At 54.3% G+C, this 230686-nt stretch carries 211 protein-coding genes and 1 riboswitch (1 of these 212 running past the window's edge); of the genes, 89 read left to right on the top strand and 122 right to left on the bottom strand.

The features are described from left to right. Positions 1 to 429: the 3' portion of an acetyl-CoA carboxylase biotin carboxylase subunit gene (gene accC / locus ACN0XZ_RS06710; protein WP_417456963.1), read on the top strand. Its footprint begins 921 nt before the window's first position; 429 of the gene's 1350 nt are visible here — the last part of the coding sequence; its start codon lies off the left edge, out of view; the stop codon is at positions 427 to 429. 15 nt (positions 430 to 444) lie between these two features. Beyond that, positions 445 to 1104 (top strand): leucyl/phenylalanyl-tRNA--protein transferase, encoded by a 660-nt coding sequence (aat, locus tag ACN0XZ_RS06705; RefSeq protein WP_417456962.1) that lies wholly within the window; start codon positions 445 to 447, stop codon positions 1102 to 1104. Here aat and ACN0XZ_RS06700 read toward each other — a convergent pair. The 3 genes from ACN0XZ_RS06700 to ACN0XZ_RS06690 are packed head-to-tail and all read right to left on the bottom strand — an operon-like array spanning position 1041 to position 2383. Continuing rightward, a complete protein-coding gene (locus ACN0XZ_RS06700) occupies positions 1041 to 1493 on the bottom strand; it encodes a DUF2155 domain-containing protein (protein ID WP_417456961.1) in 453 nt (150 codons plus the stop codon). The genes aat and ACN0XZ_RS06700 overlap by 64 nt on opposite strands. After that, positions 1474 to 1932: an outer membrane lipid asymmetry maintenance protein MlaD gene (gene mlaD, locus ACN0XZ_RS06695; protein WP_417456960.1), complete on the bottom strand. Its 459-nt coding sequence runs from the start codon at positions 1930 to 1932 to the stop codon at positions 1474 to 1476. The genes ACN0XZ_RS06700 and mlaD overlap by 20 nt, the downstream gene beginning before the upstream one ends. Before the next feature lie 52 nt (positions 1933 to 1984). Next, positions 1985 to 2383 (bottom strand): NADH:ubiquinone oxidoreductase subunit NDUFA12, encoded by a 399-nt coding sequence (locus ACN0XZ_RS06690; RefSeq protein ID WP_417456959.1) that lies wholly within the window; start codon positions 2381 to 2383, stop codon positions 1985 to 1987. Positions 2384 to 2883: 500 nt separating this feature from the next. Between ACN0XZ_RS06690 and ACN0XZ_RS06685 the strand changes: the two genes are divergently transcribed. From ACN0XZ_RS06685 to ACN0XZ_RS06675, 3 genes are all read left to right on the top strand, one after another. Continuing rightward, entirely contained in the window at positions 2884 to 6552 is a 3669-nt protein-coding gene (locus ACN0XZ_RS06685; protein WP_417456958.1) for a vitamin B12-dependent ribonucleotide reductase, read from the top strand. 261 nt (positions 6553 to 6813) lie between these two features. Continuing rightward, the gene (locus ACN0XZ_RS06680) at positions 6814 to 8580 is read left to right on the top strand and encodes a putative bifunctional diguanylate cyclase/phosphodiesterase (RefSeq protein WP_417456957.1); all 1767 of its coding nucleotides are present in this window, start codon (positions 6814 to 6816) and stop codon (positions 8578 to 8580) included. 92 nt (positions 8581 to 8672) lie between these two features. Further along, positions 8673 to 9350 (top strand): DUF4389 domain-containing protein, encoded by a 678-nt coding sequence (locus ACN0XZ_RS06675; protein ID WP_417456956.1) that lies wholly within the window; start codon positions 8673 to 8675, stop codon positions 9348 to 9350. A gap of 150 nt (positions 9351 to 9500) precedes the next feature. On the opposite strand, the gene ACN0XZ_RS06670 is transcribed toward ACN0XZ_RS06675, so the two are convergent. Beyond that, positions 9501 to 10505: a glycerophosphodiester phosphodiesterase family protein gene (locus tag ACN0XZ_RS06670; protein WP_417456955.1), complete on the bottom strand. Its 1005-nt coding sequence runs from the start codon at positions 10503 to 10505 to the stop codon at positions 9501 to 9503. Between the two features lie 144 nt (positions 10506 to 10649). Between ACN0XZ_RS06670 and ACN0XZ_RS06665 the strand changes: the two genes are divergently transcribed. Both ACN0XZ_RS06665 and ACN0XZ_RS06660 read left to right on the top strand, forming a co-directional pair. After that, a complete protein-coding gene (locus ACN0XZ_RS06665) occupies positions 10650 to 11081 on the top strand; it encodes a hypothetical protein (protein ID WP_417456954.1) in 432 nt (143 codons plus the stop codon). After that, entirely contained in the window at positions 11071 to 12012 is a 942-nt protein-coding gene (locus ACN0XZ_RS06660) for a sterol desaturase family protein (protein ID WP_417456953.1), read from the top strand. Before ACN0XZ_RS06665 ends, ACN0XZ_RS06660 begins: the two co-directional genes overlap by 11 nt. Positions 12013 to 12015: 3 nt before the next feature. Here the strand turns inward: ACN0XZ_RS06660 and ACN0XZ_RS06655 are convergent, their stop codons facing one another. Beyond that, entirely contained in the window at positions 12016 to 12183 is a 168-nt protein-coding gene (locus tag ACN0XZ_RS06655) for a hypothetical protein (RefSeq protein ID WP_417456952.1), read from the bottom strand. 199 nt (positions 12184 to 12382) lie between these two features. On the opposite strand from ACN0XZ_RS06655, the gene ACN0XZ_RS06650 reads away from it, so the two are divergent. Together ACN0XZ_RS06650 and ACN0XZ_RS06645 are read left to right on the top strand one after the other, a co-directional pair. After that, entirely contained in the window at positions 12383 to 13564 is a 1182-nt protein-coding gene (locus ACN0XZ_RS06650; RefSeq protein ID WP_417456951.1) for an acetyl-CoA C-acyltransferase, read from the top strand. A gap of 14 nt (positions 13565 to 13578) precedes the next feature. Then, complete coding sequence (locus tag ACN0XZ_RS06645; RefSeq protein WP_417456950.1) at positions 13579 to 14712, top strand: acyl-CoA dehydrogenase family protein; 1134 nt, start codon at positions 13579 to 13581, stop codon at positions 14710 to 14712. Positions 14713 to 14759: 47 nt separating this feature from the next. On the opposite strand, the gene ACN0XZ_RS06640 is transcribed toward ACN0XZ_RS06645, so the two are convergent. Continuing rightward, positions 14760 to 15593: a patatin-like phospholipase family protein gene (locus ACN0XZ_RS06640; RefSeq protein WP_417456949.1), complete on the bottom strand. Its 834-nt coding sequence runs from the start codon at positions 15591 to 15593 to the stop codon at positions 14760 to 14762. A 68-nt stretch (positions 15594 to 15661) separates the two neighbouring features. Further along, the gene (locus tag ACN0XZ_RS06635) at positions 15662 to 16153 is read right to left on the bottom strand and encodes a YybH family protein (RefSeq protein WP_417456948.1); all 492 of its coding nucleotides are present in this window, start codon (positions 16151 to 16153) and stop codon (positions 15662 to 15664) included. A 196-nt stretch (positions 16154 to 16349) separates the two neighbouring features. On the opposite strand from ACN0XZ_RS06635, the gene ACN0XZ_RS06630 reads away from it, so the two are divergent. After that, positions 16350 to 16904 (top strand): DUF1579 family protein, encoded by a 555-nt coding sequence (locus ACN0XZ_RS06630; protein WP_417456947.1) that lies wholly within the window; start codon positions 16350 to 16352, stop codon positions 16902 to 16904. A 65-nt stretch (positions 16905 to 16969) separates the two neighbouring features. Here the strand turns inward: ACN0XZ_RS06630 and ssb are convergent, their stop codons facing one another. Continuing rightward, complete coding sequence (gene ssb / locus ACN0XZ_RS06625) at positions 16970 to 17482, bottom strand: single-stranded DNA-binding protein (RefSeq protein ID WP_417456946.1); 513 nt, start codon at positions 17480 to 17482, stop codon at positions 16970 to 16972. Between the two features lie 304 nt (positions 17483 to 17786). Between ssb and ACN0XZ_RS06620 the strand changes: the two genes are divergently transcribed. The 3 genes from ACN0XZ_RS06620 to ACN0XZ_RS06610 are packed head-to-tail and all read left to right on the top strand — an operon-like array spanning position 17787 to position 20643. Beyond that, a complete protein-coding gene (locus ACN0XZ_RS06620) occupies positions 17787 to 18323 on the top strand; it encodes a hypothetical protein (RefSeq protein WP_417456945.1) in 537 nt (178 codons plus the stop codon). A 42-nt stretch (positions 18324 to 18365) separates the two neighbouring features. Beyond that, positions 18366 to 19529, top strand: coding sequence for a DUF1624 domain-containing protein (locus ACN0XZ_RS06615; protein WP_417456944.1), 1164 nt, complete (start codon positions 18366 to 18368; stop codon positions 19527 to 19529). A 52-nt stretch (positions 19530 to 19581) separates the two neighbouring features. Further along, positions 19582 to 20643: a CNNM domain-containing protein gene (locus tag ACN0XZ_RS06610; protein WP_417456943.1), complete on the top strand. Its 1062-nt coding sequence runs from the start codon at positions 19582 to 19584 to the stop codon at positions 20641 to 20643. 13 nt (positions 20644 to 20656) lie between these two features. Here the strand turns inward: ACN0XZ_RS06610 and ACN0XZ_RS06605 are convergent, their stop codons facing one another. Further along, on the bottom strand, positions 20657 to 21076 hold the full coding sequence (locus ACN0XZ_RS06605; protein WP_417456942.1) for a GFA family protein: 420 nt from the start codon (positions 21074 to 21076) through the stop codon (positions 20657 to 20659). 147 nt (positions 21077 to 21223) lie between these two features. Here ACN0XZ_RS06605 and uvrA point away from each other — a divergent pair, with 147 nt between their 5' ends. Beyond that, complete coding sequence (gene uvrA / locus ACN0XZ_RS06600) at positions 21224 to 24085, top strand: excinuclease ABC subunit UvrA (protein WP_417456941.1); 2862 nt, start codon at positions 21224 to 21226, stop codon at positions 24083 to 24085. A 105-nt stretch (positions 24086 to 24190) separates the two neighbouring features. Here uvrA and ACN0XZ_RS06595 read toward each other — a convergent pair whose 3' ends face one another. Continuing rightward, positions 24191 to 25630 (bottom strand): alpha/beta hydrolase, encoded by a 1440-nt coding sequence (locus ACN0XZ_RS06595; RefSeq protein WP_417456940.1) that lies wholly within the window; start codon positions 25628 to 25630, stop codon positions 24191 to 24193. Positions 25631 to 25767: 137 nt separating this feature from the next. Between ACN0XZ_RS06595 and ACN0XZ_RS06590 the strand changes: the two genes are divergently transcribed. From ACN0XZ_RS06590 to ACN0XZ_RS06580, 3 genes are all read left to right on the top strand, one after another. Next, a complete protein-coding gene (locus ACN0XZ_RS06590) occupies positions 25768 to 27276 on the top strand; it encodes a LytTR family transcriptional regulator DNA-binding domain-containing protein (protein WP_417456939.1) in 1509 nt (502 codons plus the stop codon). 136 nt (positions 27277 to 27412) lie between these two features. Beyond that, positions 27413 to 29014 (top strand): DUF4139 domain-containing protein, encoded by a 1602-nt coding sequence (locus ACN0XZ_RS06585; RefSeq protein WP_417456938.1) that lies wholly within the window; start codon positions 27413 to 27415, stop codon positions 29012 to 29014. 287 nt (positions 29015 to 29301) lie between these two features. Then, a complete protein-coding gene (locus tag ACN0XZ_RS06580; RefSeq protein ID WP_417456937.1) occupies positions 29302 to 30045 on the top strand; it encodes a substrate-binding periplasmic protein in 744 nt (247 codons plus the stop codon). On the opposite strand, the gene ACN0XZ_RS06575 is transcribed toward ACN0XZ_RS06580, so the two are convergent. From ACN0XZ_RS06575 to ACN0XZ_RS06565, 3 genes are all read right to left on the bottom strand, one after another. After that, on the bottom strand, positions 30042 to 30371 hold the full coding sequence (locus tag ACN0XZ_RS06575; RefSeq protein ID WP_417456936.1) for a DMT family transporter: 330 nt from the start codon (positions 30369 to 30371) through the stop codon (positions 30042 to 30044). The two genes, ACN0XZ_RS06580 and ACN0XZ_RS06575, sit on opposite strands and share 4 nt — an antisense overlap. Before the next feature lie 125 nt (positions 30372 to 30496). Then, on the bottom strand, positions 30497 to 31036 hold the full coding sequence (locus tag ACN0XZ_RS06570) for a DUF924 family protein (RefSeq protein ID WP_417456935.1): 540 nt from the start codon (positions 31034 to 31036) through the stop codon (positions 30497 to 30499). Between the two features lie 26 nt (positions 31037 to 31062). Next, positions 31063 to 32208, bottom strand: coding sequence for a M28 family metallopeptidase (locus ACN0XZ_RS06565; protein ID WP_417456934.1), 1146 nt, complete (start codon positions 32206 to 32208; stop codon positions 31063 to 31065). A 116-nt stretch (positions 32209 to 32324) separates the two neighbouring features. On the opposite strand from ACN0XZ_RS06565, the gene trmFO reads away from it, so the two are divergent. Beyond that, a complete protein-coding gene (trmFO, locus tag ACN0XZ_RS06560; RefSeq protein WP_417456933.1) occupies positions 32325 to 33662 on the top strand; it encodes a methylenetetrahydrofolate--tRNA-(uracil(54)-C(5))-methyltransferase (FADH(2)-oxidizing) TrmFO in 1338 nt (445 codons plus the stop codon). Positions 33663 to 33665: 3 nt separating this feature from the next. Here trmFO and ACN0XZ_RS06555 read toward each other — a convergent pair whose 3' ends face one another. After that, positions 33666 to 34034, bottom strand: a complete 369-nt coding sequence (locus ACN0XZ_RS06555) for a VOC family protein (RefSeq protein ID WP_417456932.1) — start codon at positions 34032 to 34034, stop codon at positions 33666 to 33668. Positions 34035 to 34373: 339 nt separating this feature from the next. On the opposite strand from ACN0XZ_RS06555, the gene ACN0XZ_RS06550 reads away from it, so the two are divergent. The 4 genes from ACN0XZ_RS06550 (at position 34374) to ACN0XZ_RS06535 (ending at position 37660) form a co-directional block, all read left to right on the top strand. Next, entirely contained in the window at positions 34374 to 35786 is a 1413-nt protein-coding gene (locus ACN0XZ_RS06550; RefSeq protein WP_417456931.1) for a M20/M25/M40 family metallo-hydrolase, read from the top strand. Positions 35787 to 35904: 118 nt separating this feature from the next. Further along, a complete protein-coding gene (locus tag ACN0XZ_RS06545; RefSeq protein WP_417456930.1) occupies positions 35905 to 36501 on the top strand; it encodes a PAS domain-containing protein in 597 nt (198 codons plus the stop codon). Positions 36502 to 36596: 95 nt separating this feature from the next. Beyond that, positions 36597 to 37190 carry a PAS domain-containing protein gene (locus ACN0XZ_RS06540; protein ID WP_417456929.1) on the top strand — a complete coding sequence of 198 codons (594 nt, stop codon included), beginning with the start codon at positions 36597 to 36599 and terminating at the stop codon, positions 37188 to 37190. Positions 37191 to 37222: 32 nt separating this feature from the next. Further along, positions 37223 to 37660, top strand: coding sequence for an avidin/streptavidin family protein (locus ACN0XZ_RS06535; protein ID WP_417456928.1), 438 nt, complete (start codon positions 37223 to 37225; stop codon positions 37658 to 37660). Between the two features lie 184 nt (positions 37661 to 37844). Here the strand turns inward: ACN0XZ_RS06535 and ACN0XZ_RS06530 are convergent, their stop codons facing one another. The 5 genes from ACN0XZ_RS06530 to ACN0XZ_RS06510 form a co-directional block, all read right to left on the bottom strand. Then, positions 37845 to 38327: a tetratricopeptide repeat protein gene (locus ACN0XZ_RS06530; RefSeq protein ID WP_417456927.1), complete on the bottom strand. Its 483-nt coding sequence runs from the start codon at positions 38325 to 38327 to the stop codon at positions 37845 to 37847. 148 nt (positions 38328 to 38475) lie between these two features. Further along, a complete protein-coding gene (locus ACN0XZ_RS06525) occupies positions 38476 to 39804 on the bottom strand; it encodes an RsmB/NOP family class I SAM-dependent RNA methyltransferase (RefSeq protein ID WP_417456926.1) in 1329 nt (442 codons plus the stop codon). Between the two features lie 9 nt (positions 39805 to 39813). After that, a complete protein-coding gene (gene guaB / locus ACN0XZ_RS06520) occupies positions 39814 to 41283 on the bottom strand; it encodes an IMP dehydrogenase (protein ID WP_417456925.1) in 1470 nt (489 codons plus the stop codon). A gap of 167 nt (positions 41284 to 41450) precedes the next feature. Continuing rightward, positions 41451 to 42182, bottom strand: coding sequence for an RlmE family RNA methyltransferase (locus ACN0XZ_RS06515; RefSeq protein WP_417456924.1), 732 nt, complete (start codon positions 42180 to 42182; stop codon positions 41451 to 41453). Beyond that, positions 42175 to 43542, bottom strand: a complete 1368-nt coding sequence (locus ACN0XZ_RS06510; protein WP_417456923.1) for a Ppx/GppA phosphatase family protein — start codon at positions 43540 to 43542, stop codon at positions 42175 to 42177. The genes ACN0XZ_RS06515 and ACN0XZ_RS06510 overlap by 8 nt, the downstream gene beginning before the upstream one ends. A 199-nt stretch (positions 43543 to 43741) precedes the next feature. On the opposite strand from ACN0XZ_RS06510, the gene ACN0XZ_RS06505 reads away from it, so the two are divergent. Then, complete coding sequence (locus ACN0XZ_RS06505) at positions 43742 to 43915, top strand: hypothetical protein (protein WP_417456922.1); 174 nt, start codon at positions 43742 to 43744, stop codon at positions 43913 to 43915. 373 nt (positions 43916 to 44288) lie between these two features. Here the strand turns inward: ACN0XZ_RS06505 and ACN0XZ_RS06500 are convergent, their stop codons facing one another. Then, positions 44289 to 45140 (bottom strand): SPOR domain-containing protein, encoded by an 852-nt coding sequence (locus ACN0XZ_RS06500; protein WP_417456921.1) that lies wholly within the window; start codon positions 45138 to 45140, stop codon positions 44289 to 44291. Between the two features lie 189 nt (positions 45141 to 45329). On the opposite strand from ACN0XZ_RS06500, the gene ACN0XZ_RS06495 reads away from it, so the two are divergent. Beyond that, positions 45330 to 45851, top strand: coding sequence for a PadR family transcriptional regulator (locus ACN0XZ_RS06495; RefSeq protein ID WP_417456920.1), 522 nt, complete (start codon positions 45330 to 45332; stop codon positions 45849 to 45851). A 21-nt stretch (positions 45852 to 45872) separates the two neighbouring features. Here the strand turns inward: ACN0XZ_RS06495 and pssA are convergent, their stop codons facing one another. Both pssA and ACN0XZ_RS06485 read right to left on the bottom strand, forming a co-directional pair. Further along, positions 45873 to 46637 carry a CDP-diacylglycerol--serine O-phosphatidyltransferase gene (pssA, locus tag ACN0XZ_RS06490; RefSeq protein ID WP_417456919.1) on the bottom strand — a complete coding sequence of 255 codons (765 nt, stop codon included), beginning with the start codon at positions 46635 to 46637 and terminating at the stop codon, positions 45873 to 45875. Between the two features lie 32 nt (positions 46638 to 46669). Further along, the gene (locus ACN0XZ_RS06485) at positions 46670 to 47332 is read right to left on the bottom strand and encodes a phosphatidylserine decarboxylase (protein ID WP_417456918.1); all 663 of its coding nucleotides are present in this window, start codon (positions 47330 to 47332) and stop codon (positions 46670 to 46672) included. 223 nt (positions 47333 to 47555) lie between these two features. On the opposite strand from ACN0XZ_RS06485, the gene ACN0XZ_RS06480 reads away from it, so the two are divergent. Continuing rightward, positions 47556 to 47969, top strand: coding sequence for a hypothetical protein (locus ACN0XZ_RS06480; protein WP_417456917.1), 414 nt, complete (start codon positions 47556 to 47558; stop codon positions 47967 to 47969). 2 nt (positions 47970 to 47971) lie between these two features. On the opposite strand, the gene ACN0XZ_RS06475 is transcribed toward ACN0XZ_RS06480, so the two are convergent. Continuing rightward, a complete protein-coding gene (locus ACN0XZ_RS06475) occupies positions 47972 to 48976 on the bottom strand; it encodes a LysM peptidoglycan-binding domain-containing protein (RefSeq protein ID WP_417456916.1) in 1005 nt (334 codons plus the stop codon). A 202-nt stretch (positions 48977 to 49178) separates the two neighbouring features. Between ACN0XZ_RS06475 and ACN0XZ_RS06470 the strand changes: the two genes are divergently transcribed. Further along, the gene (locus tag ACN0XZ_RS06470; RefSeq protein ID WP_417456915.1) at positions 49179 to 49757 is read left to right on the top strand and encodes a TIGR00730 family Rossman fold protein; all 579 of its coding nucleotides are present in this window, start codon (positions 49179 to 49181) and stop codon (positions 49755 to 49757) included. Positions 49758 to 49912: 155 nt separating this feature from the next. Beyond that, a complete protein-coding gene (locus tag ACN0XZ_RS06465; RefSeq protein WP_417456914.1) occupies positions 49913 to 51127 on the top strand; it encodes an NADP-dependent isocitrate dehydrogenase in 1215 nt (404 codons plus the stop codon). A 71-nt stretch (positions 51128 to 51198) separates the two neighbouring features. Here the strand turns inward: ACN0XZ_RS06465 and alaS are convergent, their stop codons facing one another. From alaS to flgB, 9 genes are all read right to left on the bottom strand, one after another. Continuing rightward, a complete protein-coding gene (gene alaS / locus ACN0XZ_RS06460) occupies positions 51199 to 53853 on the bottom strand; it encodes an alanine--tRNA ligase (RefSeq protein WP_417457571.1) in 2655 nt (884 codons plus the stop codon). A gap of 342 nt (positions 53854 to 54195) precedes the next feature. After that, the gene (gene recA, locus ACN0XZ_RS06455; RefSeq protein ID WP_417456913.1) at positions 54196 to 55272 is read right to left on the bottom strand and encodes a recombinase RecA; all 1077 of its coding nucleotides are present in this window, start codon (positions 55270 to 55272) and stop codon (positions 54196 to 54198) included. Between the two features lie 142 nt (positions 55273 to 55414). Beyond that, the gene (locus ACN0XZ_RS06450) at positions 55415 to 57802 is read right to left on the bottom strand and encodes a response regulator (protein WP_417456912.1); all 2388 of its coding nucleotides are present in this window, start codon (positions 57800 to 57802) and stop codon (positions 55415 to 55417) included. A gap of 65 nt (positions 57803 to 57867) precedes the next feature. Then, the gene (gene flhB / locus ACN0XZ_RS06445; RefSeq protein ID WP_417456911.1) at positions 57868 to 58950 is read right to left on the bottom strand and encodes a flagellar biosynthesis protein FlhB; all 1083 of its coding nucleotides are present in this window, start codon (positions 58948 to 58950) and stop codon (positions 57868 to 57870) included. A 3-nt stretch (positions 58951 to 58953) separates the two neighbouring features. Beyond that, positions 58954 to 59712: a flagellar biosynthetic protein FliR gene (gene fliR, locus ACN0XZ_RS06440; RefSeq protein ID WP_417456910.1), complete on the bottom strand. Its 759-nt coding sequence runs from the start codon at positions 59710 to 59712 to the stop codon at positions 58954 to 58956. A 5-nt stretch (positions 59713 to 59717) separates the two neighbouring features. Next, positions 59718 to 59984: a flagellar biosynthesis protein FliQ gene (gene fliQ / locus ACN0XZ_RS06435; protein ID WP_417456909.1), complete on the bottom strand. Its 267-nt coding sequence runs from the start codon at positions 59982 to 59984 to the stop codon at positions 59718 to 59720. Between the two features lie 31 nt (positions 59985 to 60015). Further along, a complete protein-coding gene (locus ACN0XZ_RS06430) occupies positions 60016 to 60339 on the bottom strand; it encodes a flagellar hook-basal body complex protein FliE (RefSeq protein WP_417456908.1) in 324 nt (107 codons plus the stop codon). 11 nt (positions 60340 to 60350) lie between these two features. After that, the gene (gene flgC, locus ACN0XZ_RS06425) at positions 60351 to 60758 is read right to left on the bottom strand and encodes a flagellar basal body rod protein FlgC (RefSeq protein ID WP_417456907.1); all 408 of its coding nucleotides are present in this window, start codon (positions 60756 to 60758) and stop codon (positions 60351 to 60353) included. A 41-nt stretch (positions 60759 to 60799) separates the two neighbouring features. Further along, positions 60800 to 61222 carry a flagellar basal body rod protein FlgB gene (flgB, locus tag ACN0XZ_RS06420; RefSeq protein ID WP_417456906.1) on the bottom strand — a complete coding sequence of 141 codons (423 nt, stop codon included), beginning with the start codon at positions 61220 to 61222 and terminating at the stop codon, positions 60800 to 60802. Positions 61223 to 61385: 163 nt separating this feature from the next. On the opposite strand from flgB, the gene ACN0XZ_RS06415 reads away from it, so the two are divergent. Genes ACN0XZ_RS06415 through fliP form a run of 3 tightly spaced genes read left to right on the top strand, consistent with a single transcriptional unit; the run spans position 61386 to position 62864 of the window. After that, positions 61386 to 61763 carry an EscU/YscU/HrcU family type III secretion system export apparatus switch protein gene (locus ACN0XZ_RS06415; RefSeq protein ID WP_417456905.1) on the top strand — a complete coding sequence of 126 codons (378 nt, stop codon included), beginning with the start codon at positions 61386 to 61388 and terminating at the stop codon, positions 61761 to 61763. After that, positions 61760 to 62077, top strand: a complete 318-nt coding sequence (locus ACN0XZ_RS06410) for a FliO/MopB family protein (protein ID WP_417456904.1) — start codon at positions 61760 to 61762, stop codon at positions 62075 to 62077. The genes ACN0XZ_RS06415 and ACN0XZ_RS06410 overlap by 4 nt, the downstream gene beginning before the upstream one ends. 37 nt (positions 62078 to 62114) lie before the next feature. After that, on the top strand, positions 62115 to 62864 hold the full coding sequence (gene fliP / locus ACN0XZ_RS06405) for a flagellar type III secretion system pore protein FliP (RefSeq protein WP_417457570.1): 750 nt from the start codon (positions 62115 to 62117) through the stop codon (positions 62862 to 62864). Between the two features lie 53 nt (positions 62865 to 62917). Here fliP and ACN0XZ_RS06400 read toward each other — a convergent pair whose 3' ends face one another. Together ACN0XZ_RS06400 and ACN0XZ_RS06395 are read right to left on the bottom strand one after the other, a co-directional pair. Then, positions 62918 to 63349, bottom strand: coding sequence for a VOC family protein (locus ACN0XZ_RS06400; RefSeq protein WP_417456903.1), 432 nt, complete (start codon positions 63347 to 63349; stop codon positions 62918 to 62920). 156 nt (positions 63350 to 63505) lie between these two features. Then, entirely contained in the window at positions 63506 to 65089 is a 1584-nt protein-coding gene (locus tag ACN0XZ_RS06395) for a peptide chain release factor 3 (RefSeq protein WP_417456902.1), read from the bottom strand. A 337-nt stretch (positions 65090 to 65426) separates the two neighbouring features. On the opposite strand from ACN0XZ_RS06395, the gene ACN0XZ_RS06390 reads away from it, so the two are divergent. Together ACN0XZ_RS06390 and ACN0XZ_RS06385 are read left to right on the top strand one after the other, a co-directional pair. Beyond that, positions 65427 to 66314, top strand: a complete 888-nt coding sequence (locus ACN0XZ_RS06390; protein WP_417456901.1) for an alpha/beta fold hydrolase — start codon at positions 65427 to 65429, stop codon at positions 66312 to 66314. Positions 66315 to 66700: 386 nt separating this feature from the next. Beyond that, a complete protein-coding gene (locus tag ACN0XZ_RS06385) occupies positions 66701 to 66955 on the top strand; it encodes a SemiSWEET transporter (RefSeq protein ID WP_417456900.1) in 255 nt (84 codons plus the stop codon). A gap of 49 nt (positions 66956 to 67004) precedes the next feature. On the opposite strand, the gene ACN0XZ_RS06380 is transcribed toward ACN0XZ_RS06385, so the two are convergent. Beyond that, positions 67005 to 69218, bottom strand: a complete 2214-nt coding sequence (locus ACN0XZ_RS06380) for a DPP IV N-terminal domain-containing protein (RefSeq protein ID WP_417456899.1) — start codon at positions 69216 to 69218, stop codon at positions 67005 to 67007. A gap of 66 nt (positions 69219 to 69284) precedes the next feature. Continuing rightward, entirely contained in the window at positions 69285 to 69950 is a 666-nt protein-coding gene (locus ACN0XZ_RS06375; protein WP_417456898.1) for a TetR/AcrR family transcriptional regulator, read from the bottom strand. Between the two features lie 168 nt (positions 69951 to 70118). Between ACN0XZ_RS06375 and ACN0XZ_RS06370 the strand changes: the two genes are divergently transcribed. The 3 genes from ACN0XZ_RS06370 to ACN0XZ_RS06360 all read left to right on the top strand — a co-directional run bounded on the left by ACN0XZ_RS06370 (position 70119) and on the right by ACN0XZ_RS06360 (position 74875). Further along, the gene (locus tag ACN0XZ_RS06370; protein ID WP_417456897.1) at positions 70119 to 72374 is read left to right on the top strand and encodes a TonB-dependent receptor; all 2256 of its coding nucleotides are present in this window, start codon (positions 70119 to 70121) and stop codon (positions 72372 to 72374) included. A 115-nt stretch (positions 72375 to 72489) separates the two neighbouring features. Next, positions 72490 to 74013 (top strand): class I adenylate-forming enzyme family protein, encoded by a 1524-nt coding sequence (locus ACN0XZ_RS06365; protein ID WP_417456896.1) that lies wholly within the window; start codon positions 72490 to 72492, stop codon positions 74011 to 74013. A gap of 4 nt (positions 74014 to 74017) precedes the next feature. Continuing rightward, positions 74018 to 74875, top strand: a complete 858-nt coding sequence (locus tag ACN0XZ_RS06360; protein WP_417456895.1) for an alpha/beta fold hydrolase — start codon at positions 74018 to 74020, stop codon at positions 74873 to 74875. A gap of 73 nt (positions 74876 to 74948) precedes the next feature. On the opposite strand, the gene ACN0XZ_RS06355 is transcribed toward ACN0XZ_RS06360, so the two are convergent. Further along, complete coding sequence (locus ACN0XZ_RS06355) at positions 74949 to 75449, bottom strand: SRPBCC family protein (RefSeq protein ID WP_417456894.1); 501 nt, start codon at positions 75447 to 75449, stop codon at positions 74949 to 74951. A 4-nt stretch (positions 75450 to 75453) separates the two neighbouring features. Then, positions 75454 to 75789 carry an ArsR/SmtB family transcription factor gene (locus ACN0XZ_RS06350; protein WP_417456893.1) on the bottom strand — a complete coding sequence of 112 codons (336 nt, stop codon included), beginning with the start codon at positions 75787 to 75789 and terminating at the stop codon, positions 75454 to 75456. A gap of 202 nt (positions 75790 to 75991) precedes the next feature. Here ACN0XZ_RS06350 and ACN0XZ_RS06345 point away from each other — a divergent pair, with 202 nt between their 5' ends. Beyond that, entirely contained in the window at positions 75992 to 77212 is a 1221-nt protein-coding gene (locus ACN0XZ_RS06345) for a threonine ammonia-lyase (RefSeq protein ID WP_417456892.1), read from the top strand. Between the two features lie 60 nt (positions 77213 to 77272). On the opposite strand, the gene ACN0XZ_RS06340 is transcribed toward ACN0XZ_RS06345, so the two are convergent. The 4 genes from ACN0XZ_RS06340 to ACN0XZ_RS06325 form a co-directional block, all read right to left on the bottom strand. Continuing rightward, positions 77273 to 78847 (bottom strand): M10 family metallopeptidase C-terminal domain-containing protein, encoded by a 1575-nt coding sequence (locus ACN0XZ_RS06340; protein WP_417456891.1) that lies wholly within the window; start codon positions 78845 to 78847, stop codon positions 77273 to 77275. 357 nt (positions 78848 to 79204) lie between these two features. Then, on the bottom strand, positions 79205 to 82309 hold the full coding sequence (locus ACN0XZ_RS06335) for an efflux RND transporter permease subunit (protein ID WP_417456890.1): 3105 nt from the start codon (positions 82307 to 82309) through the stop codon (positions 79205 to 79207). Continuing rightward, on the bottom strand, positions 82306 to 83397 hold the full coding sequence (locus tag ACN0XZ_RS06330) for an efflux RND transporter periplasmic adaptor subunit (protein ID WP_417456889.1): 1092 nt from the start codon (positions 83395 to 83397) through the stop codon (positions 82306 to 82308). The genes ACN0XZ_RS06335 and ACN0XZ_RS06330 overlap by 4 nt, the downstream gene beginning before the upstream one ends. A 194-nt stretch (positions 83398 to 83591) precedes the next feature. After that, a complete protein-coding gene (locus tag ACN0XZ_RS06325) occupies positions 83592 to 84479 on the bottom strand; it encodes a LysR family transcriptional regulator (protein WP_417456888.1) in 888 nt (295 codons plus the stop codon). Positions 84480 to 84608: 129 nt separating this feature from the next. Between ACN0XZ_RS06325 and ACN0XZ_RS06320 the strand changes: the two genes are divergently transcribed. From ACN0XZ_RS06320 to ACN0XZ_RS06290, 7 genes are all read left to right on the top strand, one after another. Beyond that, entirely contained in the window at positions 84609 to 86216 is a 1608-nt protein-coding gene (locus tag ACN0XZ_RS06320) for a carboxyl transferase domain-containing protein (protein WP_417456887.1), read from the top strand. Positions 86217 to 86227: 11 nt separating this feature from the next. Continuing rightward, positions 86228 to 87022 carry an enoyl-CoA hydratase/isomerase family protein gene (locus ACN0XZ_RS06315; protein WP_417456886.1) on the top strand — a complete coding sequence of 265 codons (795 nt, stop codon included), beginning with the start codon at positions 86228 to 86230 and terminating at the stop codon, positions 87020 to 87022. Beyond that, positions 87019 to 89025: an acetyl/propionyl/methylcrotonyl-CoA carboxylase subunit alpha gene (locus tag ACN0XZ_RS06310; protein ID WP_417456885.1), complete on the top strand. Its 2007-nt coding sequence runs from the start codon at positions 87019 to 87021 to the stop codon at positions 89023 to 89025. The genes ACN0XZ_RS06315 and ACN0XZ_RS06310 overlap by 4 nt, the downstream gene beginning before the upstream one ends. Positions 89026 to 89060: 35 nt before the next feature. Next, on the top strand, positions 89061 to 90227 hold the full coding sequence (locus ACN0XZ_RS06305) for an isovaleryl-CoA dehydrogenase (protein ID WP_417456884.1): 1167 nt from the start codon (positions 89061 to 89063) through the stop codon (positions 90225 to 90227). A gap of 286 nt (positions 90228 to 90513) precedes the next feature. Then, on the top strand, positions 90514 to 91833 hold the full coding sequence (locus tag ACN0XZ_RS06300) for a porin (protein WP_417456883.1): 1320 nt from the start codon (positions 90514 to 90516) through the stop codon (positions 91831 to 91833). A gap of 56 nt (positions 91834 to 91889) precedes the next feature. Continuing rightward, positions 91890 to 92483, top strand: coding sequence for an FMN-binding protein (locus ACN0XZ_RS06295; protein WP_417456882.1), 594 nt, complete (start codon positions 91890 to 91892; stop codon positions 92481 to 92483). Further along, the gene (locus ACN0XZ_RS06290; protein ID WP_417456881.1) at positions 92483 to 93292 is read left to right on the top strand and encodes a PepSY domain-containing protein; all 810 of its coding nucleotides are present in this window, start codon (positions 92483 to 92485) and stop codon (positions 93290 to 93292) included. The genes ACN0XZ_RS06295 and ACN0XZ_RS06290 overlap by 1 nt, the downstream gene beginning before the upstream one ends. A 3-nt stretch (positions 93293 to 93295) precedes the next feature. Here ACN0XZ_RS06290 and ACN0XZ_RS06285 read toward each other — a convergent pair whose 3' ends face one another. Next, positions 93296 to 94309, bottom strand: coding sequence for an FAD:protein FMN transferase (locus ACN0XZ_RS06285; protein WP_417456880.1), 1014 nt, complete (start codon positions 94307 to 94309; stop codon positions 93296 to 93298). 220 nt (positions 94310 to 94529) lie between these two features. Here ACN0XZ_RS06285 and ACN0XZ_RS06280 point away from each other — a divergent pair, with 220 nt between their 5' ends. The 6 genes from ACN0XZ_RS06280 (at position 94530) to ACN0XZ_RS06255 (ending at position 101405) form a co-directional block, all read left to right on the top strand. After that, the gene (locus ACN0XZ_RS06280) at positions 94530 to 95756 is read left to right on the top strand and encodes a thiamine pyrophosphate-dependent enzyme (protein ID WP_417456879.1); all 1227 of its coding nucleotides are present in this window, start codon (positions 94530 to 94532) and stop codon (positions 95754 to 95756) included. A 2-nt stretch (positions 95757 to 95758) separates the two neighbouring features. After that, a complete protein-coding gene (locus ACN0XZ_RS06275) occupies positions 95759 to 96772 on the top strand; it encodes an alpha-ketoacid dehydrogenase subunit beta (RefSeq protein WP_417456878.1) in 1014 nt (337 codons plus the stop codon). A 2-nt stretch (positions 96773 to 96774) separates the two neighbouring features. Further along, on the top strand, positions 96775 to 98070 hold the full coding sequence (locus tag ACN0XZ_RS06270) for a dihydrolipoamide acetyltransferase family protein (RefSeq protein ID WP_417456877.1): 1296 nt from the start codon (positions 96775 to 96777) through the stop codon (positions 98068 to 98070). Beyond that, a complete protein-coding gene (gene lpdA / locus ACN0XZ_RS06265; protein WP_417456876.1) occupies positions 98071 to 99468 on the top strand; it encodes a dihydrolipoyl dehydrogenase in 1398 nt (465 codons plus the stop codon). 392 nt (positions 99469 to 99860) lie between these two features. After that, positions 99861 to 100985 (top strand): Glu/Leu/Phe/Val family dehydrogenase, encoded by a 1125-nt coding sequence (locus ACN0XZ_RS06260; protein WP_417456875.1) that lies wholly within the window; start codon positions 99861 to 99863, stop codon positions 100983 to 100985. Positions 100986 to 101072: 87 nt separating this feature from the next. Then, on the top strand, positions 101073 to 101405 hold the full coding sequence (locus ACN0XZ_RS06255) for a helix-turn-helix domain-containing protein (RefSeq protein ID WP_417456874.1): 333 nt from the start codon (positions 101073 to 101075) through the stop codon (positions 101403 to 101405). Between the two features lie 49 nt (positions 101406 to 101454). Here the strand turns inward: ACN0XZ_RS06255 and ACN0XZ_RS06250 are convergent, their stop codons facing one another. Beyond that, entirely contained in the window at positions 101455 to 103848 is a 2394-nt protein-coding gene (locus ACN0XZ_RS06250; RefSeq protein WP_417456873.1) for a TonB-dependent receptor, read from the bottom strand. A 352-nt stretch (positions 103849 to 104200) separates the two neighbouring features. On the opposite strand from ACN0XZ_RS06250, the gene ACN0XZ_RS06245 reads away from it, so the two are divergent. Continuing rightward, positions 104201 to 104650 (top strand): YybH family protein, encoded by a 450-nt coding sequence (locus ACN0XZ_RS06245; RefSeq protein WP_417456872.1) that lies wholly within the window; start codon positions 104201 to 104203, stop codon positions 104648 to 104650. A gap of 72 nt (positions 104651 to 104722) precedes the next feature. Here the strand turns inward: ACN0XZ_RS06245 and phhA are convergent, their stop codons facing one another. The 5 genes from phhA to hppD all read right to left on the bottom strand — a co-directional run bounded on the left by phhA (position 104723) and on the right by hppD (position 109034). After that, positions 104723 to 105604: a phenylalanine 4-monooxygenase gene (gene phhA / locus ACN0XZ_RS06240; RefSeq protein WP_417456871.1), complete on the bottom strand. Its 882-nt coding sequence runs from the start codon at positions 105602 to 105604 to the stop codon at positions 104723 to 104725. Between the two features lie 19 nt (positions 105605 to 105623). Beyond that, positions 105624 to 106286 carry a maleylacetoacetate isomerase gene (gene maiA, locus ACN0XZ_RS06235; protein ID WP_417456870.1) on the bottom strand — a complete coding sequence of 221 codons (663 nt, stop codon included), beginning with the start codon at positions 106284 to 106286 and terminating at the stop codon, positions 105624 to 105626. Next, on the bottom strand, positions 106286 to 107293 hold the full coding sequence (locus tag ACN0XZ_RS06230) for a fumarylacetoacetate hydrolase family protein (protein ID WP_417456869.1): 1008 nt from the start codon (positions 107291 to 107293) through the stop codon (positions 106286 to 106288). The genes maiA and ACN0XZ_RS06230 overlap by 1 nt, the downstream gene beginning before the upstream one ends. A gap of 42 nt (positions 107294 to 107335) precedes the next feature. Further along, the gene (locus ACN0XZ_RS06225; protein ID WP_417456868.1) at positions 107336 to 107884 is read right to left on the bottom strand and encodes a VOC family protein; all 549 of its coding nucleotides are present in this window, start codon (positions 107882 to 107884) and stop codon (positions 107336 to 107338) included. Between the two features lie 61 nt (positions 107885 to 107945). Next, complete coding sequence (gene hppD, locus ACN0XZ_RS06220) at positions 107946 to 109034, bottom strand: 4-hydroxyphenylpyruvate dioxygenase (protein WP_417456867.1); 1089 nt, start codon at positions 109032 to 109034, stop codon at positions 107946 to 107948. A 154-nt stretch (positions 109035 to 109188) separates the two neighbouring features. Here hppD and ACN0XZ_RS06215 point away from each other — a divergent pair, with 154 nt between their 5' ends. Beyond that, the gene (locus tag ACN0XZ_RS06215; RefSeq protein ID WP_417456866.1) at positions 109189 to 109638 is read left to right on the top strand and encodes a MarR family winged helix-turn-helix transcriptional regulator; all 450 of its coding nucleotides are present in this window, start codon (positions 109189 to 109191) and stop codon (positions 109636 to 109638) included. A 17-nt stretch (positions 109639 to 109655) separates the two neighbouring features. Here ACN0XZ_RS06215 and ACN0XZ_RS06210 read toward each other — a convergent pair whose 3' ends face one another. From ACN0XZ_RS06210 to ald, 3 genes are read right to left on the bottom strand one after another with little or no spacing between them, the layout of a single operon-like run. After that, positions 109656 to 110690, bottom strand: a complete 1035-nt coding sequence (locus ACN0XZ_RS06210) for an EAL domain-containing protein (RefSeq protein ID WP_417456865.1) — start codon at positions 110688 to 110690, stop codon at positions 109656 to 109658. Positions 110691 to 110739: 49 nt separating this feature from the next. Then, positions 110740 to 111705, bottom strand: a complete 966-nt coding sequence (locus tag ACN0XZ_RS06205; protein WP_417456864.1) for an asparaginase — start codon at positions 111703 to 111705, stop codon at positions 110740 to 110742. Positions 111706 to 111729: 24 nt separating this feature from the next. Continuing rightward, complete coding sequence (gene ald, locus ACN0XZ_RS06200; RefSeq protein WP_417457569.1) at positions 111730 to 112848, bottom strand: alanine dehydrogenase; 1119 nt, start codon at positions 112846 to 112848, stop codon at positions 111730 to 111732. Between the two features lie 179 nt (positions 112849 to 113027). Here ald and ACN0XZ_RS06195 point away from each other — a divergent pair, with 179 nt between their 5' ends. After that, a complete protein-coding gene (locus ACN0XZ_RS06195) occupies positions 113028 to 113498 on the top strand; it encodes an Lrp/AsnC family transcriptional regulator (RefSeq protein WP_417456863.1) in 471 nt (156 codons plus the stop codon). Here the strand turns inward: ACN0XZ_RS06195 and ACN0XZ_RS06190 are convergent. Beyond that, positions 113495 to 113911, bottom strand: coding sequence for a disulfide bond formation protein B (locus ACN0XZ_RS06190; protein ID WP_417456862.1), 417 nt, complete (start codon positions 113909 to 113911; stop codon positions 113495 to 113497). The two genes, ACN0XZ_RS06195 and ACN0XZ_RS06190, sit on opposite strands and share 4 nt — an antisense overlap. 114 nt (positions 113912 to 114025) lie before the next feature. Next, the gene (locus tag ACN0XZ_RS06185; protein WP_417456861.1) at positions 114026 to 115024 is read right to left on the bottom strand and encodes a cysteine synthase A; all 999 of its coding nucleotides are present in this window, start codon (positions 115022 to 115024) and stop codon (positions 114026 to 114028) included. 66 nt (positions 115025 to 115090) lie between these two features. Here ACN0XZ_RS06185 and ACN0XZ_RS06180 point away from each other — a divergent pair, with 66 nt between their 5' ends. Continuing rightward, entirely contained in the window at positions 115091 to 115240 is a 150-nt protein-coding gene (locus ACN0XZ_RS06180) for a hypothetical protein (protein WP_417456860.1), read from the top strand. 15 nt (positions 115241 to 115255) lie between these two features. Here ACN0XZ_RS06180 and ACN0XZ_RS06175 read toward each other — a convergent pair whose 3' ends face one another. Continuing rightward, a complete protein-coding gene (locus ACN0XZ_RS06175; RefSeq protein ID WP_417456859.1) occupies positions 115256 to 116854 on the bottom strand; it encodes a DUF885 domain-containing protein in 1599 nt (532 codons plus the stop codon). Positions 116855 to 117159: 305 nt separating this feature from the next. Between ACN0XZ_RS06175 and ACN0XZ_RS06170 the strand changes: the two genes are divergently transcribed. Then, on the top strand, positions 117160 to 118209 hold the full coding sequence (locus ACN0XZ_RS06170; protein ID WP_417456858.1) for an isoaspartyl peptidase/L-asparaginase family protein: 1050 nt from the start codon (positions 117160 to 117162) through the stop codon (positions 118207 to 118209). A gap of 66 nt (positions 118210 to 118275) precedes the next feature. Here the strand turns inward: ACN0XZ_RS06170 and ACN0XZ_RS06165 are convergent, their stop codons facing one another. Continuing rightward, complete coding sequence (locus ACN0XZ_RS06165) at positions 118276 to 120459, bottom strand: TonB-dependent receptor (RefSeq protein ID WP_417456857.1); 2184 nt, start codon at positions 120457 to 120459, stop codon at positions 118276 to 118278. Positions 120460 to 121027: 568 nt separating this feature from the next. Between ACN0XZ_RS06165 and ACN0XZ_RS06160 the strand changes: the two genes are divergently transcribed. Next, on the top strand, positions 121028 to 121261 hold the full coding sequence (locus ACN0XZ_RS06160; RefSeq protein ID WP_417456856.1) for a hypothetical protein: 234 nt from the start codon (positions 121028 to 121030) through the stop codon (positions 121259 to 121261). A 105-nt stretch (positions 121262 to 121366) separates the two neighbouring features. On the opposite strand, the gene ACN0XZ_RS06155 is transcribed toward ACN0XZ_RS06160, so the two are convergent. From ACN0XZ_RS06155 to ACN0XZ_RS06095, 13 genes are all read right to left on the bottom strand, one after another. Beyond that, positions 121367 to 123184: an ATP-binding protein gene (locus ACN0XZ_RS06155; RefSeq protein WP_417456855.1), complete on the bottom strand. Its 1818-nt coding sequence runs from the start codon at positions 123182 to 123184 to the stop codon at positions 121367 to 121369. Between the two features lie 90 nt (positions 123185 to 123274). Then, entirely contained in the window at positions 123275 to 124033 is a 759-nt protein-coding gene (locus ACN0XZ_RS06150) for an SDR family NAD(P)-dependent oxidoreductase (RefSeq protein WP_417456854.1), read from the bottom strand. A 21-nt stretch (positions 124034 to 124054) separates the two neighbouring features. Then, entirely contained in the window at positions 124055 to 125764 is a 1710-nt protein-coding gene (locus ACN0XZ_RS06145; protein WP_417456853.1) for a long-chain-fatty-acid--CoA ligase, read from the bottom strand. 33 nt (positions 125765 to 125797) lie between these two features. Continuing rightward, entirely contained in the window at positions 125798 to 126865 is a 1068-nt protein-coding gene (locus ACN0XZ_RS06140; RefSeq protein ID WP_417456852.1) for a patatin-like phospholipase family protein, read from the bottom strand. Positions 126866 to 127006: 141 nt separating this feature from the next. Then, on the bottom strand, positions 127007 to 127981 hold the full coding sequence (locus ACN0XZ_RS06135; protein ID WP_417456851.1) for an NADPH:quinone oxidoreductase family protein: 975 nt from the start codon (positions 127979 to 127981) through the stop codon (positions 127007 to 127009). A 76-nt stretch (positions 127982 to 128057) separates the two neighbouring features. Then, a complete protein-coding gene (locus tag ACN0XZ_RS06130; protein WP_417456850.1) occupies positions 128058 to 129239 on the bottom strand; it encodes an acetyl-CoA C-acyltransferase in 1182 nt (393 codons plus the stop codon). 11 nt (positions 129240 to 129250) lie between these two features. Beyond that, entirely contained in the window at positions 129251 to 130171 is a 921-nt protein-coding gene (locus ACN0XZ_RS06125; RefSeq protein ID WP_417456849.1) for an SDR family NAD(P)-dependent oxidoreductase, read from the bottom strand. Between the two features lie 21 nt (positions 130172 to 130192). Further along, positions 130193 to 130657, bottom strand: coding sequence for a MaoC family dehydratase (locus ACN0XZ_RS06120; RefSeq protein ID WP_417456848.1), 465 nt, complete (start codon positions 130655 to 130657; stop codon positions 130193 to 130195). A 29-nt stretch (positions 130658 to 130686) separates the two neighbouring features. Further along, positions 130687 to 131478, bottom strand: a complete 792-nt coding sequence (locus tag ACN0XZ_RS06115) for an SDR family oxidoreductase (RefSeq protein ID WP_417456847.1) — start codon at positions 131476 to 131478, stop codon at positions 130687 to 130689. A 6-nt stretch (positions 131479 to 131484) separates the two neighbouring features. Next, complete coding sequence (locus ACN0XZ_RS06110; RefSeq protein WP_417456846.1) at positions 131485 to 132720, bottom strand: acyl-CoA dehydrogenase family protein; 1236 nt, start codon at positions 132718 to 132720, stop codon at positions 131485 to 131487. Positions 132721 to 132731: 11 nt separating this feature from the next. Next, positions 132732 to 134459, bottom strand: coding sequence for a class I adenylate-forming enzyme family protein (locus ACN0XZ_RS06105; RefSeq protein ID WP_417456845.1), 1728 nt, complete (start codon positions 134457 to 134459; stop codon positions 132732 to 132734). A 16-nt stretch (positions 134460 to 134475) separates the two neighbouring features. Then, the gene (locus ACN0XZ_RS06100; protein ID WP_417456844.1) at positions 134476 to 135612 is read right to left on the bottom strand and encodes an acyl-CoA dehydrogenase family protein; all 1137 of its coding nucleotides are present in this window, start codon (positions 135610 to 135612) and stop codon (positions 134476 to 134478) included. Between the two features lie 14 nt (positions 135613 to 135626). Further along, complete coding sequence (locus ACN0XZ_RS06095; RefSeq protein WP_417456843.1) at positions 135627 to 136793, bottom strand: acyl-CoA dehydrogenase family protein; 1167 nt, start codon at positions 136791 to 136793, stop codon at positions 135627 to 135629. Between the two features lie 255 nt (positions 136794 to 137048). Between ACN0XZ_RS06095 and ACN0XZ_RS06090 the strand changes: the two genes are divergently transcribed. The 3 genes from ACN0XZ_RS06090 to ACN0XZ_RS06080 all read left to right on the top strand — a co-directional run bounded on the left by ACN0XZ_RS06090 (position 137049) and on the right by ACN0XZ_RS06080 (position 140247). Beyond that, positions 137049 to 138467: an MATE family efflux transporter gene (locus ACN0XZ_RS06090; RefSeq protein WP_417456842.1), complete on the top strand. Its 1419-nt coding sequence runs from the start codon at positions 137049 to 137051 to the stop codon at positions 138465 to 138467. Positions 138468 to 138573: 106 nt separating this feature from the next. After that, complete coding sequence (locus ACN0XZ_RS06085; RefSeq protein ID WP_417456841.1) at positions 138574 to 139353, top strand: class II aldolase/adducin family protein; 780 nt, start codon at positions 138574 to 138576, stop codon at positions 139351 to 139353. Between the two features lie 30 nt (positions 139354 to 139383). Then, positions 139384 to 140247, top strand: coding sequence for an acyl-CoA thioesterase (locus ACN0XZ_RS06080; RefSeq protein ID WP_417456840.1), 864 nt, complete (start codon positions 139384 to 139386; stop codon positions 140245 to 140247). A 13-nt stretch (positions 140248 to 140260) separates the two neighbouring features. Here ACN0XZ_RS06080 and ACN0XZ_RS06075 read toward each other — a convergent pair whose 3' ends face one another. From ACN0XZ_RS06075 to pdxH, 9 genes are all read right to left on the bottom strand, one after another. Further along, positions 140261 to 141010 (bottom strand): class I SAM-dependent methyltransferase, encoded by a 750-nt coding sequence (locus ACN0XZ_RS06075; RefSeq protein ID WP_417456839.1) that lies wholly within the window; start codon positions 141008 to 141010, stop codon positions 140261 to 140263. A gap of 184 nt (positions 141011 to 141194) precedes the next feature. Next, positions 141195 to 142268: a phosphotransferase family protein gene (locus ACN0XZ_RS06070; protein ID WP_417456838.1), complete on the bottom strand. Its 1074-nt coding sequence runs from the start codon at positions 142266 to 142268 to the stop codon at positions 141195 to 141197. Between the two features lie 11 nt (positions 142269 to 142279). Next, positions 142280 to 143047 (bottom strand): glucose 1-dehydrogenase, encoded by a 768-nt coding sequence (locus ACN0XZ_RS06065; RefSeq protein WP_417456837.1) that lies wholly within the window; start codon positions 143045 to 143047, stop codon positions 142280 to 142282. A 15-nt stretch (positions 143048 to 143062) separates the two neighbouring features. Then, positions 143063 to 143866, bottom strand: coding sequence for an SDR family NAD(P)-dependent oxidoreductase (locus ACN0XZ_RS06060; protein WP_417456836.1), 804 nt, complete (start codon positions 143864 to 143866; stop codon positions 143063 to 143065). A 24-nt stretch (positions 143867 to 143890) separates the two neighbouring features. Further along, positions 143891 to 144337, bottom strand: a complete 447-nt coding sequence (locus ACN0XZ_RS06055) for an acyl-CoA thioesterase (protein ID WP_417456835.1) — start codon at positions 144335 to 144337, stop codon at positions 143891 to 143893. Continuing rightward, positions 144331 to 145467, bottom strand: a complete 1137-nt coding sequence (locus ACN0XZ_RS06050; protein WP_417456834.1) for an iron-containing alcohol dehydrogenase — start codon at positions 145465 to 145467, stop codon at positions 144331 to 144333. Before ACN0XZ_RS06050 ends, ACN0XZ_RS06055 begins: the two co-directional genes overlap by 7 nt. A 39-nt stretch (positions 145468 to 145506) precedes the next feature. After that, on the bottom strand, positions 145507 to 146955 hold the full coding sequence (locus tag ACN0XZ_RS06045; protein WP_417456833.1) for a coniferyl aldehyde dehydrogenase: 1449 nt from the start codon (positions 146953 to 146955) through the stop codon (positions 145507 to 145509). 136 nt (positions 146956 to 147091) lie between these two features. Further along, positions 147092 to 149239 (bottom strand): methyl-accepting chemotaxis protein, encoded by a 2148-nt coding sequence (locus ACN0XZ_RS06040; RefSeq protein ID WP_417456832.1) that lies wholly within the window; start codon positions 149237 to 149239, stop codon positions 147092 to 147094. Between the two features lie 152 nt (positions 149240 to 149391). Then, a complete protein-coding gene (gene pdxH / locus ACN0XZ_RS06035; protein ID WP_417456831.1) occupies positions 149392 to 149994 on the bottom strand; it encodes a pyridoxamine 5'-phosphate oxidase in 603 nt (200 codons plus the stop codon). 161 nt (positions 149995 to 150155) lie between these two features. Between pdxH and ACN0XZ_RS06030 the strand changes: the two genes are divergently transcribed. From ACN0XZ_RS06030 to aroC, 4 genes are all read left to right on the top strand, one after another. Beyond that, the gene (locus tag ACN0XZ_RS06030) at positions 150156 to 151121 is read left to right on the top strand and encodes a DnaJ C-terminal domain-containing protein (RefSeq protein WP_417456830.1); all 966 of its coding nucleotides are present in this window, start codon (positions 150156 to 150158) and stop codon (positions 151119 to 151121) included. After that, positions 151121 to 152143, top strand: a complete 1023-nt coding sequence (locus ACN0XZ_RS06025) for a YihY/virulence factor BrkB family protein (protein ID WP_417456829.1) — start codon at positions 151121 to 151123, stop codon at positions 152141 to 152143. Before ACN0XZ_RS06030 ends, ACN0XZ_RS06025 begins: the two co-directional genes overlap by 1 nt. An 86-nt stretch (positions 152144 to 152229) precedes the next feature. After that, positions 152230 to 153045 carry an enoyl-ACP reductase FabI gene (locus ACN0XZ_RS06020; protein ID WP_417456828.1) on the top strand — a complete coding sequence of 272 codons (816 nt, stop codon included), beginning with the start codon at positions 152230 to 152232 and terminating at the stop codon, positions 153043 to 153045. A gap of 22 nt (positions 153046 to 153067) precedes the next feature. Further along, positions 153068 to 154144: a chorismate synthase gene (gene aroC / locus ACN0XZ_RS06015; protein ID WP_417456827.1), complete on the top strand. Its 1077-nt coding sequence runs from the start codon at positions 153068 to 153070 to the stop codon at positions 154142 to 154144. Here the strand turns inward: aroC and ACN0XZ_RS06010 are convergent. Next, a complete protein-coding gene (locus tag ACN0XZ_RS06010) occupies positions 154120 to 154794 on the bottom strand; it encodes a DUF6064 family protein (RefSeq protein ID WP_417456826.1) in 675 nt (224 codons plus the stop codon). The genes aroC and ACN0XZ_RS06010 overlap by 25 nt on opposite strands. Next, entirely contained in the window at positions 154794 to 155702 is a 909-nt protein-coding gene (locus ACN0XZ_RS06005; protein ID WP_417456825.1) for an aldo/keto reductase, read from the bottom strand. Before ACN0XZ_RS06005 ends, ACN0XZ_RS06010 begins: the two co-directional genes overlap by 1 nt. Positions 155703 to 155870: 168 nt before the next feature. Here ACN0XZ_RS06005 and ACN0XZ_RS06000 point away from each other — a divergent pair, with 168 nt between their 5' ends. Next, complete coding sequence (locus tag ACN0XZ_RS06000) at positions 155871 to 156899, top strand: alpha/beta fold hydrolase (protein ID WP_417456824.1); 1029 nt, start codon at positions 155871 to 155873, stop codon at positions 156897 to 156899. On the opposite strand, the gene ACN0XZ_RS05995 is transcribed toward ACN0XZ_RS06000, so the two are convergent. From ACN0XZ_RS05995 to ACN0XZ_RS05960, 8 genes are all read right to left on the bottom strand, one after another. Then, entirely contained in the window at positions 156896 to 157480 is a 585-nt protein-coding gene (locus ACN0XZ_RS05995; RefSeq protein ID WP_417456823.1) for a hypothetical protein, read from the bottom strand. The two genes, ACN0XZ_RS06000 and ACN0XZ_RS05995, sit on opposite strands and share 4 nt — an antisense overlap. 25 nt (positions 157481 to 157505) lie before the next feature. Next, positions 157506 to 158771 carry a 23S rRNA (uracil(1939)-C(5))-methyltransferase RlmD gene (rlmD, locus tag ACN0XZ_RS05990; RefSeq protein WP_417456822.1) on the bottom strand — a complete coding sequence of 422 codons (1266 nt, stop codon included), beginning with the start codon at positions 158769 to 158771 and terminating at the stop codon, positions 157506 to 157508. Next, entirely contained in the window at positions 158764 to 159510 is a 747-nt protein-coding gene (locus ACN0XZ_RS05985) for a TlyA family RNA methyltransferase (protein WP_417456821.1), read from the bottom strand. Before ACN0XZ_RS05985 ends, rlmD begins: the two co-directional genes overlap by 8 nt. A 19-nt stretch (positions 159511 to 159529) precedes the next feature. Further along, on the bottom strand, positions 159530 to 161470 hold the full coding sequence (dxs, locus tag ACN0XZ_RS05980) for a 1-deoxy-D-xylulose-5-phosphate synthase (RefSeq protein ID WP_417456820.1): 1941 nt from the start codon (positions 161468 to 161470) through the stop codon (positions 159530 to 159532). Positions 161471 to 161532: 62 nt separating this feature from the next. Continuing rightward, complete coding sequence (locus tag ACN0XZ_RS05975) at positions 161533 to 162429, bottom strand: polyprenyl synthetase family protein (RefSeq protein WP_417456819.1); 897 nt, start codon at positions 162427 to 162429, stop codon at positions 161533 to 161535. A gap of 11 nt (positions 162430 to 162440) precedes the next feature. Continuing rightward, positions 162441 to 162698, bottom strand: a complete 258-nt coding sequence (locus ACN0XZ_RS05970) for an exodeoxyribonuclease VII small subunit (RefSeq protein ID WP_417456818.1) — start codon at positions 162696 to 162698, stop codon at positions 162441 to 162443. A gap of 116 nt (positions 162699 to 162814) precedes the next feature. Further along, positions 162815 to 164044 carry an MBL fold metallo-hydrolase gene (locus tag ACN0XZ_RS05965; RefSeq protein WP_417456817.1) on the bottom strand — a complete coding sequence of 410 codons (1230 nt, stop codon included), beginning with the start codon at positions 164042 to 164044 and terminating at the stop codon, positions 162815 to 162817. A gap of 68 nt (positions 164045 to 164112) precedes the next feature. After that, a complete protein-coding gene (locus ACN0XZ_RS05960) occupies positions 164113 to 165906 on the bottom strand; it encodes an acyl-CoA dehydrogenase (RefSeq protein WP_417456816.1) in 1794 nt (597 codons plus the stop codon). A 147-nt stretch (positions 165907 to 166053) separates the two neighbouring features. Here ACN0XZ_RS05960 and ACN0XZ_RS05955 point away from each other — a divergent pair, with 147 nt between their 5' ends. Both ACN0XZ_RS05955 and ACN0XZ_RS05950 read left to right on the top strand, forming a co-directional pair. Continuing rightward, the gene (locus ACN0XZ_RS05955; RefSeq protein ID WP_417456815.1) at positions 166054 to 167010 is read left to right on the top strand and encodes an L-threonylcarbamoyladenylate synthase; all 957 of its coding nucleotides are present in this window, start codon (positions 166054 to 166056) and stop codon (positions 167008 to 167010) included. Beyond that, complete coding sequence (locus ACN0XZ_RS05950) at positions 167010 to 168428, top strand: FAD-binding oxidoreductase (RefSeq protein WP_417456814.1); 1419 nt, start codon at positions 167010 to 167012, stop codon at positions 168426 to 168428. The genes ACN0XZ_RS05955 and ACN0XZ_RS05950 overlap by 1 nt, the downstream gene beginning before the upstream one ends. A 3-nt stretch (positions 168429 to 168431) precedes the next feature. Here the strand turns inward: ACN0XZ_RS05950 and ACN0XZ_RS05945 are convergent, their stop codons facing one another. From ACN0XZ_RS05945 to ACN0XZ_RS05930, 4 genes are all read right to left on the bottom strand, one after another. Continuing rightward, positions 168432 to 168953 (bottom strand): lysophospholipid acyltransferase family protein, encoded by a 522-nt coding sequence (locus ACN0XZ_RS05945; RefSeq protein WP_417456813.1) that lies wholly within the window; start codon positions 168951 to 168953, stop codon positions 168432 to 168434. Between the two features lie 378 nt (positions 168954 to 169331). Next, positions 169332 to 170468: an aminotransferase class V-fold PLP-dependent enzyme gene (locus tag ACN0XZ_RS05940; protein ID WP_417456812.1), complete on the bottom strand. Its 1137-nt coding sequence runs from the start codon at positions 170466 to 170468 to the stop codon at positions 169332 to 169334. Positions 170469 to 170500: 32 nt separating this feature from the next. Next, positions 170501 to 171460, bottom strand: coding sequence for a DUF2336 domain-containing protein (locus ACN0XZ_RS05935; protein WP_417456811.1), 960 nt, complete (start codon positions 171458 to 171460; stop codon positions 170501 to 170503). Positions 171461 to 171539: 79 nt separating this feature from the next. Beyond that, positions 171540 to 172070: a gamma carbonic anhydrase family protein gene (locus tag ACN0XZ_RS05930; protein ID WP_417456810.1), complete on the bottom strand. Its 531-nt coding sequence runs from the start codon at positions 172068 to 172070 to the stop codon at positions 171540 to 171542. A gap of 131 nt (positions 172071 to 172201) precedes the next feature. Between ACN0XZ_RS05930 and mnmD the strand changes: the two genes are divergently transcribed. Further along, the gene (mnmD, locus tag ACN0XZ_RS05925) at positions 172202 to 174103 is read left to right on the top strand and encodes a tRNA (5-methylaminomethyl-2-thiouridine)(34)-methyltransferase MnmD (RefSeq protein WP_417456809.1); all 1902 of its coding nucleotides are present in this window, start codon (positions 172202 to 172204) and stop codon (positions 174101 to 174103) included. On the opposite strand, the gene ACN0XZ_RS05920 is transcribed toward mnmD, so the two are convergent. The 6 genes from ACN0XZ_RS05920 to ACN0XZ_RS05895 form a co-directional block, all read right to left on the bottom strand. Then, positions 174100 to 174714: a hypothetical protein gene (locus ACN0XZ_RS05920; protein WP_417456808.1), complete on the bottom strand. Its 615-nt coding sequence runs from the start codon at positions 174712 to 174714 to the stop codon at positions 174100 to 174102. The genes mnmD and ACN0XZ_RS05920 overlap by 4 nt on opposite strands. Beyond that, complete coding sequence (locus ACN0XZ_RS05915) at positions 174707 to 175243, bottom strand: RNA polymerase sigma factor (RefSeq protein ID WP_417456807.1); 537 nt, start codon at positions 175241 to 175243, stop codon at positions 174707 to 174709. Before ACN0XZ_RS05915 ends, ACN0XZ_RS05920 begins: the two co-directional genes overlap by 8 nt. Positions 175244 to 175268: 25 nt before the next feature. After that, entirely contained in the window at positions 175269 to 176444 is a 1176-nt protein-coding gene (locus ACN0XZ_RS05910; RefSeq protein ID WP_417456806.1) for an ABC transporter permease, read from the bottom strand. Continuing rightward, entirely contained in the window at positions 176441 to 177196 is a 756-nt protein-coding gene (locus ACN0XZ_RS05905) for an ATP-binding cassette domain-containing protein (protein ID WP_417456805.1), read from the bottom strand. Before ACN0XZ_RS05905 ends, ACN0XZ_RS05910 begins: the two co-directional genes overlap by 4 nt. 9 nt (positions 177197 to 177205) lie before the next feature. Beyond that, the gene (locus tag ACN0XZ_RS05900; RefSeq protein ID WP_417456804.1) at positions 177206 to 178657 is read right to left on the bottom strand and encodes an alpha/beta fold hydrolase; all 1452 of its coding nucleotides are present in this window, start codon (positions 178655 to 178657) and stop codon (positions 177206 to 177208) included. Between the two features lie 110 nt (positions 178658 to 178767). Beyond that, a complete protein-coding gene (locus tag ACN0XZ_RS05895) occupies positions 178768 to 180780 on the bottom strand; it encodes an elongation factor G (RefSeq protein WP_417456803.1) in 2013 nt (670 codons plus the stop codon). Positions 180781 to 181097: 317 nt separating this feature from the next. Between ACN0XZ_RS05895 and ACN0XZ_RS05890 the strand changes: the two genes are divergently transcribed. Beyond that, positions 181098 to 182033 (top strand): hydroxymethylglutaryl-CoA lyase, encoded by a 936-nt coding sequence (locus ACN0XZ_RS05890; RefSeq protein ID WP_417456802.1) that lies wholly within the window; start codon positions 181098 to 181100, stop codon positions 182031 to 182033. 62 nt (positions 182034 to 182095) lie between these two features. On the opposite strand, the gene ACN0XZ_RS05885 is transcribed toward ACN0XZ_RS05890, so the two are convergent. Beyond that, positions 182096 to 182572 carry a hypothetical protein gene (locus ACN0XZ_RS05885; protein WP_417456801.1) on the bottom strand — a complete coding sequence of 159 codons (477 nt, stop codon included), beginning with the start codon at positions 182570 to 182572 and terminating at the stop codon, positions 182096 to 182098. A 155-nt stretch (positions 182573 to 182727) separates the two neighbouring features. Here ACN0XZ_RS05885 and ACN0XZ_RS05880 point away from each other — a divergent pair, with 155 nt between their 5' ends. Further along, positions 182728 to 183639, top strand: coding sequence for a LysR family transcriptional regulator (locus ACN0XZ_RS05880; protein WP_417456800.1), 912 nt, complete (start codon positions 182728 to 182730; stop codon positions 183637 to 183639). A 6-nt stretch (positions 183640 to 183645) separates the two neighbouring features. Here the strand turns inward: ACN0XZ_RS05880 and ACN0XZ_RS05875 are convergent, their stop codons facing one another. Together ACN0XZ_RS05875 and ACN0XZ_RS05870 are read right to left on the bottom strand one after the other, a co-directional pair. Continuing rightward, entirely contained in the window at positions 183646 to 184695 is a 1050-nt protein-coding gene (locus ACN0XZ_RS05875; RefSeq protein WP_417456799.1) for a hypothetical protein, read from the bottom strand. Further along, a complete protein-coding gene (locus ACN0XZ_RS05870) occupies positions 184692 to 185855 on the bottom strand; it encodes a sensor histidine kinase (protein ID WP_417456798.1) in 1164 nt (387 codons plus the stop codon). The genes ACN0XZ_RS05875 and ACN0XZ_RS05870 overlap by 4 nt, the downstream gene beginning before the upstream one ends. Positions 185856 to 186035: 180 nt before the next feature. On the opposite strand from ACN0XZ_RS05870, the gene cqsA reads away from it, so the two are divergent. Further along, positions 186036 to 187262 carry an alpha-hydroxyketone-type quorum-sensing autoinducer synthase gene (cqsA, locus tag ACN0XZ_RS05865; protein WP_417456797.1) on the top strand — a complete coding sequence of 409 codons (1227 nt, stop codon included), beginning with the start codon at positions 186036 to 186038 and terminating at the stop codon, positions 187260 to 187262. A gap of 3 nt (positions 187263 to 187265) precedes the next feature. Here the strand turns inward: cqsA and ACN0XZ_RS05860 are convergent, their stop codons facing one another. The 3 genes from ACN0XZ_RS05860 to ACN0XZ_RS05850 form a co-directional block, all read right to left on the bottom strand. After that, positions 187266 to 188960, bottom strand: coding sequence for an ATP-binding SpoIIE family protein phosphatase (locus tag ACN0XZ_RS05860; RefSeq protein ID WP_417456796.1), 1695 nt, complete (start codon positions 188958 to 188960; stop codon positions 187266 to 187268). A 20-nt stretch (positions 188961 to 188980) separates the two neighbouring features. After that, the gene (locus tag ACN0XZ_RS05855) at positions 188981 to 189283 is read right to left on the bottom strand and encodes an STAS domain-containing protein (RefSeq protein ID WP_417456795.1); all 303 of its coding nucleotides are present in this window, start codon (positions 189281 to 189283) and stop codon (positions 188981 to 188983) included. 143 nt (positions 189284 to 189426) lie between these two features. Continuing rightward, positions 189427 to 191019, bottom strand: a complete 1593-nt coding sequence (locus tag ACN0XZ_RS05850) for a phytoene desaturase family protein (RefSeq protein WP_417456794.1) — start codon at positions 191017 to 191019, stop codon at positions 189427 to 189429. Between the two features lie 147 nt (positions 191020 to 191166). Between ACN0XZ_RS05850 and ACN0XZ_RS05845 the strand changes: the two genes are divergently transcribed. Then, on the top strand, positions 191167 to 191442 hold the full coding sequence (locus ACN0XZ_RS05845; protein ID WP_417456793.1) for an Lrp/AsnC family transcriptional regulator: 276 nt from the start codon (positions 191167 to 191169) through the stop codon (positions 191440 to 191442). 63 nt (positions 191443 to 191505) lie between these two features. Here ACN0XZ_RS05845 and ACN0XZ_RS05840 read toward each other — a convergent pair whose 3' ends face one another. The 3 genes from ACN0XZ_RS05840 to ACN0XZ_RS05830 form a co-directional block, all read right to left on the bottom strand. Beyond that, entirely contained in the window at positions 191506 to 193242 is a 1737-nt protein-coding gene (locus ACN0XZ_RS05840; protein WP_417456792.1) for an amidohydrolase, read from the bottom strand. Positions 193243 to 193368: 126 nt separating this feature from the next. Beyond that, positions 193369 to 194589, bottom strand: coding sequence for an MFS transporter (locus ACN0XZ_RS05835; RefSeq protein WP_417456791.1), 1221 nt, complete (start codon positions 194587 to 194589; stop codon positions 193369 to 193371). An 86-nt stretch (positions 194590 to 194675) separates the two neighbouring features. Continuing rightward, entirely contained in the window at positions 194676 to 196781 is a 2106-nt protein-coding gene (locus ACN0XZ_RS05830; RefSeq protein ID WP_417456790.1) for a tetratricopeptide repeat protein, read from the bottom strand. Between the two features lie 387 nt (positions 196782 to 197168). On the opposite strand from ACN0XZ_RS05830, the gene ACN0XZ_RS05825 reads away from it, so the two are divergent. Both ACN0XZ_RS05825 and ACN0XZ_RS05820 read left to right on the top strand, forming a co-directional pair. Continuing rightward, positions 197169 to 197807, top strand: a complete 639-nt coding sequence (locus ACN0XZ_RS05825; protein WP_417456789.1) for a hypothetical protein — start codon at positions 197169 to 197171, stop codon at positions 197805 to 197807. A 34-nt stretch (positions 197808 to 197841) separates the two neighbouring features. After that, positions 197842 to 198450 (top strand): hypothetical protein, encoded by a 609-nt coding sequence (locus tag ACN0XZ_RS05820; RefSeq protein WP_417456788.1) that lies wholly within the window; start codon positions 197842 to 197844, stop codon positions 198448 to 198450. 56 nt (positions 198451 to 198506) lie between these two features. Here the strand turns inward: ACN0XZ_RS05820 and ACN0XZ_RS05815 are convergent, their stop codons facing one another. Continuing rightward, positions 198507 to 198830: a DUF1476 domain-containing protein gene (locus tag ACN0XZ_RS05815; protein WP_417456787.1), complete on the bottom strand. Its 324-nt coding sequence runs from the start codon at positions 198828 to 198830 to the stop codon at positions 198507 to 198509. Positions 198831 to 199040: 210 nt separating this feature from the next. On the opposite strand from ACN0XZ_RS05815, the gene purC reads away from it, so the two are divergent. From purC to purL, 4 genes are all read left to right on the top strand, one after another. Beyond that, a complete protein-coding gene (gene purC / locus ACN0XZ_RS05810; protein ID WP_417456786.1) occupies positions 199041 to 199814 on the top strand; it encodes a phosphoribosylaminoimidazolesuccinocarboxamide synthase in 774 nt (257 codons plus the stop codon). 68 nt (positions 199815 to 199882) lie between these two features. Continuing rightward, the gene (gene purS / locus ACN0XZ_RS05805; RefSeq protein ID WP_417457568.1) at positions 199883 to 200122 is read left to right on the top strand and encodes a phosphoribosylformylglycinamidine synthase subunit PurS; all 240 of its coding nucleotides are present in this window, start codon (positions 199883 to 199885) and stop codon (positions 200120 to 200122) included. A 5-nt stretch (positions 200123 to 200127) separates the two neighbouring features. After that, on the top strand, positions 200128 to 200790 hold the full coding sequence (gene purQ / locus ACN0XZ_RS05800) for a phosphoribosylformylglycinamidine synthase subunit PurQ (protein WP_417456785.1): 663 nt from the start codon (positions 200128 to 200130) through the stop codon (positions 200788 to 200790). Between the two features lie 13 nt (positions 200791 to 200803). Continuing rightward, positions 200804 to 203008, top strand: coding sequence for a phosphoribosylformylglycinamidine synthase subunit PurL (gene purL, locus ACN0XZ_RS05795; protein WP_417456784.1), 2205 nt, complete (start codon positions 200804 to 200806; stop codon positions 203006 to 203008). A 55-nt stretch (positions 203009 to 203063) separates the two neighbouring features. On the opposite strand, the gene ACN0XZ_RS05790 is transcribed toward purL, so the two are convergent. Next, positions 203064 to 203525: a hypothetical protein gene (locus tag ACN0XZ_RS05790; RefSeq protein WP_417456783.1), complete on the bottom strand. Its 462-nt coding sequence runs from the start codon at positions 203523 to 203525 to the stop codon at positions 203064 to 203066. Positions 203526 to 203562: 37 nt separating this feature from the next. Continuing rightward, positions 203563 to 204021 (bottom strand): hypothetical protein, encoded by a 459-nt coding sequence (locus tag ACN0XZ_RS05785; protein WP_417456782.1) that lies wholly within the window; start codon positions 204019 to 204021, stop codon positions 203563 to 203565. Positions 204022 to 204192: 171 nt separating this feature from the next. Here ACN0XZ_RS05785 and ACN0XZ_RS05780 point away from each other — a divergent pair, with 171 nt between their 5' ends. From ACN0XZ_RS05780 to ACN0XZ_RS05770, 3 genes are all read left to right on the top strand, one after another. After that, positions 204193 to 204639, top strand: coding sequence for a hypothetical protein (locus ACN0XZ_RS05780; RefSeq protein WP_417456781.1), 447 nt, complete (start codon positions 204193 to 204195; stop codon positions 204637 to 204639). A gap of 128 nt (positions 204640 to 204767) precedes the next feature. Beyond that, positions 204768 to 205166: a hypothetical protein gene (locus ACN0XZ_RS05775; RefSeq protein ID WP_417456780.1), complete on the top strand. Its 399-nt coding sequence runs from the start codon at positions 204768 to 204770 to the stop codon at positions 205164 to 205166. Positions 205167 to 205306: 140 nt separating this feature from the next. After that, positions 205307 to 205699, top strand: coding sequence for a hypothetical protein (locus ACN0XZ_RS05770; protein WP_417456779.1), 393 nt, complete (start codon positions 205307 to 205309; stop codon positions 205697 to 205699). A 68-nt stretch (positions 205700 to 205767) separates the two neighbouring features. On the opposite strand, the gene ACN0XZ_RS05765 is transcribed toward ACN0XZ_RS05770, so the two are convergent. From ACN0XZ_RS05765 to ACN0XZ_RS05750, 4 genes are all read right to left on the bottom strand, one after another. Continuing rightward, positions 205768 to 206184 (bottom strand): DUF1330 domain-containing protein, encoded by a 417-nt coding sequence (locus ACN0XZ_RS05765; RefSeq protein WP_417456778.1) that lies wholly within the window; start codon positions 206182 to 206184, stop codon positions 205768 to 205770. 63 nt (positions 206185 to 206247) lie between these two features. Then, positions 206248 to 208182: a sulfatase-like hydrolase/transferase gene (locus tag ACN0XZ_RS05760; protein ID WP_417456777.1), complete on the bottom strand. Its 1935-nt coding sequence runs from the start codon at positions 208180 to 208182 to the stop codon at positions 206248 to 206250. 48 nt (positions 208183 to 208230) lie between these two features. Then, complete coding sequence (locus ACN0XZ_RS05755) at positions 208231 to 209076, bottom strand: alpha/beta fold hydrolase (protein ID WP_417456776.1); 846 nt, start codon at positions 209074 to 209076, stop codon at positions 208231 to 208233. After that, on the bottom strand, positions 209069 to 210316 hold the full coding sequence (locus tag ACN0XZ_RS05750) for a glycosyltransferase family 4 protein (protein WP_417456775.1): 1248 nt from the start codon (positions 210314 to 210316) through the stop codon (positions 209069 to 209071). The genes ACN0XZ_RS05755 and ACN0XZ_RS05750 overlap by 8 nt, the downstream gene beginning before the upstream one ends. 449 nt (positions 210317 to 210765) lie before the next feature. On the opposite strand from ACN0XZ_RS05750, the gene ACN0XZ_RS05745 reads away from it, so the two are divergent. The 4 genes from ACN0XZ_RS05745 to ACN0XZ_RS05730 all read left to right on the top strand — a co-directional run bounded on the left by ACN0XZ_RS05745 (position 210766) and on the right by ACN0XZ_RS05730 (position 213049). Further along, complete coding sequence (locus tag ACN0XZ_RS05745; RefSeq protein ID WP_417456774.1) at positions 210766 to 210999, top strand: BolA/IbaG family iron-sulfur metabolism protein; 234 nt, start codon at positions 210766 to 210768, stop codon at positions 210997 to 210999. 98 nt (positions 211000 to 211097) lie between these two features. After that, complete coding sequence (grxD, locus tag ACN0XZ_RS05740) at positions 211098 to 211430, top strand: Grx4 family monothiol glutaredoxin (protein WP_417456773.1); 333 nt, start codon at positions 211098 to 211100, stop codon at positions 211428 to 211430. A 33-nt stretch (positions 211431 to 211463) separates the two neighbouring features. Continuing rightward, positions 211464 to 212519, top strand: coding sequence for an aldo/keto reductase (locus ACN0XZ_RS05735; protein ID WP_417456772.1), 1056 nt, complete (start codon positions 211464 to 211466; stop codon positions 212517 to 212519). Between the two features lie 41 nt (positions 212520 to 212560). After that, on the top strand, positions 212561 to 213049 hold the full coding sequence (locus ACN0XZ_RS05730) for a GNAT family N-acetyltransferase (RefSeq protein WP_417456771.1): 489 nt from the start codon (positions 212561 to 212563) through the stop codon (positions 213047 to 213049). A 76-nt stretch (positions 213050 to 213125) separates the two neighbouring features. On the opposite strand, the gene ACN0XZ_RS05725 is transcribed toward ACN0XZ_RS05730, so the two are convergent. Together ACN0XZ_RS05725 and ACN0XZ_RS05720 are read right to left on the bottom strand one after the other, a co-directional pair. Beyond that, positions 213126 to 213905, bottom strand: coding sequence for a class I SAM-dependent methyltransferase (locus ACN0XZ_RS05725; RefSeq protein ID WP_417456770.1), 780 nt, complete (start codon positions 213903 to 213905; stop codon positions 213126 to 213128). A gap of 329 nt (positions 213906 to 214234) precedes the next feature. After that, positions 214235 to 214747 carry a DUF3291 domain-containing protein gene (locus ACN0XZ_RS05720; RefSeq protein ID WP_417456769.1) on the bottom strand — a complete coding sequence of 171 codons (513 nt, stop codon included), beginning with the start codon at positions 214745 to 214747 and terminating at the stop codon, positions 214235 to 214237. Positions 214748 to 214964: 217 nt separating this feature from the next. Here ACN0XZ_RS05720 and ACN0XZ_RS05715 point away from each other — a divergent pair, with 217 nt between their 5' ends. The 4 genes from ACN0XZ_RS05715 to ACN0XZ_RS05700 all read left to right on the top strand — a co-directional run bounded on the left by ACN0XZ_RS05715 (position 214965) and on the right by ACN0XZ_RS05700 (position 218934). Next, a complete protein-coding gene (locus ACN0XZ_RS05715; protein WP_417456768.1) occupies positions 214965 to 216317 on the top strand; it encodes an MFS transporter in 1353 nt (450 codons plus the stop codon). A gap of 45 nt (positions 216318 to 216362) precedes the next feature. Continuing rightward, entirely contained in the window at positions 216363 to 217013 is a 651-nt protein-coding gene (locus tag ACN0XZ_RS05710) for a hypothetical protein (protein ID WP_417456767.1), read from the top strand. A gap of 71 nt (positions 217014 to 217084) precedes the next feature. Continuing rightward, positions 217085 to 218050, top strand: a complete 966-nt coding sequence (locus ACN0XZ_RS05705) for a sulfite exporter TauE/SafE family protein (RefSeq protein WP_417456766.1) — start codon at positions 217085 to 217087, stop codon at positions 218048 to 218050. A 230-nt stretch (positions 218051 to 218280) separates the two neighbouring features. After that, positions 218281 to 218934: a DUF4386 family protein gene (locus ACN0XZ_RS05700; protein WP_417456765.1), complete on the top strand. Its 654-nt coding sequence runs from the start codon at positions 218281 to 218283 to the stop codon at positions 218932 to 218934. Positions 218935 to 218981: 47 nt separating this feature from the next. Here ACN0XZ_RS05700 and ACN0XZ_RS05695 read toward each other — a convergent pair whose 3' ends face one another. Next, a complete protein-coding gene (locus tag ACN0XZ_RS05695) occupies positions 218982 to 219185 on the bottom strand; it encodes a hypothetical protein (protein WP_417456764.1) in 204 nt (67 codons plus the stop codon). A gap of 192 nt (positions 219186 to 219377) precedes the next feature. On the opposite strand from ACN0XZ_RS05695, the gene ACN0XZ_RS05690 reads away from it, so the two are divergent. Both ACN0XZ_RS05690 and ACN0XZ_RS05685 read left to right on the top strand, forming a co-directional pair. Next, entirely contained in the window at positions 219378 to 221357 is a 1980-nt protein-coding gene (locus ACN0XZ_RS05690; RefSeq protein WP_417456763.1) for a hypothetical protein, read from the top strand. 19 nt (positions 221358 to 221376) lie between these two features. Continuing rightward, the gene (locus tag ACN0XZ_RS05685; RefSeq protein ID WP_417456762.1) at positions 221377 to 222762 is read left to right on the top strand and encodes a S1 family peptidase; all 1386 of its coding nucleotides are present in this window, start codon (positions 221377 to 221379) and stop codon (positions 222760 to 222762) included. Between the two features lie 39 nt (positions 222763 to 222801). Here ACN0XZ_RS05685 and ACN0XZ_RS05680 read toward each other — a convergent pair whose 3' ends face one another. The 5 genes from ACN0XZ_RS05680 to ACN0XZ_RS05660 form a co-directional block, all read right to left on the bottom strand. Continuing rightward, the gene (locus tag ACN0XZ_RS05680; protein ID WP_417456761.1) at positions 222802 to 224115 is read right to left on the bottom strand and encodes an alkaline phosphatase PhoX; all 1314 of its coding nucleotides are present in this window, start codon (positions 224113 to 224115) and stop codon (positions 222802 to 222804) included. Between the two features lie 121 nt (positions 224116 to 224236). After that, positions 224237 to 224974, bottom strand: coding sequence for a hypothetical protein (locus ACN0XZ_RS05675; RefSeq protein WP_417456760.1), 738 nt, complete (start codon positions 224972 to 224974; stop codon positions 224237 to 224239). A 229-nt stretch (positions 224975 to 225203) separates the two neighbouring features. After that, positions 225204 to 227042 (bottom strand): phosphomethylpyrimidine synthase ThiC, encoded by a 1839-nt coding sequence (thiC, locus tag ACN0XZ_RS05670; protein ID WP_417456759.1) that lies wholly within the window; start codon positions 227040 to 227042, stop codon positions 225204 to 225206. Beyond that, positions 227038 to 227161, bottom strand: a riboswitch (TPP riboswitch). It overlaps the preceding gene by 5 nt. A 158-nt stretch (positions 227162 to 227319) precedes the next feature. Further along, positions 227320 to 228087, bottom strand: a complete 768-nt coding sequence (locus ACN0XZ_RS05665) for a TorF family putative porin (protein ID WP_417456758.1) — start codon at positions 228085 to 228087, stop codon at positions 227320 to 227322. Positions 228088 to 228123: 36 nt separating this feature from the next. After that, positions 228124 to 230370: a methyl-accepting chemotaxis protein gene (locus tag ACN0XZ_RS05660; RefSeq protein ID WP_417456757.1), complete on the bottom strand. Its 2247-nt coding sequence runs from the start codon at positions 230368 to 230370 to the stop codon at positions 228124 to 228126. Positions 230371 to 230686 lie beyond the last annotated feature (316 nt).

The following is a 230686-nucleotide window of genomic DNA, read 5'->3' as shown; positions in this document are numbered from 1 at the left end:
GTGCGTGAGCAGATCCGCGTTGCCTCTGGCGAGAAGCTTTCCTACACGCAGGATATGGTGCGTTTCTTTGGTCACGCAATCGAATGCCGCATCAATGCTGAGCATCCATTCACCTTCATGCCAAGCCCTGGCACGGTGACCCAGTATCATCCACCAGGCGGGCTGAACGTGCGCTGTGATAGTGCGGTCTACGCTGGCTACCGCATCCCGCCCTATTATGACAGCATGGTCGCCAAACTGATCGTGTCCGGGTACACCCGGGAAGGCTGTTTGCTGCGGCTGCGTCGCTCTCTCGAGGAATATGTGATCGACGGTGTTGTCACCACGATCCCGCTTCATCAGGCGTTGATGGACAATGAGGACTTCAAGAAAGGGGATTATGATATCCACTGGCTTGAAAAATTCCTTGAAACCAACAAACCAGAATAATGTAAATTAGGGGTTATGCCACACGACAGCATAACCCCTAATCTCCTTCTCCAGGCATACGCCTCTGGCGTTTTTCCGATGGCTGAAGGCCGTGATGATGATGAGCTCTTCTGGGTAGACCCAGATGCGCGTGGCATCATCCCGCTCGACCGTTTCCACGTGCCTAAATCTCTTGCCAAGCTGGTTCGTCAGGAAAAGTTTGACGTTAAAATCGATACCGCGTTCCGCGATGTCGTGAACGCCTGCTCTATGCCCGCACGCGGGCGGGAAACCACATGGATCAGCGAACGCATTGAAGAACTTTATACCGACCTCTTTAGCCGTGGTTTCGCCCATTCTGTTGAATGTTGGCTGGAGGGTGAGCTTGTCGGCGGGTTATATGGTGTTTCCCTCGCGGGTGCCTTTTTTGGCGAAAGCATGTTCCACACCAAAACAAACGCCAGCAAGGTCGCGCTTGTACATCTCGTAGGGCGTCTGAAAGCAGGAGGCTATACGCTTCTCGACACGCAGTTTATCACCACGCATCTGCAGCAGTTTGGTACGCAAGAGATATCGAGGCTGGACTATCACCAAAGGCTAGAAAAAGCCCTTACCCACACAACCGCCGATTTTCAGCGGCTATCGCCCTGGGCTTCAGGGGAATCGGTTTTGCAGCTCATCACCCAGATGTCGTAAACCGGGTGTTCAAGCGCGTTCAGCGCCGGGCTTGAGGCCACCATCCAGCCCTCAAACACACGCTCCCGTGTACCGCCACGCTTGATATCATCAATCTCGATATAAGCGAAAGTCTCAGGTGGCTCGATTGGTGGGCGTGTACGGCAGTATCTCACATTAAGCGCAAGGGTACCAAAATGCCCCTCCTCACCGACTGGCAGTTCAATTTCGGTGATCCGCGCCGTTATTTTATCAAGCGCACGCAAAACCACTGTGCTGTGATGAATATTGCCCTGGGCTTCTGCGCCTTGCTCCAGTGTGCTCTGCACTGCGAAAGCTGGTATGGATGCACACGCGGTAAGCGAAAGCGCGACGAGGCGCGCGGCAAAGCTATTCCTTTTTGCCGCCATCAGAATCGCCGTACATGAATTTACCAAGAAGACCGATAAGATCGACCGCCCCTTGCGTTTCCGAGATTTCGTCTCCGGCCGCAAGGTTATCCAGCGAACCACCCGGCAAAAGGCTAAGGTATGAGCCCCCAAGAAGCCCTTCAGAGGTAATCGCAGCTGCAGTGTCCTGCGGCAGTTTCACTTGGTCTGCTACCGAAAACTTGACGATCGCCTGATAGGTTTGTGGGTCAAGATCACTTGATATGATGGTGCCAATCTTGATGCCCGAAAGGCGAACATCCGCCCCAACACCAAGGCCGTCAATACGGTCAAATCTTGCTGAGAGCGTGTAGCCCTCTGCCACGGCACCATCGGTGCGCTCATAGGCGAAAACAAGGAACCAGCCCGCAACAATAAGAACAAGCGCGCCGATCAGACTTTCAACCAAATTACTCGACATAAATTTCTTCCGTCATCGTGCCTGGCTTCAACCCGTCAGCGTCAAATTCGCTTTAAGGTTTCCAGGCTTCGTAATCAGAGGTAGTTGCGGCCCGTTCACCTACAACACCCAAAGCACCTGCAGGAAGATATGCTTCCGCTGAGCCCGTTTTGTTAGGCTGATGCTCTTTTTCCCACGCTTTTTTAACCAAAGGCTTTTCACTTGGCGCATCTTTCATGGTGTAGTGCAACCAGCCATGCCAATCAGCAGAAACACGCGATGCCTCAACCGGGCCGTTCTTGTAGATCACCCAGCGCTTGCGGCCGTTTTTCTCCTGATAGTAAACGTTGCCCTGATCGTCCTCACCTACTTTCACGCCCTTACGGCTTGTGAAAAGAAGGGTGCCAATCGTTGCGCTGTTCCACCAGGTGAAGATGGGCGAAGAAAACAGTTTCGAGATCAAACCAGCCATAGCGACATTTCCATACTTACTCGGTCAATTTCGGGTCGTTTAGCACGTTTGTTGCTTGAGGAAAAGCAGCAAGGACCCAAGCGCGACAATTCTTCGCCGTGCCAACGCTAACGGGCCGCTTTCGGCTCTGATTCGCGAGAGGCTGTCGCACATTGTTCCGCATGCTTCTATCTAGGTCTAATTTGTGTGCAGATTAAGGCAATTTCATCGACTCATTGACCTCCCGTGAGTCGAACTGCGTCAGCTAGTAGCTTTCCATCTGTCAACCACAATATATAGAAAATATGCCTTGTCGTTCGCGAATATTCAGACCTAAACTTGTGGCCAACAAGGGCGCACCCACAAGATATTGTGGGTTAGTGAAGGTAGCGGCACGACCATATATATTCAGTACGTCAGCCAGCTTGGGCGGCTAATGACACTTTCTGACGGACACCCCGCACCCACATGTCCAGTAATTTACCAGCAAAGACTGGGTGGAAATCTCACGGGGGAACCGCATGCGTATCGAACGCCATTTTTCGAAAGATGTATCCTGTCCATATGCTGGCCTTGAATGGCGTACAGCGGTCAGTGAAATTCGCAATCCTGACGGATCTGTTGTTTTTCATATGCCTGATGTTGAAGTGCCAACCGGCTGGAGCCAGGTGGCAACAGACATCATCGCACAAAAATACTTCCGTAAAGCCGGTGTCCCTCAGGCCCTGAAGCCTGTTAAAGAAGAAAGTGTACCGAGCTGGCTGTGGCGCAAAACGGCTGACGAAGCCGCCCTTAAAGCCATGCCGGAAGATAAGCGATACGGCTCGGAAACCAGTGCCAAGCAGGTTTTTGACCGGCTGGCAGGCACCTGGACCTATTGGGGCTGGAAAGGTGGCTATTTCGACAGTGAAGAAGATGCCCGCACCTTCTTTGACGAAATGCGTTTCATGCTTGCGGCACAAATGGCGGCACCAAACTCGCCGCAGTGGTTCAATACCGGCCTTCACTGGGCTTACGGCATCGACGGCCCGGCGCAAGGCCACCACTATGTAGACTTTGAAACCGGCAAACTTGTGAAGTCAAAAAGTGCTTATGAGCACCCGCAACCACATGCCTGCTTCATCCAAGGCGTATCGGATGACCTTGTGAACGATGGCGGGATTATGGACCTCTGGACCCGCGAAGCACGGCTGTTCAAATACGGCTCCGGCACCGGCTCCAACTTCTCCAACATTCGCGGAAACGGGGAAGCACTCTCAGGTGGCGGAAAGTCGTCAGGCCTTATGAGCTTCCTGAAAATCGGTGATCGCGCTGCCGGGGCAATCAAGTCTGGCGGCACAACGCGCCGCGCAGCCAAGATGGTTGTTGTCGACATTGATCACCCAGACATCGAAGAATTCATTAACTGGAAAGTTATTGAAGAACAAAAAGTTGCAGCCCTTGTTTCAGGTTCGAAGTTAAATGAAATTCATCTGAACCGTATCATCAAAGCCTGTCATGAAGGCAAAGCATCGCTCGGCGATAAGGCCTTTGAACCGCGCGAAAACGATGAACTTAAAAAAGAGATCATCGCTGCACGCAAGGTGATGATCCCTGAAAATTACGTGCAACGGGTTATCCAGTTCGCGCGTCAGGGTTACACCTCAATCGAGTTCAAAACTTACAATACGGACTGGGATTCAGACGCTTACTTGACTGTATCCGGTCAGAATTCAAACAACTCCATCCGCGTGAGCGACGACTTCATGAATGCGGTCAAAGCAGGCAGTGACTGGCATTTGACCAACCGCACGGACGGCACTGTCACTAAGTCCATGAGTGCGGCGGAGCTGTGGCGCGATGTGGGGCATGCCGCATGGGCATGTGCTGACCCAGGCATTCAGTTCCACACCACTATCAACGACTGGCACACCTGCCCTGCATCTGGCGATATTCGTGCATCCAACCCCTGCTCGGAATACATGTTCCTTGATGACACGGCGTGTAACCTCGCATCCCTCAACCTGATGACATTCCGTGCGAAAGATGGTGCTTTCAAAGTCGCCTCCTTCCAGCACGCGGTACGTCTCTGGACCATGGTGCTCGAGATTTCCGTGATGATGGCGCAGTTCCCGTCCAAGGAAATTGCCAAGCTTTCTTATGAGTACCGTACGCTTGGGCTTGGCTTTGCCAACATTGGCGGGCTTCTCATGAGCCTCGGTCTCGGCTACGATAGCGACGAAGGACGTGCGCTATGCGGCGCTATCACCGCCCTGATGACGGGTGAAAGCTATGCCACGTCGGCCGAGATGGCATCCGAGCTTGGCGCTTTCCCTGGTTACAAGAAAAACGCTGATCATATGCTTCGGGTTATTCGCAACCATCGCCGCGCCGCCTACGGGCAGGATGATGGCTATGAAAAGCTGAATACCAACCCGGTACCGCTTGATATTGAAGGCTGCCCGGACAAGGCAATTGCTGTGGCTGCGGCTGAGGCATGGGACCGTGCACTAGAAATTGGTGAAGAGCATGGTTTCCGTAACGCGCAAGCGTCTGTCATCGCGCCAACCGGCACTATCGGCCTTGTCATGGACTGTGACACCACGGGCATTGAGCCAGATTTCGCGCTGGTGAAGTTCAAGAAGCTTGCGGGTGGTGGTTACTTCAAAATCATCAACCGTATTGTGCCACAAGCCCTTGAAGTTATGGGCTATACGCCTGAACAGATGGAAGAAATTTCCCTCTATGCTGTTGGACACGGCACGCTCAAGGATGCACCTGCCATCAACCATCAAAGCCTGCGTGCACGCGGGTTTGGTGATCGCGAGATCGACCTTCTTGAAGAGCAGCTCAAAAATGCCTTCGACATCAAGTTTGTCTTCAACCAGTGGACGCTTGGAACAGATTTCTGCAAAGATAAGCTTGGCCTGAACGACGAACAGCTGAATGATTTCAACTTCGACCTTCTGGCGGCCATTGGCTTTAGCAAGGAAGAAATCGCGCAAGCTAATCTCTACTGCTCTGGTTCCATGACCCTTGAAGGTGCACCGCACTTGAAAGAAGAGCACTATCATGTGTTCGATTGCGCAAACCCATGCGGCAAAATTGGCAAACGTTTCCTCTCGTGGGAAAGCCATATCCGGATGATGGCCGCAGCACAGCCGTTTATCTCGGGCGCAATCTCGAAAACCATCAATATGCCCAATGCCGCAGATGTGGATGACTGCATGGCAGCGTACGAGCTTAGCTGGTCCTTGGCGCTCAAGGCCAATGCCCTTTATCGGGACGGCTCAAAACTTAGCCAGCCGCTGAACGCATCGCTCCTTGATGATGTAGACCTTGAAGAAGAATTCGAGGAAAAATCACTGCCCGAGCGCGCGGAAGTGGTTGCTGAACGCATCGTTGAACGAATCGTTGAGGTGGAGCGTGAAGGGGCCGCAAGACGCAAACGCCTGCCTGAACGGCGTAAGGGTTACACCCAAAAGGCTATTGTGGGCGGCCATAAGGTCTATCTCCGCACTGGTGAGTATGATGATGGTTCTGTCGGTGAAATCTTTATCGACATGCACAAGGAAGGCGCGGCCTTCCGCTCGCTCATGAACAATTTCGCCATCGCCATTTCCATTGGCCTTCAGTATGGCGTGCCTCTGGAAGAATTTGTTGACGCCTTCACATTCACCCGGTTTGAGCCCTTCGGTCGAGTTGAAGGAAACGAGACCATCAAGATGGCCACCTCACTTCTGGATTATATCTTCCGGGAGCTTGCGATCTCTTATCTTGGTCGTGACGATCTCGCCCACGCAACGCCGGCGGACTTCGCGCCTGACACCACAGGCCGCGGGGATGCCCGTGATGGTCTTCCTGCCCTTGATGATGAAGTGACCGAAGCCCTTGAACGCGTACAGAAGTTCGCGTCCTCTGGTTACGTTCGGGGCAGCAACCTTGTGGTGCTTAAAAGCAAAACCACCAAGGATGACAAAGAGCTTGAGACGGTCGCCATGGCGACCGGCACACACGGCTCCACCAGCACCGTATCCATCGGGTCCGCCATGACCAACGGTGCAACGGACGCGACAGCTGACGCGCGCGCCGCTGCCCGCATGAAAGGATATGAAGGGGATGCCTGTGGTGAATGCGGCAACTTCACGCTGGTGCGCAATGGCACATGCCTGAAATGCGATACCTGCGGTGGCACCTCCGGCTGCAGCTAGGCGGCTTTTTAAAGTTTACACCACCCACTAACCCGTCCCAGTGGGTGGTTATCTCGGGGAAGGTCCTGCCTTCCCCCTTTTTTTTCGCAATATTGGCATAAATGATACCGGCAAAGTTGCGGGTTTATGTTGGTTTTTCCGTAAACAAGCGTCTATCCTTTACTAAATTTTTACTGTCCGGTGTTGAAGTGGTCGGCAGTGGGAGCCCGGGGGTCGAGCTTCTCCGCATTATTTATTTGTTGATTTTAGCTGGAGCCAACAGTGGCCGATACAAAATCCAAGAAGATTTCGGCGATCGCTGATGCGTCGGGACAGGTCGCTCGGTCGTCCCGCATCGTAAACACTTCTGCCGTTGTTGAACGCCTGCAAGTGGGCGTGCTTGTCTGCAACGTGACAGACGCCAATGTGGTTGAATCTCTGTTCGTCAACCAGTTTGCCCGCGATGTGTTTGGACTGAAAGACTCGACCCAGCTACCCTGCCCTCTCGATTCTATCTGGAATGCCTCAGACAACCATGTGCTTGCGGGGCAGATTCTTGAGGTTTTCCGCACGGGCCGCGATACCACGTTTGAATGGAGCATCAGAAGCGGCGTGATCGAACGCTTCCTCTCGTCTCACCTGATGGCCCTAACGGACCACGAAGGTGCTGTTTATCAGGTTATCTGTACGATTGAGGACCAAACCGCCGAAAAACTGGCGGAACGGAACCTGCTTCATCATGCGTTCCACGACGCCCTTACCGGCCAGCCAAACCGCGTGCTGTTCCGGAACAAACTTGAAGAAGCTGTCTCTGATTGCCAGCGGGAGGGGCACCAGAACGGCTGCGCTGTGCTGATCATCAATATCGACCGTTTCCAGCAAATCAACGAAAGCTTCGGCCATAGCGCGGGCGACCGTTTCCTTATTTCCATGGCCTCAACGCTCAGGCGCTGTATTCGCAGTTCAGACACACTGGCGCGCCTATCCGGCGATGAATTTGCCATTCTCGTCTCTCGCTTCAAGGATGTTGAGGAGGTTGAGATGATCTCCCGACGCGTTCATGAAGCCATGCAACAACCCTACGACCTAGACGGCAACGAGGTGTTCACCTCCGTTTCCGTCGGCGTTGCCACAACACTCTCCAGTTCGACCCACCCGGAAGATTTGATCCGCGACGCTGATTTTGCCATGCACCGGGCCAAAGGGGCCGGGAAAGCGCGGACGGAGATCTATCACCGCGATTCGCACCAGCGCGCACGTTCCCAGTTTCATCTGGAAACCGAGTTACGCCGGGCTGTTGAGCGGAATGAACTCGATCTTTACTATCAGCCAATCATCGACCTCAGCACGTCAGAGCTTCACGGTTTTGAAGGCCTGACCCGCTGGACTCACAAGGATCGCGGTTTTGTCTCCCCCGTTGAGTTTATCCCACTCGCGGAAGAAACAGGGGTTATCGTGCCCCTTGGCCGCTGGGCGGTTAAGGCTGCATGCGCCCAAGTGCGCAAATGGATTGATGAGGTTGGCGCGGAGAAAACCGTGCCGATCAACGTCAATGTCTCTGGCATTCAGTTCGCGCGCGATGACATCGCACGCATGGTGGAAGATGGACTCAGGGAATTTGATATCGATGGCCGCTTTATTCGGATCGAATTGACCGAAAGTGCCATCATGGCCAACCCGACGCGGATTTCAGAATCACTGCAACGCATTCGTAAACTTGGCGTCAAAGTCGCCCTTGATGATTTCGGGACGGGGTATTCTTCACTGAACTATCTGCACCAGTTCCCTATTGATGTGATCAAGATCGATCGCAGTTTTATCAACCAGCTTGAACCCGGCAACGCGCCCTATAAAATCCTCCGCATGATCGGCATGCTCGCTAAAAACCTAGGCCATGAGGTGGTTGCGGAAGGTCTTGAGGATATTGATCACATCAAGATGCTGTGCGATCTGGAATTTGGATATGGTCAGGGCTTCTATTTCTCAAAACCTGTGAAAGGCGCTGAGGCCAGCGAATATGTCTATGGTAACTTGCCCTGGGACAAATAATCCGCCTGCTGCCTGATTTTTCTTGGTCCCTTGAACAGCAAGGGTTTTCTTACCACATGTTGTGAAACACTTAACAACAAGACGGGTGCCAAATGAGCGAGGAAACCAAACAACCTTCAACCGGTGATGATGCTAAAAAAACGCCAGCTGCTAAGAAGCCCGCAGCCAGGAAAACTTCGGCAAAAACACCAGCTGCTAAAAAAACAGCAGCCAAAAAAGCTGCGCCAAAGAAAACCGCCGCAACAGCGGCCAAAAAGCCAACAACCGCGAAATCTGCTGCGGCTAAGCGTACAACGACAGCCAAAAAGGCATCCGCCGCTAAAGTAGCGGCAAGCAAACCCGCGTCAAAACCTGCAAGTGCTGCTGAAGACGCGGCGACCGATAAGGTTGAGGCTGAGAGCAAAACAGCCGAAGAAGCTCCAACTCAAACTCATAGTGAAAACCATGAGAGCTTCAATGAGCAGGCGTCTGACCCCTATAGCGCTGAAAAGCTTGCGGCTGACTTCAAGGAGAAGGACTGGAAAGAGGTTTTCATCCGCGCGGCCTTCACCGTGTTTTATATGTTCGCGGGCTGGATTGCCATTGCCCTTGGCGGGACTTTCACGCTGATCCAGTTCATCATTCATCTGGTTACGGGTCACCCGAATGATACGGTCAAAAAGGCCATTCTGTCGGTGGGGCAATATATCGGCGATATCGCGGCCTATGTGAGCTTCGCGCGTGACGAACGCCCCTTCCCCTTTGGGAAAGACCTCCCTAACGGAGAGTGATCTGGCAACGTGTTGAATGTGGTAAAAGGGCGTTTGAAACGCCCTTTTTTTGCTGCCTAAGGTTACAGCCCAACCGCCTGGAACAGCACTTCGCCACCAAGGCGAATGATCACCACGGCAACAATGGCTGTCAGTATTCCCTTCATCAGGTCAATCATCAGCAGGCCCTGCCTTTAAAAGCATGAAACTATCCCGCGATTGTAACGCAGTATCGGGGAAATCTGCAAACACACCGTCGACGCCCAGTGAAAACAATAGCTTAAGCTCTTCCTCTACAGACTTGATGCCCTTGGGCACCTGGTCGTTTCGGATCGTCCATACATGCACATCAAGGCCAAGCGCATGCGCATCATCCACAATTGATGTTGGCTTGCCTTCCGGTCCAACCAGTAAGGCTTTGTTGAGCCCAACACCATCCACATTGGTGCCATAGAGCGCGAGGGGAGCTTCCAGCACGTAGCTTTTGCTTTTGCGGTCTTTTTTGCCTTCAATCAGCCAGATCAGCTCCGCGTCTGTTTTGCCAACAAATTCATTCAGATAGGCGCCGTCAAAGCATTGAAAATAAACGGGTATACCAGCGTCGGTAACTTCCTTGAGCATGGCAAGTAGCGCCACTGTTGGGTCTAGCCCAACTTTTTGGAACAGCGTGGGCCGTTTCATCTCAATATAAAGCCCGGCTTTAGAGCCATCTGCTTTTGCAGTCTTCATCAGCGACAAGATTTCATCCATTGTCGGAATACTCTCTTGCCCATCAAACACATCCCCCCGTTTGGGTCGCGGCTGGATAGCCTTCAGGGTTTTCAACTCGTTGAGCGTAAAATCGAACACAAACCAGTCGTCGTGTCCTTCAAGTTTACGTTTCCTGTCAGCAAACTCGGGATGATCAGCAATATCTGTGGTACCGGAGAGATAGATATCGTGGCGCGCAACCAAATGACCGTCCTTGGTCATCACAAGGTCCGGTTCGATATAATCAGCCTTCATTTGCAGGCCAAGCTTGTAGGACATCAGCGTGTGTTCGGGCCGGTAACCGCTGGCCCCTCGGTGCGCGATAACAATAGGCCCTGAGCTAACCCCGCTGACATCTGCACTTGCTGTCATCTCACCACCTCCAAAGCCCAGCATCATCAGGCCCAGCTTGATCCATCGCTTCACTGTTTTATCCTCCGCTTTGCTGAGAACGTTAGTCCTAGGCCTCAAGCATGACAAGAAAAAGACATTGAGCGTGCCACAACACAATTCCAGACTTGACGGTCCAGTAAATACAGGCATCCTAGAGGAGATTTTGGGAAGGAAATCATGGACCCTGTACAAGTTTTTGGCTCTCTGGCCGCTATTATCGTCACCGCGCTCATTGCGTGGCGTATGTTCCCTGCCCGCACGCCGCTTGATGACGGCATCGTGCGGCGCAATCTCGCGCGCTATGCACCGGATGCGCGCATCGCGTCTGTTTATCTCAGCAAAAATGCAAAAGCGGCCGTTGCCAGCCTGACCTCACCTGCCTCAAGTATCGGGCTTGCGGTGCGCATGGGAGACCGTGTGGTGTGCCGCATCTTACAAGCCGCAGATATCAAAAGCGTTCAGGTTACAGGTGAGACACTCTTCCTAGTGTTTGACGATTTCACACAACCAAATATCAAGCTTGAGTTCGAACCCGCCGTACTTGCGGAAGCGGCTCCCTTGTTTGATGCTTTGACGACCGTAAACGGGGAGCTCACCCATGCTGCTTGACCTGCCCAAACCGACTGAGCTCGCTGTTCCCGCCTTTGTATTCTTCATATTGGTGGAGATGATATACGGCTGGAAGACAGGACGTGCCAGATTTGAAGGCCGTGACGCCTTCACGTCCCTCCTCATGGGGCTTGGCAGCACAATTTCCGGCGCGCTTACCGCAGGCATATTCTTCGTCTTCAGCTATTGGGTTTGGGAGAATTTTGCGATCTTCGATATGGGCGCAGGTCTTTGGGTCTTTGCCCTCGCGTTTGTTCTTGATGATTTTGCGTATTACTGGATACACCGGTTTGGGCACCGCATGCGCTGGATGTGGGCTGCGCATGTCATCCACCATTCCAGCCAGCATTATAACCTGACTACAGCACTCCGGCAGACGTGGACAGGCCAGTTCACGCCCGGGTTCCTCTTCAAGCTACCGATATTTGTCCTCGGTATAGAGCCCGCGATCGTATTCTTCTGCGCCGGGCTCAACCTTGTGTATCAGTTCTGGATTCACACCGAAGCGATCCAGAAAATGCCACGCTGGTTTGAGGCTGTGATGAATACACCGAGCCACCACCGTGTGCACCATGCCAACAACCCCCGGTATCTGGATGCTAATTATGCCGGTGTTTTCATCATCTGGGACAAGATGTTTGGCTCTTTCATCCCCGAGCGGGAAGATGACCCCTGCCGCTACGGCCTTGTGCGTGACCTTGGCACTTTTAACCCGCTGCGCGTAGCTACCCATGAATGGGTTGGTATCATGAGAGACATGTGGTCCGCTAAATCTTGGAAACACAAAATGTTATATCTCTTGGCCCCACCCGGCTGGACACCGGACGGAAGCCGCAAAACCAGCGATATGATCCGCGCGGAGTGGCTTGCCCGGAATGGCAGGACGGAAGCTGAGCCTGATACACCAGCCACCACACAGGCGGCTGAATGATTCTCAGTCGCCTTGCTTGTTGGCGCTTAGTTTATCAACAAGCAAACCCAACAGCCCGCCAAGCACGCCACCAGCGAGTGCCTCTAAGCTAGCGATATAGGGTAGCCATTTGCCTACAACAGCACCGACCACAAGCCCTGCAAAAATATAAAACCCGATCCGTGTTGCCATCATAGTCTCCTGTTCTCATCCCATCACCATGGGTTGCGCCATATAAAACGCTGTGCACTGCACAGTCAATTCCATCAGTTTATTTTGCACTTGCGAAATAATCTTTTTTTGGCACAGTGTCGGCAAACAAAATTCCCCCGGGCGCGAGAGGTTGTCGCGATAGTCTCATCAGCGCCTGACATATAGAAGGAGAGCCCCAATGTCTCAGGACCCAATCGTAATTGTTGGTATGGCCCGCACGCCCATGGGCGGTTTGCTTGGCGACCTGTCCAGCATCCCCGCATCAGAGCTGGGCGCAACCGCTATTCGCGGTGCACTCAAGGGTGCTGGTGTAAGCGCTGACGACGTAAACGAGACCGTAATGGGCTGTGTCCTCCCAGCTGGTCAGGGCCAGGCCCCTGCCCGGCAGGCGAGCCGCAAGGCTGGTATCCCTGACGGTACAGGCGCTGTAACAGTGAACAAAATGTGCGGCTCCGGCATGCAAGCCATGATGCAAGCGCACGACAGCCTGAAAGCTGGCTCGCGCGATATTGTGGTCGCGGGCGGGATGGAAAGCATGTCCCTTGCGCCGCACTTGCTGCCAAGCGGGCGGACCGGCGTGAAATATGGCAATGCACAGATACTGGACCATATGGCGCTTGATGGCCTTACGGACGCCTATGCCGGTGAACCCATGGGTGTGTTTGCGGAGCTATGCGCAGAGCAGTATCAGTTCACCCGCGACGCGCAGGACGCGTATGCCATTGAATCGCTCAAGCGAGCGCAGCGCGCGATCGAGGACGGATCTTTTGACGGCGAAGTCGTGCCGGTCACCGTTAAAACGCGCGGCGGTGATGTTGAGGTCAAAACCGACGAGCAACCACCAAAAGCCCGGCTCGACAAAATCCCGAACCTTCGCCCTGCTTTCAAGAAAGACGGCACAGTCACAGCTGCCAATGCGAGCTCTATTTCGGATGGCGCGGCGGCTGTTGTGATGATGAAACAGTCGGAAGCGGAAAAGCGCGGCCTGACACCACTTGCCATCATGCGCGCGCACGCAGATCACGCGCAAGCACCGGAGTGGTTCACCACAGCGCCTGTGAAAGCCATTCAGAAAGTTATGAATAAAGCGGGCTGGACAACAGCGGACGTTGACCTTTTTGAGGTGAACGAGGCCTTTGCGGTTGTGGCCATGGCAGCCATCCATGAGCTTAACCTTGATCATGATAAGGTGAACGTGAACGGCGGCGCCTGTGCGCTTGGCCATCCCATCGGGGCATCTGGCGCGCGCATCTGCGTAACCCTTATCAATGCGCTCAAGAAACGTGGCCTGAAGCGCGGTGTTGCCAGCCTCTGCATCGGTGGTGGTGAAGCCACTGCCGTTGCCATTGAGCTTGTGTAAGACAGGCGGCTCGCATGATTTTAACCGAAGAGCAGCGCATGGTGCGGGATATGGCCCGTGCCTTCGCGACCGACCGGATCGCCCCCAACGCGCGAGAGTGGGAAAAAGCAGGTGAAATCCCAGCCGATTTCCTGCGAGAGATGGGTGAACTCGGCCTTATGGGCATGACGGTGCCGGAGGAATGGGATGGCGCAGAAACAGATTATGTTTCTTATGCCCTTGCTCTCATGGAAATCGCCGCCGGTGACGGTGGCCTGTCAACGCTCATGAGCGTGAACAACGCGCCCGTCTGCGCAGCCGTGCTTGCAAACGGCACAGATGAGCAGAAGGAAAAGTTTCTGAAACCGCTGGCGCGCGGCGAGATGATCGGTGCCTTCTGCCTGACTGAGCCACAAGCGGGCTCAGACGCCTCAATGCTGAGAACCAAGGCGGAGCGCACCAATTCCGGGTGGAAGCTAAACGGCACCAAGCAGTTTATCACCTCCGGTAAAATTGGCGGGGCAGCTATTGTTTTTGCTGTCACCGACCCAAGCGCCGGCAAACGTGGCATTTCCGCATTCCTCGTACCGACGGATACCCCCGGTTATACGGTTGCGGGCCTCGAGCACAAATTGGGACAGAAGTCGTCTGACACCTGTCAGATCGCCTTCGTGGACATGGAAGTACCAACAGATTGCCTGCTTGGGGCTGAGGGTGCAGGCTATAAGGTTGCGCTTTCCAACCTTGAAACCGGGCGTATCGGCATTGCGGCGCAAAGCGTGGGCATGGCCCGTGCGGCTTATGACTATGCCCTCACCTACGCGCAGGAACGTGAGGCTTTTGGCAAAGCAATTATTGAACATCAGGCTGTTGGTTTCCGCCTCGCCGATATGGCAACTGAGCTCAAGGCCGCGGAGCTGATGGTGCTGAATGCCGCCGCAATGAAAGATGCAGGCGAGCCATGCCTCAAAGAAGCCTGCATGGCGAAACTATTCGCCAGCGAGACTGCAGAGAAAATCTGCTCCGCCGCGATCCAGACACTGGGGGGTTATGGTTATCTGGCTGAATATCCGGTTGAGAAAATCTACCGCGATGTGCGGGTATGCCAGATTTACGAAGGCACATCCGATATCCAGCGCATCGTGATCAGCCGCGAAATCAACCGCTAACACAAAGCCCGGGCCAACGCCTGGGCTTTTGCTTTAATGAAAACGCCTCAGGATGCAGCGAAAGAAGCACCCTTTCGTTCCAGATCATCAATGATTTCCGGGAGCGCCAGTTTGGTCGCATGCCGCCCGAGCGCGATAAGCTCATCTGCCCGCCGGAAATCCATTACATCAATGTGGCCAATGGCGGGACTGATGATATGGTCTGGCTGGTCAAGCTCAAGCCGCGCACGGCTTAGTGAACGCAGCAACATAGCAACACCAATCCGCGCCGTTTTCATGGGCGCTTTGCCAGCTTTGTCGTTGTGGGCTTCAAAACCCTGCCGCGCCGCACGCGCGCCATAATCGCCCTGCAGGTCAACGGCAATAATGATATCTGCACCTAGATCACGTGCTGCTTCAACAGGGATAGGGTCAACCAAGCCACCATCTGCCAATAACATGCGCCCGGTGGCAACCGGCGGCAAAACACCGGGCACAGCCGATGATGCCCGAAGGGCTGTCACAACGTCGCCCGCATCAAACACGACCCGTTCGCCCGTATAGAGGTCAGCGGCTACAGCCGCGAACGGCTTGGGCATCTCTTCAATCGTCAAGAGGCCAAAATGGTCCCGCAGGCGCTTCTCAATCTTTCGCACCCCAATCAGACTACCCTGATTGAAGCCAAACTCGCTCATGAGCAGCATTTCCTTGAGCGTGACATCGCGGGCGATCTCTTCAAGCTCATTCAGAAGGTCAGCCGCAACACAGGCCCCGACGATTGAGCCGATGCTGGTACCTGTCACGATATCTGCCTTTATGCCCTCTTCCTCAAGCGCGCGCACAACACCAATATGCGCCCACCCGAGCGCTGCGCCGCCGCCAAGTGCCAAACCAATCCTCACATGCCACTCCTTTATGGTTCTTTTCTAAAAGGTGGGCACAGATTGTGGCAGATACAAGAACGCGGGCCTTATCTCGAAATTTTTATAGGTGCTGCATCCCACGCGACCTCGTCCGCAGGTACATCAGCATCAAACATGATCTTCCAGCGGCCTTCATGTTTTTTGAGCACCACGCGGAAGTTGCCGTAGTTAACAAAGTCCGTACCATCGGGGCGCTGACCAGTGAGACGATAGATACCAACCTCATAAGCACTATCGTCGTTATGAAGCCGCTCATTGAAGCGGAAATGGATGTCTGCCCCCGCAGCACCGCGCGCCTTCCTGTTCGCAAACATCTTACGCAGATGGTCTGTATAGGCGGTGCCAGACAGCACCGTGCCATTTTGCGAGATCGGGCGCACCACCTCCGGATGATAGATGCTGACATGGAGTTCACCATCGTTCTCCTGATAAGACCGGGTGAACACCTCCCATACCTCAGTGTTGATATCGTCAACTGTATCAGCCCACAGCGGCGCCTGCCCCATGAGGTACATAACAACAATGATCGCGAATCTCATATGCATCTCCCTGCTTGCTTCAATCTAAACATGCCGATCAATCAAATGCCAATGTTGCGGCAAAAAGAGCCCTTGGTGAGACCAGCTGAATGGCGCAGAAAATAGGCTTAAATCATTCGGCATAAACTAATTTTTTGTGGTTGCGGCAGCCAAAAAACCTGATCTTATGACCCTGTTTTGGGGTAAGGAGCACCGAATGAAAAAACTATCTTTGCTGTTGTCAGCACTCGTTATTCTCACCGCACCGCTTGCCGCGCAGGAGCGCCCGAAGGTATCTGAAAAACCATACGGCATGATGCAAAAACTGGCACCGCTGGCCGGTGAGTGGTCCATGGTCAACGAATATTCGCCTGATGGCGGCAAGACGTGGTCAAAAGCACCGCCTGCGACAGTCACCGTCGAATATCGCCTCAAGGGCATGCTGCTGTCTGAAATGCCGGAAGACCTCGACACGCCCGGCTTCAAGCTTGAAACCGACCTCACCTTCGACCAGTACCGGGATGTGTACCGCAAGGCTGTTGTGGATGATACCTGGGGCATCATGGATGTGTATGAAGGCACGTTTGAGGGTGACAAGCTTGTGATGACCAACCTGAAAAGCGGCACCACCTTCCCAATGGGGAACGGTGTGCAGCGTGCTTTCAGGCTCACGATTGAAGTCACTACACCGAAGCGCATGATGACCATCGATGCGTCAGACGATGGCGGCGAGACATGGATACCAGCCTATAAGCTGACTTACACAAAATAGGCAAGACAAACAAAAACCCGGCAGAAACCTGCCGGGTTTTGACATTCAAAAAGTGATGGGCCGGATCAGAACGGGATCTCGTCGTCCAGATCACCGCCGCCGCCAAAGCCGCCCTGGTTTCCGCCTTGGTTACCACCACCCTGGCCGCCGCCTTGTGAACCACCACCAAAGTCACCGCCGTAGCTGGACTGGCTGCTTTCACCAAAACCGCCACCTTGGCTATCGCCGCGACCACCAAGCATTGTAAGTTCACCCCGGAAGCGCTGAAGAACAACTTCTGTGGAGTATTTCTCAACGCCCTGCTGGTCGGTCCATTTACGGGTTTGAAGCTGGCCTTCGATATAAACGGTCGAACCTTTCTTGAGGTATTGCTGCGCAACTTTCGCCAGGTTTTCGTTAAAGATAACCACGCGGTGCCATTCGGTCCGCTCGCGGCGCTCGCCCGATGCGCGATCACGCCATGTTTCAGACGTCGCAATCGACAAATTCACCACGGGTGAGCCATCGTTCATCGTCCGTACCTCAGGGTCACGCCCAAGGTTGCCCACCAAAATTACCTTATTCACACTACCGGCCATTAAAGCCCCCTTCTTTATCTCGTATCGGTGCCGCAACTCATACATGACACCTTTGTGTCGGCGACCATAGACCATGGTTGCGGGCGCTTCAAACCTATTTAACCCCAAGGCTGAAACATTTCATTTGTTCACTTTATGTTCTTACCTTATCATCACCGCAACTCATAGGCAAGCGCACGCACGTCCGGCGGTTTAACGCATGCTCGCGCCGTCCTGCCGCAAGCATTTTCCCTCAACACAGGTCCATATATATAGTTTATATATCAGGAGCGCGTTTTGGGGGCGCGAGGTGAAGGGGAAAACAATGAAGCTTCTCAACATAGTAGCTCTCGGCCTACTTGTGGCATCAGGTGGCACAACGCTCCAAGCGCAACAAAGCCAGACGCCCCCGCCCTCCCCTTGCAAAACGGACCCCGCCTTCAAGGCTTTTGACTTCTGGGTTGGTACCTGGAAGGTCAGCGGACGCCAGAACGGTCAATATGCCGGTGAAAACACCATCTCAAAAATTGAAGGTGAATGCGCGCTTCTCGAAGAATGGAGCGGCACAGGTGGCAGCACCGGCAAAAGCGTGAACTATTATAATCCCGTCACCGAAAAATGGCGGCAGCTTTGGGTATCTGGCGGCGCTTACGCCATTGATATTGAAGGTGGCCTAAAGGATGGCTCCATGGTCCTTGAAGGCACCATCTGGTATTATGCCAGCAATCAGGCGGTACCCTTCCGGGGTACATGGACCCCCAATGAAGATGACAGCGTACGCCAGTTTTTTGAGCAGGAAAGCGCGGAAACCGGCGAATGGCAGCCCTGGTTTGACGGCCTTTATGTGCGCAAAGAAGACTGACACAACCACCTGACCGCATCACCACCTTTTGGGGGCAAGGCCATGACAACCGACACACGTGCGCATCGTCACACATCCATTGATTTCCTGCGTGGCCTTGTAATGGTCATCATGGCGCTTGATCATGTGCGAGACTTTTTCACTGAAGTTCGGTTTGACCCCGCAGATCTGAGCCAGACAGACAGCGCGCTGTTCCTCACGCGCTGGATCACCCACTTCTGCGCACCTGTGTTTGTCCTGCTCGCCGGTGTCAGCGCGGGCATGATGGCCAGCCGGAAATCAAAGCCGGAACTGAGCGGTTTCCTGCTCTCCCGCGGGCTTTGGCTCATCTTCATTGAAATTACCGTGGTTGCCTTTGCGTGGCAGTTTACTGTGCCGTGGGCCTTCCCGTTGCAGGTGATCTGGGTCATTGGCATCAGCATGATTGCGCTCGCCGGTATTATCTGGCTGCCCACATGGGCGATCCTCACGTTTGGTGCGATTGTGGTCCTTGGGCATAACCTGCTGGATTATGGCCTGTTCCCCATGACCGACTTTACACGCCCCGTGCCCTTCTGGCGTATCATCCATGCCTCCGGCTTTACGCTCGACCTTGGCATCCCAACACTGATGCTGTATCCCATCATCCCGTGGGTAGGGCTGATGCCACTTGGTTATCTTCTTGCGAAGCTTTACCTGCACATGGAGGCAGAGGCGCGGCAAAAATGGCTTATTCGTGGGGGCCTCGCGGTCATCGCGCTTTTTATCGCCCTGCGCGCCATAGGTCTTTACGGTGACCCACAACCGTGGTCAGAGCAAAAAGACGGGCTGTTCACCGTCTGGTCCTTCCTCAATACACTGAAGTACCCACCGTCCCTTCTGTTCCTGATGATGACACTCGGGCCTGGCCTGCTGCTATTAGGCCTGGCGGAACGCTGGCGCGGGCGGCTCTATGATGTCTTTGTCACCTTTGGGCGAGTCCCGTTCTTCTATTATATTCTGCACCTCTACCTTATTCACCTGATTGCCCTTGCTGCCGCAGAGATGCAAGGCATCGGCTGGCAAGCGCTGCTCACCCCTTTCTGGCAATTGCCGCAAGGTTATGGCTTCCCACTATGGGTTGCTTGGCTGGTGTGGGTTGGTGTTGTCGTCGCCCTCTATCCGCTCTGCCGCTGGTTCGCGGGCCTCAAAGCCCGGCGCAAGGATTGGTGGCTCAGCTACCTTTAAGGCGTAGTCCGAGTCTTGTAGACATGGCCCTCACTTTCGGTATGATCGGGCCATGCTTCTCCTTATATTTTATTTATCGCTTGCGATCTGCGTTTCTTTCCTCTGCTCTGTCGCGGAGGCTGTGTTTCTATCTGTGCGCCCCGCTTATGCGGCGGCCCTCAACAAGAAGGGCACCAAGGGTGGCAAAGCGCTCATGCAACTTCAGAGCAATATCGACAGGCCGCTAGCAGCAATCCTGATCCTCAACACTGTCGCGCACACCGTTGGTGCTGCAGGTGTGGGGGCACAAGCCGCAGAGATATTCGGCAGCGCCTATATCGCGGTTATCTCGGGCGTGCTGACGCTTCTCATCCTCGTGCTCTCTGAAATCATCCCTAAAACCCTCGGCGCCGCGCATTGGCAAAGCCTCGCCCCCGCCGTTGCGGTTATTCTGTTGTGGGTCACCAAGGCGCTGTTGCCGCTTGTGTGGCTATCAGAGAAGCTTACCAAAGCCATATCTCCCAAGGATGTCAGTGCTTTCACCTTCAGCCGGGATGAAATGGCCGCCATGGCCCAGATTGGTGCGGAAGAAGGCATTCTCAATGAGAAAGAGCGCAAGGTCGTCGCGAACCTGATGCGCCTGCACCGCTTGTCTGTCAAAGATATCATGTCCCCACGCGCGGTTATGTTCATGCAGAATGAAAGCCGCTCAGTGCGGGACTTTTTCCTCGAGCATGGGGATAAGCCCTTCTCTCGCATCCCTGTTTTCAAGAGCGGACCAGACGATATTACCGGTTATGTACTGAAGCAGGACCTACTGATCGCTCAAGCGAAAGACGAATTTGACCGCAAACTTTCCGAGTTCAGACGCGAATTGAAGGTCATGCCTAGCACAGTAAGTGCGGCGCAGGCCTATGACACCCTGATGCGCAACCGTGGCCATATCGTGCTTATTGTGGATGAATATGGCACCTCACAAGGCATTCTCACGCTTGAAGATGTGCTCGAGACCCTTATCGGCCTTGAGATCACCGATGAGCTGGACACAGTGGAAGACCTGCAAAAGCTTGCCCGCGCCCGCTGGAAAGAGCGCATGCAAGCCTTGGGTATCGAGCCTGAAAGCTGGTCGTCATAAACCCTAAACGCCACTAATAACTACTGCTGCTGCCTTCATATTGCCGCGCACCCGGTATCGGCGGAATGCTCGCCCAGCGGGACCGCGTGTAAATCTCGTAAGAAATCTCGAGCCCGTTTGGGTCGTCAATCGTGCCGGTGCTGACCGCCTGATCGTCAGGTTCGCTCACGCTTTCCCATGTCATGGGTGTGCCGCAGTGGGTGCAAAAACGGCGGATAGCAATATCGCTCGCGCGGCCCACTCCTTCCGGCTTGCTGATCCAGCGGATCTGGCCCGCGTCTACGGTCGTGAAAATCATATAAGGCCCGCCTGAGTTCTTCTGGCAGTCCGTACAGTGGCATGCACCCGTGCGGTGCCCCTGCAAATTGATCTCAAAACGGGCGGCGCCACACATGCAACCACCCTGGCGAAGGTCGACCCTCTCGTTCGTCATTTTTTGCTCCACGCTGAATTTGTTCTTTATTTGTTCTTATTCACACATTATTGTCAAGCGGCTTGACAGGGAATGACCCAAAGGTCACTTGATGGCGTACAAACAGCATAATTCGAAATCAATCGATTCCAGTTTTGAGAGACAGCCATGCTCACAGAAATATCCGTCCGCGGCGCCAGGGAACATAACCTGAAGTCTGTTAATGTTGATATCCCACGCGATAAACTCGTGGTGATCACCGGGCTTTCAGGCTCTGGCAAGTCATCGCTCGCGTTCGATACCATCTATGCAGAGGGCCAGCGCCGCTACGTTGAGAGTCTGAGCGCTTACGCCCGCCAGTTTCTGGAGTTGATGCAAAAGCCTGATGTGGATCATATCGAAGGGCTTTCGCCCGCCATCTCGATCGAGCAGAAAACCACCAGCAAAAACCCGCGTTCCACCGTGGGCACGGTGACCGAGATTTATGACTATATGCGGCTTTTATGGGCCCGGGTGGGCGTGCCCTATTCCCCCGCCACAGGCCTGCCCATTGAAAGCCAGACCGTCAGCCAAATGGTTGACCGCATTATGGAAATGGGTGAAGGCACCCGCCTTTACCTCATGGCGCCTATTGTGCGGGGCCGCAAGGGGGAATACCGCAAGGAACTGGCTGAGCTGCAGAAACGCGGTTTCCAGCGGGTGAAGGTGGACGGTGAGTTTTACCTGATTGAGGAAGCCCCCACGCTCGATAAAAAATACAAGCATGACATTGATGTAGTTGTGGACCGCCTTGTGCTCAAGGAGGGGTTGGAACAGCGCCTTGCCGACAGCGTGGAGACCGCGCTTGAGCTGGCAGACGGGCTTGTAGCGGTTGAAATCGCGACCTCCGGCGATGAGGGGGGCGAGCGGCATCTGATGTCCGCAAAGTTCGCCTGCCCGGTTTCCGGCTTCACCATTGAAGAGATCGAGCCCCGGCTGTTTTCCTTCAACAACCCCTTTGGCGCCTGCCCAACTTGTGACGGGCTGGGCAACAAGCTTTATTTTGACCCTGACCTCGCGGTGCCTGACACAAAAAAAACCATCCGCGAAGGGGCGCTGGCACCGTGGGCCAACAAGGCCAACAACCCGTCTCCCTTCTATTTTCAGGCGCTTGAGGCTGTGGCCAAGCATTTTGGTGTGTCGATCGATACACCCTGGGAGAAGGTGCCGGAAGCCGCACAACAAGCCTTCCTCTATGGTACTGGCAGCAAACCGGTCACCATCACCTATGCGGACGGCAAGCGTAAGTTTGAGGTCAACAAACCCTTTGAGGGTGTGCTCAAGAATATTGAGCGGCGTTGGCGCGAGACTGACAGCAACTGGATGCGCGACGAGCTTTCAAAATATCAGGCGTCGACCACCTGTACAGCGTGCGAGGGCGCGCGCCTGAAACCCGAAGCGCTAGCGGTGAAGATCGCGGGTGAGCATATCAGCGAAGTGACCAGCCTTTCCGTCAAAGGCGCTTACGACTGGTTCACCGCCCTGCCGCAACACCTGAGCGACAAGCAGCAACAGATTGCAGAAAAGGTCTTGCGTGAGATACAGGAACGACTTGGCTTTCTTGTTAATGTAGGACTTAACTATCTAACCCTAAGCCGTTCATCTGGAACACTTTCTGGTGGTGAAAGTCAGCGTATTCGCCTGGCATCACAGATCGGCTCAGGGCTCACCGGCGTGCTCTATGTTCTTGATGAGCCTTCCATCGGTTTGCACCAACGGGATAACGACCGCCTGCTTGAAACGCTCAAGAACCTGCGCGATATCGGCAACACGGTTCTGGTGGTGGAGCATGACGAAGACGCCATCCTGAGCGCGGATTATGTGATCGATATGGGACCAGGCGCGGGCGAGCACGGCGGTGCCATTGTCGCTGAAGGCACGCCAGAGGCCATTATGAAATCAAACGCCAGCCTCACAGGCCAGTATTTGACCGGAAAACGCAGCGTGCCCCTGCCCGCCAACCGCCGCAAGGGACATAAGGGCAAATTCCTAACCGTGAAGGGCGCGAGCGCCAACAACCTCAAGGAAGTAACCGGCTCCATCCCCCTCGGTACCCTGACCTGCATCACCGGTGTATCAGGCTCCGGCAAGTCTACCTTCACCATTGAAACGCTATATAAGGCTGTAGCCAAACACCTGAATGGCGGACGCGTGAACCCTGGCGCCCATGAAGCGGTTGAGGGGTTAGAGCATCTGGACAAGATCGTCGATATTGACCAAAGCCCCATCGGGCGCACACCGCGCTCCAACCCCGCCACGTACACAGGTGCCTTTGGCCCGATCAGGGACTGGTTTGCGGGGCTGCCGGAAGCACAAACACGCGGCTACAAACCCGGGCGCTTCTCTTTCAACGTAAAAGGGGGCCGCTGCGAAGCCTGCAAGGGCGACGGCATGATCAAGATCGAGATGCACTTCCTGCCCGATGTGTATGTGCAGTGTGACCAGTGCAAAGGCAAACGCTACAATCGTGAAACGTTGGAAATTCGCTTTAAAGACAAATCGATATCTGACGTTCTTGATATGACAGTTGAGGACGGAGTGGAGTTTTTCAAGGCCGTCCCTGCCATCCGCAACAAGCTTGAGATGCTCGATAAAGTGGGCCTTAGTTATATCAGGGTCGGCCAACAGGCCACGACCCTTTCGGGCGGGGAAGCACAGCGGGTCAAACTCGCGAAAGAGCTTTCCAAACGCTCAACCGGCAAAACGCTTTATATCCTTGATGAGCCGACCACAGGCTTGCATTTTGAAGACGTGCGCAAGCTGATGGAGGTGTTGCAGGCGCTGGTGGACCAAGGCAATACGGTTGTGGTGATTGAACATAACCTTGAGGTTATCAAAACCGCCGACTGGATTTTGGACCTTGGCCCCGAGGGTGGCGATGGTGGCGGTGAGATTGTTGCCACCGGCACGCCCGAGGATGTAGTCAAGGAACCAAGAAGCTACACGGGCCAGTATCTGGCACCGGTACTGAAGCGCCAAGCGGCGGAATAAAGCACCCGCCCGTCACTCCCGCGGAAGCGGGAGTCCATGTGCTCGCGATGGCAACTGGATGCCCGCCTCGCGCGGGCATGACAGAAGTTTCCTTATTGATGTTCCTTATTGTTGAGGTGGCGAAAGGTCTGGAAGTCCAAGCGTGATCACGCTTCTTGGCTGCGGCTTGCCTTCCATAAAATGGTTGATCGCTTCCTGCACTTCAGCAGACGACATAAAGAGGTTATGCCCGGCATTTTCCACAATCACATGGGTCAGGTTTCCAAGCCCTGAGGTCGCCTCGCGCTGCCCCTCGAGATAGGTACGGCCATCCAGCGTGCCGCTGAACAGAAGCACGGGCACATCGCTCACCGGCCCGGCGCGGAAGGCATCACCAAGGTCCAGCTCTGGCGCGATACCGTCATAGTGATAGGTGAAATTGAGCCAATCCCCCAGAAGGGCGTCCTTTGCTTGTGCTTTCACGAGACTGCGACGCTTCTCGCTCATGCCTGACGCAACATCCATCAGGTTGGACATGGCATCAAGCTTGATAGGCTCACCTGGCGTGAACCACTGCCCCAGCATCGCCTCAAAAGGCGCGGTAACGCCGTTATCAAGCGCCAGATAGAGCGCGAGCAGCCGTTTCACGCCCCATGGGTCTGACACCATCGCGGACGCCAGGCGCTGCATATCACGCCGCTGGAAAAGATAATCCCGCACGCTGCCGTCCTTCAGCTTCACATGCAAAAGCACGGGCTCACCCTCCAGCCTCGCATGCACCCGCCGCATCAGCCCTTTGATGTCCCCATACACCGCCTGCAGCGCGGGCTGCTGGTCCACCACCGCCTGCAAACGATCGAAATACCGGTCCGTGAGCGCAGGCAGCTTGATGGTCTGGTCAAGCCCCTCCGCACTCGAAAGCACAACCTTCTCTATCCGGTCGCCCATCTGCTTGAGCGCCGCGAAGGCAAGATGGCTGCCGTATGACGTGCCCCACAGCACGACCTTCTCCGCGCCCAAATGCTCGCGCAGCGCGTCGACATCCCGCACGTTCTCAACCGTATTATAGCCTTCAACATCAACACCTTCCGCGCGCCAGAAGGCCAGGCACTCCTTAAATGCCGCCCTCTCTATAGCAATATAGTCTGCGTCAGAGACACGCTCGGTTGTTGGCGCAGTCTGGCTGGATGTGCATTCCGGCAATATGTTTGAGGCCCCGGTGCCGCGCTGGTCCAGCGCGATCACGTCACCATAAGCCCGCATGGCCATGAACATCTTGAACCGGCGGTATTTTGCCGTCGCCACGCCAGAGCCGCCCGGCCCACCGGCCAGATAGATAATCGGCGGGGCCTTGTGCTCCCCTGTCGCGGGGAACCGCACATAGCTGATCGGGATCATCCGGCTGTCGGGGTTGTTGCGGTTCTCCCGCACCTGAATGCTGCCGCGGTAAGCCTCCACCGCAGCACCACCCCGCTCCTCAAAGGTAAAAGCTTCTTCAGCCGGTGCCGCATATGCTGCACTGCCCAGAAGCCCAAGGCCCAAAACTGTCGTGACTATTTTTTTCATCTTAATCTCCACATCAAACATCAACTGAGCCTAACGTGGGAAATTTTCCTCATATTTTCATGCGCTTATCGGTGAACGGTCGATACCGGTCTGTGAGCGGTATTGATTTCTGAGCGTGAAAAGTGGATTGCTGGAGCATGAAAAACCTTCAGGTCATTATGATCGTCTGGCTCGCCCTGCTGGTCGGGGGCAACAAACCCCTCACTGCGCAGGAATTTGCCCATATCAATATCGGCGCGGTTATGGTTTGCGAGCCAGAGCAGGCCTTAAGCACACCACCAAGCTTTACTGAGGGTGAATGCACGACCATGAACGGTCGGCTTGTCAGCCCACACAAACGTGAGGTCTGGTTCCGTACGACGGTCAACATCACGCCTGCAATGGTTGAGAGCACACACCCGCTCGGGCTCTTTATTTCGGCCAAAGCATCAAGCCGCGCATGGATCAACGGCCAGCTTATCGGCAGCAACGGCACCCCGGCTTTCTCTGAGGCAGATGAAATACCCGGCCGCATGGATGCGGTGTTCCCCATACCCACGGGGTTATTGAAGGCGGGTGAAAACGCGGTCACCATTCACATGTCCGGCCATCATGGCTATCTTGATCTGGTTTCCCCCATTCATTTTATCGGCATAACTGCCTATAGCGACCCGTCAGATGCCATCTTGCGGGATTACATGCCGTCATTGCTGCCGCTCGGCATTCTCGTGCTGGGGGCGCTTTATTTCGGCGTGCTGGCTATCAGGCGGCGCGAGTATGGTGCGCGACTTCTTGTGCCGCTCACTGCCCTCTTCTCGGCCGGGCAATTAATTGCCGAAGTATCGCGGGGGCTAACGCCCTATACATACCCCTTTCATGATATCAGGCTGGTGCTGATCCTCGCGTTTGCTATCGCCACCGGCGCATCTCTCTTCCTGCATGTGCTGGCGCGCTTTGCCCCAAAACCGCGCGCCGCCATCGCCGGTGTTTCACTCTTGGTGTATGCCGCCGTGTTGTTCCTTGTTGACGGCTTTGACCCCAAAAGCTCAATGGCGCTTTTTGTGCCAAGCCTTTTTGCCATGCTAATCGCAGCCTATGCGGCCACACGCGGCGTGAAACACGCGGGTGGCTATGCGGTTGCCCTGTTTCTTTTCTGTAGCCTGATCATTTTTGCACCAACCCGTTTTCTGGATACCTATTTTTATTACTGTGTGGCGGGGCTTCTGATGTTTCTGTTCGCGGGCGAGATCAGAGATCATCAGCGCGAGAGGCGCCTGCGGGCACGGGAGCAAGCCCGCGCAGACAAACTTCAGGTCATTCTGGATGAAAGCCGGGAACGCGAGAGCCCCAGCAATATCAAGATCACCAGCGCGGGCAAGGTCGAATTCATCGCCACAAGCGACATCGCCTTCTGTAAAGGGGCTGGTGATTATGTTGAGTTGGCGGTGAAAGGGCGGGCGCCGGTGCTCCACAGCCAAAGCCTCAGTGAGATGGAAGCCGAGCTGCCCGGCACCTTCCTGCGGGTGCACCGCTCTTATCTTGTGAACACCACCTTCATTCGGGCGCTTGAGCGCGAAGCCTCTGGCGCACAGCTTATCCTCACCACAGGGGAAACTGTGCCCGTAAGCCGCCGTATCCTGCCCAGCGTGCGCAAGGCGCTTGGCTAACCCGCACGCCCCTGCCATGAAGTTAACATGATTATATGCTTCATCTGGCATTCAGATGCCGTCTGGCATTAGGTGAAAACAAGATGATCCCGAAACACATAATTACCGGGATAGAACACCAACTTATGGGGTGACTATGAAACCGCAACTCTCTGTGCTTCCGTTTCTCGCAATTTTTGCCGTACCTGCCGCGCAGGCAGACGATTTTACGCTAACCGCCCCCATTAACGCGGTCACCGTATACCAAAGCGGCGGCGCGGTTGTGCACCGTGAGGGGGACCTGACCCTGCCGCCAGGCGAGCATACAATCACCCTTATGGGGCTGACCTCCCGCCTTGATGAAAACTATGGCATCCATGCCCGCGCTGACGGCGTTGAGGTTGGTGGTGTGAGAAACAAGCTCAGCTATATGCCGCAGGGTTACACGGGCGCGCAGGCCGCGCTCATCGACCGGCTGAAGGCAGCACGGGCCGAGCTTGCAGCAACCGAGAATAAAATCAAAGCCATCGACATGCGCCTTGCCTATCTGCAAGGCATTGGCGGCGGCAACACGGCAGGCGATCCCAAATCCTGGCAGGCGGCGCTTGAGTTTATTGGTGACACCTCGGCAAAGCTGATGAGCGACAAGGAAGCCCTTGTGCTCACCCGCATCGAGCAAAGCGAGCTTGTGCGAGCGCTTGAGCGCGAGTTTGGCTCCCTTGGAGGTGGCAGCGACCAAAGCTATGACGCGGTTATCACCGTGCGCGTCCCCAAAAGCGGCGATTATTCTTTTGATGTCAGCTATCTTGTTGGCAGCGCGCGCTGGGGTATCACCACGGAAGCTGACCTCAAGAGCGATGCAAAGCGCGCCGATATAGCGCTTAAGGCTGAGGTTGCGCAATCAAGCGGTGAAGCATGGGATGATGTGAGGCTCAGCCTTTCAACGGCGCGCCCGTCATGGACCATTGCCGCACCTGAGATGACACCTGAGTTCCTGCGCCCACGAGACCGTGAAGAATATTATGCCGACCAGATGGAACGGGTAATGCCCGCGCCCATGGCGGCACGCAAAGCCGATGGCGACCGGCTCGAGATGGCGTCATTTGGTGCAAGCCAAAGCGCCACCACCTATGACATGGAGTTCACTATCAACACGTTGGCCGATGTGCCCACATCTGGCACACCGCAGCAGTTCAAGATGGATGAAGTTAACTTGGGTGCAGATATCATCACCCGCGTAACACCTCGTTTTGACGCGAAAAACGCTTATGTTTACGCTGATGTCACGCTTGAAGGACTGCCACGGCTCGATAATGTAACCGCACGGCTAAGCCGGGACGGTTATTATGCGGGCAAAGGCCGCTGGCCGCGCCTTGTGCCGGGTGAGAAGACTTCCCTGCCCTTTGGTGCCGACAGCGGCATCAAGGTAGAGACTATCACCATACCGTCCCGCGATGGTGACACCGGCTTTATCTCAAAGAAAAATGTGGTGGAAGAGAAGCTGGTTTACCGCATCACCAACGAGCGCGATAAAGCCGCCACAGTTGAAGTGACAGACCGTCTGCCTGTCTCCGCACATGAAGACGTGAAAGTTGAAATCCTCAAGGACTCAACACCCGCAAGTGTAAACGACAAAGACGGTAAAGCCGGTGTTATTGCCTGGCAAAAAGAGCTAGCCCCCGGTGAGGTTTGGGAAATTCACCATGAATACCGCATCACCTACCCAAGCGGTAAGATACTGAACCGTTCATCGTCCTGATTTCAAAGGATTACAGAAGTCAATAAGCCGACAATGCTGCCCCGCAGTGTTGTCGGTCTCGGTTTATTTATTTTTCAACGCTTGTGGAAATGACCGCATCTGCCTAGATTGGGCGTAGGACTTTATTTACTTAAACCTGCCATGATGCAGAATGTTTTAAGTTGAAGGCCCGCACCAGCGGCCACCATGACACAGGGAAAGACAAAACCTTGACGCCGCTGCTCCTCAGAAAAGTCATCACGCACCATGCAATTATAGCGCTAGTTTTTGCGACTTTTGCGGCATTTGTGAGCACATCGGCATACGCCCAGCCTAAGCCTGAAAAAATTGTGCGTGTTGCCACGCGGCATTTCCTCCCGCCCTATGTCTATGAAAATGCAGAATCAGGGATCGAGATCGACCTCATCAAAGCTGTCTTCAAGGAAAGCCATTATGGCATCGAATTTGTGCAGTTGCCGCGCATCCGCATGATCTCGGCTTTTGAAGACAACCAGCTAGACGGCATTCTGACCCAGAATGTGAAAGCTTCGAACGTCGGCTGCGCCACCAAATGGTATATCGAACACCAGAATGTAGCGCTCACGGTGGGAGAGCGGCGCCTTGTGGTGAATTCGCTGGAAGATCTTTCGAATTTCGCGGTGATCTCATTCTCCGGGGCCACCCGGTATTTGGGTGAAACCTTCTCAGAGGCTGTGAAAGGCTCCCGCCGCTATACGGAAAGCGCTGATCAGGGCACGCATATCTCCCTCCTCTACAAAGGGCGTTTTGATGTGGCCGTGGGGGATAACTGGATATTGCGCCTCGCGCAAAAACGCCACCTTGACCGTACCGGTGAATATATGGCGCTGGATACCCATGAAATCATGCCCGCCAGCCACTATGTGGCGCGCTTCCATGATCAGGAAATGTGCGACGCCTTTGACACCGCGCTTGATAAAATCCGCGACAATGGCGCGTATAACGAGATCTGGGCCAGCTACCGCGCCCGCATCTATGTTGAAGCAGGCATGAAACCTGACCCTCTCCCCTAGGCGGCATCCGCGCTCGTCGATAGTTTCAGCACCACAAGCCCCGCGACAATCAGCGTCACCCCCAGTATTCGCCCCACATTGATGTGCTCATCAAGGATCACGACCCCCACCACAAATGCCCCTATCGCGCCAATGCCGGTCCATACCGCATAGGCGGTACCAAGCGGCAGGCTCCGCATTGCAAGAGCCAGAAGGCCAAAACTCGCCACCATGGCAACGGTCATAATGCCTGTTGGTACCAGTCGAGTGAAACCCTCAGACTGTTTCATGAAATAGGCCCAGACGACCTCAAGAACACCGGCAATCAACAATAGAATCCATGCCATGACAGGCACTCCTTTTACAAAGTGCCGGGCCGTCCCGGGCATAACCCCATTAATCGCGATCATAATGGTCGAGGACGTGGCCTCATTGTCTTTCAATCTGGGAAGTTTCCCGGCCAAATCAAGGCCTAAAAACTGCTTCCCGGCTCCTTGAGGAAGGCAAGCTCTTCTGGCGTGCTCATACGGCCCAAAGCTTCATTCCGGTGCGGGTAGCGGCCAAACCGGTCAATAATCGCCTTGTGACGATGAGCAAAATCAAGGTTTTCTTCCAGTCCCGGCCCTTCAAACAGTTTGATGCAGTCTTCCTGCACACGCGCGCTTTCACTGTGCATATAAGGCATGAAAAGAAACGCGCGCCATGTGGCTGGCCAGCCTTTGTATCCCCCGGCCCGCACCGCTTCCTGGCTTAGCATCAGCGCGAGCGGGTCTGCCTGAAAGGCGCGCGCATCATCGCGGAACATATTGCGCGGGAACTGGTCAAGCACAATGATCTCGGCCAGGCGGCCACGGATGCTATCCCGCCAATGGGCGAGCTCACAGCGCACGCCAGCTTCATAAACCTTGAGGAAACGGCGACGGATCACATCGTCAAAGTCTTTCGACTTAACCCACCAGCTCTTCTCATCAATTTCAGTAAACCAGAAATTCAGGATATCCTCTGCGCGCATGTCGTTGTCTCCTTCTTCTTGACGTTTTATCGTTTGGGCAGGGTGCGAACCACAGCCTCGCCAAAAGCCACGGCCTCGTCCATCACCTCAAGCGTTAGATGCTCGGCCTTGTCTTCCATAGTGTGGATATGCGGCATCATGCCACCCTCGTCATAGGCCGCGATGGTGAGCGATGAGATACCATCACGGCAGAACCACACACTGTCGAAATCACCCACGTGATGCTTGGCTTCCTTCACCCCTTCAAAACGCTTGTTCAGCCGCGTGAGCGCATGCGCGGCCTTTGGTAACGCGCCACCATAATACACGGCGGTAAAACCACCACTTTCCACCACATAGGAAAGCTGACCAAACCCCACGGTATCAAAGTTCAGCACATGGGTGTCGCGCGCCTTAAGTTCCTCATGGTGCTGCTCCCAATAATGCTGTGCGCCCAGCATGCCCGCCTCTTCCGCTGTGGTGATCACAAGCCGCACCTCGGCATCCTCCGGCATTTTGGCCCACAGGCGCGAGGCAACCTCCGTGGCCGCCGCCACGCCGGTGAGGTTATCGTTCGCGCCCGGCGTATAGCCAAAGCGCCAATAATCAAGGCTCGCCACCACCACCTGCCCAAGCGTGAGCAGGATGATGGGCGCTTTCACAAACCATGGCACATGAATGCCCGAGAGCGACGCCAGCGGCACAAGGAACCCGAGCGAGATAATGCCTGTGCTCAAATACACCGATGTTTTGAAATGCGGCACCTGTTCTGGCCTATAGGCGAAGGAAGCCGGTGCGCTATCAATATGCGCCATCAGGATAATCAGCCGTCGCCCTGTGCCTTTTTTCGCGACCAGATTGGCGGTTGTGGTGCGCGCCAGCAACCATATAAGCCGCGTGACGCGCCAGTCAAAGAACCGCAGGTGGCTGATGAGCACCATCAGGCCGCCCGCCGCCATCAGAAGCGCACCATAATCACTGAGCGCGATGAAAAAACACTGGCTGAGCGCAATCGCCCAAAAAAACGGCAGGTATGACCTTGGGGTGAAGAAGCCCTCCTCCGCCACCTCAACGCCAACCTCGCCGGTGAGGTGCGCCATGAGCATCTCACGCGCTTCCATTTCCTCGTCCGAGCCCACGCCCCGGTGCGGCCATTCGCTCAAAAGCTCAAATATCTGTCGTGCCTTAAGCACTATGTTTGCCCTCGCCCCTTATATGCGCACGCATCCCGCATCTTTTCCCTTACATCTTGGCGCCAAGTCCAGTAAATAAGCCCGCAATGAGACAAGCTAATGTAAGGTGTAGCGGCATGGCAAACGAGTTTAAGGAAATCCACATCATCGGCGGCGGGCTCGCGGGGTCCGAGGCTGCGTGGCAGGCAGCAGAGATGGGCGTGCCGGTGATCCTCCATGAAATGCGGCCTGTGCGCAAAACCGATGCCCACCATACGGATGGCCTGGCCGAACTTGTCTGCTCCAACTCTTTCCGCTCAGACGATGCTGTCAATAACGCCGTCGGGCTGCTGCATGAAGAAATGCGGCAGCTGGGTTCCATCATCATGGCAGCAGCTGAAAAACACAAAGTGCCTGCGGGCTCAGCGCTCGCGGTAGACCGGGACGGTTTCTCGGAAGAAGTGACCGGCATCCTGAACAATCACCCACTCATCACCATGGAGCGCGGTGAGATTGAAGGCCTACCGCCCAAAGAGTGGGACAATGTGATCATTGCCACCGGCCCGCTGACCTCACCTGCGCTTTCAAGTGCTGTGCTGGAGTTATGCGGTGAAGACAGCCTCGCCTTTTTTGATGCCATCGCGCCGATTGTGGACAAGGACAGCATCAACTTCGATATCGCCTGGTATCAAAGCCGCTACGACAAGGGGGACGGCGCAGACTATATCAACCTGCCCATGACCAAAGCCCAGTATGAAGAATTCATCCATGACCTCAACACCGGCGAGAAAACAGATTTCAAACAGTGGGAGAAAGACACCCCCTATTTTGAAGGCTGCATGCCGATCGAGGTGATGGCAGAGCGCGGGCCGGAAACGCTGCGCTATGGGCCGATGAAACCGGTGGGCCTCACCTGCCCGCATTGGGACGAGAAACCATACGCAGTGGTACAGCTTCGGCAGGATAACAAGCTCGGCACGCTCTATAATATGGTCGGTTTCCAAACCAAGCTGAAGTATGGCGAGCAGCAGCGTATTTTCAAGAAAATCCCGGGGCTTGAGAATGCCACCTTCTTCCGCCTTGGTGGTTTGCACCGCAACACCTTCCTCAATAGCCCCAAGGTGCTGGACGGCCTGATGCGCATGAAAGCAGACCCGCGCCTTCGCTTCGCAGGGCAAGTAACGGGCGTTGAAGGCTATGTGGAATCAGCCGCCATGGGCCTGATGGCGGGCCGTATGGCCGCAAGCGAGCGCAAGGGCATTACCCCCACCACCCCGCCGGAGACCACAGCTTTTGGCGCGCTGATCAGCCATATCACTGGCGGCGCGGATGCCAAAACCTTCCAGCCGATGAATGTGAACTTCGGCCTCTTCCCGCCGCTTGAAGGCAAAGTGTTCAAGAAAGAGCGCAAACCGGCCATGAGCCGCCGCGCCCTTGAAGCACTGACAAAGTGGAAAGCGGAGATTGAGGGCTAGGATTTAGCTTTGATAGAGCGCGAAGTGACAACCTGCGGGGTCTCGCACGATGGCCATGGTGCCGCCGCCTGCGCCGCGTGGGCCATCAACCACCGTGCCGCCTGCGGCACCGGCTGCGCTGAGCGCGTCATCCATTGAAGCCACGGTAAAATACGGCATCCAGCCGGGCGGCACGGCTTTGTTGCCGCCGCGCGCATGGCAAATGCCGCCCACAGCCTCACCCGCGCTATCCATCATCACATAGTCGTCATAGTCGCCCATGCTGGCGGCCTCAACACCCCAGCCCACCACATCCTGATAAAAATCCTTCAGCCCCAATGCATCATCCACCGTGATATCGAGCCAACCAACTTTCCCGAGTGCGTCCGCCATGATGATCCTCCCTATCGTCTACCAGTCTCCTATAGTTTAGCCCTATCACTGTTTGAATGGTAGAAATTGTGTTTCCCCATCCCTCCCCTCCGTCACTCCCGCGCAGGCGGGAGTCCAGCAACCGTTAGCAGCACGCACACTTTCAGCCATTCTGGATGCCCGCCTTCGCGGGCATGACGAGTTTGGGCGGGTATGACCGCTTGTGTGCGCCATCATACCAACCGGGAGATAACGCGCTCGTGATCAGCGCGCGATCTTGACCCCCCTTCAAATCCGCGCCACTCTCCGCCCGGGGTTCAAAAAGACAATTGATTTTAAACTGAGCGATTGAGGACAGACATGACAGTGACATCAAAGTTTGCCAGTGCCGCCGTTGCGGCGCTTCTGGTATCGGCTGTGGGCGCACAGACCTTTGCGGCTGAGATCACACCGCTTGCTGATGAGACGGTAGAGACCGCCAAAGCCATCCGCGACAAAGCGCTTGAAAGCGATGAGGCCTATGAAATCCTCGCGTCCCTCACCACCGAGGTGGGCGCGCGGCTGGCCGCCAGCCCCAAGGAAGTGGAAGCGCAAGAATGGGCCGTCGCCAAATTTCAGGAACTTGGCTTCGACAAGGTGTGGAAAGAGCCGGTGATGGTACCGAAATGGACCCGGATCAGCGAAAGCGCTTCTGTGGTGGCACCGTTTGCGCAGCCGCTGGTGATCACAGCGCTTGGCAAATCTGTCGCAACACCCGAGGGTGGTGTCACGGCTGAGATCGCGCATTTCGCCACCTATGAAGACCTTGAAGCCGCTGAGCGGAGCGCGGTTGAAGGCAAAATTGTTTTCATTTCCAACCGTATGGAACGCTTCAGGACCGGCGCGGGTTATGGCCCGGCGGTGAAAGCGCGCGGTGCTGGCGCGAGCATGGCGGCAAGCAAGGGTGCGCTTGCCATCATGATCCGCTCCATCGGTACAGATACACACCGCCTGCCGCACACCGGTGGCGTCACCTATGATGAAGCGCAACCCAAAATCGCCGCTGTCGCGCTTTCGAACCCGGATGCAGACCAGCTTGTGCGTATGCTGGGCTATGGGGAAGCGGTAAGCGTTCACCTCGATATCCAGACCACGATGGAAGAGCCTGTTGAGATGTTCAATGTGATCGGTGAGATTACGGGGCGCGAAAAGCCTGAGGAAGCGATTATCCTTGGCTCCCACCTTGATAGCTGGGACCTTGGCACTGGCGCGATTGATGACGGCGCAGGCGTTGCCATCACCATGGCCGCCGCCAACCTTATTCAGGACTTCTCGGAAACCCGCCCCTACCGCAGCATCCGTGTGGTGGCCTTTGCCGCGGAAGAGCTTGGCCTGATTGGCGCACGGCAATATGCCGAAGCGCATAAGGACAAGGATATGGATAAACATATCATTGGTGCGGAATCTGATTTTGGCGCAGGACCTGTGTGGGCGCTGGCGTCCAACGTGAACCCCGCCTCCCTGCATGTGGTGGACAAAATGGCCACTGTTATGGGCCCCTTGGGCGTGGTGCGGTCTGACCGTAAAGCGGGCGGCGGGCCCGATGTGGGGCAACTGGCGCGCGCGGGCATGCCGGTGATGGACCTGATGCAGGACGGCACCGACTATTTTGACCTGCACCACACGGCAGACGACACCCTTGATAAGGTTGACCCGGTGGCGCTTCGGCAGAATGTGGCGGCGTGGGTAAGCTTCGCCTATATCGCGGCGGAATGGCCCGGTTACTTCCGCTAAGGATATGCTGCAAAAGCAATAATCAAGCGACCCGGGCAATGTTCCGGGTCGTTTTTTATGGGGTTATGGCACGCGCCCTGCTATCGTTGCGTGGATAGATCGCATAACCGGGGCAATTATGGATACCCTTCCGCCAGACTGGCCGCCCATCTCCAGCCAGTTGATGCATTTTTATAAAATCTGGCAATCCCTTCGGGATGGCCCTGATGTACCTTATCGCCATCAGCTCAGCCTACGGCACATCAAAAGCCTGGCGTCATGGTTGGTTATACTCGAGGTACCAGAACCTGGAAAATTGAGAGTGAAAGTTAGCGGGTCAAGCGTGGACGCGGTATTCGGGCGGTCCCTCTCGAAGGTCAACCTGAAAGAGGTAACTGCGCCCGAGGCCAGCAAGGCCATTGTGGCCTTTCATGAAGCCTTGATGACCCACCCTTGCGGCGGCTATGCCCATGATGTGATGACGATGGACAATGGCAAGCGGCTTGACGCCCGCTATCTGATGCTGCCGCTTAGAAACAGAGATGGCGATCATACCATGTGTGCATCGCTTTGGGATGCTGTGGCGGAAGGTTTTACCGCGCCCCCTGTTGACCACCGGACCCGCATGACACACAGCGAGCTACAATATGCCTGTCATCTGGATATTGGGTTTGGTCTGCCTGCCTTCCCGGCATTTGAGAGCTACCTGAAATCAAAAAAGTTCCCGAAAGCGTAACGAGCCCCAACCTCAGCCGTTTTTGGATGCAATTTGAAACCAAGCTGCTACTCTGGCTTGCAAATACCCAAAGTTGATTGCGATAAATATTGTCTATGGTTGAAATACCCGCATCATGGCCTGAGCTCCCCAAAAGCCTGAACGATTTTTATCGTGTCTGGCACAAGGCGCGCGAGAAAAACGGTGGCGACATTCCCCACCGGCATGACCTGAGCCTGATGGACTTGCGTGACCTTACCTCCATGCTGACCATCCTCAAGCTCGATGGCCCTGGACGCATGCATGTGCGTATGAGCGGCACCGCCATTGATACCTTGTTTGACCAAAACCTCACCGGCATTGATGTCATGGAAGTATCGGACCCGGAGGCTGGCAAAGCCATGATCGCCTTTCATGAGGCGCTTCTTCAGCATCCCTGTGGCGGCTGGGCGAAAGACCTTCTGGTGTCTGAACGCGGCAGGCGCATCACGGCGGAATATCTCATTCTCCCGCTTCGGGACCGAGAGGGTGACCGGGTGCTTTGTGCCTCCCTGTGCGATGCAGCCACACTAGGGTTTGGCTTGCCATCGGGCGATATGGGCACCCGCATCAACTACAAGGAATTTATGGGCGCCAAGCATCTTGATATCGGCTTCGGTGTGCCTGACTATAGCTTCAGCATTCCGACGGTACCGGACGGCGCGCCCTGACCATCATACCTTTCAACTGGGGGAGACATTTGGTGAAAGTGAACCTTATTTCTGTGGCACTCATGGCGGCGTCCTTCGCCCTGCCCGCAGTGGCAAGCCCGACTAGTTGCGACAATGTTGCCGGGAACTGGAAAAACAATCTGGGTGCGACCATCTCGTTTGATACGGTCGATGAGACAACCGGACAGATTGTGGGCCGATATTTCCCATCTTCCATGCCGGAGCGCGCCTTTCCGCTCACGGGTTTCACCAATGCGAACGGTAAAACGGAGGGTGAGCAGCATTATGCGGTGACTGTGAGTTTTGCGGTCAGCTTTCAGGAGTTTGGTGGCATCACATCATGGACCGGTATTTGCCGGATGGAAGATGAGGCGCCTCTCATTGAAACCGAAGACCTGATCGTGGCGCCAATGGCCGATTATGTGTGGTCTCATGTGATTGCAAACCACGACACACTGCGGCCACAGTAAAACGACACACTGTGGCGGAGTATGACACAAATACGCCCTGAAACCCGCCACACCTGCGCCACAGAAACGCGCACACTTTCGCCACACCCTTATAGGAAAAATGCGAATGAAGCGGGCCAAAGCTCGTAAAAAAGGCGCCAAAATGGCGCCTTTTTTGAAACCGCTTTTGAAAGCGTAGGCTGGCTTACCCTTCGGATTGCAGGCTCGCATCAGCCTTGCGGGCGCTATATTCCTCAATCGCTGAAGCGACGGCTTCAAGCTCTTTACAGCCGTCTGTGCACAGGCTCGCGAGCTTATCGCGGTTGCTTTCCGCCCGCGCCCGAAGGTTACGCTTCAGGAAGGCAAGTGCCTGATATTCAAGCGCATTTTTGTCATTCGGCTCAAGCTCAAGCGCCTTGCGGTAATATTTCAACCCGCTGCCAACCCGGCCTTGCGCTTCATGTGCTTTACCAAGCCCGATAAGCGCATCAATGTTTGCGGGGTTCGCGACAAGCGCGCGCTCATAAAGCCCCTGCGCCTCTTTTGCCTGCTCAGAGGTCATGGCGCCTGATGCTTCTGCGACTAGCTGCTCAGATAATTCCTGATATTTTTCAGCCGTTTGTGCGAATGACGGGCCAGCTACAACACTTGCCAACACAGTGGCGACAAGCAACTTTTGGATACGCATGTATTACCTCACTTCTATCTATTCTCTCGACGATAACGCGCAATAAGCCGCCTGTCTTCCTTTTTAGATAAGGCGTGCAACTGGCGCGACCAGCCCCTTACGTGAACTCTAGGACAAGAAAACAAACAATTGGTAAAGGCCCACGGTTTTATGATGCGCGTTCTAGGACCGCGATGAAAAACCCATCCGTGCCGTGGCTATGCGGCGCAAGCTGCAAACAAAAAGGGTTAAGCGCAAGTGTTTGAGGGCATTCATTTTTCAGCACCTCGGCCCACACCGTTTTATAGTCGATGAGGGCCCAACCCGCCCCCATATCACGGAGGAAATTTTCCACGACATCTTCGTTTTCGGCAGGCAGGACTGAACAGGTCATGTAAATGAGGCGTCCGCCCGCTTTCACTAAGCCCGCGCCTTCGCGCAGCAGGCTACCTTGTAATTTATTTAGGGTTTTCAGACTGTTGTCATCAAAACGCCAGCGCTGATCAGGGCTTCTGCGCCACGTGCCACTGCCCGAGCACGGCACATCAACCATCACCCGGTCTGCCTTGCCCTCAAGCGCACTCAGTGCGGTTGCCCGGCCCTCACCCTCTGCCACCAGCCGTGTAACCTGAATGTTGCGGCAACCCGCGCGTTGCAGCCGGTTTCTGAGCTCCTTGAGCCGCCCGCCGGAGATATCAAACGCGTGGATCTGGCCCTTATTCTCCATATCAGGTGCAACCGCCAGGCTTTTGCCACCCGCGCCTGCGCAAAGGTCAACCACTTGCATGCCTGGCTGGGCACCGACAAGGCTGGCTGCCACCTGCGCGGCTTCGTCCTGCACCTCTATCAGCCCTGATTGGTAGGCCTTCTCATTCGCCAGATTGACCTTGGATGCCGATCTATATCCGTCATTTGAAAATATATGTTTTTCAAATAGTTCTGATGAATTTTTAAGAATATTATTTAAATTATCGCCCGGACGTTTCAGCCGGTTGATCCGCACATCAAGGGGGGCGGTTTGATTGAGCGCAGCTGCGGCCTTGGGGAGCTCTTCCCCAAAGCGTTTCTCGAAACCCGCAAGAGCCCACGCGGGTACATTTTCGCAGGCATGAACGGGTGCGCTATCCCAGTTAAGCGTTGATGCGCGCTCAAGAAGCCCATTCTCTTCCGCGCTCAAGGCATCAGGCGCGTGGCTATTGTCCTCTTCCCCAAAAAGGCTGAGCTGGTTTGGGTCTTCCCGCTGCAGGTAAAGGATAAAAAGCGCGCGGGCCGTCGGCTCACACTTGAGGTCATCAAGCGCCCACAAAAGCTGCTCCCGCATGCGGAGAATGGCATATATCGCCTCGGTGACCGCGCGCCGGTCTTTGGACCCTGCATAACGCCGGGCCCGGAAATACTCAGCAACCAGCCTGTCTGCTGGCGCACCGCCGCTTGTGATGGCTTCTTCAATCTGGGAAAGAAGCTCTATTCCCGCAGCAATGCGCGCCGATGGCTGCATGTTTGGCCCTTATTTTGATGGGTAATTGGGCGATTCACGGGTGATGGTCACGTCGTGAACATGGCTTTCCTTGAGGCCGGAGTTTGTGATGCGCACAAAGCTCGCGTTTTTGCGCATTTCCTCAATCGTGCGGTTGCCCGTATAGCCCATGCTGGCACGCAAGCCACCCACAAGCTGATGCAGCACGTTTGCCGCAAGCCCTTTGTAAGGTACCTGCCCTTCAACACCCTCAGGCACCAGCTTGAGCGTGTCTTTCACATCGTCCTGGAAGTAACGGTCAGCAGAACCGCGCGCCATGGCGCCAACACTGCCCATCCCACGGTAAGCCTTATAAGACCGGCCCTGATAGAGGAAGACCTCACCCGGTGCTTCTTCCGTACCCGCAAGCAGTGAGCCGACCATACAGGCGCTTGCACCCGCTGCGATTGCTTTGGCAACGTCGCCTGATGTGCGCAAACCACCGTCTGCAATCACCGGGATACCGTGTTTGATGGCCACACTCGCCACATCGCTCACGGCGGTAAGCTGCGGTACACCAACACCAGCAACCACGCGGGTCGTACAGATAGAGCCCGGCCCGATGCCAACCTTGATACAATCTGCGCCAGCACCAATCAGCGCTTCTGCGGCCGCTGCGGTCGCAACGTTACCGGCAACCAACTGCACATGGCCCCAGCTCTTTTTGATCTTCTCAACCTGCTCAATCACACGGGATGAATGGCCATGCGCCGTATCAAGCACAATGAGGTCGCACTCAGCGTCCGCCAAAAGCCCGGCGCGCTCATAACCCTTGTCACCCACCGTGGTTGCCGCCGCCACACGCAGCCGTCCCTGCGCATCTTTACACGCGTGCGGGTTGGCAACGGCCTTTTCCATGTCTTTCACCGTGATCAGGCCTACACAGCGGTAGCTGTCGTCCACCACGATCAGTTTTTCAATGCGGTGCTGGTGGAAAAGCCGCTTGGCTTCGTCGGAGGAAACCCCCTCCTTCACCGTTACCACTTCACGGGTCATCAGCTCGGAAACCGGCTGGTCCATCTGCGTTGCGAAGCGTACGTCACGGTTGGTTACGATACCCACAAGCTTTTTGGGGCCCGGGCCTTCACCGCGCTCCACCACCGGAATGCCGGAGATCTTATGGCGGGTCATCATTTCCATGGCGTCGGCAAGGGTTTCGTCCGGGAACATGGTCAGCGGGTTCACCACCATGCCGGATTCGAATTTCTTGACCTGACGGACCATCTCGGCCTGTTCTTCTTCGGTCACATTGCGGTGCAAAACACCAATACCGCCAGCCTGCGCCATGGCTATGGCCATCGGGGCTTCGGTCACCGTATCCATCGCGGCGGACAGAAGCGGCATATTCAGTTCAATTGATTTGGTGATATTCGTGCGCACATCGACTTGTGCGGGCATCACATCACTAGCGGCTGGTACGAGAAGAACGTCGTCAAAGGTAAGACCGAGGCGAATATCCATTAGCTTTCCTGCTTGTCAGTGTGGCGCTTGGCGAGCGCATGCCCCTGCCAACCTCACGTCTGCAGGGACGACCCTGGTTTAAGATATTCGCCGTTCAATAACCCCAAGCCGCCGTAAAAATCAAACGGATTCTTGCTTTCAGGCAAAACTAATACGGAAGCCCTTTGTCAGCCTTCGTTTTCAGCCTCGGCATCATCGCCGTTTTTGTTGCGCCGGAAGCCTTGAGCGACCACAAACCATTCTTTGCTGTCCTGCCTGCTGGCTGGTGGCTTGGCGTGTTTGACTGTGCGGAAGTGCGTGCGCATGCGATCCATCAGCGAGTTATCTGACCCGCCCTGCAACACTTTGGCGGCAAAGGTGCCACCTTCAGCCAATACACGAATGGCAAAATCAAGCGCCGCTTCGCAAAGCGCCATGGTGCGCATATGGTCTGTTTGCCGGTGACCGGTGGCTGAGTTCGCCATGTCCGACAGCACAACATCCGCCGGGCCGTCGAGAGCAGCCATCAGCTCTTCCTCAGCACCCTCTTTAAGAAAATCCATCACCCAGATATTGGCGCCGGGGATCGGCTCTACTTCCTGAAGGTCAATACCAATCACCTGCGCACCATTCGGGCAACGTTCGGTGATCACCTGTGTCCAGCCCCCTGGCGCGCAGCCCAAGTCAACAATGCGCATGGCTCCCTTGATGATCTCATACCGCTCATCCAGCTCCAGCAGCTTGAAAGCCGCGCGGCTTCTGTAACCAAGGCGCTGTGCTTCGGCCACATAAGGGTCATTCAGCTGGCGCTGCAACCAACGGGTGGACGAAGATTTGCGGCCTCGCGCGGTTTTCACCCGCACCTTGGCCCCGCGGGCACGGCTTCTTGTGTTTGATTGAGTATTCCAGCCCTTAGCCATTCGCTTTCACCTTGTTTCGCCTGCCGCCGGCATTTCTGCCGCGCCGACGTGGTCCTTGCCGTACCGGCATCGTCTCAAGTTGCATCATACCACGCAAAATGCCTTCGCGTATGCCCCGGTCTGCGACGCGCAGGCTCGGTACATTCCACATGCCCAAAATGGCCTCAAGGATAGCGCACCCCGCCACCACGAGGTCGGCTCGCTCCGGCCCGATACAGGGCTGGGCAGAGCGTTCTTCATGGGTCATCTCGGCCACTGTGCGAGAGAGGGCGTGAATATCCTTCGATTTCATCCAGGCACCATCCACCTTCTCGCGAATATAACGCGGCAGGTTGAGGTGCAGGCTCGCGAGTGTCGTAACCGTGCCGGACGTACCCAAAAACTGGGTCTGACGCTTTTTCACCACTGCCGCCACGCTATGCGCGTCCTCAAACGCCTGAAGGTGATCAACGACGATGCTGACCATGCGGTTATACTGCTCCGGCGGCACCGTGGTGCCGGAAACACCGTAGTGTTCAGACAGGTTAACAACGCCCCACGGGATGGACATCCAGCCGCTGATTTCCGTGCGCCCGCCCGGCAAAACCTTGACCCAGATAAGCTCTGTGCTGCCACCACCGATATCAAACACCAGGGCGTGCCGGTTCCCCGGCGCAATAAGCGACTGGCAGCCCATGACCGCAAGGCGCGCTTCCTCACCCGCCGAGATGATATCGAGGTTGAGGCCTGTTTCGCGTTTCACCCGCGCGATGAACTCCGCCGAATTGTCGGCCACACGGCACGCTTCCGTCGCCACATGGCGCATACAGGTTACGTTCCGTCGGGCAATTTTTTCAGCACACACCTTCAGGGCTTCGATCGTGCGGTCCATCGCTGCCTCAGAGAGCATATTCCCGTTCGAGACCCCTTCCCCAAGCCGTACGATGCGGGAGAAGGCATCAATCACACGGAAACCACCACGGGTTGGGCGCGCGATCAGCAGGCGGCAATTGTTCGTGCCAAGGTCTATGGCGCTATAGACCGTGCGAACCGGCGGTGCAGGTGTACGGGTAGCAGTGTTTGAAAACTGACGATTATTGTTTGGTTTGGTGGCGTCTGCCGGCTTCTTCTGGCGCGTATCAGGCTGCGCAGGATTGCCAGCGGCCCCTTCTCGTGGTGCCGCACCATTTGGGGCCTGATTTTGTTTGGAAGGGCCTGCTTGAGAAGCGCTGGAAGCACCCGCATTTTCGCGGCGCTCGGACGCCCGCTTGCGGGGCCGTCTTCTCCTTCTGCGTGAGGCCTTTTCCTTTGGGCCGGGCCGATTGGGGCCGTTTCCCTCAGATGCCTCCCCTGCGGGTTGTTCCCGTGGGTCTAGCGACATAACTCATCTCTTTTTCATTTTTGTTTTTATTCGCAGGATCAAGCCCGCTCACTTACCCCTTCTTTAGCACCGATCTCGCGATCAGCGCAATATAATTACACCGTTCAAATTTCCGGCTCTGAGCAAATGTTCCACTTTTGTTCTTGACTAGGATTTTGCATAGCCATATAAGAACAAAAAAGGAACAGGAGTGGCGGACATGGTTTTTTCACATATCTTGATACTGATGTTGTTTGTTCTCATTGGTGCCGTTGGCATGGCTTCGATGCAGGACGGCATGACGCTGGTGTTCAAGAGGTTGCACGCCCTTATAAAGAAGCAACCCTGGGCGGTTGAAGTGAAGCCATCATATGGCCGCAAGCTGACCTTCTGACGTCGCAGCTCTCCGCACTCGGCAGTGCGGTATTTTGTCATATTGCTGACACAGGAATATGCGAGATAGGGTTAAATAGCGAAAGGCGCGGCGAACAACCTAAAATGGGTCGTAGCACCGCGCCTAATCCGAGCGAACCCCCAGGTATGCCCGGCCTTCGTATCTCAGTGGCTGCCATCGCTGGCGCCCAGATGATCTCACCTCCCCAAGTTGATCATCTACGACTGAGTGTGTCGAAGGTTGCAGCATCCGACAAGATTTGTCGCTCTCTGTCAAGAGGGCTTTCCCCTTCTGGCCGCATTTATTTAAATTTTTGTCGATTCGACACAAAAAAGGGCCCGAAGGCCCTATTTTCCTGACTATGTGATCAGGATTATTCAGCTGGTGCTGGTTGCGGCAACGGCTCACCCTGATATTCGGATACCCGGCAATATTGCTCACCGCCTGTTGCACGGATACGGTCACACAGCGCCTGCGCCTCGCCCTCATTTTCCATCGGGCCAACAATGAGCCGCAGGAATGTGCCAATGCCTTCCTGGCTTTGCGTATAGATACGTGGCTCCAGCCCTTGTAACTCACCTGAGAAAGCATTGAAGAGGCTGCGCCACCCTGATGTCACCTGATCCTGTGACCGGTACGACGCGAGGTGCGCACCATAAAATGTCTGGCTACGCATAGCGGGCCTGTTGTCAACAGGTGTTGCGGCGGCTGCGCCTGCGGTTGCCGCCGGTTCAGGGTCAGCGCCAGGCTGTGAAGTGCCCGTGGGGGCAGTATCATTTTTGGGTGTGAACGCAACCGCCTGACGGTCCATCACCTCAACCGAATAAACCCTGTTCTCGAGCGTTTTCATATCCTTGCGCATGGCGCCGAGGTCATTCCTGACCCGTGTGAGGCTCGCGGCCAGCTCCGGGTCTTTCTGGAAGTTCGCGAGCTGCTGTTCAATCGCCTTCAGTTGGTCGCTCTGCGTCCTGAGGCCCCGCACCAGGTCCACATAAAGGCGTTCAAGGGCGTTGAACCGGTCTTTCAGTTCCCGGTGGTTTTCATTCACCGTGCCAACACTGCGTTCAAGCGTGGTCTGGCGCGCTTCGACCAGCACTTCTTCACCCTGCCAAAGGTTGGAGGACTGACATCCCCCGAGCATAAGCGTTGCACAGGCAAGTTTTGCCCCATGTGCCAGAAACGAACCCATTTTTAAACGTGCGGCAATCATGATCAAACCTTTCATATGTCGGCCAACCACCTTGAAACACTGAGAAATTTCACCCCAGCCAGGCTTGGCGCCACATTATCTGCACATAGATAAGCAATTAAAGTGCCAACATTTGCCCTATTTTTTACGCCTAGCATCTTTACTTTCCCGTCAAACTCCCCAACTGATATATCTCGGCACGATATAACGACAGCGAAGGTAAATATGGATATCCGCACCCTGTGCCTCGGCATTCTCAGCCTTGGCGACACCACAGGCTACGACATCAAAAAGATGGTGGCGGAAGGCGCTTTCAGCTTCTTCTCGGAAGCTAGCTATGGCTCCATTTACCCTGCGCTCACCAAACTCACCGAAGAAGGCCTTGTAAACTGTCGCACAGAAGCGCAGGAAAACAGGCCCGACCGCAAGGTGTATAGCCTCACTGCTGCGGGCCGCACGACGCTTGAGACCGCGCTCGCGCACTCCCCAAAGCCAGATAAGAACCGCTCTGAATTTCTGGCAGCCCTTCTTTTTGCCGAAGCCGTTGCGCCAAACCGTATAGATGTGCTGATTGACGACAGGATCAACCATCACCACAAGCAGATTGCCCTGTTGCGCTCCCTGCTTGAGAATGAAGACGGCGAAGCCGCCCGTTTTGTGCTTCAGTATGGTATCACGATGCAGGAAGCCGCGACGCGCTTTCTTGAAGAGAACCGGTTTGCGCTGAACGCAAAAACCCCTGCCTAGACCTATGCCGGGGCTGCTCTTCTAGTCCATCCGCTTCTGTTTGCGGCGTTTTTCATACGCGAGATATGACCACGGCATGCTGATCACATAGATGATGCCGATAGAAATCATCACGAGCCACGTGCGTACAAAAAGCCCGGCGATCACAATGCCAATCACCAGCATGAGCGGTACAAAAAAGTCTCGCCGGATGCGTAGGGCTTTCAAGGACACCGTTGGGAAGGTGGAGATGATAAGGACTGCGACGCCTACTGCATAAGCCGCGACCAGAAGCCCCCACTCTTGCATCACTGAAGCCTCAACCGCAAAATCAACCATCAATGGGATAAGCAACAGGCTCGCGCCCATGGGTGCTGGCACGCCGGTGAGGAAACCGAGCCGTTTTCTTGGCTCTTCTTCGTCATCCATGCGGGCGTTAAACCGCGCGAGGCGAAGCGCCATGGCTGTCGCATATATAAGCGCCACAGCCCAGCCAAGCCGGTCAAGCGACTGCAAGCCCCAAAGATAGAGTACAACTGCAGGCGCAACACCAAAAGACACCACGTCCGAGAGTGAATCGAGCTCAGCCCCAAAGCGGCTCGTGCTCTTGAGAAGCCGGGCAACGGTGCCATCAAGCCCGTCAAACACGCCTGCAAGCAGGATAGCAAAAACCGCCATCTCCCACTTGCCCGCGAGGGCGAAACGAATAGAGGTAAGCCCCGCCATAAAGGCGAAAAGTGTCACCACATTAGGCAAAATCGTGCGAATGGAGAACGCCCGAAAGAGCAATGCTTTTTCTTTAGCCATGAAAGCCCCCTTCCCTGTTCTCCGTGCGAGCGTTACTTCGCAGGCGCTGCGATGACAGTTTCGCCACCAATCATGGTCTGGCCCACACTCACTTTTGGTGTCAGTTTTTTATCAAGGTAGATGTCTGTACGACTGCCAAAACGAATGAGACCAAAACGCGCACCGCGCTCGTGCTTTTCGCCGATCTGAATGTCACAGAGAATACGGCGGGCAACAAGGCCCGCGACTTGTGCAAAAGCAATGTCATAGCCGTCTTCCGTCGTCATGCGGATGAGCTGGCGTTCATTCTCTTCGCTGGCTTCAATGGCTGCCGCGTTCAGGTATTTACCCGGTACATAAGCCATGCCGGTGATCTCACCCGCCGCAGGCAAACGGTTCACATGCACGTTAAAAACAGAGAGAAAGATTGAGATGCGGGTGCAAGGCTCGTCACCCATGCCGAGTTCTGCTGGCGGCGCAGATTCCGTGATAGCACACACAGTGCCATCCGCAGGGCTCACAAGAATACCCGCGTCTTGCGGCACAACCCGCTCAGGATCGCGGAAGAAATAAAGACACCACGCAGTCAGAATCAGGCCAACCCACCCAAGCGGTTCAGCAAGAAAAAACAAGCCTATCGATACGGCGAAAAAAATCACCACAAAGACATGCCCTTCCTTGTGAATTGGCGTCATTACTACGTCCATTGCCTTCATTTACTTGCCCTTCAGGTAACTTAAATTTGGCACACACTGGCGATTTGCTGTGCGCCAGTCAAGTCGTGCCGTCTTGTGCCTGTCTTTTTTTAACATAAAGCTTGCGTGCCGCCCTAACAATCGTCCAAAACGAATGCACGGCATTAACGCTTGTTTAAACAGAACGCGCGATGCTGTGCCTACAAAGCCGTGGCAGCTGTTGTAACGAGGGAAATGGGGCTCCATGAAACTTCATGAAACGCTCGACAAGGTCCAGGGGCACCTGGATAGCCTGGAAGACCAACAATTTGATCAGATAGACTTCGAGTGGGAAGGTATTCGTTTCCATGCGGTTGCGGATTCCGCGAACGGCAGTGGCGGCAAAATCGAGCTATCCGCCAAGCTCGGCAGGCTTTATTTCACCGTCGAAGATGCCGGACAGCGCACAATGGCAATTGAGCGAGTTTACGCCACAAACCGTGGCATTGACGGCGCCTACCGCATTGAAAAAAATGGAGAAGTGAGCTTCCGGAGTGTGACGGAAACGGACGCACAGCTTACTGGCTCCGCCCTCATGAGTGCGCTCACGCTTATTCTTCTGGAATCGGAAACCCACCTTCGGGCTCTGCGCTCACATCTCAAGCCGCTTGAAGCCTGACATCACTCGTTGTTCTGCGCACCCTTGCCGGGCAAGCGGAATATCTGGCCCGGGAAGATCATATCCGGGTCTCTGATCTGTTCGCTGTTCTCACGGAAAATAACCGTATAGCGTACGCCTGAGCCGTAAAGCTGGCGGGCAATCTGCCACAGCGTATTCCCCGGTTTCACAAACACACCGCTTTCAGCCGTTGTGGGGTCTATCGCCTCACCGGTTTCAAACGGCTGCTCAATCCGCAACTGTACCTGACCGTCGCCAATCGTCTGATCTACGCGGATCATATGCAGCCCGGCGCCAAGCGCGCGGTTTTCAAGCGGTATAGTCCAGCGGCCGCTGTCGCTTGCGCGCACATTGCCAACAAACTCGCCGTCGAGGTAGAGCCGCACATCAACCCGCGGCAGCGAACGACCGGTAAACACGGCAGCACCGCCATCACCATAATCAATGGTGTCAACGCTCAGGCTTTCACCGACCTCACCAAAGGCGGCCACGCCTGGCTTTTGCAGCACGGTGCTTGCCCCTTCCCCGCTTTTGGGGCTCAAAACAGCGACCACGCCGTTTTGTTCACGCTCAACAAAACGGCTGTCATCCCGTTCCGGCACAGAGACAACAACAACATTGTCCGCTTCCGCAACCTTGCCATCGGCTTTGCCAACAGCCTTGAGGTTCAATTCAACAGAGCCCGCTTCCAAGGGCTCCTGCAAAATCATCACCCACTCACCGTCGTCGTTCGCAACAACTTCGGAAACCTTTTTGCCGTTGGCGTAAAGCTCAACGCGCGCGCCCGGGGCCATACGGCCAGCAATAACGCCGGTGCCGCCGCGCGAAATGCGCACAAGGTCAAACTCGGGGATAAGCTCTTTTGCGACTTGCTCGCCGGTTGTTTCACCGGGAACTGGCGTGCTGACTTCAGCTGGTGGTGGTGCCGCTTCATCATCCAGCACGACATACAGCACAGCCGCAAGGCCAATCGCTGCGGTTATCGCACCGATCACCAACTTACGCATGTCGTCGCTTCTGCTTTCAAGTGGGCCCATTTCACACCATACTAACTGTTCAACAAAGCCTTAACAATCGGGCCTTTATAATGGAAGATGATTTTACTACAAACATGTCAAAACTTTGACCTAAGTCACATCTTCCATCCCATATGTGTAAAGGAATCCCATAGTGCAACCTCTCTCCAGCTCAAAGCCGGGAAAACTTTCTGTGATCAAGAATGTCTGTGTTTATTGCGGCTCCCGCATGGGAAACCACCCTGATTTTGAGGAACTGGCACATGAGTTGGGGGAACGCATCGCCAAAAATGACATGGGTCTCATCTACGGGGCTGGCAGTATTGGCCTGATGGGTGTCGTCGCGCGCGCCGCCCGCGATGCAGGTGCGCCTGTGGTTGGCATTATCCCAGAACACCTGGACGCGGTTGAGATAACGCAAGACGGCCTCACGGAACTGCACATCACCAAGAATATGCACGAGCGCAAAAAGATGATGTTTGACCGCTCAGACGCTTTCGTCGTTTTGCCGGGTGGTCTCGGCACCCTTGATGAAACGCTGGAGATTATGACATGGGCACAACTCAGCTTGCACAAGAAGCCGATCATCCTACTTAATCATAGAGGGTATTGGTCACCGCTGATGGAGCTGATTGACCATGTGGTGGACGGCGGTTTTGCCGCAGAAGAGAACGCGGCACTCCTGAAGGTGGTGGCGACAGCGGAGGAGGCAATAGACCTCCTGAATGCTTCCTACACCCCGGAAGAGCCAGCAAAAAGCGAGTTGATCTGACAAAAACAACACGAAGAGACGGCTGACGCGAAAAATAGCGGACGTTCGCTCTTCAACTTATTGAATTCTGGTGATAGGGTGCGCGCAATTTCAGCGCCCGGCGTTGCATGGGCGCACTATATTACCCTTCGGGACAAAACTAGTTTGAGGGAACAATGAGCAAAATTACCGTAAAAAACCCGATCGTCGAAATCGACGGCGACGAAATGACCCGGATCATCTGGCAATGGATTCGCGAACGCCTGATCCAGCCTTATCTGGATGTTGAGCTGCTTTACTACGATCTTTCCGTCACGAAGCGCGATGAAACCGACGACCAGATCACCATTGATGCAGCAAATGCCATCAAAGAACACGGCGTTGGTGTGAAATGTGCGACGATTACACCAGACGAACAGCGTGTTGAGGAATTTGACCTAAAAAAAATGTGGCGCAGCCCGAACGGTACCATTCGCAACATTCTCGGCGGCACGGTATTCCGTGAGCCGATCATCATGAAAAACGTCCCGCGTCTTGTTCCTGGCTGGACAAAACCGATCGTGATCGGTCGTCACGCGTTTGGTGACCAATACCGTGCGACAGATTTCCTCGTGCCTGGCGCAGGCAAGCTGACCATGAAGTTCGAGCCTTCAGACGGCGGCGCAGCGATTGAGCGCGAAGTGTACGAGTTTGAAGAGGCCGGCGTTGCCATGGGCATGTATAACGTGGATGCCAGCATCCGCGATTTCGCTCGCGCGTGCATGAATTACGGCCTGAACCGCCAGTGGCCGGTTTACCTCTCCACCAAGAACACGATTTTGAAAGCCTATGACGGCCGCTTCAAAGATCTGTTCATGGAAGTGTATGAAAACGAATTTGCTGACAAGTTCAAAGACGCTGGCATCACCTATGAACACCGCCTGATCGATGACATGGTTGCCTGCGCGATGAAATGGGCTGGTGGCTTTGTCTGGGCTTGTAAAAACTATGATGGTGACGTGCAGTCCGACACCGTGGCGCAAGGTTTTGGCTCGCTCGGTCTGATGACCTCGGTTCTGATGACGCCAGATGGGAAAACCGTTGAATCTGAAGCCGCACACGGCACCGTGACCCGTCACTACCGCCAGCATCAGGAAGGCAAAGAGACCTCAACCAACCCGATCGCTTCTATCTTCGCGTGGACACGCGGCCTGAAGTATCGCGGCAAGATGGATGGCACGCCTGAAGTAACTGAGTTTGCGGAAGCTGTGGAGCGTGTGTGTGTAAACACCGTTGAAACCGGCTCCATGACCAAAGACCTGGCGCTCCTGATCGGTCCGAACCAGTCCTGGATGACCACAGGTCAGTTCTTCGACAAGGTTGATCAAAACCTGAAAGCTGAACTCGGCTAGGACGAGCAAAAAACCAAAAGAAAAGGCCGCTCAATCTGAGCGGCCTTTTTTATATTTATCAAAACTGGCGATTATAGCGCGCCGAGCGCAGCCTCTATTGCTGTCACAGCGTCTGCTGCCTTGCTGCCATCAGGGCCGCCTGCTTGCGCCATATCAGGGCGCCCGCCGCCACCTTTGCCACCAAGCGCTTCCGCGCCGGTACGCACAAGGTCAACCGCGCTGATCTTGGCTGTGAGGTCATCCGTCACCCCAACAAGGATGGCGGCTTTGCCGTCGTTCACCGCAATCAAAGACACAACACCGCTGCCCAAAGACTTCTTGGCGTCGTCCGCCATGCCGCGCAGGTCACGCGCCTGCACACCATCCAGAACCTGACCGATGAACTTAATGCCCGCGATTTCTTTCACGGCCGGACCAGAGGCCGCACCGCCACCAAGAGCTGCCTTCTTGCGAGCTTCCGACAGCTCCTTCTCAAGCGACTTCCGCTCGGCCTGAAGGGCTGCGATACGCTCAGCAAGCTCATTCGGGTTTGTTTTCATCTGCCCTGCAGCGTCTTTCAGAAGCTTTTGCTGGTTCAGCAAGTGCTCATGCGCTGCAGCGCCCGTCAGCGCCTCGATACGCCGCACACCGGACGAGACAGCGCTTTCGCCCACAATGGTGAAAAGCGCAATATCTCCAAGCCGGCTGACGTGTGTGCCGCCACAAAGCTCAACGGAATAATATGGCTTGTCTTTGGCGCCATTGTCGCCCATGGAAACAACGCGCACTTCATCACCGTATTTTTCGCCAAACAGCGCCATGGCACCTGCCTCAATGGCATCGTCATAGCTCAGGAGCCGTGTTTGCACCTCAGCATTGTCGCGGATAATGCGGTTAACCTCACGCTCAACGGTGGTGAGTTCTTCTTCCGCAATCGCCTTGGGGTGTGAAATATCAAACCGTAGGCGATCAGGGGCCACGAGCGAGCCCTTCTGGGTTACATGCTCACCAAGCTCGCGGCGCAACACCTCATGCAGCACGTGTGTGGCTGAGTGGTTGGCACGCAGGCGCGCACGACGGTCTCCGTCAACGACCATATCCAGTGCGTCACCCACTTTTACTTCGCCCTTCACAACCGTGCATTTGTGCACATGCAGGCTGCCGACCATTTTGGCGGTGTCTGTTACCGTAAGCGAGGCGCCATCATCGCTTGAAAGGGTGCCGGTGTCACCCATCTGGCCGCCACTCTCGCCGTAAAACGGGGTCTGGTTGGTCACAACCATCACATCGTCACCCGCATGCGCGGTATCCACACGCGCACCGTCTTTCACGAGCGCGACAACCTGCCCCTCGGCATGCTCTGTGCTATAACCTACAAACTCTGTGGCACCGGTTTCATCCTTGATATCGAACCATACCTGTTCGGTCGCGGCATCCCCCGAGCCTGCCCATGCGGCCCGCGCTTTTGCACGCTGCTCTTCCATCGCGGTGTTGAAGCCGTCAACGTCAACCTTACGGCCCTGCCCGCGCAGGTGGTCTTGCGTTAGATCAAGCGGAAAACCATAGGTGTCATACAGTTTGAACGCTACATCGCCGGGTAGTTCCTTGTCTTCCGCGATCTTCTCAAGTTCATCCTCGAGAAGGCGCAACCCTTTATCCAGCATCTGACGGAAGCGGGCTTCCTCAAGCTTCATGGTTTCTTCGATCAGGCGCTGAGCACGACCGAGTTCAGGGAAGGCCTGCCCCATTTCACTGATGAGTGTTGGCGCGAGCTGGTGCATCACCAGATCTTTGGCGCCCAAGAGGTGCGCGTGGCGCATCGCGCGGCGCATGATGCGGCGCAGCACATACCCCCGTCCTTCATTGGAGGGCAGGACGCCATCAGCGATCAGGAAGCTGCACGCCCGCAAATGGTCCGCAATCACGCGGTGAGATGACCGGGTTTGCTCTGTCTCAGCAGCACCGGTCACATTCACGGAAGCGGCGATGATGGCCTTGAAGGTATCAATTTCATAGTTATCATGCGTGCCTTGCATCACGGCAGCGATACGCTCAAGCCCCATGCCGGTGTCGATAGACGGCTTGGGCAGGTTGATCCGCTCACCGGATGCAAGCTGCTCATATTGCATGAAGACAAGGTTCCAGATTTCCACGAACCGGTCACCATCCTCTTCAGGGCTGCCGGGAGGGCCACCCCATATGTGGTCGCCGTGATCATAGAAAATCTCGGAGCATGGCCCGCATGGCCCGGTATCACCCATGGACCAGAAGTTATCCGACGTCGCGATCCGGATAATGCGCTCTTCAGGCAGCATCGCGATCTTTTTCCAAAGGTCAAAGGCTTCATCGTCCTCGTGATAGACGGTAACGGTAAGCTTGTCTTTATTGAGCCCATATTCCCTGGTGATCAGGTTCCAGGCATGCTCAATGGCGTTTTCCTTGAAATAATCACCAAAAGAAAAGTTGCCGAGCATCTCGAAAAATGTGTGGTGGCGGGCCGTGTAACCAACGTTATCAAGGTCATTGTGCTTACCGCCCGCGCGCACACACTTCTGGGAGCTGACAGCCCGGTTGTAGTCGCGGCTCTCCGCGCCTGTGAACACATTCTTGAACGGCACCATGCCCGCGTTTACGAACATCAGGGTCGGGTCATTGTGTGGTACGAGCGGTGCTGATTGCACAACCTCGTGGCCCTGCCCTTTAAAATAATCCAGAAACGCCTTGCGAATGTCGTTGGCGCCAGTGATCAGTCCGGTCATTAATTTGGCCTCAAGTCCTTGGGAACAAAATTTAGGTGCGGCCACCCCTGCTCCGTTCAGGAGAGAGCCGCCGCACCATTACATATCGCCGTTTTAGCCGCAGACAAGGGCGCTGGCAAGCATTGCAAAAGCCAGAGAACAGCTTTTCTCCGGCTTTATCTGCGATGTGTGGTGTCACGGTCCTCATTCGAACGATAAACTACCGGGTGTAATCGTGGCGCGATTAAGAGCAGAGTTCTACCTTCTCTAGCGAGAACCTTTGGCCCCCAAGAAAAAAGCGGCTCAATTGAGCCGCTCTCTTATCTTTCATAAACGCGTTATCGCGTCAGCTTATTCGGCGCTGACTTCTTCATCCGCATTAGGGTCAACCAGCATAGCTTCATTCACAAGACCCGCATTCTGACGAATGGCCTGCTCGATCTCTTTTGATACATCCGGGTTTTCCAGAAGGAAACGCTTGGCATTCTCACGTCCTTGCCCAATGCGCTGGCTTGAATAGCTGTACCAGGAACCGGATTTCTCAACCACACCTGCTTTCACACCGAGGTCGATAATCTCACCCATCTTGGAGACACCTTCGCCGTACATGATATCAAACTCAACCTGTTTGAACGGGGGTGCCAGCTTGTTCTTGACCACTTTCACACGGGTCGCATTACCAACAATCTCGTCCTTGTCCTTGATCGCCCCAACGCGGCGAATATCAAGGCGAACAGACGCATAAAACTTGAGCGCGTTACCACCTGTTGTGGTTTCAGGGCTGCCGTACATCACGCCAATTTTCATCCTGATCTGGTTGATGAAAATCACGATCGTGTTGGAGCGGGAGATTGACGCTGTTAGTTTACGAAGCGCTTGGCTCATCAGACGGGCCTGCAAACCAACGTGGCTGTCACCCATCTCGCCTTCAAGCTCTGCCCGCGGCGTAAGTGCTGCAACCGAATCCACAACAAGGATGTCAATAGCGCCAGACCGCACGAGCGTATCCGTGATCTCAAGCGCTTGCTCGCCGGTGTCGGGCTGGCTGATGAGAAGCTCATTCACGTCAACACCAAGCTTGCGGGCATAAACCGGATCAAGCGCATGTTCCGCGTCCACAAATGCCGCAACACCGCCAGCTTTTTGTGCTTCAGCAACAGCATGCAGCGCCAATGTTGTTTTACCGGAACTTTCCGGGCCGTATATTTCAATGATGCGGCCCTTTGGCAAACCACCAATCCCGAGAGCAATATCGAGATTAAGCGAGCCTGTGGAAATCGCCTCGATTTCAATTCCGCTCTCGCGCTGGCCCAGCTTCATCACAGAACCTTTACCGAAGGCTCTGTCGATTTGGCTTAGCGCCGCTTCGAGTGCTTTAGTCTTATCCATGGATGTTCCCTTTACCAACTGAAGTTCCGGCATTGACATGATTGGGCCCCTCTTATTCCACAGGCTGATATTCCTTGCAATGCTCGTTTTGTACCCCATTTGTTCTTATTGCGCAAATAGAAATTCACCTTTTGTTCTCACATTGAAAAAAACGGCAGAAAACGGCGCTTTCTTAGGCTACCTAACCCAGAATAGTCTTTACCTGTTCCGCCAGGTCCTTCAGGGAGAAGGGTTTTGGCAGGAAAGAAAATTCTTCGTTGGCCAGGTTTTCACGGAACATGTCTTCCGCATAACCAGATACAAAAATCACCGGAAGGTCAGGCATTTTTTTGCGCGCCTCTTTGACGAGCGTCGGGCCATCCATATTGGGCATGATGACGTCTGAAATCAGGAGGTCGATCTGGTCATCACCTTCAAGCAGTATCTCAAGCCCGGCTTCACCGGACGCTGCTTCCAGCACCCGGTACCCCTTATTTGATAGCGCCCTGCTCGCGAACATGCGCACCGGGTCTTCGTCTTCCACAATCAGAATAGTGCCTTTGCCGGTAAGGTCTTTCGCAGCCGGTTCCTGCTTCTTGCTGGTGGCCGCGTCTTCCGCCGCGCCTGAGTGAGCCTTGAAGAACAGCCTGAAGTTCGTGCCCACCGTCTCTTCCGATTCCACAAAGACAAAACCGCCAGTTTGCTTGACGATACCGTACACGGTTGCAAGGCCAAGGCCCGTGCCCTGCCCTACCTCCTTCGTGGTGAAAAACGGCTCAAATATTTTGGAGAGATTGTCTTTTGGTATACCACAACCACTATCGATCACTTCCACGAGCACATAGTCGTCAGGCACAATCACATCATATTGCTCAACAAGCTTATGGTCGGGCCCTATCATGCTTGTCCGAATTTCAAGCTTGCCGCCGCCCGGCATCGCGTCCCGCGCGTTGACCGCCAAATTGATAATCACCTGCTCAAGCTGGCCCTGGTCAACCTTGATCGGCTGCAGGTCACGGCCATGCACAACCTTGAGCTCAATGTTCTCACCAATAAGGCGCCGGATAAGGTTCGAGAGCTCTGCCAGCACGTCGGTCATCATCAAAACCTTGGGCCGCAAGGTTTGCTGGCGCGAGAAAGCCAGCAACTGGCGGACCAGATTGGCTGCCCGGTTGGCGTTCTGTTTGATCTGGATAATGTCGGAGAAGGACTGGTCGCCTGCGTCATGACGAACAAGCAGAAGATCACAAAAACCGATAATGGCAGTCAGCAGGTTGTTGAAATCGTGCGCGACACCACCCGCAAGCTGGCCGACCGCCTGCATCTTCTGTGCCTGTACAAACTGTCGCTCCAGGCTCTTTTCCTGTGTTGTATCAATAAGATAGAGGATAACGAAAGTTTCTTCATCTTTAGAGACCGGTGAGGAGAAAACCTGCCCAACACGTTCCGGCTGGGTATTATAGACCACGTCCAACGGCATGGAGGACGGTTTACCGCCATGTGCATTTTCAACAAGCTGTTTCAGCTCTTCCCGGTCGTCTACCTTCACAAGGTCAAACACGCTTTTGCCCGCAGCAATGCCTTTGCCCGCGGCGTGCAGCTTAAGTGGGCGGTTGAACTCCCGTATCGCGCCATCATGGTCAACAACCGCGACTGCAATAGGGGCCGCGTCAAAGATCGGGTCAACCAGTATCTCCCGGCCATCGGTGATGCGGCCACGGATATGATCCAGCTTGCGCATGAACCGGTATCGGCCGATCTGGCGGTCTCCTTCCCGGGTTTTGAGCGGCACATCAATCACATCAACATCGATCCGCTGCGTGCCGCCCACAAGCAACTGGCTTTCGCCCGCTTTTATCTGGATTTTGACGGGAAATTGTTCATCCGGCAGTTCCAGCCATTCCCGCAGGATACTGTTGATATACTGGATTTTGCCGTCCGCGCTTTCGAGAAGCACACCGCACCCAAGCCTGTCAAACAGCGGCGCGCCCCATTCGCCGATCTGTGTGCGTTCATGATCAAGACGCTGCTGGTCACCATCACAGGCCACGTGCCACATGATATGGCGCCGAATGCGCTTGCCGGTCACCCGTAGGTGGGATTTGTCCGTTTGCCAAGCATCAAACTCCGCCTCGCCTTCACCTTCCCGCGCGACGGTTGATACAAGCGCGTCCAAGGCCTCATAGCCGTCATGGCCCCTGAAAAGATCCTGAACTGTACGCAGGTTTCCAAACGCAAGCCGCTCGAACGCCGTATTGGTTGCAACAGTTTTTCCGTGGAGGTCCGTGATAATCACGGCGCGGCGCTCAAGCGTGACAAGTGCGTTCACAAGGTCCCTGTCAATCACACTGGCGTCGTGCAGCGGATGGTCAATGGAACCAAGCGCCCGGAGGAGTGTGATAGCCGTCGCGATCAGAAGAGCACCGGCAACCGCGAGCGCAACACCACTGCCCCAACTTACCCATGCCAGCCCGGCAATACCTGCTGTGCCGATAACACCAGCCAAAGCAACCGTGAGCAGCTTGATGCCGGATTTGGCTTCGCTATCAATCAGAGCGTCCTGAACCGGCTGCGGCAAGCGACTTTCCATATGATCCCCGTCTCCGAATGCTTTTTGGAAGCTTAGGCCCTAGCGGCGGCGCGTGACAAGGCCTGTTATCGCTTCTGCCTTGAAAAACCAGCCTTTTTAAGCTTCATGATATAGCTGATAACGCCCGCAACCGCTTTATAGTGCTCTGGTGGTATCTCTTCATCAATTTCCACACTGGCATGCAATGCCCTCGCGAGCGGCGGGTTCTCAATAATGGGTACACCATGCTCTTCGGCCAGTTCCCGGATACGAAGCGCAACGCTGTCCACACCCTTCGCTACAAGCTTGGGCACATCCATGGTGCCATGCTTATATTCGAGCGCCACTGCATAATGGGTCGGGTTGGTGACAACCACATCTGCGGTCGGGATAGCCGCCATCATGCGCTGCATGGCCCGCTCACGTCGGATTGCCCTCAAGCGCCCTTTAACCTGCGGATCACCATCTGACTGCTTATGTTCGTCCTTGACCTCTTGTTTGGTCATCTTCAGACGTTTTATATATTGGTATTTTTGATAGGAATAGTCGATCGCAGCCACGATGGTCAGGAAGATCAGGACTCCAATCAACAAGCGCACCGCCATGGTATAGACCACGTCCAACATGTCTATCACTGACAGGAACATGACGGTGTCGATCAACTCGCGCTCAGGCAATGCCACCATCAGCACAACAGACGAAACAGCGAGCAGCTTCAGCGTGGTTTTGACGAACTCAATGAAGATCCGGGTTGAGAAAATCTTCTTTGCCCCCTTGAGCGGGGACAGTTTACTGAGGTCAGGTTTGAACTTCTCAAACGTGAAGGTCATACCGTGCTGTATATAGCTCGCGCCAAGCGCTGTAACGATGAAGATGGAAAACGGGATGGAGACAATGATGAACACTTCAAAGATCAGTGTTGAGATATTCTCCATCGCATCAACCTGATCCGTGTCCAGCAGGTGCACCGAGGACATAAACGCCTGCAGTTTCCGGGTGATGGTGGCAGCTATATAGGGAGAAAGCCCCGCAACGACTGCCGTGGCCGCAGCGAGCATGAACCAGGTCTTGAGTTCCTGACTTGAAGCAACCTCGCCCTTCTCTTTCGCGTCGCGCAGTTTTTTGGCGGTCGGCTCTTCGGTTTTCTGGCTTTCGTCTTCGTCTGCCATTCTCTACCCCAGAAAGCCGACGAGGAGTTCACTGAACTGGTCGAGGAACAACTGCATCATGCCACCTAGCAGCACCATCAGGATCGCAAATCCCATGAAGATATTCATCGGCATGCCGATGAAAAACACCTGAAAGCCCTGCACCATGCGGGAAACAAGACCGAGCGCGAGGTTAAACAGCATAGCATACACAATGAAAGGCGCCGCCATATGGAAGCCAAGCAGGAAACTGTCTGACACCATGCCGACAATAAGCGTTGCATAATCCACATAGGGCAACGCCTCACCGATCGGGAACTTCTCATAGCTATGCGCCATGCCAAGGATCATCAGGTGATGGAGGTCCATCACCACGATCATTGTAATAGCCACATAGGTCATGAAAGCCGCGACAAGAGCACTTTGGGACCCTTGCGCGGGGTCGAAAGACTGCGCGGCGCCCAGTCCTGTCTGAAAGGCAATCACCGTACCCGCCACATGGGTTGCAGACATCAGTATCCGTGTTGCGAGCCCCATGATAACGCCTACAAGCAGTTCTTTTACCATCATGGCCAAAAGGCCAAACACACTTTGCGGAATAGGCGGGATAAGCTCACGAACATTGCTATAGACAATGAGCGCGAGCACAAAACCAAAGGTCACTCTGAAGCGCCGCGGGATTGAGGTATCGCCAAGCACGGGCATCACCATAACGATGGCTGCAAGCCGCACGGTGACGAGCAAAAACCCAAAAGCCTCCATCGGTAAAACTTCGGAGAGCACGAGCTTTACCCGCCAGAGATAATGCGTTCAGAAATCCGGAGCATGAAGGCGGAAAGATTGCGCCCCATGTAAGGCATAACTGCAAGGAGTGCCGCAAACACCGCGATGATTTTAGGAACGAAGGTGAGCGTCATTTCCTGAAGCTGGGTCAGTGTCTGGAAAAACGCGATGGAGAGGCCAACAACAAGCCCAACCCCCAAAATGGGGCCTGCTGTCAACAAAAGCGTTTGCAGGGCGTCCCGCGCCACCTCAAGTACATCAGGACCAGTCATTCATCCCCCCGGGTCGTGCAAAATGCACAGACTAGATCGGCATTTTCAGGATATCATTATAGGCGGAAATTACTTTGTCGCGTACGCTGACAACCGTATCCACAACCATTTCAGCGTTTGAAACTGCGGTTACAACATCAACCATGTCTGCCTGATCAACCAGCGATTTCGCGCTGATAACTTCGGCGGTTTCAGTCGCTTTTTGTACGTTTCCGATAGCTTGGTCCACCAGCGCACCAAAGGCAGAATCCGCCTTGATGCCATCGGCACCATCGCGGGCACCAAGGCCGCCCGGCTGCATTTGTTTTGTGGCCTGACTATAGGCATTAACGGCGTCGAGCTGTTTGATATTCATTGTCTAAACTCCTAACGCAGCAGATCAAGCGTCATGGTTGCCATGCGGCGGGTCGCTTCAAGCGCATTCAGGTTGGACTGATAGGTCCGCTGCGCCTGGCGCATGTCCATCATCTCAATCAAACCATTTACGTTTGAGGTTTTGATATACCCTGCGGCATCAGCTGCGGGATTACCCGGATCATATTTTTTGCCAAACTCTTTCTGGTCATAGGCTACCTCACCCGGTTTCACGAGGGTAACGCCCGACGCATGATCAAGCTCGGTCTGAAAGGTTACGATTTTACGGCGGTATGGGTCCGCGCCCGGTTCCATCGCGATGGAATCCTGGTTCGCGATATTCTCAGAAATGACCCGCATGCGAACAGATTGCGCTCGCAATCCCGCTGCAGATGCCATCATTGCTTTCTGAATATCCATCAAGTTGCCCTTACATCAAGCTAACTTGGTACAGGCGGTTTCTACTGCCCTGCACCCTTGCCGAGAGCTTTCTTCAAAAGCCCGAGATTCTTTTTATAGAGGTTAACGACCATGCCGTATTTCATCTGGTTATCTGCCAGAGACAGCATTTCTTCCTCGAGGACGACCGTGTTGCCGTTTGGCGATTCTTCCCGGCCTTTGGCTTCCATCACATGTGACTGACCAACCGACCCACCAGACATATCAAGATGCCGTGCATTTTTGGAGCGCATCTGAACACCAGAGTTTCCGCCAGAAGAAAGCTCATCCACAAGGCCAGAAAAGCTCTGTTTTTCCAGTTGCTTAGCACGATAACCGGGCGTATCAGCCTGAGAGATATTTTCACTGATCACGGCCTGATTGTCATTCAACCAGTTGAGGCGCTCCTTGAGCGCAGCCATAATCGGGATATTGGTCAGATCCATCGTCTCTCCATTCCTGCCCCGCGAAGCACTATCGGGACCGAAGCTAAAATCAGTATAACATGACACGAATCCAGTTAACAAGTTGCAAACATGATAAGTTTTCTTCGCCCCCACCCCGTCGGTCGCTCTTGCTTTTTGAGCGCAACTGTCGCTGAATAGTGGCATGAGCAACCAAGACCCAGACAAGGTGCCTGAAACCAAAGCCGTCGCGATCAAGCGTGACGGAGAAGGCAGCGCACCCAATATCGCGGCAAAAGGCCACGGCCATCTGGCTGAAAAGATACTGGATATTGCGTTTGCGGAAGGCGTGAAGGTCCGGCAGGACAAAGACCTTGTTGAACTTCTGGATGCCTTTGATGTTGACTGCCCGGTCCCCCTTGAGGCACTTCATGCGGTATCGCTTATTCTCGAGCGGGTCTATGCGGAAAACCGCAGGATGGAAGGCACGGGAGCGGAAAAAGCGGGTACAGTGCCCCCGCAAGGCACCGTCTCCATTGACGCACCGGTCGCAGAACGCATACCACCACAAGAAGGTGAATGATGGAATATTTGGGGGTTTTCTCGGTTCTTTTCCTGATGCTGGGTGTGCTTGGCCTTATGGCTTGGCTTGTGCGCCGCTTTGGTCTGCTGCCTGGCACGGTGAGACAGACACCCGGAAACAAGGAACTGGAAATCGTCGCGAGCAAAGTGCTGGACGCACGTAACCGGCTTGTTGTGGTGCGTTGGCGCGGGCGGGATATCCTGTTGGCCGCAGGCCAAAACGGTGTGCGCACAATCGGTGAAGACCGCGCAGACTTCGCGAAAATGGTTGAACTTGAAGACAAAGCTGACACGGAAGAGGTGCGCGGTGAATAGCTGGAAGACCCATAAGAAGCTGATCAGCCGGACGTTCATGTTTATCGCACCCATGTGCCTTGCACTTATTGCGCTTGGCGCCGCGCCTGCCCTTGCGCAGTCAGTGAACATCGACCTGGGGCAATCCGGCTCCCTCAGCGGCCGTGTGGTGCAGCTTATCCTCCTGATGACCGTCCTGAGCCTTGCACCCAGCATTCTTGTGATGATGACCAGCTTTACGCGCATGGTGATCGTCTTCTCCCTACTCAGAAGTGCCATGGGTACGCAACAATCCCCGCCAAACGTGGTGATTGTGTCGCTCGCCCTCTTCCTTACAGGTTATGTGATGGCGCCCACATTCACTGCCGTGTGGGATCAAGGCATCCAGCCCCTGATCAATGAAGAAATTGACGAGATTGAAGCTTATAACCGGGCGTCGGTGCCCATGCGGAACTTCATGCTCTCTCAGGTGCGTGAAAAAGACCTTGAGCTTTTCATGACTCTCGCGAACGACCCTATTGAGCAAACACCAGAGACCGTACCGCTCACCACCCTCGTTCCTGCCTTCATGATATCCGAGATCAGGCGCGCGTTTGAGATCGGCTTCCTGCTCTACGTACCGTTTGTGGTGATTGATATGGTGGTAGCGTCCATCCTGATGTCCATGGGTATGATGATGCTGCCGCCGGTGATGATCGCAATGCCGTTCAAGCTGATATTTTTCGTGCTGGTAGACGGCTGGAACCTAGTTGCAGGCTCTCTAGTACAGAGCTTTGGCCAGCAACCCCCGCCCGGGGTTGGAAGTTAGAGAGAATATATAGAATTAGCTAAAAATATTAATATAATTAGCTTAACTAACCATCAATTCTTGGCGTCACTTTCGCCCTCAGCGAGGATCGGTGGCTCACCAATTTGCTCCCAGAGCTCGATCTTGGTGCCCTCTGGGTCCACGATCCAGGCAAACTTGCCGTATTCAAACTCTTCAATCTCGCCAATCTGCTCAACCCCTGCCCGCTTGAGCCGATCAACGAGGGCCTCAATGCCGCGCACACGCAGGTTGATCATATATTCCTTGCCGGAGGGACGAAAATAGTCTGTCTCACGCTTGAAGGGTCCCCAGACAAAATATCCAGCTTTCTCCGGGTCTGCATCCTCCCGGAATACGAAACTCGCGCCGATGCCGTCAAACGGAAAACCGAGCTTCTTGCGGTACCAGTCCACCAAGGCGTCCCTGTCCCGGCATTTGAAAAAGATGCCGCCAACACCGGTGATGACGCCTTCGTTCTCTGACATATATCTGTCTCCCAACCGCTTTCATCTCACTTCAGCACATTACACATATCACACTGCATCGCTGCTGCCCATTGCCGGGGCTACCCATAACGAAAAACCCCGCCAGCATGTGGCTGACGGGGTGTTAACCTTCGAAAATGCCTGTTTTAAGGCAGCTTAAAATACTTCTTCTTTGGTTTTCAGGAAGCGCAGCGACGGAAAGTCCTCCTTCGCTTTATCAAGGTGCCAGTTGTTACGTGCGAGATAAACCGGCGCGCCAGCATGGTCCACAGCCATAGAGGCCCGGTTCTGCTCGCCAAACTTCTTGAGCTCGCGCGCTTCACCTTCAACCCATTCGGCGGTCATCAGGCTTGTAGGCTCAAACTTGCAGGGTATCTGATACTCAGTACGGATACGGTCCGCCAACACGTCAAACTGCAACGGGCCAACCACACCAACAACCCAGTCGCTGCCAAGGTTTGGCTTGAACACCCGTGCAGCCCCCTCCTCCGCGAGCTGCTCAAGCGCGCGGCCAAGGTGTTTGGCTTTCATGGGGTCTTCCGCCCGCACCTTCTGGAGAATCTCTGGCGCAAAGGACGGTACACCAGTGAAACGCACGGTCTCGCCCTCAGTAAGCGTATCACCAATGCGCAGGTTGCCGTGGTTCGGGATACCAATGATATCGCCCGCATAGGCCTCTTCAGCCACTTCACGGTCTTGCGCGAGGAAAAGCTGCGCATTGTGAATCGCAAGCGTTTTCCCGCTTCTCACATGCTTGAGCTTAATGCCTTTTTTGAACTTGCCAGAGACAATACGCACAAACGCGATGCGGTCCCTGTGTTTCGGGTCCATATTCGCCTGAATTTTGAACACAAAGGCGGAAAACTTATTCTCGTCCGGCTCAACAACCCGCTCAAGCGATATGCCTGCCCGCGGGCTTGGGGCAAAATCCCCCACGCCCTTGAGAAGTTCCTGCACACCAAAGTTGTTGATGGCGGAACCAAAAAACACGGGCGTGAGCGTACCCTCAAGATAAGCATTCAGATCGAATGCGGGGCAAAGCTCCCGCACCATCTCAACATCCGCCCGCAGTTTTTCAACGGCATGGTCTGGCAGCAGTTCATCAAGCTTGGGGTCATCTAGACCCTTGCATTTGATGCCTTCAGCCAACTGGTCCCCCTTGCCGCGATCAAACAGGATAAGCTGGTCATGGATCAGGTCATAACAGCCGCGGAACTCACGGCCCATACCGATGGGCCAACTGGCGGGCGCCACATCAAGCGCCAGCGTCTGTTCAACTTCGTCAAGAAGTTCGAACGGGTCTTTGGCTTCCCGGTCCAGCTTGTTGATAAAGGTCGTGATTGGCATATCGCGCAAGCGGCAAACCTCAAAAAGCTTGCGGGTCTGCGCCTCGATACCCTTGGCGCTATCCAGCACCATCACAGCACTATCAACAGCAGAGAGCGTGCGGTAGGTATCTTCGGAGAAGTCTTCGTGGCCTGGCGTATCAAGCAGGTTGAAGGTGCAGCCTTCATAGTCGAAGGTCATAACAGAGGACGCCACGGAAATACCGCGCTCCTGTTCCACCTTCATCCAGTCGGACCGCGCACGGCGACGCTCACCCCGGGCTTTCACTTCACCAGCGGCCTGAATGGCACCACCAAACAGAAGTAGCTTCTCAGTCAATGTGGTTTTACCGGCATCCGGGTGCGAAATAATCGCAAAGGTCCGCCGCCGTTTGATATGGCCGCCTAGTGTCATTCGTATCGTCCGATCCTGCGGCCGAAGGGCCGCCATTGAAACTTGGCCGCACACTAGCGTTTTTTTTCTCGAAATAAAGCTGATTTTGCTGGATTTCTTCGATATTTACCTAAAATTTTAGTAAAATTTTAATAAATTTCGTTACATATATGCAACGCCGCTGAAACAAATGAGACTTATGGACAACTCCCGCTAAGCTCTCCTTGCAACCTAAAATACTTTCATGTACCCAGCGGTCCATTAACCATGTGAGTGGCAGGCACCACGCACAGGCGCAGAATTCTGCGATTCATGATCAGGCAACTTGTATTAACGACGTTAACCATGAGGCTGCCCCATGTCCAATATCCGTGCCCTGTCTTTTGACACTTGCTTTCACTGCTTCTCTTTTGAAGGCTTCCCTATTCACCTCAAGGAATACTCACGCGGGAAAACAGATATTCCGCTCGTGTTCATTGGTGGTGCGTTCCAGAATATCAATCAGGTTGAAAAGCTGAGCACCGCGCTCGCCAAAGAAAGCTGGGTTATCACCATTGATACTCCCGGCAATGGCGATACCGGTGTGCTGCCACACACCTACTCATTCGAATTTATCTGCAAGGCGATCCACCACGGCCTCAAACAGCTTGGCATTGACGTGATCAACCTGCTTGGTTGTTCTTACGGCAGCATTATCGCCATGCGCTACGCCCAAACCTACCTTGGTGTTGAGAACCTGATCCTTGCATCCGCAATGGAAAAACTGCCCGACGCGCTTGTGTACGAGTTCAACCTCCTCTTGTTCCTGCTTGAATGGAACCGCATGGAAGAGTTTGCTGAAGGTTTCACCAACCTGATGACCAACCCTGACCTGCGTGAAAGCAACAAGCTTTGCCGCATTACGGCGGACAAGCTCAAAAACGCCCTGCTCCATTCCTCAACAGGGATCAAGGAGCAATTCAAGCACAACACGCTGCGCATCCTCAGGGACGGTAAAACCGACCTCAGCCTGATGCCTGACGTGAAGGCAACCGTATTCACGGGCGAGCATGACAATTTTGTACCAGTTGAAGCCAACCAGCGCATTGCGGACAGTTTCAAGAACGGCAGGTTTATTGCTGTGCCGGATGCTGATCACATGATCCATGTGGAGAAGTTCCGCACCATGATCGATATCGTGCTTGGCGCGATTGGTATTGGCGCAGGCGTCGATGGTCAGGAAAAAGACATAAAAACAGCAGCCTAAGGGCCTGCCGCTCACCCTGAAAGACAGAAAGCCGGGAAGACAGTGCCAGCCGTCTTCCCGGCTTTCGCCGTTTAATACGTCTGCCCGCATTCAGGTTTGAGGGGAAAGGGGAGGGAAAAACAACCCAAACACCAGCAGTCGTATGTCGCTTTTCAGCGGTATGGTTGCGCTGTTTAAGGCCGCACCTGGGGGCTGTCAAGCTTTAATGGACTATATAGTCCAGAAAAAGAAATCGACAAGAGCTGAGGTAAAAAATTATGGCGCGGCTGCTATGCCCATAACGCGCTTGACAGTTTTTATGCAATCGAGTGCAATCAAGGCTGCAAGCGCGCTTCAAGAGATGCGCCGGGCTATTACCAAACAATCATATCTTCAGGAGTTTCGCGGTGACCTTCATCACCCTTCTGGGCCTTGTGGCCGGCACCCTGACCACGATCGCCTTTGTGCCTCAGGTCATCCGCGCGTGGAAAACCAAATCCACCAAGGACGTATCGCTCAGCATGTTTACAATTCTCTGTGCAGGCATATTCATGTGGATAGTCTACGGCATCGCTATTGGCGATGTGCCGGTGATCATTGCCAATGTTGTTACGCTCTGCCTCGCAAGTTCGGTGATCGTCGCCAAACTGCGCTTTGGCTAACGCTAACCAATAAAAAAGGGCCGGAAACCCGGCCCTTCCCTAACGCCATCTATTTCAGCGTTCGCTCAAAGAATCTGAAGGCTGCCTCATAAAGGTGGGCCTGCACCTGGCCCCGGATGCCATGCTTCTTGCCGGGATAGGTCATCAGCTCAAATGGCTTGTTTTTATTCTGCAGCGTTGCCATCAGCTTTACCGAATTATCAAAAAACACATTGTCATCAGCCATGCCGTGGATCAGCAGCAGCTTGCCGCTGAAGTTATCCACATACGGGAACACGCTGGAGCGGTTATAAACATCGCCAGGTGCTGCCGGATGACCAAGATACCGTTCGGTATAGCCTGTATCATAAAGCCGCCAGTCGGTAACTGGTGCCACCGAAACACCAGCCTTGAAGACATCCGGCTCTTTAAAGAGCGCCATCAGGGTCATGTAACCACCGTAAGACCAGCCCCAGATCCCAACATTGTCTCCATCAACATACCCAAGGGACTTCAGGTGGTTCACGCCAGTAACCTGATCCTCGATCTCAACCGTTCCCATCGCGTTCTTGATATGGCTTTCAAACTTCAGCCCCCGGTTCCACATGCCGCGGTTATCAAGCACCATCACCACATAACCGTTGCGGGCTAGGTATTCGTTGAAGTCTATCTTCCATTCCCGTTTTGCACGCTGGCCGTGCGGGCCGCCATAGGGCGCCATGATGGCAGGGTATTGCTTGCCCTCCTCCAGCACCGCGGGCCGATAGAGCCGATAGTATAGGTCTGATCCATCAGTGGCTTTAATGGTGCCAAATTCCTGCGTTACAGAGCCATCGTTATAAGGGGCGAACGGGTGGCTATCATCCAGCTTGTTTTCAAGCACAGCGGAGATAAGCGCGCCATCCGTCAGTGACCGGATCATGATCTGGGGTGGTTGTGTGGGGCTTGAGAATTTATCCACATAGATGCCGTCACCCACATCTACCTTATGCCAGCCTGCTTCCTGGCTGATTTTGGTGATCTCACCACCATCTAGGGATACCTTGTAGAGATGCTGCTCGATCGGGCTGTCCTTGTGCCCGGTGAAGTAAAGCGTGCGGCTTTCCTCGTCGATAGCCTCAACCTGATACACCACCCAGTCACCCGAGGTCAGCGCCCGCACTTCTTTACCTGTTTCATCGAACAGGTAAAGGTGGCGATAGCCGGTCCGCTCGTGCGCCCACACAAAAGTACCGTCGCTGAGGAAGCTCAGGTTGTCATGCAGGTTTATCCAGACATCCGATGTTTCGCTGAGCACAGTCTTCGCCTCACCGTCCGGCCCCGCAAAAATCATATCTAGTTTGGTTTGTGCGCGGTTGAGGCGTTGGTAAACCACATTTTTGCTATCCGCCGTCCAGTCAACCCGGCCAAGGTAGATATCTTTCTCTTCACCAAGCGGCATCCATGTGCTTTCACCGCTCGCCACATCTACAACACCAAGCTTCACGGTCACGTTGGTGCTGCCCGCTTCGGGGTAACGCTGCTTGAGGGTTACAACCCCGCCGTCTGGCTGTACTTCGTAGCGGTCCTTAACCAGCACATCCGTCTCGTCAAACTGCTCAAACGCGATTTTGGTCTCGTCCGGTGACCACCAGTAGCCGGTATAGCGCCCCAGTTCCTCCTGCGCGATAAACTCTGCCATACCGTTTGCAACGGTTTCGGATGAGCCTGATGTCAGTTTCGTCTCACGCCCGGTGGCGATATCAACGCTATAAAGCTCTCGGTCCCTGATGAAAGAAACATAAGTGCCCTTCGGGCTGAACTTGATGTCTGTCTCATAGGCTGTTGTTTCCGTCAGGCGTTTCACGTCGCCACCAAGCGGCAGAACATAAACGTCGCCACCCAGCGGGAACAGAAGCGTCGTGCTGTCGTTTGACCAGAAGTAACTGACAATGCCAGATTTGCCGGTGAGGCTGCGGTTCCGCTCACGCCGGGCCTTTTCTTCTTCGCTCAGTACCTCTTCCTCGCCACCCAGAAGCACGTTCGAATCGACGAGAAGCTTCGCCTCTCCCGTTGCGGTATCAAACTCCCACAAATCAAGCTGCGCCTGGTTTTCTTCCTTGCCGCGCAGGAAGGTAACCCGCTTGCCGTTCGGTGAAAGCTCAAGCCCCTGCACGGATGGCCCGCTCAGGCTTGGGCTGCCCACAAGCCGTTCAATCGTCAGCTCATCGGCCTGAATGTGTGTTGAAAATGCCAGTAACGTGGTGGCGGCCAACGTGGCAGCTGCCGTAGGTTTATAGTTCATGTCCCTGCCCTATATGTTGCCGCGGCTTATCGCCGCCGCGGTTATGCACTCGAAGTTGATACCCAGTTATTCCTTTGTGCCTGGCATGCAAAGCTGCCGGAAACCAGCCGATACAAACGGCACCATGCGCTCATAAGCCCCTACCATATCTTCAGACTTGGCAATGCCGTCAGACAGCTGATCAATACGGCCCGTGTGCGCAAACGTAAGCGTCAGCGCACCGGAAAGGAAATGATAGCTCCAATAAAGATTAGCCGGGTCTGCGTCCGGTAGCGCTTTTTTAAGCGCATCCATAAATTTGCGCACAAGGGGGTCGAAGTATTTGGTCATCAGCGGGCCGCCCCATTCGGGGGAGCTGTTCACCTGCGCGACCAGCTCAAAATAATGCCGCCAGCCCTCATCCTCCTGATAGCCGTGCGCGAGAAGCGGTTTCAGGAAGGCATCGATAATGGCTTCCACGCTCGGGCCTGCATCACCTGCTTCCGCCTGGCATTTCTCCAGCGCCTCAAGCCGCGTGCCGTTCAAAACCTCAGCCCGGCGCAGCAACACCGCATCAAAAAGCCCGCGTTTATTGCCAAAGTGATAACTCGCGAGCGCGAGGTCCACCGATGCGCCGTCAGCCACCATGCGCATGGAAACACCGTCAAAGCCATGTTTGGCAAATAATGCTTCCGCCGCGTCGAGTATTCTGTCTTTGCGTTTCAGCCGCTTGCCCGTTGTGGTTTTTGCCACGTGTCCTCCCCCTTCATTTCTTCCACTAATAGCCCAAGCTTGTCCGCCGCGTAAATGCTAACTATCCATTTTTCAATGATCGTTGAATTTTTTGTTTGACATTTCAACGGTTGTTGAATTTTAATGCGCACAAGGTCGATAAACTACTCACACCCTGGGGAGGGAAACATGAGATTATCAAACGCACTGCGCGTGGCTTTGTTTAGCTGCGCTTGTTCCACAGCGGTCGCTGTGTCACTTCCATCCATGGCGCAAGAGGACGCCGAGGTTTCCAGCCTTGAGGAAATTCTGGTCACCGCCCGGCGCCGCACGGAAAGCCTGCAGGACGTCCCTATCGCGGTCACTGCCTTTTCAGCGGATACGCTCGCACTTCGCGGTGCGGCGGACATCACCGAGCTCGCGCAGATCGCACCAAGCGTGACGCTTGAGCCTTCACGGGCGACCAACTCCACCCTCACCGCCTTCATCCGCGGTGTCGGCCAACAGGACCCGCTGGCCGGGTTTGAGCAAGGCGTGGCGCTTTACCTCGATGATGTTTATATGGCGCGCCCGCAAGGCACCCTTCTCGACATCTATGACGTTGAACGCGTTGAAATTCTTCGCGGTCCCCAAGGCACGCTTTATGGCCGTAACGCAGTGGGCGGTGCGATCAAGTATGTGACAAAACGCCTGAGCGACGAGCCAGAGTTTGGCCTCAAACTTTCCTACGGCAGCTATAATCAGATAGATGCTGTGGTGAAAGGGTCTGTGCCGATCAGCGACAAGGTTCGTGTTGGCGCCACCGTCGCCTCACTCAATCGGGACGGCTTTGGTGAAAACCTCACCACAGGCGAAGAACACTATAACAAGCAGATCCTTGCAGCCCGCGCGAGCATTGAATTTTTGCCAAGCGACGCGCTATTTGTGCGCATCTCTGCTGACTATACAGATGACGACTCGAACGCAGTTGCAGGCTACCGCCCTTACGCCGGTGCCTTCAGCGGTACGCCGGTGACCGATAGCGTTTATGACACCTACGCTGGCGCCACGGAAAATGGCTCCACAAGCGGCATCAACGGCAACAACGAAGTAACCTCAAAAGGCATTCAGGGTTCTATTGAATGGACCGCAAGTGATAGCGTGACACTCAAGTCCGTCACCGCTTACCGGGAGGACTATACGGAATCAGTAATCGATTTCGACAGCCTCGCCATCGACGATATGGACGCGCCGGTCATCTATGACAACCAGCAGTTCAGCCAGGAGTTCCAGCTCCTTTATTCGAGCGATAAGCTTTCAGGTGTTGTGGGCTTCTATTATCTGGATGCTGAAGCCGCAAACGACTTTGACGTGGTGCTTGGCCAACTGGGCCGCATCGCTTACGGCTCAACCCTTGTAGCTTACACGGGCGGCACGGTTGATACAAAGGCGTGGTCCCTGTTCGCGGACATGACCTATCAGTTCAACGATGAAGTGTCTGTCTCCGTTGGCGGCCGCTACACCAATGATAAACGTTCCGCTGATATCTTCCGAGGCAACTATCTGGGTCAAGGCTCACCATTCTTCGGGTTCACCGATTCCATCTTCCTTGGAGCAACGAGTGATTTTGAATCTGAGCGTACGTTCAAGGATTTCTCCCCGCGTGTCGCGGTTGACTATAAAGTCAGCGAAGACGCACTGGTCTATGCCTCGTTCAGCCGGGGTTTCAAGGCGGGCAGCTTTGACCCACGCGGCGCCAATATCTCCTCCCCTGAGGTGGAAGAAGGTTTTGCGCCAGAAACGCTGGACAGCTACGAACTTGGCCTCAAATCCACGTGGTGGGATGGCCGCGCGCGCACCAACATCGCTGTTTTCTATAGCGATTACAAAGATATGCAGATCCCGGGCTCGCTGCCGATCGATACAGACAATGATGGTGTGAACGACGGTTTTGTCGGCACAGTGACCAACGCCGGTAAAGCAACCATCAAAGGGATCGAGTTTGAAGGCAACTTCCTGCTCTCAGAAGGGCTGACCCTTCAAACATCCTTCAACGTGCTGGATGCGGAGATCAAGGAATGGCTGCTGAACGGTGTCAACGTCGCTGATGACCGTGCCGTACAGAACACGCCTGAGTTCATGTCCTATGTTGGCCTCACCTATATGGTACCAGTCGCGGGCGGTAACCTGAGCCTCAATGGTAACTGGTCGCACAAGGGTTCAATCGTTCAGTTTGAGACCCCGGTGGCAGAGATTGACCAGGATGCCTACAGCATCTTCAACGCCAGCATCGTCTGGACAGCGGAAGACGGCCGCTGGTCCCTTGGCCTGCACGGCAAAAACCTTGGTGATAAAGAGTATAAAACCGCAGGCTATAACTTCCCGACCCTCGGTCTTGAAAACAACATCACCACCTTCTACGGTCCACCCCGCACGGTGACCGCAACGCTCGGCGTTAAGTTTTAACCCCAGGTAGCGGGGCTGGAGTGTAAGGTCATCTCCGGCCCCGTTTTGCCAAAAGTTTTGAGCACCGCTGCGCCGATGCAGCACCTTTTGCAAATGTTAGAAGTGAGAAAGTCAAATGGCTGCATTTGATACAAGCGCTCCCCTTCTGCCTGAAATCCTGTCGCTGCACGGCAAATGGAAAGCGGGCAAAGCCGCCCTTATCTGCGGTGACGAGGTGATCACATGGGCCGACTTTGAAGCCCGCACCAACCAGCTCGCCAACGCCCTGCGCGCTGAAGGGCTCGGGCGCGGCAAAACCATCGGCGTGGTGATGAGCAACGGCACCGCCATGGTCGAAGCGCTGATCGCCATCATCAAATCAGGCGCTTGCTCGGTACCGATCAACCTTTCGGTGACCGACGAAGCGCTTGGCGCCATGCTGCATGATGCGGATGTATCTGCCGTTATCACAACCGCTGATCAAAAACCCCGCATTGATGCCTACCTTAAAAGTAACCCTGCCCTCTTTACGCTCGATGCGTCTGAGATCAGTACTTTCAGCAAAGATGCGAGCTCAGCCCTGCCCGATACCGGCATCACGGGCGATGACCCGCTTAATATCATCTACAGCTCCGGCACCACTGGCATGCCCAAAGGCATCCTCCATACCCATGCAGGGCGACGGGACTGGGCCTATGACCTCACCATCGCGCTTCGGTACCATTCGGCAGCAAAAACCCTGTTTACCATCGGGCTTTATTCCAACATCAGCTGGGTTGGCATGCTGTGCACCCTCTTGTCTGGCGGCACCATGGTGGTGGCACCCAAGTTTGATGCCCGCGAGGCCCTTAGTCTGATTGAAACCCACAGTATCAGCCATTTTGCCATGGTGCCAATCCAGTATCAGCGCCTGATGGAAGTGCCAGATCAGGCCGACTTTGATCTCTCCAGCGTTGAGGCGGTGATGAGCTGCGGCTCCCCCCTGCATGCGGACCTTAAATCCGAGCTGTTCAAGCGCCTTGGCCCCAAAGCGGTGATCGAACTGTTTGGCCTCACCGAAGGTGTGATCACCACGCTGGACCCGGAGGAAGCCGAAGGCCGCATGGCGTCCGTTGGCAAACCGCTTGTGGGTACAGATATCAAGATCATCGGTGACGATGACAAGGAAGTCGCACACGGCCAGTCGGGTGAGATTGTAGGCTGTGGCCGTATTGTGATGCCCGGTTATCTGAACCGGCCCGATGCCACGGCAGAGGCCACATGGGTTGACGAACACGGCAAAGCATGGCTCAGGACAGGTGATATTGGACAACTGGACGATGAGGGCTACCTCTATATCGTGGACCGCAAGAAGGACATGATCCTCTCTGGCGGGCAGAATATCTATCCACAGGATATTGAAGCCGTGCTGATAACCCACGCGCAAGTGAACGACGTTGCTGTCATTGGTGTTGCCAGCGAACGGTGGGGCGAAACCCCGGTTGCCGTGGTGGTGCCTGAAGCTGGCGTCACGCTTGATACAGAAGCGCTGATAGACTGGGCGAACGGGAAACTGGGCAAACAGCAGCGTATCTCCGGGGTTATCCTCTGCGAGGCGCTGCCCCGCAACGCCAACGGCAAGATATTGAAGCGCGAGCTGAGGGAAACATACGGGGGTTAACGGCATGGCCGAGTATCAAGACTGCTTTTTCACCAATACCGACGGCCTGAAGCAGCACTATCGGGATTATAACACCGCGCCGGAGGGTGCACCGGTTGTGCTTTGCATGCCCGGCCTGACCAGAAACCCCAAGGATTTCAGCGATATTGCAGATCACCTAGCCGACCGCTGCCGCATTATTGCGGTCGCAAACCGTGGGCGCGGCAAATCTGAGTATGACACTGACCCAAGCCGCTATATGCCCATGACCTATGTGGCGGATGTTATGGCGCTCCTTAATCACCTTGGTATTGATCAGGTCATCGCCATTGGCACATCGCTTGGCGGGCTGATGACCATTTTGATAGGAGCCCTGCACCCCGGCACCCTCAAGGCTGCGGTGATCAATGATATCGGGCCGGAGGTTGACCCTGTAGGCATCGCCCGCATCAAAAGCTATGTGGGCAAAGGCACCCCGCCTGAGACGTGGGATGACGCCGTTGCGGGCGTGAAACGCGCAAACGCGGGCGTATATCCTGATTTCAGCGAGGATGACTGGCGCTGGTACACCGAAAACCTTTATGAAGACGTGAACGGCAAACCTGTTGTGCAATACGACCCGGCCATCAGCCAGAATTTTGAGAACGCCGATGACCAGTCAGCCCCTGACCTGTGGCCCTTTTTCAAGGCCATGTATACTGTCCCCACTGTTGTGCTTCGGGGCGAGCTTTCAGATATCCTCTCTGCTGCCACGCTCACACGTATGGCTGACGAGCACCCGGACCTCACCCCAGTCACAGTGCCGAACCTTGGCCATGTGCCGCTGATGCGGGAGCCTGAATGCAAGGCAGCGATTGACGAGCTTATCGCCCGCGTTACCTGATCATATTTCGCTCGTTGTCGCTGTCGGTAGAGTGTAGCGACCCTTGGAAGTCGCTACACTCGTCCATGCTTTTTTAGGCCGCAATCTTTGCGACATGACGGGCAAGCTTATCCAGCGTTTGCCCGCCATATTCAACCGCACCAAAGCCGATAGCGCCTGCCCGCTGTTCCTTGGAAGGATGCATCTGGCGAAGCGTGACAACGGTTTTGCCGTTGCTTTGCTCGTCAAAGGTAACCAGCATCCTGAAACGGCCGGGGTCGTCATCCTGATCTGAGCCGTGCTCAACCTCAATAAACGCCGGTTCCTCAATACGGAGGAAAACCATACGGTTGCTGTAGCGGGTGCCATCAGCGGTGACCATGTCAAACCGCCACCGGCCACCCTCCGTGATACTTATCTCTCTGGTCTCGATCTCCATGCCTTCGGGCCCGAACCACTGCTGTATATGCTCAGGGTCACTCCAGGCAGAAAAAACAAGGCTACGAGGGGCATCGACCACCCGGCTCAGGACAATCTCACAATCAAGCGGCCAGGATTGCCAGGGAGAACCGGCGTCGTTATTTGCTTCGCTCATCGTTTTATTTCTCTCTTTTCATGCGTTCAATGTGTCTTTCCATGCGGTCAAGACGCTCTTCCCAGGCCTCGATATGCTGGTTGATCCACGCTTTGGTCGCATGAAGCGCGTTCGCCTCAATCTTGCAGGTTCGGACGCGCCCTATTTTCTCAGTACTAACAAGCCCGCTTTGTTCCAGAATTCGCACATGTTTCAGGAGCGACGGAAGAGCCATGTCAAACGGCTCAGAGAGCTCAGTGACGGATTTTGGGCCCTCACATAAACGACTGACAATCGCCCGCCTTGTCGGGTCTGCCAGTGCTGAAAACGCATCATCCAAATCTGTTGAAAACTTAGCCATATGTGAAAGTATTATCACACACTAAACACCCGTCAACAGTTACTTTCACAGTTAGCTAAGTTTTTCCGCAGCCACGACACGCCTGCCCCCTCACCCACACATACACAAGCCCGCGTTTCCTAATAAATTTCACCTTTTTATGGACACTCAATTCGGTCTGTGGCAAAGCTGCAGGCCGTATTTTTATTTCAAGGAGTGACTTGTGAGTGAACAATTATTGCCGATATCGGCACAAGATGTTTACGATGCTGAAATGGCCATCCGGGGTAGCGTTAAGCGTACACCGATGGAAAAATCGCGCACACTCTCTGAAATTACCGGCGCCGAGTGCTGGTTGAAGTTTGAAATTTTCCAGTTTACTGCGGCTTATAAGGAGCGCGGCGCGCTCAATAAATTGCTCTCCCTGCCCTCAGACACCAAAGGTGTTATCGCGGCCTCTGCCGGCAATCACGCGCAGGGTATCAGCTACCATGCCGGACGGCTTGGTATACCAGCCACCATCGTGATGCCCGAGGGCACGCCCTTCAATAAAGTGAAGCGCACGGAAGAGCTGGGCGCGCGTGTTGTGCTCACCGGCGCCAATTTTGAAGCCGCGACCCAGGCGGCATACGACCTTGCCGACCGGGAGAACCTTACCTTCATTCACCCGTTTGATGATCCGCTCGTGATGGCGGGCCAAGGCACCGTTGGCCTTGAGATGCTGGAAGACGTGCCGGAGCTTGATACCCTTGTGGTGCCCATTGGGGGCGGCGGGCTGGTGTCTGGCATCGCAACCATTGCCAAGCACATCAACCCGAAAATCCGCATCGTGGGTGTGCAAACCGAAGCCTTCCCCGCCATGAAAGAGAAGATGGACGGCACCTCGCTTCGCGGCAACAATATCTCTATCGCGGAAGGCATTGCGGTCAATAAACCCGGCAAGCGCACGCAGGATGTGGTGCGCTCGCTCGTAGACGCCATCGTGACAGTGCCCGAGCGCCATATCGAGGCGGCCATCGTCTCCATTATGGAAATTGAAAAAGTGGTGGTTGAAGGCGCGGGTGGCATTGGCCTTGCGGCTGTGATGCATCACCCGGAGCTGTTCCGGGGCCACAAGGTGGGCATTGTGCTTTCAGGCGGCAATATCGACAGCCGCCTGCTCGCCAGCGCTATCATGCGCGGTATGGCGCGGGATGGCAGGCTGGCGCGGCTTCGTATCACCATGATGGACCAGCCCGGTGCACTGGCGCTCGTGACCGAAGTTGTGGCCCAGATCGGTGCCAATATCATTGAAATGCGCCACCAACGCGAATTTGGCGCCCTCTCGCTCAAGCAAACCGAGATGGAACTGGTGATTGAAGCCAAAGACCGTGACCATGCGCAAGCGCTTGTGGATGCACTTGAGGACGCTGGCTTCAAGGTCGATTACGCCAAAACAGTTTAAGGACCGACACAAAAAAGGGCGCCAGACGGCGCCCTTTCTGCATCTATTCGTGAGGCCTAATCAGGCGAACACAAAATCGCTCGCGCTGATATTTGCGGCATCAATGCCTGCAAGCGTGATGCTGCCCGCACCGTAATCGATCACCGTGTCTGCACCGCTTTGCGTGACGCTCAGGTCACCAAAGGCGGCACCGGTTGCCGCGAGGTCGATCAGGTCAAGCCCGTCTTCAAAGTCGGCCACCGTGTCATCACCGTCACCGCCGGCAAAAACAAAGGCATCACTGCCCGCACCGCCGATCAGCGTATCGTCCCCCTCAAAACCGCGGAGCACGTCATCGCCTGCGCCGCCGTCCAGCATATTGGCAACCTCGTTACCCCAGAGCAGATCCCGCTCCGAGCCGCCAATGGCGTTCTCGATCACCGTGCCGTAGGCAATGCTGAGGTTAAAGAGCGCTGTGGCCTGAATGCCCGCAACGCCCGTATCCGCCGCAATCTGTGCATCAGCTAGGTTCATGCGGGAAGCGGACACGGCGTCAACTGTTGCCTGATCCACATCACCAAACTCAAAGCCCGCAAGTTCTGAAAGCTCGGCCCGGTTGGCGTTGATCTCAGCCAGTTCCGGCACGGCTTGCGCGGCGGAGCTGAAAGAGCCGTCATGCAGGTCGATATGCACGCTGGCACCAAAGCCTGAGAGGTCGATGGTGTCATTCCCGCCTGCATCATAGATCGACACGTTTGGATATTCATTGAGCGAGAAGTCAAACACATCGCGGTCCGCGGTTGAGTTGAAGCCGTAGGTGGTGTCATCCGTCCGCGTGTCCGGGTCCGCCCCATATTTGGACTGGATTGTCAGGATATCATGCAGCATTGGGGTTTGGGCGTTACCAAGCAGGAAGGTGCCCCAGTCCACGATAGAAGCGCCGGTTTCAGCCGGACTCCAGTAAGACATGATGGTATATTGCTCGCTATCCTGCGCGTATTCGGCTTGGTCAGCATAGGTGGTTGCGCCCGCGCCGTTATAGGCGCCCGGGTGGCTCAGCCCTACGGCGTGCCCAATCTCGTGCACCAGAGTGGTGGCGCCGTAGCCGTTAAAGCCCAGCCAGGCGTTTGACCAGTTGATCTCAGGATCTGCGACAAACACGTCACCGAAGAACTTCCAGCCTTGCGCATTGGTGAAATCATACTCCGGATAATAGGCATAAGCCTGCGCCGGGTCCGCGGAGTTCGCGAACTGGATATCAGCGCCCATACCGTTTTTCTCAACGAAGCTGGGGGCGATCAGATCGTCCCACAGGTTGATGCTGTCAACCGCTTCCGCGCGCTGCTCATCGGAAAAAGGCGCAACGCCATCCCCTGCCGTAAACCCATACTGTGGGTTGTTATAAAGGCCCGTGAGGTGGCCTTTGTCGAGGAAGGTGTAGGTGATGGTACCGCCGTTCACCTGCTGTGAGTTGCCCGAATCGATCTGGTTGATAACACCAGCGGCGTCAAAGATCGGTTTATCGCGGAAAACCAGCCCGGCATAGTCATCCAGATTGAATTCCTCTGGGTTGAAAAGTTCCGGACCAGGCCGGACGATATGATCGTCAGATGCAGTGTCTTCAACGGGTTGATTATTGGGTTTGTTTTTTGGCATGAATTGTCTCCCCTCATTAGGTAGGCCAATCTTGGTACTATTTCTCCGTATGTCAATCCAGAATACACCTACTAGTAGATTGATAAAAATTTATAGTAGCTTCATACGAAAGTGCCGCTTTGCTGGATCAGTCTCATCATATGAGCAGCAGAGTGAGGTAGAGCTGAGAAGAGCCTCATACAGGTGTGGCGAAACACGCCACACATACGCCGCAAAAACGCGCACACTTGCGCCACAGATACGCCGCACTTTCGCGCACACTTTTCATCAAAGTGTGGCGTAAATTCCGCCCTAAAATGAAGAAAGGCGGCAGATATTCATCTGCCGCCTTGTTTGATCTCTCGTGATATTCCCGTCTTATTCTGCCGGGATGCCTTTGGCTTCCTTGTCCTCAAACTCCTTGAGTTTTGAGGCTACATGGCCGGGTGATTTTGTATATTTCGCGAACATATCAAAGAACACCGGCACGATGAAAAGCGTGAAGAAAGTGGCGATGATCACGCCCCCAAACACAGTCACACCAATGGTTTGACGGCTTGCCGACCCCGCGCCAGACGCCAGCATCAGCGGTACCGCACCCATGGCTGTTGAGAGCCCTGTCATCATGATGGGGCGCAGGCGAAGGGTTGACGCCTCAATAAGTGCCTCGCGGATCGACTTGCCTTCATCCCTCAGCTGGTTCGCGAACTCCACAATCAGGATACCGTTCTTTGCGGCCAAACCAATGAGCATGATAAGCCCAAGCTGGCTATAGATATTGAGCGTACTTCCCGCCCAGTATAGCCCGAGAAGCCCACCAAGAACCGCGAGCGGCACCGTCAGCATGATCACAAACGGGTGGATGAAACTTTCAAACTGGGCCGCGAGGATCAGGAACACAACCGCAAGCGCAAGCGCAAAGATGAAATAGATATCATCACCCGCTTCCTTATACTCACGGGTCGCGCCCTTATAGTCGATCGTGGTGACATCAGGGATCACCTCACGCACCATTTGTTCCATATATTCAGTGACTTCCCCGATGGTATAACCCGGTGCCATATTGCCCGAGACAGTGAGCGCTCGCACCCGGTTAAACCGGCGCAAGTCACCCGCACCCGATACTTCATCCACATCCACAAGGTTGGTGAGCGGGATAAGCGCACCCGTGCGGCCTGAAGCTACATAGATATTTTCCATATCCAAAGGCTGCTGGCGGTCAGATTTACGCGCCTGCAGGATCACGTCATATTCTTCACCATCGCTCACGAATGTGGTGACCCGGCGGCCGCCCATCATGGTCTCAAGCGTGCGCCCGATCTCGCGGATAGAGACCCCCATATCGGCGGCCCGTGCCCGGTTGATGCGCACCTTGAACTGCGGTTGGGTCTCCTCATAGTCGGTATCGACATTCACGAGGCCCGGATAGTTCGCAAGCTCATCCAACACGATCTGTTTGAACCGGCCAAGGTCATCATAGGTCGAACCACCAATCACGAACTGGAAGCTTTCGGAGCTGCCACCACGACGGGAAAGTCCTGATGTTTCAATAGGGATAGCCTGAACGCCCGGCACATTGTTGATGAGCTTCGGCCTCAGTTCCTCAAGGATCTCGGTTGAGCTACGCTCCCGTTGGTCCCACGGTGTCAGGATGATGAAACCCCAACCGCCGCCGCCATCAACCCGCAGAAGGAAGCGGGTCAGCTCGCCGGTGTCAAGTAGCGGCAGAACCTGCTCCTCGATCTTGAGCGCCTGCTCCACCATAAACTCATGGCTCGCCCCCTCCGGCCCTTTAACCCGCATGAAGAGGCCACCACGGTCCTCAACCGGCGCAAGCTCTGTCGGGATGCGAGACTGAACGCCTGCGATAAAGGCAAAACAGGTGAGGAAACAAAGGGTAACGATCGTCTTGTTGGCCAAGCAAACGTTCAAGAGCTTTGCGTAGCCTGCCTGAATGCGCTTGAAAACCCGGTCCAGCATCTGCGCGAACTTTGGCTTTTTGTTGCGGCGACGCACCAGAATAGAACACATCATGGGGCTAAGTGTCAGTGCCACGAGGCTTGAGAACACCACAGCAGCCGTCATGGTGATCGCAAGCTCACCAAACAGGCGGCCTACGTTGCCGGTCAGGAACATGATGGGCACAAACACGCCAATCAGCACCAGCGTGGTCGCGATCACGGCAAAACCAACCTGGCTCGCGCCCCGATAAGCTGCCAGAAGGCCGGGCTCCCCCTCCTCCACGCGGCGATAGATATTCTCCAGCACCACAATGGCATCATCCACCACAAGGCCGATTGCCATAACGAGCCCCAGAAGCGTGATCAGGTTGATGGAAACACCCGCAAGGTTTAGCACCCAGAAACTTGCAATAATGCAAACCGGCACAGTAACTGCGGGAACGAGTACCGTTTTGATGTTGCCAAGGAATAGATAGAGCACCAGAACCACGAGGCCCATAGCCACGGCCAGCGTAAAGTAGACCTCGTCAATCGCCTTATCGATAAACACGGAGCTATCATAGGCAACCATGAGCTCCATGCTCTCCGGCAGTGTTTCGCGGATACGTTCGGCTTCCGCCTTCGCAGCTTCCGCCACAGCCAGCGTATTGCCGGTAGACTGTTTTACAACACCAAGGCCGATAACCGGGATACCGTTGCCGCGGAACGTACGCTCGTCACGCTCAGAGCCAAGCTCAACATCAGCGATATCGCCAAGCCGCACAAAACCGCCGTCCGCGCCTTCTTTGATCACCATGGTGGCGAAGTCTTCCGGGCGAGAATATTCACGGTTGAGGCGTACGATGGTGTCTCGCTTGATGCTCTGGATCTTACCTGCTGGCAGTTCCACGTTCTCAGACCGCATCACCGCTTCAATGTCAGAAACCGTTACACCCCGCGCGGCCATGGCCTGACGATCAAGATGGATACGGATAGCATACCGCTTTTGCCCACCAATACGCACGCCGGAAACACCGTCAACCACCGAAAGGCGGTCAACGATATTACGCTCCGCATAGTCGGTCAGTTGCAGGATATCCATCACCGGGCTCGTGAGGTTGAACCACAGGATTGGCCGAGTATCGTTATCCGCTTTTGAAATTTCTGGCGGCTCTACCTCTTCCGGCAGGTTGTTGAGCACCCTGCTCACACGGTCCCGCACATCGTTTGCTGCCGCATCAATGTCGCGGTTGAGCATAAATTCAACGTTGATGCTGGAGCGGCCGTCGTTGCTGGTCGATTCAATGGTTTTGATGCCGGGAACGCCAGCGATTGCGCTCTCAATAATCTGGGTAACCCGTGTTTCAACCACAGCCGCGTTAGCCCCCGGATAGTTTGTGCGCACACCCACAACCGGCGGGTCAACATCCGGCAGTTCCCGCACTGAAAGCTGCTGGAACGAGATCAGGCCAAAAGCAATCAGCAGCAAACTGACAACAACCGCAAAAACCGGCCGTTTTACCGAAACATCCGAAAGGATCATGATGCATCTCCTGCTGCGGTATCCGCAGCCATATCCCGCACCTTCATGCCTTGCCGGCCAAGGCGCAACGTCCCCTCAACCACCACTCGGTCACCAACGGAAAGCCCCTCTGTCACCTCAACATAGCCGGGACGACGCAGCCCAAGCTGCACTTCCCGGCGCTCGGTGGTGTCACCGTTCATCACAAACACAAAGTGGCGGCCACCTGTTGGCACGACCGCCTGTTCCGGCACCGCAACTGCTTCCCATTCACGGCTCAGAACCTCAACTCGCATAAGAAGACCAGGCCGCAAGGCATTGTCTTCATTCATAACTTCTGCGCGAACAATCACGGAACGTGTGACAGGATCAACGCGACTATCGATGGTGCGTACAACCCCTTTAAACAGACGATCAGGGTATGCGGAAACACGTGCTTCAACCATCTGACCGGGGTTCAGGGTGGAGATAAACCGCTCCGGCACAGAGAAATCGAGCTTGATAAGGTCAATGGCGTCAATGGTGGTGATCGGCGCGTTGGACGAGAGCAGCGAGCCTTCGCTCACCTGCCGGAGCCCGAGCATGCCATCAAACGGCGCGACAACCCGCTGATCATCAAGCCGTGCGCGGGCTGCCTGCAGCCGGAAGCGTGCTTCGTCAAGCCGACGCTGTTCTGTATCCAGTGCCGCCGTTGAGGCGTTGCCCTGATTAACGAGGTTTTTGATACGCTCAAAGCTGCGTTCAGCTTCCTTGAGGTTGGCCTCTGCCTCACGAAGCTGGGCTATTTCTTCATCATCCTCAAGTTTGATAAGAATGTCGCCCTTCTTGACGATCTGCCCATCTTCAAAAAGAACGCTGCGGACTGTATCTGAGACGCGCGCCGTCAGGGTCACGGACTCTCTCGCCCGGGCTGTGCCAAGCGCTTCAACAACATCAGCGAAACGCCGCGTGTCTACCTCCTGGCTAACAACGGTAACCGCACGATCACCGCGCATTCCGCGATCAGCATCCGCGTTATCATCCAAGATAAGCCAGCCGGAAACACCCGCCAACACTACAAAAATCGCTACCAGCACTATCCGGCCAGAATTCATACCACCCTCGTTCATCTCGACCCCTAAACACTTTACTGAAACACTATACAGACCAAAAGCCGCGAACCCTTCGAAAAAAAGTGTAAGCGCTTCTGATTACGTAAATAATTGCCGTCTGGTTCAACCCCAAGCGTTACCAGAAAGCCGACCGTTGATGCGAAAAGACGACCGCAGGCTACTATTACGATCGTTTACCGAACCGATGACATCTAGCCGACAGGCAGATAGCTTCCCCACCGATTTTCGATATGACGTTCGAAATCGGCGGCGAGTTGAGTGTTACTGTCGGCCAGTTGATACCTTGGCCTGAACAGCGCGAGCTGCCTCCGGTAGTCAAAACCCTTGAGGCGCACTACGTCCACCCGTTCATCCACCAAGCTTTCCGGCACCACGGTGCCGCCAAGCCCCGCCGCAACCATGGCGATTGCCCGGCTATCATTGGGTGTGCGGTACACAAGGCGCGGACGCACGTTATGATCCGTGAAATACCGGCTGGTTTCCGAGAGCACCTCGCATCTGCTGCGCACAATCATATAATCTTCAGCCAGGTCAGAAGCCGCAACGGTTTTGCGGTTCGCGAGTTTATGGCCGCGCGGCAGGATGAAGACATAGTCTTCGTCAAAAAGCTTCACGGCCCGCTCCGTGCTTTCACCGCGATAGACGGAAAGTGCATAATCCAGGCTGCGGTCATCCAGCCGGTTGGTAAGCTCCTGCTCGGTGCCATCATAAACCTCAATGGTCACCTTGGGCTCAGCCGCTTTGAAACCAGCCAACAATTCCCCCACAGCGCGGTTGGACAGAGTTGTGAGTACGCCAAGGCGCAACACCGGCGCGCTCGCGTTTTCTTCCAGCGCCTGCATAGCCAGATTGCATTCATGCAGGATCGCCTTTGCCCGCGGTAAAAAGCGCGTGCCTGCGTCCGTTAGGAATACCCGGCGGTTAGAGCGTTCAAAAAGCGCCTGCCCCACTTGGCTTTCAAGCTTTTTGATACCCGCTGAAAGTGTGGGCTGCGTGACAAAGGTACGGTCTGCCGCACGGGTAAAGCTGCCCGTTTCAACAACCGCGAGAAAGTAGCGAAGGAGATAAAGATCCATCATAGACGTTATCTATGGTTTCCATTTTTGCATTCGATTTTACCAATATCACCCTTTTCCATATATTGCCAGCACATGGCAATAGTTGCTTCGCAATTCCAGCCGGAAAAGCGACCTCAGGAGACCTTACCTATGGCAGTGTTAACCTCGGGCATTCAGCCCGGCAGCCCGGATTTTGAAACCAATGCCGCACACATGCAGGCACAGGTTGATGATCTTAAGGAAAAAGTGGCCGCTGTTTCGCTTGGCGGGCCTGAGCGCGCGCGGGAGAAACACCTCGCACGCGGCAAACTTCTGCCAAGAGACCGCGTAAACACGCTTCTTGACCCCGGCACGCCGTTTCTCGAGCTTTCCCAGCTTGCGGCTTACGGCATGTATGACGCCGATATCGCGGCAGCTGGTGTTATCACCGGTATTGGCGTGGTTGAGGGTGTGGAGTGCATGATCGTATGTAACGATGCCACCGTGAAGGGCGGCACCTACTATCCAGTCACGGTGAAGAAGCACCTGCGCGCGCAGGAGATTGCCCGCGAAAACCGCCTGCCCTGCATCTACCTTGTAGACAGCGGCGGTGCGAACCTGCCCAATCAGGACGAGGTGTTCCCTGACAGGGACCACTTTGGTCGTATCTTCTATAATCAGGCCACAATGTCAGCCATGGGCATCCCGCAGATCGCCGTGGTGATGGGAAGCTGTACCGCTGGCGGCGCTTATGTGCCCGCGATGGCTGACGAGAGCATTATCGTGCAAAACCAAGGCACCATCTTCCTTGGTGGCCCGCCGCTCGTTAAAGCGGCCACGGGCGAAGTTGTGTCAGCGGAAGATTTGGGCGGCGGCGATGTACACGCCCGCACCTCCGGTGTTGTGGATCATCTAGCGAAAGACGACTATCACGCCCTTGGCCTTGCACGGCGTATTGTCTCGAACCTGAACCGTCAAAAACAAGTGCCCGTCAAGCTGCGCGATAGCAAAGCGCCGCTCTATGACCCGCGCGAGATCTACGGTGTTATCCCCAAAGATACGCGCCAACCTTACGACGTGCGCGATATCATCGCCCGTATTGTAGATGGCAGCGAATTTGACGAGTTTAAAAAGCTCTATGGTGAAACACTCGTATGCGGTTTCGCCCATATTCACGGCTTTCCGGTTGGTATCGTCGCCAACAACGGTGTGTTGTTCTCGGAGAGTGCGCTGAAGGGCGCGCATTTCGTTGAGCTATGCGCCCAGCGCGGTATCCCGCTCGTATTTCTGCAGAACATTACCGGCTTTATGGTTGGCCAGAAGTATGAAAACGGCGGCATCGCCCGTGATGGTGCTAAAATGGTCACCGCTGTAGCCTGCGCAAATGTACCCAAGTTCACCATCCTTATCGGCGGTAGCTTCGGCGCAGGCAACTACGGCATGTGCGGCAGGGCTTACCAACCCCGCTTCCTTTGGATGTGGCCAAACGCACGAATTTCCGTGATGGGTGGTGAGCAAGCCGCAGGTGTACTCGCGACCGTTAAGCGGGACGGCATGGAAGCCCGCGGCGAGAGCTGGTCAGACGACGACGAAGCGGCATTCAAAGCGCCTATCCGCGATATGTATGAAGAACAGGGTCACCCTTATTACGCCAGCGCCCGGCTATGGGATGACGGGGTGATAGACCCCGCGGACACCCGCCGCGTGCTTGGCCTCGCCCTTTCCGCCACCATGAACGCCCCGATAGACGCCACGCGCTTCGGCGTCTTCCGGATGTAAGGAGTATGAGCATGGTAGACACCCTTCTCACCAGCATTGATGATCGCGGCGTCGCGACTGTCACGCTCAATCGGGCCGACGTCCATAACGCGTTCAATGACGACCTGATCTGGGAGCTGAACAATGCGTTCAGCAAGCTCGATAAGGACGATAACGTTCGCGCGGTCGTGCTCACCGGCTCCGGCAAAAGCTTCTCCGCTGGCGCTGACCTTAACTGGATGAAAGCAGCAGCCAGCTATACTGAAAAACAGAATATGGAAGACGCCATGCGCCTTTCAGATATGCTCGCCACGCTGAACAGCTGCTCGAAACCCACAATCGCTATCGTGAACGGCGCCACCTTTGGCGGCGGTGTTGGCCTGGTTTCCTGCTGCGATATCGCCATCGCGGTTGAAGGGGCCAAGTTTTCGCTCTCAGAAGTTCGGCTAGGCCTCACACCGGCGACCATCTCCCCCTATGTGGTGGCGGCGATCGGCGAGCGGGCAGCGCGGCGATATTTCCTGAGCGCTGAACGCTTTGATAGTACTGAGGCGCGGCGGATCGGATTGATCCATGAAGTCGCCCCCTCACTTCAGGATGCCTTCAGCCTCGCCCATGTGATGCTCAAAAACATCCTCGCAGGCGCCCCGGGTGCCCAGCGTGATGCCAAAAAACTGATAGCCGATGTTGTGGGCCGTGAGATCACATCTGAGCTGCAGGCAGATACAGCCAACCGTATCGCCGCCCGCCGCACCAGCGATGAAGGCCGTGAGGGCCTTGGCGCATTCCTTGAAAAACGTCAGCCAGCTTGGAGTTTGGACGCATGAGCAAACGCATCAAAAAACTCCTGATCGCCAATCGGGGTGAAATCGCTTGCCGCATTATCAGCACGTGCGAGCGGCTCGGCATCAAAACCGTGGCCGTGTACTCCGACGCAGACGCACAAGCCCTGCATGTGGAGATGGCTGACGAAGCAGTACACATTGGGCCGCCAAGTGCATCAGAAAGCTACCTGCGCGCGGAAAAAATCCTCGCCGCCGCGAAGCTCACAGGCGCGGATGCCGTGCACCCAGGGTATGGCTTCCTATCCGAAAACCCTGATTTCGCAGAGGCTTGCGCGGCAGAAGGCATCATTTTTGTGGGCCCGTCGGCTGACTCCATGCGCGCTATGGCACTTAAGGGGGCTGCCAAAAAGCTGATGACCGACGCCGGGGTGCCGGTGGTGCCGGGCTATCACGGCAAAGATCAGTCCATCGACACACTTCAGTCTGAGGCTGACAAGATCGGTTACCCCGTTTTGATCAAAGCGGTCGCGGGTGGTGGCGGCAAAGGCATGCGCAAGGTGTTTAAGGCATCAGACCTGCCTGCCGCAGTTGAAGCCGCCGCGCGTGAAGGCAAAAACTCCTTCGGCAACCCTGAGCTCCTGATCGAGAAATACATCCAGAAACCACGCCATATTGAACTGCAGGTATTTGGTGACAATGACGGCCACGCCGTTCATTTGATGGAGCGGGACTGCTCCCTCCAGCGCCGCCACCAGAAAGTTGTTGAAGAAGCCCCCGCCCCCGGCATGAGCACAGAGATGCGCCGCGCTATGGGTGAAGCCGCCGTCAAAGCCGCTGAGGCGATTAATTACCAGGGTGCGGGCACCGTTGAGTTTATCGTGGACGTTGAAAACGGGCTTGAGAACGCGCCCTTCTACTTCATGGAAATGAATACCCGGCTGCAGGTCGAACACCCGGTGACGGAGATGATCACCGGCCAAGACCTGGTGGAATGGCAAATTCGCATCGCTGAAGGCCAGCCTCTACCGCTCTCTCAAGATGAGATAGAAGTACTCAGCGACGGGCACGCCATTGAGGTAAGGCTTTACGCAGAAGACCCTTATAACGACTTTATGCCATCCATTGGCACGCTTGGGATGTTTGACCCGTTTGCAGATGCTGGGCCTACCGGGCGTATTGATGCCGGCGTGCGCGCTGGCGATACGGTTTCCATCCACTATGACCCTATGATCGCGAAGCTGATTGCATGGGGCGAAGACCGTGAGCAGGCGATTGACGCTATCACCGCGCTCGTGCGTGAAACACCAGTTACAGGCCTTGTTACAAACCGTGATTTCCTTCTGCGTGCCTTGCAGGAGCCTGATTTCAGAAGCGGTGACGTCCACACAGGGTTTATTGAAAACCATGGTGAAAGCCTGCTGACCGCCAAGAAGGCCGAGGCTGAGGATTACGCGGTTGCTGCTTTTGCTATTGCTGCCAACCGTCGTGGTCAGACCCACGGTAGCGACCCTTGGGCTATCCATGACGGCTTTCGCTTGAATTTGAGCGCCAGCGAACTGCTCTGGTTCGATGGCAGTGATGATGAACTAGTCACCGTCACGCTCTCAGGCAGCGATCAAGCCCTATGCGCCAATATTGGCGGCACCGAAGTTCATGCAGAGGTTATCTCGCTCACCGGAAATGTGCTCACCCTGGTGGTGGATGGCAAACGCGAACGGCTGTTTGCCGAGGTAAGCCCAAGCCATGTGACGCTCGTTCGCGGCGACACCACACTCACCCTCGCCCGTCACGCCCGCGATGGCGGCGGCGATGATGATGCAGACGGCCCGGGCACCATCCTGTCGCCCATGCCCGGCAAGATCCTCGATGTAAAAGTCAAAAATGGTGACACCGTTACCAAAGGGGCTGCCCTCATCGTTATGGAAGCCATGAAAATGGAACAAACGATCGCTGCACCTCGCGACGGTGTTGTTGCCAACCTCAGCCTTCGTGAAGGCGATCAAATAACCGGCGGCGCTGTGATGCTGACCATAGAAGACCAATAGAAAAGCCTGTTACAGGACCCAGAAGGACCCCAATCATGTTCGAGTTCCCACACCTTAAGTTTGGTCATGATGAAGAAATCGAAATGCTGCGCGAGACTGTTGCGCGTTTCGCCCGTGATGAGATTGCACCCCGCGCCGCTGAGATCGATGAGAAGAACCTGTTCCCGAGCGACTTGTGGGCAAAAATGGGTGAGCTTGGCATCCTCGGCATGACAGCACCGGAGGAACACGGTGGCGCTGATATGGGCTATCTCGCGCACGTTATTGCGATGGAAGAAATCAGCCGCGCGTCTGCCAGCGTGGGCCTGAGCTACGGGGCTCACTCAAACCTCTGCGTCAACCAATTGACCAAGAACGCAAGCGACGAGCAGAAAGCAAAATATCTGCCCAAGCTGATCTCTGGCGAACACGTTGGGGCGCTGGCGATGTCTGAACCCGGCGCGGGCTCAGACGTGGTTTCCATGCGGCTGCGGGCTGACAAGCGTAACGACGGCTATATCCTCAACGGCAACAAAATGTGGATCACCAATGGCCCGGACGCCAATGTGCTCATGGTATACGCGAAAACTGACCCGGAAGCAGGACCACGCGGCATAACGGCCTTTATCATCGAGAAAGGCATGGAAGGCTTCTCAACGGCACAAAAGCTCGGCAAACTTGGCATGCGCGGCTCAAATACCTGTGAGTTGGTGTTTGAGGATTGTTTTGTCCCGTTCGAGAACGTTGTGGGTGAAGAAGGCCGTGGTGTGAACGTGCTGATGTCTGGCCTTGACTATGAGCGCGTGGTGCTTTCTGGCGGTTCGCTCGGCATCATGCGAGCCTGCCTTGATACGGTTATCCCTTACGTGCATGAGCGTGAACAGTTCGGCCAACCTATTGGTACATTCCAACTTATGCAGGGCAAACTTGCCGATATGTATGCCACATGGGGGGCGGCGCGGGCTTATGTTTACGCTGTGGCTGCGGCCTGTGACCGAGGCGAAACCACACGTAAAGACGCCGCAGGTTGCATCCTGTTCGCATCCGAGAAAGCAACATGGATGGCGGGCGAAGCGATCCAGACGCTGGGCGGCAACGGCTATATCAACGAGTATCCGACCGGCAGGCTTTGGCGCGACGCCAAACTTTATGAGATCGGTGCAGGCACCTCTGAGATCCGCCGCATGCTCATCGGCCGTGAGCTTTTTAATGAAACTGCTTGATCAGCTTTAACTCCTATCCCAGCCCAACCTTAGCCGGCTGCAAGTGTTAACGCTTGCAGCCTTTTCTATAATCACCGGTGTGTCAAACGCACCGCCTGTTGCGTTTCAGTCACATCCCGAAGCTATACAGCGCCCAAGTCGATAATGAGTATCAAAGTCAATTGACTTGCCTCTCCGCCTTCCATAATCACCCACCTGAAACATAAGAATAATTATCATTTTTATTCGCAACTCAAAGCGCCCTTCTCCATTTCGGCCAGGGCCCAAACTAAAACCGGGAAATGAAATGAAACGCCTTATCTCCAATTCCGTTTCGGTAATTGCTGTCAGCGCAGTACTCGCAACTGGCGCTGTAGCGCAGGACGAAATGCCCAGCAAAGAACAAATGTGGAAGATGTTGCTTGCACAGCAGGAGCAGATCAAAAGCCTGCAAAATCAGGTTGAGCGGCTGAGCATGGAAGGCGTAGAGGTTTCCAAAGCGGACCGCGAGCAGATCGCCGCCCTGAGCGAACAAGTCGCCACAAACACCGCCGCAGTTGAAGCAACAAGCGGCATGGTAGAAACCGCCCTTGCGGAAAATGACGGTGGTGCACTTTGGGCCTCCCGTACTTCTGTGGGAGGTTACGGCGAGCTTCACTACAATGGTGGCGACGCCGACCAGATCGATTTCCACCGTTTTGTGCTCTTTGCCAATCACCGCTTCAATAACTGGATCAACTTTGCTTCTGAGCTTGAGCTTGAACACTCACTCGCAGGTGACGGAAAGCCGGGCGAAGTCGAACTTGAGCAAGCTTTTGTTGATATGGACCTGACAACCGGCCTCGGCCTCAAGTTTGGCGATAATGACCGCCACACTCTGCGCGCTGGCCTGTTCCTGATGCCCGTGGGTATCCTCAATGAAACCCACGAGCCAAATACCTTCTACGGCGTAGAGCGCAACAATGTCGAAAAAGACATCATCCCTACCACTTGGTGGGAGGCTGGTGCCGGTTTCCATGGGCAACTAACCACGGGCCTTTCCTACGACATTTATTACACCTCGGGTCTTGAGGTCCCTACCACGGGCGGCAGTGCTTATAAGATCCGTAGTGGCCGCAAGAAAGTGGCGGAAGCACCGGCTGAAAAAGGTGCGTTCACCGCACGCCTGAAATGGACAGCGGTACCGGGTGTTGAGGTTGCAGCCGCATACCAGCGCCAAGGTGATGTTACCCAAGGTGTTGAAGGAGCTGACGCCACGCTCTTTGAAGCGCACGCAAACATACTCAAAAACGGGTTTGGCCTACGTGCTCTTTATGCACGGTGGGATATTGATAGCGCGGGCGCGGAAGCGCTGGGCCGCGATGAGCAACTGGGCTGGTACGTTGAGCCAAGCTACCGCTTCAGCCTTACCCCTACCCTTGGCGAGCTCGGTTTCTTTGCCCGTCACGAAGAATGGGACAACGAAGCTGGCCTGAACGCAGACACAAACAAAAAGACCACCACATTTGGCTTGAACTACTGGCCACACGAGAGTGTAGTGTTTAAGTTTGACTATCAGTCTCAAAAACTTTCTTTTGGTGCTGACGGCGATGACCGCATCAACCTGGGTCTTGGCTATCAGTTCTAAAGAGTGATCGGCGCCTTCCGTGGAGGGCGCCGCCATAAAGGCGAATGGCGGAAATCTTGACTTCAGTTCTGGAAATTCAGAAGCGTAAAACGCGCCACCTGGCTTGGGTGAGCCAAGGTATCCTTGCTGTCATCATTGCCTTGTCGCCCGCCTTCCAATCAGATGCTCTAGCCTCCCCCGCCAAGGAGGAGGTTTACGAGAAACCGGACGCTTTTGTGGAAAAGGCCTTTGGTGGACAAGCCCCCAAACCCAAGGTTTTGTGGTTAACCAAGGCCATACAAAACGACATCACCGCCATCATGGGGCGACGCCTGCCCCAAATCAGGATGCGCTACTGGTTGAGGGACCAACGCTCCGTCTGGATTCTTGAGGAGATCGGGAAGGAGCAGCCGATCACCGCTGGCTTTATTGTTGACGGCGGACAGATCGTAGAAACCAACGTTCTCGTCTACCGCGAAACCCGCGGATGGGAGATCAAGTATCCCGCATTTCGCGGCCAGTTCACGGGGGCTGCACTCAATGACGCAGGGCAACTGGACCAGAACATTGATGGCATCTCCGGCGCCACACTCTCCGTGAATGCGATGCGCAAGATGGCCACACTCGCCCTGCACTTGCATAAAATCACCGCGTCTGAGAAGCGCTCCTGATGAATGCACCGCTACATAACCCGGAGGAGCGCGTCAAAAAGCGCAAGCTCGCCCACCTGAGAGCCAGCCTAACACGCTGGCATAGGCGGCTGGGTTTAGTAGCTGCAGCCTTTGTGCTCGTTCTGTCGCTTACTGGGATACTGCTCTCACACGCGGATCGTTTTTCACTCTATGAAAAGTCGCTATCCCCATGGCTCGCAACCACATTCTACAGCTTCAAAGCCCCCACACCCATCGGTGTCGAACTGGATGGGCGCTGGTTGCTATCAGTTGATGGTTATTTGTTTCTTTCAGGCACTGCGCTTGACCAACAGATTGCTGAGTTTCGTGGCGCGGCTTTCACAGGCCAGCTTCTTGTTGCTGCAGGTCCATCCGAGATGCTTGTCCTCACTTCAGATGGTGAGCTCATTGAACACTTAAACGGTGCGATGCTGCCCGCCACCATTGACCGTGTTGGGCTGACTGCCGACAACCTCATTGCACTGGAGGGAGACGGAGACCTGTATGTTGCGGACTCTGATCTGCTGACTTGGCGCAACGCGACGCAGAGTGACACCATAAGCAACTGGTCGAACCCTACATCTGCCCTGCCCACAGCAGTTAAAACGCAAGCGCTTCAAGCGCATGGTGTCGGCAATGTTACCACACACCGATTTATTGCGGATGTTCATAGCGGCAGGATTATGGGGCCTTTTGGCCCCTTCATCATGGACATGGCGGCCGTCATCTTCATGGCGCTGGCTGGAACAGGTATTTACATGTGGTGGCGGCAACGGCGCCCGCATCCGCGGTCTCGGCGCCAGAAGTAGCAGCTACAGATTAACTCTGATCTGCTCGTCGGCTTGCGTTCTCAAGAGAACACCAACATCCGCCATCCGTAAAGCGACCCTTTTAATATCGTCAACAGGCATGATCGAAAACGCTGTAGAAAGCGCATCGGCACACGTGGCTGACGGTGCTTTAACCGTGACACTGCGGTAATAAGATGGGCTGGTGCCGAGATGCGGATGCAATAGGTGATGGTGCCGCCCGTCTGCATCAAAAGTCGCACCGCTTGGTGCAGAAGTGGCAATGGCGCCACCGGAAACCTCCAGCGTATCATAAAGCTGCCAAGGCTTTTTCGCATCCGCAATACCAACGCGCCATGGCGTATCATCGCACTTTGGCCCCAAAGCACGATACTCACCCATGTTGATAAGCGCTGCCTTAAACCCGGCAGCTTTCAGCATGTCGTGAACCCGGTCGGTGATATACCCTTGGGCAATACCGTTCAACGTTAGCGCCATGCCCGGCTTATTAAAGCTCACTAACTCGTCATTATATGTGACGTTGTCAAAGCCCACTCTATCCAGAACCTGCACTAGGGGCTGCTTTTTCGCGCTCCCAAGTGATGAGAAGCGGTCCGCATAATGCTCAAAAAGCGGTTGGACTGTAGGGTCAAATACACCCCCGGTCACCTTCCAGAAAGCGCGGGATTGCTCAAGCAACTTAACCATTTCCGTCGGAGGAGATGCCAGAGCGCCTTTAGTATTCAGCTCAATCAGCTGTGAACTCGGGTGATAGAGCGAGAATATCCGTTCCAAACGCTGTGCTTCGGCAACCACGCTTTCTATTGCACGGCGAGCGGTGCTCTCATCCTCATGGTACAGGGTGAGCTCTGCTTCCGCCCCCATAAGGCGCCCAGCCCAGTGTACAGTGGGCGTCGAAGCCTTCGCCTGAGAGGGCAGGAAGGAAATGCCGGTTGCTGCCGCAACCAACTGGATTACGCGACGTCTAGTCGGGTTAATCTTTGATCTATCACCTGCCCGCATTGGGGATTTTCTCACGCATGATTCTCTTGAAACTTCCCATTTAATAGTCAGCAAGTTCAATCGTCGCAACAGTTATCCGGCCCATGACTGGACCAAACACGGGGGAAAGCCTTATACTGCCCGCCACCTACGAAGCGGATTGGAAGCCGCCCCAGAAAGCTCTTGCAATTTGTGTGAAATAAGTCAGTATTGCTGACATATTTTTCATACGTCATTACTAGGGTGTGAACACGTCATGTCTGAATATGGACCACTAAAATTTCGCGTACCTGAACCTCCCGGTCGTCCGGGCGATGCTCCCAACTTTGAGGGCATTGTTATCCCCGAGGCTGGCTCCGTAAGACGCCCGGAGATCGACTGCAAAGCTGCGGACATGAAAGAGCTTGCCTCTACCATGGTTCGGGTCTTGAACACCGAGGGGGAAGCGGTTGGCCCATGGGCCGAAGGGCTGGACGATGATGTGCTGCTCACCGGCCTCAAGAATATGATCCGGGTACGGGCATATGACGAGCGCATGATGACGCTGCAACGTCAGGGCAAGACATCCTTCTACATGAAGTGTACTGGCGAAGAAGCGATTGCCGTTGGTTTCAGGGCGGCGCTTTCCAAAGGCGACATGAATTTCCCAACCTACCGGCAGCAGGGCCTGCTTCTGTCAACTGACTATCCTATGGTTGATATGATCTGCCAGATCCTCTCCAACTCACGCGATCCGTTGAAGGGCCGCCAGCTGCCGATCATGTACTCCTCGAAAGAGCATGGTTTCTTCACCATTTCCGGCAACCTCGGCACACAGTTCATTCAGGCCGTTGGCTGGGCAATGGCGTCAGCGATCAAGGGCGATACCAAGGTTGCAGCAGGCTGGATCGGTGACGGCTCAACGGCCGCCACAGACTTCCACGCCTCGCTTGTCAATGCATCGGTATATAAACCACCAGTTATCCTTAATGTGGTGAATAACCAGTGGGCGATCTCAAGCTTCCGCGGTATCGCAGGCGGTGATCATGCTACGTTCGCTGAGCGAGCCCTTGGCTACGACATCCCGGCCCTCAGGGTCGACGGTAACGACTTCCTTGCCGTATATGCCGCATCCAAGTGGGCAGTAGAGCGTGCACGGCGCGGTTTTGGCCCAACGCTTATTGAGTGGGTAACGTACCGGGTAGCACCACACTCAACGTCAGATGATCCGTCACAATATCGCCCGAAGGAAGAATCCGACGCCTGGCCGCTTGGTGACCCAATCTTGCGCCTCAAAAACCATCTGGTAAGCCGTGGGCTATGGAGTGATGAACGCCAGGTTCAGGCTGAGACGGAATATAATGACGAAATTCGCGCCGCCACCAAGGAAGCCGAGAGCTACGGCGTGATGGGCTCGGGTGCCAGCCCGAAAGATATGTTCGACGATGTTTACAAAGAGATGCCGCAGCACCTTCGTGAACAACGTCAGAAGCTTGGAGTATAACCATGCCGCGTATGTCAATGATTGAAGCCATCCGCGATGCAATGGACGTGAAACTCGGCCAAGATGATGATGTCGTCGTATACGGCGAAGACGTCGGCTATTTTGGTGGTGTTTTCCGCTGTACCGCTGGCTTACAGAAAAAATACGGCACCAACCGCGTGTTTGATAGCCCCATCAACGAAAGCGGTATCGTTGGTACTGCGATTGGCATGGGCGCATATGGCCTGCGCCCGTGTGTGGAAATCCAGTTCGCGGACTACATCTATCCCGCCTATGACCAGATTGTTTCAGAGGCCGCGCGGCTTCGCTATCGCTCAAACAAGGATTTCACCTGCCCGATCACTATCCGCACACCGTGCGGCGGGGGTATCTTTGGCGGGCAGACCCATAGCCAAAGCCCGGAATCACTGTTCACGCATGTCTCTGGCGTGAAAACGGTCATTCCGTCAAACCCATATGATGCAAAAGGCCTTTTGATTTCCTCGATTGAAGACGACGATCCGGTGATCTTTTTCGAGCCGAAACGACTGTATAACGGCCCGTTCGATGGCCATCACGACCGTCCTGCGACCAACTGGTCCAAGCATCCGCTCGGTGAAGTGCCTGAAGGGCATTACACAGTGCCAATCGGGAAAGCATCTGTCTTCCGTGAAGGCGCAGATGTAACGATCCTGACCTATGGTACGATGGTCTATGTGGCGGAAGCTGCAGTGAAGGAAACAGGCATTGACGCCGAGATCATCGATCTGCGCACCCTGCTCCCGCTCGATATCGATACTATCATCGAATCTGTCACGAAAACAGGCCGCTGCATGGTTCTTCATGAGGCAACACTGACTTCAGGGTTCGGCGCGGAACTGGCCTCACAGGTGCAAGAGCGCTGTTTCTATCATCTCGAAGCACCTGTTGTACGAGTGGCGGGCTGGGATACACCATACCCGCACGCGCAGGAATGGGACTATTTCCCAGGGCCGGCACGTGTTGGCAAAGAACTTAAAGCAATGATGGAGGCTTGATCATGGGTGTTTATAAAATACGCATGCCCGATGTTGGCGAAGGCATCACCGAAGCCGAGATCGTTGAATGGAACGTAAAAGTTGGCGACGTTGTCAAAGAGGACGACGTGTTGGCTGGCGTGATGACCGATAAAGCTACGGTAGAGATCCCCTCACCTGTTGATGGCACGGTAAAGGAACTGCTTGGCGAAATTGGTGAGATGACTGCGGTGGGCACTGTGATCATCTCGCTTGAGGTTGAAGGGGAAGGCAATAACATCCCTGACACCCCAAAAGCCGAAGAGAAGGCCGAGGAGGCACCTGCAGCGGAGGCGAAAGTGGAAACACCGGAACCAGCGCCCACGCCAAAGCCCGAACCCAAGAAAACTCCAGTTCCCAAGCCGACGGCGGTAAAACGCCCAAGCGGCGCGCCGCGCGCTGAAGGTGAAAAGCCACTTGCCTCACCTGCTGTACGTAAACGCGCCATGGATGCTGGCATCAAGCTGCAATATGTGCACGGCACAGGTCCTGCGGGCCGCATCAGTCACGAAGACCTGGATGCCTATATCTCGGGCGCCAGCGCACCAGCGGCAGCTGGATTTGGCCGCAGGCCCAACACAGATGTTGAAGAAATCCGTGTTATTGGGCTCCGTCGCAAGATCGCGGAACGCATGCAGGATGCAAAACGCCGTATCCCTCACATCACGTACGTTGAAGAAGTTGATGTGACAGAGCTTGAGAGCCTGCGTGAGCATATGAATGCGAGCAAACGGGATGATCAGCCCAAGCTGACCATCCTGCCCTTCATCATGCTGGCAATGGTGAAAGCGCTGAAGGACTATCCAAAGCTCAGTTCCCACTACGACGATGATGCAGACGTGCTGTATCAGTACGGCGCGGCGCACATCGGCATGGCAGCACAAACACCAGGCGGGCTTATGGTCCCTGTCATCAAACACGCAGAAGCGCTTGATGTGTGGGGGCTGGCGGACGAGGCAAAACGTCTGGCCGGTGCCGCACGCGATGGCTCCATCAAGCGTGAAGAGCTCACAGGCTCCACCATAACGCTTTCAAGCCTTGGGCGCATGGGCGGTATTGTTTCCACGCCGGTCATCAACAGCCCTGAAGTGGCTATCGTTGGTGTCAACAAGGTCGCGGTACGTCCTGTGTTCCAGGACGGAGGGTTTGTGCCACGGAAGATCATGAACCTCTCGTCGTCCTTTGATCACCGCATCGTTGACGGATGGGACGCAGCAGAGTTCATCCAGCGTATCCGTACCCTGATGGAAAACCCTGCCACACTGTTTATGGAGGCGTAGATGACCGAGACGATCAATTGTAAGGTACTGATCCTTGGTGCGGGCCCTGGCGGCTATGTTGCTGCCATTCGTGCCGGTCAACTCGGCCTTGATACCGTGATTGTTGAAGGTGAAAACCCAGGCGGCACCTGCCTTAACGTAGGCTGTATCCCTTCAAAAGCGTTGATCCACGCAGCAGATGAATTCGAGAAGGTTTCACATTTCACGGGTGACAATGCGCTTGGTATTTCCCTTGAAAAGCCAAGACTCGACTTTAAGAAAACCATCGGCTGGAAAGACGATATCGTCAAGAAGCTGACTGGCGGCATTGCAGGGCTTTTCCGTAAAAACAAGGTCAAGCACATCGCCGGATGGGGCACGATGATTGACGGCAAAACCTGTGAAGTCACCACCAAAGACGGCACGGTTACGGTCAAGGCTGAGAATGTGATTTTGGCAACAGGTTCTGTGCCAATCGAAATTCCGAACCTGCCTTATGGTGACAACATTATCTCATCCACCGAGGCGCTGTCGCTCGATAAAGTGCCGGGCAAGCTTGTAGTTATCGGTGGCGGTTATATTGGGCTTGAACTTGGCATCGCTTACGCCAAACTTGGTGCCAAGGTTACCGTGATTGAGGCGATGGACCGCATCCTCGCGCAATATGACAAAGACCTCACTAAGCCAGTTGTTGCCAGCCTTAAAAAGCTGGGCGTCGAGGTGTTGACCAGCACTAAAGCCAAAGGCCTCGCAAAAGATGGCAAAGCACTTCTTGTTGAGACCAAAGACGGCTCAGAAGAGAAGATCGCTACCGACAAGATCCTTGTCACCGTTGGCCGCCGCGCGAAAACGGAAGGTTGGGGCCTTGAAGGGCTGGACCTCACCATGAACGGCCGTGTTGTGGCGATTGACGATAAATGCCAAACCTCCATGACTGGCGTATACGCAATCGGTGATCTCACAGGCGAACCCATGCTTGCCCACCGAGCCATGGCACAAGGCGAAATGGTCGCAGAAATCATCGCGGGTGAAAAACGCACCTTTGATAAAGTGTCCATCCCTGCGGTCTGCTTTACCGACCCCGAGATCGTCACCGCAGGCCTATCTCCTGATCAGGCCAAAGATGTCGGTTATGAAACCAAGGTTGGTATTTTCCCCTTCTCCGCCAATGGCCGCGCCATGACGATGGAAGCGGAAGACGGCTTTGTTCGTATTGTTGCACGTAAGGACAATCACCTTGTCCTTGGCATTCAGGCTGTCGGCAAGGGTGTATCAGAGCTGTCCGCAGCCTTCTCGCTTGCACTGGAAATGGGGGCACGCCTTGAAGATGTGGCGGGTACAATTCACGCTCACCCAACTCAAAGCGAAGGCTTCCAGGAAGCGGCGCTTAAGGCACTTGGTCACGCCCTTCATATCTAAAGTGTAGCCATAAAAACACTGAAAGGGTGTCCTCTTGGGCACCCTTTTTTGTTGCACCTGCAAAACACGTGAAGCCCTTTGATTCCGTAGCGTTACAGCAGGTGGTGAGTGAATAAAAATTGTCGTTTGGAACGATATTTCTTACCGGTGTTCACAAATTATAAAATTGGCCAAAAAACTATCTGAAGATTGCAAAAATCGCTAAACTTCGAAAGCTCATTTCGTGAAAAGAGTGCAATACTCCGCGCAACTCAAATCCCGTGAGGTATAAGATAATACGCGGCAAAGCCAGTGAGTAAAACGGCGGGACCGAAGGAGCAGGCGGGAGTTTGAGGTGCGTTCGTAGGGGGCGACGCCCCCGAACGGGACTTCAACTTGGAAGGGATTATATAATGCCCGTATTCGATTCACGCAGCTTCCGCAACCACGAGCAGGTCGTATTCTGCTCAGACGAAGCTACAGGCCTCAAAGCAATTATTGCTGTACACTCAACCGCGCTCGGCCCAGCAACAGGCGGCACGCGCTTCTGGGATTATGCAGCCATTCACCGCCGCTCTGCCCCAATTGACGTCGCAGAAACCCGTGGCGAGCAAGACGCCGTTTACGACGTTCTTCGCCTCTCCCGTGGTATGTCATTTAAGAATGCGATGGCTGGCCTTCGCCTTGGTGGCGGTAAGTCTGTTATCATCGGTAACCCGAAAGAACTCGGCACGCCTGAGCTGATGCGCGCGTTTGGCCGCATGATTAACCGCCTCGGCGGTAGCTATTATGCCGCAGAAGATGTGGGCACCAGCCCGGATATGCTGGCCGCAGCATCAGAAACCACTGACTTCGTATGTGGCCTTGATGGTGGCGATTTCGGCACAGGTGACCCATCACCGCACACAGCACTTGGTGTTTTCACCGGCATTCAAGCCTCTGTAAAACACCGCCTGGGTAGAGATGACCTGAACGGCGTTCGTGTAGCTGTCCAGGGCCTTGGCCACGTTGGTCAATATTTGATCGACCACCTGCGTGGTGCCGGCGCCAAAGTTATCGTGACCGACATTGTGGATGCCAATATCCAATCAGTGCTCGCACGGGGCGAAGCGGAGGTTGTTTCTCCTGACGCCATTCATGCTGTGGACTGTGACGTTTACGCGCCTTGTGCACTCGGCGGCACGCTGAACCCAAAAACTCTTGGCGATATTAAAGCCACGGTCATCGCGGGTGCAGCTAATAACCAGCTTGAGACCGAAGGCAAGGAAGACGAACAACTTCGTCAGCGCGGCATTCTCTATGCACCAGACTATGTGATCAACGCTGGTGGCATCATCTCCGTTGAATCAGAGGTTTACAAAGAGAAGATGGATGCGGCTGCCCGTGAAGCCAAAGTGCTTCGTATCGGCGAAACACTGACCAAGATTTTCAACGCGAGCGACAAGGAAGGTCGTCCGACCGGTGTTATCGCGAATGAAATGGCAGAAAACATTATCCGCAAGGCTAACGAAGCCAAGCTGGCAACTGCTGCCGAATAATTTGAGGCTTTAGCCTCATCAGAAAGCCCCTGCACCATCGAGGTGTGGGGGCTTTTTATTTACCACGCCAAAAGCTATCTTACAGGCATGAACGGCGATAATACATCGATGGAGACCTTGGGGCGGAATGTGCGGGAAGCGCGGCATGCGCTTGGATGGAGCACCGATGAACTCGCCAGTAAGGCTGCTCTAGAGCCCTCCATCATCGTTAAGCTTGAGCGCTCAAACGAATGTAGCGGCAGTGAGTTACAGCAAATATCCCACGCGCTTGGCATCCCGTCTTCGATCCTCATACCCAACGACGACCGTACGAAGAGTGATAAACGGGCAACCCGGCGTGTACGGTGGGCACCGATAATTATCACCGCAGGCTTTATGCTTGTGTTGGTAAAACTGATGCTTCCAAGCCTGGCACTATAAAAAAAGGCGGCGCAACCGCACCGCCTTCTTCATTTATTTTTCCGGAAACCTAGAAGTGTTTACGGATCAACATGCCAAACGTACGTGGCTGGTTGGTCCGGAAGCCAAGACGAGCCCGACCACCACGCTCGCGGTCGAATGAGAGGTTTGCGTTCTCATCGGTCACGTTGGTCACATAAGCCATAAACTCAAGGTCTTCCCAGTTGATACCGAAGCTGAGGTTCAGCGTTTGGTATGGGTCGAGCTCAAGATCAAGTGTGGTTGCATCCGTACCCGGTGCGCCGCCAAAAGCGAGACCTGAAACAAACACACCCGCACCTGGCTCTTGGTCAGATGGCTGTGTGAACAGGCTGCCACGGTGCTGGAAGGTTGCAGAGAAGTAAGCTTCAGCACCGTCACCAGCTACCTCAAACGGGAAACTGTATGTTGCGGTTGTACCAAAATTGAACTTAGGCACAGAAGCCAACCGGTTGTCCTCACGAACACCACCAAGAACAGCACCGTTGCTGTCAATTACAGTTGAATCGAACTTCGCTTCAAGCAAGCTACCCGCGAAGGAGAAATCCAGACCTTCAACAGGACGTGCTTTAAACTCAAGCTCGATACCTTGGGTGTGTGCCTTAGGTACGTTGAACGAGATACGGGACGAACATGACCCAGCATCAAGTGTTACCTGAAGGTTTTTGATGTCAGTATAGAAAGCTGCTGCGTTCAGGCTGAACTTACGGCCGCTTACTTTAACACCAGCTTCATAGTTCCACAGAGACTCGTCATCATAGCTTTGGAAGCCACCAAACACCTTAAGGTCATCAGCGTTACAAAGCGCGGTGTTGAGCGGGTCGTTCACGCCGCCAAGACGGAAGCCCTTAGATACCTGGGCGTTGATGGTCACGGTATCGCTTGCTTCATAGCTTGCAAGCAAACGTGGCGTGAAGCCGTTTGATGACGTTGTATCGATCTGGTCAACCACACCGTTACCGAACAGGCCAACCTGGGTTACGCTACGCTCTTCTTTATAGTCGTAGTAGCGACCGCCCGCTGTCAGGTGCATACGGTCAGAGATATCATATGTTGCTTCACCAAAGATCGCAACCTGCTCCAGTGTGTACGGCAGCACGGAGTAGAACGGCGAATCTGTTGGTGCAACACCCATCCCTACAGCTGCAGCTGTACCAGCACCAAGTACCGCATCTGTAACGGCATCATAACCAGGTGTTGGCAGGAACTGCTCGTAGTAGCGGTCAGTTTTGGAGTAGAAGCCGCCCACAATCCACTGAAGAGCACTGTCATTGTTTGAGCTCAAGCGCAGTTCTTGTGTGAACTGTTCAACCTTCGTGGTGTCACGCAGGTTGGACGGGAAGTTCACTGCAGCGGTTGGGAAACCGAGGTCAACCGACACACTACCGGTCAGCGCACTTGCATCACGGCTCACGAGGATATCGCGGTCTGTGTAGCTTGTAACCGAGGTCAGGTCGATGCTCTCGAAGTTCACCTCAGCAGTGAGATCGAGGATCAACGTCTCGTCTTTAAAACCTTCACGCAGTTTCAGGAACTGTTCACGCTCCTTAAACACGGTCGCCTCGGTCATGAACGGGTTAGCATAGAGGTTGTAAACCTCCTGCCTATTGAAACCGTTCATGTCGATTTCCTGATAGATCACCCGTGGTGTGAGTGTGATGTTCTCGGTTGGCTTAACAGTGAGCGCAACCCGGCCACCGGTGCGGCTGCCATCATTCACGTTTTTGTTGTATCCACCGTTTGGACGGTGAGCATCAATATAACCCGCATATTCGGTGTGGTAGGCCACTACGCGCAGGGCAGAGCTGCCTTCTGACAGTGGTACGTTCGCCATTGCTTTCACATGGCCACCGTTGCTACCGCCACTCACAGTATTGAGATCGGCTTCTACGTTGCCTTCAAACTCTTCGAGATTAGGCTGGTTGGTGATGTAACGAATGGTACCACCAACAGAACCTGAACCAAAAAGCGTACCTTGTGGGCCGCGAAGTGTTTCAACACGGTTGAGGTCATAGAGGTCGAGATCGGGTGTAAACAGGGAAAGTGAGATCACAGATTCGTCGAGATAGACACCAACCTGCTCTTTCACGCCCGGCTGGTCACGAACGATCTGACCTGCGGAAACACCGCGAATCGCGACCTGGCTCTGGCCTGGCCCCAAGTTCTGGATCATCAGGCCCGCAACGTTACCGGAGAGGTCTTCAAGGCTTTTTGCACCTGAGCGGCGAATATCATCCTGTGTTTGGGCGTTGATCGAAAACGGTACATCCTGAATGGAAGATGCCCGTTTGGTTGCCGTAACAACAATTTCCTCAAACTCGACTGCCGTGTCTTGTTGAGCTGACGCAGCTGCGGTTACACCGCACGCAAGCGACAGCGCCAACAGTGAGACACCTGAATATTTAATCATGTTTTTGTGTCGCATGTAGAACCCTTCTCTTGGTCTTAGTTTCTTGTTTTAAGTTTCATATGTAATTATTTTTCGTAACATTAACCTACGGAACGAGAATAAATTCCAGAGGACATATCACTTCAGAATGGGCTTGGATTTACTTCTTCTAAAAGTTGTGTCTTTTAGGCCACGAAAATGGCCACCAACTATTCAAAACCTAAAGTTTATAGATGCTTATGGTGTTGCCGTGTTGCCCAAACCGGGCGCCACAGACCGCGTTCGTTAGCGGAGCAACAACGACGAACTAGACCTTAAGATATATACTTTAGGTATAACTTCCTCCCCGAACTATTCTCTATAAAATAAGACGAAAAGGAGAGGTCCAATGAGAATACTTTTTTGTGCATTTGCAATATTATTAACTGTCGCGCCTCAGGCATTCGCGGGTGATGAAGAAATCATGGATGTCGACCGTGCGTTCGCGCGGATGTCGATGGAAAGAGGCATCGCAAACGCGTTCGATCACTTTCTGTCCGAAGACGCTGTTAAGCTGGACGGCGGTGCCCATCCACAGATTGGCCATACCACCATCATTACGGGCATGCGCCAAATCCCGGCAGATGCCACGCTTGACTGGAAACCTGCGGCAGGCAAGATCGCAGCATCAGGCGACATGGCTTATACGTGGGGCACATATGTGCTGACCTTCATGAGCGATGGCGAGCGCAAAGAAGCTTTTGGCAAATATATCACCGTTTGGGAGAAACGAGCGGGCGAATGGAAAGCTGTGCTGGATGGCGGCAATGCGAGCCCAAGCGCGTGGGATGGCAACTGAGCCCCTTACTAGCCTATAATAAAAAGGGGCTGCCAAACATGACAGCCCCAAGTCCAGCCCATTTTATCGTTATTAGCTCGCGGCTTTAGCCAGGCGGCCGCCCGCTCTTGCATAGGCCTGCGTGCCGTTGTTGTGAACACGGTCTCCCTCAAGAACCGCGTCCACCGGGTAAACTGTTTTATCGGCCTCCAAACCATCATAGAGTGGCCCGAAATCCTGATAGGTTGCTTCAAGAAGTTCCTCGAAGCTATCGATCACCCAATATGTTTGCTGAAAATCATCGATCCTATAGTCTGTGCGCATCAAACGGGTGAGATCAAAATGGATCCTGTTGGGGCTTTTATCCTCAAGGCAGAAGATACTTTCCGACTTTGAGCTAACGATGCCCGCGCCGTATATGCGCATGCCTTTGGGGGTGTTGATCAGCCCAAACTCAACGGTATACCAATAAAGTCGCGCGAGGTTTTTAAGCACCCCACGCCCCATCGCACGCTGCCCACCTTTGCCGTAAGCCTCCATATAATCGGCGAACACGGGGTTGGCGAGCAGAGGTACGTGCCCAAACACATCATGGAATACATCAGGCTCCTGCAAATAATCCAGCTGAGCTTCGCTGCGGATAAAGTTGCCTGCCGGGAAGCGCCTGTTGGCAAGATGATCAAAAAACACTTCATCCGGCACAAGATCCGGTACCGCAACGACAGTCCACCCCGTTCTTTCCTGCAGCTTTGCAGATAGGTCTTCAAACTTCGGGATGCCACCATCTGACAGCTTCAACAGTTTCAGGCCATGCATAAATTCGTCACACGCCCTACCCTCAAGCATTTCGGACTGACGGGCGTATAACCTGTCCCAACGATCATGTTCTTCCGCAGTGAAGTGATCCCAGTTCTGGTCAACGGTGTAATCGTCGTTGACCTCAACCTCGCGGCCCAATCGTGTCTTAATTTTCATCATTACTCTCCCAAAAGGCCTAGCTGGCAGGCGTATCCGGCTGATTTTCCGGTGCAGCAGCCTTGAAGGCCTCAAGATCGTTACAAGCAGCGTCTATGCGCAGAAGCGTGGGGAACTCATCCAGCGGCACATTGAACCGCCGGGCGTTCCATATCTGTGGCACCAGATATAAATCCGCGAGCCCGGGTGTTTCGCCCACACAAAAAGTGCCCGTCCGGCGGTCATTTTTGAGCATTTTCTCAAGCGCACCAAACCCTTCACGCACCCAATGAGCATACCATTTCTGAACTGAATTTTCATCCGCCCCAAGGTCAGCCTTCAACCACATAAGGACAGACAGGTTATTAAGCGGATGAATATCGCACGCGACAATATTCGCGAGTTGGCGCACGTAAGCTCTGTCGCCTACATTTTTCGGTAACAGGGCAACATCAGGATACGCTTCTTCCAGATACTCTATGATTGCCGGGGATTGCGATATCCGCACATCCCCGTCAACAAAGTAAGGCACGCGCCCCTGTGGGTTCAGCTTGAGATAAGCCTCCGAACGCTGCTCGGTTACACCTGGCTTCAGGTTTATGGCCTCATAGGCATAGTCGAGACCCTTAAGCGCAAGCGCTATGCGCACCCGATATGCCGCAGACGACCGAAAATAGCCAAAAAGCGTGCGCATCGTTGCCATCAACCTTTTTCTACGACCTGATCAATCGCACCAAAGATGGATTGGCCATCTTTACCAAACATTTCAATGCGGATCGTATCGCCAAACTTCATAAAGCTGGTGGACGGTTTACCGGTCTCGATGGTCTCAATCATGCGGATTTCCGCAATACAGCTATAACCGACACCACCTTCAGAAACGGGCTTACCCGGCCCACCATCAAGCTTGTTCGAGACCGTACCCGAGCCTATAACCGCCCCTGCCCCAAGCGGGCGGGTTTTCGCAGCATGAGAAACCAGCTTCGCAAAATTGAAGGTCATGTCCACGCCAGCTTCGGGCTTGCCGAACATGGCGCCGTTATAGTGCGAAACCAGCGGCAGACTAAGCTTGGTATCAGCCCACACACCCTCAAGTTCATCAGGGGTCACACAAACCGGGCTAAAAGCGCTTGACGGTTTGGATTGGAAGAAGCCGAAACCCTTTGCAAGCTCACCCGGGATCAAACCTCTCAGGGATACGTCGTTTACGAGCATGAGAAGTTTGATGTGACCCTCGACATCACCTTCGGACACACCCATCGGCACATCGTCCGTAATCACCGCGATTTCAGCCTCAAAGTCGATGCCCCAGCCCTCGTCCTGCGGCATCACGATAGCGTCACGCGGGCCAAGGAAGGTATCAGAACCACCCTGATACATCAGCGGGTCTGTCCAAAATGTGGCTGGCATCTCCGCATTGCGCGCTTTCCGCACAAGCTCCACATGGTTCACGTAGGCGGAGCCGTCAGCCCACTGATAGGCGCGAGGAAGCGGCGATGCACAAGCGGCTTCATCGAAGGCCTCGCCGCTCACTTCGCCAGTGTTCAGCGCATCATACAGCGCCTTCAATTTTGGTGATGCATCCGCCCAGTCATCAAGGGCTGCCTGCAGTGTTGGAGAAATTTCCTGAGCTGATACGCAGCGACTCAAATCTTTTGAAACAACAACCAGCTTGCCATCGCGGCCATGCTTAAGGGAGGCAAGTTTCATAGTAATCTGTCCTTAAAGCTTTGATTTATCTTATTTCACTGATCACTCAGCACCGACACCCTTGAATTCACCTTTCCCGTGAATCCAGGCTGCGTGCTGAGGCGCTTTTTTCGTTTTTGACCATTCGTCGAGCATCGCTGGTGCGACACGCTTCAACTCTTCAAGCATACCAGGTTTTGCCGTATTGGCGGCAAGCTCAAGCCGATGCCCGTTCGGGTCAAAAAAGTATATGGATTTAAATATCGTGTGGTCGGTTGGGCCAAGCACATCTAATCCCGCAGCCTCAAGACTAGCTTTTGCCTCAAGTAGCAGGTCCATGCTTTCGACCTCAAAAGCGATATGCTGTACCCATTCAGGCGTGTTCCCGTCCCGGCCCATTTCGGGTTGTTCAGGCAACTCAAAAAACGCGAGGACGTTGCCGTTCCCCGCATCCAGGAACAAATGCATATAAGGGTCATAGGCACCGGTTGACGGCACATGGTCTTCCGCAATTGCCAGCTGGAAGTCCATTTTCAGATGCTTCTGGTAAAACTCAACAGTTTCTTTGGCATCCTTGCACCGATATGCAACATGATGAATGCGTTTTAACATCGCTTCCTACCTTTCAACTCAATCCATCTGGGAGTGGAGCCGCGGTGCGGCCCCTCACCCGCTAGGCAGCTGTATCGTCCACTTTCAGTGCACCACGGCGAATTTGATCGCGTTCCATCGACTCAAAGAGAGCCTTGAAGTTACCCTCGCCAAAGCCTTCGTCTTTCTTCCGTTGGATAAATTCAAAGAAGATCGGACCCACCTGTGTCTCCGAGAAAATCTGGAGAAGCAGTCGATTGTCGCCCTCTTCTGTTGAACCATCAAGGAGAATACCGCGCTTCTTCAACTCATCAACAGGTTCGCCATGGCCTGGCAGACGCTCTTCCAGCATCTCATAATATGTTTCAGGCGGTGCAGTCATGAACGGCACACCCTTGGCTTTCAGGCGGTCCCAACATTCGAGAAGATTGTCGCAAGAGAAGGCGATGTGCTGAATACCTTCGCCATTATATGCCATCAGATATTCTTCGATCTGACCGTTTCCGCCCGCTGCTTCTTCGTTAAGAGGAATACGGATCAAGCCATCCGGCGCTGTCATCGCCCGTGAGGTCAAACCGGTATATTCACCCTTGATATCGAAATAGCGAATTTCACGGAAATTAAAGTAGGTTTCGTAGAATTTCGCCCAATAATCCATCCGGCCACGATACACATTGTGTGTCAGGTGATCGATTACGTTAAAACCACACCCTTTAGGGTGACGGTCAACACCTTCGATCCACTCAAAGTCGATGTCATAGATGCTCTCGCCATCCTTGAAACGGTCAATCAGATAGAGTGCAGCACCGCCAATTCCCTTGATTGCAGGAAGATTGAGCTCCATCGGGCCGGTCTTAACATCAATAGGCTGCGCACCAAGCTCAAGCGCGCGCTTGTAGGCTACGTGGCTATCTTTTACGCGAAACGCCATGCCACATGCAGACGGACCATGCTCCTCGCCATAATATCCGGCTGGGCAGTTCTTCTCATAGTTGGCGATGAAGTTGATGTCGCCCTGACGCCAGAGTTCCACATCCTTTGAACGGTGACGAGCCACTTTCGTAAAGCCAAGCGTTTCAAATACGTTTTCAAGCAGGCCTTTTTCAGGTGCCGTGAATTCTACAAACTCAAAACCACAAAGACCCATCGGATTCTCAAAGAGATCACCCATGTTCATTCACTCCATCATTCTCTATATACAGTGTGAGGTCAGGCCAATTGCTGTTTGCAGCGGATCGCTTTTTCGCGATTATAGGCTGACGCAAATTATTTGATGCCATATTAGTTACATTGGAAACTAATTGCAAGGCGTGAACGAGGGACTGATGAAAAAAAACGAAGACACGCTGCACTTGGGAGATTTTCTACCCTACCGCCTTTCGGTACTATCAAACCGTATCAGCCGTGCAATTGCCGACGGCTATGAGGAGCGTTTCCAGCTTGGCTTACCAGAATGGCGGGTGATGGCCGTCTTGGGTGGTGAACCAGACTTGTCCGCAGCTCAGGTTGCTGAACGCACAGCGATGGATAAGGTTGCAGTGTCGCGGGCGGTAAACAAGTTGCTGGAAAATGGCCGACTGGAACGTCACTTCTCCCCTGAAGACAAGCGCCGCTCCGTGCTCGCCCTGTCTGAGGACGGCCTAAAAATCTATAGAGAGATTATTCCCATAGCACTCGGATACGAGAGCCGCATCATGGAGAAGCTCACACCAGTGGAACGTCAGGCGCTTACAAGCCTGCTCGACAAGCTTGAAGACATCCAGCTCCATACCTAGGTAACAATGGGCAGGCTTCAGAGAGGCTTATCGGCTGGACGACCGAAGAAATAACCCTGAAGATAATCAACCCCGGCACTCTCAAGCATGCGGGCGGTTTTTTTATCTTCAACACCCTCTGCTATTACTTTGATGTCAGACTGTTTGGCAGAATCGACAATATTGGCCACCAGAGTCCACTTCCGACCATCCGCTATCAGGTCTTTGGTAAGAGACTTATCCAACTTGATAAAGTCGGGCTGGATTTGGGTGATGGTCGCTAAATTATTGAACCCAGTACCAAAATCATCCAAAGCAATACGAATACCGCGCTCTTTTAGCCGCCGTACAAGCGCCTGCAGAGTTTCGAAATCAGGAAATTGCTGGCTTTCCACGATTTCGATCACCAGTTGCTCCGGCTCGAAACCATGACCCCCCAAAACACTTTCGAACCAGGCATTAAGCCCTGCTTCGCAATCGATGCTGTAGGGCAGAACATTCACAAACACATTCTCGGATATATTAAAACTCCGAGCTGTGCGGACCGCGTTTTCACCCGCCGCCATATCAAGCGCGTAGAGCATGCCCGCCGCTTCAGCAGTATCAAAAAGGGCTGGCGCTGAAATTTCAGTACCATCGGTGTGCAGGCCCCGGACAAGGAACTCGTACCCCAAAACTCGGGCATGATTGTCAGCATGCACGATCGGCTGCATCAGAGATTTATAGCGCCGATCCGCCAGCATCTCTCCTAACCACCGAGCGGAAAGCCGCAAGCTCAGTTCCTCGAGCGATTGCATGGAGCCATACTCACCCAGCGCAGGACGCATACTGGCTGAAAGCAATGCCCGAACGCTGCGTCGCTCGGCTACCGAAAATTTGCTCTCAAGCACCGGCAATAGGCTCTCCATATCGTCTGCCAAAAAACAAACAACACCCGGCTCCCCTAGTGGCACTTCAATGATGTCTGCCATGGACAAAGCGGCACGAACACGGTCGCGCAATATGTCGTCCGGGCACCAGAAAAACGCATGACCAAGACCAGCCACATGCGGATAAAGCGAATCGTCAGGCAACACTCGACCCCTCAAGCTGTCTGCAATTATTATGTGTCATTGAGGCAACTCAAACACTTTTAGCAGCAGCCGTAAAGGTCTCTTTCCAATTCTTGTCATCTTGCCCAAGGAGGAGGGACAACAATATACGGGCTTTGCGGCCCCGAAGGCCACCAGATGGGATGAGCCCTCTTCCAATCAAATCAATCTCCGCCCCCACATAGCCGTAAGTTTTTTCAAACACACGACCCTCACGTGCGCGGGAGGCTAAGATCACCGGCATATGGGCACACAGGGCTTCCGCCTTGTCAGCCCACATTTCCGATAAATGCCCTGCGCCGTAGGCCTCAAATACAACGCCCTCATACCCCAGACTTGCTAGGTTATCGATCAGGCGCCCATCATCATCCAAAACGGCAGACAACAACGCAACAGGCGCAAACTTCTTCGTTTGCAGCCCCATTCCCATACGCGCACCACGCAGCCACCAGATCTTGTCCTCAACAATGGTAGCAATGGGCCCATGTTCAGAGGAAAACGCCTGAAGAGTTGAGGTATGTTCTTTGGCAACCAACCACGGATCGTGCACCTCGCCATTCACTACGAGGGATACACTACCTTCCTGAGCATCAAGAGCAACAAGCGCCGCAGCATGCAGGTTCGCGGGCCCATCTGCGCCAGGTTGATCCGGGGTTCGCATTGCGCCTGTAAACACAAGCGGTTTATCGCCCTTATAGAGGAGACTTGCCAGAAACGATGTTTCTTCCATCGAGTCTGTACCCTGCGTGACGATAACAGCGTCTGCCGTTACCTCTTCCGCCATACGGCACAGCTTCTCGATCAAGGGGAAAGCCAGATTGGCACTGCCTCGCTGGGCAATAGTGTCTGCCTTAAAATCAGCCAGGTTTTGAAGGGAAGGCACAGCCCTGATCAGGTCTGTGGCTGATAAAGTAGGCGTGACCCCCGATTGATCACCGGGGGTCATCGCTATGGTTCCGCCTAGGGCAAAAACCTGAATTACGGGCGCTTTAGTCATGCCCGCCTTTTATACTAATTGCGCTTATGCGCCAATAGCTTCCAGTGCAGGAACATAGTCAAGGTTCTGGTCACGAGCCACAGCTTCATATGTGATTTTGCCTTCACACACGTTCAGCCCTTCCAGAAGGTGCTTGTCATCAGCCAACGCCTGCTTCCAGCCTTTGTTGGCAATTGCCACGGCGTGACGAAGTGTCGCATTATTGAGCGCAAGTGTTGAGGTACGCGCAACGCCACCCGGCATGTTCGCCACGCAGTAATGAACAACTTCATCAACGATATATGTCGGATTCTCGTGAGTCGTTGCTTTTGAGGTCGCGAAACAGCCACCTTGGTCAATCGCAACATCAACAAGCACGGAACCACGCATCATCTTGCCAATCTGCTCGCGGGAAACCAGTTTAGGGGCCGCAGCGCCCGGAATAAGCACCGCGCCCACAACGAGATCAGACGCCAAAACGTTTTCTTCAACCGCATCGTTGGTCGAGAACACAGTCTTCACCTGGCCTTTGAAGATATCGTCCAGTTGCTGCATACGGCGAATGGAACGGTCGAGAATAGTAACGTCAGCGCCCATGCCCACAGCCATACGCGCTGCGTTGGTGCCAACAACACCGCCACCAATTACGGTTACCTTTGCCGGCGCCACACCAGGCACACCACCAAGCAACATGCCACGGCCGCCTTGGCTCATCTCAAGCGCATGAGCACCAGCCTGAATGGACATGCGGCCAGCAACCTCAGACATTGGCGCAAGAAGCGGCAGACCACCGAACTGATCCGTGACAGTTTCATACGCAATTGCAATTGCGCCAGATTTGATAAGACCCTGAGTTTGAGCGGGATCGGGCGCGAGATGCAGGTAGGTATAAAGAATTTGGCCTTCGCGCAGCATCTCACATTCAACCGCCTGAGGCTCTTTAACCTTCACGATCATATCTGCTTTGGCAAAAATCTCCGCTGCTGTGTCGATGATTTTTGCGCCAACGGCTTCATACATGTCGTTGGTGAAGCCAATCTCGAAACCTGCGTTATGCTGAACAATGACCTCATGGCCATTTTCAATAAGCTCACGAGCCGAAGCGGGCGTCAGCCCCACCCGATATTCACGATTTTTGATTTCCTTAGGAACACCTACAAGCATACTGCCCTCCTCAAAATAATACTGATTGCCTGCATGGATGGAAGGCATTGCCCAGCCCTCCCTGCTTGCTGGAGAATTTACTGGAATCAATACAGAATGTCCTTGCAAAGAGAGGCATTCCGTCGCACACTTTTGCAAGAAAACATGAATATTATTAGTACAGACGCAAGATTCTGCGAATGATTGAAATTGATAAGATTGATCGTGCGATCCTGGACGCACTACAAAAAGATGGCCGGTTATCCAATGTTGAACTGGCAAAGCACGTCGGTTTATCCGAAAGCGCTTGCTTACGTCGCGTCAAAAATCTCGATGAAAAAGGCGTCATTACCCATTATGCCGCCCACCTGAACGCCGCCTCTGTTGGGTTGCCAGGTTCGGTTTTTGTGCGCGTCTCCCTTGTCGACCAACAGGAAGAGAAGCTGCGGAAGTTCGAAGAATCCGTGCGTTCTGTACCGGAGGTGATGGAGTGTTACCTCATGAGCGGCGATGTGGACTATATGATCCGGGTCGTGGTGAAGGGTGCGCCCGACTATGAGCGCATCCACAACACCCTCACCCGCCTCCCCGGCGTTGCGCGTATCCATTCAAGTTTCGCGTTAAGGACGGTACTGAAACGCACCCGCCTGCCGCTACGCGCGCAAGGCTAATCGTGCTCCGCCTCACTCTTGGGCTCCCGCGCGAGGAGCAGGAGCCATGCCTGCCCTATAATGAAAAACAGTGCGCACCCAGAGAGAATGAACGGATCTATGTAGATCTGTTCATTAAAGGTGAAGGTCCCGCCTGAGATCTTTTTCCAGCCCATGAAGTTCTGCGAGGCTGCCACAAAGGCACCGAAGAACGCTAAAACACTAGTTAAATACTTGAGTATCCAATGCGTTGGATTGGGTATCAACATGATGATCCCAAGCAAACCAATGACCGTGCGTTGAGTACGACAATAGGGGCACTCATATACCACCCCTGTGAGGTCTACCGCCCAGGCAACCACACTAATAAGAAGGGATAATAAACCAATATATTTGATATTGTTAGCATAAAATCCTAGATCTAAAATCTTCACCGATATCCTCCACCCAATAAATTCAGAGACTGGAGAATAATAAAATAACCAAAGAAAGCAAGTCCGTCGTTAGCACGCGGAACAATCAAACAACCTTATCAACCGTCAGGACGTTTAGAGCCAATCTGGCACTGGCAGCCCCTTGCCTCTCAAAAATTCAGGATTAAAGAGCTTCGATTGGTAACGCAGCCCACTATCACACAAGAGTGTCACGATCGTATGCCCTGGCCCCATCTGTTTCGCCAAGCGAATAGCGCCCGCAACGTTGATACCTGTGGATGACCCAACACACAGCCCCTCTTTGCGCAACAGGTCGAAGGCGACAGGAAGAGCCTCTTCATCTGGTACCTGGAAAGCTTCATCAATGGGCGCGTCCTCGAGGTTGGCTGTAACCCTGCCCTGCCCAATTCCTTCAGTGATTGAGCTACCCTCAGCCCTTAACTCACCGTGCTTTACATAGTTGTAGATTGCGGCCCCCATCGGGTCGGCAAGTGCAACGACGACATCTTTATTATGTTCTTTCAATCCCATGCCTGTCCCGACCAACGAGCCGCCTGAGCCAACGGCCGTAATGAAGGCATCCACCTTTCCTCCGGTTTGTGACCAGATCTCTTGCGCCGTTGTCTTTATATGCGCCTCACGGTTCGCAACATTGTCAAACTGGTTTGCCCAAATAACCCCATGCTGTTCACTACTTGAAAGCTCTTCCGCCAATCGCTTCGCCACATGGTTAAAGTTGCCTGGGTTTGAATATGGTGCAGCGGGCACAAGTTTAAGACCCGCACCCATAATGCGAAGTGTATCAATTTTTTCCTGTGACTGAGTTTCCGGCATGACGATCAAGGTGCGGTACCCCTTCGCGTTCGCGACGACCGTCAGCCCGATACCGGTATTTCCTGCAGTACCCTCAACAATCAGGCCACCCGGTTCCAGCAGCCCTTTTTTTTCCGCATCTTCAACGATGTTAAGCGCTGGGCGGTCTTTGAGAGACCCGCCTGGGTTGGCATATTCCGCCTTCCCAAGAATGGTGCAGCCGGTGAGCTCTGACGCATACTTCAGTTTTATCAGCGGCGTGTTTCCGATGCCCGCCAAAGCCCCTACTCGTTCAACCATACAAATCTCCGCTCACTCCAAGGCACTCAGCCACAAAAAAGAATTATGTTCTTAACTGGAGAGGCGATGCAATATTTCAAGACCACATTCAAGACATTATTGCCTGCGGAGTGGAATATTTTTTCAAACCACAACACCAGCAACTTAAAAAGCGGCGCCCAAGGTTGGACGCCGCTTTTGTATGCTCTGGTCGATCCAGTTTCTCTTCAAGTCTGAGACCGCTCCCTACTCCTAGTTCCCTTGAAGCTCGGCTTTCCCTTCCTCGATCAAGGTGTTGATGTGAGCTTCGAGAATAAAGAGTGGTAGGCCGCCATTCTCCATGACAGCATCATGAAAGGCCTTCACATCAAAGGCATCACCCAACTCATCACTTGCGCGTTTCCGCAACTCCACGAGCTTGAGTTCCCCCATTTTATAGGCAAGCGCCTGACCCGGCCACGAGATATAGCGATCCACCTCAGTACGAATATTATGCGTGGAAAGGGCTGAGTTCTCTTCCAACAGCTTGATCGCCTGTTCCCTTGTCCAGCCTTTGGAATGAATTCCGGTATCAATCACCAAACGGCAAGCGCGCCACATCTCGTACGTGAGGCGGCCAAACTGCTCGTAGGGGGTCTCATAGATATCCATCTCAAGACCGAGCCGTTCACTATAGAGCCCCCATCCTTCACCAAAGGCATGAGGATAGATACCCAAACGAAACTCAGGCACACCCTCAAGTTCTTTCGATAGCGCGATTTGCAGATGGTGGCCAGGCATGGCTTCATGGAGCGTGAGCGCCGGAAGCGTATAAAGCGGGCGTTTATCCAATGCGTAGGTATTCACCCAGTAGTATCCGCCGCGCGGCGCATCCAGTGGCGCGCCGGAGTATCGCCCCGTCGTATAGTTGGGTGCCAAAACAGCAGGCACAGCTTCAACACCATAGGGCTGACGCGGCAACTTTCCAAAAAGCGAAGGCAAACGGCCGTCAATCTTCTTGGCAATATAGCTCGCGTGCATAAGCAGCTCTTTTTCAGTTTTGGCGTAAAACTGCTCGTCCGTGCGCAGGAAGTTCAAGAATGCAGCAAAATCTCCCTCAAACTCGACGTCCTTGATGATCTCTTCCATTTCCGCGCGGATACGCGCTACTTCCGACAGGCCAATCTCGTGCACCTCATTAGCTGTCAGCCCAGAAATCGTGGTGTAGTATTGTACCATCGCTTCATAATATTCAGCCCCGCCTGGCATTTCAGAGGCACCGAGACTTTCCCGCGCAGCTGGGTAATATTCGTTCCGCATAAAATCGCGAAGCGCGGCATAAGCAGGCATAACATCTTCCATGATGACAGCCTTCGCCTTCGCTCGCAGTGCTTCCTGCACCTCCCCAGAAACCATCTGGTTCATTGATACAAATGGCTGAAAGAATGGGCTGTCTTCTGCATTGTCTTCAACAATGGCATCGAAGCTAGGCAGCAGGCCGTCCAACACCACCTTCGGCATGGTGAACCCTTCCGCCATGCCAGTACGGAGGTTGGCAATATTCTCTTCCAGATAACGCGGCAGATCAGCAAGTCGCCGGATATGAGCTTCATAGTCTTCCGTTTTCCGGAAGTTTACCGACTGCCCCATACGGACGGGCCAAGTGTGAAAGCCACTATCTGAATAAAGCGGCATGCGCCACGTACGGAACTTGGCCTCTGTCAAGTCGCTTTCAACCATGAAGCGGAACATATCGTAATTCAGTTGGTCTTCTTCCGAGAGCTTATCCCTCTTGATCTTATTAAGCTCCTTGAGAAACGCTTCACTCGCCGCTTGACGACGCGCCTGATCTTCCGGTGAAACACCGGGCATCCTGTCAGCTATGGGGCGAGGCTTTCCGCGTGGCCCCGTGCCAGGGCTTTCGGCGTAATGATTATCGCGCTCTTTTTGAAATAGCCGATATAGGGCATCTGTCTCAGATTTGCTTGGCGCCGCAAACGCCCCTGCAGCGGCAATAGCTGCTAGGCAAAAACTTGCAATAATATGCTTAATGAACTTTGATCCCACGATCGTCCCTCCCCGTAAGTCCTGAATTATTATACGCCGATGGTGTTTCCGGCCTTGAAACTATTTCTTCCATGCGAAACAATCGCGCGCAAGTCAAAAGGGAGGGATATATGTGGCTCAAAACGATCACAAAAGCTGCTGCGCTCGCAGCGTTCGCAATCACGGGGAGCGCCAACATGGCCTTCGCAGATGAAAAACCAGAGTATGCGCTCGTAATCCATGGCGGTGCAGGCACCATAACACCAGACAAGTTAACGCCCGAGTTAGACAAGGAAATCCGCGGAACATTGCTCAAGGCGCTAAGCACCGGGCAGGATATCCTCGCGGCTGGTGGCACCTCGCTTGACGCCATAACGGCAACTATTCAGGTGATGGAAAATTCGCCGCACTTCAACGCAGGTAAAGGCGCGGTTTTCACCGCCGAGGGCAAAAACGAGCTCGACAGCTCGATTATGGACGGTGCCACCCTCAATGCAGGTGCGGTTTCTGGCGTTAGTAACGTCAAAAACCCCATTACACTTGCGCGCGCAGTTATGGAGAAGTCTGTGCATGTAATGCTGCAAGGGAATGGGGCTGAGCAGTTCGCGGATGAACAAGGCATAGAGCGCGCCGAGGATGCCTATTTTTATACAGAATACCGCTGGGGCCAACTGCAGGACGCAAAAGCGAAACAACAGGGCCCGCTTCTGGACCACGACGGCAAAGAGCATTCAAGTGTTCAGGACAAAACCGGGGGTGACTATAAGTTCGGGACTGTTGGCGCTGTCGCGTTGGACAAACATGGCAACCTTGCAGCTGGCACCTCAACAGGTGGTATGACGAACAAGTCACACGGCAGAGTTGGTGATAGCCCGATCATTGGGGCGGGAACATACGCGAATAACAAGAGCTGCGCCGTTTCCGCTACCGGACATGGTGAGTTTTTCATTCGCGCGACAGTGGCGCACAGCATTTGTGCGTTGATGGAATATGGCGGCCTTAGCCTTGAGGAGGCGTCCAACCGCATTGTTATGGAGCAGCTTGTCGAAATGGGAGGTGATGGTGGCATTATTGCGGTCGATAAAGACGGCAACATGGTCATGCCTTTCAACACGGCCGGCATGTTCCGCGGCAAGGTCAGCAGCAACATTGAAGCCGACGTTTCGATCTATAAAGACTAAAAGTATCCAGATAAAAGAGAGACTGAAGAGCGGGCATTTGCCCGCTCTTTCTGCTTATATCGCCGACTAGAAAGCCGCGCGGAAGGATACCTTCACATTCCGCCCCGGAAGCGGGACCAGGTCTTTCAGGAAACTCGTGTGTTGCCGCGCGTCCACATTACCCAAGTTGCTACCCCTGACTTCAAAAGACAGGTCTTTGTTATCAAACGGGCGCACGGTCAGATAAGCGTTCCACAACATGTAGCTATCCGTCGGCAACTCATTCGCCGTTACACGGGTCTGTTTGGCTGCATATTCAAGCTCTGTCCGAAGGTCAAACAGCTCTGCGCGTGCCTCGATACCAACCAAAGCCGACATGGGCGGAATACGGGGCAGATTATCGTTACCCGCGACATCCTTAAGTTCCGCCCGCACAAGGTCGGCCTGAGCATCAAAATGAAGGTCAATGTCACCAAATGTTTTGGTTGAGTATGTACCCGCATGCAGTTCCGCCTTGGCCTCAAAACCATAGAGCGCCACATCATTCGCGGTGAAAGCAAATACAGGTAGCTCATCGAGCTCATCACCCGTGGCCAACTCATAAATGAAGTCATCATATGAGGTATAGAAACCGTTGAGTACAAAGCTCAGCGGCCCAGTTGCATAGCTATATGTTGCCTCCAACCCCAGAGCTGTTTCCAAACCAAGGTTAGCATCACCGAGCTCATAAGCGCCCGTTGCCAGGTGGGGGCCATTCGAGAATAGTTCCTCGGTCGACGGAGCCCGTTCTGTGCGGAAGACAGAAATGCCTATGAACGCAGCGTCGGAAATATCGTACCCTGCACCAGCAGAAAGGCTGACACCATTGAACGACCTGCCAGATGGTCCAGCCGCAGCAGGATCAACAGCATATTTCGTATATTCATAGCGTGCCCCAGCCTCAAACTGCCACGCACCGGAGGAGAAATCTTTCACGCTATAAAGACCATATTGCGTACTAACCGTGCCCGGCACAAAGGCTTCATCACCAACAGCTGAAAAGTCACGGTGCTTGATTTGGATACCGGATGCGCCGTTCCAGCTTTCCCCGCCCTTCTCGATCATATCGAGGCGGCCTTCCCATCCTTCGTTCGAGAAGACCGTTCCAATCTCGTCACCTTCCAGCTCCGTGTGTTCATAGTCAGCATAGCCAAACCGGATCTTTGCCTTCTTGAACCAACCGAAATCGCCACTAACCTCGCCGTGCAGGTCATAGCGAATTTGATCGAGGTCGATCGTTACCGTTTCTTCTTCGTGCTCGTCATGGTCGTCCTCACCCTCTCCTTCTTCCTCATCGTGGTGGTGCTCATGCCCACCTGGCACACCATACTGGCTATCGGACTTGCGCACGTTAAAACCGAAAAAGCCGTTGTCGAACACGAAGCTCAGACCAGCAGAGCCCCCCGTGCTCTTGGTCGCTGAATTCTCCGCTACGCCAAAAACCTCCTCGTGTTCTTCATGATCGTGATCCTCTTCCTCATGATCGTCGTGGTCGTCTTCGGCCTCCTCCATAGCGCGGAGAGTTTCAGATTCTGCGAAACCGGGGATCTTGTAATCATCCGTTTTGCGGTACATGGCATCACCATGAAGCACTACGCTTGCGCCGCCAATAGTGCCTACATTTGCCGTTATCGCACCCGTCATCTCATCCCCGTCATCAACGGTGCTGTGCCCATAACGTATACCGCCATCCACATCGCCTTCTGGCAGGGTGCTTGGTATTCTGCCATCAAACACATTGACGACACCACCAGCCGCAGAGCTGCCATACATCAACATGGCGGTACCCCGGAGGATCTCAATACGCTCCGCCAGCGCTGGTTCAACAGCAACCGCGTGGTCAGGACTTGTAGACGATGCATCGATGGAGCCAATTCCAGCGTCAAGCACGCGGATACGGTCGCCACCTAGACCCCTAATGATCGGTCGGCTTGCGCCTGGTCCAAAGAAGGTGGACGACATGCCGGGCTGACGCCGCAGCGTCTCCCCGATCGAGCCATCAAGTTGTCGCAGGATTTCTTCCTTACGCATCACTGTGGCGCCCAGGATCGTTTCCCCGAGTTTTCGTCCTTCAAAAGCGCCAGAAACCACAATCTCTTCAAGCTGTTCATCAAGTGGTGGCGCGGCAGCAAGTGTTGCATTTGAGCATACGCCAGCGAGGGCAATAGCCGTGGTGGTAAGCAGTGTTCTTCTATTTATACGAAATACTGATTTAACGCGTTCATTATACATGGTTGTTTCCTGTAACCCTGATTTTACACCGCAGGTCATGAAATCAGTCACGGTCTGACGGCGTTGAATTTTTAGAATCTAGAAAGGGGTTACAGAACGTGGCGGCGCTCGAATTGCGCCAATCCCATCAATGAAAGTACGAATTGCATCCTTGGCGATCGGGCACCAAGAAGCTGGGGTATTCTCAGGCAACGCCAAATGCGCGGCATGAGCCTTAAGTGTTGGAGTTTGATCGGCAAATTTGCATAACGCACACACGCTATCGTATGGCGCATCCGCTTCATGTTTTGCGGCATGCACGCTGCTCGCGGCAGATATTGCCAGATACGCAATAACCGCAAACACCCGAATACAACGATGGAAGAATGAGGCTTGTCTCAATGCCCGTCTCTTATACCTGAGAAGAATACCAGATAGGCGCTCTAGGCCTACAGGAGTTCGGACGCAGATTGACTGCGTTAATCACTCAAGGAGTGATAGATCAGATATAAGGAGGAGGAGCTCTCGCGCTCCGCTTCGTCGCTATCGGCGAATATACGGGAGCCGCAACCTCTGCAATATAAGCGATATGCCAAACAGGTATAGCGATCTCGACAACCGGTTTGGCTGTATCTACATCGGGTGTGTGCTTGCAGGCGGTCGCTATAATACATGGGTGACCATCGTGCGTATGCTCGTTATCACCAAACGCAGCCGCGTGTGCCGTAGCGATCAATTGAGCGGCAACAAAAAGAACCGCCAGCCAGGGAGCAACTCTTGCAAGGCCCAGGCGAGCAATACTGTTCTCAATGATGCGAGGTGACTTCATCGTCAGCAACAAACCCAAAGTACGAACCTAAATACCAGCGAGGAACTTACGCTATAATATTGCGTGTTTCAAGCCAAAGAGAAATTGGGTAGGTTCGAGCTAGCCTAGCTCATCAAGGAGAGCGTCTAGCGGATCGCTTCCCTCCTGAGGAGCGGGGACGGTGTCAGCCTCCTTAACAGCCGGTCTTTCCTGTGTCTTCTGCTCGACCTTTTCTGCTTTTGGCGTTTCTTCGCGCATTTCCTTGACCGGTCTGCTCTTCCTGCTGGGTTTTGCCGGCGCCTCTGTCGCTGTTCCGTGAATTTCTTCGCCAAGCACTTGGTTTATAACCAACAATAGATGTCGACGATTGATTGGCTTGGTGACAACGTCTTCCATGCCAGCCTGCTTAAAGCGCTCAAGCTGTTCCGGGAAGGCATCTGCCGTACATCCCACGATCGGTACATTGGCTTTCTCCCCGTCCATTGCCCTGATCCATTTTGTGGCATCAATACCACCAAGAACGGGCATCTGAATGTCCATCAAGATCAAGTCAAAGTCCGTTTCCTCAACAAGGCCACACGCCTGGGCACCATTTTCAACAGCGGTAAGATCATGCCCCAGCTTGCCAAGCATATTGGCAAGAATACGCTGATTGATCAGATTATCGTCGGCCACCAAAATTTTAAGTTTGCGGTTCGCCTGAGCGTCAAGCACAGCGGCCCTAGGATCGAAAGCGGGATTATCCGATACATCGTCGGCGTTGCCCTCCTCGCATACGAAGGTAAACCAGAAGGTCGCTCCTTCCCCCTCGTCACTGTCAACGCCAATATCGCCCCCCAATAGCGTGCAAAGCTGTTTACAGATAGCAAGCCCCAGCCCCGTGCCGCCAAAACGGCGGGTCGTGGATGCATCAGCCTGTGTGAACTTCTGAAAGAGCTTTCGCTGCGCGTCTTTACTGATCCCGATCCCGGTATCAATAATGGATACCCGGACGCGGATGTCCTTGCCGGATTTGCTCTCCTGCTCCGCTTTGATAATGACCCCACCATCCTCGGTGAACTTGAGAGCATTGCCAACGAGGTTGAACAGAATCTGCCGAAGACGTGTAGGGTCAGAGAAAATAACCTCTGGCAGGCGCTTATCGCACTGCCATGTAACGCTTAGCCCCTTTTCGGTCGCCTTGGGTTCCAGGAAGTGCACCGTATCAGAAATGACCTTCTCAAGTTTGGTGGCTTGATTGTCCAGCTCTACCTTTCCAGCTTCGAGCTTGGAAATGTCCAGAATGTCGTTGATGACCGTTAGCAGCGTCTCAGCGGACTGCTGCAAAGTAACCGCAAAATGCCGCTGGTTTTCGTCCAGTTCCGTATCAAGAAGCAGGTCGATCATACCGATCACACCATTTAGCGGTGTGCGTATCTCATGGCTCATTGTCGCCAGAAATTCAGACTTCGCAACGTTAGCGGACTCGGCTGCATCTCGGGCTTTGGAAAGCTCATTTGCGAGTTTGGCAAATGCCTCACGCTGTTCCTTGAGAACCGCTTCGTTTCTACGTTTATCCTGCACTACCTGCTGGAGGTTATATTCGACCTCAGAAAATTCTGCCAGACGTTGGCGTGTACTCTCTGCGTCGGCCCGGACCTTAAGGAGAGCTTCCAGGAGGTCCTCACGTGTTTCCAGCGTCGCCTCTACTTCCTCGCTCAAAGTATCCAGTTGCTTGGTGCCCTCAGGCAGGTTGCCGACGAATGCTTCCACTGGCCGGACATAGCGGCGCTCGAACGTCATCTGCAGCACGACACCGATTATGCCGCCCAAAAAACCTGCCGACAAAACCGCGACAAGAGAGACCGGCATCTCCGGCAGCAGCATCTGCGGGATGCACGCACCGCCAGCCGCGACAAGCCCGATAATCCATGGTAATGCTTTTAAGATGTTCGACATAAACTCTCAGTAAACATGTTGGCCAGACCGAGTTTCTATCGAAGATTACTTGCATGTGCGCAGATGCGCAACCAACAGATGGTCTGCCCGCTAGAACTGAACCCGGTGCAGGAACCCACCATCCACCACAAGGTTTGCCCTGGTCACCCAGTTCGCCGCTGGGCTCGCGAGAAAAGCAACACAGTTTGCCACCTCTTCCACCGACCCAAGCCGCCCCATCGGGTGACGAGATGCTGTAGCATCATAGGCTTCTTTGTTGGTGCGTTGAACAGCCCCCCAGAAGCCGTCATCAACATGTATTGGGCCAGGTGAGACAGTATTTACCCTCACGCCATGCGGTGCCGCAGCAGCGCCAAGCTGGCTGGCATAGGAAACCAGTCCTGCCTTAATCGTGTTGTAAGCGGAAGGCCCGCCGAAGGCTTCAAGCCCCGCAATGCTGGCAATCACCACGATTGCTCCGGCATCAGACGCGGCTAAGTATGGCAGAGCGGTATCACACCCTCGCACTGTCGCCATCAGATCAACTTCAAAAGCAGATTTCCAGCCTTCTTCGCCTTGTTGTGCGCCGCCGCTTACATTCGGGACAAAAATATCTATGCCACCGAGAGCCTCCGCCGACGCCTGTATCCATCCAGCTAGCGCCGCAGCATCTGAAACATCGCACGAGGAACCAAGGACCTTAAGCCCTCTGCTCTGCAACTCTTTGCTGGTGGCTTCAACCTCCTCCGCATTCCTCGCGCAAAAGGCCACATCCGCGCCCTCATTCAAAAAGCATCGCACAATCGCGGCGCCTATGCCTCGGGTTCCACCAGTTACAAGTACACGTTTACCCTTAAGACCAAGGTCCATAGCTATTGTCCTTTAACTAAGTCAGGACGCAATTGCATCCGCATGGGCCATATCCCTTAGTTCGCGCCGCAACACCTTACCAACTGGCGATTTTGGAAGCTCGTCAATAAAACAAATAACCTTGGGCACTTTGTACCCCGTCAAATGCTCACGACAATGGGAAATTACATCAGCTTCTGAAAGGTTTTGATCCTTCCGAACGATATAAGCGACAACTTTTTCGCCGCTCTCATCGTCCGGTGCGCCAACAACCGCGGCCTCAGCCACGCGATCAAAACGGGTGAGAACGTCCTCGATATCTGTTGGGTACACATTGAAGCCGGACACGATCACCATGTCTTTCTTGCGGTCGACGATCGAAAGATAGCCTTCATTATCAACCACGGCAACATCACCTGTCATCAACCAGCCGTCTTCGGTAATCGTTAGAGATGTGGCCTCAGGGTTATTGAGGTAACCGCGCATGATCTGGGGGCCTCGAACCAGAAGTTCACCGGGTTCACCCTGCGGCATCTCGTTGCCATCTTCGTCAATAATGCGGATTTCAGTACCTGGTATGGGAATACCACATGTCCCGCGTTTGGGTGGACGATCAAACGGCATTGAGGATACCACACAGGTACCTTCTGTTAGCCCATACCCCTCATAGATATATGCACCAGTCAGTTCTTCCCATTTCTGGGCGGTTGCCGGCTGCAGAGGGGCGGCGCCGGAGAAACACAGCCGCAGGTTTTTGGGCGGGTTCTCAACAAACCATTTTTCCTGCAGAAGGCCAAGATAGAGGGTATTGACCCCAGGCATAATCGTAATGTTGAACTTCTCAAACACTGGTTTGAGATTAGACAGAGGCCTCGGAACCGGCACAAGCACGACATGCGTGCCAGTGTACATGCTGTTGAGCATGCCTACCGCCAGCGCATACACATGATAAAGTGGTAGGACGAGCATCAGATGATCACCATCTTCGCGCTCCAGCCCGTCATCACGTTTATTGGCCTGTGAAATATTGCTCACCACATTTCCGTGGGTAAGCTCGGCCCCCTTGCTGCGTCCTGTTGTGCCGCCGGTGTATTGATATATCGCGTTAGTTTCAACGCCAGCGCCCGCACGGTAAGCCGCAACATTCGCGCCGTGCGCAATACGCTTCTGGCCTGCTTTCAAAACAGATGCCAGTGTGCCTGCAGTTTCCGAGTTTTGTTTGGGTACAGCCTTCTTCACATACTTCAGGGCAAACCCCAAGAGCGCGCGAGGTAAGCCAGGAAAAAGATCGACAAGCGAGAGTGTATAAACACGCTCAACCTCAGTACCTTCGACCGATTGCTTAATACGGTCACCAAACACATCAATCACAAACCACACTTTGGCGCAGCTGTCCTTGAGCTGATGATTGGTTTCATCTGGTGTGTAAAGTGGGTTGACGTTGGTGACAATAAGACCGGCTTTCAGAATGCCAAACGCAAGCACAGGGTAGGCAAGAGTGTTCGGGCATTGAATAGCAACCACGTCCCCTGGTTTTAAGCCCAGGTCTTCACGCAAATAGGCAGCCACAGCGTCTGAATCACGGCCGATATCAGCAAACGTAAGCGTATGTGAATGGCCCGTTGGCAAAATGCAGCTAACCGAGGGTTTGGTTCCATGCTCAGCAACACAGATATCAACCAACTCCCCAAGATGCCCCGCGAGCATATCTTCCGAGGTAAAAGACACCCCATTCATAACTGCACCTTCCATTATATCTCCCACTCCCTACTCTATAGTAACCCATTATTCTGGCGCAGCTTCAAGCCTTTCCAGAAGTAAATCCGGTTTTTCCAGCAACAATGAAAACTCATCAGCCAACCGGTAGCTTTCATCCACCACTTTGCGCCAATATGGTTTACGTTCCGTATCTTCCATATCGGAAAAATTCTTCCTGTCTGGAATGCGCCCATACGGCAATGAAGCCACAAATTCATCGCTCGGCGCTAACACAAGCTGTTGGTCAAGCGCCCTGGCGCCTGCTTTCCGTTTTTTGTGCATCTTATCGAACCAGCCCGGCACCAAATGGTCATAAAAATGCGGGTAAAGAACGATACCCTCTTCATAAGACCAAGGCACATCGAAGTGGTAATCGATCACTCCCCCGTCCCGATACACACCTTTTGGAGCACCCTCGATATCAATTACCGGATCAACTACAAAAGGAATAGACCCCGACGCCATCAAGGCGTCATGCAAGGAGTTGGGGGAAAGTTTAGCATCTATACGGTCAAAATCCTGCCAAAGGCCCGAACACGCCACCTCATTCCCGCTATAAAATACGGCGCGCTTAAAGAATGCACCAAGGGTTGAGCGACTGATGGCATTCAGCGATGCGGCAGCCAATAAGCCCGCTCCCTCTACCATCCTAGAGCCGCTTGCAGTTGGGCCGACGCAGCGAACTGCTACAATATTCAGGTTCCTCTTAGGGTTCGAAATGATCTGCTCACAAACCTCTGGCCCCATCACTTGGTTCAATATCTTGTACGACGCGCGCGTTACCGCTTGGGGGCTTGCACCGTCTTCTTTCTGGTATCCAAAATAAGCGTCTTCGAAACGCTTGAACATCAGGCCTGGGTCTGGGTGGCTTGCAATCGTCATGCGCCATGCACCGATGGAAGAGCCAACCATGTCAATGTGGTTGTTTGACTGGGCCAACCAATTACCAAAGACGAATTGATCCAACCCTCTGAGCACAAGCCATTTGGGACCACCTGACGCGCCAACAACCATGCGCACCATCTCTGGTGTCAGGCCATTTTCTTCAATCCTCTTGCGCGCAGTTTTCCCGGCGACCAGTCTGAGGGCCTTCATAACTCCCCAATCTCCTTTGATGAGAGAAAATATGTGGCTCCCCAGCTTTTTCAAGACCAATCAGTCCAGAAATATAACTATCATATAAAAAGGCCACCGGAGCGTTATTGCATCCAGCGGCCTCTTCATCAACAAATTGCCTTACGGCTTGAGGATAACCTTGCCTTTCGCGCGTCGTTCGCTCAGGCATCCGAAAGCATCCACCACCTGCTCAAGCGCAAATACATCGTTCACCAGCGGGTCGATGGTGCCCTCATCAAACATCTTGAACATTTCCATCGTATTCTGCACTTGAAGTTTCGGGTTCGCCCGAGCCCAATTTCCCCAGAACACACCAACAATAGAACACTGTTTGAGAAGACACAGATTGAGAGGCGGGCGCGGTATGTCGCCTGCCGCAAACCCAATAACGAGATGACGACCGCCTGCGGCCATAGTCCTCAGCGCGGTCTCGGTATAGTCGCCCCCTACAGGGTCATATATAACGTCCACACCTTTACCGCCTGTGATTTCTTTCACACGCGCTTTCAGGTCTTCGCTTGAATAATTGATCAGGTGATCAGCGCCGGTTTTCTTGCAGACCTCTAGCTTTTCATCGCTGCTTGCTGCGGCAATTACAACCGCCCCCATAGCTTTCCCAAGCTCAACAGTGGCAAGCCCAACCCCCCCAGCAGCACCCAATACCAACAAAGTTTCGCCGGGCTGTATGGCTGCACGTTGCTTGAGCGCGTGATAGCTGGTGGCATATGTGATTGTAAAACCAGCAGCCACTTCAAATGGCATTTTGTCGGGCATTGGCACAAGGGTAAGAGCCGGAGCCGCAATCTTCTCGGCAAATGCTCCAGTTTGATTGAAGAAAATGACCCGGTCACCCACTTTGGCATTGGTGACACCCTCCCCTAGAGCCTCAACGATGCCAGCACCTTCACCTCCCGGTGTGAACGGCAGGTCCGGCTGGAACTGATACTTGCCAGCGACCATGAGGATGTCTGGAAAGTTTAGCCCTCCCGCCTTCACATCAATTAATACCTCGCCCTTACCCGGTGTTGGTACAGGAATGTCTTCAACAACAAGTTGCTCGTGTGAGCCTAGCGCATGGCACCGAACTGCTCTCATCACTCTTCTCCTTCAAACAGACCGGGCGAGCCTCCGACCCAATCGTCAAGCTCGCCCGTGTTTGTATATTGATACCCTATGCGACTTCGAAGAGGCCAGCAGCGCCCATACCGCCGCCAACACACATGGTGCAAACAACATATTTTGCACCGCGCCGTTTACCTTCGATGAGAGCATGCCCAACCATGCGCGCGCCTGACATACCATACGGATGACCAATGGAAATCGCGCCGCCGTTTACGTTGAGAAGGTCGTTCGGAATACCAAGTTTGTCACGGCAATAAAGCACCTGAACAGCAAAAGCTTCGTTCAGTTCCCATAGGCCAATATCATCCATTTTGAGGCCATTCTTTTCCAGAAGTTTAGGAATGGCATAAACCGGGCCAATACCCATCTCATCCGGCTCAAGGCCAGCTACAGCAATACCGCGATAGTAACCAAGAGGGTTGAGACCGCGCTTTTCAGCCTCCTTGGCTTCCATCACCACGGCTGCCGATGAACCATCAGAAAGCTGGCTCGCGTTCCCTGCCGTGATTGTGCCACCCTCAATAACCGTTCTCAGACCGGAAAGACCCTCGATGGTAGTCTCCGGGCGGTTACCCTCGTCTTTATCGAGCGTCACATCATGGAAGGTCATTTCTTTGGTTTCTTTATTCACCTGCACCATCTTGGTCGCAATCGGCACAATCTCGTCATCAAATTTACCAGCTTGCTGCGCCGCGGCTGTCCGCTGTTGGGACTGCAGGCTGTATTCGTCCATCGCCTCGCGGCTGATGCCATAACGATCCGCAACCACTTCAGCGGTTTGCAGCATTGGCATGTAGGTGTCCGGGTGCATCTCGACGAGGCTTTTGTCAATCACCTGCCAGCGGTTCATATGCTCATTTTGGACCACAGAAATGCTATCAAGGCCACCACCAACGGCAATGTCCATACCATCATACATTACCTGTTTCGCGGCAGTCGCAATAGCCATCATACCGCTTGAGCACTGACGATCGATTGTCATACCCGATACGGTGACCGGCAACCCGGCACGAAGCGCCGCAAGCCGGCCGATATTGGTGCCTGACGAGCCTTGGGTAAGCGCACATCCCATGATGACATCTTCCACTTCCCCGCCATCAAGGCCAGCACGTTTCACGGCATGTGAGATGGCGTGAGCACCAAGTGTTGGGGCGAGTGTAGCGTTAAGAGCGCCACGGTATGCTTTTCCTATTGGCGTACGCGCCGTTGAAACGATGACTGCTTCCCGCATGATACTGCTCCTTAACCCATTTTGATGCCGAGCGCTGCTGCGGCTTTTCCGATAAATTTCATTGATTGCTGACCGCCCTGCACAAGTTCCTGCTGCCCTTCAGCGTTATTGATGTCACCCATCTGCGCGCGCACATTCTCAGGTGTCTGATCCTCTGGCTTCAGATAAATGCCATCGGTTTCATAAACCACGGCACGCGCGTAACCGCCGGCACCAGCAGAAAGCACGGTGCGGTTGGGTGCATCTTCATCACACAGCGTAATCAAACCAGCAGTCACAGATTCAGGTGTCGATAGTTTAAGCGCAGCCTCAGGCAGCAGCCCTTCCGTCATGCGCGTTGCGGCCATCGGCGCAAGGCAGTTTGTACGAATGTTATATTTCGCGCCCTCAAGACACAGGGTATTCATGAAACCCACAAGCGCCATTTTGGCTGCACCATAGTTGGATTGACCAAAGTTGCCATAAAGTCCGGAGGACGATGTTGTCATCACCAGCCGCCCATAGGCTTGCTCACGCATGATTTCCCAGACGGCTTTCGTGCAGGTCACAGAGCCCATGACATGGACCTGAAGCACGAAGTTGAAATCCTCAAGCGTCATCTTGGCGAAGGTCTTGTCGCGCAGAACACCGGCGTTATTCACCAGCACGTCAACCCTGCCCCATTTCGCCATGGTTTTTTCAACCATATCAGCGACTTGATCGGCATCACAAACGTTAGCGCCGTGCGCAATAGCCTGGCCGCCCGCGTCAGTAATTTCCTTCACGACAGCTTCCGCAGCAGCAGACGAACCACCAACACCATGCACGTCGCCACCAAGGTCGTTCACAACTACTTTGGCACCCCGACGGGCAAGCTCCAGTGCATGGGTACGGCCGAGGCCACCACCCGCGCCCGTTACAATTGCTACACGATCATCAAACCGAATGCTCATCTCACTCTCCACACTATTCGATTAACCAGCCAACACCTGCATGGTCAGCCATTCAGCGATAAGCGCCGGGCGCTCCTCACTTTTAATTTCCATTGTCAATTCGGTTTTAAGGAGGAACCGGTTCCCTGGCTTTTCGCTGACGCTCAACAGTTTGGAGCGAGCGCGTATCTCGCTATCAACCTTAACGGGGCTCATGAAACGAACCTTGTCTGAGCCATAGTTGATGCCCATCACCGCACCTTCCAGGCCGATCGCAGCGTCCGCCATAAGGTATGGCGCCATCGATAGCGTAAGAAAGCCGTGTGCTATTGTTGTCCCGAAGGGCGTTTTTGCCGCTTTCTCCGGGTCTACGTGAATGAATTGATGGTCAAGGGTAACATCAGCAAAAGCGTTGATACGCTCCTGATCAATTTTGAACCAGTCGGAAACGCCCGTCTCTTTACCGATGTAATCCTGAATTTTGTCTTTATTTACAATGATCGCCATTGTCTGATCCCGTATGAAAAGTTTCAAACTTAAGGTAGCGCGGAAATGCCGCCGTCAAGGGGAATGACGCCACCTGTGATATAACTGCCCGCTCTGGAGCACAACATGATGAGCACGCCCGCGACATCCTCCGGCTCACCACAGCGGTGCAGCGGCACCCGCTCTTCGGCCGCGCGCCTGCGTTCTTCATTATCCGTCACAAAAGCCATCATGCGGCTCGGGAAAGGCCCAGGCGCGATTGCATTTACGGTGATATGAAAACGCGCGAGCTCATTTGACAGGATTTTGGTCAGATGGTGCACAGCAGCTTTAGAGGCGCCATATGAATAGGCACTGTTTGAAACCGGCCTTGTGCCCACCACCGAGCCCAGGTTGATAACCCGTGCCGGATCATCCTTAGTGCCCGCTTTTTTAAGAAGTGGCAGAACAAGACGCGTGAGGTCCGCCACAGCCGTGACATTCAGGCGAAATACATCATCCCACTTCTGCCGTGGGAAGTCCTCAAACGGAGCCCCCCATGTCATCCCTGAGTTATTGATAAGCAAATCAAGCTTGCCTTCGCGCTTGGCAATATCATCTGCCAGCCCTTCTGTGCCCTCAGCTGTAGACAGATCTGCCTGAAGCGCTATCACTTCCCCGGGGCCGATGGCGTTGAGCTCTTTTGCCACATCTTCGCAGCTCTCAAGTCGCCGGGATGCAATATAGACCCTGCATCCAGCGCGAACGAGTGCTTCCGTAGCCATCGCGCCGATGCCGGACCCGCCGCCCGTCACCAACGCAACCTTGCCTTTGATCTCAAATAGCGTACCGAGTTCCATCATATGGCCTTACGCGCTGTTAGAACGATATTTTTTAAGCTCCGTACGCGCAATAACCATCCGGTGCACCGCATCTGGCCCGTCCGCAAACCTGAGAGTACGCTGACCATGCCACATGTTGGCGAGTGGGAAATCCTGGCTGATGCCCTGCCCGCCATGCATCTGCATGGCTTCGTCAATAACCTTCAGCGCCATTCTTGGGGCAACCACCTTGATCTGGCTGATATAAGGCTGTGCGGCTTGCGTACCCACAGTATCCATCATGTGTGCGGCCTTGAGGCACAAGAGGCGAGCCATCTCAATCTCGATACGGCATTCAGCGATGATGTCATAGTTGGCACCGAGTTTGACGAGTTGCTTGCCAAACGCTTCTTTCGAGAGTGAGCGTTTTATCAGAAGCTCAAGTGCCCGCTCTGCCGCCCCAATTGAGCGCATACAGTGGTGAATGCGGCCTGGTCCCAAGCGCCCCTGTGACACTTCAAAACCGCGCCCTTCCCCAAGCACAAGGTTTTCCTTTGGAACCCTCACGTTGGTGAAGCGAATATGCATATGACCATGTGGCGCGTCATCATGGCCAAACACCATCATCGGCCGCAAAATCTCGATACCCGGTGTCTTAGCATCCACGAAGATCATACTGTGCTGGTTTTTCCGCGGCGCGTCTGGGTCTGTGCGCACCATGGTAACATATACTGCGCAGCGAGGATCGCCCGCGCCAGATGCCCAGTATTTTTCACCGTTCAGCACATAGTCGTCGCCGTCCAGCACAGCGCTCATGGCAATATTGGTTGCGTCAGACGACGCCACCTCAGGCTCTGTCATCAGGTAAGCCGACCGGATTTTCCCTTCAAGAAGCGGTTTGAGCCATTTTTCCTTATGCTCAGGCGTACCATAACGCTCAATAACTTCCATATTGCCTGTATCAGGGGCTGAACAGTTGAAGCTCTCAGCCGCCAGCTGGGACCGGCCCATTTCTTCCGCGAGGTAAGCATATTCAACCGTCGTCAGACCATACCCAGCATCAGATCCCGTCAGCCAAAAGTTCCACAGGCCATCTTTACGTGCCTGCGCCTTCAGGCTTTCAAGAATTTCCGTCATTCGCGGTGTAAATTCGAACCTGTTGCCCGTGCCTCCCACCTCGTGATGATATTCGTCCTCTACCGGTACAACATACGTATCGATAAATGTGCGCACCCGCTCCCGAAGCTCAGCGCCACGTTTTGTCAGTCCTAAATCCATCGACATGATGTTCCCCTTTACTTCGCAGAAGACCGCCAAAGGTCTCGATAAGTTGTTTTGATGCCGTTTCTGTCGATCTTGCCTGATGCAATAACCGGTAGCGGCTCATGTGTGATCCAGATTTTTTCTGGCACCTTAAAGCCCGCGAGATGTTTGGCCACCTCAGCTTTAAGCGCTTGTTCTGTAATATTTTCATCAGCGTATACAATAGCACCGACAAGTTCGCCCATACGTTCATCAGGCAAGCTCAGCACCATCACATCATGAACGCCGGGTATACCGTGAAGGACACCCTCAACTTCCAGTGTGCTGATATTCTCGCCGCCGCGAATGATGATTTCTTTCAACCGGTCAACGATATAGAGATAACCTTCATCATCCAGATAGCCCACATCACCGGAATAGAACCAACCATCACGGAACGCGCGCGCTGTCGCTTCCGGGTTGTTCCAGTATTTGCGAATGTTGGTAACACTCTTGATGCAGACTTCGCCTGGGGCCCCGGCGGGTTGTTCTTTACCCGTATTGGGGCAGATGATTTTCACCTGAATGAGTGGTGGGGTGGGTTTCCCTGTGCTTGTTGGCCGCTCCACATATTCATCCGCGGACAAAACCGCACCAAGGGAGTTTGTCTCCGTCAGCCCATATCCAATACCCGGGTTCGATTCCGGGAATACCTGCTTGATCAGTTTCACATGCTCTGGCGGACGCGCGGCCCCTCCACCACCAAGATCAACAAGAGTAGACAGGTCATATTTATGCCGGAGCGGAGACGAAGCCATCTCAAAAGACATTGTCGGCACACCTGTCATGCCCGTCACGCCCTCGGCTTCAATCAGCCGGAAAGCATCCTCCACGTCCCATTTATGCATCAGCACGAGTTTCCGCCCCAAGGTGGCTGAGACAAGCAATACGGGCAAAAGCCCTGTCACATGAAAGAACGGTACGGTCGCGAGCATCACAGGCTGGAAATCAGGGTCCATATTGAGCCGCCCCAGCATCTTGAGCGAGAGCGCAATACACACCCAGTTCATCAACACAGAAACAACGGCCCTGTGGGTCGAAAGCGCACCTTTCGGGAAGCCTGTAGAGCCTGAAGTGTAAAGCATCATTGCATCATCTTCAGGGCCCAGCTCCACACTTGGCCAAACCATCGGCGGTTTGCCTTCAAGAGCAGCACTGAATGAAGAAAGCCCCTCACCAGCCTCGAAAGAATCTCGCGCAATAATGACTTTCACAGCGCCGCTTTTCACAAGCGGTTGAAGGCGTTCAGCGCGCGGCGCATCAGTAACCGCGAGGGTGGCGCCGCAGTTATCCATTGCCCACGCGAGCTCTTCTTCTGTCCACCAGGCGTTCATGAGGACCGCGATACCGCCCGCAGCAACAATCCCCATATAGGCTATCGGCCATTCAGGATAATTCCGCATGGCTAGCGCTACACGGTCCCCCTTCTTGACGCCATAGTCGTCGGCAAGGGCCTGCGCGAATTGTGACGCCATGGTGATGGTCTCGGTGTATGTATACCTGTCTTCTCCATAGACGAGGAATTCTCTGTCCGCATGGCCCAGGAACATCATGAAGGCGTCCCGCAAACTGGGTGGCTGGTTCACAAATGCGATATGCTTGGCGCCACCAATGTCCATCTCTTGCGTTGCAAATGGCATTTCGGGCCGTGTGAGCATGCCGATTACATGGTCGAGCGGAAGATCCGGGTCCACAGTGGGAAGCTGAAGCGAGTCAAACATGCTGGCCATCTTTCCCTCAATATCCGGAGAGGCGGGCGAAACGATCCGCGTGATAGTTAAAGTCACCATAGAGGTGCTGGAGGACCCGAGCACGTTTGATATAGAAACCCATATCAAACTCGTCCGTCATACCGATGCCGCCATGCATTTGAATGGCTTCGTTGGTTGCAAGTTCCGCCGTTTTGCTTGCTTTCGCCTTCGCGAGGCTTGCGAACCATGCAACATCGCCACCAGTATCTGCCATCTGAAGTGCCTTCAGCACCGCAGAACGCGTGACTTCAATCTCGCCGTATAGCTCAGCGGCCCGATGTTGCAACGCCTGGAACGAGCCAATAGGCACACCAAACTGCTTGCGTTCCTTCAGATACTCAACCGTCTCCGTAAAGCAATGTTGCGAAATGCCCAGTAACTCAGCCGCAACTACAATACGTGCACGATCAAGCGCAGGCTCCAGCCCTTCGAGAGCCTTGCCCTCGCCACCGACCAAGGCGTCTGCGGTCAAGGAAACACCTTCAAAGGTCACCTTTGCCCAGTTTCGGCTGTCCACAGACACGATAGCATCGACAATTAAACCGTTTGTGCCACGATCAACGAGGAACAAGCTCAAGCCATCACGCTCGCCGGCCTCACCAGCGGTGCGCGCAAGCACAAGAAATTTATCCGCGCCGCTTCCTTCGGGAACGAAGGTCTTGAGGCCATTGAGCTTGAATCCTTCACCGGTCTTTTCAGCTTTGAGAGCCGTATCTTCAGGGTTGTGGCGGCTCCCTTCATCAATCGCCAGCGTGACGATCATCTCGCCTGACGCAATCGCAGGCAACAGCTCTTCTTTCTGAGCTTCAGATCCAGCGGACGCAATGATTGATGCCGCTAAAACGCCACTCGCCATGAAAGGAGAGGCTGACAATGTGTGACCCATGGCTTCAGCCACGATACCCGCACCAACATAGCCAAACGCTGTGCCACCGTGATCTTCGTCAACCAGAAGCCCTGCGAAACCCATTTCGCTCATCTCAGCCCAGAAATCTTTTGAATATCCCAGTTCGCTCCCGTCATCACGCAGCCGGCGCAATTGGCTCACGGGCGCCTTTTCCTTGAAGAAGCCTTCCGCTGATTCCTTGAGGAGCTGTTGTTCTTCATTAAGTACAAGTGCCATGATCCATCTCCCCCTTAACTCGGCAAACCAAGAATACGTTTAGCAATGATATTAAGCTGCACCTCGGTGGTGCCGCCCTCAATGGAATTGCCTTTTGTCCGGAGCCAAGACCGCGCAACTTCACCGTTGTTGGAGAACTGGCCTTCCCATTCAAAAGCGTCGGATCCGTTCACCTTCACGATCAGCTCATGACGCTCTTTATTGAGCTCAGTCCCGTATCCTTTGAGGACCGAGGAGAACGCCCCTTGGTCACCGCCTGCCTTGGCTGCATCTTTTGCTCGTTCAAGCGTAAACATGAAGGATGCTGCATCAATTTCATGTTCCGCGATCTGGTGCCGAAGCATGCTATCTGGCAGTTGGCCATCTTTATCTCCCAGCTTCTGCTTAGCCAACATGCTGAGCGGCGTCGGCACACCCATATCGCCGATATTGCTGCGCTCGTGTGTCAGCAGATATTTAGCGATCGTCCAGCCCTTGTTTTCTTCGCCCACGAGGTTCTCTTTAAGAACCTTCACATCATCAAAGAAGGTTTCGCAGAAAGGGGAACTGCCTGAGATCAGCTTGATTGGCTTTGTCGAGACGCCCGGTGTTTGCATATCAAACAGAACAAAACTGATACCCTCGTGTTTTACCGTCGTATCCGTTCTGATCAGGCAGAATATCCAGTCAGCTTTATCGGCGTAGGAGGTCCAGATCTTCTGGCCGTTTACGATATAATGATCGCCTTTGTCTTCTGCTTTGGTGGCAAGGCTCGCAAGGTCCGATCCTGCGTTTGGCTCAGAATAACCCTGACACCAACGAATTTCGCCGCGCGCGATTTTGGGGAGGTGTTCAAGCTTTTGCTCATGAGTACCAAACTTCAGGAGGGCTGGGCCGAGCATCCAGATACCGAAGGACACCAGAGGAACGCGTGCTTTGATACGGCGCATTTCATCTGCCAGCACCTTGCCCTCTTCCTTCGACAAGCCGCCGCCGCCGTATTCCGCCGGCCATGTTGGCACGGTCCATCCTTTTGCGCCCATACGTTCAAGCCAGAGTTTCTGGTCATCGCTCTGGAAAACAAAATTTCGCCCGCCCCAACAGAAATCTGTCTCGCCTTTCATCGGCGTACGCATAGATGCAGGACAGTTTTCCTCTAGCCATTCACGCGCCTCGGCACGAAAAGCTTCTAGATCACTCATGATACTTACCCCTCTCCAATCTCCCACCGGCTCTTCCCGGAGCCGATTTTCCAGCGCAGGACGTTACGCCCGCCTGAAAAGCTAATGGTAAGGAGTAAGGCGGTTTGCCCTCTATTCAAGGCCAGGAAGCGAAGATTGTGGTTATTCTTTTGTACAAGCGGGATATTTATGTTTGCACTCTAGCCAGACAGGAAAATTGCCCTAACTCATTCCGCTAAGCTGCCATTCTGGCACAACTTCGAAGCACGAGATTATATGGCGGCCTTCTCATATAGAACTGTCTGGAACCTCGCGGGGCCAAATATCATTAGTAACGTGCTAATGGTCTCTATCTCGTTTGCACATCTGTGGATTGTTGCGCCCTTCGGGCGTGAGGCCAGCGCAGCAGTTGTGACAGGCGGGCGCATACATTTTCTGCTTATGGCTGCCGCGATGGCACTTTCTGTAGCAACCACGGCGGTCGTCGCGCGCGCATGGGGCGGGGATGACCGGGAAGAAGCATCTGCCGCAACAACAAGTTCGCTCGTGCTCGCGGTATTAATTTCCCTGTTCCTGGGGGCAACAACATTTTTGCTCGCCCCCGATATCGTGCACCTCTTCAATCTGGACGCGCATACAGAAGAACTGGCTGTTGCCTATATACAGCCCGCCAGCCTCCTCAACATTGTTTTCGCGCTGATGATGACAGTTGCGACGGCATTTCGCGCTATTGGTGATGTCATTCGCCCTCTCAGGTTTACTGCGTTTGGTACCCTTTTCAGCGTTGTTGGCTCCCTTATGCTCGTGCACGGCTACATGGGGCTGCCCCAAATGGGTGTGGCTGGCATCCCCTGGGGCACGGCTATCGGCCAAGCCGCCATCGTGCTTTGGTTTCTGGTCCGCTGGTTCCTGAGAAGGTATGTTTTGACACCCCAACCGGGAGAGGCACTCAACCCGCAGCGGATCGGTCTACTGGTCGGTATTGGCACGCCGGCCGCGCTTGAACAGATTCTCATTCAGGTCAGCTTTCTCCTCTTCATGATGCTACTTTCAAGCTATGGTACAGCGGCCTTTGCCGCTTACGGCATCGGCATCACCGTTCTCAGTGTCACTATAGTTGTTGGTCTTGGTTTTGGCACTGCAAGCGCCACATTGGCGGGACAGCGCTTGGGCGCCAAAGATGCGGAAGGCGCTGTTGCCAGTGGTTGGGCAGCAACCCGCCTCGCGGTACTGGGCATGACTGCGCTCGCAATCCTCACGTTTTGTTTCCGCGGGCCTATTGCCGCACTGCTTTCAGTCGATGAGAGCGTGAGAGCCCACACAGAGTTCTTCGTACTCATTCTCGCCATTGTACAGCCGCTAATGGCTGTTGAGTTTGCCATTGGTGGAGCACTGCGTGGCGCGGGAGACACTCGCTTCCCACTCTATGTAACCTTCGCAGGTATGATTGTTGGGCGTCTTTCAATCGGCTTCGTTATCCGTGCGCTTGGAGCGCCGGTTGAAGCCATGTATTCGGTGATCATCGCGGACTATCTGATCAAGGCAACCCTGCTTATACTGCGGTTTAGGAAAATCGACTGGAGCGAGCTTGAAACTCATCCTCACGCGCCGCTGGCTTTGCAGTCTGTGGCTGGTGTCAGTCGCGGTACTGTCCGTACTTTCTTCGGCAAGAAAAACGGCAATCAACCTGAATAAACATCTAAAACCCAATCACCTTTGGACTGTATACTAAATTGCTCTAGTTTTTATTCACGAAGGCCAATTCACGTTGGCCGGTGTCGTTATTGATCAGGAGGGGAAAATGGCAAAACCTGGAATGCTGGATATCGGTTCGGTCAAAGATAAGGTATCCGCAACCGAATGGGAAACACGCGTCAATCTTGCCGCTGCTTACCGTATGGTGGCGCATTTGGGTTGGGACGACTTGATCTACACCCATATCTCTGCCCGCATCCCGGGCACGGACCACCATTTCCTGATCAACCCCCTCGGTTTGATGTTTGAAGAGATCACGGCCTCCAGCCTTGTGAAGGTAGACCTTAACGGCAAACAGCTTATGGACACCCCCTTCATCCCCAATGCCGCAGGGTTTGTGATCCACAGCGCTATTCACGAAGCCCGTGACGACGCCATGTGTGTTCTGCACCTGCATACGGATTACGGCATTGCAGTATCCAACCAGAAAGATGGGCTCTTGCCCATCTGTCAAAGCTCAATTCCACCATGGATGAGCGTGGCCTATCATGACTACGAGGGCTTCGCCGTAAATGACGGTGAGAAGGAACGACTTGTCGCTGATATGGGCACGAAAAACGCGCTTATCTTGCGCAATCATGGCACCCTTACGGTGGGCTCGAGCGTTGCAAAGGCATTTGAGCTGATGTTCTTCCTTGAGAAAGCCTGTAAGATACAAGTCCTGACCCAAGCGGCTGGCGTACCGCTTCATGCCCCTAGCAAGAGCTCGCTGGATAACGCCATTCGGGATGTACAGGTGGTGGCGGGTGCCAATGGTGCAGATAATTTCGTTTGGCCTGCGGTTTTGCGCAAGATGGACCGGCTGGACCCAAGTTTTAGAGATTAACCCCCAATTCCCCCTACCCTATGAGGTTTTATGAACACGGTACAACCGATCATTGATGCACTTGCTGTCGAACGGCTCGACAATCTGCTCTTTCGAGGTGACCCCAACGACTGGCCAAACAAACATGTGTTTGGTGGGCATATCCTCGCACAAGCAATGGAAGCGGCGACACTGACGGTAGAGCCTGCATACAAGCTGCATTCGCTGCATTGTTATTTCCTGCGACCGGGCATTGCCGGGCAGCCGATCATCTATGATGTTGACCCGATCAGAAACGGGCGCAGCTTTGTAACGCGCCGCGTTGTTGCTATCCAGAATGGTGAGGCAATCTTCACTATTTCCGTATCTTTCCATGTCGGCGAGACAGGCGTTGAGCATCAGATCGATATGCCAGATGTGCCGATGCCGGAAGAACTGGAAGATGACGAGGCCTATTATGCCCGTGTGCTTCGTGCGTTCGGAAAACAACCCAAAGATAAACCGTTCATGCCGTTTGAGATGCGTTCAATCGATAGAATGAATCTTGAGAACCCGGCGCCCAAAAGTCCGGAAACGGGCTATTGGTTCAAGCTTAAAGAAAATATCGATGGTGATCAGGCCCTGCATGGCAGATTGATGGCCTATATATCAGACTTCGCCTTCCTATCTGCAAACCTCCGGCCACATGCCATGATCCCCCGTGACCCACGTTTGAAAACAGTCGCCAGCCTTGATCACGCAATGTGGTTTCACCGTGAAAATTTCCGCGTAGATGATTGGGTATTTTATCGCACAGACGGATACTGGACTGGCAAAGGTCGAGGGCTTGCTCGCGGCGCGCTCTATGATCGCTCTGGCCGGCTGTTGGCCTCCACTTCGCAGGAGGCATTGCTCAGGCTCAAGAAAGAGGAATGAGCCGGTGGCCAGCTTAATCAGCTGGCCATATCTTTGATTTCACTGCAGGTTTTGTCGCTTTTGGCTTTTGCCCACCTTTTTTGCGCCAGACAACATACCGTACTTCCACACCGTCACGGATGCTGCGACGAAGCTGGCGACCGGTTTTCACCATATCCAGAGCTTCAAGGGCGGTCCTTTTCTGACTTTCGTCCGGACTCCAATCAGCCAGCCCCATATAGCTGTCCCGCACCAGATGAGATGTTTCTTCAGAAACATTATAGTTACCTGCCAGATCGAAGTATCTTGCCAGCGTGTTTTTCTTGGTTGGTAGATTGTTGGATACCTGTGAATAGACAAAATAGCCGCTCGGCTTGATCATCTGCTGCACATGCTCTGTCCATTCCTGATCCTCGCGAAACGCGCGAAGATCGTCCATGCAGAAAAGCGCATCATAGCGGAATTTTTCGCGCCGGGTTGGGTCTTCCAACTGGCTCGCAGGCAAGACACGAACAGCATTTGACGTCAGGAACACCCGTTCCAGATGTTCAACACATTCGTGACGCCCCTCAAAGGCATCTACCGTGAACCCGCGTTCAGCCAAGGTTCGCACAAGGCGCCCCCCTCCTGCCGCAACAACGCCTACGTTTGCGCGTTTCGGAAGGTCCTGGAACATGGCCATTTCATCAATAATGGAAAGGCTTATAGGTCGCTCGCAATAATCCATATCCTGACCGTTGAACATCAGGTCAAGCGCGAGCGAAAACGCTAGTTTCTCTGCCAATATATTACCCCTCAGTCGGGCCCCACCCGCCTCAGTGCAGCAAACATAAACAAGAAGTGGCGGGTGGATCAATCGAATCCAACCACCTCGGCTTCAAAAACATTTGAACACAGAAAGGTAAACAAAAAATGCACCATGAGTTGCATCACGGTGCACTTCGATGATTCATCCGATGCGATTGGCGTCAGATGTTAGATTTTTCAATGAGATACCGGGCATAGTTGCCAATCTGGTTCGTACGCACACCAAAGCCTGCAAACGCCTTGTTCTTCGTCTGCCCATGATAATAACGGTAGTAAATCTGCTGCAAAATTACCGCCAGACGAAACACCCCATAAACAAGATAGTAGTCAAATTTAGCGAGGTCATACCCCGTCTCTCTTGCATAGATTTCGCAAATCTCTTCCCGCGTTAGCATGCCGGGTGAGAGACAAGGCTGCATGCACATCTTGATCATCTCATCCGGGTCTCCCCTTTGAGACCAATAGGCCAAGGTGTTACCGAGATCCATCAGTGGGTCACCGAGAGCGCTAATCTCCCAATCAAGTATTGCCTTGATTTCAAAAGGGTTTTCCTCGCACAAGATCACGTTATCAAGCCGGTAATCCCCATGCAGGATTGAGTGGCCAACCTCACCGGGCGGCATGTGATCTTCGAGCCATGTACGAACGTCTTCAAAACTCTCAACGTCGTCAGTTATCACCTTCTCATATCGGCGATTCCACCCCATGACCTGGCGTTCCACATATCCTTCGGGTTTGCCGAAGTCAGCCAAGCCTGCGGCTTTGAAATCTACCTTGTGAAGCTCGATCAGTTTCTGGAAGAAAGACAGGCACAGCTTCCGCCCCTCCTCTTCGCCAAACCCCCAGCTTTCAGGGATCGTGCGGTCCAGCTTTCGACCGTCAACCTGCTCCATCACGTAGAATTCAGCGCCGAGTGGACTCTCTTCCTCCGGCATATGAAAATAGGTTTCGGGAACAGCGGGGAAAGTGGGCTTCAACCCGTTCATCACCCTGAATTCACGGATCATACTATGACCCGACTTCGGGCGTGTACCAAAAGGCGGGCGCCGCAGAACAAAGTTCTTGTTTCCATACTGTATTGAGTAGGTGAGGTTTGAATGCCCGCTCGCAAACTGGCGAATGGTCGGTGTGCCCTCAAGTCCACCAATGCGGTCCTTGATAACCTTATCTATCACTTGCGGGTCCAGCTCTTCGCCTTCACGAACCTGAACCGTTTTATTCAGCTCTTCTGCCACCTTGTTCCCCCTTAAGCCGTCCAACCACCATCCATCACCAGCGTGGTACCGGTGGTGAATGCCGCCGCATCAGATGCCAGATAAAGCACACCGCCTACCATATCTTCCGGCTTGCCTGCACGTGGGATCGGGAACTGGCTGGTATATTTGGAAAGCATATCTTCATTGGATGTAAAGACAGCCGTCATCTTGGTATCAACAAGACCCGGGCATATAGCGTTCACACGGATACCGTCATGGCCATATTCCCGCGCATACGCCTTGGTCATATTTATCATGGCAGATTTGGTCATCGAATAGATGCCTTGAAGATGCCCAGGAGAGATTCCGTTGATGGACGCTACGTTTATGATAGCGCCGCCACCTTGGGCCTTCATCATCTTCACCGCTTCGGCTGACAGATAAAATGGCCCTTTGAGGTTAACGTCTATGGTTTTATCGAATGCCGCCTCAGGCGTGTCGCCGATATTGCCGTAGAATGGATTGGTGCCGCCACAGTTCACCAACACATCAAGCCTGCCATATTCGGCCTTGATCCAATCAAAAACCGCGTGCACATCATCCATCTTACCGGCATGCGCGGCTTTGGCCTTGGCATCACCACCGTCCGCCCGAATGCTTTCCGCGACTTTCTCACAGGCGTCTTGGTCGCGGGAAGAGACAATCACCTTCGCACCATTTGCCGCAAACGCACGAACGATCGCTTCCCCGATACCTCGGGAGGAACCGGAAACAAAAACAACCTTGCCACTAAAATCCATGAGCTTTGTATAGTCCACCTTAGTCCCCCTCCCTTAAATTGGCCGGCCGGTTGTCGCGAGTTGATGGCGGCGAAACTTACGCATGCCACCAACCCAGCGGTCGTAATCTTTGGCTTTGTTGAGGAAATATCCCTCCACCTGATCATGTGGGCGGATCATAAAACGCCCCTCACGCATGCCGGAAAGCACGCGAGCAGCAAACTCTTCTGCTGGCATCACGCCGTCCCCTGCGGCTGAGCTATTTTCCGCCCCAGCTGTCATTTTTGATACAACCGCTTGCGGGCAAAGACAGGCCACATATAGGCCATCATCGCCGTGGGAAATTGCAAGGCTTTCGGTAAACCCAACCGCGGCATGTTTGGTGGTCGAGTAGCTTGTATCCCCAATCTGGCTCAAAAGCCCGGCGGCGCTTGCCGTAACGATAAAGCCGCAGCCTTTGCGCTTTAGCATGCCCGGTAGAACCGCCCGGCAGGCCAACACATGGGCAAAAACATTCACTTCCCAGATCTTCTGCCACTGCTCGTTCGACTGGCTGATCACCGTCCAGTCTGGCGCGTCGGAAAAGATAATGCCTGCATTGGAGAAATAGAGGTCAATCGGCCCTGCATCTGCTTCAACCTGGCGCGCGAACGCCTCAACAGCAGCCTCATCAGTAACATCAAGCTTGTAAGCTTTGGCTGACGCGCCGATGTCTTTGGCTACAGCATTTGCTCCAGCTTCGTCCATGTCGGCGAGCGCGACAAACTTTGCACCTTCCTTCGTGAAACATCTGGCCAGTGCCGCACCAATACCGCTTGCGCCACCTGTGACTACAATGACCTTGTCTTTAACGTCCATAAAGGCTCCCTCCAAACCGTTAGGTCAGGCGCCTATCAGGATGGTTTCCAAAAGCGCCTTGAACTCTTCAGGTAATGAAGTGGGGCGCCTTGTCTCCTTGTCCACATAAACATGGACAAAATAGCCTTCTGCAGCGGGAAGGTCGCTCTGTTCAGAAAACAAGCCGATTTCATATCGTACACTTGAACGGCCAATATGGCTGACACCAATGCCTGCGCGCAAAGTTTGCGGAAACTCGAGCGGCGCGTAGTAGCGACAATTGGTTTCAACAACCAACCCAATAACCGCGCCGTTATGGATATCAAGAACACCGCCTTCAATCAGGAAGCGGTTCACGGCAGTGTCAAAAAAACTGTAGTAAACCACGTTATTCACATGGCCATATACGTCATTATCCATCCATCTGGTTTGGATAGGCGCAATATGTTTGTAGGCTTGAATCTGCTTAGGGTTTGGCTTTTCGTTCACCATGCTGCCTCATATATCGCACGCGCATCATCGAGGGTGACCTCTCTCGGGTTGTTGACCAGCAAACGGGTTTGCTTCATGGCGTCTTCAGCCAACATAGGCAAGTCATTGTGGCTGATACCCATATCCCTCAATCTGCGCACAACGCCAGTTTCTTCTGCAACCTGGTCAACCCAGCGGAAGAAGGCAGGTGCGCTCCGCTCCTGTCCCATCAGGGCGGCAAGCTCCGCATATTCATGTGCCGCTGCCGGTTCGTTGAATTTCAGCACGTGCGGCAGCACGAGAGAGTTGGACAAACCATGCGGGATATGAAAATGCCCACCAAGAGGGTACGCCAGCGCATGTACAGCCGCCACAGGCGCATTTGCAAAAGCTTGCCCCGCAAGCATCGCCCCGACAAGCATCGCCCGCCGCGCATCCAGATTCTCGCCGTCGTTACAGGCCAGTACGATATTACTGCCCAGCATAAGTAATGCCTGTTTCGCCAAACCGTCTGATATAGGGTTTTTCTTGATCTTGCTGGTATAAGCCTCAATGGCGTGCACCATGGCGTCAATGCCTGTCGCCGCAGTAATATGAGCGGGCAGACCTGTCGTCAGCGTTGCATCAAGTATGGCCATATCTGCAAGAAGCGTTGGGTCCACCACCCCCATTTTGGTTGTTTCACCTGTTGTTATGATCGAGATCGGCGTGACCTCAGAACCGGTGCCAGCCGTTGTTGGCACCTGCACGAGCGGCAACCGCCCGCCTCTAATCTGATCAACACCGTAAATGTCAGCAAGGCCCTGTTCGTCTCTGGCAAGCACGGCTACCAGTTTGGCCACATCCATTGAACTGCCGCCACCAAACCCAACCACAAGGTCTGCCTGATGCGCAATTGCGGCGTCAGTTGCGGCAAGAACAACAGCTTCAGACGGGTCAGCCTCAACGCCGTCAAAAAGCGCGTGGCTTAGTTCCGCGTCATCAAGCGCCTTGAGGGCCTTGCCAACAATACCCAGCTTCACAAGCCCCGCGTCCGAGATCACAAACGGACGCTCACAGCCGAAGCGGGCACGCAAGGTGCTGCCAAGGTTTTCCGCGGCGCCGTCCTCCACGAGAACGGAAGCTACACTATTGAAATTAAATGCGATCATCTGGCATCCCTACTGCCAGCTTCGCCCAACGTTTGCTGGTTACTTTAGCTGGCGTTCCACATTTTTCCGCAGCTTATCAGTATAGGGCGGTACAATGCCTAGAACACCCCCGATCGACATTTTTGGATGGCGAAGCACGGATTTCTGGTGGCTGAATTCCAGAAAACCATCATAGCCGTGATAGTGGCCCATACCGCTATTCCCAACACCGCCAAAGGGCAAGTTCTCGTGAGCACCATGCCACAACACGTCATTCACGGTTACACCGCCTGAGGTCGTACGGCTCAGCACCTCGCCTTCCTCCGCCTTATCCTGACCGAAATAATAGAGGGCGAGTGGCCGCGGGCGATCATTGATATAATCAATAACGTCTTCAACTTTCTCATAGGTACGAACAGGCAGGATGGGCCCGAAAATCTCTTCCTGCATCACCTTCATGTCATCTGTCGGGTCAAGGATCAGAGCTGATGGCAGCTTGTTTGCTTGGTTCTGGCCCGCAAAGTCTTCTTCCGCCGGGTTAATGATCCGAACGTCAGCGCCTTTTTCGCGCGCGTCCTCAATGTACCCCTCAAGTCGTTCGCGGTGTCGCGCACTGATAATGGATGTATACTGATCGTTCGCCAGCATGCTCGGGTACATCGCGGATACTTTTTGGGTGTAACGATCCACAAACTCATCGCGTTTATCGCGTTTGATATTGAGATAATCGGGCGCAAGGCAGATCTGGCCCGCATTCATATGCTTGAATGTGGCCACGCGCTCTACCATGCGGTCCATATCGGCGCTATCACCAACCACCACGGGGCTCTTCCCGCCAAGTTCAAGCGTTACTGGGGTCAAGTTTTCAGACGCAGCGCGCATGATCAACTTGCCCACAACCGGTGCACCCGTAAACATCAGGTGGTCCCATGGCTGGCTAGAGAAAGCCTGGCTGGTTTCAACGGCACCATTCACCACAGCGATTTCTTCCTCTCCAAAATGTTTGGAGAAAACTTCCTTGAAAAAGGCAGACGTGCGCGGGGTATGTTCACTCGGTTTGATAACCACACGGTTACCTGCAGCCAGCATCTGCGCGAGTGGCACAAACACCATGGTGAGGGGGAAATTCCAGGGTGTGATAAGCCCCACAACGCCTTTTGGCTGTGGCACCACCTCTGCCTTCGCCCCCAATAGTCCTAACGGGAATTGAAGTGAGCGCTTGCTGGGCCGCATCCATTTTTCAACGTGTTTGATTGCGTCTTTAAGCGCGCCCGCCGAAGCCACCACATCGGCAAACAAGGTCGTTTCCGCCGACCTGTTGCCAAAGTCCTCAGAGATCAGGCGAATATAATCGTCCTTATAATCCAGAAGGCAGGTTAGCGCGCGCTTGAGCCTGTCTTTTCGCACCGCAGCAGACACAAAGCCTTCAGCAATATAGCTCGCGCGCTGTGTGGCAAGAATTGCAGCAATCTCTTCTTTTGGTGTTTCGACCTTGTGCGTGCCGTCCATGGTCACTCCCCTTCCCACAATGGATCACGAAATATATGATCTAAATCTAGTCCGCATTTTCTAGACTTCAAAGTCCAAAATAAAATGGCCCCACTGAACGAGGCCATTTATTCTGCATTATTGCGGCGATTTTTTGTTAAGCGGACTTGAGAAGCCTGAATTTGGGGATTGGTGCTTCACCCTCCCCATCCTCCTCCCGAGTATCCCGTATCTCAGCCAGGAAGCGTTCAACTTCATGCTTGAGCGCATCAGCCTCGTTCATCATATGACGCGCGTGATCCTGAAGGTCGGACGTCATTGCTTCAGTCTCAGTCGCGGCAGCTCCCACGATTGTTACACTCTCGCGCACCATCTCCGTGCCGCTTGAGACCTGCTGAACGTTTTTCGCAATCTCTTCGGTTGCAGCGACTTGTTGTTCAACCGCAGCCACGACAGACTGGCTGACTTCATTCATTTCACCGATAATCCGGCCAATCCGTTCAATGGCACCCCCTGCATCACCGGATACACGCTGAATCTCTGTCACATATGTAGCGATCTCCTCAGTCGCCCGGCCAGACTGAGCGGCCAGGTTTTTGACCTCATGCGCCACCACGGCAAAACCCCTGCCTGCTTCGCCTGCCCTTGCGGCCTCAATCGTTGCGTTAAGTGCCAGCAAGTTGGTCTGTTCAGCGATATCCTTGATCATCTTCACCACAAGGCCAATCTGATCCGCCGCTTTTGTCAGCCCAGCAACAGTTTCCGTGGTGCGAGTGGCCTCGGTCACTGCGCTTTGGGCCACGCTCGCGCTATGGCCAAGCTCGCTCCGAACCGAACGGAAGGAAACGGACAGCTCTTCGGTCGCACCTGCCACTGCATGCACGTTATGAGAAGCCTCAGTTGTGGCGTTATGGGTGTTATCAACCTGCAAGTTGGTTTGCTGCGCATTGGAAACCAGTGATGATGACGCCTCAGCCATGCGGCGAGAGGCACCTGCAACAGCATCAACAACACCCATCACACGGCGTTCAAACGCGTCAGCCATTTGAAGGCGTTGCTGCATACGTGCCTGCCTACGCTCGGTGCGGCGCTGTTCTTCTTCATGCTCACGCTCCCGAATAAGAGCTGCCTGTTCACGCTCACGCGCGCGCTCAGCCTCAGCGGCAGCAGCTTCTGAAGCCCGCTTTTCTTCTGCCATGCGCTCAAGCTCAAAAGCCTTGTCTTTGAACACAGCCGCCGCTTCAGCCATACGGCCAAGCTCGTCCCCCCGCTCCGTATCCGGGATCGCCACAGTTTTGTCGCCTGCAGCAAGTTTTGCAACCGCACTGGTGATTCTCGTAAGAGGATTGGCCACCGAACGGCCAATAAACCACGCGAGCGCCGCAGCAATGGCTGCGCCGATCAAAAGACCAACAAAACTCTGGTTGGTGGATGCTTTTACAGCTTGCATCATATTGTTGAGCGCCAAGGTCTGGCCCGCACGCGCGCTTGATTTAACCTGATCCGTCACACGTTCGATCTGACGTGCTGCATCATCCAGTTGATCAAGCGCGTCATGCATCGCGGTTGCCGTGGCCTGTTTCTGGCGCAAACTTTGACGGATGACGTCACCATCACGCCGCACATACCGCACGACCGCCTGTTGACGGCGCGGGAGTGCACGAAGGGCAACAGCAGCTTCTTTCACCAGATCATCAAGGTCTTGCCCGGCTTCAATCGCGGCCTCAAAATCGCTTTCCGCGCCGGAGGAGATATAAGCGATGCTTGACTGGTTGAACTTGGCGACGAGCGGCGGCACCTTTGCAGCGAGTGCTTTTGCCTCACCCTCCTGACCATTCAAAAATTCAACAAGGCTTTGGGAGGTTTGCTCAAGTTTCCCCACCCCAATGACAACCACCTGCAAGGCGTCATTTTCATTGCCGAGGCGGTTTTCCATAGCGGTGAACACTTCGTCAAAGGCAGTTGCCACCTCTGTAAGCTTGCCAACCGTACCCGTTTCACCACTTGCAAGCAGAAGCTTCTCAACTTGCTTGCGGCTAGTGTCAGCCCGGGTACGCAACTCCGCCACACGCTCCTTGTCAGCATCCAGACCTGAGAAGGCGAATGCGCGAAGGGCTAGTGTCTGTTCGCTCACATCAGCGGTATAATCGTTCACCAAACGTACAATGTCTGTTTTCGCAATAATCTGGCTTGATGCCCCATCCAGCCCACGCAAGCCAAAGGCAGAAATCAGGTTAGCGGTCGCCAGCGTGACAATAACCGCAGCGAAACCGAGAAGAATTCTAAGGCGAACAGAAAAACGCATCTTTTGACCCTCGCTTATCGAGAGGTAGACACAGCGAAATACCGCCCTCTCGTGATTGTTGCGGGGACCATACGTGCCTCGTGTGACACTTTTTTTAAACGACGATCACACTTCTGTGCACATGAAGGAAATTACGAGTTGCAAGTGGTTATCTACGGGTAAAGTTCGGCCAAATTCCATTGTTCTTCGGCCTCGTCTCGGCTAAATGTTACACGTTCATGAAGCCTGAATTTACGGTCTCGCCAAAACTCAAAATACTGTGGCACCAAACGAAAGCCTGACCAGTTCTCAGGCCTTGGCACCTCCCCTGCTCCGAACTTCGCCGTATATTGTGCAATCGCGGCCTCGAATTCAAATCGTCCGGCCATCTCACGTGACTGCTTTGACGCCCAGGCGCCAATACGGCTCGCGCGCGGACGAGACGCAAAATAGGCATCGGCCTCCTCATCTGAAACCCGTTCAATCGGGCCTTCAATACGCACTTGTCGCCTGAGGGACTTCCAGTGGAACAACATTGCCGCATTCATGTTGGCGATCAGTTCCTGCCCTTTGCGGCTATCCAGGTTTGTGTAAAATACGAGGCCACGTTCGTCACAGCCCTTCATCAGCACCATACGCACACTTGGAAGACCTGATTTTGTGGCCGTCGCCAGCGCAACAGCGGTCGGATCATTCGGCTCACTTGCCTCGGCTTCCTTGAGCCATTCATTCAACCTGTCAAACGGCTCGATAAATTTTGCAGTTTTTTCGCTCATGCCATTCCCTCAAAATCTCGCTGAATATAACAGGTTTTGTTCACTTTTCCCGCTGTCATGGTGTCACACCATACACTGCATTATTGCGCGGCTTGCCTGACTGCTTATATGATAGCCAAGCAGTTGATTTAGTATATAGTTTTGCACTCAGAAACAATCTTATGAGCGACCTTTATAAAATATTGGGTGTCGAGCGTGATGCAAGCCAGGACGAGGTAAAAAAAGCCTACCGCGAACTGGCAAAAAAGCTTCACCCTGACAGAAACAAGGATAACCCCGATGTTGCTGACCGCTTCAAGCGCGTATCGGCGGCCTACGGCATTCTAGGTGACGCCAAGCAGCGTAGCCGGTATGACCGAGGGGAAATCGACGAAAACGGCTCCGAACGCCCATCCCCATATGGCTTTGGCGCGAACCGAAGTCGCAGCGGGCGCTATAGCTCCGAAGGCCGCTTTGACCCATTTGATTTTGAGGAAGCCAGCGATGTTTTCTCAAGCTTCTTCCGCTCAGCAGGTGCAAGAACAAGCCGCCGAAACGCTGAGAGTGGCACCAAACGCCCTAGGGAAAACCCTTTTGAGACATCCGGCCGCCGCAAGGGCTTAGACATAAACTATAAAATCACCGTCGGGTTTGAGGAATCGATCATCGGCGGCACGCGACGCATATCGCTGAACGACGGCCGTACGCTCGATATCAAAATCCCATCGGGCATCAAAGACGGACAGGTTATTCGCCTCTCAGGCCAAGGCGGCCCCGGCGTTGGTGGCGCCCCCAAGGGTGACGCGCTTGTGGAAGTGACCGTTGCGCCACATCCCTACTATAAGCGGGATGGGCTGGATATCCTTCTTGATCTGCCGATATCGCTTGATGAGGCTGTGCTCGGCGGTGACATTCAGGTCCCTACCCCCAAAGGCCGGCTTACCATTCGCATCCCCAAGAACAGTTCAAGCGGTAAACGTTTGCGGCTCAAGGGCAAAGGCGTGCAACGCGGAGAAGAAGTGGGCAACATGTATGTCACTCTCAAGCTGATGCTGCCATCTGAGCGCGACACGAACCTCGAAAAGCTAGTGAAGGATTGGGGCGGCAAAGGCGGTGACGCGCTGCGGCGTAAGGCAGGCCTGATCTAATGAGCGACCTGTTGCCTGAAGAGATCACCGCCCCCGCCAAAAGCTACGAACGGCACAAAAAAGTATGGCTAAGGGCTCTCGGGCTTTTCTTCGGCAACAATGGCATGGCAGCCGCAGGCAACATGGCCTTCCTCACCATGCTTTCCCTGTTTCCTTTCATCATCTTTCTTGTCGCCGTATCAGGCTTTATGGGTCAGACGGAGCGCGGCCTTGAAGCAATTGCTTTCATGCTATCGGTGTTGCCGCCGGAGGTCGCCACAGTGGTTGACGGGCCCATACGTGGCATTATCAAAAACACTGGTGCTGAAATTCTCACAGGGTCGATACTTTTCGCCATATGGACTGCCGCAAATGGCGTCGAAGCTGCACGCGAAGTACTTATCAAGGCTTTTGGCAAGGAACATGCCCGCGCCATGTGGATCAGGCGGCTTGAAAGCCTCGGGATCGTTATATTTGGCGCAATCACAGTAGTGATCGGCATGTCGGTTCAGGTCTTGGGACCGCCGCTCTTTAAAGCTTTCACCAGCCTGTTTCCGGAAGCTGTCTCGGACGGTTTAACCGCACTCTGGGAATATCTGAGCCTTCTCGTGAGCCCTGCTGTGCTCGCACTTGGCCTCTACACCATGTTTGCAGCACTGACACCACGGCGGGTGTATAAACCCTCTCGGCTACCCGGCACGCTCCTGAGCCTCGTGGTATTGATCGCAACCGCGCGCGGCCTGTCTGTTTACCTGAAATATGCTGGCAACTATGATGTCACCTATGGTTCCCTCGCTGGTGTTGTGATCATGCAGCTCTTCTGTTTCCTCGTCAGCCTTGGTTTTGTGCTGGGAGCAGAGTTGAATGCCGCCTATACTTTCGAAGGCCGTGAGAACAAGGAGCTGGATAGTTTAGCGGAGACAGAGAGCCCAGAGATGCCCGAAGATTATCAGGAGCATATGGCAACCAGCCAGCTAAAAGGGTCGGAAGAAGAAACCGACGCCACAGATACACCGCCTGATGGCGATAAAAACAAGCCGTAACAAAGCGGTTAAAGCGATTGACGACGGACATTCTTGGTGTAGGATGCGCCGAAATTTGAGCCTAACAGATATATAAGGGGGCTATGATGACAAAACTGATGGAAGGTAAACGCGGCCTGGTCATGGGCGTGGCAAACGACCGCTCTATGGCGTGGGGTATTGCCAAGGCTTGTGCAGACCAAGGTGCTGAGATTGCGTTCTCATATCAGGGTGAAGCGCTTGAGAAGCGCGTACGTCCTCTTGCTCAGTCAATCGGCAGTGACTTCCTGGCAGAATGTGATGTGTCTGACGGTGCCTCCATCGATGCACTTTTTGAGACCATCGGCAGTCGTTGGGACAACCTCGATTTTATCGTGCATGCGATCGGCTACTCAGACAAATCGGAGCTCCGTGGCCGCTATGTTGACACCACACTCAACAACTTCCTAATGACCATGAACATCTCAGCCTATAGCTTTGTGGCTGTTGCCCAGCGCGCTGAGAAGTTGATGAACAATGGCGGCTCGATGCTGACGCTCTCCTACTATGGGGCGGAGAAAGTTGTACCGCACTATAACGTCATGGGAGTGGCAAAAGCAGCGCTTGAGTGCAGCACCCGCTATATGGCCCGCGACCTTGGCGAGCAGAACATCCGGGTAAACTGCATCTCCGCAGGCCCAATGAAAACGCTTGCTGCATCAGGTGTCGGTGATTTTCGTATGCTGTTGAAGTATAATGAGAAAAACGCGCCGCTTCGCCGCAACATTACCCTTGATGATGTCGCAGGCGCGGGCCTTTACCTGCTTTCCAACCTCTCCTCCGGTGTAACAGGTGAGACCCACTATGTGGATGGCGGTTTCAACACCACCTGTATGCCCACCGACGATGACGCCATGAAAGCCTTCATCTCGCTGCTCGACTAAGCGGGAGTAACCGGAGGACACAATGTCCTATAATACGTTTGGAAGACTGTTTCGCTTCACCACTTGGGGGGAAAGCCACGGGCCAGCCCTTGGTGCCACGGTTGATGGCGTGCCTCCCCTCCTGGAGATATCCGAAGCGGAAATTCAGACGTATTTGGACAAACGCAAGCCGGGCCAGAACAAATACACCACCCAGCGCCGCGAACCAGACGCTGTGAAAATCCTGTCCGGTGTGTTTGAGGGCAAAACAACCGGCACTCCTGTACAGCTGATGATCGAAAACACAGATCAGCGCTCCAAGGACTATGGCGATATTGCTAAAACATTCCGGCCCGGCCACGCAGATTATACCTATATGGCCAAATATGGCGTCCGCGATTACCGAGGTGGCGGCCGCTCAAGCGCCAGAGAAACTGCGGCAAGGGTTGCAGCCGGTGCAGTTGCCCGCAAGGTTTTAGGGGGCGGCATCACCATTCGTGCGGCAATGGTGCAAATGGGCCGCACCAAAATCGATTATGATCGGTTCGACTGGGCTGAAGTTAATAACAACCCGTTTTTCTGCCCCGATGCAAAAACCGCTGAAGTATGGGCGGGCGAGTTGGAAGCTATTCGAAAGTCCGGCAGCTCTATCGGCGCTGTTATTGAAGTTGTCGCTGAAGGCGTACCTGCAGGCTGGGGCGCGCCGATTTACGGCAAACTGGACGCTGATCTAGCGACTGCCCTCATGAGCATTAACGCGGCCAAGGCCGTTGAAATTGGCGCTGGCTTTGAAGCTGCATGCCTCACAGGCGAAGAAAATGCTGACGAAATGATCCCCGGCACCGATGGCAAGCCGGAATTCCTATCAAACAAGGCGGGCGGGATATTGGGTGGCATTTCAACGGGCCAACCCATTGTGGCGCGTTTTGCCGTCAAACCCACAAGTTCGATCCTGACACCTCGCAAGAGTGTCGATATTGATGGCAACGCCACAGACGTAGTGACCAAAGGCCGGCATGACCCTTGTGTGGGCATTCGTGCGGTGCCAATCGCGGAAGCCATGATGGCGCTCGTACTCGCAGATCATAAACTCCTTCACCGCGCCCAGTGCGGCGAATAACGTTTATATAAAGCGCCTGAAACAGCCAGCGCCGCAAAGCTTGGCATTAGCCACCATGTGGGGCTTTCCATTGCCCACAAAAGCGCGCCATTTAGTGCTGCCCAAATGATTGGGGCCACATAAAGCAGCCAATGGCTTTTTGAGGCGGCCAGGAGAAGACATAAGGTGGCAACAACGGTTGCGTCCGGTGTCAGCCAAACCATTTCATCCTGCCCAAGAGCCCGGCCTTCGAAAATTGAGAGCCACGGAGCCAGGAACAACACCAGAAGAAACAGAACCAACCCGACAAGCTTCAGGTTTCGTGGGCGTTCACTAAACACCAGTTTTCCAGCAAACCCGGCACCCGCCAGAAGTACCGCTTCAAGCATAAACAATGCAGCAAAGTATGGCGCTGCCCAGCTAATGGTGGCGTAGAAGCCGTAAAAATATACCGCCGCTGTCCATCCCCACCCCAAAGCCACACAAAGCCACACAAGCGGCCCAGACCAACGCCTCGGCCAATATATCATCCACGCCACAGCGATACTGAGTGCAAAGGCTGCACAATGCATCGGCCATACCGCGTAATTGTATCGGCCCAGCAACCGATAATAGATATCCGGTGAATACATCAGAAAATCGCTGATGCTATAACTCAGCAGGTCTTCCACTAGAGGTCCTCGACATAGGCAACCATCCGCTGTCGCAGCGTAGCATCGGGAAGACTGCCGTGGCAGGCCGTCATATTCTCCCGCACATGCTCAACCCTCGTCGTGGCGGGGATCGTGCAGGTTATGGCGGGGTGTGAGATGATATATTTCAGAGCGAAATCGGCCCAGTTTTGAAATCCGCTACGAGTTACCCAATCAGGCATAGGCTCTCTTTTAAGCGCTCTTATCAGCCGCCCGCCCTGAAACGGCCTGTTCGCGATAACCGCCACATTTCTCTCCCGCGCAAGCGGAAGAATACGGTTCTCTGCTTCACGATCCGCCAGATTGTAGGTGAGTTGAACAAAATCGATATTCTCTGACCGGATGATCTGCTCCAGCTCGCGGTGCCTGCGACCGTGGGACGTGGTTACGCCAACATAGCGGAGAAGGCTATCCTCCTTCATTTCAAAGAGCATGGGCAGGTGCTGACGCCAGTCCAGAAGATTATGCACCTGCAGAAGGGCAAACCGGTCAAGACCCCAACGGTGGGTACTTTCCTCTATCTGGCTGCGACCATCGCCACTGGTCCAGACCTTGTCGGCAGCGATAAGCCCTTCTGGATAATGGAGTGTTTTAAGTGCGTGCCCAATTGTCGATTGGCTTGAACCATACATGGGCGAGCTATCGATAAGCCTTCCGCCAGCTTCAAAAAAAGTTTCAATGACGGCAGTCGATCGCCTGAGGCCTACCGGATCATTGCCAACATTGAAGGTGATCCAGCTGCCTAAGCCAATGGCAGGTATGGATTCGCCTTCGTCAGGGGCTGTTCTGGCAATCAGCTCACGCGCGAATGAAGGAGCACCTAAGCCCCACGGCATAATACCAAGTGCTAGTGCAGACTTGAGAATCGCCCGTCGCGTTGGGGACATATCGCCCTCCTATTTCTCACAGAATTATCCTTCAGAGGCTTTAAATTCATTACATAATAACATAATAAAACCGTCATCGCAGGTATCAATTGGTTTACCGCAGATCGTGCTACGGCTAGCGCCCGCCAAATAAGTGAGCTAACCTTCACGCCATCAAGGGGGATGCATATGAATAAATGGATCAGATATGGTGTCGGCGCACTTGTGCTCTCACTCGGCGTGGTTATCTACCAGGCTTGGACCCCAGACATCCCTCATGACGAGTTGGCAGAAAAATATGCCACAGGTGCATCTGATTTTATTGACCTACCTTCAGGGGCACGTGCCCATATCCGCACTCGTGGCAATTTTGAAGGAAAGACCGTTATCCTGCTGCACGGCTCAAACGCGTCCCTCCATACCTGGGAGCCGTGGGTTGATGCACTTGAGGCTGATTATTTCATCGTTACTGCGGACCTCCCCGGCCACGGTCTCACCGGCCCTATCCCTTCTGAGAACTATACCTATGACGGTATGGTTGCCTTCGTCGATGAGCTTGTAGAAACCCTCAATCTTGAGAATTTCATCCTGGGCGGCAATTCCATGGGCGGCGGCGTTACCCTCGCCTACGCACTCAAATACCCGGATAAGCCAGATGGTCTTATTCTCGTTGACGCCGCTGGAATCCCAACACCTGAGAACACCCGCATCAAAACCAGCAGACCGCTGGCGTTTGAGCTCGCAGGCCATTGGTATAGTGACTGGGTGCTGGAGAATATCACCCCTCGCAGCATTGTTGAGGAAGGCCTCAAAAAATGCTTCTCGGACAACAGCAATGTCACCGAAGCGAAAATCACTCAATATTGGGAACTGGCACGACACCCCGGCAACCGTGAGGCCACAGGCAAGCGCTTCGCGTGGTACCGCGACGGTCGCTCCTCGCTGGACATCACACCGATTAAACTTCCAACCCTTATCCTCTGGGGTGAAGATGACAGCCTTATCCCGGTTGAGACCGGTACACTCATGCATGAAATGATTGATGGCAGCGAACTGATCACCTACCCCGATGTTGGCCATCTGCCTATGGAAGAAATTCCCGCAATTTCCGCGAATGCTGTGCGGGCTTTCCTGAACCAGTTTAATGCACCTGTGCCTGCCGTGCCTGATAATGCGCCAGAAACCACAGACACTACAGATGAAGACGTAGGCCGTTAACCTGCGTCACCACGCCTTGACGGACACATTTTGACAGGTGTCGGGCGCGCCCGCTGGTTGCTTGTGTTCCAGCATTCCTCGTAAAGCGAGCAATAACAAACGCTCACAACAAGCCGGTCTGAAAAGTCCCTCAGGATCGCTGCATTCTCTGGTGTGGTGTCGAGTTTAATGGGCACAACATTCTCACCGGCAGGCACAACCGTGCCCGGCGTCAGATCTGAAAGTGTCACGCCGTCCACATTTCTCGCATCACCCGCAATCTGCACCTGGCCGCCGGTGCCCTGAGCAACCAGTTCTTCCCAATCCGCGCTCTCAACACCTTCAACCTTTGCTGAAAAACTCTCGATCACGGCCGGTCCGATGCCCTGGTTTACAAGGCCCACGTTAAAACTGCCTTTGTCGTCACCAATATGGCTGCCTGTGTAGACCAGAAGCGCAGGCATAACGGACAGACGCTGGTGCTCACGTTCCATGCTGGCTTCTTCGTGCATCACCTGAGTTTGCAAGATGGCAACCACCACTGCCGCCACAGCAGTCACCATCGCCGTAATGGAAACCAGAACTTCCAGCCTTATTTTCAAGCCTACCTCCCCATTTTATCGTCTTCTAGATTTTGGAGAAAACACCCACAAGTTCAAGATGCGGTGACCACAGGAACTGATCAACCGGCAGTACGCTCTCAAGCACGTATCCGCCATCCGCAAGAGTGCGCGCGTCACGGCTAAAGGTATTGGGGTTGCAGGATACCGCAACGATGCGCGGCACCTCCGACTTCGCAAGCTCGGCCACCTGCGCTGATGCGCCAGCACGCGGCGGATCAAACACCACGGCGTCAAAAATCTTGAGCTCCGCCGCAGTCAAAGGCCGGCGGAACAGGTCACGGTGACGCGGGATAATCTGCTTGAAACCGCTGGAGATATTCGCTGCAGCAGTCAAGGCATCAAGGGACGATTTAGCCCCTTCGGCAGCCAGCACCTGATGATTACGCGCGAGTGGAAAAGTGAAGGTTCCCAACCCGCAGAAAAGGTCCGCCACACGCCCAAAACCTTCGCAGGCTTTGGTGACAGCGCGTGTGAGCGCAGCCTCACCCTCTTCGGTGGCCTGAACAAAGCTCGCAGGCGGCAACACGACCCGCGCGCCGGCAAAATCCATCACGGGTTCACGCCGAATAGCCACGGGGTCGAGGAACCCCTGCTCTTGCCAGTGCAGCGCCGCGAGGTCATGCTCATTCGCAAACTCACTCAGGCTTTCACGCGCAGCAAGATCAAGCGCCTTCGGCGCATCAATCAGCATATCAACACCGCTGGCCGTCAGGGCCATATGGACGGTTGCCGCCATCCGCTGATCCAGAATGGCAACCAGAAGGGCACGAAGTGGTGCAAAAAGCGCGGTCAGCTCACTGCGCGTCACCGGACACATGCTCACATCAATGATCGTGTGGCTTTGCCGCTCATTAAAACCAAGCACCACACCTGCGGCAGTCCTGAGGGCTTTGAGCGCCACGCGCCTACGGCTCGCTTTCGGGCTGATTGCCGGTTCCAATACCGTAACATCCTCAAACCCATGCTGGCCAAGCGCCATCAGCGCCCGCTCTCGCACCCAAGCCTTATAGGTGCCGTCATCAAAAAACTGGAGTTGGCAACCACCACAAGCGCCAAAATGCGCACAGGCCGGTGTCTGCCGTTCAGCGCTCGGGGAGAGTATTTCAACGAGCTCGCTATAGAGGCCGTTACGGCGGCTTTCATTCACCTTGGCGCGGACCTTGTCGCCCGGCATGGTGAAGGGCACAAAAACCGGTGTGTCGTTATGTGTGCCCACACCGTCCCCTTGCGCGCCGAGGCTCATGATCTCAATATCCAGAAGCTCAGCCACCGTTTTTCTCACCGTAGATCAAAAACTCAACATTACCTTCTGGTCCCTTGATGGGGCTTTCGGTGATGCCCACAGCCCGCCACCCTTCAAGCGCGTCGAGCCACGCGCGTATATCTTCGCATACAGCCTCGTGCAAGGCGGGGTCACGGACCACACCACCCTTGCCCACATTCTCACGTCCGACCTCAAATTGGGGTTTGATCAGCGCAATCAGCTTACCACCCGTCTTCACTAGGCCAAGCGCTGCAGGAAGCACCGTTTTGAGAGAGATAAAGCTCGCGTCACACACCACCATGTCGGCTGGCTCGGGGATCTCGGCGTCCGTCAGGTAACGCGCATTGGTTTTTTCAAGCACAACAACCCGCTCGTCGTTCCTCAGTTTCCACGCCAATTGGCCAGAGCCCACATCCACAGCATAAACTCGCGCTGCACCATTTGTGAGCGCCACATCAGTAAAGCCGCCGGTTGAGGAGCCAACGTCAATCACCACCACATCAGACACATCGACTTGGAACTCTGCCAAACCTTTCTCAAGCTTCAGACCGCCCCGGCTCACCCACGGGTGATCTTTGCCACGCACATCAAGGGGTTGATCTTCCTTGATCTGCTGACCAGCTTTGAGGATTTTGATCTCGCCTGTGAAGACCACACCCGCCATGATAAGCGCTTGGGCCTTGGCGCGACTTTCAACAAGGCCGCGGTCCACCAGCGCTACGTCAGCCCGGATTTTTGCGGCCATATCGAGTGATCCCTGAGTTCTAGGCTTTGCCTGCGGCGGCTTCTGCGGCGCTGTCGCCAAGGTCATTGCGACCAAGCGCTCTCAGCACCGTTGCCACGATACCAGAGGCGTTAAGCCCCGCGTCTTCATACATCTGCTCCGGCTTGCCGTGATCCTGGAAAGTGTCAGGCAGTTTCATGGCCCGCACCTTGAGGTTCCCGTCCAGGATGCCCTCTTCCGCGAGAAAATCCATCACATGCGCACCAAATCCGCCGATAGACCCTTCTTCAAGGGTGATCACAAGGTCATGGCTTGCCGCCAGATCACGGATAAGCTGTTCATCAACCGGCTTTGCAAAGCGAGCATCGGCCACAGTTGTGGAAAGCCCTCTGGCGTCCAGGTCCTCAGCAGCCTTCATCGCCTCCCCTAAGCGAGCGCCAAGGGAGATAATCGCAACCTTGCTACCTTTTTTGACAATACGGCCTTTGCCGATTTCAAGCACCTTGCCTTCCGCAGGCAACTCAACGCCTGAGCCCTCACCGCGCGGATAACGCACAGCCGATGGCCGGTCATCAATCGCGTGTGCCGTTGCCACCATATGCATCAGCTCAGCTTCGTCAGCCGCTGCCATCACAACCATATTGGGCAGGCTTGCGAGATAGGTAACGTCAAAGCTGCCCGCGTGGGTTGGGCCGTCCGCCCCTACAAGGCCTGCACGGTCAATCGCAAAACGTACCGGCAGCTTCTGCACCGCCACGTCATGCACGATCTGGTCATAGGCACGCTGAAGGAAGGTTGAATATATAGCAACGAAGGGCTTAAAGCCTTCTGTCGCCATACCGGCAGCGAATGTTACCGCGTGCTGTTCCGCAATACCCACATCAAAGGTACGGTCTGGGAAGGTTTTCCCAAATTTATCAAGGCCCGTGCCTGACGGCATTGCGGCGGTAATGGCCACAACCTTCTCGTCCTTCTCAGCCGCCTGCGTGAGCGCTTTGGCGAAGATATTGGTGAAGGTTGGCGCACTTGGGGTCGTTTTTTTCTTCTCACCGGTCACCACATTAAACTGCGGCACCGCGTGATATTTTTCCTGGTTTGGCTCTTCAAACGGATGGCCACGGCCCTTCTCAGTCACAACATGCACGAGGATCGGGCCATCAATGGCGTCCCGCACGTTCTCCAGGACCGGCAACAAGTGTTCCATATTGTGGCCATCAATGGGGCCAACATAATAAAAACCAAGCTCATCAAAAAGCGTACCGCCGCCTGCCGCCATACCGCGGGCATACTCTTCCGCCTGCCGGGCGCGATCAGCCAATGGCCTCGGCAACATGGCAATCATTTTCTTGCCGAAGTCCCGAAGGCTCAGAAACGGTCGTGAGCTGATAATTTTAGCGAGATATGCGCTCAGCGCCCCAACAGCGGGTGCGATCGACATATCATTGTCGTTCAGGATCACGATAAGCTGGTTTCCCGCCTGCTCGGCGTTGTTCATGGCTTCATACGCCATGCCCGCGCTCATGGCCCCGTCGCCAATAACAGCAATGGCCTTGCCTTTTTTGCCAGACATCTTGTTCGCAACCGCCATACCAAGCGCCGCGCTGATCGATGTTGATGAATGACCCGCGCCAAAGGGGTCAAAATCGCTTTCCCCCCGTTTGGTGAAGGGGGATAGCCCCTCAGGCTGGCGAATTGTGCGGATACGGTCACGCCGCCCGGTCAGAATCTTGTGGGGATAGGCCTGATGCCCAACGTCCCAAATCAGCCGGTCTTCAGGCGTGTTGAAAACATAATGCAGCGCAACGGTAAGCTCGACCACGCCAAGCCCTGCACCAAAATGACCACCAGTAACAGAAACTGCGCTGATCATCTCTTCACGCAGTTCGTCAGCAAGTTGACGCAACTTGTTCGCGGGCAGCTTGCGCAGCTCCTCTGGCGTATGGATCGTATCCAGCAAAGGCGTTTCAGGTCGTACGCTCAACTTCTTATCCTTCTTCGGCATCGGCCATGATGCTTTTATAGTATTCTTTAGCCGATAGCGCCCTAGGTGCGTCGATTTATAGCAAAATGCGCGACGGCGCGCAAAAGCGATGCTTTATCGTCGAAGCCCGCCAAATGTTCAATAGCTTGATCAGAGAGAATTTGCGCTTGTTGACGCGCGCGATCAACGCCCATCAGGCTCACGAGCGTTGCCTTGCCCGCATCGGCATCTTTGCCGACCGCTTTACCAAGCTCATTCTCGCAGCCTTCAACATCAAGAAGATCATCGGCGATCTGGAACGCAAGGCCCAGATCACGGGCATAACCATGCAGCGACGACCGGGCCTGTTTGCCCGCGTGCCCCATTACAGCACCTGCCTCGGCAGAAAAACTGATAAGTGCGCCGGTTTTCATCTGCTGCAGCCGGTGGACAAACATCTCGTCCATATCATGCTCATTGGCCGTAAGGTCGATCATCTGTCCACCCACCATACCGTGATGACCGGATGCCCGAGCGAGCTCCCGAATAAGCTCCAGCCGGACGTTGGGGTCTGGGTGAGTTTCTTCTTTGGCGAGAATCTCGAAAGCAACGCTCATCAAGGCATCCCCCGCCAAAATGGCTGTGGCCTCGTCAAACGCCATATGCACCGTTGGCTGCCCCCGGCGCAGGTCATCATCGTCCATTGCAGGCAAGTCATCATGGATCAGGGAATAGCAGTGCACACACTCAACCGCCGCCGCAACCCGAAGGGCCTGCGTCCGGTCAACATCAAATAGCTCGGCACTCGCCAGCACAAGGAAAGGCCGCAAACGCTTGCCGCCGGAGAAAACCGAATAGCGCATTGCTTCCACCACCCGATCTTCCGGGCCACCGGTGAGCGCAATGATAGGGTCAAGAACACGTTCAATCGCGCCAGAGGTGGCCGCAAGTGCTTCTTTTAGGGGACCATTATCTTCCACGAGAACCCCGCTTATTCGACGTCAAGCGGCGCTGTGCCCGCAGCATTGCCAGCGGAATCAAGGGTGATCTTCTCAATCTTGGCCTGAGCATCCTTAAGCTTGGCTTCGCAATGCGCCTTCAGGGCTGTACCGCGGGTATAAAGCTCGATGGACTGTTCAAGCGACGCATTACCGGACTCGAGCTTGGCTACCACCTGTTCCAATGCCCCCATGGCTTGCTCGAAGCTCATGGCCTCGAGGTCCATCTTGTTATCCGCTGTATCGCCCATGCGTATTACCCCACCAGTTCCATCAAACTTATACTGATCACAAATATGCCGCTGTTATAGGCCCGCTATCCGCAGGACGCAAAGATTATTGCTGCGAATGTTTCTCAATAACTACCTCAGTAGACATCCGAGATTGCGCGCATCTCAACTCCAGGCAACGCGGAGACATCAGCGAGCAATTTTTCCTGAATTAACGTGCCTTTAGCCTGAAAGCTGTATACGCCGTCTGTCATCGTCCGGTTCATCAAGCCGATGGATTCAAGCAAATGCAGGTGAGCGATAGACTCGCCAAGCGCGAGGTAGAAATCCATGCCGGATACCTTGCGGCGGAAAAGCGCCGGGAAAGTCTCCACTGGCGTTCGCATCTCTGCACACCATTCATGAAGGGACGCGAGCTTTTCGATATGACCACCGATCAGGGCATCAAGCCGTGCCTGAAAGCCCTTGAACACGCGACCATGGCTTGGGAGCACCATGGGGTCGCCCGGCACCGCTTTCATGCGTGAAAGGCTCGTGAGCCAATGCGCGAGCGGGTTTGCCATAGGCTCCCGCGCGTGAACCGACACGTTCGAGGTAATGCTGGGCAGGATTTGGTCTCCCGCGATGAACAAGGGCTCATCAAGGCACGAAAGGCAGGCATGCTCTGGGCTGTGACCGCGCCCCACAACAACGCGCCAGCGCCTGCCCCCAAGCGAGATAAGCGAACCATCCTCTATCCGGGTATAGGTATGGGGCAGTTCATGCACCCCGCGACGGTAGTTATCAAACCGTGCTGCGCGGATCATCGGTTCAAACGACCGGTCAACACCGTGCTTGAACAGAAAGTCCACTTCATGTTCTGGCATGGTGGCTGTACCCCCAAGCCATAGACTGGATGCCAGCAGATATTCCGTTTGTGTTGTGGTGAACTCGGCACCATACCGTTCAACCAACCAGCCTGCGAGGCCGAGATGATCCGGGTGCATGTGGGTGGCTATCACCCGGTGGATGGGTTTGCCGCCCAGAAGTGCCTTATCAAGCGCCTCCCAAGCCTCACGCCCCCTATTGCCGTTGGAGCCAGTGTCAACCACGCTCCAGCCGTCACCTTCATCAAACAGATAGACGTTGATATGATCAAGCGACCACGGCAGCGGAATGCGTGCCCAATAGACACCATCAGCCACCTCAATGGTTGTGGTGCCGTCTGGCTTCTCTGTAAACGGAAAAACAAGCCCTTCTTTGCGGGCGCGCTTCATCTCGCGCTCGTCCGCCGCTGCATCCTTTGCGTTCCGGTGGTCCGCAACGTCGGAGCCATCAAGTTCTTCACTTTTGGCGCCTGCGGCAGCCGTACCTTTTTTACTCGTCATGGGCTTCCTGCTTCCCGGTTTTTTCTTCGCGTCTTCCTGAGATAGACCGGCCGGTGCAGCCTTCCAGCTTATTGGCGGGCAAAACTTTCTTCGCTCATCGCCATCAATGTTCCAGCGCCTTCTTTGATGGGGCCAAGAAGGGCTGTCGCCGGGGGCAGAAGCTGTTCTATGAAAAATTGCGCTGTTGTGATCTTGGCTTGAAGGAACGCTGGATTGCCCTCGCCGTTTTCAAGGCGGCGTTTGGCCTCCTCCGCCTGCACAGCGAGAAGGTAACCGCCAACCACTGTACCAAACAGCCGCAGATATGGGGTTGCGGCCGCCGCAGTGTCCACCACCCTCTCAAAGCCGTTAGACAGCAGGAATTCCGCGGCTTCCGACAGGGCTTCCACCCCCTCAGAGAGCCGCCGCACTTGTGCCTCACTTCCGCCACACCCCTTGGCAACAAAATTACGCATCTCCGCAATTAAATTACGCCAATGGCTGCCACCATCCATCATCAGTTTACGACCTGCGAGATCAAGCGCCTGAATACCGTTGGTGCCTTCATAAATTGGGGCAATTCGGCTATCGCGGTAGAACTGGGCAACACCGGTTTCTTCCACAAAGCCCATACCGCCATGTATCTGGATGGCAAGCGACGAGGCTTCCACGCCAATATCGGTAGAATATGCTTTAGATATAGGGGTTAGCAGATCTGCTTCACCTTTTGCTTTAGCTTTTTCCGTGAGATCTTCAAGCGTATGCGCCCGGTCAAGCGCCCACACATTACGGTAAACAATGGCACGCGCCGCCTCTGTTGTAGCCCGCATTGTCATCAGCATACGCCGAACGTCAGGATGATGGATAATCGTCACGCTTTCGCGGCTTTTTGCGCCTATTTCTGCCGACTGCAGCCGCTCCCGCGCAAACGCGACCGACTGCTGATATGCCCGCTCCGCGACCGATACACCTTCCAGCCCAACACCAATTCGCGCGTGGTTCATCATCGTGAACATGTTGCGCATGCCTTGGTTTTCCTCACCAACGATGTAGCCGATACAGTTGCCCTCATCCCCAAATGACATCACGCATGTTGGGCTCGCGTGGATACCAAGCTTGTGCTCAAGACTTACGCAGCGCACATCGTTGCGCTCACCGGGGTTCCCATTCGCATCAAGGTGAAACTTCGGCACCACGAACATGGATATGCCTTTGGTACCAGCCGGGGCATCAGGCAGCCGCGCGAGCACAAGGTGGATAACGTTTTCCGCCAGGTCGTGCTCACCCCAGGTGATGAAAATCTTCTGGCCGGAGATTTTATAACTGCCATCAGGCAACCGCACAGCCTTAGAGCGCAAAGCACCAACGTCAGAGCCTGCGCCAGGTTCCGTCAGGTTCATGGCGCCAGACCATTCGCCGGTGATCATCTTTGGCAGGTAGGTTTGGCGCTGCTCTTCAGTGCCGTGGGCCGCGATAGCTTCAATCGCGCCCGCAGTTAGTAGCGAGAGCAGACTATAGGCCATATTGCCCGAGGTGACCATCTCCGTCACCGCGATAGACAAGGCATTCGGAAGGCCCTGCCCGCCCAACTCCGGGTCTGCTGACAGGGTTGACCACCCGCCCTCTACATAGGCCTGATGCATGGGTTTAAAGGCGTCCGGGGTAATAACACGATCACCATCAAGCTTCGCGCCAATCTCGTCACCAATCTTGTTGGTGGGGGCGATGATACCACTCGCAAGCTTGCCTGCTTCCTCCAGCACGGCGCTTGCCAGTTCTTCACTCGCTTCCTCAAAGCCGGGCATAGAGGCCCATTCTTTCATTCCGGCTACGGTCTCAAGGGCAAAGCCAATCTCTTCAAGTGGCGCGATATAGTCACTCATTCATCTACTTCCCGTCAAAAGTGCCTGCATTTCCACAAAGGCGTTGTCAGCCGAGGCGCAGTCGCCTATCAGCTATAAGAGTTATCAGCCGGAGGAACCCCGCGGCTGGAAGTTTTTTTGCTTTGTCCCGTTGAGCGGAAGTTGTGCATGGCAACATTTAAAACTCAAGTCGTTTCTGACAGACAAGATGGTGCGATTTCGCTCGCTGTCGAGGAGTTGGCGCGCGGAAATCTCGTCGCTATTCCAACAGAAACAGTCTATGGGCTTGCCGCGGACGCTACGGAACTTTGTGCGGTGCAGCATATCTACACTGTCAAAGGCCGTCCCTCAAACAACCCCCTGATCTGCCACGTTGCTGATATAGACATGGCTCAAAAATACGTGGTTGTTTCCCCGCTCGCAACCCGGGTCATGCAGTTTTTTTGGCCCGGGCCGCTCACATTGGTGTTGCCTACGCGTCCGGGATTCGCGATTGCGGCGCCTGTATCGGCCGGTCTTGATACGCTCGCAGTACGCTGCCCAGGAAGCGAAACAGCACGGCAAATCATCAGTGAGCTTGGGAGGCCCATCGCCGCCCCCAGCGCCAATCCTTCAGGCAAACTATCCCCAACGTCCGCAGACGATGTGCTGCAAGGGCTTGGTGGCAGGATACCACTGATCATTGATGGCGGCGACACACCGGTGGGTATCGAATCTACCATCATCGGCATCGTGGATGAAAAAATCACGTTGCTCCGTCCCGGCAGCGTTACGGCTGATGACATTACCGCCGCTGTGCACACCCCGTTTTTTGACCGTGACAGCCAGCAGATTACCGCACCCGGCCAGTTGGAAAGCCACTATGCACCCTCGTCACATGTCAGGTTGAATGCCACAGAGCAAGAAGCCGACGAGGTATTGATAGGCTTTGGTGAAATTGAGGGTGTTCTGAACCTCAGCCCCTCATCTAACTTAGAAGAAGCGGCGCATAACTTATTTAAATTTATAAGAAAAGCTGACAAAAGAAACCCGAATTGTATTGCTATCGCCCCTATCCCCAATCAGGGTGTTGGTATCGCAATAAACGACAGGCTGCGCCGTGCGGCAGCACCAAGGAACCAGTAATGCTTGAAAACGCCCACCTCGAACAGCTACATGCGATCGCGGGCCCAAAGGGCGCGACACAAGATGGTGCTTTAATCGCACCGCACCTGAGGGAGTGGCGCGACAAGTTCAATGGTCAAACCCCCTTGATGCTCATGCCGCAGAACACAAAAACAGCGGCCAAGCTGATTGCTTATTGCCACGCACATCATATTGCTGTGGTTCCTCAGGGAGGCAACACGGGCCTTGTGGGTGGGGGCATTCCAGGCCTGAAGGGGCGCAATGAGGTGCTGTTCAGCACGCGCAGAATGACTGACACCTGCCTTGTTGACGCTGACGATTTCTCGATCACCGCATCTGCTGGCTGCAATGTTGCCATCCTTCAGGCGGCAGCCGCAGAACACGAGCTGTTGTTTCCCCTCTCGCTTGCTTCCGAAGGCAGTTGCACCTTGGGCGGTGTGGTATCCACCAATGCTGGCGGCATTCACGTCCTGCGCTACGGCACCACCAGAGCCCTCACCCTTGGTGTTGAAGCCGTGTTGCCAACGGGTGCAGTGATCAACGAATTAACAGCCCTCAGGAAAAACAACACAGGCTATAACCTTAGCCAGTTGCTTATCGGCGCCGAAGGGACGCTAGGGATCATTACCAAAGCCACCTTCAAGCTATTCCCAAAGGAAGCACAGAAACATACCTGTCTCTTGGCGGTCGGCAGCCCTGAACAGGCCCTTAAACTTCTGACATCAGCCAGACGTGCTAGCGGAGACCGTGTTTCAGCATTTGAACTGATGCCTCGTATAGGGCTCGACTTTGTCCTGCGTCATATTCCCGGCACGTCAGACCCTTTAGGCGTGCCCTATCCGTGGTATGTGTTAACCGAGATTGCAACCAGCAAGCCGGACCCTGCCCTTAAGGCTGACATCTCGTCGTGGCTGGAGACGGAACTGGAAAGCGGCAACATTCTTGACGGCGCGGTCGCGACTTCGCTCAAGCAAGCTGATAATTTCTGGAAACTAAGGGAGAGCATGTCTGAAGCCCAGAAGATTGAAGGCGGCAGCATCAAACACGATATCGCAGTACCGGTTTCTCGGGTACCGGTGTTTCTAGAGAAAGCGACGCGTGCGGTGCAAAACTTCAGCCCTGAAGCCAGATTGGTTGCCTTCGGCCATCTAGGCGACGGCAACATTCATTTCAATGTCATGCAGCCTGCAGACGGCGACAAGAACGCCTTCCTTTCTACCTGGGAAGAGATGAATGCGCTTGTTCATGATGTTGTTATGGAGTTTGGCGGCTCCATATCAGCAGAGCACGGCATTGGTACATTGAAAAAAGAAGAACTATCGCGGCTTAAACCCGCAGCAGAACTGGATGCTATGAAGGCTATCAAGGCAGCCCTTGATCCTCATAACATCATGAACCCCGGCTGCCTGTTCACCTAACCTCTACTGATTGCGTGGTTTCAGGCCTGCCTTTTCCGCATAAAAAGCCTGTATTTTCGCCATATCTGCGACCATATCACCCGTCGGCATAAATACCGGGCCTATGCCAACCTCACGTTTCTTGCTGTCAACAAACGCGAGTACGATCGGCACATCCGCAGCCACGGCAATTCGGTAGAAACCGCTTTTCCATTTGCTGACTTTTGAACGTGTCCCTTCAGGCGCTAGACCGAGGATCAACTCGTCCCGCGATGCAAAGGCTTCGGCCGCACGTTTTACAACATCCGCCACATCATTGCCCTCACGCTCTACCGGAATGCCGCCGAGCCAATAGAAAAGCCAGCCAATTGGTCCTTTAAAGAGAGTATGTTTGCCAAGAAAACGAACCCGCAGCCTGAGCACACCAACGACCGACATGAATATCGGGAAATCCCAGTTGCTGGTATGAGGCGCAGCTATTGCGACAAATTTGGGAATGTTGGGCACCTCCCCAACGACCTTCCAGCCACCGAGGCGTAAAACCACTCGGCCTATTTGATACAAAAGGCCAGTAAAGAAACGATTTTGATAAATAAGCCTGCTGGCCATCGGGTATTATATCCATATGGGGAAACTGGGCGTGTGATGCTGTAGTCCATAAAATAAAGGCGGACAAGCAGTTGCTATCCGCCCTAAAGTTAGAGCACGACCCCACTCAGGCAAAATGGGGCCGTGCTATACTCTTTTGAGTCCCTATCAGATCTCAGGCAAAATCTTTTAGGTGCTTCTATCATCGCAAGCCATATGCCAGTTTTTTTCTGTTGAAGAATCAAAGCATTATGGGACGTGGTCCCAATTTGATACGTCTCAATCCTGTTCCAAATGTCTCATTTTGAAACGCCGCACCAGAATGAAACACCGAGATTATGCGATTAGTGCACGCGCAAACACGGCTTCATCCTGCTCATCAATCCATAAATGAGGGGCGACGCGAAGCGTATTTCCCCGCACACTCGCTGATACGTTCGCTGCCTTGAGGCGCGCGAGCAGCTCTTCACCTGCCGCACCGATATGAACGCCAAGCAAATGTGGGCCCCTGAAGGCTTCATTCACTGGCAAAAAACCCGCCTCGCTGGCTAGTGCCGCGAGCCTTTTGTTTAATGCCTCTAACGTCTCAGCGATATTTTCAATACCCCACTCAAGAAGCTGCCTCAGCCCCTCTTTATAGATTGGGGCAAGAATAAAATTCGAGCGCTCCCCCATGTCAAAGCGCCGTGCCCCCGGCTGATAATCTGACTGGTAATTCACGAGACCCCGGAAATCTTCGCTGCCTTTACGGGCAATCCAGTTCTGTTCGAGCGGCTTTCCGTCTTGCCAACGCGGCGCCACATACATCACCCCCAGGCTATAGGGGCCCATCATCCATTTGTAGCCGCCCGCAATGGCAAAGTCCGGGTCTACCTTCTGCATATCAATCGGCATCGCACCTATGGACTGAGTTAAATCCAGCACCAGCGCGGCACCGATGCGCTTGCACGCTGCGGAGATAGAAACCAGATCCAGCGCAGCACCTGACGACCAATGCACGTGCGGCAGTGCGACAATGGATATCCTGCCACCAAATTGTTCAAGCGTATCCAAAACAGCCGTGGACCAGTCATCATCATCTGGTGTGGCAACGGTCATGATCTCACCACCAACCCGGTCCGCTAGAGCCCGCCACTCATAAACGTTGGACGGAAACTGCTCTTCGAGCACGAGGACAGCCTCTCGAGGCTTAAGCGGCAGGTTTTTCGCCGCCGTTGCCATACCGTAGCTAACGGCCGGGATGATGGCCATGCTATCAGCATCTGCGTTCAGTATCTGGCCAGCCAAAACCCGGATTTCTTCCACTACCGGAAAAAAGTCTTCCGCGGAAACCTCCCACGGGTGCATGGAAAGCGAGAGGGCTTCCTGCCCTACCCTGTGTTGTTTTTGGGTGAGCGGCGTCATGTAGGCCGCATTCAGGTAGCAAACATCTCTGGGGATATCAAACAGATGACGTTGAGACGGAAGTATCATAATAGGCCCTCGCTTAAAGGGCCGATATTATTCTAGTGGCCCCGGATCAATCGTTCGTATGCAATCAACAAAACACCAATGACCGACTTTGAAAATCCTGCAGCTTCAAGCAAACGCGCCACAATCTTCTTGTCGCCTTGAGCCAGCTTGCCCTCAACAGCCTCATAGGGGCGATCCAGCCGCACAGCCACAGCCATGGTGAACAGGCGCACATTGCCATTTTGCAGATAGTTGAGCAACACATCTGAGGTCAGACCGTCAATCGCCATCAACTGCTTGAGATAGTTATCAATTTCTGAGAGCGGCGCCATCTCAAGCGTGCGAGAGAAAACCTGCCGGTTCGCCATTGAAACGAGATAGGACGCATAATCCGTCGCCAGCCCGAATTTCTCGGAGAGATATTCGCCGTACCGTTTGGATACCTTGAAGATGATTTGCTCAACAACTGCTGGGGGCAAATCCGCCCGCTCCGCCAGCTTTTCCATCAGGCTACGTTCTTCAGGGAAGCGTTCAACCACGCGATTGCAACTGCGTTCTGAAACTTCCGCGCCACCATTTGCGATCAGCGTAGTGACCGCGCCCAGCGACCCCACATCGCTGATGGCAAAGCTGACAGCTTCGGAGAGGCTTGAGCGTTGGGCAATCGCCTGTTGGGCGCTCGCTCCACAGCTTCTCACAATCTCTTCCAGAAAAGCATCGTCAATCGCTTGCGACGCAACAAGGAAGGGCATGGAAACCTGATCAATGTCCTTCGAGAGCTTAGAGACAAGGTCAAGCGGCAGAAAACTGCATGCCCGCAGTTCTTTCGCTAACGCCTCACGCACAGACACAGCAACATCTTCAACAAGAAGCTGCGCAAGCTGCAGCGCATCCTCGTTGCCGTTACCATTCTCCTGCCGGGCTAAAATCCTGCCGACTTTCCGCGCAATTTCTTCGCGCGCTTTCTGGTCGATGTTTCTGAGTTCTTCCATCTGCGAAATATCGATACTCATTCAGGATCACCTAATCCACTCAGGCTTTTTGCCTTTTCAATACTGTCGCGGTGCGAATACGTGTTTTGCACGAAAATTCCTAGGAAAAAGTGATCTCTTTTAAGCCTTTTGCAAAACGTTTTGCGTTATCCTGATATATCTTAGCCGACATATCTATCATTTGGCGTTCTTGCTCTGTCAGCTCCCGCATCACACGTGCTGGCGAGCCAACAATGAGTACACCGTCCGGAAACTCTTTTCCTTCTGTGATCAAGCTGTTCGCGCCAACGATTGAACCGGTTCCTATTTTTGCGCCATTCAGGATCGTGCTTCCCATGCCAATAAGCGTTTTATCGGCGATTGTGCACCCATGCAGCATAACCTTATGCCCTATGGTAACATCTTCCCCGATTACAATGGGAGCACCGATATCTGTGTGCAGGACGGAATGATCCTGAATGTTGGAGCCTTTCCCGATTGAGATCGGGTCATTGTCTCCCCTGATGGTAACGCCGAACCAGATGCTGGACTCTGAAGCCAATTTCACATTGCCGATAACGCTCGCGTTGTGGGCCACCCACACGCTGTCATCCTCAAACTGCGGCTTCACTCCATTAAGTTCAAAAAGCATAAATCCCCCAGATTGGTTCGCCACATAGGCGCTTGTTCACTAGGATGGCGTTTTCTTGACATTAAATCAATGCGGACAAATGCAAAACAATCGTTTACTAAGCCCAAAAGTAGCATGAAAACTGGTACCCAATGGCACAAAAGATCGAACAGAACGAACTAGCATGGCGTGGGAACTCCCCCGTATCGACTGTGTTCGACGATGTCTATTATTCGGCAGACAATGGGCTCGAGGAAACAGATCACGTTTTCCTGCACGGCATAGGTGCGCCCGATGTGTGGATGGGGCAGGATCATTATGTTATCGCCGAAACCGGTTTTGGTACCGGGCTCAATTTTCTCGCGACATGGCGGGCTTTCAAAGCGAGCGGCGCAACAGGCAGGTTGACCTTCATCTCAGTTGAAGGCTTTCCTCTCACTGAAGGTGCACTGCGAAGCGCGCACGAAACCTTTCCGGAAGTTAGCATCTACTCTGGGCAATTATGCGACGCTTGGCCTCCTGCGGCGGACGGGTTTCACCCACGCATATTTGAGGATGGCCGCGTTACGCTTATCCTACTTTTTGGGGATGCCGCAAAAACCCTGCCCCGGCTAAACGCACAGGTCGATGCCTGGTTTCTCGATGGATTTGCCCCGGCCAAAAACCCAGCCATGTGGTCCGACGAAATTCTGGATCAAGTCGCGCGGCTATCCAGACCTGGCACTAGGCTCGCGACCTTCACAGCCGCTGGTTTCGTGAGACGCGGGTTGCAGGAACGAGGTTTCGATATCATCAAAGCACCCGGATATGGCCGCAAACGTGAACGCCTGATTGGCGAGGCAAAATTACCTGCCCCCCTTTCCAACACGGGCCGAACCCAGCTTCCTGAATGGGCAACCTTACCAAAACAAGCAGAAGGGCCCTTTGTCGTTGTCGGCGCAGGTATCGCGGGACGGTCGGTAGCCTATGCGTTAGCCCGGCGCGGCAAAAAAGTTACCCTGATCCAGAGCCCTGTATCACCATGCGCAAGCGCAGTCCCTTCAGCAATCATCGCACCAAGGTTCATTCTGGATACACAGTCCCACGCTGACTTTTTCACAAGCGCCTACGCATTTGCGATTGCTCATTCCGCGTTCGCTCCCCACTGGGCGACAATCAAAGGTGTAAACCTATTAGGCAAAAACAAAGCAGATAGAGAACGCCATGCAAAGCTGGCTGCCCAATTGGGTTGGTCTGCCGACTGGTTAACTTGGGACGGTGAAACGCTAAACCTGCCACGAGGCGGTACAGTGAAGACCTCTGGTGTGCTGAAAGCTCTCGCAGGCAACATTGAGGTTCGCACCTTTCATGTAGATGAGTTGGAACAAACAGATGACGGCTGGCGCCTGAATAACTTTAGTTCTGGCGAGCATATAGATGCGGCCCATGTAGTGATCGCAACAGGTGTTGAGGCTTCAATTCTGCCTGACAGTCTTATTTGGTCGGAAATTCGTCCAAACCGTGGTCAGGTCGAAATCCTTGATGCAAAAGACGCAGCAGACTTACCCTCAACCTCCATCAGTTTTGGTGGTTATCTAACCGCTGAGATTGATGGTTTGCGCACCTTGGGATCGACATTCGATAAACTCGCTGAAATAGGCGCGCAGGATTATCAGGTGAGCGCGAAAAGCCGCGCAACCATCGAAACACAATTCTCCAACGCGACAGGCCTTAAGTTGCCAAATAACGCTTATGTTGAGAGTTGGGCCGGCGTTCGTGCCACAACGGCAGACCATCTGCCTTTTGTTGGGGCGCTTTACTGTTCGAAACAAATATCTGCTCAGTATGCCCCACTGGCAAAAGATGCAAAGACGACGGGCTTAAGGCCGGCAGAGCCTCTGGATGGCATCTCTATTCTCACCGGACTTGGGTCAAAAGGGTTCCAGTATGGTCCCCTGCTCGGTGAATTTCTGGCGGCGAGCCTTTGTGACGACCCCCTTCCCCTACCCGCAGATCAAATCCCGTCGCTTCACCCGCTTAGGCAGAAGATCAGGGCGATTATCAGAGGTACTTAGGTAAGGTCGTCCTCCTTAAGCTGTTTAGCGATTTTCTCCAGTTCAATAAGCTCGCGCTGCTTCTTTTTCATATAAGGCCACAACACCACCATAACCATGATCAGTGCAGCCAGAGCAGCAACGATGATATATCTCACCCGTTGCAACTCATCTGCTGCGATGCCTGGGTCCTCATCCGTGATTGTCCACCACGCCAGCGGCAACATGGCAAACGAGACAATTCCCAACCAGTAATTCGCCTTCACATAAAGAATGGCCGATTTCGCCCGGCGTATCTGCAACTCGATCAAAGACAGTGCCGTATCACCCGGCTCGCCCCAGGCACCACGCCTGATACGAAACGCTGCATAAATGCCCCCTACACTCAATAGGCCAGCCGCACCCGCAAAAACATAGGTCGCTATCGTGGTCGCGCGGTACATAAGATAAAGCGTCACGATAAGCCCTGCGCCGCACATCAAAAGCTCAATGACAAAGTTCACCCGCATTCGCCACCAAACGAACCGAGCCTTCCTGGCCATTTTTTCCATATCAACGGAAGGGCTATCCTGCCATAGCTCTTGCAGGTTATCCCACTCAGGCGTGTCCATCAGGTCCTGATTATTATCCATGGCCAGTTCCTGTCCTGTGTTGTGCCGCCACAGTGTGCTTCGGGTGATCAAGTTTTCGCATCGCCACTTTCAGCATTTCCTTCGCTCTGCTGAACCTGACCATGGCGTTGTTCTCAGATATGTCCAAAGCATCCGCGATCTCTTTATGTGAAAACCCTTCAAGCGCCAGTGTGGTCACCTGCCTTAAGTTCAGCGGTAACTCGCGCACGGACGCCAGCAACTTCTGGCGCATCTGCTCTTTTGCCACCTGTTCATCAAGGGGTGGCGCGTTACTTTCCAGCCGCTCATCCAGAACAGTGCGGCGGGGCGCTTTGGCGGCACGGGAAACATGTGTGATGCATTTATTCTGCGCAACTCGGGCGATATAGCCCTTCAAACTACCTTCCCCACGGTATTTAGGCAGCGCCTGCCAGAGTGCGAGCGAGACCTCCTGCAGCAGCTCTTGCTGCTGGGCCGGATCAGCCTCATAAGAAGCAACAATCCGGCCCAGCATAGCCCCGTGTGATTGCAAAGTGGCTTGAAAGTCCACGCCCGGTTTCGCCTTCGTTATACCCTTAGCTATCCGCAATCATATGTTCGCTGGAGAGCCGTTTCGATGTCAGCATAAGGCAAAGCAACGTTCCCGCAAGCCCGGCGAGCATCGCGGAGATGGTCACCTGCACATTCACCACACCATCAAAGAATATGCTGCTTAAACTTTCCATATCTGAGAAGATTGGCAGATAGTTCACAAACTCCGGCAGCTTGCTCTCCCCGTATATTTTTGAGTAACCCACAAAAACAGGCACGATCATCATCATGGACATATAGGTCTGCCCTTCCTTGAAGCTTTTGGCGTGGATACTAACGGCCATTTGCAGGGACGCGACGAACATACAGAGCGTAAGCACCTGAAGGCCGGCAACAATAATGCCTGTGGCTGACACCTTGAGCGCAAACGGTAACAAGTCGGGCGGTAGCAACGTAATGGTCACGAGGTTGAGAGTTGCGGTTGCAACCGTCCCAACGAGACCAAAGGTAGCAACCATTGCCCATTTCCCAACGGTTAGGGACATGCCGCTGATCGGCTGCGCCATCAGCGTCGCCAGGCTTTGTTTTTCACGCTCGCCCGCAAGCGCATCAAGTGCCACGCTTAGGCCAACAACAAAAGGAGCAAGGGCAAAGATCAGCATCAACATGTTGCCCATTACTTTATTGATAAAGCTGGTTTTTGAGATGTCTGCCAGCGAAAGCGAGATCGGGGACAACAACCCAACCGGCACGCCCCTGCTGACCACACGCATGCCTGCAATATGATTGCCGTATGACAATATGGCGCTGCGGATATCTCTCCCCCTATCTGTGGATACCCTCGAAGTCTCATCCACATAGAGCACAGCCTCAGCCTGCCTGCCTTGCTTTATCGAGGCATTATAGTCTGCGCCCAGAATCAGGAAGGCATCCGCGTTACCCGGAATCTGCTCTGGCACAGCTGTCTCTTCATCCGATGCATCGACGATCGAATATCCTTCGCGTTCAAGGTAAGCGACAAGGCCCGGAGCTTGCGCCATGCCATGAATAGCGACGGTTGATTTAACGTCATCGCCCCGCTCGTCTGACATCAGGAAGAAGAGAAACGCAAACATGAGAGGAACACCAAGCACATAGGACAAGATGGCAACCAACGCGCGTTTGTCGCGGGTCATATCCCGCATCTCCTTGCGGTATACTGTTAGGATCTGAGCGGTCATGCGATTGCCCTCCCTTGAGTTTGATTGGTGCTGGTATGTGCCTCGGTAAGGTGCACAAACGCTTCTTCGAGGTTTGGCTGTCCACTCTCAGTGATAAGCTCCTTCGGTGTACCGACCGCACAAAGCTCACCGGCCGCTATCATCACCACTTGGTCAGATAGTATTTCAACCTCCGCCATCACATGGGATGATAGTAAAACACAGTGTCCTTGCGCCTTGAGCTGCAGCAGTGTCTCCCGAAGCAGACGTATTGCCATGACATCGAGACCACGGGTTGGTTCATCGAGGACAACGTTCTGTGGCTGATGAACGATAGCGCCCGCGAGAGCAACCTTCATCCGCTGACCTTGACTGAAACCAAGGGTGCGTCTGTCCAGAATGTCTGCCATATGAAGCTGTTCGGCCACCCGCTCCACGGCCTCATCACGCGCTTTGCCGTACAAGCCATGCAACTCCGCAAAATATCCAATATGCTCGCGTGTCGTCAGCCGGGTATATAGACCGAACTGATCAGGGAAAATGCCCAGCCTGCACTGTGCTTTCAGTGGTTCTTGTGCCACATCTATACCGTCCACATGAATGCTGCCCGTTGCGGGCTTCATCAATCCTGAAACAGCGCGCAACGTTGTGGATTTTCCCGAACCATTGGCGCCCAACAGGGTGGTAATCACGCCGTCACCCGCCTCAAAGCTTAGGTCTCGTACGGCGACAACATCACCAAAGTTTTTTGCAATATTCTCTACTTTAATCATCTCAGCCCCCTAGTTCACTGCGCCATTGAGGCCGGTTGCGAACGGCAACCGTTTCAAATGGTCAAAACATGAAGTGTCCAAGGCGGATACATCCGTATGGTCCATAAAATCAGCCATCACCTTTGGCATGCAGGCGACATAGCTTGTGTTGTGACCAGTGCCCGGCACCACGATATGCCTGCCGTTCGGAAAGCCTTTGACAAAATGCTCACCCATGCTTGGCGGTGTTATCGGGTCAAGGTCGCCAGAGAGCACAAGCGCTGGCACATCTCCGCCAATCGGTTCAAACGCATCATCTGCAGGAGCACCGCTGTTCCAGCCCTGGCATCCAGCCTTCCAGAACTGATAGTAGGTATCGCCAGCAAAACTTCGCCCGCTTTGGGTTTCAATTTCTTCGACATTGGCGCGGTCAATCTCATCCCCACAGAGGATCGAGAACGTCGCGCCCAAGAACATGCTGTCGGACACTGCGGTCCCCCCGAGAAGCGCCGAGATCAACGGCTTCAGGTTTCCGTCCGCGGCAGCATTGATCGTGAAGGGGATATAGGTGGTTTGATCTGCCGTGTAGAAGGATGACCTGAGCGCTTCAACCACAATGCCGTAGCCAAGGATGAAATCCATATCTTCACCACTAACCGGATCTGGGCCTGTATAACGCAGTTCTCCACCCTTTGCCTGTGTAATAAGGTCATCGAGTTGCGCCTCAAGCTCAGGGTATGCAGCCGCACAGGATGAGTTCTGCCCACAGTCTTCGATTATCTTCTGCACCGCGCGTTCCGCACTCGCCGCTGCCGTTTCAAATAAGGAAACGTCGGGCGGAAGCACACCGTCCACTATGATGCTGCGCACATGCTCTGGGTATCTTTTCAGATACAAGGCGACCGTTCTGGTGCCATATGACCCACCCCAAAGGTTAAGCTGCTCATAGCCAAGACGTTGGCGTATTTCATCTGTATCCCTGACCACGTTTTCCATCGTTATCGCGGCCACGTTCGCTGGTGTCTCATCCATGCAGTTGCGTGCAAGCGCCGTAAAACGCTCAAGCGGATATGGCATCTCGTCGCTCTCACAGCGAATGCCGTATGACTGTCCTGTACCTCGTTGATCAATCAACAAGATATCCCGCTTTGCCCTGATATGCTGAAAAGCCAAACGAACCAACGGCCCATAATCACCGGCCGCCTGCCCCGGGCCACCTGCAAACACCACAAACGGGTCTTTTTCTGGCGAACCGGCCTTTGCGGGCAGGCGTGTAACATGAATGTTCACCCGAGGCCCGTCTGGGATGGCGTAGTTTTCTGGCAGGCTGATGTCGGTGCAAGCCAGTCTTTCCTTCAGCCCCCGCACGTAACATGGTTTGAATTCAGGCGTTTCCTCCGCTTGCACGCAACCCTCTTGCACCGCAATCGGCGCACACAGCGTGCAAGCTACTATTGTCGCAACTCGGATTATTTTTTTCACAGTCATCTCCTTAAGAACCGAAGCTCATAAACCTTCAGTCACATTGAGGAGAAAAACCTTACAGATTTATTTTAGGGCCAGGTGAAAACTGGCATAAACCTACGACCCGTTTACATCCGCCGCTTTTCTTCCATGCCCTCCAGCACCTGATCTTTGAGGCGCCCACCCAATTCGTTCAGGTGATCAAATTCGTGCTCAAATGTACCTATTCCCTGCGTAACTGACCGTAGTTCGATAATCAGGTCCTGCATCTCAGAGGCTGGCATCTGCGCTTCAATTTGGTCCCAACCAGGCCAGCCATCACGGGCGTCAAAGCCCATGATCTGCCCTCGGCGGCTTGTGATCATGCCATTGATTTTAGCCATATAACTGCTGGGTGCCATCACGCGCACATGCTCGATTGGTTCAAGAAGGATCGGCTCACAGCCCGGAAGCGCATCCGCCATCGCCATACGCCCTGCGGTTTTGAAAGCCATGTCGGAGCTGTCCACGTTATGATATTGGCCGTCCTGCAAGGTGACGGACACATCAACGACAGGAAACCCGAGCGGCCCTTGTTTCAGATACTCCTTAACGCCGGCCTCAACGCTAGGGATATATTGTTTGGGGATAGACCCACCGTGAATTTTCTCAGAAAACTCAAAGCCCTGCCCCAACCCTTTTGGCCGGACCTCGATTACCACATCACCAAACTGGCCATGGCCGCCACTTTGTTTTTTGTATCGTGTATGCTGAACCTTCGACCGCCTGATCGTTTCCTTGTAGGGTACTTGCGGGAACTTGAAAGTGACACCAACACCGTATTTGTCGCTCAGACGGGCCTTGGCGGCTCTCATATGAATTTCGCCCTGCCCCCACAACAGTAGCTGGCCAGTATCTTCCCGGTGTTCAACCTCAAGAGATGGGTCCTCTTCCACCAAACGGCTGAGCGCATCCGATAGTTTAGCTTCGTCTTTGCGGTCATGCACCGTTATCGCTTGCGCATAGACAGGATGGAGTTTCTGCGGATGCGGGGCAGTCGGCGCTCCAAGCGTGTCACCTGTAACGATGCCGTCCAGACGCGGAATGGCAATGACGTCCCCCACCTCTGCTTTCGACGCTTTCTTTATATCCGTTCCATCAACACCAAACAGGCCACTCACCTTGGTGCCGTCAATGGTCATGCCGTCTGATAAACCCTCGCTCAACACACGCGCGAAAGAAAGCTTGCCCATGTGAGGAAGGTATTTGGTTTTAAGAACATAGGCTGCGGCTCCTGAGACTTTTTTTGGCAACATACGGCTTGCGGCCAGTTCAAACCCAGGCATCTCATGACGTAGTGCCTTCATCAAACGCCTGAGCCCAAATGAGTTGCTAGCGCTCCCCATAAGCACTGGCATGATGCGGCCCTCTTTCAGGTCTTTGGCCAGGTCGGTGAATATCTCCTCAGCCTGTGGATCAATGTCTTCCAGAAGCTCTTCCATAAGGTCATCATGAAAGTCAGCGAGGCGCTCCATCATCTCAAAACGCTCATCTTTTACCTGCTCAACATATGTGGCTGCAGTTTCCGTAATCTCACGGCTGCCATCTGCGCCATAAGAGTAGGCCCGGCGGGAAGCAAGGTCGACAAACCCACTGATCTCCCCCTTCTCCCTGATCGGTACGTGGCGGAGAATGGACGGAAGTGCACTCACCTCATCTAGCGCCTTTGCAATATCCCTTATGTGCACGTTGCTATGATCAATTTTGTTGATGAAAAGGAGATGCGGGATGCCTTCTGCTTCAAGCTCATGCAGAAGCGGGGTCAGAGACTGGATTTTATCTGGCTCCGGATCGGCTATGACAACAGCCACATCCGCCGCATGGACTGCGAACCTCGTTTCCTGCAACAACTCGATAGAGCCTGGGCAGTCGAGAAAAATATAGCGGTCACCCAAATATTCCGCACTCGCTACATTCACGTCCACGCCCATAGATAGTGCTTTCGCCTCAATGCTATCATCACCAAAAACCCGCTCACCATTTGCACGGCGGCGGGTTGTATTTGTCATATAAAGAATATTTTCAAGAAGTGTGGTTTTACCACTTGAATAAGGGCCCACGAGCGCAACCACCCGCGGGCTTTTCTGAGTGCCATTGGTCATTATGTCCTCCGTCCCAGGATTCAACCGTCTATGGCGAAGCAATGCTCCGTCGGTTCAGGACACAGGCATGTAGAATGAGCGGACGAAGATGGTACCAGAGCACCCGCCATTTGCCAAAATTCGTCAGGCACGTCTAATACACAGCCTAAACGTCGTTGTTTTCCTTCATGTTTTTATTGGGCAGAATCCGCCCTTTCTATCGCCAGGAAGTCAAATGCGCTTATGTGAGTCGCGATAGGCCATATCACCAGCATTGCTATTTTTGCAGTGCAACATTATCTAAGAGGCAACTTCGCTGAACTGATTGGTAGACAATAATGCTTAAGCTCCCCCCTGTTGAAATTGTTGAAGTTGGTGCTCGTGACGGCCTGCAAAACGAGAAGGTCCTCTTCACGACAGAGCAAAAGCACAAACTGATTACGCGTGCGATGGATGCAGGGTTGAAGCGGCTGGAGGTAGCCAGTTTCGTCCACCCCAAGCTCGTTCCGCAGATGGCGGACGCCGAAGCGGTCGTCGAGAGCCTGCCGGACATCAAGGGTGTGGAGTATGTTGGGTTAGTTCTGAACAAACGTGGGTACCTGCGCGCGTTGGCAACGCGAGAGGGCAACAAGCGGGGCGTGGATGAAGTGGGTTGTGTGGTGACGGCCTCAAACACTTTTGGTGAAAAAAACCAGGGTCAAACCCGCGAAGAATCCATCTTGGTTGCTAAAGAGATCATCAAACTTGCAAAACGTGACGGGCTTCAGGCCCAAGTCACCGTTTCAACTGCATTTGGCTGCCCGTTTGAAGGTGAGGTTTCCAAACAGACCGTGGTTGATATAGTGAAAGCACTCGCTGATGCCGAACCACGGGAAATTGCCATTGCGGACACGATCGGCGTCGCCACCCCAAGAGACGTGACAGAACTCGTAGGCCTGATCAGGGCTGCTGTGCCGGGTATCACTCTCCGGGCCCATTTCCACAACACCCGAAATACAGGCATCGCTAATGCCTGGGCGGCATATGAAGCTGGTGTACACATTCTTGATAGCTCTATCGCTGGGCTCGGCGGTTGCCCCTTCGCGCCCAGAGCAACGGGCAACATTGGGACAGAAGACCTTCTCTACTTGCTTGATCGTTCAGGCGTCGAGACGGGCGTGGATCTTGATAAAGCTATTGAACTGGGCGAATGGGTGGGGACTGTGCTTGGTCGTTCCGTCCCCGCTATGGTCACCCATGCTGGCGGGTTTCCGCAGCCCAACAACGCCAGCTAAACATAAAGATGCGGAAGACCGTACTGGGGCGCGATCTTCCGCAATCTTTAATGTCATCCGCCTTACTTCGCTTGCGCGACGAGCCGATCTTGATCTGCTTCCAGTGATGCGAGAGCATTCACCGTCAGGTCGTTTGAGCTGATATCGGCCGCACGGCTGTAGTCAGCGTAGGCTGCGTCATAGCTTCCCTGCGCTTTATACACATTTCCGCGGTTTACGTAGGCGCGCCAAAAATGGCGGTCTTCACCGATGGCTTTACTGCAGTGTTTCTCCGCCTCAGCAAGCTCGCCTAGCGCATACTCAACAGCACAGAGGTTGGACAAGGCGGGCACAAGGCGCTCTGTGCCAAGGTCTGCCCTCACGGCACGACGAAGGTGTTTTGCCGCCACCTCCAGATTGCCTTGACGCAGCGACTCCATGCCACGCTCGAGGTTACCGTTTTCACTTAAATATAGTGTTTTGGTTGCTTGTGCTTCTGCAACACCTGAAATAGCCACCAGAAGGCCCGCTACCGCTACTGCTTTTGAAATCTTGAACATTTTTGTCTCCTCGCGTTCTTCACGCCTCTATCGGTTGTGATCCCGCTTCATTCGTGTTGGGGATAGAGCCTATATTGGAATACGTATCTGGATAGTAATTGACAAAATATGCAGCTTAGGTATTCATAATTGAATTGCTGATGGAAGGACCTGCGATGTTGGACTGGGAAGACCTCAAATATTTCTTAGCAATGGCTGAGCACGGCAGCCTATCGGCGGCCGCCCGCAAGCTGAACGTAAGCCAACCCACTTTGTCTCGGCGCCTGACCGCGCTTGAAGAAAACATCGGTGCCGAGCTGTTCGCGCGAACAAGAACCGGACTAGAAATGACCCTGCTTGGCGAACAAATGCGCCATCATGCCCGGCATATGCAGGATGATGTTCATGCGATCGAGCGGCTGGTAACCGGCCACGACAGCAGCCTTTCTGGTAGTGTGATGATCTCCTGCATTGAAGCTGTGGGTGCAGTTTGGCTTATAAAGAACCTTAAGCCTTTCAGCGAACAGTACCCGGGCATTACCGTCGACGTAAAAGTGGATAACGCCGTATCAGACCTGTTGCGGCGCGAAGCAGATATTGCGCTTAGGATGTTCCGCCCCGTGCAAAATGACCTCGTTGCCAAACGCACGGTAACGATGAATTACGGCTATTACGCGAGCAAAAAATATCTCGCAGCACGTGGTGTTCCCCAAAGTCTCTCTGAACTTAAGGATCATAATTTCATCCTGCCGCATGATGAAATCCTCACTCACACAAAAACGGATCCGCGCAAAATATATGCGCTGTCCCGCTCTGCCGCGTTCCGCTCAAACAGCATGATGGCGCTTGCGACGGCCGTGAAGGAAGGCTTTGGCATTGGTGCTTATAGCTGTGTAATGGCCGCTGAGGAGCCTGATCTTATTAGGCTTTTTGATGATCTCGTGGTCTTCAGTACAGACATCTGGCTTGTAAGCCACGCTGAACTCCGCCGCAGTGCACGCATCAGGGCAATGTTTGACTTTCTGGGCGATATGCTTGTGGCCAACGCTGACACATTCAGCGGGCGTATCACCGCATCCGCCGCCTAGTTGGCGTTAAGCGGCACTGCCTAGCCAATTGATGGGTTTGGTTTGCACATGCGCGTGATAACTGCGCCAGCATGAGTCTACATGCGCCGTTTGAAACGGCAGGTTTTCTGGCGGGATTAAGCTCCAAACCAAATCCCCGGTCTGATTGCAGGGGAAGATGAGGTCTGCAACGCGCGTATGCCATGGCTCGCTATCGCCAAAATCATCAAAAAAATCCCATGCGATAAGCTTGCCCTCACGAAGCCCTATGCTTTGTTGGCATTGTCCCAGAATATCTTCCACAACTTCGCTTAGCTCTGCCTGCTCCCTTAGGTTTCCAAGCAAACAAAACCTCTCGGTTCCATCACGATCCCGCAAAAGAAAACCGCGTGAGTTCGGCAGATAATAATATTCGGTATAGTCAAATGTACCGTGAATTTCGCGCATCAACTCCACAGTGTCGTAACGGCCAAGGCTATGATTGCCAGAAACCTGCAATGCTTTAGTGAGCGGCTCAAGTTTATCGGCCATATATTCTTTGTGCAGCTCTCCCATCATAGATTTGATTTTTGTAAGTGCTGCTGGGTCATTCTTTGAGACAAACCTATCGATCAAACCGTTATTGAAGGCAGCGATTGTCGCCTCATCGCTCATCTGCCCGGTAAGAAGAATAGTTTTCACCCCGAGATTTTTTATCTCTGCGCAGAATTCCAACCCGCTTTTCGAAGGCATTACCTGATCAACGATCACCACGGAGATCATCTCGAACCGAGAGCCCGACATGGCGAGCTGCCGCAACCTGGAAGATTTCAGAAGAAGAAGATGGTCCCCCGCTTCGGCGCCTGCACCTTCTGCCCTACTGCCGTAGTGAGCAAAGATATCAAAGGTAGCATCGACAATCTCCTGCGCATGCGTCAGGCACTTCAACGCGCAAGTCGGTGAGGAGTATCCGAGTATAGCGGCTTCCTGGCCCAAAACAGCTTTGAGCGACGCCAAAAAATCCTCGTCATCATCGAGCAGAAGCGCTGTACATGGATGATAAACAGGAATTTCCGGATAATAGTATGGTCCGATCATGCTGCCTCCCCCGCAGGTAACCAGATTCTAAACTCGGTGTATTCACCGGCTTCGGAATTGCACTCTAGTGCGCCACCAAAACTATCTATAACACGCTTGCAAAAAGCAAGCCCGAGACCAGCACCACCTTGGGTGTTGGAATAGAACCGATCAAAGATTTTGGCCCTAGTCTCCGCCGCGATACCTCGCCCTGTATCTCTAACGCACATAGCATTTTTGCCCTCTATTCGAGAAAAATATATCTCTATGTGTCCTTTCTCGGCCGCAGCAATCGCTTCAAACGCATTTTTTAGCAGGTTCATCACGACGTGGGACATCAACAAACCATCACCCCAGAAGGTAAAATCTTCATGTTCACGCACACGGACAATCTTCTTCTCCCGCTCTGTCATTGGGTAACGGGCAAACACATCCTCCAGCACCGCCTTCATCGACTGATGGGTAAAGCCTCGGCTGTCGAACGTCTCGTCACGCACATTAAGAAGCAGACACTCCACCATATGAGAAGCCTTCAAAACATGCCTGTTCACGCGAGAGCTGATTTCATCGCAATGCTTGGAGTTGTCGGTTCCGTCCGCGAATCCTGCCTCTTTACACAGCCGGGAAAAATTTTCGAGCTCCAGACGAATACCCAATAAGGGGGTCCGCAGTTCATGGGCAATTGACCCCGCAAGGGCGACAGCTCGTTTTTGATTGTGGTGAATGGTCCATTCTTCTGCAAACTTGAGGATAAGCCCACCCCCAAACGCAAATAAAATCACCGGAATTGTCTCGTAAAGTGCGTACAGCTCAAGGGGGTTATGGGGCAGGAGAAGGTAGCTGGTCACAGCGGCTATGCAGCCCAGCAAAAACATCACAAAAAAATTGCTGATCTCAACCGCAACAGCGAGGTAGAGCATACCGCAGATCAAGGACCCCAACCAAATGCCCGACGCGTTATTCTGCAGAAACATATAACAAAAGAAAAAGGGCAAACAGATAGTCAGCGTGAGGTAGGAGAGCGTTTGAAATGCGCGGGACCGGTCGTCCAGAAGACGATCTGCAACCAGCCACAGGACAAGAACGCCAACGCACAGCGCTCGCAACATTGCATTCTCGTATCCCTGGGGAAAAACGTCCTGCCATATAAAATAGTATAGCGGGAAGCCACCCAGCCCCACTATGGCACCAGCCCGCATCTTTGAGCGCGTCAGCTCAAAGTTGGCCGCAAATTTCTGAAACACCCCTATTTCCATTTATACGCCATCTTCCATGGAATTTAGGCTAAAATGCTACCTATGTGTGTAAAAATACATATCTAACATAAAACTGCTCAACGTCCAACAATGAGGAAACACCAGATGGCAAATTCGGTAACATGTGAACTGAGCCAAACGACGCCCCCGCTCTGCCCACGGGAACCTGATTTCATAACCCAGATCACTGAGGCTGAGCTTACTGACCCTCAAAACAAACATTGGGGACGAGCGGTTTTAACCAACAGCCGACCGCTACAGGCTGCAGTTCATATGCAATCCAACGATTATTTGGCCATCGCCGGTGACGCACGCATATCAAGCGCAAAGGCCAACGCGCTATGCAGGATGGGCCACGGCGACGCTATCTCCCGGGTGTTTTCACATGCAAAGGAAGATGCACATCGGTTGTTTGAGTACAAAATTGCCTCGCTTACACAAGCAGAAGACGCGGTGCTCGTCATGTCGGGTTACACGGCCAACACTGGCCTCGTACAAGCATTCTCAACGCCGGAAACACCGATCTATATCGACATAATGGCACACGCCTCCCTTTGGGAAGGCATCCTGTGCGCGAGAGCAAAACCCCGACCTTTCAGGCATAATGACGTTGACGACTTGCGGAGAAAAATTAAACGCTACGGCCCGGGGCTTGTCGTTGTTGACTCTCTCTACAGTACAAATGGCAACATGTGTCCGCTGGCGGACCTCGTTGATGTCGCAGAAGATGGAGGATGCGCCATTGTCGTTGATGAAACCCATTCCTTTGGCTGCCATGGCCCCAGAGGCGGCGGAATGGCCGTAGCGCTTGGGCTTGCGGACCGAATTCATTTCCGCACAGTCGGCCTTTCAAAAGCCGTGGCGGCGCGTGGCGGGGTGGTTCTCGGCTCTGCACGAAACATGGAATATTTTCGGTATGAGGCCCGACCGATGATATTCAGCACATCGGTTTTGGGTTACGAAGTGGCAGGTTTCAACGCTGCCCTCAACATAATCGGCGCAGAAGATTGGCGTAGAAGCAGGCTTCACGCCAACCATCGCTATTTGCGCACCGGCTTGCTCGCTCTTGGTTACGATGTCACGGAAAGCGATAGCCAGATTATTTCCATCATTACCGGCACGCTTGAGAACACCGTCGCATTTCGCACTTTTCTTGACCAGAGGGGCGTTCTAGGTTCAGTGTTCTGCCCGCCAGCAACGCCGCAAAACCGCATGCTATTACGGCTTACCGTCAACGCCAGCCTTAAAGCGCATGAACTAGCGCAGGTACTCGAAGTTTGTGCTGAAGCGCGGGACACGCTTGATATGAAGGATTGGCCGACCTTGCTTTGAGGACTAGCTGGCTTTTTTCTTGTTGCGGTAATGCACATGCACTTCGCTGCCATTACCATGATAGGTAAGTGTGTCGAAACAGCTCTTGGCCATGGTTATACCGCGGCCATGCTTCTTCTCATGGCCAATGCTCCCCTCTGTGAAGACTGAATAGTCAAAACCGTCACCCGGATCTTGCACAACCACATAGAGATCCTCCTCTTTCCGCTCGAAGGAGACGGCAACATAGTTGCTTTGGAATTCAGGCAGCCCCCTCCGCCGCAAAATCTCTTCGTTTAATGTACCTTGCTCGATCAACCCACCCTTCTCTTGGTGGCCAATACCAAGGCATCCGTGCTCAATAGCGTTAACGAAAAGCTCCATAAGCCCGATCGACACACCCACAGGGTCGGAAGTGGAAGCGGCAAGTTTAGTCGCGACCTTTTTTGCTTCTCGGCGGGATTGAAATTCAAACCGACCATCGGATGCACTCGAACTTAGCGCAGCAAAATCAGGTGCACGGTGAATAGCAACGGCGGTGAGGTCATCTGGCAGAGCGCCCGGCACCCGGATGTAGAACTGCTCCAATAGCCTTTCGACTAGTGTTATGCGCGCACCTTCACGTTCACATTCCACCACAAAATCAACAAGGCCGTCCTCGCCCATAAAATCTCCGCTGCTATTCGGTGCCTCCGTTAAAACATCGGAATAGCAAAACAGGCTCTCACCCATCTCCAGTTTGTCATACCGGTTCTCATATTCGGGTTTACGTAAGATCGCCACGGGCAAGCCAGAACTATCAAGCAAGCGGACATCACCGTCCGGTGAGAGGATCATCGGCCTCGGCGCGCCTGCACCGGCGTACACAAGTTCGTTAGTCTTGAAGTTGAGGACCGCGTAGAACATCGTTGCAAACTGTCCCAGCGGAAAATTGGGCTGCAAGGCCGTATTCAGCACGGTGAGGAAGGTGGCCGGGTCCTCTCGTGCCGCCTCAAACCGTGCCATGGTGGCGTGCACGCGAAAGGTATTAAGCGCCGCGCCAACACCGTGTCCCGCGATATCAAGAACATAAATACCCACCCGATCATCCGAGATAGGCCAACAGCCCCAGAGGTCTCCGCCCAGTTCAAACGAAGCCTTATAAAAGGCCTCAATCGTGCCGCCGCTGAAATCTTCAAGCTTGGAGATGGTTTTAGGGTCAGGCAGCAGAGAATGTTGCATCTCGCGCGCCATAGACAGTTCCGCCTGAATGCGGCTTTGAAAAGCGCTCAAACTATTGATCAAAAACTTGTTTTCGAGATGCATGCACACCCGCGCAAGCAGTTCGGGCTGATTGATGGGCTTGGAGACAAAATCTGTCGCGCCGGACGCGAATACTTCAACCCGTTCTTCCGGTGTCTCCGACGCAGACTGCACAAGGATTGGCAGATGCTCCGTTTTTGGATCACTTCGCAAAGCCCGGCATACTTCGTAGCCGGAGACCCGCGGCATGTTCAGGTCCAGCACCACAAGATCGGGGATTTCGTGCGTAATCATCTCCAGCGCCTCAGCGCCATCAGCTGCGTAATCGATTCTGCTAAACCCACCACGCTTCAGGCAATTGCCAATCATGGTGCGCATGAGCGGCATATCATCAACCACAAGGATATGAGCCGCGCTTACTTCATCAGCAACGTCCGATACACGTCCGGGGATATGGATGCCGTCTTTTGAAGCCATTGTTTGGCGTGCTCGTGCAGCTAGCCTTCCAGAAGATCAGAAAGCTTGGTTAGCTTGAGCATGCTCGCCACATGTCCTTGAGCGCCAGATACTGAAAGTTTCCAGCCGCCGGTATCAGCCTGCTCTTTCGCGATAAGGAACATGCCAAGGCCCGCGGAATCGACCATTTCAACGGCTGAAAGGTCAAATACACAGGCCTGAATATTTTTCTCGGACAAGTCCTTCAGAAGCTGACGAAATGCCACATTCTCCGAGAAGGTAATGTCGCCATTGAAGATAACCCGTGCGGTGCCGTCGTCGCGGCTTTCGATGCGGTATTCCATGTTCGCTCCCCTACATACAAGGCTAGAGTTGTTGGCATACTTACAGCTTGAGATACGGAGTTATAATATTCAACCTACGCTCAACCACAAGCAATTTACCTGAAACTACAACTATTTAGTTAAGCTATTTTTAATCCGCTACTTTAAGCTACACGCTTTTTGCAGTCTTTGATGATGACAGCTGCTGCGTTATGACCCGGCACCCCGGTAACCCCACCGCCCGGGTGAGCGCCAGAGCCACAAAGGTAGAGGCCTTTCACCGGCATCCTGTGATCGGCATGCCCCAACATTGGACGCGCAGAAAACAACTGGTTTGGCGTTAGCTGCCCATGGAAAATATCGCCATCAATCAGGCCAAACTTGCGCTCCAGATCAAGCGGCGAATGAATCTGTCGGGCGATGATGCTTTTCTTGAAATTTGGTGCATATTTATTCACCGTATCAATCACGCAGTCTGCTGCCTGCTCGCGGCAGTCATCCCATGATTTTCCGTCAGGCAATGTCGGCGCAAAATGCTGGCAAAACAGGCTGGCTACATGTTTGCCCGCAGGGGCGAGGCTATCATCCAAAGTGCTCGGAATAAGCATCTCCACAACAGGCTCTTTCGACCAGCCATAAAGCTGAGCATCCAGATAAGCACGCTCAAGATAGTCAACGCTTGGGCCAATCACGATGCCTGAGGAGTGGTGCTCTGCCTGTCCTTCTGCGGGTTTACAAGTAAACTGCGGCAACTCATCCAGTGCCACATTCATCCGGAATGTTGCTGAACCGCTCTTTAATCCGCGGACACGACGCAAAAAATCATCGGGCACAACGCCTGGGTCAACAAGCTCTCCAAACAACAGTTTTGGTGCGACGTTGGATACCACAACCCGGGCTTCGATCTTCGTGCCGTCCTCCAGCACAACACCGCTTGCTTTACCGTCGGTAGTTATAACTTCCGAGACAGCCGCACCGGTCCTGATCTCAACACCCGCCCGTTCCGCTGCTTTCCGCATTGCAGAGGTAATAGCCCCCATGCCGCCAACAGCGTGGCCCCACATGCCTTTTTTGCCGTTTACCTCCCCGAAGCAGTGATGGAGCAAGACATAGGCGGTGCCGAGTGACTTGGGGCCAGCATAGGCGCCAACAATGCCATCAAACGCATAAGCCGCCTTGATGACATCACTCTCGAAATAACGGTCAAGCAGGTCACCACAGGACTGTGTTGCCATATCCAGAAGCAAGCGTTGCGCCTCAATCGGCTTTTTAAGCGCGGAAAGACCCAGCACCCCCGCTTTTAATATGTCCGACAATCCACCACCTGCATTGGGCGGCGACTTCAAGAGAAGTGCCCGCAACTCGTCGGCTACCGCCTCAATGTCCGCCTCATAACGCTCAAGCGCTGCGGCATCCTTCTCGGAGAATTTGGCAAACTCCCGGCGCTTTTCTGCGCCGTCCACCGGAAACATAAGATACTGACTGTCATTTAGCGGAAAGAAGTTGGATGCGGCCCGTTCGCGCACCTCAAGACCATGCCGATGCAGATCAAGGTCCGCGATAATTTTGGGATTGAGAAGGCTCACGGTATAGGATGCCGTTGAGTTCCTGAAGCCCGGGTGAAACTCTTCGGTGACTGCGGCACCGCCGACAATATCCCGACGCTCCAGAATGAGGGTTTTAAGGCCCGCCTTCGCCAGATAGTAGCCACACGTCAGGCCGTTATGACCGCCCCCTACAATTACTGCATCATACATAAACAAACTCCCCCAAGGGCTTTAAGCACCTTCATATTTTGTTCGGCATGTTGCAGCATCTTCGCTTCACAAGCCAGATTCAATTCGATACAAGCGTATCAAAGTCGGATAATCAGAAGACGCTGGCACCCGAGAAAGAGGCTCCCAATGAAAACCGTTTTTGTTATGATCAAATGCGAGCTTGGCCGCACCTATGATGTGGCCGCCCACCTTGCCGACAATGTCCCGGAGGTAAGAAGCGTTTATTCGACCTCCGGTAACTATGACCTCCTGGCACAGTTCCAGCTGTCCCCCGAACAAGAGATCGGGCGCTTTATTACCCAGACAGTGCAAGTCGCGCCGGGCGTGAAAGATACCTATACGATTATTGGCCTTAACGCCTTCACAGACGACAAAAACATGGCTGGCCCCGATGACATCTAGGGCTGTCACATGACATTATTGAGACAGGAAAAGAGCGCCGTTTCCGGCGCTCTTTTTTGTTCCCTACTCGGATGACGAATAAACCCTTCGTCCATCCACATATGTCGCAATGACAGAGATGTCGCTGATCGCTGACGGGTCAATTTTGTATGGGTCCGCGTCTATCACGATAAAGTCGGCCCGCTTACCTACCTCGAGAGAGCCCCGAATATCTTCCTGCCCCATCAAATACGCCCCGCCCATAGTCAGGGCATGGATCATGTCGTCAACCGTTAGGGTCTCGGCTTCATTCCAGGTTTCTCCCTCGTTGGTGTAGGGGTCGCGGCGCAGCACGGCCACTTCCATGGAATCAAACGGGTCGCTTGTGGACACAGGCCAGTCGCTGCCCCAGACAAAGCGCGCGCCAGCATTCTTGAAACTGCGTGCAGGGTATAACCAGCGGTGTAGTTTTTCTGCCAAAAACGGTTCTGTCAGGTCTGTGATGTAGGCATCACGGTAGTGCCAGAGCGACTGCATGTCTGCGCTAACGCCTAAGGGCGCGAAACGAGCGATATCCTCTGGTTGCACGATCTCCAGATGTGCGATCTGGTGACGGCGAGCGCGCTCACCGTTGCTCTCCTTGGCAGCCTCCAGCGCATCAAGCGCCATTCGAACGGCCCGATCCCCGATCGCATGCATATGAACCTGAAAATCAGCGGCCTCGAGTGCGGTAACATATTTATCGAGCGCAGCCTCACTAAGGTTTGGCTCACCGCGATGATCCGGCCCAAGTGGCGCATCAATATAAGGCTCCAGCATGGCTGCGGTGTGGTTCTCGGGTACGCCATCCACAAATATTTTCACCGCCTCGGCGTCAATTCGCCCAGCCGCAGCATTCCGATAGGCTGCGCGACGTTTCTCAAGACGAGCGACTGCACCAAGGGCATTTTCTTCCGTAATGTTGGAGGTAACCATCTCATCGGCCGCCAGCAACGAAATACGCACCCGTTGAGGCAAATCCTTATCAGGTGCAGCTTCGAGATAGGCCTTCTCGTTCACATCGTTCATGATGGCGGCATCAATCGTTGCCGTGATACCGTTTTTGAGCTGATACGCAATACCCGCACGCAGGTTCTTGCTTACTTCCGCAAGGCTCGGTTGCGGTATATAGGCGGCAAAAAGCCCCATCGCGGCTTCCCTGAACGTACCTGTCGGATTTCCAGCCTCATCGCGTTCAATACGGCCATTCTCCGGGTCCTCGGTGTCCGCCGTCACGCCTGCAAGCTCAAGCATCGCGGTGTTCGCCCAACCGTTATGCCCGTCAGCGGCGGTGAGAAAAACTGGGCGATCACTTACAATTTCATCCAGCATCTCTTTGGAGGGATTGGCCTCAGGGAACAGGCTCAACTCCCACCCTGCACCAACAATCACCGGCATATCGGGATGCGCATCCGCATAGGCTTTCACTGTGGACAGAACAGCCTCTGCCGATGTCAAGCCAGCAAGGCCCAAACCAAGTATGGTGCCACCGCCATCAGGCAGGTGCGCATGGCTATCAGTGAATCCGGGGAATATTACCCGCCCCTTCATATCACGCTGTTCAGTTTTGGGCCCTATATAGCCCGCCACACCTGAGACATCGCCAACATACACGATAGTGCCTGACCGTACCGCCATCGCTTCTGCTACGCGGTTTTCCCCATCAACCGTATAAAATGTGCCGCCTGTCAGCACATAATCTGCTGGTAATTCAGCTGAAAAAACAGTCGATGACGACAGCGCCATCGCAAGCGATGCACCACAAGTTAGAATACGGTTCATGGTTTCCCTCCCCAATAATGTGATCACATTTTCAGCAATGGTGACAAAGAATTCACGCACAATCAAGTCCGATCTGCATGAACCATGCAGTTACGATATCTCTTAATTTCCCATTAAGTGATCACATCAAGAGCTCTGAGCGCCACCTTGGCTGGTCAACATGGTATCTCGCGCGGCCTCGCCAACCTGAAGTCGGCGAAAGATGACCAACAACCACGCAAAAAGCACAACCATCACGGCGCAGCCAACAAACAGAGGCAACTCATGCTGGGCCACGTAAAGTAACCCAACGATTAGCGGCCCAACGGACCGACCAAGTGCCTGCATGGACTGAAAAACCCCCATCGTCAGCCCTCGTCCAAGCTTTCCGCTATGATAGGAGCCTACCGCCAGCACGCTGGTATTATAAATGCCAGTACCCGCACTTATAAAACCCAAGCCAACAAACACCCCCAGTGTACTCATGGATAGCGCGATAACGGCAAGGCCGACCCCCATCATGCTCACCCCTGCGAGAGCAAGCCTCTCTTCGCCAAAACGCCGCGCCAAGCGGCCAACCAGTCCACCCTGAACCACAATCAAAACCACGCCGAAATACGAGAACATGATACCGAGGTCTTTTGGCCCCCACCCAAGCCGCGCGTTCATAAGATAGGACATGATGGCTTCCATCATCGAAAGCGCTAACGTGAAAAAGCACATTGCGACAGCAAGCTGCATGAGGGCGGGTTTTGCGCTGACCTTCAAGAAAGCCGCAATGCGCCCCGTGTGCGTTTCAGGCGCACCATCGCTCTCGCGATGTAATGTCTCCTTGAACCAAATGGCGACAATGCAGGCTCCGGCCAGGCAAGCCAGTGCCGAAACAGCTGCGGGCGCCGTTATATCTGCCGCCTCAGCGCTAACACCGCTTAATATAGCCCCGATCGCAGGGCCAATCGTGAAAGCCAGGCCAACACCAGCCCCCATGATGCCCATGCCCTTTGCTCGCCCTTCGCGCCCGGTGATATCGGTCACTGCCGCGTATAAAACGGCGGAATTTCCGGCGCAGGCGCCAGCGAGCACGAGGCTCATGTGCATATGGAGCACACTGTCTGCCCAGAAGGCGATAAAGCCGTACGCACAGGCTGCCAAAATCAACCCACCGATCAAAACTGGCTTTCGCCCCCACCGGTCGGAGACCTTGCCCCAATAGGGACCTGTCAGGAACTGCGCAAAACTGTAGCTCGCCAATATTGGCGTGGCCCAAGCTTCGCTGGCACCCAGGTTTTTGAGAACAAACATGATGGAAGGCAGCAACATCGCGAAGCTACCCATCACCACAAAAATTACCAGAAAAAGAATGGGCATAGGTGTCCTTACCGTTCACAAGCGGGGACACCTGACCATACCCGTGGGTATGGCTCAAGATATTTCAGAAAATGCGAAACCTAATATTAGTTCTGAGGCGGGTCGTCTTCTTCGCTCTTTGGCTCTTCTTCGTCCGCACCCTCCTCCTTTTTCTCATCAGGAGTTTCAGCGCGGCCTTCTTCAATCAGGGCCTTCCGGGCCTTTTCCATCTCTGCGCGTTTCTTTGCAAGTTCTTCGCGCTGTTTTTCCTTATCCGCCTGCGCCTGTATCTTCTCCTCGGCCTCAAGCTTCTGCCAGGTCACGATCAGGTCTTCCAGATATTGCACCAGGTTTGGGTCACGCACAGCCAGCTTTTTGGCTTTGTTTGCCTGAGTTATGGCAGACGACCGGAAGCCCGATAGCGCCATTGCTTCCGCGAGGTCAGTCGCGATAATTGCAGATTCGGGAATGATCGCCTCTGCACGCTTTAGTGAATTCGCAGCTTCCCGTCCTTCACCGAGCTCAAGGTAAACCCGGCCAAGCATGGCGTGGACCTGAGCGTCTTCAACACCTGCATTCTCTAGCTTCAAAAGATCCGCCTTCGCCAAATCGAACTGCTGGGTTGCAAGGTATGCAAGGGCACGGTTCTTGAGCGCGGATTGGTAATCCGGCTTGCTGTTTAGGGCCGCAGTATATTCTTCGATCGCTGCTGCTGTGTTGCGTTCACGGAAGCGAAGAGCGCCTATAAAGTTCCGCCCTACCGCGCTCTCGGGCTCGAGCGCCAAAATCCGGTTTGCGGTTTCTTCAGCACCCGCTAGGTCACCACTTTCCATCTGGATATTGGCGAGAAGGGACAAGCTCTCCACATCCGCTTCATCATCCGCGTAAAGAGAGCGAAGCTGGTTAATGGCGCCTTCGTTGTCGCCACTGATAAATTGCGTGAGGGCGAGTCGCTGACCGATAAGACCAATCAGTTCCTGGTCCTGCACTTCGCCCGACTGCGCCACAGCTTGTGCTTGCTCAATATATTTCCGTGCGTCAGCCACCTGCCCGGTTGAACCGTGTGCAGCAGCAGCCTGCAACAGACCTTCCAGGTCCTGACTTCCTTCGCCGATCAATGGCTCAAGAACCTTCAGTGCTTTTTTTGACTGGCCGCGCCGGGTAAGACACTCAGCGAGTGCGAGCCGGGTTACCCGGTCCGAAGGCACTCTATTTAAAAAGCGCTCCAGATATGGCTGCGCTGTTGAATATTTCCCAAGAGCAAAAGCCACATGCCCATAAACACGCGCAGCTGGTGGGAAAGCCCGTGTAAAATCCCCTGTCCTCAGCAACAGATACTCTGCTTCCTGAGGCTTGCCCTCGATTGCTAGCATGAGTGCACTATAATATTGCGCCATAGGGCTATTCGGCGTCAGAGCATAAACTGCATCCAACTGCTTCTGGGCTTGCTCCGTGTCACCTGACTCGATGAACAAGCTTATCAGCTCAAAATAGGCGAGCAGATTGGCATTATGCAGCTCGACAGCCTTCTGCAAATGCTCTTTGGCGTCCTCGATCCGACCCTGATACCGGGCAACGGAGCCGCGCACATAGCGGATAATCGGATCGTCCTCAACAAGAGTTGCCGCATCCGCGGCGTAGCGTTCGGCTTCAGCCAATTGCCCCTGATTCAGCGCCAGAAGTGCCAAACCAAGGTGTCCGCGAAAATCTTCCGGGTTTTCTTCAACGGCGTGCTGAAAATAGCTACGCGCGCCTTCAAGGTCTTGCTCTTCCTGCGCGATATCACCGCGAAGCAGCATGGCCTGATAGCGCTCTTCGCCCTCGAACTCAGCTTTTTCAAGCGTTTCTTTAGCCTCTGTGGCTTTCTGCTGCAGGAGATAGGCCCGCGCAAGCCTCAGGCTAATCTCCTCCTCTGGCGCCCCGGCCTCACGCGCTTTCTCGAGTGAAACTTCTGCCGCCACGCCGTCGAGCAAGGTCAGATATATATCGCTTTCTATCAGGAAATCCTTGCTGTCCGCTATCTCAAGCTCCACCTGGCCTTTGATGATATCAAGCGCCTGCTGGTATTCACCGTCGGCCGCCAACTTCTCAAGGGCGGCATCATCATAGCTCGCATAGTCGATTTTCTGTTGTTCTTGCTCCTCAGGGCTGCCGCCACATGCGGTCAGAAGCACACATCCAGCGAGAGCGACGGTTTTCGAAAATTTGGCCATGGTTCCCCCCGATAACTGATGCCGACAAATACAAAATACCTGCAAAACGTCATGCTAACACGAAAATTATTCATGTTCAGCATTATCACTCCGCCCCTTACCCAGCGTTCTAGTTTAGTGACAAGATGCTGATAATCCTGAGAAGCATTATCAAAAAGATTGCTTAAGTCATCAGAAAAAGTTAAGGGGATATGTACACAAAGCAAGGAATTTACTAAAATTTTATGTGAATATTCCGTTTATTTGAATTATGTGCAATGTTGTTGATCATGGGATTGAGGCGTTGAAGAACGAGGCATTGAATTGAGAGACCTCGTGGTTAGCTGTTAGCTTCTTGTTAAAAGCGACCGTGCTAACAAAGTGAGATATGCAGGAGATGCATCGGTTATGACTGGTAAGATGAAAAAAATACTGGCTGGTTTGAGTGTCGCGGCAGGTGTGCTTGGCGCAAGCTCTGGTGCGCAAGCAACATACAACTATAACTATTTCGATGTTATGGCTGACGCTGGCACATACGGCCCGATCTCACTTGGCGAAGACATCACGCTAGACGCTTGCGGCTCCACCTTTCACCGTGCCGATGGTAGCTCACAAAGCTACTCTCTCTGCGACCTCAGTAATCTCACGCAGTTCACCCTGACCTGGAAAGCTTGGCACGATAACCAGTGGACATACCTCGGGTCGTATTCCGGCTATTCTGCCGATGATGGTCTGTCGGTTAATGTGAACACAGGCGATGGCACGTTTTTCAGCGAAGTAGGCACCTATTACATCGGACTTTATGTCTATGTGAACAGCGACAAAAATATCGCGCTGCCATCGGGTAGTTATGGCGCCACCGGCAACGACAGCGACCTCGCGTATGACGGCTCAACTAACTATAGTTTCGACTGGTCAAGCAGTTTTGCAATTACTGAAGCAACCTCTGTTCCAGAACCTGCTGCTGCACTTTTGCTTTTACCTGGTATTGTTCTGATCGCACGCCGCGAACGTCGTCGAAAACGCCAGGCAGCGGCAACAGCCTAGCTTATAGGTTTGGTCACATTAAAGGATGAATATCGTGGCCCTTAAATTTTCCCGCTTTATCCCTGCAATTGGTATGCTTGCTTCGGTGTTGATGTCAAACACCGCTCAGGCCACCTACCCTAACGGTGATGCCGTCGCCGATGCTGGCACCTATTCGCCTATCGTGCTCGGGGAGAACATCACCCTGAACGCCTGTGGCTCCACATTCGCCGGGTATTCCATCTGCGACCTGCCAAGCACCAACAAGTTTGGCATTGAATGGTTCATTCTGAAAAAGAATGAACAATACAATTACGATGAATGGCTGAAGCAATATACTTTCCACCAAAGTCAGGTCGCCCCTAACTTGCAGATGACCCTGGCCACAGGGGAAGGTGCGGATGTATTTATCACGCCCGGCACTTATTTTGTTGGCCTGCACCTCATTTCATACGGTGACACAATTGCACTTCCCGGCGGCGGCTACGCCCAAGGTGGAGATAGCGACTGGAACTGGTCTGGCACCTTCACGGTGTCTGAAGGTGGTGGATCGCCTGTGACCCCACCATCCAGCGTACCTGAGCCCATGAGCGCGCTACTGCTCATCCCGGGCCTCGCATTTATCGCACGCAGGTCGAGGCGCAAAACCGCACCAGCGCTTTAGATACAAAAAACGGGGCTCTTCGCCCCGTTTTCTTTTAGTTCCGTTCCGTCTGTGGCTTATGCTTCAGACATGATCTGAATTTTCGCCTGCGCAAAAAACTCTTCTAGGTGCTTCTCGATACGGTGCTCTGAAAGATCAAGGCCCTTTGCCTCAATGTCCTTCATCACTTTACGGAGCACGTCCGCATCACCGTCTTCTTCCAGGTCTGCCTTCACAACAGACGCCGCATAATCCTTTACCTCTTCACCTGCGAGGCCGAGCTCACCCGCAAGCCACTCCCCGAAAAGGCGGTTCCGGCGCGCCCGCGCCTTGAACATCATGGCCTCATCGTGGGCAAATTTATCTTCAAACGCTTTTTCGCGGCCGTCAAAAGTTGTCATGACTTTACTTCCTCCTGTCCGAGTCTCACCCGAGAACCGGTAAAATATCACACTACACCCTTAGATAAAGGTAATTTGGTTGCTCATTTCCATAGCCTAAACAAAACTTATTGCAAATTATTACAGAAAGATTGTCGAGAGGGACCTTCTCGGTTATGTTCGCGCCCGCGCAACCCACTGACATCCCTCAAGCTGAGGAAGAGGCAATATATGTCCCGCCGCAACAAGCTTTATGAAGGCAAGGCCAAAGTACTTTTCGAAGGGCCCGAGCCAGGAACTATCATTCAATATTTCAAAGATGACGCTACGGCTTTCAACGCCCAGAAGAAAGGTACTCTTCAAGGCAAAGGCGTAGTGAACAACCACATCTCTGAGTATATTTTCACCGCCCTTACCGATATCGGTATCCCCAACCATTTTATCGAGCGCCTTTCCATGCGGGAACAGCTCGTAAAAGCGGTTGAGATCATCCCGGTTGAGGTCATTGTCCGCAATATCGCGGCTGGCAGCCTCTCAACCCGCTTGGGGATCGAGGAAGGCACTCACCTGCCCCGCCCGCTGATTGAGTTCTGCTACAAGTCTGATGAACTTGGCGACCCGCTGATCGCGGAAGAGCATGTGCTCACCTTCGGCTGGGCCAATGAGCTGGAGCTCGAGGAAATGACCCATTATGCGTTCCGCATCAATGATTTCCTCTCGGGCCTGTTTGCTGGCATCGGCATCAAACTTGTTGATTTCAAGCTTGAGTTTGGCCGCCTCTATGAAGGTGAAGAATGCCTGACCATTCTCGCGGATGAGATCAGCCCCGATGGCTGCCGCCTGTGGGATATGGAAACCGGCGAGAAGATGGACAAGGACCGCTTCCGGCGTGACCTTGGCGGCGAGATGGAAGCCTATCAGGAAGTCGCGCGTCGTCTCGGTATCCTGCCAAGCGCCGACATCACCGAAATTGCAGACCATAAAAACAACAAGGGCCAGAAGTAATACTTCTGGTCTGTTTTTATTTCAGACAGCCTTTCAGGCAAAATTGACTTGAGAAGAAAGTGAGCCCCATGAAAGCCCGTATCCACGTAACCCTCAAAAATGGCGTTCTGGACCCCCAAGGCAAAGCAATCGAACACGCCCTCTCCAACATGGGATTCGGCGGTGTAGACGAAGCACGTCAGGGTAAATATATCGAGCTTGACCTCAAAGAGACCGACCGCGCAAAAGCAGAAGCATCCGTTGATGAGATGTGCCGCAAGCTGCTGGCGAACACGGTTATTGAAAACTACTCCATCGAGCTGGAGTAAAACTCATGAAATCCGCAGTGATTGTTTTTCCCGGCTCAAACTGTGACCGGGATATGGCTGTCGCCCTTGAGAAGATCACGGGGCAAAAGCCAATTATGGTCTGGCATCAGGAATATGATTTCGAGCAAGTTGATTTCATCGCCCTGCCCGGCGGCTTCTCCTACGGTGATTACCTACGCTGTGGCGCCATGAGTGCGCGCAGCCACATCATGAAAGAAGTGGTGAAGCGGGCAGAAGACGGTGTACCCACCTTTGGCGTATGTAACGGCTTCCAAATCCTTACAGAGTGCGGCCTCCTGCCCGGTGCTTTGATGCGGAACGCAAACCTGCACTTTGTCTGCAAAGACGTGAAAATGACCGTTGAAAACAACAGCAGCATCTTCACCAATGCATATGGTGCAGGTGAGGAGATCACGATCCCGGTTGCCCACCATGACGGCAACTTTTTTGCTGATGATGAAACGCTGGACCGGCTTGAAGGTGAAGGCCAGGTCGCTTTCAAATACGCTGAGGATATCAACGGAGCGCAGCGCCGCATCGCAGGCATTCTCAACGGCAAAGGCAACGTGCTTGGCATGATGCCCCACCCTGAACGCATGATCGAACCTGCTCTTGGTGGCTCAGACGGCCGCAAGATGTTCGAATCCGTGATGAACCGGCTAGGCTAAGGGGTAGAGACAGATGAACAACGGTAACGAGATTAAAATCACCCCTGAACTCGTCAAGGAACATGGCCTGAACGAGGAAGAATACGCGCGCATCAAAAGCGCCATGGGGCGTGAACCTAACTATACCGAGCTTGGTATCTATAGCGTGATGTGGTCTGAGCACTGCTCTTATAAATCCTCACGCTTTCACCTTAAAAAACTGCCCACCAAAGCGCCGTGGGTTATTCAGGGTCCGGGTGAAAACGCCGGTGTAATTGATATTGGTGACGGTCAGGCGGCTATCTTCAAGATGGAGAGCCACAACCACCCGTCATACATCGAGCCTTATCAGGGTGCAGCCACCGGGGTTGGTGGTATCCTGCGCGACGTGTTCACCATGGGTGCCCGGCCTGTCGCGAACATGAACGCACTGCGTTTTGGTGAGCCGTCGCACCCCAAAACCCGCCACCTTGTTGCGGGTGTGGTAGAGGGCATCGGCGGTTACGGCAACTGCGTGGGCGTGCCAACCGTAGGCGGTGAAACCAATTTCGACCCATCCTACAATGGCAACATCCTCGTCAATGCCATGACCGTTGGCCTCGCAGACGCAGATAAAATCTTCTACTGCGCTGCCGCCGGTGTTGGTAACCCTGTTGTGTATGTGGGTTCAAAAACCGGCCGTGACGGCATCCATGGTGCCACCATGGCGTCTGCTGAGTTCACGGAAGACAGCGAAGAAAAGCGCCCCACAGTTCAGGTTGGTGACCCGTTCACCGAGAAACTGCTGATCGAGGCCTGCCTTGAGCTGATGGCCACAGACGCCATCATCGCCATTCAGGACATGGGCGCCGCTGGCCTCACCTCCTCAAGCGTGGAGATGGCCTCCAAAGGCGGTGTTGGCTTTGAGCTGGACCTCGATATGGTGCCCCAGCGCGAAGCAAACATGCTGCCTTATGAGATGATGCTGTCTGAAAGCCAGGAGCGTATGCTCATGGTCTTGAAGCCAGGCCGCGAAGACATGGCGAAAAAGATCTTCGAGAAGTGGGAACTTGATTTCGCTGTTATCGGGCATATTACCGACACAGGCAACCTGACGCTCAAGTTCAAGGGTGAAGTGGTGGGCGATATGCCAATCAACAGCCTTGTGGAAGACGCGCCCGAGTATGAGCGCCCCTATGAATACACACCCAAGCGTGACGCGGTTTCTGTTGCGGCACCCTCGGACCTCAATAAGGCTGTGCTTGACCTCATCGGCGGGCCAAACCTTTGCTCGCGTCGCTGGATATGGGAACAATACGACCATATGGTCATGGGCGACACAATCCAGCGCCCAGGCGGTGACGCCGCCGTTGTGCGTGTGCACGGCACCAAAAAGGGCCTTGCCATCTCAACAGACGTAACACCGCGCTATTGTTACGCTGACCCGGTTGAGGGTGGCCGTCAGGCTGTTGCGGAAACGTGGCGCAACATCACAGCCGTTGGTGCACTGCCGCTTGCCATCACCAACTGCCTGAACTTCGGCAACCCGGAACGCAAGGACATCATGGGCCAGTTTGTTGGATGCCTTGAAGGCATGGGCGAAGCCTGCCGCGCACTCGATTACCCGATCGTTTCCGGTAACGTCTCGCTCTACAATGAAACCAACGGTTCCGGCATTCTGCCAACGCCTGCCATTGGTGGTGTTGGCGTGATGCAGGACGCTGACCGCATGGCAACTGTCGCATTCAAGGGTGAAGGCCAAACCATCGTCCTAATCGGCGAAACCAAGGATGAGCTTGGCGCCAGCCTCTATCAGCGCCAGATTCTCGGTGAAGACAAAGGTGCACCGCCACACGTTGACCTGAGCATCGAACGCCGCAATGGTGACTTTGTGCGTGCGCTGATTGAAAACGGGCAAGTTTCCACCTGTCATGACCTCTCAGATGGCGGCCTTGTCGCAGCATTGGCTGACATGGCGATTTCGGGCCACGTGGGTGCGACCGTGAATGTGGGTGATGACCTGCCGCTGCACGTTACCCTCTTCTCGGAAACGCAGGCACGTTACCTTGTGGCAACCGACGCTGAGACAGCTGAGGAAATCCGTAAGGAAGCCAAGGACGCAGGCATTCCGGTGACCGTTCTGGGCACCACAGGTGGCGATAGCCTGAGCGTGAACGACGGTACTGTGAAGCTGGAGCTGAAGGCGTTAACGGACGCGTTTGAGGGCTGGTTCCCAACCTTTATGGCCAAAGCCAGCTAATCAGCTCAGCAAAAGCTGGAAACACAAAAGGCGCCCTATGTGGCGCCTTTTCTTTTTATCGCTTCAACTCCGATGCGAGCAACACGCCGCTGCCGATCAGGAGCATCAACATGCCGACAAGAAGGGTAAAGCCGCCCCACTCCATATTCAGGAAATTGGCAAACAGTCGCCCAATGATTGCCTCTGTCGCTTCTTCCATCAAGGGAGACAAAGGTGCGTCGTCCAGCCCCCCATGAAGTCGGACCACTGGCCACAACAGCACAGCCCATGCAGCAACAGCGGCGGGAAACATATACCGAGGGCTGGAGCCATTCATGCCGCTGAGGTAAAGAGCCATCCCGGCGAGCATAACGATAATATTGGCCTCATCCCTCGCAACATCATGATAGCTCACACCGCCGAGGCCACTCACTTCAAGGAAAGGCCCAAATACACCAAACATGGTTGCGACAGAACCAACAATCGCTGCAATAGCCCCTATCACATAGGCCTTATCGCGCCCGGCAAGCCTCAGCAATTAGCCCTCTCCTTGAGATATCCAGCAGGCTGAAAGCCTAGCTCTTCTTTGATGCGAACACCGCAACACTACCGAAAAGCAGCAAAAGCATACCAATCAGGAACGCAAAACCGCCCCACTCCAGGTCAAGAACATTGGTGAACAGCTTTTCTGTCAACTGCTCAGCCGCCTTTTGCGCCGGATTTGAGACCATATCCTTGATATCGCCCACGAGGCCGCCGTCATCACCGCCACCCATGTTTTTAAGCACAGGCCAAAGGAGCAAAAGCCATGCACCAACCGCGGCGGGAAGCGCAAATTTTGCTTTACCTGCCAGAAGCACAATAATGGCAACAGCGGCAAGCGCCGTGATGATATAGGCGTCTGTTTCCGCCACATCAGCGTAGCTCACCGTGCCGAGGCCGCCGATGTCAAGCGTTGGCGAATAAATACCCACAATGGCGAGAATGGCGCCAATAGCTGTCACAAGGCCTGCGCGGCTCAGAGATATATTCATGATGATCCCTCCCCTTATTGGAGCCTGAGCTTATGCGCTTAAATATCTGGGGTCAAAACCATAATCAGCGCAGGCACTTCCCGCGCCCGGCATCGGTGTGGTATAATCCTCATGCAGTATCTGTCTTGAGTTGAGCACCTCTAAGGGCTTTTAAAATTGGGAGACGATACAATGAACACACTGATCAGAATAACCACCGTCGCGACTATCGTTGCGCTTTCCGCCTGCGGTGACAATGAATCCGATAAGAAAAAAGCCGACGACATGGCTTCGGAAGCGCAAGTGCCTGCGGAAAGCAGCATAGACACCGCCAAGGACGCCATGACACAAGTGGCCGAAGCCCTAAAGCTTGACGCCACCTCGCTGGAAGACTTCAAGGCCAGCCTCGCCAACATGAAGGCCTCCCTCAATGAGGAGAAAACCGCACAGCTATCCTCAGCGCTGGCCGCCCTCGCCAAAAAAGCCAGCGGCGATAGCGGTGAAAGCATGATGGACAGCGCAACCAACATGGCCAAAAACATGGGCAGCGGGAAATCCATCGCAGATATTCTCTATGAGAAGCTGGGGGACGACCTGCACGGCGCGACGTTTGAAGACGTACTCGCCATGGCAAACTAACGTTGAGCCGCTTTTTATCCTGAGGCGCAGCCGCCTGCGCCTCACCATCCTAACACCATTGTGATTTATCAGCGACCGCGGCCTCGTGGCACATTCCCCCAATAAAACTCTAAATAGCGGGGAAAGTCATGAAATCACTTCTTATCGCCCTGTCATCCGCGTTCATTGGCGCGATGATCGCCGTATCATTCACAGCTACAGCGAACACAAGCACGCCACCGGGCTGGCAACTCGCCTATGAGCACGACAAAGACGGCACAGCGCTTGCGGGTTCAAAAGACGCTCTCATCGCTGCTGTAGTTGAAGGCAAACCCGTGCGCATTTACTGGGCTGGCACACGCGTGCAGCATGTGATAGACGCCAGCTTTCTCACCGTGCTGCAAGATGAGGTGTTCGCACAAATCCCCATGGTTTCCGGCCAAAAGCCATCGGTTGACCCAGCGCACGTAGAACTGCGTGACACCCCGTGGCGAGCCATTTTCGCAACCAATGGGGACAGAGGGCTCAAGTGGTTTGTTCAGAACTAGGCCTGAACAAGCGGAAACGACTTCTTTATGACGCTCTTATACTGCTCAACGCCAATCCGTATTTTCTTCTGATCTGATCGGAGGCCTAATCAGGCCATCAGATACACGACGATCGGCCGTGCCGATCAAGGGAGAGCATTATGAATACTTTGATCAAAGTCACCACCATTGGCGCCTGCTTGGCACTTGGCGCATGTGACGGTGATACGAACAGCACCGCAGAAACCACGGAAGCAAACGGCGCAGCCACATCAGATGTTGCGGAAGCTGTGCCGACAGTGACCCTGAAAACAGAGAGCTTTGACGAGTTTAAAACCAGCCTCGCCTTCATGAAAGCATCGCTTTCTGAAGAGGACCGCATGAAGCTTACCAAAGCCCTGACCAAACTTTCAGGTGATCAAGCTACAGCGATGCCAAGCACAGACGGCAAGGCACTCACCGTTGATAAAACGCTGGCTGAGACTGTTTACAACAAGCTGGGCGAAAAATTGGACGGCAAAACTTATGAAGACGTCCTTGTCATGGCTGGCTAACAGCCGCCACCCGAAGAAGCCCTAGAGAAGGCGCCCTCCCCCAGGGCGCCTCTTTTTTTAGTTTATGGCTAACCAAACTCTGAGCTGCCACCAAGCTCCTCACAGCGGATCAGGCGGCTATCAAGAACGGCCGCTTGCCGGTGTTTTACCGCTTTCCGGTACTCAGGGTCTGTCACCATCTCCATAAAAGCCCCGGCATTTGGGTAACGTGCGATGAAAGCAAGGTCCCAAGCCTCATCAGATGGGCCGATAAGAACCAGCTTGGGCTCACCACGCCAGATGATCGTGCCACCAACCCGCTTGAAGATGGGCCCGCTTGTTTTGCCGTAGGTGGTGTAAGCCTCCGCGCCGGTGGCTTTGGTGCCATCCTCATAGACCGCCTCGGCCCGTAGGCGGATGAGGTTGATCATATTGATCGGCGTGTCTCGCGGCAGGATTTTGAATGCTTCAAACTGTTCGCGTTCCGGGTCGATACTGCCTGCCATAAGATATGCTCCTGATATTTGTTTCAGGGCATGAACTAGCGCACTTATCGCCCTCGACAATGCCTAGTCTTGAGCTTCCGCATCACCTAGCGGCAGTGCCATCCTGTAGAGCTGGCGCTCCCAGTTATGGATAAGGTCGAGCTTGGCCGCCTCGCTGTTGTCTGTATCAGACGTGAAAGACTTTTGCCGCACCGTGTAAACATCAAGCCCGGCGCGGCCCGCGCAGGCCTGCCCCACTTGCGCCGGTTCATTAAAAAAGCCCGTATACATCAGCACACACCGCCCACGTTTCTCAAATGGCGCAGACGGGTTTTCAACAAAACCAAACAACCAGCCGGATATATCGCTAAGCCCCACTGGCTCGGTGAAATCCATGCCACGAGCGGACATTACAACAGGAATGCGCAGTTGCTGGTCATTGATGCTTTGCCCATGCCCGAGGCTGCCGTCATGGAAGAGCGATTCTCCATGGTCGCCAAGGAATATGACAAGAGTTTCCTCCCACACCCCGGCACGCTTGAGGCCGGCAATCAACTTGCCCACATTCTGGTCCATATAGGACATTGAATTCCAATAGGTGTCGCGCAGCCAGCGGACATTCTCAGGCCCGATCTCTCCGCGCGGGATGGCATCATCAACAAACTTCGGCTGCATCAGCTTGTGGCTATAAGGGAAGTGGCCAGCTTGTAAATTCAAATAGAAAAACTGCCGGTTTGACCAGTCCAAACCCTCGAGCCTCTGATCAAAAGCCTCAACCAGCGTTTCACCCGCCAGCTTGATGCTTGACGGCAGCTTTGAGGGGAACACCCTTTTTTCTGGGTCTTCCTGCGGGTCATAGAAGAAGTCGGCACTTTTACGGGTGTTCAGTTCGCTATCAAGGCCGCCCCATGTTTCATCCTGCCCCGATATCACAGACACCTGCATGCCCACGGCCTTCGCCTTCTCAAAAAGGCTTGGCACGCCCTCCTGATAGGTAAATCGACCGGAAAACAGCGTTAGCAAGCTATTATAGGTGAAGCCTGCGTGGCTGTAAGCGCGTGACAAACTGCTACCTTCAGCCGCGAGCTTGCCCAAGTTGGGCGCAACCACCTTCCCGTCAAGCGTTTTGCCAATGATATCCGCGCGGGTGCTTTCCCCCACAATAACAACCAGATGTTTATAGGGTGTCAGCAGCACATGGCTCTCAACCAGTGTTTGATCAGCCGCGCCATTCGGCAAGTCACCGCCCAATCCGTTTTCATCTACGCCGTTCGCCGGTATGTCCACAGCCCCCCAATGGATGGAACCATCAAAAGGTGCCGGGTCGGACGGCGTCGTAAAGATAGAACTGCCATCACCATCCACATCAACAACGGTGTGCGCCACAGCGCGAAGGGCCCCGTATGAGAGCGATCTGCTAAGGTTTAGTTTAAGCGGCCAGTTGCTGGAGGCTTCCAGCAACACAAAAGCTACAAGGAAGACCGCAACGCCGGCCAGCCGCAATCGCACGAAGCGCTCGGCCTTCACATTGCTCACCGCCACACGGCGGTATAGCCAGATGAAAAGCGCGAGCACCAACAAAACAGGAAGCACAAGAATAACCAGTTCATCGCTCGCATAGGCCACAGCCGTCTGCAGACTGTCGCCCGCGATTGCCCGCACAACGGTCGCATCTACATGGTCCGCCAAGTATTTATGAAGCTGGAAGGTTAACAGGAGAGACAGGCCGTATGTTCCAACAAACAACGTGCCCGAGGTAAAATCAGCGCGCGAGCGCGACTGCCCGATACGGACCGCAAATGCCCGGTAAAGCGCCATCCAGCCGGTAAGAAGAACCAGAAAGCTTGCAAAAAAATAGAGCGCAAAAATAACCCGGCTTGTGACGCTCACAAGAGGGGCAGACTGCAAAAAACCGCCGCCACTTAAAACCTGAAATTTGATTTCCAACAGCCCAAGCTCAAGAAACGCTAGGGCTGCTGCTGCGAAAAACATCAGTTTTCGGTGATCAAACTTCAACATGAACGCCCCGTCCCCTATTTCTCGGCATAAAGTGCCTCTGCCGAGCAGCTATGCTTTCATCCATGCCACAATCGCGTCTACAACTCCGTCAGGCTTACGGGCCCAATCGAAGTGGCCCAGATGCTTGCCCTGCTCGGCGGCGCCCAGCTTAAGCGCCGTAACATCCGCAGCCTTCAGTCGCGTGCGACTATATTCGGTTGCTTTATCACTTGCGAAGAAATCTTTCTCAAAACTGACAGACAGCAAACGCCCATCATATGTCGCCATATCGTCTTCAATGGCTTCATGTCCGCCATAGTCGTAGGTGCCGCCAAGCGCCCACCGGCGCCAGTCCATCATCAGCTGCCGATATTCCCGGCCGCCAAAGCCGACCTTCTCACCGGGGAAATACCCAAACAGGAAACAAAGCGGCGGCAACAAGCGGCATAGGGTGCGTATTTTCCCGGCAGCTTTTGCGTGATACAGCTTGTGAAACGGGAAACCGCACGCCAGTTGCAACACACCATCAATGCCGGATGAGTTTCGACCCGCCGTAATCGCACTGAAATGACCACCAAGGCTATGTCCACCCAGGTAAAACGGCTTGCCCTGCGCTTGCGCTTTGGCAAAAGCCAAGGCTGTTGGAATATCTTCGCTAAGGAAGGCGTCATACCCGAATGTCTCGCCGCGTTTGGCACGGTATGGGCTTTCACCGTGGCCGCGTTGTTCAAAAAGGGTCGTCTGAATGCCCACTTCCGCAAGGCCAACGGCCAACCGCTGGTAAAACCTTGCCTTGATACCAAGCGCAGGCAGCAACAGCAGTGTGGCGGCATGCTCAGCCCCCGGCTTGAACAATTGCACAGGCACAATAGCGCCGCTCTCGGTCGTCAGGGAATGCCAAACACCGTCAGTCACTCGCGTGCCGCCCCTCGTCTGCTTCACCCTCAAGCAAACCGCTGAGGTAAGCCAACAACTCGCTGGCCTTCTCTTCCCAGCCTTGGGTTAACGCATGTGCGCGGGCGGCATCGGCCATTTCGCGCCGCTGCACCTCGTCGGTCAGAAGTTCCGTCACCGCAAACGCGATGGCGCCAGTGTCCTTGCCGTCCACCAGCTTGCCTGTTTTACCGTCAATCACCGCATCCACGGCGCCACCTGCCCGCCCCGCGATGGAAGGCGTGCCCGCCGCTGCCGCTTCAAGGAATACTAGCCCAAAGCCTTCGGTATCACCGTCCGGCATTGTGCGGTTTGGCATGGCAAACACGTCTGCACTTGCATAAAGCGAGGGCAACTGGCCGTCCGCCACGTGACCGAGAAGATGCACAGACTTAGTGATCCCCAGCTCAGCAATTATTCCTTCAAGCTCAGATTCTTGCGGCCCGGAGCCAACGATAGCGAGCTGCGCCTCAGGCACTGCTGTCAACACTTTGGGCCAAGCCCGCAATAGCTGGTCAAACCCTTTGCGCGGCACAAGCCGCCCAACGGATAGCACAAGCGGCCCGGCGTTAAGCCCCAATGGTACCCGCACGTTCTCTGTCGGCCGGGCCCGGAACTTCTCAAGGTTCACACCGTTCCCCAGGCATTTAATCCTGCCAGCTTTCACACCGTACTTCTGCTCAATAAGGCTGGCTGTGAAGCTCGAAACGGCAATCACACCATCAGCCGCGGTTAAATACTGCTGGCGCGCTCTCTCTGCCCGTTCATTATAGGCTGTTTGCGATATCTCTTCTCCGTGGGTGTAGAGGATCACCTTGATGCCCAGCTCTTCTTTCAGCGGTGTCACCAGCCAGCCAAGCGCATCCAGCGCCCCGATGCATACCACATTATAATCTTCCGCTTTGCAGCTATCGATTACCCTACGCATCACCTCGCGCCGGATCTTGCGGCCAACCAGATGGCTTCCCACCCGCGCGACAATATTCGGTTTGTCTGCCAGCATGTCTGGCCGCATGCTTTCGATACGAGTGATCGGGTATTTGGCTTTCTCGTCGAAGCTTTTCCACGACGCGACCTCGCGCCTGGCAACAAAGTCGCGCCGACCGGTGAGGACCCCGAAGTTATGTGGTGCCTTGTCCGCCAGCGCGTCGTAAACCGCTTGCGCACCACCAACCAGCGGCTTGTAATGCGTTGTAACAATTAGACATTTCACATCGGGCATAGGGCGGTATCCTTCCTGAAAGAACAGGAGACCAATTGCCTCGTTTGTCGTCAACCATAAAGTCGCTAAAACGAATTGAGCCGACGAAAGGTCGCCGGCTCAGATCGAGATAAAATTGGAAAAACGCCGGAATATTCTCAGCGGCTCCCTTGAAAATTTCGGTCAGGCGTCTGGCGAATAAAACCAGATTCTGAACCTAAACCGACCCCCGCGGCGCAAGGCCGCATAAAATGTCTTTCGCGCACTTAACGCTGCAGCAACTTATCGTCACACCAGGGCACATACACCTAGAAAAACTTTAGGTTTATACCGAGAGAGAGATTGCCAGCAAAATGTGACGCCGGTATGAAAGAGACAAAGCAAAAGGTGACTATCGCAATGCCCGCCTGCTATACTGCGTGCATGCAATTGAAGAACACGCTTAACGACCTGTTTTGAGGGGAAAAATTATGGCCATGGTGGCAGACGAGATTGAGCGGCTGATCAAGGAAGACCTGCCTGGTGCTGATGTCAGGATCGAGGACCTGCGCGGCGATGGTGACCATTACGCAGCGCATGTAATATTCGAAGGCTTTCGTGGCCTTTCCCGCGTGCAGCAGCACCAACTGGTATATAAAAGCCTCAAGGGCCGCATGGGCGGTGAGCTTCATGCGCTCGCCCTTCAGACAAGCGTACCTGACTAACAAACACTATACGTGGTCACAATTTGCGTGACCCCCTTGGCATACGGGCCGCTGCGCCTTATTTGTAGCGCTAAGACTGAAACAAAAGGACATTCGTGATGAGTGAAAATTCGGTTCATGACCGTATTCAGGAATATGTAAACAAAGATGATGTTGTGCTTTTCATGAAAGGCACGCCAATCTTCCCGCAGTGTGGTTTCTCCAGCGTGGTTGCACAGGTGCTCAACCATATCGGCGCGCCCTATGAGAGCTATAACGTGCTCGAGGACTATGACCTGCGCGAAGGCATCAAAGCTTTCTCCGATTGGCCAACCATCCCACAGCTTTATGTGAAGGGTGAGTTTGTTGGCGGCTGTGACATCGTTCGTGAGATGTTTGAGAGCGGCGAGCTGCAACAGCTTTTTGCTGACAAGGGCGTAAAAGCCGCATAATTCTGCCCTTCTGGCGATTGGGAGAACACCCGAATGCAACGGCGCACTCTGGGCAATACCGACATTTCCGTTTCCGAAATTTGCCTTGGCTCCATGACATGGGGCGAGCAAAACACGGAAGCGGAAGGGCATGCCCAGATTGATCGTGCGCTTGCGGCGGGTGTGAACTTTATCGATACGGCAGAGATGTATGCGGTGCCGGCGCGCGCCGAAACCTATGGCCGCACGGAAGAGATTATCGGTAGTTGGTTTGAAAAAACCAAGCGTCGCCAAGACGTTATACTGGCGACCAAGGTTGCAAGTGTGGGGCGGGATTTAAGTTATATGCGCCCGCACCTTCACGGCGGCATCACTAAACCCGACAGAACTTCCGTTATAGAGGCGTGTGAGGCGAGCCTGCGGCGGCTAAAAACCGATTATATCGACCTTTATCAGCTGCATTGGCCCACCCGACACGCCAATTTTTTCGGACACCTCCGCTACCAGCACCGCCCGGATGATGACACCACCCCGCTTGAAGAGACGCTGTCTGCGCTCAAGGAACTGGTGGATGCGGGCAAAGTGCGCATGGTCGGCCTCTCGAACGAGACGGCGTGGGGCATCAGCCACGCGCTAAAACTGGCGGATAACATGGGCCTGCCGCGCATCGTAAGTACCCAAAATCCTTACAGTTTATTGAACCGGAGCTATGAGGTGGGGCTGGCGGAATTCAGCATGCGTGAAGAGGTGAGCCTGCTCGCGCACTCCCCGCTGGCGTTTGGTGTGCTTTCGGGCAAATACCTCAATAATAACAAACCCGTAGGCGCACGTATGACCCTGTGGGGGGACCAGTTCCCCCGCTACTGGACCGGCAAGGCCATGGAGGCAACAAAGCGCTACGTCGCCAAAGCCACGAGCTACGGCCTCTCGGGCGCAGAGCTTGCGATCGCCTTTGTGCTGAGCCAACCCTTTGTAACATCAGCAATTATTGGCGCGACGACCCTTGATCAGCTGGATGAACTTCTGGGTGCTGCGGAGATCAAGCTGAAACCGGAGCTCCTGAAGGAGCTGAACCGCATCGATGATGAGATAACCTTCCCCTGCCCGTAATCAAGGCTTTGTATTTACCCTTTTAAAACAGGTGTTTACCCATGTTCTGGCGCCAAATGACAGCAGATGACATGCGCGCGGTGATCGAACTCGCAGCCGAGATCCATCTTGATCACCCGGAGGATGATGATGTGATCATCGAGCGGCCAACTTTCTTCCCCGAGGGCTGTTTTGTGCTGCAAGCCGAAGAAGCAATCCTGGGCTATACCCTTGTGCATCCTGCGGAATTTGAAAAACCACCGGCGCTGAATGCGCTGATCGGCACAGCACCGGAGGGTACCGATACGCTCCATATCCATGATATCGCGCTCAGCCCCAAGGCACGCGGCACCGGCGCTTCAGGAAATGCGCTTAAGCTCATAAAAGAAAAGGGAAAACTCGCAGGCTATAAGCGCATCAGCATCGTGGCCGTCAACGGCACCGAACCCTTCTGGCAGAAACACGGGTTTGAGCATCACACCAGTGCGAAGCTTGAAGAAAAGCTCGCGTCCTATGACGGCACCGCGAGCTATATGCTCTGCCCACTTTAAAGGCCGCGCTCATGAAAAAGGCGCCAACCCTGGGCGCCTTTTCCGTTATATTTCAAAGCCTAAGCAGGTTTCCCGCTTACATGGCCTTTTTATAGAGATGGATAAAGCGGTTGGTTTTACCGCGAATCTCAGGCGCAAACGGGCTTGAGTTCGGGTCATCATCCGGGTTCGCGAGCAGGTTACTTTCCGCTGCGAGGGTGAAGCCCGCTTCCATCATCTGTTTTTTCACCAGCGCCGGGTCGATCCGGTGCAGCTTGTTCATAGCCTCCGCATCGGCGCCCGCCGGGCCAACATGATCGATGATCACGATTTTACCGTCTGGTTTCAAAGCCTTACGGAATGACATCAGCGCCGCTGGCACATCCGCCTGCGGGGTAGAACGCGCCTCATGCTGGAAATAATAGTCATGATACGCCAGCACCATAATCGCCAGGTCAACGCTGCCCTCCGGCAGGTCAACGGCTTCACTGTCCCCATGGATCAGCTCAACATTATCAAAGCGGCCTTCGTAACGCTTGGCAATCTCGTCCTTCACAAACGCCCAGTAAACCGGGCCATTGTGCGCATAGACCATGCCGTCATCACCCACGGCGCGTGCGAGAATTTCTGAATAATAGCCCCCGCCCGAGTTGATATCGAGCACCACCATGCCGGGCTCAAGCCCTGCAAAAGCCAGCACTTCTGCGGGTTTGCGGTTTGCATCGCGCGCTTTTTCATCATCCTTGCGCTCAGCGCTCATCACCGCCGCTTCAATGGCTGCCTTGCCGTGATGCTCTGCCATCACAGCACCGGAAAGCCCTGTGAAACCAAGGCCCAGCGCAAGTGCCGCTGCCGTATATTTCAAATGCGTTTTCATAAATCCCCACTCCTGATAGGAAATTAGCTGTGCAACCACCCTATGAGGCGCACCGCCACAAGCAAGTAATAATGCCGTGAAGATTGGGGACTTTCGTTTACATACCGGCGTTTACAAACAGCGTTTACAAACCAGCGTTTACCAGAGCGCCACAGACATGGTGAAAGTGTGACGGTTTTTGCGGCGCAAGCGTGGCGCGAATTTTATAGTAACAGCGTGCTGCAAGCATTTGAAACCGCTATATAAAACCGCGCTCACCCTTTAAAAAAGGGTGTGGCATAAAACACGCCACACATTCGGGCACCTTCGCCACACCCTCAAATCACGGCTCAGGCCTTTGCCATCACGCCCGCTGGCGGCAAAGGTTCACCATCAAAATCAAACGCGCGTTTGAAGGTGAAAGCCATCGGGGTTGGTCCATGCTCCCGCAAATAGAGAAGTCGCTCCTCCGCCTCCTCCAGGGTGGGTATATGCCCCTTCGGCACCCACCACAGCGCCATGTGCATTTCAGCGGGCATTTCAAACCATTCTTTCCGGCGGGCGAGATAATGCGTGTGGGCCGATTTGTACACATAATCGAACAGGCTTTCCCTGTTTTCCCAAAGTGAAAGGTTGGTGAGCGTGCCATCATCAAACATGGTGTAGCTCATGGCGGAGCCGGTCTCATCCTGATGCCGCCATATAAATCCGGGCGATGCTTCCGCCAGCGCGTTGATCTCATCAAGCGCACCGATGAAGCCAGACATTTCTTCACTATCCTGAGGATATAAAATTTTGCCCACATTCAGCTGGGCCAGATGATAATCGGCGGCAGACTGCCCCTTCAAGCCGTGGTCAGACACTGGCTTTCCTCCTTTTTGATCCTCGCACTCCCCTCCCACTTAGGGATGGGAGGTGTGACTTTAAAGTCAGTATTTCTAATCTCGCACGCAATAATATTGCGCGGATGCGCAATTTTTGCTTGCAAAACGGCTGAAACGCTGGCGTCATCGCGCCCGCAAGGCCACAAGAAAAAATCCCATAGCACAGGCCCGCACGAATAAAAGACACGAGGACAGAATGACAGAGCATCTTGAAACCACGGGTGAAAACCGCCCGAATTCCGCCGGTTTGGAAAAACCTGTCTCCGCCACCCCAGCCCCCAAAAACAGAAGTTTCTTCTGGCTAATCGTCAGCGGTTTCATCTCCATGATCGGGGATCAGTTCACGCTCATCGGCCTGCCGTGGCTTACGCTCAAGCTCACGGGCGACGCCATGGCGCTTGGTTTTGTGCTGGCCGTTGTGGGCCTGCCGCGCGCCATCTTCATCCTGCTCGGCGGCGCGATAGTGGACCGCTACTCCCCCAAAGGGGTGCTGCTGGCCTCCAAATATATCAACACGGCCCTTCTTGGCCTGCTGGCGTGGTTTGTGTTTACCGGCGGGCTCACGCTGCCTGTGCTTTATGTGCTGGCCGCCGCCATCGGGCTCGCCAGCGCCTTTGCCTACCCGGCTGGCACGTCAATCCTGCCGTTTGTGGTGCCGCGTGAAAAGCTCGCGCAGGCCAATGGCCTCACCATGGCCACCCGGCAGGTGACCTTTTTCATCGGGCCGCTTATTGCCGGTTTTGTCATCGCGCTTTTTGGGCCAGACGGCATCAACCGCGGTGAACAGGCCGCAACCCCACTGGCGGCAGAGGCCACCGGCCTCGCGCTGGTGTTCGCGCTTGATGGGCTCAGCTTCCTCCTCTCCGGCTTTATGCTGCACCTGGTGCATACCCGAAAGGCGGAGAAAGGCACCGCGCCCGGCGGTGTGCTGCACCTCATGCTTGAAGGCATCCGCACTATCCTCAAGGACCGTGAGCTGCGCCTGTTGTTCGCCTATATGGCACTTATCCAGATATTTGTGGTGGGGCCCATGCAGGTGGGCCTGCCCGTGTTTGCGGAAAGCCACCTGGACGGCGGCGCCGCCTCCTTCGGTACCATCATGGCCGCCCACGGCGCCGGGGTGCTCATTGGCGTGCTGGCGGCAGGTGCGGGGCTCAAGCTCGGCTTCCGCACGCTGGGGCAAACTTTCCTGAGCATCGATATCCTCATCGGCCTTGCGGTTGCGGCGTTTGCTTATGTCACCACCACCTTCACCGGCGGGGCCATCATGGCGGCGGCGGGCGTGTTGGGCGGCATTGTGCAGGTGCGCATCTTCTCATGGCTGCAGGGCCGCACCCCGCCTGCGCAAATGGGCCGGGTGATGAGCTTTTTCATGTTCATCGTTATGGGCATGGCGCCCATTTCGGCCTCCGCCGCCGGGTGGGTGCTAAGCTTTGTGGATATCACCACCTTCTTCCTCGGTGCGGGGCTTATGCTCACGCTCACCGCCGCCATCAGCCTGATGATCAGGCCGATGCGGGAAGTGGGCGCGCCAGACACGCAAGATTAGCCAATAAGGCTGGCGGGTATGCCCCATATCAGGCATACTCGCCTTATGGTTAACAAAAGCACGACAGGCACCGAAACACCCGCACCCCCTGAAACCACGGGGGAGGCACGCCGCAACCGCTGGTGTGAAAGCTTCGGCTCGCATGAGAACAGCATCATGGTGTTTAACGACCTCTGTACCCGCATGAGCGGGGACGGCCGCTTCTACCACACCATGGACCATATTGATGAGCTGCTCGCCCTCGCAGAAGCCGCGAAAATCAGCGATAAATGGTTCCACGCCGCCATCTGGTTTCATGATGCGGTGTATCACCCCGGCGCGAAGGATAATGAGGAGCTGAGCGCACGCTTGGCGGGCAAAGCCCTGCCCGTGATGGGCATGGAAGGCGACGAGCAGGCCAAAACCATCGCCGCCATTCGCGCCACCAAAACCCACAAAACAAAAGATAAAGACGTGCAGCTTTTCCTGGATGCCGACATGGCCATTCTGGGCGCGGAACGGGAGCGTTATAGGCGCTATGCCGCAGATATCCGGCAGGAGTTCAGCCACATCAGCGGCTGGCGCTACGCCTGGGGCCGCAGGCGTTTCCTCAAATCATGCCTCCGCCGCAAGGCCATCTTCCTCACGCCGTGGTTTAACCACAAGTTCGAAGCCCGCGCCCGCGCCAATATTCAGGCGGAGTTGAAGGGGTTTTGATTTCCCGCATGACCTGCGCTCTCGCCTATGCCAAGATGCCTTGGGGTTCCATTTGATCTGGTTTTGCGTTGATGCACGATACTGAAATACCACCTGAAATCTCGCCTGAGATAACGACAGAGCTCAAACCACGCCTGCCTGTACGAGTGCGGCGTTTCATTGTGTTTGGCGCCGTCACGCTTGCGCTGGCGTTTTTCACCATTCTATGGCTTGGCTGGGCTGTGATGCTGGACGGCATGACCAGCTTCCTCCTGTTTCTCGTGGCCGTGGGCGGCGCGACGATCGCTAACGCAACCGGGGTTGGGGGCGGTGTGGTGTTTCTGCCCACCTTTGAGTATCTGGGAAGCGCGGGCCTTGTGAGCATCACCGCCGCCCAGATTGTGGGCATGAGTTTCATCATCCAGTGTTTTGGCATGACGACCGGGTCCCTCAACTGGCTCGCGCGCATTTATGACCACCGGGCGGCAGATACGGGCGTGCGGCCCGCGGCTTTCTGGCGGCTGCTCGGCATTGTGATGGTGATGGCCCTGCCCGCGCTGTTGCTCACACAGGCCAACTTTGACGCGCCGCCTGAGGCTGTGCTTTTATGGTTCAAGTCGCTTTCCATCTGCCTTGGGCTCACGCTTCTGATCACCACGCTCATCTCGCGCCAGAACGCGCTACCGCGCCTTGAGGTTGGCGTGGCAGACTATATCGCCCTTGCCGCCCTTGGGCTTATTGGCGGGGTGGCGACGGCGTTTTTCTCCGTGGGTGTGGGGGAGCTGGTGGCGCTTTACCTGTTCATCCGCAACTTCCCGCTGGTGACCGCTGCGGGTGTTGCGGTGATGGCCAGCAGCCTGAGTGTGCTCACGGGTGTTTGGCACCATATCATGGGCGACCCGCAGCCGTGGGGCATGCTGATGTTTCTGGCGCTTGGCTGCACCGTCGGCGGTGCTGTGGCCCGGCATTTTGCCTTTATGCTGGGGGCGCGGCGCTTGAAGATATTCGCGAGCCTTTGGATCACGCTATCAAGCGCATATCTCCTTTTTGTGCATTAGGCTCTTTGTGCACTAAACCCTTGTTTTGACAAACAAAGCCACACGCATTAAGCTTCAACCATAATCAGAGTGCGGGACCATGAGCCCACACCGGATGACGACGAGCGGGGGAAACAATGTTTTCCTCATATATCCGCCCCATAAGGGCCAATAACACCCTGCCGTGCGCGGGGCGATACGCTTTGCTGCACCCGTTTGCGGCCGGGCATACGTAAGAGGGAACCTGAGACATGAAAATATTCCAGAAATTTGGCGGGTTGGCCGCTATCCTTGAAGCTGCGACCTATATTTTTGGCTTTAGCCTCTATTTCACCGTGTTCGCTGAACCGGTAACGGGCGGGCCGATGGGGCTTTTGGCGTTTACCCAAGCCAATAGCACGATCCTGTTCATTCAGAACCTGATCATCTATGTGGGTTTTGGTGCGCTTCTTATTGTGCTGACCCTCGCGCTTTATGAGCGCATGAAAGCGCTCGCGCCCGCACTATCGCTAACGGCGGCGGGTTTTGGCATCGTGTGGTCAACGCTGGTGATTGCAAGCGGCATGCTTGGTAACGTAGGGATCGAATCCGCCCTTGCGCTCAGTGCTACCGATACGGACGCGGCGGCCATGCTGCTGAAGACAACAAGCACCGTGCAAAACGGCCTTGGCGGCGGCAATGAGATTGTGGGTGGTATCTGGGTATTGCTGCTGAGCATTGCGGGCTTGAGAAGCGCCGCGTTGCCGCGTTTCCTCAACTATCTCGGGCTGATCGTCGGCGGTGCGGGCCTTGTAAGCACGGTCCCCGGCCTTGGCGATCTGGGCGCCATTTTTGGCCTGGGCCAGATTGTGTGGTTCATCTGGATCGGTGCCGCCATGCTGCGCACACCTGAGGTACAGGCTTAAGCAAGCTCAAAGATGCTAGGTTTGAGAAACAACGTTCACCCGTCCGGCTATTCGCCGCGGCGGGTGAAAAGCATGGTGATGAAAAGCGAGAGGCCGATACCAACCGGCATGCCAATGGCATAGCCCGTGGCCCAGTCCCCCGTATAGCGCGCGATGGCGACGCTGAGCGCCGTGCCAAGCCCCGCACCCACAGCCAGCGCTGCGCCCATAGGCCGCCGCGTGCCCTCTTCGTTTTCGAGACTGTTGCGCATGCTTCTCTCCCCTGTATTCCCCGCGTGCAGGATACATGCAATCAGCCGCCGTTGCCAAGCCCAAGCGGGAATATGTGCCCGCGCACGCACCAATAACCAGTAGAATTTTCCTCAAAAACAACCTATAGTAACCGTCCTGCCCGAAAAAAATCGAAGTCTCAAGTTCTGGAAACACATGCATAGGGGGTAACCATGCTGTTCAGGAGCCTATCAACACTCATGCTCGCCGGTTGCGTGGCAACAGTTTCAACAACCCAGGTCGAAGCCAAAACCGAGGTGCGATCCTATATCTCGCCGCAGTGTGTGCTCTCACCCAACGGGGACGACAAGGTGCTTGGTTTCCTCGCCGGGATTTTTGTGCCCATGGCGCTTGAGTGGGTGATCGGCGGTGTTGCCAAAAGCATCCGCGAAGCCTCTAAGGAAAAAAGCCACACACTGACGGACAAGGACACCTTTAACCTTTATGTGGCGGCGCCGGATGTGAACGCGACCCCGCCAACGCTTAAGCCTATCCTGCCGAACCCCAATTTCGGCTGCCTGACCACCGTGGTGGGCGAATTTGAGGACGCAGCGGTCAACGATGTGTTTGAGCTGCGCCGGGTGAATAAATCAAGCCCGGTTGATTTCACAGCCCAGAACTCAATGGCCATGGTGAGCCAACGCCTTGTAGATAACGGCATCAAGATCAAGGGCACACCCAAGATCGTCTATGAAGGCCGCATTGCCTATTCAAACGACAAAACCGCCTTCCAGCTTAAAAGCCAGTATCTGGAGGTTAACCAGCTTGACTCTACCACCAGCAATAAATCGCGTGGCATGACGCTGATGTATGAGATCAAAGGCCCGGCGGCGGAAGAAGACGGCTCGAGCTATGCGCTGATCGCGCTCGGGTTTGGAGACGTAGCACGCGGCAAGAAGATGACTCCGGATGATTTTGCGAGCGGTAAAAAACCGGGCGCGGAGACCGGCTGGGTGCGCACAGTTGGCCTGCCCTATCATTCCCGCGTGGCGTATCTGAAGGCCGCGAAAGCGGGGGACACAAGCATGAACGGCTTTGCGCCCGCGCGGCTCGTTACCCGGCTCACGGAAATTGAGGCCGCCAATAAAACCGGGCTGTTTATCGCCGAGGTGCTGGACGGTGTGAAAGAAGACGTGGCGGCTGAGATCGCGAAGAAAATCCTGCCAGAATCGCGCCAGGCTGCCGAGAAGGAAGAAACCGTTAAAATTCAAGGGCTTGAGCAAGCCAAACGCGACGCAGAAATTGCCCTCGCGGAAGCCAAGGCCCTGCTGATCGTAGCGCAAACCTGCGCAGACGGCGTGAGTGCAGCGGTTTGTGACCAGAATAAAGCTGTGGCGGAGCTGAAGGTTGCCAACGCCCAAGCCAAATATGATATTGCCAAAGCCAACCTTGAGGAAGAGCTGGGCAGCGGCAGCATCATCGGCGTGCTTGAACCCGCACCCGCAGCCCCCGCACCAGATGCCGCAATGACACCCGGCGGCGGTGTTGAAAAAGAGGCCATGGCGCCTGAAATGGCGGCCGCCAACCGCCCGGTCAAGATCGTGAAGGAAGGCAACCAGCTGCTGATCGACAATAAGTCGTTTTTCCTCACCCCCGCGAAATGGCCGCAAAACACCATTTTTGTGTGCTGGGAAAACCCTGAAGGCGGGGCGGAGGCTGACCGCATGCTCGTGAAAGCCGCGGTTGACAACAGCTGGCAGGCACACTCAGGCCTCAAGTTTGTGGGCTGGGGAAAGTGTGCGGGTAATGCGCGCGGCATCCGCATCCGTATTGACGACAGCAGCCCGGATAACGGCCCGCATGTGAAAGGGCTCGGCAAATATATGGACGGCGTGAAAGACGGTATGGTGCTGAACTTTACCTTCCGCCGTTGGGGCAGCGCCTGCGCGTCGCCTGACGATATGCGCCAGTCCTGCATCTACTCCATCGCGGTGCATGAATTTGGCCATGCCATTGGCCTCGCGCATGAGCATAACCGCTGGGATACGCCGGGTGAGTGCCAACTGGCCCCGCAAGGCACGGACGGTGACGCCATGCTGACCGAATATGACCCGGACTCGGTGATGAACTATTGCAACCAGCGTTATAACAACGATGGCGAATTGAGCCCGCTTGATATCGCGGGTATCCAGTTCATCTATGGCGCGCCTTAATAATCCGGGCTCACGCAAGATGAAACACTCGTTCCTTACCCTGAGCCTCACCGCTGTGCTGGCGATCAGCATGGCGGTCCCCCTTCACGCTCAAGACGTGCAGAAAGCGCATGAACAGGTTTCAAAAGCGCTTGGTTATGTGGTTGCCAAGGCCCTGATGGCGGGCGACAGCCTCACCCCCGGCGTGCCGGTCGAAAGCCACGCCACCGGCTTTTTTATCGACCGCTTTGGCACCATGGTGACCAACCATCATGTTCTGGAGGCGCTTGGCAACTATGAACCGTCAACGCTGGCGATCACCGTGCATATGGGCGACATGTATGCGAGCGAGAAACGCCCGGCAGAAGTTGATTTTCTGGACGCCATGAAAGACCTTCTGGTCCTGAGGGTACGCGGCAGTTTTGGCCACCAGTTCAACCATGTACGGCGTGAGTTCGCCTATCAGTCAGACATCACGCTCGCGCAAACACCGGTCTACACCATGGGCTTCCCAGAGGGCTACAGCTATATGACCGGGGACGGCAAGATCAACGCGTTTGACGGCCCCAGCGGGCACTTTTACCTGTGGGTTACCGACATGCAGTTCAAGGCGGGCCAAAGCGGCAGCCCGGTGTACCTGCAAGATGGCCGTATCGTTGGGGTGGTTAAAGGGCAGGAACGCGGCTTCGCGCAGAATAACTTCATCATCCCCTTCCGCTATGTAACGCGGCTTGCGGGCCCCGGCTATTTTGGCCCCACGGAGGTGGTGGATAAATCCGGCGATGATATCATCGCCGCCATGACACCCGAGCCCGCACGCATCAAGGTTTATGGCAGCGTGCCTGCATCAAGCGTTGAGCGGCGCACGGTAAACCGCACGTTTGAGAGCGCCAACCTGCCCTGCACGCCAAGCGAAGACCTTATGTGGGGCGTCGAGGCAGCGGAAGGCTGGATCATCGACACCAGCACGATCAAAACAAGCGTCATACAGAAAGCCGCAAAAGCGCTGTTCAGCGGCATTGAGGCTGTAAGCCAGAAGGCCTTCCAGCTCAAAGCCAAGCTTGAAAACGCAGGCCAATGTGTGCGTAACCCCTCAGGCCGGGTGATCGACGAAGACGTGCCCGCAAGCCTGAATGTGGGCGTGACCTATACGGAGCTTCGCGAAATAACGGTGCCCAAACAGCGCCTTCTCTATGAAGCGGCTTATGCGGGCGACGCCATTGACCTCGATATCCTGCCCGAAGGCGTGACAGACGTGAAAGCCATGTTATCCCTTGGCGGCAATATGGAGGTGGCCCTGAGCCTTGACGGGAATAACCCGGATTTTGGCTTGGTCGCCAAGGGTGACACCCTCCAGCTAAGGCCAGAGAGCGGCTGGCTTAACCGCCTGCGCCGGTTTGAGGATGGTGGTGAGGTGATTGGTTAGGCCCAGCCTCACCCACCTACCCCACCACCAGGTGTAGTCCTAACCACGCAAGCTTTCCCATGGCCCACGGATGGCAATGGTGCGCCCCGGGTCTTTCTGGATATTGGCGAACAGCGTTTTGCCGTCTGGGGAGAAACACGCCCCTGCCCACTCGGAAATCGTGGTGCCCGCAATATGGTACAGCCTGCCGTCTGGCGTAAGGCCCACAAGGCGCTGGCTGTCCTGGTCACAATCCTCACAAATGATAAGGTCACCCCATGGGCTCATGACGATATTGTCCGGCATCTCAAGCGCGCCCTCTTCTCTCGCTTCAAAAACCAGCATGATCTGCCCGCCGTCCGCCGGGGTTGCGCCGGGGATATATTTGAATATCTGCCCAAGGCTTTCACGCCCGCCTGAGGTGCAGGTGAAATAAATACCGTCGGGTGCTGTCACAATGCCCTCACCGCGCACAAAAATGGCTGCGCCCTTACTTTGCGCTTCTTCCGCCACAGTGTTCTCTTCCGGGTCTGGCTCATCAATGGTGACCCAGTCACAGTCATACGCGCGGCCGGGCTCAAGCGGTTCATCGGTCGTGTGTTTGCGGCCGTCAGTAAACGCCAGCGCCTGCAGCGTGCCGCCTTCCATCAACCGTCCCGGCGTGCGAGGGATATAGCGGTAAAAACAGCCAACCGTGTTGTCTTCAGTTTCATACACCACCCCGGCACCGTCTACCGCCATGGCTTCATGGTTGAAGCGCCCCATGGCCTTGATCGGCTCAATGCGTTTGAGCGGGGAGAACGGATCTACCTCAAAGGCGTAACCATGGCGTTTGCCCATTTCCCAGCCGTCATAGCCTGCTTCCTCACAGCTTACCCACGTGCGCCACGGCGTGATGCCGCCGGAACAGTTGCGGATGGTGCCCGTGAGGCTCAGGTGATGCTTGAGCACATTGAGGTCACCATCAAGCCAGATGGTTGTGGTGCCGCCAGAAGATTTGGGGTCGTACGCCATATCAGGCTTTGGTGAGGGTGGGTCTGACGGGAAATAAAGCGGCGTTTCATGGTTGCGCACCAGAACGGTCTCCCCGTCCGGGCCTTCAAACGCGCCCATGCCGTCATGATAGCCGGGCACCTCAAGGCCGTCTGACATCAGCTCCCCCGCCATGGAGATCACCTTGTAGGTGAAACCTTCGGGCAGATCGACGACGCCGTCAGGGTCAGGCTTCAAACCCGGCCCAAGCTTCGGCCGCGCCGCACTGCCGCAGGCAGACAGGCTAAGGAGCGTGGCACCCAGCGTGCCGGGCACCAGCATCGCCCCGCCTGTGCCCGCCACAGCCCCCAGAAACCCACGCCTGTTGAGTGTGTTCGTCATAGCCATCCTCCCGCGTTATTTTTCTGTCAAACGCGGGCAGCATGCTGGTGGAGAGGGAGAGCGTCAAGGTTTGCTATTCTCACTCATCTGAAAACGACCACATCAAACCTATCAAATAATTCTAACCAGTCACAAGTTCTACCAATGGTGTGCCATTTGTGATCTTCTCTTGGTGCTGTCTTACAAAACTGTGAAGAGCCTGCTTGACCTCCTCTCCTTGCCCTTTTGGGGAAGCGGTGAAGAAAAGAATGTTGGGAGCGACCCGGCCACGCACGACCGGAAAAATATCGGCGTCTGACATCATGATACTGAGGAACTGGCTTATCGTGGTCGCTCGTTTAATCGGGTCGCACTGGCGCGCAAACTGAATCGAAACCACTGTTTTTCCGGCATTAATATAGTCTTGAAATTCCTCATACAGGGCGTATTTGGGGGCTTTACTTCTACTCATTGATGGCACCTGAAACCCATTGTCTGGGTCAAGAAAAACCAGATCGGACGATTGCATAGCCCGGCAAGCCTTTTGGTGCCAAGCCTCCCGACCTTCCCATCCCAAAACATCCCCGTAAAACTGACTATTTTTGGGCAGTACGCCAGCCGTTTGTATATTTTCCAGTGTGCGTTCAGCCGGTTCACTAAAACGAGCTAAGTGGGTCAACACCTCGGCGTCCAAGGTCTTCCAGCGTGGGCCGTTCAAGTGATGGCGCTTCTCTCCATGATTATTGCCTGCTGCGTCGACCTCTGCTGGATCGGTCAGATACCAATTGACCCCAAGGGATAAACCGGTCTCACGAACCAAATGCCTTAACAAGGCATATTTAATGCAATCATGCGTGTCACCCAAATATCTAGTCTGCATACAGCCCCCAATAAAAAAGACCGGAGCATGGTGCCCCGGTCTTTCTGTTCTCGTCAAGCGTGTAAGTGTAAAACCTACTCATGCCGTCACCCCCGCGAAGGCGGGGGTCCAGAAGGGGTTGGGAAAAGCTCGCCCTGTGCACTGGATTCCCGCCTTCGCGGGAATGACATTTGTGGTTGCGGGAATGACGTGATTGAGGATGCCCGCCTACGCGGGCATGGTAGGCTTGTTACTCCGCCGCAGTTACCTCGTCCGCAGGCAGGTAGAGGTCTGCGCCGCGTTTTTTGAACTCTTCCGACATTTGTTTCATGCCGGTCTCCGCTTCCTCTTTCGCGGCGGCGAAGTCCCGCACTTCCTGCGTGATTTTCATCGAGCAGAACTTCGGCCCGCACATGGAGCAGAAGTGCGCCACTTTGTGCGCCTCTTTTGGAAGCGTCTGGTCGTGATAATCACGTGCTGTTTCGGGGTCTAGGCTCAGGTTGAACTGGTCTTCCCAGCGGAACTCAAACCGCGCACGGGAAACTGCGTCATCCCTGAGTTGCGACGCCGGATGGCCTTTGGCGAGGTCTGCCGCGTGGGCCGCGAGCTTGTAGGTGATCACACCCACTTTCACGTCGTTCCGGTCCGGCAGGCCAAGGTGTTCCTTCGGCGTGACGTAACACAGCATGGCGGTGCCGTACCAGCCGATCTGCGCCGCACCGATGGCCGAGGTGATATGGTCATACCCCGGTGCGATATCGGTTGTGAGTGGCCCGAGGGTGTAAAACGGTGCTTCATGGCAGTGCTTCAACTGCTCTTCCATGTTTTCCTTGATCTTGTGCATGGCCACGTGGCCCGGGCCTTCGATCATCACCTGCACGTCATGCTTCCATGCGATTTTGGTCAGCTCCCCAAGGGTGCGCAGCTCCGCAAACTGGGCTTCGTCGTTCGCGTCCGCAATGCTGCCCGGGCGCAGGCCGTCACCAAGGGAGAAGGAAACGTCATAGCGTTTCATGATCTCGCAGATTTCCTCGAAGTGGGTGTAGAGGAAGCTTTCCTTGTGGTGCGCCAGGCACCATTTCGCCATGATGGAGCCACCACGGGAGACGATGCCGGTCACCCGCTTGGCGGTGAGATGAATGAACGGCAGGCGCACACCGGCGTGAATGGTGAAATAGTCAACGCCCTGCTCGCACTGTTCAATCAGCGTATCGCGGTAAATCTCCCAGGTCAGGTCTTCGGCAACACCGTCCACCTTCTCAAGCGCCTGATAGATTGGCACGGTGCCGATGGGCACAGGAGAGTTGCGGATGATCCATTCCCGCGTGTTGTGGATGTTGCGGCCCGTGGAGAGGTCCATCACCGTATCCGCGCCCCAGCGTGTGGCCCAGACCATTTTGTCTACCTCTTCCGCGATGGAGGAGCTGACCGCCGAGTTGCCGATGTTGGCGTTGATTTTCACGAGGAAGTTCCGGCCAATGATCATCGGCTCGGTTTCCGGGTGGTTGATGTTGGCGGGGATAATGGCGCGGCCAGCGGCGATCTCGTCCCGCACGAACTCAGCCGTGATATAATCCGGGATATTGGCGCCCATGGGGTCACCGTCGCGTTTCAGCTTTTCGGCCATCACCTTGCGGCCAAGGTTTTCCCGCACCGCCACATATTCCATCTCAGGCGTGATAAGGCCTTTTTTTGCGTAGTGCATCTGGCTCACGTTGGCGCCATCCTTGGCGCGCAGCGGGCGTTTTTTCACCGGGAATTCTGGCGCCAGATAGTCGCCTTCCACCTTGCCGTTGTCTTCCGGCTTGATCTCACGGCCTTCATATTCTTCCACATCGCCGCGGCCTTCAATCCAGGCACGGCGCAGGTCTGCGAGGCCTTCATAGATATCAATGTTGGCGGATGGGTCCGAATAGGGGCCGGATGTATCATACACACGCACGGGCACTTCGTTGGCCGATGGGTGCAGGTAAATTTCCCGCATGGGTACGCGGATGGTGGGGTCGAGTTCAGACCGCACATAAATCTTTTTCGAGCCCGGCAGTTCGCCGGTCGTAACATTAAAGCTTTGGTTTGCTGTATCAGGCATTTGATTGCTCCGTCCCTTGCGCTGGTGTTAGCCAGATCAGGTTCTAAGGGTCTCTGCGCCAATGTTTGCAGACTCTCAGCCCTTTGCCATGGGTGCGGCGGGCTCCCCTCGGAACGCGGTTAAGTGAAGTGCCTTATGTACGCCCCCAGGCGCGCGCTCGCAAGCGCTTTCCCCCAAAAAATCGGGTGGCTGATATCTGCATCCCAGCCCTAACATAAAAGAGGCGGGCGTGCCTAGCACACACCCACCCCGCCTGATGACGCCTGCTTCCCTGCCCTTAGAAGCTGGCGCTTACCATAGCCACAACAGCGCCCTTGCCCTCGCGCGCATCCACGTTTGTTTTTATATATTTGAGGGAGAGTGTGAACTGCTCAAAATTATAGGCGACACCGCCGTGCCAATCCCATTTGTTGGTACCAAAGGCACCGTCTTCATAAGCCACATGCCCCATGAGGGAAAACGGGCTGTCGCCAAGTGGCATTTCACCGTCCAGATAAAGATAGATATTATCCTGATTGCCGGTGTTTTCCTGCCCCCACACATAAGCACCGCCCAGCGTCCAGCTTGCGGGGCCTGCGTTGCCGCCCACAGAGCCGTAAACCTCAAGATAATAAGTGCCGCTTGAGCCGGGGTATGTATAAGCCAGAAGGCCAATATCGGTTGAGAGACCACCGATCTCGCTTGCGTACCCGCCATAGATATCAAGCTCAAATTCGGACCCGGCATAACTCTCAATCGAGCTGCCCCAAGTGCCAAGGTAAAAGCCGCTTTCATGCTCGACATCAAAACCGCCCTGGATGGCAAAATCCCGGTCTGAAAGCGAAATGCCCCGGAAGCGGTAGTCACTAGCGATCGCTGCGTTGGCGGAAAGAGAGAGGCCAGAACCTTCATCGGCCCGCGCACCGCGCGCGTTCAGTGCCATGGCACCAGCGATAGCAAACCCGACAATAAGCCAGAGAAGCGCGCGTTTGATGCGGCCAGCGCCGGACGCGGCTTGCACCTTGGTGTGGCCGCCGCGTGGGGGATTTTGGTGTTGTGTTCTCATAGTCAACTCCTTGAAAGGCAGTATTGGGGAAGCCCGTTAGCTTCTCATCACGTTGCGGATGTTGCCGAGGAAGTCCTCAACCGAGGTTTTGAGCGATGTGGACACGCCGGAAACCTCATGGGACGCGGTGAGCACCTGCCCTGACGCCGCCATGGTTTCAGATGCCCCCTCTGACACGCTTACGATATTGCGGTTCACGTCCTGCGTGCCGGTAGCAGCTTCCTGCACATTGCGGGCAATCTCCCCCGTAGCGGCACGTTGCTGCTCAATCGCTGCGGCGACAGCTGAGGCCAGCTCCGCCGTTTCCTGCACCGCATTGCGGATCGCATCCATCGAACGGCTCGCGACGGTGGTTTTTTCCTGCACCGCGCGGATCTGCTGCTCGATCTGGTCCGTCGCCTTGGCAGTTTGCCCGGCGAGCGACTTGACCTCGCTTGCAACAACAGCAAAACCCTTGCCTGCATCACCCGCCCGCGCGGCCTCAATGGTCGCATTAAGGGCCAGAAGGTTGGTTTGCTCAGCGATATCGTTGATGAGCTTCACGACCTCGGTGATCTCCTGTGAGGCCTCCTCAAGTTCGGCCATCACACCGCCCGCTTCTTCTGCCTTATTAGCTGCGGACATATTGGCGGCGTTCGAGCGTTCGATCTGTTGCCCGATCTCGGTGATAGACGCACTCAACTCCTCGGTTGCACTCGCGACCGTTTGAACGTTCACGGTTGCTTCTTCGGCGGCCGCAGCCACAGTGGCGGAAAGTTCATTGGTATGCTCCGCCGTACCGGTCATCGACTGGGCCGTGCGCTCGAGCTCCGCGGCGGCAGCGGATACGGTTGTGAGCAGCTCGGAGGTTTTTTCATCAAACGCCAGGATAAGCGTGCTCATTTCCTTCACGCGGGCTTCTTTGGCTTCTGCGTCGCGGCGTTCACGCTCACGCTCTTCTTCAATGCGCGCAGCTTCTTCACGGCGGTGGCGTTCATCAAGCTCAGCCCGTTCTGCGGCTTCACGGTCAGCCTGTTCACGCAAGAGCCGACGCTCAAGCAGGTTTTCTTTGAAGATGCCCACAGCTTTCGCCATGTCGCCCACTTCGTCCTGATAGTCCTGATGCGGGACGGTGACTTCATCGTTGCCGTCCGCCAGTTCACCCATCACCCCCACCATATTGTGGATGGGGCGCGTGATAGTACGGGCAAAGAAAAAGCCGAGAACGCCGATTATAAGCGCAAAAAGGGCTGCAATTAGCAACAAGAACCACCCCATGGAAACAATGGGCGCATCCATCTCTGCCACATCAAGCTCACCAATCAGCACCCATTTGGTGCCAAGAAACTCGAACGGCACATGCGCGGACACTACGTCGATGCCGCGATAGTCCTCAATCTCCTGCACACCAGCTTCACCGCGCAGCCCCGCCTCAACGGTTTTGCCGTCTATTTTGACCTTAAGAATAGTGCTCTCGTCTGAAAAACGACTGTCAGAGCGCATGAGACCATCTGTGCCAACGATATAAGTCTCGCCACTTTCGCCCATGCCAGCGGTTTTCTGCATGATGTTGTTGATGCGCTCGATCGGCATCTGGAACACAAGCACGCCTGCTGTGTTGCCGTTTTCATCTGCTATGGCCTGGGAGATGAAGCTCGCGGGTGCGCCGTGGCTTGGGGCATAGGCCCTGAAATCAAAGAAGCTGTCCTTGCCGCCCGGCCCCACTTTCATGGCGGCCCGGAAGGCGTTGCCAAGGTCGGTCGCGCGCCATTTGCCGCCGTTCAGGTTGGTGGCATAGTCCAGTTCCTTGAAGACGGTGTAAACAAGGTTGCCTTCAGGATCGAAGAGGAAAACATCATAATACCCCCGGCGCTGTTGCAGCGCATGAAACCACGGGTGAAAACGCGCGTGCGCCGCGCTATAGCTCGAGCCATCACCGGCGCTATAGAGCTTATCTTTCTCCCCTGTGGGGTGCGGGTTGTCTGCAATATAAAGCTGTTGCAGCAAGGGGCCCGGGTTGTCCCCCATCTCCTGCCACCCGGCGGAAAACGCGCGCAGCGCCTCACGGGTGTGCGGATTGGAGGCTACCAGCTTCATGTCTTCTTCGATGGAAGACAGATACCCCTGCAGCTCTGATTTTCTCGCATCCAGAACCGCTGACAACCGGTCCTTCACTTGAGAGCTGACTTCGCCGCCCGCCTGAAAAAAAGCGAAAAGGGACACGACGGCGGAGGTGAGAATAACGATCAGGATAACAACTAGGGGCAGACGGGTAGATATACGGAGCCCATTTAGTTTCAACATAAGGACCTCTTCGGAATGCTGATGCAGTCAAAGCGAGGTCTGGTCAGCCATCACCCCCAGGGTGTCTTTGCGTGGTGAGCGCAAAGTTTCGTGCTTTTATCTACTCTTGAGGGCGTACTAGCCTCTAGGTCCAAAGATTACCGTAATAGTTTAAAATTTTACTAATTATCAAAGTGTTGGGTAATTATTTTTATAGTTAACAAAAAATTAGGTCATATTCGAAATAATTTTGCAATCTTTAAGAATTGAAACACAACCTAAGACACTCAGGAAGCATGCACACTCGCCGCAGTCGGCGGCTCATAGTTAACGGAGA

The organism is Kordiimonas sp., assembly GCF_048264555.1.
Classification (GTDB): Bacteria; Pseudomonadota; Alphaproteobacteria; order Sphingomonadales; family Kordiimonadaceae; genus Kordiimonas.
Note: the sequence above shows the minus strand (reverse complement) of the source record. Positions and strands in the feature narration are given on the sequence as shown.

What these genes read in the sequence shown, in the direction of transcription:
- ACN0XZ_RS06020 (WP_417456828.1), top strand. Translation starts at nt 152,230, where the DNA reads ATGACAAAACTGATGGAAGGTAAACGCGGCCTGGTCATGGGCGTGGCA.
- ACN0XZ_RS06250 (WP_417456873.1), bottom strand. Translation starts at nt 103,848, where the DNA reads ATGCGACACAAAAACATGATTAAATATTCAGGTGTCTCACTGTTGGCG.
- ACN0XZ_RS05675 (WP_417456760.1), bottom strand. Translation starts at nt 224,974, where the DNA reads ATGCAGACTAGATATTTGGGTGACACGCATGATTGCATTAAATATGCC.
- ACN0XZ_RS06335 (WP_417456890.1), bottom strand. Translation starts at nt 82,309, where the DNA reads ATGATCCTTTCGGATGTTTCGGTAAAACGGCCGGTTTTTGCGGTTGTT.
- pssA (WP_417456919.1), bottom strand. Translation starts at nt 46,637, where the DNA reads ATGGCTAAAGAAAAAGCATTGCTCTTTCGGGCGTTCTCCATTCGCACG.
- ACN0XZ_RS06155 (WP_417456855.1), bottom strand. Translation starts at nt 123,184, where the DNA reads ATGTCGAACATCTTAAAAGCATTACCATGGATTATCGGGCTTGTCGCG.
- ACN0XZ_RS06300 (WP_417456883.1), top strand. Translation starts at nt 90,514, where the DNA reads ATGAAACGCCTTATCTCCAATTCCGTTTCGGTAATTGCTGTCAGCGCA.
- ald (WP_417457569.1), bottom strand. Translation starts at nt 112,848, where the DNA reads ATGCTTGTAGGTGTTCCTAAGGAAATCAAAAATCGTGAATATCGGGTG.
- mnmD (WP_417456809.1), top strand. Translation starts at nt 172,202, where the DNA reads ATGGCACAAAAGATCGAACAGAACGAACTAGCATGGCGTGGGAACTCC.
- thiC (WP_417456759.1), bottom strand. Translation starts at nt 227,042, where the DNA reads ATGCCTGATACAGCAAACCAAAGCTTTAATGTTACGACCGGCGAACTG.
- ACN0XZ_RS06005 (WP_417456825.1), bottom strand. Translation starts at nt 155,702, where the DNA reads ATGTCCCCAACGCGACGGGCGATTCTCAAGTCTGCACTAGCACTTGGT.
- hppD (WP_417456867.1), bottom strand. Translation starts at nt 109,034, where the DNA reads ATGGGTGATCTCTTTGAGAATCCGATGGGTCTTTGTGGTTTTGAGTTT.
- recA (WP_417456913.1), bottom strand. Translation starts at nt 55,272, where the DNA reads ATGTCAATGCCGGAACTTCAGTTGGTAAAGGGAACATCCATGGATAAG.
- ACN0XZ_RS06140 (WP_417456852.1), bottom strand. Translation starts at nt 126,865, where the DNA reads ATGAAGGCCCTCAGACTGGTCGCCGGGAAAACTGCGCGCAAGAGGATT.
- ACN0XZ_RS06395 (WP_417456902.1), bottom strand. Translation starts at nt 65,089, where the DNA reads ATGACACTAGGCGGCCATATCAAACGGCGGCGGACCTTTGCGATTATT.
- ACN0XZ_RS06570 (WP_417456935.1), bottom strand. Translation starts at nt 31,036, where the DNA reads ATGCGCGCAGAGGATATCCTGAATTTCTGGTTTACTGAAATTGATGAG.
- aroC (WP_417456827.1), top strand. Translation starts at nt 153,068, where the DNA reads ATGTCCTATAATACGTTTGGAAGACTGTTTCGCTTCACCACTTGGGGG.
- ACN0XZ_RS05660 (WP_417456757.1), bottom strand. Translation starts at nt 230,370, where the DNA reads ATGTTGAAACTAAATGGGCTCCGTATATCTACCCGTCTGCCCCTAGTT.
- ACN0XZ_RS06120 (WP_417456848.1), bottom strand. Translation starts at nt 130,657, where the DNA reads ATGGCGATCATTGTAAATAAAGACAAAATTCAGGATTACATCGGTAAA.
- ACN0XZ_RS06475 (WP_417456916.1), bottom strand. Translation starts at nt 48,976, where the DNA reads ATGCGTAAGTTGGTGATCGGTGCGATAACCGCAGCGATTGGCCTTGCG.
- pdxH (WP_417456831.1), bottom strand. Translation starts at nt 149,994, where the DNA reads ATGAGCGAAAAAACTGCAAAATTTATCGAGCCGTTTGACAGGTTGAAT.
- ACN0XZ_RS06660 (WP_417456953.1), top strand. Translation starts at nt 11,071, where the DNA reads ATGCTGCTTGACCTGCCCAAACCGACTGAGCTCGCTGTTCCCGCCTTT.
- ACN0XZ_RS06260 (WP_417456875.1), top strand. Translation starts at nt 99,861, where the DNA reads ATGCCCGTATTCGATTCACGCAGCTTCCGCAACCACGAGCAGGTCGTA.
- ACN0XZ_RS06655 (WP_417456952.1), bottom strand. Translation starts at nt 12,183, where the DNA reads ATGGCAACACGGATCGGGTTTTATATTTTTGCAGGGCTTGTGGTCGGT.
- aat (WP_417456962.1), top strand. Translation starts at nt 445, where the DNA reads ATGCCACACGACAGCATAACCCCTAATCTCCTTCTCCAGGCATACGCC.
- ACN0XZ_RS06595 (WP_417456940.1), bottom strand. Translation starts at nt 25,630, where the DNA reads ATGAAAAAAATAGTCACGACAGTTTTGGGCCTTGGGCTTCTGGGCAGT.
- ACN0XZ_RS06400 (WP_417456903.1), bottom strand. Translation starts at nt 63,349, where the DNA reads ATGTCAGAGAACGAAGGCGTCATCACCGGTGTTGGCGGCATCTTTTTC.
- ACN0XZ_RS05970 (WP_417456818.1), bottom strand. Translation starts at nt 162,698, where the DNA reads ATGGGCGATACAGCGGATAACAAGATGGACCTCGAGGCCATGAGCTTC.
- ACN0XZ_RS06135 (WP_417456851.1), bottom strand. Translation starts at nt 127,981, where the DNA reads ATGAGAGCAGTTCGGTGCCATGCGCTAGGCTCACACGAGCAACTTGTT.
- ACN0XZ_RS06465 (WP_417456914.1), top strand. Translation starts at nt 49,913, where the DNA reads ATGAGCAAAATTACCGTAAAAAACCCGATCGTCGAAATCGACGGCGAC.
- fliP (WP_417457570.1), top strand. Translation starts at nt 62,115, where the DNA reads ATGTTTATCGCACCCATGTGCCTTGCACTTATTGCGCTTGGCGCCGCG.
- ACN0XZ_RS05830 (WP_417456790.1), bottom strand. Translation starts at nt 196,781, where the DNA reads ATGGCCAAATTTTCGAAAACCGTCGCTCTCGCTGGATGTGTGCTTCTG.
- ACN0XZ_RS06485 (WP_417456918.1), bottom strand. Translation starts at nt 47,332, where the DNA reads ATGAAGGCAATGGACGTAGTAATGACGCCAATTCACAAGGAAGGGCAT.
- ACN0XZ_RS06280 (WP_417456879.1), top strand. Translation starts at nt 94,530, where the DNA reads ATGTCTGAATATGGACCACTAAAATTTCGCGTACCTGAACCTCCCGGT.
- ACN0XZ_RS06150 (WP_417456854.1), bottom strand. Translation starts at nt 124,033, where the DNA reads ATGGACCTTGGTCTTAAGGGTAAACGTGTACTTGTAACTGGTGGAACC.
- ACN0XZ_RS06700 (WP_417456961.1), bottom strand. Translation starts at nt 1,493, where the DNA reads ATGGCGGCAAAAAGGAATAGCTTTGCCGCGCGCCTCGTCGCGCTTTCG.
- ACN0XZ_RS06085 (WP_417456841.1), top strand. Translation starts at nt 138,574, where the DNA reads ATGGCAAAACCTGGAATGCTGGATATCGGTTCGGTCAAAGATAAGGTA.
- ACN0XZ_RS06340 (WP_417456891.1), bottom strand. Translation starts at nt 78,847, where the DNA reads ATGCCAAAAAACAAACCCAATAATCAACCCGTTGAAGACACTGCATCT.
- ACN0XZ_RS06510 (WP_417456923.1), bottom strand. Translation starts at nt 43,542, where the DNA reads ATGTCGCTAGACCCACGGGAACAACCCGCAGGGGAGGCATCTGAGGGA.
- ACN0XZ_RS05775 (WP_417456780.1), top strand. Translation starts at nt 204,768, where the DNA reads ATGAAATCACTTCTTATCGCCCTGTCATCCGCGTTCATTGGCGCGATG.
- flgB (WP_417456906.1), bottom strand. Translation starts at nt 61,222, where the DNA reads ATGGATCTGACCAATATCCCGATTATGGCTGCGCTCAAGGAGCGCCTC.
- ACN0XZ_RS05835 (WP_417456791.1), bottom strand. Translation starts at nt 194,589, where the DNA reads ATGCCCATTCTTTTTCTGGTAATTTTTGTGGTGATGGGTAGCTTCGCG.
- ACN0XZ_RS05855 (WP_417456795.1), bottom strand. Translation starts at nt 189,283, where the DNA reads ATGGAATACCGCATCGAAAGCCGCGACGACGGCACCGCACGGGTTATC.
- flhB (WP_417456911.1), bottom strand. Translation starts at nt 58,950, where the DNA reads ATGGCAGACGAAGACGAAAGCCAGAAAACCGAAGAGCCGACCGCCAAA.
- ACN0XZ_RS06325 (WP_417456888.1), bottom strand. Translation starts at nt 84,479, where the DNA reads ATGATGGATCTTTATCTCCTTCGCTACTTTCTCGCGGTTGTTGAAACG.
- ACN0XZ_RS06080 (WP_417456840.1), top strand. Translation starts at nt 139,384, where the DNA reads ATGAACACGGTACAACCGATCATTGATGCACTTGCTGTCGAACGGCTC.
- ACN0XZ_RS06205 (WP_417456864.1), bottom strand. Translation starts at nt 111,705, where the DNA reads ATGACTAAAGCGCCCGTAATTCAGGTTTTTGCCCTAGGCGGAACCATA.
- ACN0XZ_RS05930 (WP_417456810.1), bottom strand. Translation starts at nt 172,070, where the DNA reads ATGCTTTTTGAACTTAATGGAGTGAAGCCGCAGTTTGAGGATGACAGC.
- maiA (WP_417456870.1), bottom strand. Translation starts at nt 106,286, where the DNA reads ATGGCAACGATGCGCACGCTTTTTGGCTATTTTCGGTCGTCTGCGGCA.
- ACN0XZ_RS05825 (WP_417456789.1), top strand. Translation starts at nt 197,169, where the DNA reads ATGACTGGTAAGATGAAAAAAATACTGGCTGGTTTGAGTGTCGCGGCA.
- ACN0XZ_RS06480 (WP_417456917.1), top strand. Translation starts at nt 47,556, where the DNA reads ATGAAACTTCATGAAACGCTCGACAAGGTCCAGGGGCACCTGGATAGC.
- ACN0XZ_RS06110 (WP_417456846.1), bottom strand. Translation starts at nt 132,720, where the DNA reads ATGTCGATGGATTTAGGACTGACAAAACGTGGCGCTGAGCTTCGGGAG.
- ACN0XZ_RS06370 (WP_417456897.1), top strand. Translation starts at nt 70,119, where the DNA reads ATGAGATTATCAAACGCACTGCGCGTGGCTTTGTTTAGCTGCGCTTGT.
- ACN0XZ_RS05725 (WP_417456770.1), bottom strand. Translation starts at nt 213,905, where the DNA reads ATGAAAACGCATTTGAAATATACGGCAGCGGCACTTGCGCTGGGCCTT.
- ACN0XZ_RS06095 (WP_417456843.1), bottom strand. Translation starts at nt 136,793, where the DNA reads ATGAGTGATCTAGAAGCTTTTCGTGCCGAGGCGCGTGAATGGCTAGAG.
- ACN0XZ_RS06175 (WP_417456859.1), bottom strand. Translation starts at nt 116,854, where the DNA reads ATGCCCGGTGTTTCACCGGAAGATCAGGCGCGTCGTCAAGCGGCGAGT.
- ACN0XZ_RS05745 (WP_417456774.1), top strand. Translation starts at nt 210,766, where the DNA reads ATGGCCATGGTGGCAGACGAGATTGAGCGGCTGATCAAGGAAGACCTG.
- ACN0XZ_RS06450 (WP_417456912.1), bottom strand. Translation starts at nt 57,802, where the DNA reads ATGGAAAGTCGCTTGCCGCAGCCGGTTCAGGACGCTCTGATTGATAGC.
- grxD (WP_417456773.1), top strand. Translation starts at nt 211,098, where the DNA reads ATGAGTGAAAATTCGGTTCATGACCGTATTCAGGAATATGTAAACAAA.
- ACN0XZ_RS06115 (WP_417456847.1), bottom strand. Translation starts at nt 131,478, where the DNA reads ATGATGGAACTCGGTACGCTATTTGAGATCAAAGGCAAGGTTGCGTTG.
- ACN0XZ_RS05890 (WP_417456802.1), top strand. Translation starts at nt 181,098, where the DNA reads ATGCTTAAGCTCCCCCCTGTTGAAATTGTTGAAGTTGGTGCTCGTGAC.
- ACN0XZ_RS06430 (WP_417456908.1), bottom strand. Translation starts at nt 60,339, where the DNA reads ATGAATATCAAACAGCTCGACGCCGTTAATGCCTATAGTCAGGCCACA.
- ACN0XZ_RS06635 (WP_417456948.1), bottom strand. Translation starts at nt 16,153, where the DNA reads ATGAGATTCGCGATCATTGTTGTTATGTACCTCATGGGGCAGGCGCCG.
- ACN0XZ_RS05750 (WP_417456775.1), bottom strand. Translation starts at nt 210,316, where the DNA reads ATGCCCGATGTGAAATGTCTAATTGTTACAACGCATTACAAGCCGCTG.
- ACN0XZ_RS05685 (WP_417456762.1), top strand. Translation starts at nt 221,377, where the DNA reads ATGAAACACTCGTTCCTTACCCTGAGCCTCACCGCTGTGCTGGCGATC.
- ACN0XZ_RS05850 (WP_417456794.1), bottom strand. Translation starts at nt 191,019, where the DNA reads ATGTATGATGCAGTAATTGTAGGGGGCGGTCATAACGGCCTGACGTGT.
- ACN0XZ_RS05705 (WP_417456766.1), top strand. Translation starts at nt 217,085, where the DNA reads ATGCACGATACTGAAATACCACCTGAAATCTCGCCTGAGATAACGACA.
- ACN0XZ_RS06685 (WP_417456958.1), top strand. Translation starts at nt 2,884, where the DNA reads ATGCGTATCGAACGCCATTTTTCGAAAGATGTATCCTGTCCATATGCT.
- ACN0XZ_RS06365 (WP_417456896.1), top strand. Translation starts at nt 72,490, where the DNA reads ATGGCTGCATTTGATACAAGCGCTCCCCTTCTGCCTGAAATCCTGTCG.
- purS (WP_417457568.1), top strand. Translation starts at nt 199,883, where the DNA reads ATGAAAGCCCGTATCCACGTAACCCTCAAAAATGGCGTTCTGGACCCC.
- ACN0XZ_RS06605 (WP_417456942.1), bottom strand. Translation starts at nt 21,076, where the DNA reads ATGACGAACGAGAGGGTCGACCTTCGCCAGGGTGGTTGCATGTGTGGC.
- phhA (WP_417456871.1), bottom strand. Translation starts at nt 105,604, where the DNA reads ATGAAAATTAAGACACGATTGGGCCGCGAGGTTGAGGTCAACGACGAT.
- trmFO (WP_417456933.1), top strand. Translation starts at nt 32,325, where the DNA reads ATGGCAAACGAGTTTAAGGAAATCCACATCATCGGCGGCGGGCTCGCG.
- ACN0XZ_RS05690 (WP_417456763.1), top strand. Translation starts at nt 219,378, where the DNA reads ATGCTGTTCAGGAGCCTATCAACACTCATGCTCGCCGGTTGCGTGGCA.
- ssb (WP_417456946.1), bottom strand. Translation starts at nt 17,482, where the DNA reads ATGGCCGGTAGTGTGAATAAGGTAATTTTGGTGGGCAACCTTGGGCGT.
- ACN0XZ_RS06590 (WP_417456939.1), top strand. Translation starts at nt 25,768, where the DNA reads ATGAAAAACCTTCAGGTCATTATGATCGTCTGGCTCGCCCTGCTGGTC.
- ACN0XZ_RS06380 (WP_417456899.1), bottom strand. Translation starts at nt 69,218, where the DNA reads ATGAACTATAAACCTACGGCAGCTGCCACGTTGGCCGCCACCACGTTA.
- ACN0XZ_RS06355 (WP_417456894.1), bottom strand. Translation starts at nt 75,449, where the DNA reads ATGAGCGAAGCAAATAACGACGCCGGTTCTCCCTGGCAATCCTGGCCG.
- ACN0XZ_RS06550 (WP_417456931.1), top strand. Translation starts at nt 34,374, where the DNA reads ATGACAGTGACATCAAAGTTTGCCAGTGCCGCCGTTGCGGCGCTTCTG.
- ACN0XZ_RS05880 (WP_417456800.1), top strand. Translation starts at nt 182,728, where the DNA reads ATGTTGGACTGGGAAGACCTCAAATATTTCTTAGCAATGGCTGAGCAC.
- ACN0XZ_RS06245 (WP_417456872.1), top strand. Translation starts at nt 104,201, where the DNA reads ATGAGAATACTTTTTTGTGCATTTGCAATATTATTAACTGTCGCGCCT.
- ACN0XZ_RS06230 (WP_417456869.1), bottom strand. Translation starts at nt 107,293, where the DNA reads ATGAAACTTGCCTCCCTTAAGCATGGCCGCGATGGCAAGCTGGTTGTT.
- ACN0XZ_RS05680 (WP_417456761.1), bottom strand. Translation starts at nt 224,115, where the DNA reads ATGACGAACACACTCAACAGGCGTGGGTTTCTGGGGGCTGTGGCGGGC.
- ACN0XZ_RS05910 (WP_417456806.1), bottom strand. Translation starts at nt 176,444, where the DNA reads ATGACCGCTCAGATCCTAACAGTATACCGCAAGGAGATGCGGGATATG.
- ACN0XZ_RS06255 (WP_417456874.1), top strand. Translation starts at nt 101,073, where the DNA reads ATGAACGGCGATAATACATCGATGGAGACCTTGGGGCGGAATGTGCGG.
- ACN0XZ_RS06390 (WP_417456901.1), top strand. Translation starts at nt 65,427, where the DNA reads ATGTCCAATATCCGTGCCCTGTCTTTTGACACTTGCTTTCACTGCTTC.
- ACN0XZ_RS05765 (WP_417456778.1), bottom strand. Translation starts at nt 206,184, where the DNA reads ATGGCAGGCAGTATCGACCCGGAACGCGAACAGTTTGAAGCATTCAAA.
- ACN0XZ_RS05905 (WP_417456805.1), bottom strand. Translation starts at nt 177,196, where the DNA reads ATGATTAAAGTAGAGAATATTGCAAAAAACTTTGGTGATGTTGTCGCC.
- ACN0XZ_RS05985 (WP_417456821.1), bottom strand. Translation starts at nt 159,510, where the DNA reads ATGGCCGCAAAAATCCGGGCTGACGTAGCGCTGGTGGACCGCGGCCTT.
- ACN0XZ_RS06215 (WP_417456866.1), top strand. Translation starts at nt 109,189, where the DNA reads ATGAAAAAAAACGAAGACACGCTGCACTTGGGAGATTTTCTACCCTAC.
- ACN0XZ_RS06620 (WP_417456945.1), top strand. Translation starts at nt 17,787, where the DNA reads ATGAAGCTTCTCAACATAGTAGCTCTCGGCCTACTTGTGGCATCAGGT.
- ACN0XZ_RS06495 (WP_417456920.1), top strand. Translation starts at nt 45,330, where the DNA reads ATGGATATCCGCACCCTGTGCCTCGGCATTCTCAGCCTTGGCGACACC.
- ACN0XZ_RS05875 (WP_417456799.1), bottom strand. Translation starts at nt 184,695, where the DNA reads ATGATCGGACCATACTATTATCCGGAAATTCCTGTTTATCATCCATGT.
- ACN0XZ_RS06040 (WP_417456832.1), bottom strand. Translation starts at nt 149,239, where the DNA reads ATGCGTTTTTCTGTTCGCCTTAGAATTCTTCTCGGTTTCGCTGCGGTT.
- ACN0XZ_RS06350 (WP_417456893.1), bottom strand. Translation starts at nt 75,789, where the DNA reads ATGGCTAAGTTTTCAACAGATTTGGATGATGCGTTTTCAGCACTGGCA.
- ACN0XZ_RS06185 (WP_417456861.1), bottom strand. Translation starts at nt 115,024, where the DNA reads ATGGTTGAACGAGTAGGGGCTTTGGCGGGCATCGGAAACACGCCGCTG.
- ACN0XZ_RS06505 (WP_417456922.1), top strand. Translation starts at nt 43,742, where the DNA reads ATGGTTTTTTCACATATCTTGATACTGATGTTGTTTGTTCTCATTGGT.
- ACN0XZ_RS06030 (WP_417456830.1), top strand. Translation starts at nt 150,156, where the DNA reads ATGAGCGACCTTTATAAAATATTGGGTGTCGAGCGTGATGCAAGCCAG.
- ACN0XZ_RS05700 (WP_417456765.1), top strand. Translation starts at nt 218,281, where the DNA reads ATGAAAATATTCCAGAAATTTGGCGGGTTGGCCGCTATCCTTGAAGCT.
- ACN0XZ_RS06575 (WP_417456936.1), bottom strand. Translation starts at nt 30,371, where the DNA reads ATGGCATGGATTCTATTGTTGATTGCCGGTGTTCTTGAGGTCGTCTGG.
- ACN0XZ_RS06515 (WP_417456924.1), bottom strand. Translation starts at nt 42,182, where the DNA reads ATGGCTAAGGGCTGGAATACTCAATCAAACACAAGAAGCCGTGCCCGC.
- ACN0XZ_RS05885 (WP_417456801.1), bottom strand. Translation starts at nt 182,572, where the DNA reads ATGTTCAAGATTTCAAAAGCAGTAGCGGTAGCGGGCCTTCTGGTGGCT.
- ACN0XZ_RS06645 (WP_417456950.1), top strand. Translation starts at nt 13,579, where the DNA reads ATGATTTTAACCGAAGAGCAGCGCATGGTGCGGGATATGGCCCGTGCC.
- fliQ (WP_417456909.1), bottom strand. Translation starts at nt 59,984, where the DNA reads ATGACTGGTCCTGATGTACTTGAGGTGGCGCGGGACGCCCTGCAAACG.
- purQ (WP_417456785.1), top strand. Translation starts at nt 200,128, where the DNA reads ATGAAATCCGCAGTGATTGTTTTTCCCGGCTCAAACTGTGACCGGGAT.
- ACN0XZ_RS05955 (WP_417456815.1), top strand. Translation starts at nt 166,054, where the DNA reads ATGGCAACATTTAAAACTCAAGTCGTTTCTGACAGACAAGATGGTGCG.
- ACN0XZ_RS05815 (WP_417456787.1), bottom strand. Translation starts at nt 198,830, where the DNA reads ATGACAACTTTTGACGGCCGCGAAAAAGCGTTTGAAGATAAATTTGCC.
- ACN0XZ_RS05965 (WP_417456817.1), bottom strand. Translation starts at nt 164,044, where the DNA reads ATGACGAGTAAAAAAGGTACGGCTGCCGCAGGCGCCAAAAGTGAAGAA.
- ACN0XZ_RS06615 (WP_417456944.1), top strand. Translation starts at nt 18,366, where the DNA reads ATGACAACCGACACACGTGCGCATCGTCACACATCCATTGATTTCCTG.
- ACN0XZ_RS05895 (WP_417456803.1), bottom strand. Translation starts at nt 180,780, where the DNA reads ATGACCAATGGCACTCAGAAAAGCCCGCGGGTGGTTGCGCTCGTGGGC.
- ACN0XZ_RS05695 (WP_417456764.1), bottom strand. Translation starts at nt 219,185, where the DNA reads ATGCGCAACAGTCTCGAAAACGAAGAGGGCACGCGGCGGCCTATGGGC.
- ACN0XZ_RS06225 (WP_417456868.1), bottom strand. Translation starts at nt 107,884, where the DNA reads ATGTTAAAACGCATTCATCATGTTGCATATCGGTGCAAGGATGCCAAA.
- ACN0XZ_RS06310 (WP_417456885.1), top strand. Translation starts at nt 87,019, where the DNA reads ATGAGCAAACGCATCAAAAAACTCCTGATCGCCAATCGGGGTGAAATC.
- ACN0XZ_RS06165 (WP_417456857.1), bottom strand. Translation starts at nt 120,459, where the DNA reads ATGTATAATGAACGCGTTAAATCAGTATTTCGTATAAATAGAAGAACA.
- ACN0XZ_RS06100 (WP_417456844.1), bottom strand. Translation starts at nt 135,612, where the DNA reads ATGGCACTTGTACTTAATGAAGAACAACAGCTCCTCAAGGAATCAGCG.
- ACN0XZ_RS06690 (WP_417456959.1), bottom strand. Translation starts at nt 2,383, where the DNA reads ATGGCTGGTTTGATCTCGAAACTGTTTTCTTCGCCCATCTTCACCTGG.
- ACN0XZ_RS06045 (WP_417456833.1), bottom strand. Translation starts at nt 146,955, where the DNA reads ATGGACGGCACGCACAAGGTCGAAACACCAAAAGAAGAGATTGCTGCA.
- guaB (WP_417456925.1), bottom strand. Translation starts at nt 41,283, where the DNA reads ATGGATATTCGCCTCGGTCTTACCTTTGACGACGTTCTTCTCGTACCA.
- ACN0XZ_RS05845 (WP_417456793.1), top strand. Translation starts at nt 191,167, where the DNA reads ATGAAAACCGTTTTTGTTATGATCAAATGCGAGCTTGGCCGCACCTAT.
- ACN0XZ_RS05760 (WP_417456777.1), bottom strand. Translation starts at nt 208,182, where the DNA reads ATGTTGAAGTTTGATCACCGAAAACTGATGTTTTTCGCAGCAGCAGCC.
- ACN0XZ_RS06050 (WP_417456834.1), bottom strand. Translation starts at nt 145,467, where the DNA reads ATGATCGCATTTAATTTCAATAGTGTAGCTTCCGTTCTCGTGGAGGAC.
- ACN0XZ_RS06500 (WP_417456921.1), bottom strand. Translation starts at nt 45,140, where the DNA reads ATGAAAGGTTTGATCATGATTGCCGCACGTTTAAAAATGGGTTCGTTT.
- ACN0XZ_RS05960 (WP_417456816.1), bottom strand. Translation starts at nt 165,906, where the DNA reads ATGAGTGACTATATCGCGCCACTTGAAGAGATTGGCTTTGCCCTTGAG.
- ACN0XZ_RS06545 (WP_417456930.1), top strand. Translation starts at nt 35,905, where the DNA reads ATGGATACCCTTCCGCCAGACTGGCCGCCCATCTCCAGCCAGTTGATG.
- ACN0XZ_RS06530 (WP_417456927.1), bottom strand. Translation starts at nt 38,327, where the DNA reads ATGCGTATCCAAAAGTTGCTTGTCGCCACTGTGTTGGCAAGTGTTGTA.
- ACN0XZ_RS06315 (WP_417456886.1), top strand. Translation starts at nt 86,228, where the DNA reads ATGGTAGACACCCTTCTCACCAGCATTGATGATCGCGGCGTCGCGACT.
- ACN0XZ_RS06675 (WP_417456956.1), top strand. Translation starts at nt 8,673, where the DNA reads ATGAGCGAGGAAACCAAACAACCTTCAACCGGTGATGATGCTAAAAAA.
- ACN0XZ_RS05935 (WP_417456811.1), bottom strand. Translation starts at nt 171,460, where the DNA reads ATGAGTATCGATATTTCGCAGATGGAAGAACTCAGAAACATCGACCAG.
- ACN0XZ_RS06025 (WP_417456829.1), top strand. Translation starts at nt 151,121, where the DNA reads ATGAGCGACCTGTTGCCTGAAGAGATCACCGCCCCCGCCAAAAGCTAC.
- ACN0XZ_RS06525 (WP_417456926.1), bottom strand. Translation starts at nt 39,804, where the DNA reads ATGCAGCCATCGGCGCGCATTGCTGCGGGAATAGAGCTTCTTTCCCAG.
- ACN0XZ_RS06360 (WP_417456895.1), top strand. Translation starts at nt 74,018, where the DNA reads ATGGCCGAGTATCAAGACTGCTTTTTCACCAATACCGACGGCCTGAAG.
- cqsA (WP_417456797.1), top strand. Translation starts at nt 186,036, where the DNA reads ATGGCAAATTCGGTAACATGTGAACTGAGCCAAACGACGCCCCCGCTC.
- lpdA (WP_417456876.1), top strand. Translation starts at nt 98,071, where the DNA reads ATGACCGAGACGATCAATTGTAAGGTACTGATCCTTGGTGCGGGCCCT.
- ACN0XZ_RS06000 (WP_417456824.1), top strand. Translation starts at nt 155,871, where the DNA reads ATGAATAAATGGATCAGATATGGTGTCGGCGCACTTGTGCTCTCACTC.
- ACN0XZ_RS06610 (WP_417456943.1), top strand. Translation starts at nt 19,582, where the DNA reads ATGCTTCTCCTTATATTTTATTTATCGCTTGCGATCTGCGTTTCTTTC.
- ACN0XZ_RS05735 (WP_417456772.1), top strand. Translation starts at nt 211,464, where the DNA reads ATGCAACGGCGCACTCTGGGCAATACCGACATTTCCGTTTCCGAAATT.
- mlaD (WP_417456960.1), bottom strand. Translation starts at nt 1,932, where the DNA reads ATGTCGAGTAATTTGGTTGAAAGTCTGATCGGCGCGCTTGTTCTTATT.
- ACN0XZ_RS05715 (WP_417456768.1), top strand. Translation starts at nt 214,965, where the DNA reads ATGACAGAGCATCTTGAAACCACGGGTGAAAACCGCCCGAATTCCGCC.
- ACN0XZ_RS06090 (WP_417456842.1), top strand. Translation starts at nt 137,049, where the DNA reads ATGGCGGCCTTCTCATATAGAACTGTCTGGAACCTCGCGGGGCCAAAT.
- ACN0XZ_RS06105 (WP_417456845.1), bottom strand. Translation starts at nt 134,459, where the DNA reads ATGTTTGACTCGCTTCAGCTTCCCACTGTGGACCCGGATCTTCCGCTC.
- ACN0XZ_RS06650 (WP_417456951.1), top strand. Translation starts at nt 12,383, where the DNA reads ATGTCTCAGGACCCAATCGTAATTGTTGGTATGGCCCGCACGCCCATG.
- ACN0XZ_RS06585 (WP_417456938.1), top strand. Translation starts at nt 27,413, where the DNA reads ATGAAACCGCAACTCTCTGTGCTTCCGTTTCTCGCAATTTTTGCCGTA.
- ACN0XZ_RS05770 (WP_417456779.1), top strand. Translation starts at nt 205,307, where the DNA reads ATGAATACTTTGATCAAAGTCACCACCATTGGCGCCTGCTTGGCACTT.
- ACN0XZ_RS06170 (WP_417456858.1), top strand. Translation starts at nt 117,160, where the DNA reads ATGTGGCTCAAAACGATCACAAAAGCTGCTGCGCTCGCAGCGTTCGCA.
- ACN0XZ_RS05860 (WP_417456796.1), bottom strand. Translation starts at nt 188,960, where the DNA reads ATGGCTTCAAAAGACGGCATCCATATCCCCGGACGTGTATCGGACGTT.
- ACN0XZ_RS06275 (WP_417456878.1), top strand. Translation starts at nt 95,759, where the DNA reads ATGCCGCGTATGTCAATGATTGAAGCCATCCGCGATGCAATGGACGTG.
- ACN0XZ_RS06130 (WP_417456850.1), bottom strand. Translation starts at nt 129,239, where the DNA reads ATGCGGGAAGCAGTCATCGTTTCAACGGCGCGTACGCCAATAGGAAAA.
- ACN0XZ_RS05950 (WP_417456814.1), top strand. Translation starts at nt 167,010, where the DNA reads ATGCTTGAAAACGCCCACCTCGAACAGCTACATGCGATCGCGGGCCCA.
- ACN0XZ_RS06290 (WP_417456881.1), top strand. Translation starts at nt 92,483, where the DNA reads ATGAATGCACCGCTACATAACCCGGAGGAGCGCGTCAAAAAGCGCAAG.
- ACN0XZ_RS05785 (WP_417456782.1), bottom strand. Translation starts at nt 204,021, where the DNA reads ATGAATATATCTCTGAGCCGCGCAGGCCTTGTGACAGCTATTGGCGCC.
- ACN0XZ_RS06630 (WP_417456947.1), top strand. Translation starts at nt 16,350, where the DNA reads ATGAAAAAACTATCTTTGCTGTTGTCAGCACTCGTTATTCTCACCGCA.
- ACN0XZ_RS06320 (WP_417456887.1), top strand. Translation starts at nt 84,609, where the DNA reads ATGGCAGTGTTAACCTCGGGCATTCAGCCCGGCAGCCCGGATTTTGAA.
- ACN0XZ_RS06270 (WP_417456877.1), top strand. Translation starts at nt 96,775, where the DNA reads ATGGGTGTTTATAAAATACGCATGCCCGATGTTGGCGAAGGCATCACC.
- purC (WP_417456786.1), top strand. Translation starts at nt 199,041, where the DNA reads ATGTCCCGCCGCAACAAGCTTTATGAAGGCAAGGCCAAAGTACTTTTC.
- ACN0XZ_RS05665 (WP_417456758.1), bottom strand. Translation starts at nt 228,087, where the DNA reads ATGAGAACACAACACCAAAATCCCCCACGCGGCGGCCACACCAAGGTG.
- ACN0XZ_RS05730 (WP_417456771.1), top strand. Translation starts at nt 212,561, where the DNA reads ATGTTCTGGCGCCAAATGACAGCAGATGACATGCGCGCGGTGATCGAA.
- ACN0XZ_RS06160 (WP_417456856.1), top strand. Translation starts at nt 121,028, where the DNA reads ATGCCAAACAGGTATAGCGATCTCGACAACCGGTTTGGCTGTATCTAC.
- ACN0XZ_RS06410 (WP_417456904.1), top strand. Translation starts at nt 61,760, where the DNA reads ATGATGGAATATTTGGGGGTTTTCTCGGTTCTTTTCCTGATGCTGGGT.
- ACN0XZ_RS06555 (WP_417456932.1), bottom strand. Translation starts at nt 34,034, where the DNA reads ATGGCGGACGCACTCGGGAAAGTTGGTTGGCTCGATATCACGGTGGAT.
- ACN0XZ_RS06305 (WP_417456884.1), top strand. Translation starts at nt 89,061, where the DNA reads ATGTTCGAGTTCCCACACCTTAAGTTTGGTCATGATGAAGAAATCGAA.
- ACN0XZ_RS06330 (WP_417456889.1), bottom strand. Translation starts at nt 83,397, where the DNA reads ATGAACGAGGGTGGTATGAATTCTGGCCGGATAGTGCTGGTAGCGATT.
- ACN0XZ_RS05840 (WP_417456792.1), bottom strand. Translation starts at nt 193,242, where the DNA reads ATGAACCGTATTCTAACTTGTGGTGCATCGCTTGCGATGGCGCTGTCG.
- purL (WP_417456784.1), top strand. Translation starts at nt 200,804, where the DNA reads ATGAACAACGGTAACGAGATTAAAATCACCCCTGAACTCGTCAAGGAA.
- ACN0XZ_RS05710 (WP_417456767.1), top strand. Translation starts at nt 216,363, where the DNA reads ATGGTTAACAAAAGCACGACAGGCACCGAAACACCCGCACCCCCTGAA.
- ACN0XZ_RS06180 (WP_417456860.1), top strand. Translation starts at nt 115,091, where the DNA reads ATGCAATATTTCAAGACCACATTCAAGACATTATTGCCTGCGGAGTGG.
- ACN0XZ_RS06540 (WP_417456929.1), top strand. Translation starts at nt 36,597, where the DNA reads ATGGTTGAAATACCCGCATCATGGCCTGAGCTCCCCAAAAGCCTGAAC.
- flgC (WP_417456907.1), bottom strand. Translation starts at nt 60,758, where the DNA reads ATGGATATTCAGAAAGCAATGATGGCATCTGCAGCGGGATTGCGAGCG.
- ACN0XZ_RS06060 (WP_417456836.1), bottom strand. Translation starts at nt 143,866, where the DNA reads ATGGACGTTAAAGACAAGGTCATTGTAGTCACAGGTGGCGCAAGCGGT.
- ACN0XZ_RS06145 (WP_417456853.1), bottom strand. Translation starts at nt 125,764, where the DNA reads ATGGAAGGTGCAGTTATGAATGGGGTGTCTTTTACCTCGGAAGATATG.
- ACN0XZ_RS06125 (WP_417456849.1), bottom strand. Translation starts at nt 130,171, where the DNA reads ATGAGCATTCGGTTTGATGATCGTGTAGCAATTGTAACGGGCGCGGGT.
- ACN0XZ_RS05920 (WP_417456808.1), bottom strand. Translation starts at nt 174,714, where the DNA reads ATGGATAATAATCAGGACCTGATGGACACGCCTGAGTGGGATAACCTG.
- ACN0XZ_RS05940 (WP_417456812.1), bottom strand. Translation starts at nt 170,468, where the DNA reads ATGATACTTCCGTCTCAACGTCATCTGTTTGATATCCCCAGAGATGTT.
- ACN0XZ_RS06055 (WP_417456835.1), bottom strand. Translation starts at nt 144,337, where the DNA reads ATGGTGAACGAAAAGCCAAACCCTAAGCAGATTCAAGCCTACAAACAT.
- ACN0XZ_RS06415 (WP_417456905.1), top strand. Translation starts at nt 61,386, where the DNA reads ATGAGCAACCAAGACCCAGACAAGGTGCCTGAAACCAAAGCCGTCGCG.
- uvrA (WP_417456941.1), top strand. Translation starts at nt 21,224, where the DNA reads ATGCTCACAGAAATATCCGTCCGCGGCGCCAGGGAACATAACCTGAAG.
- ACN0XZ_RS06665 (WP_417456954.1), top strand. Translation starts at nt 10,650, where the DNA reads ATGGACCCTGTACAAGTTTTTGGCTCTCTGGCCGCTATTATCGTCACC.
- ACN0XZ_RS05780 (WP_417456781.1), top strand. Translation starts at nt 204,193, where the DNA reads ATGAACACACTGATCAGAATAACCACCGTCGCGACTATCGTTGCGCTT.
- ACN0XZ_RS06195 (WP_417456863.1), top strand. Translation starts at nt 113,028, where the DNA reads ATGATTGAAATTGATAAGATTGATCGTGCGATCCTGGACGCACTACAA.